Genomic DNA, 176,875 nt, shown 5'->3' on the forward strand with positions numbered 1-176,875 from the left:
CGCTTCAAGGTCCGGACCCGGATACTGGAGGCGCGCGCGCCCGGCTACCTGCGCATCGAGGGCACGGGAGAGGACGCGTCCGTCGCCAGCTCGATGCGCCAGGAAAGCGAGCTGTTCCTGACCGACCTCGGCGACGGGCAGACGGAGCTCCGCGTGAGGGTGAAGGCCGAGGTGCTCGGCCGGCTCGGCTCCTTCGGCCTCGGCATGATGGCGACGAAGGCCGACCGGATGTGGGACGAGTTCGGCGCGAACTTCGCGGCCGCGGCGCGGCACGACGCCGAGGCGGCGGGCGCGCCGGCCCCCGCGGCGGTTAAGGCCCTCCCCCCTGCCGACGAAGCCGTTCCCCCTCCCGCGCCTCCCCCGGGACCAGCATCGCCCGACCCCTCGCATGGCCCGGCGCGGGCGCGCTGGTGGCAGCGCCTCGTCGGCGCCGCCGCGCCGGCTGCCCCCCTCGGCGAGCGGCGGCTGCCGACCGACATCTACGTCGAGCTGCACCGCGCGGACGGCGTCGTGAAGGTCCTCTGGCCGGCGAGCGCCGCGCCCGAGGCGGTGCGCTGGCTGCGGGAGCTCCGCTAGCGCGCTCAGTCGAGGATCGGCGTCGCCTCCTGGGCGACGTGGTAGACGTTCCGCATCATCTTCCGCAGGACCACGAAGAAGAGCCCCCGCTCCTCCTCGCCGATCCCCTCGAAGGCGTTCGCGATCTGCGCGGCGGTCGCGGGCAGCAGCACCTCGGCGAAGCTCCGCCGGCCTTTGTCGGTCAGACGCACCCGCGTCGTCCGGCGGTCATCCGCCGGCGAGGTCCGCCGCACCAGGCCGCGCTCCTCCAGCGTGCCGACCACGCGCCCGACGAAGGACCGCTCGAGCGTCGTGATGCGCGCGAGCTCCGTCAGGGTGAGGTCGTCCGCGTACTGGAGCGTCGAGATCACGCGCCAGTCCGACTGGCTGAACCCGTGGCGGCGGAGCTCCGCGACGACGTTGCCGTCGAAGCGGGTGAGGATATGCGCCAGGAAGAACATCGGGTGGTCGAGGAGGTCGAAGCGGCCCGCCGGCGCCTCACCCGTCGTGGCGCCAGGACGGGCCCGGCTAGGCGCCATCGCGCGCCGCCCTGGTCGGGGCTCCCATCCCGGCCGGCGGGCCGCCCGGGCAATGCGCGTCGACATGCGTAGCCAAGCCCGTGCCCCGTCCCGGTGATCCACGGCCCGCTATCGCATACCCGGCCCCCTCTTCCCAGGGGCCGGAGGATGGGCCAGCGGGGCGCCCGGCCCGCCTCCGGCTAGGCGGCCTCGAAGCGCACCGTCTCGGGCTCGGCGGTGCCGATCACCTGCCACACCGTCACGGGGCCGGCGCTGTTGTTGCGGAACCAGTGGCGGCGCCCCGCCGGGTTCAGCACGAGGTCCCGCGGGCCGAGCTCGACCTCGACGCCGTTCCCCGCCTCGTCCTCCCAGCCCACTGTCAGGCTTCCCTCCAGCACCAGGAAGGCGTCCTCCACCTCGCGGGCGTAAGGCTTCACGCCGACGCCCACGGGCACGCCCAGCATCTCCTTCCGGCAGGTGTCGCTCTCGATGCCGCCCGGCCCGACATAGACCTTGCGCGTGAAGCCCGCCCCGTCCCACAGCGTCGGCTGCTCGCTGTGGCGGATGACGTAGCGCGCCATGTGCTGGGCCAGCGGGTGCTCACCGGTCGGGCTGAAGGCGATGGTCCGGCCCGGCTGCGCGCCGAAGCTCCGCGCGAGCTCGGGCGCCGTGTTCTTCGGGTGGTAGAGGTAGCGCGGCGGCAGCGGCTTGCCGACATCGACGCTGATGGACATCAGCACGGGCTCGATCCCGTCGTTGCGGAAACCGTGCCCGATGTCGCGGGCGTTCAGGATCATGTCCTTCGGGCCGAGCTTCACCTCGACCACCTCGCCGTCCCTCTCCCAGCCGACGGTCAGCACGCCGTCGATGATCAGGAAGCTCTCCTCGATCTCGTGCGCGTGGCAGGCCGCGTACTTGCCGACGTGCTTGTAGATGAGGCTGAGGGTGAAGTGCTCCGGCTTCAGCGTGGAGCTGTCGCCCACCTTCGGCGACCCGCCGGCGCCGATGTAGCGCATCTGCGCGCGCTCCAGGTCGGGGAAGCCGCGGTTGCTGGGGAAGGCGTCCCAATCGAAGGTCTTGGCGACGTGGCGGCCCACATGGGCGCGCAGCTCGGCCTCCAGGGAGGAGGGAACGGGGGCGAGGACGTTCATCGGGCGCTCTCCGGCGGTCTCCGGCCCATCGCCGGCGCGCCAGGACTATCCCCCGCCCGTTTTGGATGCTAGGTGCTGTTTTATGGGTAAACAACCAACCGACGGGCAAGAGGCGGTCCCGGTTGACGACCGCTACATCGTCCCCGGGCTGCAGCGCGGGCTGCAGGCGCTGCTGGCCTTCACGCCGGAGCAGCGGCGGATGACGCTCACCGAGTTGGGCCAGGCCGTCGGTGTTACCCGCTCCGCCGTGTTCCGCATCGCCTACACGCTCGACCAGCTCGGCTTCCTCGCCTACGACCCGCACACGCGCACCTACGCCCTCGGGCCGCAGGTGCTGCGCCTCGGCTACGGCTACCTCGCCTCGCGCGACCTGCTGGAGGTGGCGCGGCCGCAGCTGGAGGCCCTGCGCGACCGCACGGGCTGGTCCGCCCATCTCGGCGTGCTGGAGGGGCGGGAGGTCGTCTACCTGGCGCGGCTCCCCACGCGCGGGTCGCTGTCGAGCGTGGTGCAGGTGGGCACGCGCCTACCGGCCCATGCCACCAGCATGGGCCGCGTGCTGCTGGCCGCCCTCGCCCCGGCCGCGCTGCGGGACCTCTTCGCGGGCGCGCCGCTGGAGCCGCACGGCGCGCGCACGCCGACCACCCTCCCCGCCCTCCTCGCCCAGGCGGAGCTCGACCGCGACGCTGGCTTCGCCGCCCATGTGGCGGGCTACGAGGCCGGCGTCGCCAGCGTCGCTGCCCCCGTCCGCGACGTGACGGGCGCGACCGTCGCCGCTATCAATATCTCGACCGTCGCCTTCCTCACCTCGGAGGAGGAGCTGCGCGGCCCCCTGGCGAGGGACGTGATGGCCACCGCCGCCCGCATCTCGGCCGCCCTCGGCGCCCGCCCCGCCTGAGGCCGGGCAAGGGGCATCCTCCTTGCAACCCCTCCCGGAACACGCCCCCTGCCCGATGAGGTCCCCATGATCCCCGCCCAGCCCGCCCTCGGGCGCCGCGCCCTCGCGCTCGGCCTCCTCGCCCTCTCCGGCCGCGCGCGCGCCGCCGACGCCTGGCCGTCGCGCCCCGTCACGATCGTCGCCCCCTTCACGCCGGGCGGGCCGGTGGACGTGCTGGCGCGCGTCATTGCCCAGGGGGTCCAGGCGGGGGGCGGCCAGCCGGCGGTGGTGGACAACCGGGTCGGCGCCCAGGGCAACATCGGAATCGACGCGGTGCGCCGCGCGGCGCCGGACGGCCACACGCTGTTGCTGGTGCCCGCCGGCAACCTGACGATCAACCCCACGCTGATGGGCAACCTGCCCTTCGTCGTGGAGCGGGACTTCGCGCCGATCAGCCTCCTCGCGACCGCGCCCAACGTCATCGTCTGCGCCAACGACCTTCCCGTGCGCAGCATCCCCGAGCTGGTCGCCTACGCCCGCACGCAGCGCGACGGCCTGACCTACGCCTCCCCCGGCGTCGGCAGCCAGCTCCACCTGGCGGGCGAGCTTCTCGCGCAGCGCACGGGCATGCCGATGCTGCACGTGCCCTACAAGGGCTCCAGCCAGGCGCTGACGGACGTGATCGCCGGCAACGTGCAGCTTCTCTTCACCAACCTGCCGGCGACGCTGGCGGCGATCCGCGGGGGGCAGGTGCGCGCCCTCGCCCTCACCACCGCCGCCCGCGCCCCCGCCGCGCCGGAGATCCCGACGCTGGAGGAGCTCGGCGTCGGCGGCTTCGACATCACCTCTTGGTACGGGCTGATGGCGCCGCGGGCGACCCCGGCGGCGACCCAGGCGGCGCTCTTCGAGGCGATCCGCGCCGTGCTGCACGCCCCCGCCACGCGCGCGGCCCTCGAGGCCCAGGGGCTGACCGTCACCGACGAGGGGCTCGCCGCCTTCGGCGAGCGCATCCGGCGGGAGACGGAGACCTGGGCCGAGGTGATCCGCGCCCGGAACATCCAGTCCGGCCTCTGACGGGCCGGGCCGCCCGCCCGCGGGGGCTCAGCCGAACAGGTCGGCCGTGATGCTCGCGTACCAGTCGTCGGCGTAGCGCGCCTCCAGCCGGCGCTGCTCGGGCAGGTCGCCGCGCGGCGACACGCCGCCCGAGTTCGGCACCTCGGCGATCGCCGTCCCCTCCGCGTTCGGGCGGAAGACGTTCACGACGGAAATCCCGTAATCCGCCCCGACATGGGAGTAGCAGGTGTTGAAGTAGGGCGCCTCCGGCACCGCCTCCCCGCGCAGCAGCGCGGCGGCGCTGGCGACGGCCTGCTTGGCCGTCGAGCTCGCGACGAAGCCCGACTTCGGCATCGGCCCCGGGATGTTCGCGTCGCCGACCACGTGCACCCCCGGCGCCGCCCGCGCCTCGAAGGTCCGGGTGTCGACGGGAACCCATCCCGTCGCGTCCGTCAGGCCCGAGGCAACGGCGATGCGCGCCGCCGACTGCGGCGGGATGACGTTGCCCACGTCCACCCGGTGCCGCGTGCCGAACTCCGTTTCCAGCACCCCCTCGCGCGCGTCCACCCGCACGACGCGCCCGTCATCCGCCAGGGGCACCCACTCGATCATGCCGGGATAGAGCGCGTTCCAGCCGTCCTGGAACAGCGCCTGCTTGCTGAAGGCGTCCTTCGCGTCGAGGGCGAGGATCTTGGAGCGCGGCTTGTGGCGCTTGAGGTAGTGCGCGATCAGGCTGATCCGCTCGTAGGGGCCGGGCGGGCAGCGAAAGGGGTTGGCGGGAATGGCAAGCCCGACGACGCCCCCGTCCGGCATCGCCTCGAGCTGCCGCCGCAGCAGCCGCGTCTGGGCGCCGTCGCCCGCGATCCAGGCGTGCGGCATCACTCGGGACGCCGCCTCGTCGTAGCCCTCGAGCGCGCCGAAGCGGATCGCGATGCCCGGCGAGAGGATCAGCCGGTCGTAGGATAGCGTCTCGCCCCCGCGCAGCCGCACCCGGCGCGCGACGGGGTCGATCTCCTCCGCCCGGTCCTGGATCACCCGCACCCCGCGCGCGCGCAGGCCGTCATAGCCGTGGGTGATCTCCTCCATCCGCCGCTCGCCGGCGAGGACGAGGTTGGCGTAGGGGCAGGTGACGAAGCGCGGCTGCGGCTCGACGAGCGCGACGTCGAGCCAGGGGTGGTTCCGGCGCGCGAAGCCCGCGGCCGAGGCGCCCCCGAAGCCGCCGCCGATCACCAGCAGCCGCGCCGCCCCCTGCGCGCGCGCCAGCGCCGGGACGGAGAGCGCCGCCGCGGCCGAGAGGAGGGCGCGGCGCCGGAGGGCCGTCACGCGCGCCTCCTCACGGCCGCCGCGCGAAGTGGTCGAGGGCGGCCGCCGTCTCCGCCTCGGTGTAGCCCCGCGCGATGCGGTTCATGATCGTCGCCGGCCGCTCGTTCGCGCGGAAGGCCGCCATGGCCGCGGCCAGCTCGGCCCGGTCCCGCCCGGCCAGGCCCGGGACGCTCCCGCTGCCCGCGCCGCCCGGCCCGTGGCAGCCGAGGCAGCCCTGCGCGACCAGCGGCGCCGGCTGGGACCGGGCCGGCGCCGCGCCCGCCAGCGCCGCCAGGACCGCGGCGCCCGCGAGGCCCCCTCCCCGGATCGCGCGCTGCCACCCCATCGACGTCCTCCCTCCCCTCATCGGCGCAGGCCCGGCGCCTCGATGGGCAGCCCCGCCGCGCGGCTCGCCAGGAACAGCTCCAGCGCCAGGTACTCGGGCGCGCCGAGCGGCAGTTGCTCCGCCCGCACGCCGAGCGAGCAGGCCCGCAACCGCCGGTGCAGCGAGCCAAGCGTGTTCCAGTCGAGGCGATAGGCCGGGTAGCCCGTGCCGAGCCCGTTCGAGATGACGTCGCCCCGCAGGCGCCGCCCGGCGTTGTCGTCGTGGCACTGCCCGCAGGACAGGTTCAGCTGGCCCTGCCGCGCCTCGTAGAAGCGGCGCCCCTCCTCGAGGAAGGGCGCGGCGGCCCCGCCCGTCTCCACCGCGACGGGCTGCCCGTGGGAGCGCAGCGCGACCGCGGCGGTCAGGGCGAGGAGCGGCTCGCTCTCGTAGCCGAAGGCGGGCGCGCCCTGGTGCCGCGCGCGGCACCGCTCGATCCGCCCCTCCAGGTTCAGCAACGCGCCGTCCTCCGCCACCGCCGGGTAGCGCGCGGCGACGCCCGCCATGCCCGCGATGTCGCCGTGGCAGGACTGGCAGCTCCGCGCGCCCTCCCGCCACAGCGCCTCCCCCTCCTCCACCCAGAGCCAGCCGGGATGGCGCGAGGGGTCCTCCTGCGCGTCGCGGAGCCCGGGCGAGAGGTAGTCGCGCGTCGGGCGGATCTCGGCGGCCCCCGCCAGCAGCCCCGCCACGAGCCAGGGCAGGGCGAGCAGGAGGGCGCGCGCCGCGCGGCGGCCCGCGGTCACGCCACGTCCAGCCGGGCCTCGCGGCGGTAGATCGCGCCGCCGTCCTCGTGCCACTCGAAGACCAGGGTGCCGCTCTCCGTCGCGACGGTCGTGAACTCGACATAGGGGTTGGCGGTGACGCCCGGGGAGAGGTCCATGCGGAACACCTCCTCCCCGCCATAGGTCACCCGGAACGCGTGCAGGATCCGACGCGGCGTCGGCGCCACCCCCGGCGCGTTGGCCGCGCGCTCCATCGGGTGGCGGACCAGCACGCGCACGGTCACGACCTCTCCCTTCCGCGCGGAGGCGGGCATGGTGATCCGGGCGGTGATGGGGACAGTGCGCATGGTCAGCCCGTTTCCACGCAGGCGCCGAGGATGACGATCACGTTGCGGCCGACGCGGTGGACCGTCCCGCGGCTCGTCTCGGCGAGGGCAACGAGCGTCTGGCTCGTCGCCAGCCGGACCCGCGTCGAGACCTCAGCGCGGCCGGACCGCGGCGTCAGGTGGAAGGTCGCGACGCGCGGGAAGGGGTTCTTCTCGGACAGGACGTGGATCGCCGTGACGTGGTCCTCCGCCGTCATCGGGCTCTCGGCCGCGACCGACAGTTCCACGGAGTTGCCGTTCTCCGACAGCGGCGGCACCTCGAGCGCGATCCCGCCCTCGACCGGCACCCGGCCCGCGAGGATGGCGCGCTCGGCCGCAGCGAAGCTCTCCGCGCTCTGCACCTCGGTCAGCACCGACGGCGCCGCGGCCGGGGGCGCGCCCTGGGCACGCGCGGCCGCCGCGCCCATCGCGGGCGGCAGGGCCAGCACGGCGCGGCGGGAAAGGGCACTCATCGCGTCACTCCTTCAGTCCGGCGAGGTAGGCGACGACGTCCTCCACCTCCTGCGCGCTCAGCACGGGCTCGCCGCGGTAGCGCGGGTCCACCCGACGGAGCCCCTCGGTCCGGTGGTAGGCGGGCATGATCGCGCCGGGGTTCACGCGCGTGGGGTCCACCAGCCGCAGCCGCACCTGCCCCGGCGACAGGCGGCTGCCGACGCCCGCGAGCGGCGGGCCGACATCGCCCATGAAGGGCTCCGCCGTGCCGGGGATGGCGTGGCAGATGAGGCAATTGGCCGTCTCCCGGTTCCGGACGACGGCCTCGCCCCGCGCGGGGTCGCCAGCCAACCCGTCCAGCGGCGCCGCGATCGCGTCCCCCGCCACCACGAAGGGCGCGACCCGCCCCGCCGCCGGCGCGGCGGCGAGCAGGGCGAGGAGCGCGAGGACGGCGCCGCGCCGGCGCGCGTCAGGCGCGGCGGAGGTCGTGGTGCTTCAGCGGCATGTCGCGGATCCGCTTGCCCGTCGCCGCGAAGAGCGCGTTCAGCACCGCCGGCGCCGCCACCATGATCGTCGGCTCGCCCACGCCGCCCCAGAAGCCGCCGGAGGGCATGACGATCGTCTCGACCTTCGGCATCTCGTCCATGCGCAGCACGTTGTAGCTGTCGAAGTTCGTCTGCTCGACGGCGCCGTCCTTCAGGGTGATCTCCTGGTAGAGCATGGCCGAGAGCCCGTAGACGAAGGACCCCTCCACCTGCATCTCGATCTGGCGCGGGTTCGCGGCGTGGCCGGGATCGGTCGCGGCCACGATCCGGTGGATGCGGAGCTGCCCGGCATCGCTCACCGAGACCTCCGCCGCCGCCGCGACGTAGCTGCCGAAGCCCATCTGCTGCGCGAGGCCGCGGTGCACGCCGGGCGGCGGGGGCGAGCCCCAGCCGATCCGCTCCGCCACCGCGTTGAGCACCGCCAGGTGCTTCGGGTGGTTCGCCATGAGCTTGCGGCGCAGCGCCAGCGGGTCCTGCCCCGTCGCGTGCGCGACCTCGTCGAGGAAGCACTCGAGGTAGATGGCGTTCTGGTTGTGGTTCACGCCCCGCCAGAAATGCGCGGGCACGTGCGTGTTGCGCATGGCGTGGTCGACGAGCAGGTTCGGGAAGGTGTAGCCGATCGCCCCCTCCGCCCCGCCCGGGTTCAGCCCCTGGAACTGCACGGGGTCGCGCCCGTTCTGCAGCCCGCCCGGGAAGGCCGTGGAGAGGATCGACTGGCCGGAGATGCGCATGTGCAGCCCGGTGATGTCGCCCTTCTCGTCGAGGCCCGCGGTCAGCCGGCACTTGGTGACGGGGTGGTAGCGCCCCTGCACCATGTCCTCCTCGCGCGTCCACATCGTCTTGACGGGAAGGCCGGGCACCTGGCGCGCGATGCGGACCGCGTCCTCCAGCCAGTCGTGCACCGTGCGCCGGCCGAAGCCGCCGCCCAGGTCCACGCGGTGGACGTCGCAGGCCGTCTGCGGCAGGCCGGCCGCGCCGGCGGCGGCGGCCAGCGCCGCCTCGCCGTTCTGGGTCGGGCACCAGACGTCGCAGCGCGCCGGGGTCCACAGGACCGTGGCGTTCATCGGCTCCATCGGCGCGTGGTTCAGGAAGGGGTAGGAGTAGGTCGCCTCCACCTTCCGGGCGGCGCCCGCGATCGCCGCGCGCGCGTCGCCGCTCTCGTTCCCGACGAAGGCCTCCTTCGCGGTCAGCCCCTCGTCCAGCATGGCGGCGACGGTGGCGGAGGAGACGCGCCCGCTCTCGCCCACGTCCCACTCGACCGGCAGGGCGTCCAGCGCGGTCTTCGCGCGCCAGAAGGTGTCCGCCACGACGGCGACGCAGGAGTCACCGACCTGCAGGACGTGCTTCACGCCCGGCATGCCCGTGACGGCCGCCGCGTCGAAGGACTTCACGCGCCCGCCGAAGACGGGGCAGCGCCGCGGCACCGCGACGAGCATCCCGGCCATCCGGAGGTCGGCGCCGTAGACCTGCTTGCCCGTCGTCTTGTCCGCCGTGTCGATCCGCGCGAGCGGCTGCCCGGCGATCGTCCAGCTGCGCGGGTCCTTCAGCGGCACGTCCGCCGGCGGCGCCAGCCGCGCCGCCTCGGCCGCGACCTCCCCGTAGCGGAGCCGGCGCCCGGTCGGGCCGTGGGTGATCACGCTGTCCTTCGCCGCGCACTCCCCCGCGGGGACGCCCCAGCGGTCCGCGGCGGCCTGGACGAGCATCATCCGCGCGGCGGCGCCGCCCCGGCGGACGTATTCCTGGCTCTGGCGGATGCCCTGGCTGCCCGCCGTCAGGAAGGCGCCCCAGGCCCGGTTGCGGGCGAGGCTCTGGCCGGGCGTCACGTACTCCGTCGAGACGCGCGACCAGTCGCATTGCAGCTCCTCGGCGATGAGCTGGGCGAGGCCGGTGCGCGTCCCCTGCCCCATCTCGGTCCGGGCCATGCGGAGGACGACGCGGTCGTCCGGGTGGATGACGACCCAGGCGTTCACCTCCGGCACGGGGGGCGGCACGCCGGGCGCGGACGCCGGCTGCGCCAGGGCGCCCTTGGACGGAAGGTGGAAACCGAGCAGCACGGCCGCCCCGGCGCCCTTCAGCAGGGTGCGGCGCGACGCGCGGGATGCGGTCTCGGGCGTGACGGTGTCGGGCGTGGTCATGGCGCGTCGTCCCTCAGCCCGTGGTGCCGGCGGTCGCGGCGGCGGCCTGGTGGATGCCGGCGCGGACGCGGTTGAAGGTGCCGCAGCGGCAGATGTTGGTCATCGCCTCGTTGATCTCGTCGTCCGTCGGCCGCGGCTTCTCGGCCAGCAGCGCCGCCGCGGCCATGATCATCCCGGACTGGCAGAAGCCGCATTGCGGCACGTCCAGCGCGCGCCAGGCCACCTGCACGGGGTGGTTGCCGTCGGGCGAGAGGCCCTCGATCGTCACGATCTTCTGGTCCTCGGCCACCGCCGAGACCGGCAGGGAGCAGGCCCGGATCGCCTGGCCGTCGAGGTGGACGGTGCAGGCCCCGCACTGCGCGACGCCGCAGCCGTACTTCGTGCCGGTCAGGCCGACATGGTCCCGGATCGCCCAGAGCAGGGGGGTGTCGGGCTCCGCGTCCACCTCCACGGTCTTGCCGTTGATGTTCAGCCTGGCCATCGCGGTTGCCGCCCTCGGACGTTTTCGTTGCGTCGACTATCGACAACCCGCGCCCCCCCTGCAAGCCCGACCTGCGGCGGCCCGGCCCGCGAGGGACCGGCCGCGGCGGGGGCGCCCGCGGGCCGCGGCGACCCGGGCGCGGCGGAACCGCGCCCGGCCCGCCCCTCAGGGGAGCGGCATTCGCGCCGCCCCGCTGAGCGCGGCCTTGACGCGCTCGGGCGTGAAGGGCGCGCGCCGCAGCCGGGCGCCGGTCGCGTCGAAGATGGCGTTGCCGAAGGCGGGCGCGATGACGGCGGCCGCCGGCTCGCCCGCCCCCCACATCGGCTGGTCCGGCCGGTCGAGGATCTCCACCGTGATCCGCGGCACCTCGGGGAAGGTGATCAGCGGGTAGCTCTCCCAGTCGAGGGTGGTGATCCGGTTCCCCTCCCAGGCGATCTCCTCGCGCAGGCACCGGGAGAGGGTCTGCACCACGCACCCTTCCGCCTGCTGCCGGACGCCGTCGGGGTTGATCACCTGCCCGCAGTCCTGGGCCAGCCAGGCGTCGGTGGCGCGCACCGTCCCGTCATCCAGGTTCACCTCCGCCGCGATGACGCAGGCGACGTAGGTGCGGGTGTTGTCGTAGCGGATATAGGCGATGCCCCGCCCGCGCCGGATTGGGCCGGACGCCTCGCCCCTCGGCGAGGGCCGCCCGTCCCAGCCGGAGACCCGCGCCGCCGCCTCGATCACCGCGCGCCCGCGGGGGTCGGAGAGGTGGTCGAGGCGGAAGCGCACCGGGTCCTTCCGCGCGGCCGCCGCCAGCTCGTCCGTGAAGCACTCCACCGCAAAGCAGTTCTGCACCCGCCCCGGCGTGCGGATCCAGGAGGGGCGGAAGGGCGTCTCCGCGATCCGGTGCACGACCGTCCGGGCGGCGGGGATGCCGTCGTAGGGCGGGTTGGAGTTCGCGTGCCAGTTCCCCGAGCCCGGCGCGCCGCCGTCCTCCTTGTCCAGCAGCGCCGACGCCGTGGTGCGGAGCAGCGTGACGGTGGAGTGCGGCACCCAGGACTGCGAGTCCCAGGCGGCCATGCGGCCCTCCGCCGTCAGCCCGCCCTTGAGGTCCATGACGGTGGGCGGGCCCTTGGGCTCGGAGCCGTGCTCGTCGTGGCGCATCCATTGCAGCCGGACCGGCCGCGGCGCCACCGCGGTTGCGATCACCGCGCATTCCGACGCCGCGTCCTCGAGCCCGTTCCGCCCGAAGCAGCCGGAGGAGTGGTGGTAGAGCACCCGCACCGCCTCGTTCGGCATCCCCAGCGCGCGCGCGATCTGCGCCCGGAGGTCAAAGGGCGCCTGGGTGCCGGAGTGCACGGTCAGCCGCCCGTCGGCAAGCTGCGCGACGGCGCAGGAGGGGCCGATCGTGCCGTGGGTCTGCACGGCAAAGGCGTAGCTCGCCTCCAGCGTCGACGCGGCCTCGGCCAGCGCGCTCTCCGGGTTGCCCCGGTTGACCGTCACGTCGGCCCGCACGGCCGGCGTGCGCCGCGCGACATCGTAGACCTCCTCCATCGAGGGAATGGCCTTGCCCGCGCTCCAGGTTACCGCCAGATCGCGCGCGGCGCGCACCGCGTCCCACTCGCGCTCCGCCACCACCGCCAGCACGCCGCCCTGGCGCACGAGGCGCGCGGGGATGCCGGCGATCGAGGCCTCGTCCACCGCGACGGGCTCGGCGCCCAGCGCGGGCGCGTGGATCACCCGGGCGTGCAGCATGCCCGGCAGGCGGACGTTGTGGATGTAGTCGCCGCCCGCCGTCAGCTTGTCCACCAGGTCCGGGCGCGGCAACGACCGCCCCGCCACCTTCCAGGCCGCGCGGTCCTTCACGCGGGCCTCGGGGTCGATCGCGACGTCGAAGCGCCGCCCGCCGACGAGTTCCGCGTAGCTCACCCGCCGCCCCGGGTCGGAAGCGACGCGCACCGCGCCGTCCACCGTCTCCACGTCGCCGGTCGCGACGCCGAGGCGCTCGGCCCCCATCCGGGCGAGGGCCGCGCGCGCGGTCGCGGCGGCGCGGCGCAGGCGCGGCCCCACGACCTGCAGCGTGACGGAGCCGCCGGTCAGCCCGTGGTCGGCCGAGCGGTCGGTGTCGGGGAAGGGCAGGTGGACGGCCTCGAAGGGCAAGTCGAGCTCCTCCGCGGCGATCTGGGCGAGGGCGGTGCGGATGCCCTGGCCGAACTCCGTCTTGCTCGTCAGCACGGCGCAGCGGCCGTCGGCGCCGATGGCGAGCACGCCGTCCACGTCGGTAGCGGGCGGGTCGGCCAGGTTCGTCTGCGCGCCCACCGGCGCGCCGCGCAGGCCGAGAGCCACGAAGAGGCCGGCGCCGGCCGCGAGCACCGAGCGGCGGGGAAGGATCGCGTTCATCGTCCCGGCCTCCTCAGCCCGCCATCGCCGCGGCCGCGCGCGCGACCGCCGCCACCATCCGGTTGTGCCCGCCGCAGCGGCAGAGGTTCCGCGCCAGCGCCTCCTTGATCTCGCTCTCGCTTGGCCGCCGGTTCTGCGAGAGCAGGTCGGCCGACTGCATGATCATGCCGTTGGAGCAGTAGCCGCACTGCCCCGCCCCTTCGGCGTTGAAGGCGGCCTGGAGCGGGTGCGGGCTCTCCTTCGTGCCGAGCCCCTCCAGCGTCGTCACGGACTGCCCCTCCACCGCCTCGGCCGGGTAGGAGCAGGAGCGCACGGCGCGCCCGTCGATCAGGACGGTGCAGGCGCCGCACTGCGCGAGGCCGCAGCCGAAGCGCGGCCCGTTCAGCGCGAAGGGCTCCTCCCGCAGGAGGTAGAGCAGCGGCTGGTCGGGGGCGGCGGGCTCCGCCTCCGCCGGACGGCCGTTCAGCGTGAAGCGCAGGGTCATCGAACCTCTCCTCCCGCCCCTGTTCCGGGGCTTTTCTCCCGTTGCCGAACCCGGCCCGTCGCCGGCACGCGCCAGCGCCCCCGCCGCGCCCGTCATGGCGCGCCAGCAAGGCCAGGCCCGCGGCATCGTGCCCAAGGAAGGCGGGGCCCGTCCACTGATCGTCGCACGCAGGGCGGCCGGCGCGGCGGCGAGGCGCGCGCCGAAACGTCGCGCGGCGCCGCTTTGCCCCCTTCAAGCGGAACCGGATGTGTGATGACCTCCGGGATGAAGCACCGGGCTGGCCGGCGATGTTCCGTCGGCCGGAATCAACACGACGTTCGACACAACGATCCCGCCGGAACCAACCGGCGGGACGCTCCGGAGGAAGCGCCATGCCCGTCACGTCCCCCCTCACCCGCCGCGGCGCGCTCGCCGCCGGCTTCGGCTCCGTCCTGCTCCCGGCGGGCCTCTCCGCGCAGGCGCCGGCGGCCAAGCCGTCCGAGCTGAAGATCGGCATCACGACCTTTCTCTCCGGCCCGGCCTCTGTCTTCGGCGTGCCCGGCCGCAACGCCGCGGAGATGCTGGCCGAGGAGATCAACCGCGAGGGCGGCATCGGCGGCGTGCCGATCCGCCTCTTCTTCGTGGACGAGGGCCCGGGCATCGACCACCTCGTCGGCGAGTTCCGCCGCCTCGTGCAGAACGAGAAGGTGGACGTGATGCTCGCCTCCATCTCCTCCGGCTCCTGCCTCGCCTGCACGCCGCTGGCCGAGGAGCTGCGGAAGGTGACGCTCCTCTGGGACTGCGGCACCCAGCGCATCTTCGAGGAGGGGTCCTACAAGTACGCCTTCCGCAGCCAGGCGAACTCGACGCCCGAGATGATGGCCCCGCTCCTCTACCTGCTGAAGCACAAGCCCGACTTCCGCTCGCTGGCCGTGGTGAACCAGGACTACGCCTGGGGGCGCGATTCCTGGGAGCTCTGGAAGGCCGCGATGGACGTCCTCAAGCCCGGCGTGCGCGTCGTGGCAGAGCTCTTCCCGCGCTTCGGCGCGACAGACTTCTCGGCGGAGGTCACGCGCCTCCTCGCGCTGCGCCCGGACGTGGTGCTCAGCACGAGCTGGGGCGGCGACCTCGACACCTTCATCCGCCAGTCGGCGGAGCGGCGCCTCTTCGAGCGCTCGACCTTCGTCCTGCCGCTCGCGGAATCCTCGCTCGAGCGCGTCGGACGCCTGCTGCCGCCCGGGCACATCGTCGGCAGCCGCGGCGACCACTGGCACCAGCACCCGCGCCCGGCCGACCCGGCGGCGCTGCAGCGCTTCGTCGCCAACTACCGGCGCCGCTTCAACGCCTACCCGATCTACCCGACCTACCACATGGCCCAGGCCTTCAGCGCGCTCCGCGCCGCCTACGCGAAGGCGACCGCGGCGAACGGCGGCAACTGGCCGTCGGACGTGCAGCTCGCGGGCGCCTTCCCTGGGCTGGAGTTCGACAGCCCCACCGCGCGGCTGCGCATTCGCGAGGACGGCCAGGCGCTGGAGCCGCAGCTCATCGGCACGACGGCGCAGGACGATCGCTTCCCCTTCCCGATCATGGACCGGATGGTGGTCTTCCCCCCCGAGACGATCATGCCCCCGGTCGGCCAGAAGAGCCTCGACTGGATCCGCACGCTGACGGCCGACGCGGTGTCGCGCGTGCCGGACCCCGTCCGCCCGGCCGGCTGACGGGCGCGGCGCATGGGGGAATGGTTCGAGCAGAACGGCGCACTCCTCGGCCTCGCGCTGCTGGACGGCATCGCGAGCGCCGCGCTGATCTTCATGGTGGCCGTCGGGCTCAACCTCGTCTTCGGGGTGCTGCGGGTGCTGAACGTCGCGCATGGCAGCTTCTTCGCCATCGGCGGCTACATGGCCGCGTCCATCGGGCTCCTGATGACGGCGGTCGGGCTGCCGCCCTGGGCCTCCTTCGCGGCCCTCCTCCTGGCCGCGGTCGTGACCGGTGCGATCCTCGGCCCCCTCATCGAGCGCTTCCTGCTCCGCCGCGTCTACGCCGAGGAGTCCGTCCTGCAGCTCCTCGTCACCTTCGCGCTCTTCATGATCCTGGAGGACCTGCAGAAGATCGTCTGGGGCGTGCAGCCCGTCTCCTTCGGCGGCCCCGTCGCCCTGATGGGCACGGTGGACGTCCCCTTCGCCGGCGACGTGATCCCCTACAACGCCTACCAGGTGATCCTCCTGCCGGTCGTCGCCCTCCTCACCCTCGGGGGCCTCGCCTGGTTCCTGCGGCGCACGCTGGCGGGGCGCGTCATCGTCGCCGTCACCCTCGACCGCGAGGCGGCGACGGCGATGGGGATCGACGCCGGGCGGGTCTTCCTGCTGACCTTCACCTTCGGGGCCGTGCTGGCGGCGCTGGGCGGCGCGCTCTCCGCGCCCACCGCCTCCCTCGTCCCGGGCGTCGGCGCCTCCACCATCGTGCTCTCCTTCGCCGTGGTCGCGACCGCCGGGCTGGGGCAGATCGAGGGCGCGGCGCTGACGGCCCTGATGATCGGCATCGGCCGCTCCGTCGCCGTCACCTTCGAGCCGGAGCTGGAGGTGGTGGTCCCCTACCTCATCATGGTCGCCGTGCTGCTGCTCCGCCCGCAGGGCCTCTTCGGGGTGCCGGAGACGCGGCGGATATGAGGGGCCTGCGCCGGGCCGAGATCCTCATCGCCCTCCTCCTCGCCGCCGCCATCGTCCTCGCCGCCTTCTCGACGCCCTGGCTGCGCTTCGTGCTCACCGTCGCGCTCGCCAAGGGCGTCGCCGTGCTCGGCATCCTGCTGCTGCTGCGCGCCGGGCAGGTGAGCTTCGGGCACGCGCTCTACGTCGCGCTCGGCGCCTACGCCGTCGCCTTCCTCGCGCCCCGCGTGCCCGAGGCGGCGCTCCTCCTCCCCCTCGCCGCCGTCGTCGCGGGGCTGGTGGGCACGGTGGTCGGCCTCTTCGTGTCGCGCTACCGCGAGATCTTCTTCGGCATGCTGAACCTTGCGCTCAGCATGGTCTTCTACTCCGTGCTGGAGAAGCTCTACCACATCACCCGCGGCACGGACGGCATCCGCGTGCCCGCGATCACGGTGCTCGGCCAGCCGCTGGAGGGATCGTCCTACGACTGGGCGGTCTTCGCCATGGCGCTCGGCCTCGCCCTCCTCTTCGGCCTTCTGGCCCGGGCCTACCTCGCCTCCCCCGTCGGGCAGGCCCTGGCCGCGATCAAGACGCGCGAGACCCGGCTCGACTTCATGGGCGTCTCGCCGCGCCGCGTCCTCCTCTCGGCCTATGTGCTCTCCGCGGTCATGGCGGGCTGCGCGGGGGCGGTGATCGCGATGGCGACGCGCCACGTCACGCCGCTGCTCGCCTACTGGACCGCCTCCGGCGAGCTCGTCTTCATCGCCGTGCTCGGCGGCGCGGGCGGCGTGCTCGGCCCCTTCCTCGGCGCCGCGACCTTCGAGCTGGTGCGCGTCTACGCCGCGGCCACCGTCGCCGACGCCTGGGGGATGATCCTCGGCGCCGTGCTGCTGCTCGTCATCCTCTTCGCCCGCGGCGGCCTCTGGGGCATCGTCGCGGCGCGCCTCGGCCGGCGGCGCGCGGCGTGAGCGCCCTTCTCGAGGCGCGCGGCCTTCGCCTGGCCTTCGGCGGCGTGAAGGCCGCCGACGGTATCGACCTCGCGGTGACGGCGGGCGAGTTCCTGGCGATCATCGGCCCGAACGGCGCCGGCAAGACCACCTTCATCAACATGGCAACCGGCTACCTGCGCTCGCAGGGCGGCCAGATCCTCTTCGACGGCGCGGAGATCACCGGCCGCTCCCCGCGGGAGATCGTCCGCCGCGGCATCGCTCGCTCCTTCCAGCTCCCGCAGCTCTTCTCCGAGCACACGGTGGAGGAGAACGCGGCGTTGGCCATCGCCGCGCGGGACGGGATCTGGTCCCCCTTCCGCCCCCTGCTGCGCCCCGCCTGGCGGGAGGAGGCGCGCGACCTGCTGGACCGCTTCGGCCTGCTGCCCGCCGCCGCGCTCCGCGCCGACGCGCTGAACGAGGGCACGCGCAAGCTGGCCGACATCGCCATGGCCGTGGCGCTCCGCCCGCGCGTGCTGCTGATGGACGAACCGACGAGCGGCGTCGCCGCCTCCGAGAAGATGGCGGTGGTCGAGACGCTGGCGCGCGTCCTGCGGTCCTCCGGCGTGACGGCCGTCTTCGTCGAGCACGACATGGACGTGGTGGAGCGCTTCGCCGACCGCGTCGCCGTCTGGGCGCAGGGCCGCATCGCGGCGCTCGGCTCCCCCGCGGCGGTCCTCGCGGACCCGGAGGTGCAGCGGAACGTGATCGGGATCGCGCGGCCCGCCCGCGCCACGGGCGGGAGGGCCGCCGATGCTTGAGCTCCGCGCCGTCGCCGCCGACATCGCGGGCGCGCCGGTGCTGCGCGGCGTCTCGATGCATCTTCCCCCCGGCGGGCTCGTCGCGCTCATCGGGCGCAACGGCGCCGGCAAGACCACCACCCTGCGTGCGATCATGGGCCTGCTGCCGCTGCGCGGCGGCCAGGTGCTGCTCGGGGGCGAGGAGGTGACGGGCGTGCCCGCGCATCACCGCGCCCGCCTCGGCGTCGGCTACGCGCCGGAGGAGCGGCGCCTCTTCGGCCCTTTCTCCGTGCGCCAGAACCTCCTCCTGCCGGCCGAGGTGCTGCGGCTTCCCGCGGCGGAGACCGCCCGCCGCCTGGAGGCCGTCTTCACCTTCCTGCCCGAATTGGCGACGCTGGCGGACCGCCGCGCGGCCGGGCTCTCCGGCGGGCAGGGCAAGATGGTCGCGCTCGGCCGCGCGCTCATCGTCGGCACGCGCGCGGTGCTGCTGGACGAGCCCTTTCAGGGCCTCGCGCCGGCGCTCGCGCAGCGCTACGCGGACGCGCTCCGCGGCTTGCACGCGGCCTTCCCGCGCGTCGCGCTGCTGGTGACCGAGAGCAACCCGCAGCTTCTCGAGCCGCTGGTGGACACGACCTACGTCATCGAGCGCGGCGAAATTCTGACGGCGGACGCCGCCACCGCGGCCTAACGGGCGGGACAGCGGCGAGGCCAGGCGTTACGCTCGGCCGGCACGCCGCCGAAGGAGGTGAACGAGGCTCTCAGACTGCCGGCTGGGCCGCGGCACGCCGCCCCGCCGGAGCGACCCCGGGCCGCAGGACCGGGATCAGCAAGAAGAAACAAGCACGATGGAGGAAAAGAGCATGAACGGGCTTTCGAGGCGCGCCCTCTTGGGCGCCACCGCCGGGTCGGCCATCGCCGGGCTGGCGCTGCCCGGGGCAGAGGCCGCCGCCCCCTTCCGCAACGACCTGCCCCCGGCCTGGCACCGGTTCCGGATCGGCGAGTTCGAGGCGACGGTCCTCTCCGACGGCGCGCTGCCGCTCGGTGACCCCACCGACTCCTTCCTCGGGGTCGAGGCTGGCGAGATCCGCAAGATGCTCACCGACAACTTCCTGCCGCCGGGTGCGGCGACTCTCGCGCAGAACGCGCTCGTGCTGAACACCGGCCGCCAGCTCGTGCTCTTCGACACGGGCATGGGCGACAGCATGGGCGAGGCCAGCCGCATGTTCGGCCCGACCACCGGCCAGCTCCTGCGGAACATGCGCGCCGCCGGCATCGACCCCGCCCAGATCGACATGGTGATCGCGACCCACGCCCATTGCGACCACATCTGGGCGCTGGTGGACGCGAACGGCAACCGCAACTTCCCGAACGCCCAGGTCGCGATCGCCGAGGCCGACCTGCGCTTCTGGACGGACGAAGCGAACAAGCGCGGCCCGGACTTCATGACGGCCTTCATCGACGGCGCGCGCAAGAACCTGGCTCCCTATCGCGACCGCATGGTGATGGTGCGCGACGGCCAGGAAGTGATCCCCGGCGTGACCGCGGTCGCCGCCCCCGGCCACACGGTGGGCCACCACTGCTACATCATCAGCTCCGGCGACCGGATCGTCATGAACACCGGCGACCTCGCGCACCACCAGCTGCTGCTGCTGCGCCGGCCCGGGCTGGAGTTCTCCTTCGACACGGACCCGAAGCTCTCGGCGGTAACGAGGACCCGCCTGCTGGACCGCATCGCGCGGGACCGCTACGCGGTCCTCTCCTACCACTTCCCCTGGCCGGGCCTCGGTCACGTGCTGCGGGAGGGCGACGGCTACGGCTGGCTTCCGGCGACGATCAACACCACGCTCGTCGAGTAGCGGGGGACGATGCGCCGGGCGGCCTCCCCGCCCGGCGCCGCTCACCCCACCATCGTCAGCGTGAAGCGGGACAGCGAGCGGATATGGGCCTGCACCGCCCGCCGCGCCGCCCGGGCATCGCCGTCGATCAGGGCGTCCAGGATCGCGATGTGCTCGCTCGAGTCCGGCCCCACCCGGTCCGACAGCCAGGCGATCTCGAAGAGCCGCGTCGTGATCCGCAGGCTCTCGATCAGCCGGGCCATTACCTTGTTCCCGCAGTGCTCAGCGAGGACGCGGTGCACGGCGTCGTCCGAGGTCCAGTGCGCGTCCGTGTGGGCGGGCGCGGCGTTCAGCTCCACCGCCTCGGCGCGCAGCGCGCGCAGCCGCGGGACCGGGATCCGCCCCGCGGCTAGGGCCGCCGCCTCCGGCTCGAGGATCTCCCGAACCTTGAGGCTCTGCAGGTACTCCGCCAGCTCGACATGGCGGACGACGAAGGACCGGTTGGGCGCCTTCACGACCAGCCCCTCGCCTTCCAGCCGCTGTAGGGCCTCGCGCAACGGCGTGCGGGAGACGCCGAGCGTCTCGGCGAGGCGCTGCTCCACGATCGTCTCGCCGCCCTTCAGGCGCCGGTCGCGGATCATCTCCGACACCGCCCGGTAGGCGAGGCCGGAGAGGTTCAGCGAGCCCCCGCCCTCCCCGCCGCGGGCGCCGGCGGGGGGCACGGGCCCCTTCCCCTCCCGCCCGGCCTCGGTCTGCGCTCTGCGTCCGGGCAAGGATCCCTCCTGGGTCGCGGCCATCCGAGAGCCGCTCACCGGTGGTCGGCGGCTTCGCTCGCGTATCCCCGGCCGAAGCGCCGCTCCAGCGCGCGCTGCACGAGGTCCCAGGCCGTGGTCATCGCGAGATAGTAGAGGGCCGCCACCGTGAAAAGCTCGAGCACCAGGAAGCGCTCCTGGATGAGGATCTGCGTCCGCCGCAGGAGCTCGTCCATCGAGATCACGCTCGCGACCGAGGTCGTCTTCAGCAGCCCGTTCACGCTGTTGCCGAGCGGCGGGATGATGATCCGCAGCGCCTGCGGCCAGACGACCAGCCGGAAGACCTGCGCGCCCCGCAGGCCGAGCGCCCGCGCCGCCTCGCGCTGCCCGCGAGGCACCGCCTGGATGCCCGCGCGCACCGTCTCCGAGAGATAGGCGGCCTCGTTCAGCGAGAGCCCGAGCAGCGCCGCCACCGGCACCGAGAGCCGAATGCCGAAGAGGGGCAGCGCCGTGTAGATCACGAGCAGCTGCACCAGCACCGGCGTGCCCCGGAACAGCCAGCAATAAGTCGCGGCGACCCCCGACAGCAGGCGGCTCTTGGAAAGCCGCATCAGGGCCAGCCCGATCCCGAGCACCAGCCCGAAGGCCAGCGACCCCGCCGTCAGCCCCACCGAGAGGATCGCGCCCTCCAGCAGGTAGGCGTTCAGCAGGTAGTCGAGGAATCCCGGCCAGGACCAGACCTGCATCTCAGGGGGTCGGGCCGGTCACGTCGAAGGCCGCGTCCCAGCCGCGCACGCCGTAGCGCTCGAGCAGGGCGGCGTAGCTGCCGTCGGCCCGCATCTCCTCGAGCACCTTCGCCACCGCCTCCGCCAGCGGGCGCGAGCGCAGGCCGAAGGCGATCGGCGTGGGGAAGAGCCCGCTGATGGGGCGCGCGAAGTCCCCGCGCGTCTCGTACTCCTTGGCCGTGCTGTCGATCGACACCGCGGCGTCCACCTGCCCCACCCGCAGCGACTGGAAGGAGACGGCGAAGTTGTCGAAGGCGCGCACCGTGGGCGCGCGGCCGCCGGCGGCCGTCACCTGCCGCAGGATGTCCTGGGAGCGGTTGAACTCGAAGCCCCCCTGCTCCACCCCGATCGAGAGGCCCGCCAGGTCCTTCACCTCGCGGATGTTGCGGGGGTTGCCGCGCGGCACGGAGATCGAGATCGCCTGCTGCTCGTAGCGCACGAGCTGCATCAGCCGCGCGCGCTCCTCGGTGAAGAACATCCCGGTGTTGATCATGTCCCAGCGCCGCGCGGCCAGGCCCGGGATCATGGCGGCGAACTCCACCCGCACGTTCTCCACCTTCAGGCAAAGCCGCTTCGCGATCTCGGCGCCGAGCTCCACCCGCATCCCGCGCAGCGCGCCCGAGGAATCGACGAACTGCATCGGCGGCAGCGTCGGGTTCGTCGAGAGCGTCAGCGTTCCCGGCGTCACCAGCTCGGAATTGGCCACGCGCGGCGCGCAGCCGGCGGGCGCCTGGGCCAGGGCGGGCAGGGCAAAGGCGCAGAGCGCGACGCCGGCGAGAGCGGGGAGGAGGCGCATGGCAGGGGTCCTTGTCAGGGGGAAGGAGGGGTCAGGCGGCGAGGAGGCCGAGGCCGCCCAGCACGTCGCGCAGGGCCGCGTTGTCGGCTTCCGGCAGCGGCAGGCGCGGCGGGCGCGGCGGGCCCATGTCCATCCCGGCCATCCGCAGCGCCGCCTTGGTGCCGGAGACGTAGCGGGGCCCGCCGACGAAGGGCAGCAGCGGCGCGAGCTTGCGGTAGAGCGGCAGCGCCGTCTCGCGGTCGCCGGCGGCCGCGGCCTCGAACATCGCGGAGGACAGCGCGGGCGCCACGTTGGAGCAGACCGCGACCCAGCCCACGGCACCCAGGAAGGCGCTCTCGTAGCCGAGCACGCCCGCGAAGACCGTCATGCGGTCGCCGCAGAGCGCGAGGATGTCGCGCACCCGCGTCGGGTCGAGCGTGGATTCCTTGATGTAGCGGCAGTTGTCGATGCGCGAGAGGCGCGCGACGGTCGCCGGCAGCAGGTCCACGTTGGCGGTGGCGGGGTTGTTGTAGACCATCACCGGGATGCCGATCGCCTCGCCGATGCGGCGGTAGTGCTCGAAGAGCTCGTCCTCCGTCGGCACGGAGTAGAAGGGCGGGATCACCATCACCCCGTCCGCGCCCATCCGCTCCGCCTCGCACGAGAGCGCCACGGCCTCCCGCGTGTCCTCGCAGCCCGTGCCGACGATCACCGGCACCCGCCCGGCGCTCGCGCGCAGCACGGTCTCGACCACCGCCGCCCGCTCCTCGCGGGAGACGCTCAGGAACTCCCCCGTCGAGCCCAGCGGGATCAGGCCGCGCACGCCGTTGGCGATCTGATGCTCGACCAGCCGCGCCAGCGCCGCCAGGTCCGGGGCGGCGCCGTCGGCGGTGAAGGGGGTGACGAGGACGGTATGGGTGCCGCGGAAGGGCTCGGCGGTCATGCGCGCAGGACTCCAGGAGACGTATTCCATACCGAGTGTATACGATCCGGGCCGCCTGCCTATATCCTGACTGCCCTGCCCCGAAGGCCCCGCCCCCGCCCATGCGCCTCGACACGCCCGGATTCAGCCCCCTCGGCCCCGCCCTGACCTTCCGCTTCGACGGCGAGCCCGTCACGGCGCTGCCCGGCGAGACCGTCGGCGCCGCCCTTGCCGCCAGCGGCCGCCTCGCGCTCCGCCGCACCGCGGCCGGCGCGCCGCGCGGCCTCTACTGCGGGATGGGCGCCTGCTGGGACTGCGCCGTGACAATCGACGGCCGCGCCGGGGAGCGCGCCTGCCAGGTGAAGGCCGCGCCGGGCCTGGACGTCCGCTCGGCGCCCCCGGGCACCCCCACCCCCTTCGGGTTCGACGCGGCGCCGCCCGCCGAGCCGGAGGAGCACCGCCCGGACCTGCTGGTCGTCGGCGCCGGTCCCGCCGGCCTCTCCACCGCCATCGAGGCCGCCCGCGCCGGCGCCGTCGTCACCGTGCTCGACGAGCGCGACGCGGCGGGGGGCCAGTACCTCAAGCCCCTGGCCGCCCACGCGGCCGACCGCCCCGACGCCCAGCACCGCCGCGGCGACGCGCTGCGCGCCGAGGCCCGCGCGGCGGGCGTGCGGCTGGAGACCGGCGCCCTCGTCTGGGGCGCCTTCGCGCGGGACGAGGTGGCGGCGCTGCTGCGGGGGCGGGCCGCCCTCTTCCGCCCCCACCAGCTCCTCCTCGCCCCCGGCGCGCACGAGCGGCCCGTGGCGCTGCCCGGCTGGACGCTGCCCGGCGTGATGACCACGGGCGCCCTGCAGACCCTCGCCCGCGCGGGCCGCGTCTCCCCCGCCCCGGTGGTGGTGGTGGCCGGCAACGGCCCGCTGAACCTCCAGCTCGCCTGCGAGCTGGTGGAGGGAGGCGCGCGCGTGGCGGCCGTGGTCGAGGCCGCGCCCCGCCCCGGCCCCCGCGCCTGGCGCGACGCGCTCCGGATGGGCCTCGCCGCGCCGGACCTCGCCTGGGACGGCACCCGCTACCTCCTCCGCCTCCGCCGCGCGGGGGTGCCGGTGCTCTGGGGCGCGCGGGTCGCGGCCTGCGAGGGCGAGGGGCGGCTGGAGCGCGTCCGCGTCGCCGCGCCCGGCGGCGAGCGGGTCCTCGAGGCGGGCGCCCTGGCCCTGCACCACGGCTTCGTGCCGGAGACGGGCCTCGCCCGCGCGCTCGGCGCCGCGCACCGGGCGGGGCCGTCGGGCGCGCTGGAGACGGTCACCGACGAGGAGGGCCGCACCGACGTCCCGGGCGTGGCCGCGATCGGCGACGGCGCCGCGGCGGGCGGGGCGCGCGCCGCCCTCGCCATGGGGCGGATCGCCGGCCGGGCGGCGGCGCGGGCGCTCGGCCTCGACGCCCCCGCCCGCGCCGCGGACCGCGCCGCGCTGGACCGCGCCCGGGCCTTCCAGGCCGCGCTCTGGCGGCTCTTCCGCGCGCCCCCGCCCGCCGCCCCGCCCGACGACGTGATCGCCTGCCGCTGCGAGGAGGTGACGGCCGGCGCCGTCCGCGCCGCCGGGGGAACGGCCGTCGCCGCGCGCCGCGCCACGCGGGCGGGCATGGGCGCCTGCGGCGGCCGCTTCTGCGCCTCCACCCTGCGCGACATCCTCGGCCCGGCGCCCGGAGAGGCCGGCTTCGCCGCGCCCCGCGCGCCGCTCCGCCCGGTCCCCGCCGCCGCGATCTGGCACCCGCGCCCCGAGGCCGCGCGCGAGCGCCTCTACGACGCGCCCGCCCTCCCCCGCCGCTGGACGACCGCCTCCCCGGCCCCGGTGCCGCCGGACTGCGACGTGCTGGTCGTGGGCGGGGGCGTCGTCGGGCTCTCCACCGCGCTGTTCCTCGCGCGGGAGGGCCGCGACGTGCTGGTGGCCGAGCGCGGCGAGCCCGGCCTGGGCGCCTCCACCGCCAACGCCGGCAGCCTGCACGTCCAGCTCCTGGCCTACGCCTTCGGGGACGTCGGCGACCCCGGGCCGCTGGCCGAGGCGCTCGCCCTCGCGCCGCCGGCCGTCGCCCTCTGGCGCGAGCTCGCGGCCGCGGCCGGGGAGACGCTCTCGATCCGCACCGAGGGCGGGCTGATCCTCGCCGACACGCCCGACGCCCTCGACTGGCTGCGCCGCAAGACCGCCTTCGAGCGCGCCCGCGGCATCGAGGCCGAGGTGATCGGCCCCGCCGAGCTCCGCGACCTCGCCCCCGCCCTGCGCCCCGGCCTCGCCGGCGCCTCCTGGTGCCCGGCCGAGGGGCAGATGGACCCGCTGCGGGGAACCGCGGCCCTGCTCCGCCTCGCGCGGGCGGCGGGGGCACGGGTGGCGCCGGGGCTCGAGGTCCTGTCCCTCGCCCGGGACGGCGCGGGCTACCGCGTCGGCGTGCCCGGCGGCGCCTTCCGCGCGGGGCGGATCGTCAACGCCGCTGGGCCCCACGCCATGGCGGTGGCGCAAATGCTGGGGGAGGCCCTGCCGATGCGCCTCGTGGTGCAGCAGGTGATCGCCACCAGCCCGGGGCCGCCCTCGCTCCGGCCGCTCGTGCAATGGGCGCGCCGGCACCTTTCCCTGAAGCAGACGGACTCCGGGCAGCTTCTCATCGGCGGCGGCTGGCCCGGCCGCCTCGACGAGGACGGCGCGGCGCGGCTCATCCGGGAGGCGGTCGAGGGCAACCTCTGGACCGCGGGGCAGGCCCTGCCGATGCTGTCGGGCCTCCGGGTGCTGCGCGCCTGGGCCTCGCCCAACATCCACCTCGACCGCGGGCCGCTGCTGGGCGAGAGCGCCCGCAACCCCGGCCTGTTCCACGCCATCACCTCGAACGGCTGGACCCTGGGCCCGCTGGTCGGGCGCCTGGTCGCGGAGGCCATCCTCGGACGGGGCGGCCCGCCGGCGGCCTTCGCGCCGGGACGCTAGCGGCCGGGCCGCGCGCCCTTCAGGCGGGGCGGCGCGCCCTCAGCCTCGGCCAGGCGACGCCGAGGGCGATCGCCCCGACCACCGCCACCAGCCAGGCGGCGGAACGGGCGGCCTCGCGGTAGCCCTCCAGCTCCCACGCCGCCAGCCAGCCGTCCAGGGCCGCGAAGACCGCGGCGGCGAGGATCACCGCCGTCAGGACACCCAGCTTGTCAGCCCACCGCGCCATGCGCCCCCGCCCTTCCCGTTGCGCCCAAGGACCCGCCGCCGGGGATCAGGTGTTGATCCAGGGCGTGCGGCGCCACAGCTCGGTGTAGCGGCTCTGGGTGGCGCGCATCCGCGCCTCCCAGACCGGCCCGGGCTCGACCGTCGGCTCGATGAACTGCGCCTCGAAGGCGCGCGCCGTCGCGGGGTCGGTCGCCGCCTCCTGCATCGCGTCGCGCAGCCGCTCGGTGATGCGCGACGGGGTCGCGGCGGGCACGACGAGGCCGCGCTCGGAGTACATCTCGAAATCGAGGCCCAGGCTCTTGAAGGTCGGCGTCTCCGGCGCGAAGCGGCTCCGCTCCGCCCCGCCATGCGCCATGAAGCGCGTGCCGCGCGGGTCGGGCATCGCCTCGCCGATGGAGACGCAGTTCACCTGCACGAGGTTGGACAGCAGCGCCGTGCGCTGCACCGGGGCGCCGTTGTAGTGGACGATGGTGAAGCGCGCGCCCGTCAGGCTCGAGATGAGCGCCATCATCAGGTGGTCGTCGGTCCCGATCCCCGAGGTGGAGACGGTGATGTCGTCGGGCGCCGCGAGGGCGCGGCGGATGAGGTCCGGCACGTCCTGGATGGGGCTGTCCGCCCGCACCATCAGCCCCGTCGGGTCGGTCATGATGTTGCCGAGGAAGGCGAAGCTGTCGAGGTTGTACTGCGCCCGCCGCTCCACCGGCACGGTGACGAAGGAGGGCATGTTGGTCAGCCCCAGCACGTGCCCGTCCGGCCGCGAGCGCGCGACGTAGGACAGCGCCACCTCGCTCGAGGCCCCCGGCCGGTTCGTCACCGTGATCGGCTGGCCAAGGCGCGTCTCGAGGTGCCGGGCGAAGAGCCGGGCGACGACGTCCGTGCCGCCCCCCGGCGCAAAGCCGACGACGAGTTCCACCGGCCGGTCGGGCCTCCAGTTCGAGGCGAGCGCGGGCGCGGCGAGGGGAGCTGCGAGCAGGCTGCCAAGAAGGGCACGGCGCGGAAGTGGCGTCATCGAGGATCCTCCAGGAGGGATATCCTCAGTAACGCCACCCCGGCCGCGCCGGGAACGGCCGCCGCGCGCGGCGAGATTGAAAGCTGTAAAGCCTTGCACCGCGCCGGCGGTAAACCTGTAAAGCCTTTACGGCGCCGGCCCCGGAGGCTTTCGCCACCGCCAAATGATGGTAGCCTCCGCCCAACATCGAGGAGGAGGCGCATGGTGGCACACCAAACCATCGCGGGACTGCTGGCGGACGGAGCGGCCTCGTCGCCCGCGATCCGCGCGACGGAGGGCCGCCCCGCGCTGACCTACGGCGCGCTGCGGGACCTCGTCGGCACCACCGTCGCCGCGCTGAACGCGGCCGGCATCGGGCGCGGCGACCGCGTCGGCATCGTGCTGCCTAACGGCCCGGAGATGGCGGCCGCCTTCGTCGCCGTGGCCTCCGCCGCGACGACGGCCCCGCTGAACCCCTCCTACCGCCAGGAGGAGTTCGAGTTCTACCTCGACGACCTCAAGGCCCGCGCGCTCGTCGTGCTCCGCGGCGACGAGACGCCCGCGCGGGCCGCCGGGATGAAGCTCGGCGTGCCGATCCTCGAGCTCGTGCCCGACCTCGCGTCCGGTGCGGGCGCCTTCGCGCTGGAGGGCGGGGCGCCCGGCCGCGCCGCGAGGCCTGGCCCCGCGGAAGCGGAGGACGTCGCGCTCGTCCTGCACACCTCCGGCACCACCGCGCGGCCGAAGATCGTGCCGCTGACCCACGCGAACGTCACGGCCTCCGCGCGCCACATCGGCGTTGCCCTCGCGCTGACCCCCGCCGACACCTGCCTCAACATCATGCCGCTCTTCCACATCCACGGCCTGATCGCGGCGGTGCTCTCCTCGCTCGCCGCCGGCGGCGCGGTGTGCTGCACGCCCGGCTTCGACGCGCTGCGCTTCTTCCGCTGGATAGATGAGGAGCGGCCGAGCTGGTACACGGCCGTGCCGACCATGCACCAGACGATCCTCGCGCGGGCGGAGCGCAAACGCGACATCATCGCGCGCGCCCCGCTGCGCCTCCTCCGCTCCTCCTCGGCCTCCTTGCCCGGCCCGGTGATGCAGCAGCTCGAGGCGGTCTTCGGCGCGCCGCTCGTCGAGAGCTACGGCATGACCGAGGCCGCGCACCAGATGTGCTCGAACCCGCTCGCCGGCCCGCGCAAGCCCGGCAAGGTCGGGCTGCCCGCCGGGCCGGAGGTCGCGGTCATGGCCGACGACGGCACGATCCTGCCCCAGGGCTCCATCGGCGAGGTGGTGATCCGCGGCCCGAACGTGATGGCCGGCTACGACGCGAACCCGGAGGCGAACGCGAAGGCCTTCCTCAACGGCTGGTTCCGCACCGGCGACCAGGGCCTCTTCGACGAGGACGGCTTCCTCCTGCTCACCGGCCGGCTGAAGGAGCTCATCAACCGCGGCGGCGAGAAGGTCTCGCCGCTCGAGGTGGACGGCGTCCTCTCCGAGCACCCGGCAGTGGCCCAGGCGCTCACCTTCGCCATTCCCCACGCGAAGCTCGGCGAGGAGGTGGGGGCCGCCATCGTGCTCCGCGACGGCCAGGCGTTGACCGAGCGCGAGCTGCGCGACTTCGCCGCCGTGCGCCTCGCCGACTTCAAGGTGCCGAAGAAGGTAGTGTTCCTCCCGGAGATCCCGAAGGGGGCGACGGGCAAGCTCATGCGCATCGGCCTCGCCGAGAAGCTCGGCATCTCGCTCTGACCACGCGCATCGACCAGGCGAGGAGCTTCGCATGAGGATCTGCATCTTCGGGGCCGGCGCGATCGGCGGCCTCATGGCCGCGCGCCTCGCGGCCAAGGGCGACGCCGAGGTCACCGTCGTGGCGCGCGGGCCGCATCTCGCGGCCATGCAGGCGAACGGCATCCTCCTCCGCAGCGAGGGCGAGGAGATCCGCGCGCGCCCGCGCTGCGTCGGCACCGCCGAGGAGGCGGGGCCGCAGGACTACGTCGTCGTCACGCTGAAGGCCCACTCCCTTCCCTCGGCCGCGCCGGGCATGCAACCCCTTCTCGGCCCCGACACGGCGATCGTCTCCGCCGTCAACGGCGTGCCCTGGTGGTACTTCCACAAGCTGCCCGGCCCCTTCGAGGAGACGCGCGTGCGGAGCGTCGACCCGGACGGGCAGGTCTGGGAACGCCTGCACCCGTCCCGCGTCATCGGCTGCATCATCTACCCCGCCGCCGAGGTCGCCGAGCCCGGGGTGATCGAGCACACCTACGGCGACCGCTTCACCCTCGGCGAGCCCGACGGCGCCCGCACCCCCCGCATCGCGGCCCTCTCGGAGGCCCTGATCGGCGCCGGCTTCAAGGCGCCGATCCGGCCGCGCATTCGCGACGAGATCTGGGTGAAGCTCTGGGGCAACCTTGCCTTCAACCCCATCAGCGCGCTCACGGGCGCGACGCTCGACGTCATCACCGCCGATCCCGGCCAGCGCGGCGTCGCGCGCGCGATGATGGTGGAGGCGCAGGCGGTCGCGGAGCGGCTCGGCACGCGCTTCGCCATCGACGTCGACAAGCGCATCGCGGGCGCGGCCGAGGTCGGCGCCCACAAGACCTCCATGCTGCAGGACCTGGAGCGCGGCCGCCCGATGGAGATCGACGCCCTGCTCGGCGCCGTGGTGGAGCTCGCCGAGCGCGTGGAGGTGCCCGTTCCCACCTGCCGCACCGTCCTCGCGCTGCTGCGCGGCCGCGGACGCGCCGCCGGCTGCTACGAAGGCTGAGCCGGCGCCCCCTCCGCGGGGGCGAAGACGTTCCGCAGCGTCCCGATGCCATCGATGGTGACCTCCACCACCATGCCCGGCCGCATCGGCAGCGCGCCGACCGAGGTGCCGCAGGCGATGACGTCGCCGGGCTCGAGCGTCATCTCGCGCGAGAGCAGGGAGACGATCCGCGCGGGCGGCAGGATCATGTCGCTGACCGGGTAGTCCTGCCGCACCCGCCCGTTGAGCGCCACGCGCACGCGCAGCGCGGAGGCGTCGAGCCCCGTCGCGATGGCGGGGCCGATCGGGCCGAAGCTGTCGCAGCCCTTCGCGCGCGCCCATTGCGGGAAGGAAGGATCGGCGTTCAGCAGGTCGAGCGCCGTCACGTCGTTCACGCAGGTCAGCCCGAAGATGGCGGAGGCCGCCTCCTCCTCCGTCGCGTCCTTGCAGCGCCGCCCGATGACGAGGCCGAGCTCCCCCTCGTAGATCACGCGCCCGGCGTAGCCGGCCGGCGGCCGGATCGCCTCCTCCGGCCCCACGACGCTCCGCGATGACTTGAGGAAGTAGAGCGGCGTCTCCGGCAGCGCCCAGCCCGCCTTGGCCGCGGCCTCGTGGAGGTTGTTCCAGAGCCCGATGAAGGCGCCCGGACGCACCGGGGCGAGGAATCGCAGGCCCGCCGCCGGGATCGTCTCGCCACTGGGCGTGGGGGCCGCGAAGAGGTCGCCGCTATGGGGCTGAATGCTGTCGCCCTCCAGCGTGCCGAAGCCCTCGCCGCCCGCGTGCTGGAACCGGACCCACAGCGCCATGTCGCCCCCTCGCCATCCCCGCTCAACTCTGGCGAAGCCGGGAAGCGGTGGCAACGGGCGGCCTCCTCGCCGACACCACCGATCACCGCGTCGATCGGTGAATGGCCAGGCCTCGCGCGCGCTGCAGAACCACCGCGGGGTGCATCCCTCGCCCACTATCGCGGTACCGGGCGGCCACGCGGAATGCAATTCGCCGGAAAGTTGCCGCCGAGGGCTCTCCTCACGGCGATGTCATTGCCATCGGCGCCGCGGTCTCAGCATCCTCCGCTCGCCGGTCGCGGCAAACAGCAAAAAAATTGTGGAGGTACGCTCGTGGAAGGTAAGGCATTCCTGGTTGGCGCCGGCCTGCTGCTGGCCTCGGTGGCGTCGATGGCGCTGGCGCAGCAGCAACAGCCTCAACCGGGCCGCGGCGTTCCCTCGAACACCGCCGGCTCCACGCCCGGCGAGACGCCGACCAACGTGCGCCCGCCGCCGGGCGGGCCCGTGCAGGGACAGGCCGACAACCTCGAGCGGCTGCAGCAGTTCCGCACCACCGGCGCCTCCCTGCAGATCGAGACCGTTCCCCAGGAGGGGCGCCGCGCCGACGCGCTGCGCCGCAACCTCGAGCGCATCCGCCTGCCGGAGGGCTTCCGGATCGACCTCTACGCCGTCGTGCCGGACGCGCGGCACATGGCGGTGGGCGCCGGCGGCGTCGTCTTCGTCGGCACGCGCAAGACGCGCGTCTGGGCGCTGACCGACCGCGACCGCGACCGGGTCGCCGACGAGGTGAAGGTCTTCGCCCCCTCCATCGGCTTCTCCGTCCCGAACGGGCTCTGCTTCTCGCCGGACGGCATCCTCTACGTCATCGAGCACAACCGGGTCGTCGCCTTCCCGGCCGCGGAGTTCTTCTACGAGAGCCCGGACGTCGCGGCCGAGGTCGTGGTGCCGCAGGGCCAGCTCGTCCCCGCGTCGGAGGAGAGCTTCAACCACGGCGCGCGGGTCTGCCGCATCGGTCCGGACAACAAGCTCTACATCTCGCTCGGCCAGCCCTTCAACGTGCCGCCGCCGGCGAAGCTCGACCTCTACGGGCAGGTCGGCATGTCCGGCATCATCCGCATGGACCGCAACGGCCAGAACCGCGAGGTCTACGCGCGCGGCGTGCGCAACTCCGTCGGCATCGCCTTCCGGCCGAACTCGAGCGAGCTGTGGTTCACCGACAACCAGGTGGACGGCATGGGTGACAACACCCCGCCCGGCGAGATCAACCGCAGCACCGCGGCCGGCCAGCACTTCGGCTTCCCCTGGTACGGCGGCGGCAACGTCCGCACCCGCGAGTACGCCGACAGCCAGCCCCCGGCCAACGTCGTCTTCCCGGTGGTCGAGACGCAGAACCACGCCGCCGACCTCGGCATGACCTTCTACGACGGCCGGATGTTCCCCGAGGAGTACCGCGGCGCCATCTTCAACGCCCAGCACGGCTCCTGGAACCGCACGGAGCCCGTGGGCGCGCGGGTGATGGTGACCTTCCTCAACCCCGACGGGTCGGTGAAGGAGAGCAAGCCCTTTGCCGAGGGCTGGCTGGACGACGAGACGAACGAGTATCTCGGCCGTCCCGCCGACGTGGCCGTGCTGCGCGACGGCTCGCTGCTCGTCTCCGACGACATGGCCGGCGCCGTCTACCGCATCTCCTACAACCGCAGCCGTCGCTGATGCGGCGGGCAGCGGCCCTGGCGGTGCTGCTCCTGGCGGGGGCGGCCACCGCCCCCGCGCGGGCGCAGGACGGCGACGCGCGGTCCGGCCGGCGGCTCGCCGCCGGCATCTGCTCGAGCTGCCACGGGCGGGACGGCATTGCCACCCTGCCCGAGGCGCCGAACCTGGCCGGGCAGAACCCGGCCTATGTCGTGGCCCAGCTCCGCGCCTACCGGGACAAGACGCGGCAGAACGAGCAGATGACCATCGTGGCGCAGGAGCTGACCGACCAGCAGATCGCCGACCTCGCCGCCTGGTACGCGGCGATCGAGGTCACCGCGACCATCCCCGGCCGCTGACCAGCCGGGAACAACCCGGCGCCTCCGATCAGAGCGGGCCCTCATCGCAACTTAAGGTGACCACCCGCCGCGCCCGCGCGCCTAGCCGTGCCCGGCCCGACCGCCCACTTGCGCTGGCCAGCAAGAGCGGACGAGGTCTCGGAATATGGCGGGTACGGCACTGATCGCGGGCGTGAGCGGCATCGTGGGCAACAACCTGGCCCGGCACCTGCTGCGGAACGGCTGGCAGGTCAGTGGCCTCGCCCGTCGCCCGCCGGCGGGGATCGAGGGGTTGCGGCCCGTCGCCGCCGACCTCCTCGACCCCGCCGCGCTCCGGGCCGCGCTCGCGGAGGAGCGCCCGAGCCACGTCTTCATCACCACCTGGCTGCGGCAGCCGACGGAGGCGGAGAACATCCGCGTCAACGCCGCCATGGTGCGCAACCTGCTGGACGCGCTCCGCCCGGGCGGCGGGCTGCGGCACGTCGCGCTGGTGACCGGGCTGAAGCATTACCTTGGGCCCTTCGAGAACTACGGCAAGGGAAGCCTGCCCGCCACGCCCTTCCGCGAGGAGCAGCCGCGCCTCGACGTCGAGAACTTCTACTACGCGCAGGAGGACGAGGTCTTCGCCGCCAGCGCGCGCGACGGCTTCGGCTGGAGCGTGCACCGCCCGCACACCATCATCGGCTACGCCGTCGGCAACGCGATGAACATGGGCGTGACGCTGGCCGCCTACGCCACGCTCTGCCGCGAGACCGGCCGCCCCTTCCTCTTCCCGGGCTCCGCCGCGCAGTGGAACGGCCTCACCGACATGACCGACGCCCGCCTCCTCGCGCGCCATCTCGAATGGGCCGCGACCACCCCGGCCGCGCGCGACCAGGCCTTCAACGTCGTCGACGGCGACGTCTTCCGCTGGAGCTGGATGTGGGGCCGCCTCGCGGCCTGGTTCGGCCTCGAGCCCGCCCCCTTCCCCGGCCAGGGCACGCCGCTCGAGGCGCAGCTCGCCGACGCCGCGCCCCTCTGGCGGGAGATCGCGGCGCGGCACGGCCTCGTGGAGCCCGACCTCGGCCGCCTCGCCTCCGCCTGGCACACGGACGCCGACCTCGGCCGTCCCATCGAGGTCGTCACCGATATGAGCAAGAGCCGCCGCCTCGGCTTCCTGGACTACCAGGCAACGGACGACGCCTTCCTCGACCTCTTCGCCACCCTGCGGGAGGCGCGCGTCATCCCCTGACGGCACGCCGTTCCCTCACCCCCGTGGAAGCAGGTTCTCGCGCGCGGCGAGCTCCCAGCGCGCGTCCTCCTGCCGCATCAGCTCGGCGAGCGCGTCGAGGCCCATGGGCGCGGCGTCGACGGCCAGGCTGTCCAGGCGCTGCTTCATCACGGCCTCGCCGAAGGCCGCGTTGATCGCGTCGTTGAGCCGCGACGCCACCGCCGGCGGCAGGCGCGCCGGGCCGAAGAGGCCGAACCAGCCGATGAAGTCCGCGCCCTCCACGCCGCTCTCCCGCAGCGTCGGGACGTCCGGCAGGAAGCGCGACCGTTGCGGGGCGCTGATCGCGAGCACCTTCACCGTGCCGGCCGCGCGCAGCGGCATGACGGTCGCCGTGCTCGCCCAGGCCACGGGGATGTGGCCGCCGGTGAGGTCGGCCAGGTAGGCGCCGCTGCCGCGATAGGGCACCTCCACCATCTCCACGCCCGCGCGCTTGGCGAGGTTGTTGGCGGTGAAGGAGGTCTGCGCGTCCGCCGTCGCCTGGGCGATCGTCCCCGGCCGCGCCTTCGCCGCGCGGATGAGGTCGGCGACGCTCGCGAACTCGCTCCCCGGCCCGGTGACGAGCACGAGCGGGTAGCGTGCGAGGAGTGCGACCGGCGTGAAGTCGTTCACGGGGTGGTAGGCCAGCCGCGGCACGATCTGCCGGTTCATGATGTGCGTGCTCGTCGCCGCGACGAAGGTGTAGCCGTCCGGCGCCGCCCGGGCCACGGCCTCGGTCCCGACCACGCCGTTGGCGCCGGCCCGGTTCTCGACGACGAAGTTCTGCCCGAGGGTGTGCGACAGCAGCTCCCCGATCGCGCGCGTGGTCACGTCCGTCCCGCCGCCCGGCGCGTAGGGCACGATGACGCGGACGGGCCGGTCGGGCCAGGCCTGCGCCCGCGCCGCGCGCGGGAGCGCCAGCAGGGCGGGGACCGTGGCGGCCCCGAGGATCCCGCGCCGCGTGATCGTCATGTCTCTCTCCCTCTCGACCCCGGTGCCGCGCCCGGCGCGCGCCACCACCCGCCCCGTCACGCCGCCGACCGCCGCAGGCCGCCCGCCGGGTGCATCGGCAGGCGCAGGTTCTCGCGCAGCGTCGCGCCCTGGTATTCCTTCTGGAACAGCCCGCGCCGCTGCAGCTCCGGCACGACGTGGCGCACGAAGTCCTCGTAGGACCCCGGCATGTGCGTGGCCGCGAGGACGAAGCCGTCGCAGGCGCTGCCGAACCACTCCTCCATCCCGTCCGCGACCTGCTTGGCCGTGCCCACGAAGCAGGGGAACTCGCGGATCGTGCCGCGCCCGGAGAAGTGCACGAAGTCGCGCACTGTCGGGTTCGCCTTGCCGCTGAGGGAGACCACGCGGTCGCGGAAGCCGTGCCAGGAGAGGCCGGCCAGCTCCTCGTCGCTGAAGGGCTCGTCCATCGGCTTCTTGCTGAAGTCGACGTTCAGCACCTCGCAGAGAAGGTTCAGCCCGTCCACCGGCTTCGCCAGCCCGTCGATATAGGCCTTCTTGTCCTCGGCCATCGACTGCGTCTCGCCGACGATCGCGTAGACCGCGGGGGCGATGCTGACGCTGGCGGGATCGCGCCCGGCCGCGGCCAGCGCCGCCTTCATCTCGGCGTAGCCCTTGCGGCCCGCGGCCAGGTTGGGGAAGACCGCGAAGATCATCTCCGCCCAGCGCGAGGCGAAGGCCCGCCCGCGCCCGCTCTGCCCGGCCTGGATCAGCACGGGCTGCCCCTGCGGGGAGCGCGGCACGGGGAAGGGCCCGCGGGAGCGGAAGTACTTCCCCTCGTAGTCCAGGCGCCGCACCTTCGCCGCGTCGGCGAAGCGCCCGCTCTCCTTGTCGAGGATCAGCGCGTCGTCGTCCCAGCTGTTCCAGTGGCCCGTCACCACCTCCAGGAACTCGTCCGCGCGGTCGTAGCGCGCGTCGTGCTCGAGGTGCTCGGACCGGCCGAAATTCGCCGCCTCCGAATCGTTCAGCGACGTCACGATGTTCCAGGCGGCCCGCCCGCCGATCATCAGGTCGAGCGTCGCGAAGAGGCGCGCCACGTGGAAAGGCTCGTAGTAGGTGGTGGAGTAGGTCGCGCCGAGCCCGAGCCGCGAGGTCGCGAGCCCCATCGCCGTCACGATCGGCATGAGGTCCATCTTCACCGCGCGCACCCCGTTCTCGACGGTGGAGGCGTGGTCGTTGCCGTAGATGTCGGGAATCGCCAGCCGGTCGTCGAAGAAGGCCATCTGGAACTTGCCGGCCTCCAGCACGCGGGCGATGCGCTGGTAGTACTCGGGCCTCAGGAAGTCGCTCATGCTCCCCTCGTGCCGCCACGAGGCCGGGTAGTTGGAGCAGTTCTGGGCCTGGAGGAAGGCCACGAGGTTCATCTGGCGGGGCGCGGTCATCGCGGGGGCACTCCTGGCGGATCGGTCTTCAGACGGCACCGGCGGCGCGCAGGGCGGCGATCTCCGCCTCCTCCAGGCGCAGCAGGTCGCGGAGGATGGCGTCGGTGTCGGCGCCCAGCGCGCGCCCGGTGTGGCGCAGCGCGGGCGGCGTCTCGGACAGCGCGGGCACGCCCGCCGGCAGCACCACGCGGCCGATGCGCGGGTCCTCCACGTCGAGCATGTTGCCGCGCGCGCGGAACTGCGGGTCCTCGAAGATGTCGGCGATGCTGTTGATGGGGCCGCAGGGCACGCCGTGCCGGTCGCAGGCCGCGATCAGCCCCTCGTAGTCCTGCGCGCCCACCCATTCCGCGACGAGGGCGTTCACCGCCTCCCGCCCCGCCACGCGCTGGGCCGTGCGGCCGAAGGGCCCGGCCCCCGCCAGCTCCGGCCGCCCCATGGCCACGGCCAGCCGCTCGAACATCTTGTCGCTGCTGCAGGCGAGCGCGATCCAGCGGCCGTCCCGCGTGCACCAGTGCCCGTGGGGCACCACCGCCGGCACGTCCGCGCCCATGCGCTCCCTGACGGTGCCGTGCGCGGCGTAGACCGGCGCGATCTCGTCGAGCATCCGGAAGATGCTCTCGTAGAGGCCGATGTCCACGACCTGCCCGCGCCCGGTGCTCTCGGCCTGCCGCAGCGCCATCATCACGCCGACGCAGCCCCAGACCCCCGACATGTAGTCGGCGAGCGACGTGCTCCCCGGCACCACCGGCGGCCGCCCCGGCTCCCCCGCGAGATAGGAGAGACCCGCGAAGCCGTGGGCGATCCGCGCGAAGCCCGGCTTCTCGCGCATCGGCCCGGTCTGGCCGTAGGCGCTGATCCGCAGCATCACCAGCTTCGGGTTGATCGCGCTCAGCGCCTCCCAGCCGAAGCCCCATTTCTCCATCGTGCCCGGGCGAAAGTTCTCGATCAGCACGTCGGCCTCGGCCACCAGCCGGCGGAACACCGCGGCGCCCTCGGGGCTGCGCAGGTCGAGCGTCATGCAGCGCTTGTTCCGCGCCTCGCTCAGCCAGGCGAAGGTGTCGCCGCACTCCGTCGGCGTGCCGAAGCCGCGCAGCGGGTCGCCGCTGCCGGGCTGCTCGACCTTGATCACGTCGGCGCCGAAGTCGCCCATGATCGTGCCGCAGAAGGGACCCGCCAGGAAGGTCGCGATGTCGAGCACGCGCACGCCGGTCAGCGGCTGCGTCGCCGTGCCCACGCCGGCCGCCGGGATCGCGTCGGTCATCCGTCCTCTCCTCCCTCGCGGCGCGCGATCAGCGCGGCCCGCTCCATGATCGCCCGCGCCCGCCGCGCGTGGACGAGGTCCACGAGCACGCCGTCCATCCCCACCGCGCCGCCGCCCTCCGCCGCCGCCCCGTCCAGCGCCGCCGTCACGGCCCTTGCCCATTCGAGCTGCTCCGGCGCGGGGGAGAAGGCGCGGTTGGCGGCCTCCACCTGCGTCGGGTGGATCGCCCATTTTCCCTCGAAGCCGAGGGCACGCGCCCGCGCCGCGCTGGCCGCGAAGCCCTCGGGATCGCGGTAGTCGGTGTAGGGTCCGTCGATCGGCCGCAGCCCGTTGGCGCGGCAGGCGTTCACCACCCGCGCCAGCGCGTAGTGCCACTGGTCGTTCCAGTGCAGCGCCCGCGCGCCCTCCGCGCCGGGGTCGGTCAACACCGCGTAGTCTGGGCTCGGCCGGCCGAAGACCGTGTCGGGCGTGCGCAGGTCCGCGCTGTAGTCGCCCACGCCGAAGACCATCGCCTCCAGCCGCGGCGAGGCGGCGGCGATCTCGTCGGCATGGACGATGCCGCGCGCCGTCTCCAGCAGCACCTCGATCCCGACCGGCCGGTCGCGCGGGCGCTCGCGCTCCACGCTCGCCAGCAGCTCCGCCACGAAGCGCACGTCGAAGGCGCTCTCGGCCTTGGGCAGCAGGATGAGGTCGAGCCGCGGGCAGGCGCGCGCCACGTCCACGATGTCCCGCAGCACCCAGGGCGTGCCGAGCGCGTTCACGCGCACCGCCATGGCGCGCCGGCCCCAGTCGATGCCCTGCAGCGCCTCGATCACCCGCTCGCGCGCCACCTCCTTGGCGGCGGGCGCGACGGCGTCCTCGAGGTCGAGGAAGACGATGTCGGCCGGTCCCTGCGCCGCCTTGCCGAAGAAGCGCGGTTGGATGCCGGGCACCGCGAGCTCCGAGCGGTGCAGCCTCGCCGGGCGCTCAGCCATGCCGCCCCCCGCGCCCGGGGGCGCCGGGCCGTCCCGGGCGGGTCACGAAGGCCGGCGCGGCTCTGCTGCTCAATGGATGCCCCTCCCCGCCCGGTCTACGCCGGCGTCGTGGCGGGATGGAGCCAGGGACGGCCCTCGACGTCCAACGCAAAGGCCTGACATATTGATCAGCGCCGCTGATCAATGCCGCCGGGCGGAGTCCGCTGGATGAACGTCAACCTGAACCTCCTCCCGACCTTCGTCGCCGTGGCGGAAGGGGGCAGCTTCCGCCTCGCCGCCGAGACGATCGGGCGCACGCAGTCGGCCGTCAGCATGCAGATCCAGCAGCTCGAGGCGCAGCTCGGCCGGCGCCTCTTCAGCCGCACCACCCGCCGCGTCGCCCTGACGCCGGAGGGCGAGCAGCTCCTCGGCAAGGTCCGCGCCGCGCTGGAGGATCTCTCGGACGGGCTGCGGCAGGCGAGCGGCCTCGTCGCCTCGCATCGCGGCCGCGTCTCCGTCGCTTGCGCCCCCAGCCTGGCGGGCTCGCGCCTGCCGGGCGTGATCGCGGCCTTCCAGAAGGCCCACCCGGCCGTCAGCCTGCGGCTCCGCGAGCTGCCGCTGGCCGGCATCACCGAGAGCGTGCGGCGGCAGGAATCCGACTTCGGCGTCGGCCCGCCCCCGCTCTCGCCCGCCGGCCTCCTCTTCCAGCCGCTCCTCACCGACCCGGTCTGCGTCCTGTTCCGGACCGGCCTGCTCCGCGGTCAGCGCAGCGTCCGCCTCGCCGCCGTCGCGGACCAGCCGATCGTGCTGATGGGCGGCCTGCGCCCGATGATGGAGGAGGCGGCGCGGCGCTCCGGCCTCGCCTTGCCCGTCCGCCACGAGGCGCAGCAGATCCTGACCGTGCTCGGCCTCGTACGGGACGGGCTGGGCGTCGGGATCGTGCCCGGCATCGCCGTCCCCGACCCGCTGGAGGAGGGGCTGTCGGCGCTCCCGCTCGGCGGGCCGGGGCTGCACCGCGAGATCGGCATCATCACCCGCGCCGAGCGGCCGCTCCCGCCGGTGGCCACGGCCCTCGTCGCCCTGCTCCGCCGCTGCCTCTCCCCCGCGGCGGCCGCCAGGCCGCGCCCGGGGCCCCGGCGCCCGGCGTGACGGGGCTCCCGCCCCGGGGCGGCCGGTGATACCCTGGCGGACCATCCCGCGGCCCGCCGCGGAACCACGGTGCCGGCCGCGGCCGGCGCGCCAGGCTGCGGGGGACGCGAGGCAAGGATGCGCGGCTGGGGCGAGTTCATCGCGGCCTTCCTGGCCTTCCTTCTCTCCCACGCGCTGCCGGCCCGGCCCCTCCTGCGCCGCCGCCTGACCGCGCGGCTCGGCGAGCGGGGCTACCTCGCCCTCTACAGCCTCGCCTCCCTGGCCGTACTCGCCTGGCTCGTGGCCGCCACCGGGCGCGCGCCCTACGTCCCGCTCTGGACAGCCGAGCCCTGGCACCTCGCGGTGCCGAACCTCGCGGTGCCGCTGGCCTGCCTGCTCGTGGCCTTCGCCGCCGGGGCGCCCAACCCCCTCTCCTTCGGCGGCCCCGCCACCGGCTTCGACCCGGCGCATCCCGGCATCGCCGGCCTCGCGCGGCACCCCCTGCTGCTCGCGATCGGGCTCTGGGCCCTTGCCCACGCCGTGCCGAACGGCGACCTCGCCCACGCCGTGCTCTTCGGCAGCTTCGCGGGCTTCGCGCTGCTCGGCATGCTGGCGATCGACCGGCGCAAGCGCCGCCGGCTCGGCGCGCCGGAATGGGAGGCCCTGGCCGCGAGGACCTCGCTCTGGCCCGGGGCGGCGCTGCTCGCCGGCCGCTGGCGCCCCTCGGCGCCGCCCTCCGCGACCCGCCTCGCGGCCGGGCTCCTGCTCTGGCTCCTCCTGCTCCTCCTGCACCGCCCGGTCATCGGCGTCTCGCCGCTGCCGCCCTGACCACCGGCGGGGGCCGGGAGGCTCCTTAGAGCGGCAGCCCCTTCAGCCGCGCCACCGCCGCCATCACCCCGCGCAGCTCCGCCAGGCCCCGTAGCCGCCCGATCAGCGGGTAGCCCGGGAAGGTCGGCTTGCCGATGTCGTCGGCCAGCTCGTGGCCGTGGTCGGGCCGGAAGGGGATGCGCCAGTCCGCGCGCCCGGCGTCCCGGCGCCGCCCCTCCTCCGCGAGAAGCGCCTCCACCACCGCCACCATGTCGGTGTCGCCGCCGAGGTGGTCGGCCTCCATGAAGGACCCGTCCGGCTCCTTCGCCACGTTGCGCAGGTGGGCGAAGTGGATGCGGTCCGCGAAGCGCGCGGCGATGCGGGCGGGGTCGTTCGCCGGGTGCGCGCCGAGCGACCCCGTGCAGAGCGTCAGCCCGTTGGCCGGGCTGTCCGCCATGGCCAGGAGGTCGGCGATGTCCTCCTCCGTCGAGACGACGCGCGGCAGGCCGAAGAGCGGGCGCGGCGGGTCGTCGGGGTGCATGGCCAGGCGCATGCCCAGCTCCTCGGCGGTCGGGACGACCTCCTCCAGGAAGCGCCGGAGATTCGCCTTCAGGTCCGCCGCCGTCATCCCGCCATAGGCCGCGAGGATGCGCCGCAGCCCCGCGACGTCGTAGCGGTCGTAGGCGCCGGGCAGCCCCGCCATGATGGAGGCCAGCAGCACCGCCTTGTCCTCGTCGCTCGCCGCCTCCACCCAAGCCCTGGCGCGGGCGAGGAGATCGGGCGCCACCCCCTCCTCCGCCCCGGCCCGCCCGAGGATGAAGACGTCGAAGCCGACATACTCGTGGGCGTTGAAGCGCAGCGCCCGCCCGCCGCCCGGCAGCGTGTGCCGCAGCTCCGTGCGGGTCCAGTCGAGCACGGGCATGAAGTTGTAGCAGATGGTCGTCACCCCGCAGGCCGCGAGGTGGCGCATCGACCGGCGATAGTTCTCGAACAGCGCCCCGCAATCCGCGTCGCCGCGCCGGATCTTCTCGTGCACCGGCAGGCTCTCGACCACGCGCCAGTGCAGCCCGAGGGAGGGGTCCGCCGCCAGCACCGCCTGGCGCCGCTCGATCTCCTCCACCGTCCACACCTCCCCGTAGGGAACGTGGTGCAGCGCGGTGACGATGCCGCGCGGGCCCGCCTGCCGGATGTGGTCCAGCCGGACGGCGTCGTCGGGGCCGAACCAGCGCCAGGTTTCTTCCATCGCTCGCGGTCCTTGCGGAAGGGGTGTCAGCCCGCCGCGGCGGCGCGGGCGCCGCTCGCCAGCAGGCGTTCATAGGCGCCGGCCACGGCGGCGCGGAAGCCGGCATGGGCCGGCAGGTCGGTCCCGAAGATCGCCTCGAGGCCGAGCAGGGCGCCGAGGCGCGCCTTCGCATCCCCGCCCGAGGCCAGGGCGGCGCGGATCGCTGGCGCCAGTGGGTCGCGCAGCTCGATCGGCGCGCCCGTCTCGTCCAGGCCCTCGGCGTGGCGCGCCCAGGCCGCGACGGCGAGGGCGAGCGCGGGGATGGGCAGCCCGGCCGCGAGCCGCTCGCGCACCGTCGAGAGAAGGCGCTGCGGCAGCTTCTGCGACCCGTCCATGGCGATCTGCGCCGTCAGGTGCCGTATTGCGGGATTGCCGAAGCGCGCGAGCAGCTCGTCGGTGTAGGCCTCCAGCCCCTGCCCGGGGGGGGGCGGCACCATCGGCCGCACCTCCGCCCAGAGCCGCGCGAGATAGGCCGCGAGGGCGGGGTCGCCGACCGCCTCCACGATCGTGCGGTGCCCGGCGAGGGTGCCGAGATAGGCGAGCGCGGAGTGCGCGCCGTTCAGCAGCCGCAGCTTCATGTGCTCGAAGGGCCGCACGTCCGCCGTGAGCTGGGCGCCCGCCAGCTCCCAGGCGGGGCGGTCGCCGCCTTCGAAGCGGTCCTCGATCACCCATTGCCGGAAGGGCTCGTGCACGACCGGCGCCTCGTCCCGTAAGCCCGTCGCGGCCTGCACCTCCGCCCGGTCGTCCTCCACCGTCGCCGGCACGATGCGGTCGACCATCGTGGAGGGAAACGGCACCGCCTCCGCCACCCAGTCCGCCAGCCCCGGGTCGACGCGAGCGGCGAAGGCGCGGACGAGGCCCGCGAGCAGCGCGCCGTTGTCCGGCAGGTTGTCGCAGCAGAGCACCGTGAAGGGCCGCAGCCCCGCGTCGCGCCGGCGGCGGAGCGCCGCGGCCAGGAAGCCGACGGCCGTGCGCGGCGCGTCGGGCGAGGCAAGGTCGTGCCGGATGTCCGGGTGGTCCTCGCGCAGCCGCCCCGTCGCCGGGTCGTGGCAGTAGCCCTTCTCCGTCACGGTCAGGCTGACGATCCGCGTCTCCGGCGCGGCGAGCAGGGCGACGACCCCGGCCGGGTCCTCGGGCGCGACGTGCACCCCCAGCAGGTTGCCGACGACCCGCGCGCGCGCCCCGCCCGGCCCCCGCTCCAGCGCCGTGTAGAGCCCGCCCTGCGGCCCTAGCCGGTCGCGCTGGTCCGGCCGCTGGAGAGAGACGCCGACGATTCCCCAGTCCCCGCCCCGCGCGTTCAGCACGTCCTCCGTGAGGAGCGCGCCGTGCGCCCGGAAGAAGGCGCCGAGCCCGAGATGCACGATCGCGGGGCTCAGCCGCGCGCGGTCGTAGCGCGGCAGGGCCACCCCCGCGGGCGGCGGGTGCGCGGCCAGGGCATCGGGCGAGAGGCGGGGCATGGGATCGGGCATCGCGGCCGTGTCCTCGGGGGCGGCGTTCACTTGAAGTAGAGGCCCGGCAGCCAGAGGGCGAGCCAGGGCACGTAGCTGACGACGAAGAGCACGATGATGTTGCAGATCAGGAAGGGCACGATCGCCTTGCTGATGGAGCCGAGCGAGACCTTCGCGATGTTCGCCGCCACGAAGAGACAGACGCCGACCGGCGGCGTCGTCAGCCCGATCATGAGGTTCAGCACCGCGATGATCGCGAAGTGGATCGGATCGACCCCGACCGCCACCGCCACCGCGAGCAGCGGCGGGAAGAGGATGATCAGGGCCGCGATCGTCTCCATGAAGGTGCCGACGATCAGCAGCAGGATGTTGATCAGGAGAAGGATCAGGTACTTGTTCGTCGTCAGCGACAGCATGGCCGCGGCGATGGCCTGAGGGATCTGCTCGCTCGTCAGGATCCAGCCGAAGACGTTGGCGAAGCCCACCAGCAGGATCAGCGCCCCGGAGCCGATGGCGCTCTCGAGCAGGATGGCCGGGATCTGCCGGAGGCGGAACCCCTTGTAGACGAAGAGCCCGACGACCAGCGCGTAGAGGGCGGCGACCACCGAGGCCTCCGTCGGCGTGAACAGCCCGCCGACGATGCCGTAGAGGATGACCGCCGTCATCAGCAGCGCCCAAAAGGCCCCGCGCGAGGAGCGGAGGATCTCGCGGAACCCCGCCCACTCGCCCCGCGGGTATTCGCGGCGGACGGAGACGATGTAGACCGTGACCATCATCGCGATGCCCAGCAGCAGCCCCGGGATGGCGCCGGCGAGGAACATCTTGCCCACCGAGAGCCCGGACAGCGTACCCACGATGATCATCGGCACGCTCGGCGGGATGATCGGCCCGACCGTGGAGGCGGCGGCGGTGACCGCGGCGGCGAAGGGCGCGTCGTAGCCGGCCTTGCGCATCGCCGGGATCATGACGGCGCCGATGGAGGCGGTCTCGGCGACGGCCGTGCCGGAGATCCCCGCGAAGATCATCGACCCCGTGACGTTGGCCAGCCCCAGCCCGCCCCGGATGTGCCCGACGAGGGAGTTGCCGAAGCGCACGATCTGGTCGGTGATCCCGCCGCCGTTCATCAGGTTGCCCGCCAGCACGAAGCCGGGGATGCAGAGGAGCACGAAGCTGTCCATGCCCGCGTAGGCGTATTGCGCGACGACCGAGAGGTCGATGTCGGCGCCGATAAGGTAGACGGCGCTGGCCAGGCCGAGCGCGATGCCGACGGGCACCCCGAGCACGAGGCAGAGCGCGAAGGTCGCGAAAAGCAGCGACACAAGCATCAGGTGAGCTCCCCGTGCGAGGCGGGCGGCGTCTCGGCGAAGCCCAGGAGGCGGAAGAGCGAGAAGAAGGCGAGCGCGGCGGGGATCAGCAGCATGACCGCGTAGACCGTGATCATCGGCAGGTCGACCGAGCGCGCCCGCTCGCCGAGGCTGAAGGCGACGTAGTCGTAGGCGCCGGGGATGATGACGAGGCTGAAGCCGAGGACGATGACGTCCACCACGCGCTCGATGACGCGCCGGGCGGAGGCCGGCAGGGGTGCGACGAAGAGGTCCACGTTCACCATCTCGCCCCGGAGCAGCGCCAGCCCGCAGGAGAAGCCGACGAGGTAGACGAGGGCGAAGCGCGCGATCTCCTCGGTCCAGGAGGGGGCGGGGAAGCCGGGGATGCGGCCGAGGACCTGCACGGTGACCACACCGATCAGCACGGCGAAGGCCGCGAGCGTTCCCGCCCGGCAGACCGCGCGGACGGCGGCCAGGATGGCGGCGAGGGCCAGGCGCATGGGGTGTCCTTGTTGAAGGCCGCCGCCCGCCGCTCGGGCGCGGCGGGCGGCGGGGTCAGGCCGCGATGATCTGCTCGTAGACCGGGCGGATGTCGGCGTTGAGCGCGGCGATGACCGCGTCCCGGGCCTTGGCGGCGTAAGCGGCCTTGTCCACCTCGGCGAAGGTCATGCCCTTTGCCGTCAGCTCGCTTGCAAGGTTCCGCTCGTCCTCCAGGAACAGCCCGCGCTCATACTCCTGCGCCGCCTTCGCCGCCGCCATCACCGCCGCCTGCTGGTCGGCCGGCAGCCGCCCGAGCTTCCGCGTGCCGCCGACGAGGTAGATCCAGCTCAGCACGTGCTCCGTGCGGTTGATGGTCGACTGGACCTCGCTGAAGCTCGCGGACTTGATGAGCGCCAGCGGGTTCTCCTGCGCGTCGATGGTGTGGTTCTGGAGCGAGGTGAAGACCTCCGAGAAGGCCATCGGCGTGGCCTTGGCGCCCAGCGCCTCCCAGAAGCGCACGAAGAGCGGCACGTTGGGCACTCGGACCTTGAGCCCGCTCAGCTCCGCCGGCGTCGGGCAGGCGCGGTTGGCCGTCAGGTAGCGCGGCCCGCGCGCGAAGTAGCAGAGCGGCCGGAGCTGCGTCCTGCCGGAGATGTCCTCGGCGATCCGCTGCCCGATCGGCCCCTCCACCACCCGGTCCATGTGGGCGAGGTCGCGCACGGCGTAGGGCACGGCCAGCAGCGCCGCGGCCGGCGCCCAGTTCTGCAGCGACTCCCCCGTGATGGTGAAGTCCACCGTGCCGAGCTGGATGCCCTTGATGAGGTCCGTCTCCTTGCCGAGCTGCTCGTTCGGGAAGACGCGCACCTCCAGCGCGCCGCCCGTGCGGCGGGCGACCTCCTCGGCGAACCTCAGGCTCGCCTTGTGCCAGGTGTTGTCCTCGTTCCCGAGATGGCCGAGCTTCAGCGTCGCCGCCGCCCGCGCGTTGAACGCGGGCGCGACGCCGAGCGCCAGGATGCCGGCCATGCCGCCGAGCGCCGCCCGGCGCGGGGTCTTCGTGGTCCTCATGGTCGCGTCCTCTCCTCGTGCGATGGGGTCAGTCGAAGGCGAGCTGCACCTTCACGGTGCGGCCGGGGTCCCGCTCGATCAGCTCGAAGGCCTCGCGCGCGTCGCCGGCCGCGAAGGTCTGGGTGATCATCGCGGCCGGCCGCAGCTGGCCGCTCTCCAGCCACGCCACGACCTGCGGCAGCAGGCGGCAGTTCAGCCGCGACCCGGCGAGGGTGAGCTCCTTCTTGACGATCTCCTGCTGGCTGACGTTGCAGGGGGCCGGCGAGAAGCCGAGGATCCCGATGCGCCCGGCCGGGCTCGCGACGCGGCAGGCCTCCTCCAGCAGCGCCGGCACGCCCGCCGCGTCGATCACCACCGAAGGCCCGAGCCCGTCGTGCTCGCCCGCCACCGCCTCGGGCACCGACCGCGCGCGGGAATGGACGACCACCTCCGCGCCGAAGGCCCGCGCGCGCTCCAGCCGCGCCTCGTCGAGGTCGGCCACGATGCAGCGCGCGCCGTGCAGCCGGGCCACCTGCAGCACGGTCAGGCCGATCGTCCCGGCCCCGTAGATAAGCACGGAATCCTCCGCGGTGATCCCGGTGCGGGCGAGCACGTTCGCCGCGATGGAGAAGGGCTCGGCCAGCGCCGCGACCTCCATGGGAAGGCCGGCCGGCAGCTTCACCGCGTTCCCGGCGGGCACGGCGACGCGGCTGCGGAAGCCGCCGTCGCGGTGCACGCCGAAGACCTCGAGCTTCCCGCAGACGTTCGGGCGCCCGGCGCGGCAGGCGTAGCAGCGCCCGCAGGAGACGACGGGATCCACCACCACGCGGTCGCCCTCGGCCAGGCCCGAAACCGCGCCTCCCACCGCCTCGACCACGCCGGCGAACTCGTGCCCGATGATCCGCGGGTAGCGCGCGAAGGGGTTGCTGCCGTGGTAGATGTGCAGGTCGGACCCGCAGATCCCGGCCCGCTGCACCCGGACGAGGACCTCCTCCGGCCCGGGGACCGGCACCTCGTCGGCAAAGAGCTGCAGGACATGCGGCGTGGCGACGGCGATCGCGACCATGGAGGGGTCCCTTCGGGCGGGCGCGTCAGCGCCGCGGACTGAAGAATTCGGGCTTGCTGTGCAGCAGCCGCTCGATGGCGGCGAAGACCGTCCGCAGGTGCCCGCGCATCACCGCCTCCGCGCCGTCGGCATCGCCGTCGAGCACGCGCTCCACCAGCCGCTCGTGCTCCACGAGCAGCATCTCGAACCAGTCCTGGCTGGCGAAGGACAGATAGCGCACGCGGTCGAGCTGGACCTTCACGCCCTGGATCACGTCCCAGACCGCCGGCCGCCCGGCGAGGCGCGTCAACTCGCTGTGAAGCCGCTCGTCGGAGCCGAAGAAGGCGACCTCGTCCCGTGCCGCGACGGCGAGGCGCTGCGCCTCGAGCTGCCCGGCCAGGCCGGCGCCGTCGCGCCCCGCGGCCTCGGCGGCCAGCCGGACGGTGCGGCACTCGAGCGTCTCGCGCACGAACTGGCCGTCATGCACCGCGGAGAGGCGGATCGGCGCGACGAAAGTGCCGACCTGCGGGCGGATCTCGAGCAGCCCCTCGTCGGCCAGGCGGCGGAAGACCTCCCGCACAGGCGTGCGGCTCACGCTGAGCCGCCCGGCGATCGGCGCCTCCGAGATGGCGGTGCCGGGCACCAGCACGCCGCGCAGGATCTGCTGGCGGAGCGCCGCGTGGAGCTCACGGGCGATGGGCTCCCGCCCTTCCAGGTTCAGGTCGAGCACGAGGCGGCGTTTCCTTGCTGGTATACTAGTGACCCGCCCGCGGCTCGCCGGTCAAGCCCCGCCCCGCGGCCCCCTGCCGTTCAACGACCCGCCCGCGGCGGCCTCAGCGCCCCCCGCCCATCGCCGCGTTCCAGTAGGTTGGATCGACGTAGCGCGAGGGGTCCGAGAGCTCCTTCGGGCGCGTGGCGTAGCGGGCGCGCAGGTCGAGCACCTTGCGCAGCCCTTCCTCGCTCACTCTCGCCCCGCGGAAGAAGCCCTCCTGCGGGTCGAGCAGCTCCGCGTGGGTCTCCGCCGCGAGCGCCGCGCCCATGTCCGGCAGGTTGCGGCGCAGGATGGCGATCGCCTCCTCGCGGTTCCCCGGCTCGTAGAGCCAGTCGATCGCGGCGGCGTAGGCGCGCACGTAGCCCACGACCCTGTCCGGATGGGCTGCCGCCCAGCCGCGCCGCGCGGCCGCGACGTTCCCCTGGTAGGGGCCGATCACCTGCGTCGCCCGGGCGAGCTGGCGGAACCCGCGCGCCTTGGCGAGGATGTCGTAGGGGCAGGACAGGATCGTCCCCGCCTGCTCGCCGCGCTGAAGCGCCTCCCAGCGCTGCGTCATGCCGCCCACCGTGACGATCGAGAGGTCGCCCTCCCCAAGCCCCTCGCGCGCCAGCATCTCGAGCAGCACGAAGGCGTAGCCGGTGGTCCGCGCGTCGACCGAGAGCGTGCGGCCCCGCAGGTCGGCGAAGCGCTCGATGCCCGGCGCCACGCAGACGCTCAGGAAGCCGCTGTCGCTGCCCATGAAGGCGAAGAAATCCGGCTGCGGCCCGATGGGCGCGGCGCCCTGCCCCTCCACATAGGCGACGATGTTGTCGACCGCAGTCATCGCGATGTCGAAGCGCCCGGCGGCGAGGTCCGTCATCTGCTCCATCGACCCGCGCGTGCCCAGCATCCGCACGCGCAGCCCCTCGCGCGCGAAGAAGCCCCGGGCCGTGCCCGCGAAGATCGGCCAGTTGAAGCCGCCCGGGAACACGTTGACCGTGACCTCGGCCAGCCCGGCGTCGCCCGCCTGCGCGGCCGCGCGACGCGGGACGAAGGGCGCGCCGAGCGCGCCGGCGAGAAGGGGACGTCTCCGCATGGCCTCGTGCTCCTGATCCGTCGCCGGAGGCGCCCGGCGCCGTTCGCCCGGCGCCAGACTGCCGCCCGTATCCCCCGTCGTCGAGCGAAACCGCGGGGCTGACCGAGGACGCTGCGTGGCAGAGACCACCGAGGGGGGGCTTGCCGTCGCCCGCGCCGTCGCGGCAGCCTTCGCGCGGCCGGACCGGCCGCCCATGGCGGCGCCGGCCGCCCGGCCCCAGCCTGGAGTGCCCGCGATGATCCAGCCGCGCGACCGCGCCCCCTTCTCCGCCATCGTCGACCGCCCGCCGCTCCGCCTGCCGGGTGACGCGCGCGTGGTGGTCTGGACGATCGTCAACCTCGAGGTGTGGGACATCGCCAACCCCATGGCACGCCAGATCCTCCCCGCGCCCACCGGCCAGGTCCTCCTGCCCGACGTGCCCAACTGGTCCTGGCACGAGTACGGCATGCGCGTCGGCTTCTGGCGCTTCCACGCCCTCTACGAGCGGCTCGGCCTCCGCCCCACCCTCTCGATCAACGCGCGCGTCTGCGACGACTACGAGCGCGTGGCCGCCGCCTGCCGCGACGCCGGCTGGGAGTTCATGGGGCATTCCTGGCAGCAGGGCCCCATCCACAAGGAGCCGGACCAGCGCGCCATGATCCACCGCTCCATGGACCGGCTGGAGGCCTTCACCGGCCGCCGCCCCGTCGGCTGGCTCGGGCCCGGCCTGACCCAGACCTACGACACGCCCGAGCTCCTGGCCGAGGCCGGCGTGAAGTACATCGGCGACTGGGTCTGGGACGACGAGCCCTGCGAGATCCACACCGAGAAGGGCCCGCTGGTCACCCTGCCCTACACGGTCGAGCTGAACGACATCCCCACCATGGTCGTCCAGCACCACGAGAGCGCCTACTGGGCCACGCGCTGCCGCGACACGCTCGACCGCCTGCACCAGGAGGGCGCCGGGCGCGCGAAGATCATGGCCATCGCCATCCACCCCTACATCTCCGGCCAGCCCCACCGCATCCGCTACCTCGAGGAGGTCTACGACTACGCCCGCGGCAAGGAGGGCGTCCTCTTCATGAACGGCGCCGAGATCCTCGACTGGTACCGCGCCGCCGCGCAGCCGGAGCGCCGGGGCGAGCCGCGCGGCTAGGGCCCGGCGACCCCCGTCAGCCCCGCCTTGATGCTCGCGACGTGGTCGCACATGAGGTTCTCCGCCCGCCGCGCGTCGCGCCGCAGCACCGCCTCGAGGATACGGTGGTGGTCGTCGTGGCGCCGGCGGACCCGGCGGTACTCGAAGGCCACGACGTGGTGGTGCGAGGACAGGGGCAGGTTCTGGCTGAGGCGCAGCATCTCGCCCAGCATGCGGCTGCCGGAGGCGCCGTGCAGGGCCTCGTGGAAGGCGGCGTTCATCCGGATATAGGCGGGCCGGCTGCCCTCGGGCAGCTCCCCCCGCGACAGCAGCGCGTCGCCTTCCGCGAGGATCGCCTCCAGCCGGGCGCGCGCCGCCTCCTCCAGCCCGCGCTCCGCGGCGAAGCGCGCGGCCAGGCCCTCCAGCGCCGCGCGGATCTCGAAGGCGTTCAGGATCTCCGTCGCGTCGAAGCGGCGCACGCTGTAGCCACGGCGCGGCGCGTGCTCCAGCAGACCATCGGCCGCCAGCGCCTGCAGCGCGAGCCGCACGGGGGTGCGCGACACGCCGAGCCGCTTGCTCAGCCGCACCTCCTGCAACCGCTCGCCCGGGCCGAACTCCCCCGCGATCACCGCGGCCCGGAGCTCGTCCGCGACCGACAGGGACCGCGGGAGGCGCCGCGCGCCGGCGGGCCGCGCTTCAGACCGGGTATCCACGCCGCTCCCCTAACCGATCGTCCCGTAGGGATCCCTGCTTAAGGTCCGTCATCGCCCGGGACAACACCCGCTGCATGCAATCCGCCCCCGGCGCCGCCCTGGCCAGCTCCACCCGTCCGGCGGAAAGCCCGTTGACGCCGGCGATATTGCATACAATCCTCCCCTCCGAGGGCGACCGCTGCCGCCGCGAGGCGGCCGGCGGGGGATCCCCTGGCCCGAGCGGGAGCATGCCATGACCGACGCGCCGCCCGGCTACGTCCTGCCGCCGCCCCCCGTCGCCTCGCTGCCCGTGGCCGGCCGCGCGGCGCGCCTGCCGGTCCGCCGGATCTACTGCGTCGGCCGGAACTACGTCGCCCATATCCGCGAGATGAAGGAGGCGGACGAGCGCGACCCGCCCTTCTTCTTCCAGAAACCGCGCGACAGCCTCGTGCCCGACGGCGCCACCATCCCCTATCCGGCCGACACCGCCGACTTCCAGTACGAGGTCGAGCTCGTGGCCGCGATCGGCACGGGCGGGCGCGACATCCCCGCGGCCGAGGCGCTGCGCCACGTCTTCGGCTACGCCATCGGCATCGACCTCACCCGCCGCGACCGCCAGCGCGACGCGCGGGACCGCCAGCTCCCCTGGGAGATGGGCAAGTCCTTCGATCTCTCCGCCCCCTGCGGCCCCGTCCACCCCGCCGCGCCCGGCGGGGCGCCCGGCGGCGCCATCGCGCTGGCCGTGAACGGCGTGGAGCACCAGCGCGGGCAGATCGGCGAGATGATCTGGAGCGTGCCGGAGGTGATCGCGCAGCTCTCGCGAAGCTACGCGCTGGAGCCCGGCGACCTCGTCTTCACGGGTACGCCGGCCGGCGTCGGCCCCCTCGTCCCCGGCGACGTCGTCACCGCCTCCATCGAGGGGCTGGGCACCCTCACCCTGACGATCGGCCCGCCCGAAGCGCCGGGCGGCAAGAGGGACTAAGCGATGCTCCCGACCGAACGCCTCTCCTTCTCCCCCATCGCTGGCCGCCCGCGCCACGCGCTGCCGGGCGGCGCCCGGATGGTCGTCTGGGTGATCGTCAACGTCGAGGAATGGGACCCGCGCGAGGTGATGCCCCGCACCGTCCTCACGCCCCCCGCCGGCGGCGCCCCGATGCCCGACATCCCCAACTGGTGCTGGCACGAGTACGGCAACCGCGTCGGCTTCTGGCGCATGCTGGAGGCGCTCGACGACAACGGCGTCCGCGCCGTGCTCGCCATCAACGGCAAGGCCATCGCGAGCTACGAGCCGATCGCGCGCGCGGCCCTCGACCGCGGCTGGGAGTTCATCGGCCACGGCTACGGCCAGAAAAACATGCAGAAGGTCCCGGACGAGCGCGAGGACATCCGCCGCACCACCGAGGCCATCGCCGCCTTCACCGGCAAGCCGCCCCGCGGCTGGCTCGGCCCCGGCCTCACCGAGACCTGGGAGACCCCCGACATCCTGTCCGAGCAGAACTACGACTACGTCTGCGACTGGGTGCTCGACGACCAGCCCGTGGAGCTCCGCACCCGGACCGGCAGCATCACCAACATCCCCTACACCCAGGAATGCAACGACGTCGCCATGATGCTCATCCAGCATCACAAGGCCTCGGAATACGCCGACCGCGCGCTCGACCAGTTCGAGCAGCTCTACCACGACAGCCGCCACGGCCCGCGCGTCATGGCGCTCGTCGTTCACCCCTACATCATGGGCGCGCCGCACCGCCTGAAGTACTTCCGCCGCGTGCTCGAAGCGGTCCGCGCGCGGGAGGACGTGCTGGTCTGGACCGGCGAACAGATCCTCGACTGGCACCGGGCCACGACGCCCAAGCCCGCGGAATGAACAGCCTCAACCTCTTCCAGCTTCTCAACGGCCTCACCTTCGCGGCCCTGCTCTTCGTCGTCGCCTCCGGCTTCACCCTCATCTTCGGCCTGCTGCGCATCGTCAACCTCGCGCACGGCGCGCTCTACCTCCTCGGCGGCTACATCGGCTACGCGGCCGCCCTCGCCACCGGCTCCTTCCTCCTCGCGGTGCTCGCCGCCATGGCCAGCGTCGCCCTTGCCGGCCTCGCCCTCGACCAGGGGCTGCTCCGCTTCGTCCGGGGCTTCGAGCTGCGCCAGGTCCTCCTCACCCTCGGCGTCGCCTTCATCCTGAACGACCTCGGCCTGCTCGCCTGGGGCGGCGACACCTTCACCGTCCCCGTGCCCGAGGCGCTCCGCGGCGCCCTGCGCTTCGCGGGCGTCTTCTACCCGAAGTACCGCCTCTTCGTGCTCGCCCTCGGCCTCGTCGTCTTCCTCCTCCTCTGGCTCCTGCTGAACCGCACCCGCCTCGGCGCGCTCATCCGCGCGGGCGTGGACGACGCCGAGACGCTGGAGGCGATGGGGGTCAACATCCGCCGCATCTTCCTCGTCACCTTCATGCTCGGCGCGGCGCTCGCCGGCCTCGGTGGCGTGGTCGGCGGCGCCTTCCTCACGCTCTACCCGGGCGCGGATTCCGAGATCCTGGTCTTCTCCCTCGCCGTCGTCATCATCGGCGGCCGCGGCAGCCTGCCCGGCGCCGCCATCGGCGCGCTCATGGTCGGCCTGCTGAACTCCATCGGGCAGGTCATGTTCCCGGAGCTCGCCTACTTTGTGATCTTCGGCCCCATGGCGCTCATCCTCGCCTTCCGCCCCCTCGGCCTCTTCGGAAGGGCCGCCTGATGCCGCGCGCGGGCCCCAGCCTTCCCCGTCTCGGCGTCGCCCTCGGCGTCCTCCTCTTCGCGGCCCTGCCGCTCGTCCTCCCGACCTACCAGGTGAGCGTCGCCACTCGCATCCTCGTCTTCAGCCTCCTCGCCGTCTCGATCGACGTGCTCGCGGGCTACACCGGGCGCACGCCGCTCGGCCACGGCGCCATCTTCGGCGTCTCCACCTACGTCACCATCTACTGGGTCACCGTCGCCGGCGGCTCGCCCTGGGCGGGCATGGCGCTCGGCGTCCTCGCCGCGACCGGCCTCGCCGCCGTCTTCGCCCTCCTCGCGGTGCGCACCTCGGGCGTCTACTTCCTCCTCCTCACCCTCGCGCTAGGCATGGTCGTCTGGGGCGTCTGCCTGCGCTGGAGCACGGTGACGGGCGGCGAGAACGGCCTGCGCGGCAGCGTCCGCCCCGCCGCGCTCGCCTCGCAGGTCAGCTTCTACTACGCCGTCCTCGCCCTCGTCCTCGCCGCCACCTTCCTCGTCTGGCGCCTCGTCCGCTCGCCCTTCGGCCTCACGCTCCGCGGCATCCGCGACAGCGAGAGCCGCATGCGCGCCCTCGGCTACAACGTCCCGCTGCACCTCTTCATCGCCTTCACCCTCTCGGGCATGGCAGCCGGCGTCGCGGGCGCCGCCTACGCGCTGTTCAACGAGTTCGTCAGCCCGACCACCGTCTCCCTCGCGCAGTCGGTGCAGGGGCTGCTGATGGCGATCGTGGGAGGGGTCGGCACCCTTTTCGGGGGCTTCATCGGGGCGGCCGCCATCATCGTCCTCGAGAACACCGTCAGCTTCTACACGGAGCGCTGGCAGACGGTGATGGGCCTCATGTTCGTGCTCCTCATGATCTTCGCGCCCGAGGGCGTCATCGGCCGGGGCCTCGCGCTGCTCCGGCGCCGCCGCTGACCCGCAACCCCGCAGAAAGGCCCCCGCCCATGCTTCGCAGACACCTCCTCGGCGCCGCGGCGATCGGCACCCTCGCCCGGCCGGCCCTCCTCCGCGCGCAGGAGGGCCCGATCCGCATCGGCCTCATGGCGCCCCTCACCGGCGTCGTCGCCTCCGGCGGGCGCGAGATGGTGGACGACTTCAACTGGTACCTCTCCCAGCGCAACAACGAGATCGCCGGCCGCAAGGTCGAGGTCATGGTGGAGGACGACGGCTCCAACCCCGACACCGCCCTGCAGAAGGCCCGCCGCCTCGTCGAGCAGGGCCGGGCGGGGCTCCTCTTCGGCAACCTCCTCGCCAACACGGGGCTCGCCGTCGCCAACTACGTCAAGGGCACCGGCACCCCCTACTTCATCCCCATCATCGCCGCCGACGACCTGACGCAGCGCGGCCGCATCAAGAACGTGGTCCGCGTGGCCGGCTACAGCGCGAGCCAGACGACGCGCCCGCTGGCGGACTGGGCGCTCAAGCAGGGCTACCGCAAGATCGCGACCGTCAGCCAGGACTACGCCTTCGGCCACGAGCAGTGCGGCGGGCTCGCCCAGACCTTCACCGAGGGCGGCGGGCAGATCGCCGCGCAGTTCTGGCACCCCATCAACACCGCCGACTTCTCGCCCTATCTCGGCCAGCTCGCGAACTCGGGCGTCGACGCGATCTTCACGATGCAGACGGGCGCGGACGGCACGCGCTTCATCCAGCAATACGCGTCCTTCGGCCTCAAGGGCCAGATCCCGCTCCTCGGCTCGATGAACGCGACCGACCAGTCCGTCATCCGCACGATGGGCCCGGAGGTCGAGGGCATCGTCACCGCCGCCCATTTCGCCGAGGGCTCCGACAACCCGACCGTCCAGGCCTTCGTGCGCGGCCACGTCGCCCGCTTCGGCACCATCCCCTCCCTCTACGGCTTCTCGATGTACTCGGGCGCCATGTGGGTGGCCGAGGCGCTGGAGAAGATCAACGGCCGCACCGACGACCCCAACCTGCTGATCGACACCGTGCTCAAGACCGACCTCGTCGGCTCCCCCCTCGGCCGCGCCGTCCGCCTCGACGACCTCGGCAACCCGATCTACGACATCCAGATCCGCAAGGTCGTCCGCAACGCCGAGGGCAAGTTCTGGAACGCCCCCATGGCCTCCTACCCGGAGGTCTCGCAGTTCTGGAAGTACGACCAGGCCACCTACCTCCGCCAGCCGCCCTACTCGCGCAACTTCCAGGGCATCCGCCGCTGACCCCTCCCCCCGGCGGCGGGCCCGCGCCCGCCGCCGGCAACCCCGCGAGGCGCCCCGCCCCATGGAAGACTGCCTGGTCCTCGACGACGTCGGCGTCCGCTTCGGCGGCCTGAAGGCCGTCGACGGGGTCTCGCTCCGCGTGCCGGCCGGGCAGCGCCGCGCCATCATCGGCCCCAACGGCGCCGGCAAGACGACGCTCTTCAACGCCGTCACCGGCGTCGTCCGCGCGACCTCCGGGCGCGTCCTCCTCGAGGGCCGCGACGTCACCCGCCTGCCCGTCCACGCCCGCGCCCACCGCGGCATGGGCCGCACCTTCCAGATCACGAACCTCTTCCCGCGGCTCACCGTCATCGAGAACATGCACCTCGCGCTCCGCGGTCTCTCGCCCCGCCGCTTCGCGCTCCTCGGCGAGGATCGCCTGGACGCCGCGGAGCGCGCGCGCGTCGAGGCCGCCCTCGGCCTCTCCCGCCTCGCGGGCCGCCTCGACCGCGAGGTGCGCGAGCTCTCCTACGGCGAGCAGCGCCAGCTCGAGATGGCGATGGCGCTGGCCACCGAGCCCCGCCTCCTCCTCCTCGACGAGCCGGCCGCCGGCCTCTCGCCGGTCGAGCGCGCCATCGTCTCCGACATCATCCGCGCCCTTCCCCGCGCGATGACCGTCGTCCTGATCGAGCACGACATGGACCTCGTCCTCAGCCTCGTCGACTGGGTCACCTGCCTCGACAACGGCCGCCTCCTCGTGGAGGCCGCGCCCGACGCGATCCGGGGCGACGCGCGGGTGCAGGAGGTCTATCTCGGCAAGGCCCGCCACGATGCTTGAGGTCGAGGGTCTGCACAGCTTCTACGGCGACGCCCACGTCCTGCACGGCGCCTCGCTCACCCTTCCCGAAGGCGAGGTGCTCGCGCTTCTCGGCCGCAACGGCATGGGCAAGACCACCCTCATCCGCTCCATCATGGGCCTGCGCCCGCCCGCGGTCCGCCAGGGCTCGATCCGCTGGAAGGGCGAGGAGCTGCTCGGCCTCCCCGCGCACGAGATCGCCCGGCGCCGCGTCGGCATCGTGCCCCAGGGCCGCCGCCTCTTCCCCTCCCTCACCGTGCTCGAGCACCTGACCACCCTCAAGCCCGCGCGCGCCACGGGGGGCTGGACCGTCGCCAAGGCCTTCGAGTTCTTCCCGCGCCTCGCCGAGCGCAAGGCCAACCGCGGCCACGAGCTCTCGGGCGGCGAGCGGCAGATGCTCGCCATCGCCCGCGCCCTCATGACCGACCCCGCGCTCCTCCTGATGGACGAGCCCACGGAAGGCCTCGCCCCCGTCATGGTGCAGCAGGTCGAGCGCATCGTCCTCGAGCTCCGGCGCGCGGGCCTGACCATCCTCCTCGTCGAGCAGAACCTCTACAGCGCCCTCGCGCTCGCCGACCGCGTCTCCATCCTCGAGACCGGCCGCGTCGTGCACGAGGCGGCCGCGAGCGAGGCCGGCCACGACCACGCCACCCTCACCCGCTTCCTCGGCGTCCACTGAGCAAGCCCGGCACCGGACCCTCGCCCATGATCATCGACATCCACGCGCACACCTTCTGCCCGGCGGTGGAGCCGCTGCTGCGCGACCAGCCCGGCCACGCCGCCATTCCCTACAAGCGCGACATTCACCCCGACAGCGCCGCCACCGACGCCGGCCAGGCGGCCCTGCTGCGCGAGCCCTTCAACGACCTCGCGCGCCGGCGGGCCGACATGGCGCGCATGCGGGTCGACGCCCAGCTCGTCGCCCCCGCCCCGGGCCAGCAGCACTACTGGGCCGAGCCCGCCCTGCTCGCCCGCGTCTCGGCGATGCAGAACGACCACGTCGCGGGCCTCGTCGCCGAGGCCCCCGGCCTCCTCGCGGGCCTCGGCACCCTGCCCATGGCCGACGTCCCCGCCGCCATCGCCGAGGCGCGCCGCGCGGCGGAGGGCCTCGGCCTCCGCGGCTTCCAGATCGACTCCCGCGTCAACGAGCGCGAGCTCTCCGACCCTGCCTTCGACCCCCTCTGGGAGGAGCTCTCCCAGCTCGGCGCCGTCCTCGTCATCCACCCGCTCGGCTTCTCCGACGGCGCCCGCCTCGGCCCCTTCTTCATGGTCAACACGGTGGGCCAGCCGCTGGAGGAAACCATCGCCTTCCACCACCTCGTCCTCGGCGGCGTGCTCGACCGCCACCCCGGCCTGAAGGTCCTCATCTGCCACGGCGGCGGCTACGTGCCCTCCTATGTCGGCCGCCTCGACCACGCCTGGGAGCACCGGCCCGAGCTCCGCCGCCTCATCCCCCGGCCGCCCTCGGCCTACCTGCCGCGCCTCTTCTTCGACACCTGCGTCTTCCGCCCCGACCTCATCGAGAACCTCGTCCGCCTCGCCGGGGCCGAGCGGGTGATGCTCGGCTCCGACTACCCCTTCGACATGGGCGACCCCGACCCACTGGCCACGCTCGACGCGGCCGGGGCGCTGCCCGCGGCCGACCGCGCGGCGATCGCGGGCGGCAACGCGGCCCGCCTCTTCCGGATGGCCCCGCCCCCCGCCTGAGCCGCGGCTCGGCGCGCGTCGCCGGGCGCGAGGCCGGGCCGTCCTTCCTGTGCAGCACCGCTCCCGCCGCGCGGCGCCGCCGGCCTCAGCCCCGCAGCACCTGCCGCGCCGTCGCCGCCGCCTCGATCCCCGTCCAGGCGTAGCGCATCGGCACCATCTCGCAGGCCGCCCAGGCCGCGTGCTGGTCGGCGTAGTGGGGACTTCCTGGCCGGCCCGACGCGCCGTGGAACACCGCCCAGCGGCAGGCCTCCCAGTGGCCGACGTCGAAGGCGTAGCGCGCGAGCGGCCCGTAGGCCGCGGCCGTCCCCGCGGAGGCGACCACGCCCTGCGCGAGCACCGTGTCCCCGTCGCCCCCGATCGCCCGCGCCGGGGCGTCCAGCAGCGCGGCCGCCTCCGGGAAGAGGGCCGAGAGGGGATGCGCGAAGCGCGGCCGGTGCGCCTCCCCCCAGGGCCGCCCCGCCTCGACCTCCGGGGCCGCGGCCGCCTCGGCGAGCGCGGCGCCCATCGCCTCCTCCCAGCTCCAGCCGCCCAGCAGCGAGGCGTCGTCCGCCCGCAGCAGGGCCGGCAGCGCCCACCAGAGTTGGTTGAGCGGCACCACCCCCGGCGAGGGCGAGAGCCAGGCATGCCCCGCGACCCCCGCGAGCCCGCTCCGCGCCGCCAGCACCCCCGTCAGCGCGCGGCGGAGCGCGACATAGGCCGTCGCCGCCGCGCTGCCCGCCTCCATCCGCCCGTCCCAGCCGAGCAGCCGCGCCCGCAGCGCCGCCGCGGCCTCCCCGGCCGGCGCCGGCTGGCGCGCCAGGCGCTCCTGGAACAGCAGCGCGATGGGGGAGAGGACGTCGCCGTGGATGGCCCCCGCGCCCCCCGGCCCCGGCCTGCCCGCCGCCAGCAGCTCGGCGATCCGCCGCGCCCGGTGCGGCGGGTGGCAGTCGGTGCAGAGGTAGTCGGGATGCCCGTCCGCCACCACGCGGTTGTTCGCCGTCACGATCACGCCGCCCAGCGGGTCCAGCACCACCGGCATCGCCCCGGGCTCGATCCACCCCTCCCACTCATGCCGCCCGAGCCAGCCCGGCACGGGCAGCCACCCGTTCTCCCGCGCCCGCCGCGGCACCTTCGCGCGCACGAGGTGGCCGATCCGCCCCGCCGTGTCCGCCGCGACCAGGTTGTGGTCGATCACGCCCCAGCCCCGCGTCGCCTCGAACAGCGCCTCCACGCCCCCGGCCCGCAGCATCCGCGGCAGGCAGTCGAAGGACCGGTCGGTCTCGGCGAACTGCACGGAGCGCAGCGCGAGCGCCGTCCCGGACTCCGGGTCGCCCGCGATGACCGGCCCGTGCGCCGTCTCGACGACCGTCACCGCGCGGTCCGCCCCGCCGCGCACCCGCACCACCTCCGTGCGGCGCGAGACCGGCCGCCAGCCCTCGGCCGTCAGGGTGTTCGCCGCGCCCTCGTCGAAGCGCTCGAGGTAGAGGTCGTGGATGTCCATGAAGGCGTGCGTGACGCAGTAGGCGACGCGCCCGTTATGGGCGAAGTGCGGGAAGCCCGGCACGCCCGGCACGGTCAGCCCGATCACGTCGAAGGCGTCGCAGGCGAGGTGGTGCTGCGCGTACATGTTCGGCATCTCGAAGACCCGGTGCGGGTCGCCCGCCAGCACCGGCCGCCCCGTCGCGCTGCGCGACGGCCCGACCGCCCAGTTGTTGCTCCCGCCCCCCGTCGCGTCCCCGCCCTGGGCTTCGAGCAGGGCAGCAATGGCCGGGGCGAGCGCGGCGAGGTCCGCCTCCCACCGCGCCGCTTCCGCGCCCGGCGGGATGCAGAGCAGGTCCCCGCCCCCGTCGTCGTAGCGAAGCTTCGCCGCGCCCGCCGCCCCCACCACGGGCAGCGCCGCCGCCCGCCACAGCTTGAACCAGACCGAGCCCATCAGCAGCCCGAGGCGGCGCATGACCGCGATCGGGTGCCAGGGCTCCCAGGCCTCCGGCGCGGCGCCGAGCAGCGCGTACTCGATCGGCAGCGGCGCGCCGGCGCCGAGAAAGGCGTTCACCCCCGCCGCGTAGGCCTCGAGCATCGCGCGCGCCTCCGGCGAGGCCGCCGCGAAGTCGCGCCGGCTGGCCGCCTCCACCCCCAGGCGCCGCGCCAGCGCGTCCCCCTCCGCCGCCGCCGGGCCGAGCCATTCCGCGGCCCGCCCGAGCGCGCGGCGGCGGTTCAGCTCCATCTGGAACAGCCGGTCCTGCGCGTGCACGGCGCCGAGCGCGAACCAAGCGTCGGCCTCGCCCGCCGCCCGGATGTGCGGCACGCCCCACTCGTCCCGCAGCACCTCGACCGGGGCCGCGAGGCCGGGCAGGCGCAGCTCCCCCGCCAGCGGCGGCAGCGCCGCCTCCAGCATCTCGGGCGTCAGCTTCGCGGCGGCCATGGGATCGTCCGGGACTGTTCGCCGGCGATGATATATCAAATACTCTTCCTGTCGATTTCCCGGAGAGCCATCCTGCCCACCGTCGCCGAGCCCCGATGACCGATCCCCTCGCCTCCCTCGCGCCCATCGGCCGGGACAACCTCGCCGGGCGCGTCTACGCGGAGCTCCGCGACGCCCTGCTGGAGGGCCGCCTGGCCCCGGGCCAGCGGCTCAAGATCCGCGGGCTCGCGGCGGCGATGGGCGTCTCCGAGACGCCGGTGCGCGAGGCGGTGATGCAGCTCGTCCGGGAGCGGGCACTCCGCATGGAGGCCGCCCGCTCGATCACCGTCGCCGGCCTCACCCTCGAGCAATACCTCGAGCTCCGCCTCGTGCGCCTCGAGCTTGAGGGCCTGGCCGCCGAGGCGGCGGCGCTGCGCATCCGCCCGGAGGCCATCGAGGCGCTCGCTTCCGACCATGAGGCCCTCGTCGCGGCGGAGGCGCGCGGCGACGCGCCGGCCGCGAACCGCGCGAACTGGCGCTTCCACCACGGCATCCACCGCGCGGCCGCCATGCCCGAGCTGCAGGCGATCATCGAGGGCATCTGGCTCCGCAACGGCCCGACCCTGGCCCACCTCTACCCCCACGCCCCCCCGACCTATCCCGGCCGCCACCGCCATCTCGACGTGCTGGACGGCCTGCGCGCGCGCGACCCCGTCGCCACGCGCGCGGCCCTCGCCGCCGACATGACCGAGGGCGGCGCGGGCCTCGTGCGCCGCCTGCGCGACCTGGAGGAGAACGCGTGACGACCACCCCGCTCCGCACCGACACCCCCTGGTTCCGCCTCGAGACGGAGGAGGAGGACTGGACCCGGGAATCGCCGGCCGACCTCGCGCGCTGGATGGAGCAGCTCCTCGTCATCCGCCGCTTCGAGGAGGCCATCCTCGACCTCCACGGCAAGGGGCTCGTCCACGGCCCCGCCCACGCCTCCATCGGCCAGGAGGCGGGCGCGGTCGGCGCGATGTCGGTGCTCTCGAGCGCGGACAAGATCAACGGCACGCACCGCGCGCACCACCAGATCCTCGCCAAGCTCCTCAACCACGCGACCCCGCCCGGCCACGACCCCCGCCACGACCCGCCCGCCGAGGGGGCCGCGGCCCTCGTCCGGGGCGCCATGGCGGAGATCATGGGCCTCTCCTCCGGCTTCTGCGGCGGCCGCGGCGGCTCCATGCACATGCGCCACGCGGCCTCGGGCATCGTCGGCAGCTCCGCCATCATCGGCGGCAACGTGCCCCACGCCGCCGGCTACGCGCTCGCCGACAAGGTGCTCGGCCGCGACCACCTCTCGGTCGCCTTCTTCGGCGACGGCACGCTGATGGCGGGCCAGACGCTGGAGGCGATCAACCTCGCGGCCCTCTACGCGCTGCCCGTCGTCTTCTTCCTCGAGAACAACCTCTACGCCGTCTCCACCCACGTCTCGGAGCAGACGCGCGAGACGCGCCTCACCACCCGCGGCGCCATGCTCGGCGTGCCCGCCATCGAGTGCGACGGCATGGACCTGCTCGCCGTCCGCCGCGCCATGCAGTGGGCGGCCACCACCATCCGCGAGCGCGGCGGCCCCGTCCTCATCGAGGCGACCCTCTACCGCTTCCTCCACCAGTCCGGCCCCCTGCTCGGCAGCCAGCTCGGCTACCGCAGCAAGGAGGAGGAGGAGGCCTGGCGCGCGCGCGACCCGCTGCTCACCCTGCCGGCGCGGCTGAGGGCGCTCGGCGTCCTCGACGACGCGGGGCTCGCGGCGCTCGAGGCGCGGGCGCGGCGCCTCGTGGAGGAGGCGGTCGACGCGCTGACGGAGACGCCGCCCGGCGCCAACGCCCCCGCGCTCCGCCCCGGCCTCCTCCCCGATCCTGCGGAGGTCGACCGCGGCATCCGGGGCGACCTCGCCGAGCTCGCCGGGGAGCGCTTCCGCGAGGCCGGCACCCTCCCGGCCGAGCCGGTGCGCGAGACGCGCTACATCGACGCCGTCGCCGCCGCCCTGCTGCGCAACATGGAGCGCGACCCGCGCGTCGTCGTCATCGGCGAGGACATCCACCGCCTCCGCGGCGGCGTCTCCGGCTCGACGAAGGGCGTGATGGAGCGCTTCCCCAACCGCGTCTTCGCCACCCCCATCTGCGAGAACGGCTTCACCGGCATGGCGCTCGGCGCCGCCCTCTGCGGGCTGAGGCCGGTCGTGGACATCATGTTCGGCGACTTCACCATCGTCGCGGCCGACCAGATGTTCAACGGCATCGGCAAGTTCGCGCATATGTTCGGCGGCGGCTTCGGCGTGCCCCTCGTCGTGCGAGCCCGCGTCAGCCCCGGCACCGGCTATGGCTCGCAGCACTCCATGGACCCCTCCGCCCTCTTTGCGATGCACCCGGGCTGGCGCATCGTCTCGCCCTCGACGCCGCACGACTACGTCGGGCTGATGAACAGCGCGATCCGCTGCGAAGACCCCGTGCTGGTCATCGAGCACGCGGAGCTCTTCGCCGAGACCGGGCCAGTGCCGCTCGACCCCGACTACTGCGTCCCGCTCGGCCGCGCCCGCGTCGCGCGCCCCGGCTCGGCCTGCACCGTCCTCACCTACGCCGCCATGGTGCGGGCGAGCGAGGAGGCCGCGCGCGAGACCGGGGTCGACGCCGAGGTCATCGACCTCCGCACCCTCGATCCCTTCGGCCTCGACTGGGAGACGGTGGAGGCGAGCGTCCGCCGCACCAGCCGGGTTCTTATCGCCGAGCAGACCGCGCGCGGCACCTCCCTCGGCGCGCGCCTGGCCGCGGAGATCGGCGAGCGCTGCTTCGACTGGCTCGACGCCGAGATCCTCCGCGTCAGCGGCGGTGAGGCGGCGCCGACGGTCTCGCGACCCCTGAACCGGGCGGCGCTGGGGGACGCGGCGAAGGTCGCGGCGGCCCTCCGGCGCCTGGTGCCGGGCTGAGAGGCCCGACCCTCAACCCCGGCGGGTTTTCTCGTAAACTTTACATCTCTGGGCTGCAACCCGCGGTCGCTCCGGCAACACCCTGTTCCGCCTGGACAATTTCTCTGGCATGCCGCTTGCCGTCTGCTGGTCGCCCCGTCCGTGATCCGGTCGGGGCATTCGCGTCCACGAGAATCGTAGCAGAGGAAGGACCCATGGGAGCTTCGATAAAAGCCGCCCTGCTGGCAGCCTGCGCGTTCTTAGGTGCCACAGCCGCGCAAGCGACACCCTTCACCCTCACCTCACCCACCGGCGGCCTCCTGCCCGCCGGCGTGTCGGAGGTCGGCGGCATCGTCATCGACCTCACGGGCGCGAGCGGCACGCGCGTCGTCAGCCAGGTGGCGGCCAGCACCGAGTTTGTCGGCAACCAGAGCGCCAGCAACAACCCGCTGCTCTTCGGCACGCAGACCGGCTTCACCTCCTCGATCGTCTCGTCGCTCGGCGGCGGGCTCACCGCCGCCTCCTTCCGCATCACCCTCTACGACGGCGACAGCCAGGCCGGCGACTTCGACTTCAACGAGAACAACCTGCTGGTCAACGGCGTGAACTTCGGCAACTTCAGCAGCGTCGCCACGCAGGAGACGAACGGCACGGGCACCACCGTGCTCTCGAGCGGCCTGGGCTTCGGGAACAACATCCTTGGCACCGGCTTCTTCAGCTCCACCAACAGCAGCATTCTCTCGGCCCTGTTCGGTACGCTCGCGAGCGGCAGTCTGCAGTTCCAGGTGAACGACGCCAGCCCCGGCGACCAGTTCTACGACTTCACCCAGGGGCTCGACGCCTCGCTCATCAACGTCGGCAGCGGACCCGTGATCGCCCCGCCCGGCGGCGGCACCGTCCCTCCGGTCACCAGCGTGCCCGAGCCCGCCTCCCTCGCGCTCTTCGGCCTCGGCCTTGCCGGGCTCGGCTTGGCGCGCCGCCGGCGCCCCGCCTGAGGGAGGGCGCACACCGACGCGGCGGGCGGCCTTCCCAGAGGCTGCCCGTTGCCCGCACCTAGCGCAGCCGCAGGTCCTGCACCCGCACCAGCCCGTCCGGATGGGCCCGCAGCCCCTCCAGCCGCGACGAGGCCCCGTGCAGCACCCGCGAGTGCCAGAGGTAGATGTAGGGGCGATCGCGCAGCAGCACGCGCATCGCCGCCTCGTAGGCCGCGGCGCGGCGCGCCGGGTCCACGCTCGTGCGGCCCTCGCGCAGCGCGGCATCGGCCTCGGCGGAGCAGTACCTGCCGCCGTTCAGGCTCTCCCCGCAGGCGTTGAAGCCCCAGAGGTTGCCGTCGAGGTCGACGCGCCCCGACCAGGCGATCAGCAGCGCCTCGAAGTCGCCTGCCGTCCATTGCCGCAGCAACGTCGCCGTCTCGACGAGCTGCAGCTCGACCTCGATCCTGGCCTCGGCCGCCATCGCCTGGATGACCTCCGCCGCCTGGGTGTACTCGCTCGTGTTCGGCACGGAGAGGCGGAGCTTCGCGCGGCCCTCGAAGCCGGCCTCGCGCAGGAGCGCCCGCGCGCGGGGAAGGTCCCGCCCCGGCACGGGCAGGGCGGCCACGTAGTTCGGGCTCGCCGGCGAGGCCGACTGGTTGCCCGGCAGGTACTGGCCATCGAAGGCGACCTGCACGAGGGCCTGGCGGTCGATCGCGCGCTCCAGCGCCTCGCGCGCCCGCGGGTCGCGGCCAAAGGGCGTCGCGGCGCGCGGCCCGTTCGCGACGTTCACCGCGATGTAGACGCTGTTCAGGCTCGGCGCGGCCGCGATCCGCACCCGGCGGTCGGCGCCCAGCTCCGGCAGGTCCGTCGCGGCCACGCGCTCGGCGACGTCGAGCGTCCCGGCGCGGAGGTTCGCGGCCGTGACCGTGCTGTCGGTGATGGGGCGGTAGACCAGCCGGTCGACGTGGATCCGCGCCGCGTCCCAGTAGCCCGCGAAGCGCTCGAGCTCGATCCGGTCCTGCGCCACGCGGCGCACGAAGCGGAAGGGGCCGGCGCAGAGGGGCTCGCGCGCGAAGTCCTGGTTCACGCGCCCCGCCGCGCCCGGCGAGACGATCATCCCCGCGCGGTCGGACAGGGCGGCGAGCAGCGGCGCGAAGGGCTGCTCCAGCCGCAGCGTCACCTCCAGCGGCCCGGTGGCGACGACCTCGCGCAGCGGCCCCATCTCGCCGCGGCGGGTCGAGGCGGGCGTGTCGAGGTGGCGCCGCAGCCCCGCGGCCACCGCCGCCGCGTCCATCGCCGCGCCGTCGTGGAAGCGCACGCCCGGGCGGAGCGCGAGCACGAGGGCGCGCCCCTCCTCCTCCCACCGCCAGGCCGTCGCGAGCTGCGGCACGAGCCGCCCCTCGGCGTCGAGGTCGAGGAGCTTGTCGCACATCGCCGCGAAGACCTGCCGCGCGGCGAGGCTGCGGGAGAGCGTCGGGTCCAGCACGTCCGGGTCGCTCGCGATGCCGATCCGGAGCGTGGCGCCCGGCGCGCCCCCTTGCGCCAGGGCGGGCGTCGCCGACGGGGCAGCAAGGGCGGCGAGCACGAGGCCCGTCAGGGCGAGGCGCGGCATCCGCATGGGGACCCTCCCGGAGGACTGGCGAAATCCTGCCCCGCCCGATATGATATATCAACCCTCCAGCAAAGGACCGCGCCCGTGTCCCAGGCCATCGCCGCCGCGCCGGCGCCCCTTCCTGCCCCCGCGTTGCCCCTCGACACGGCGCTGCGCGCCCGCGCGAGCCGGGTCATCCCCGGCGGCCTCTGGGGCCACCTCAACGCCGCCCGCCTGCCCGAGGGCTACCCGCAGTTCTTCGCGCGCGCCGAGGGCTGCCGTCTCTGGGACGCGGACGGGCGGGAGTTCATCGACTTCATGTGCTCCTGGGGCCCCATCGTCCTCGGGCACCGCCACCCCGTGGTGGAGGAGGCGGCGCGCGCGCAGGCAGCGCGGGGCGACTGCCTGAACGGCCCCGCCCCGGTGCTGGTGGAGCTCGCCGAGTTGCTGGTCGCGACGATCCCGCACGCCGAGTGGTGCCTGCTGGCCAAGAACGGCACCGACGCGACGACGAGCTGCGTCACCGTCGCCCGCGCGGAGACGAGGCGGCGCAAGATCCTCGTCGCGCGCGGCGCCTACCACGGGGCGGTGCCCTGGTGCTCGCCCTCCATCGCGGGGGTGACGGAGGAGGACCGCGCGCACCTCATCCCCTTCGACTACAACGATGCCGCGAGCCTTGAGGCCGCGGCCGGCTGCGCGGGCGCGGACCTCGCGGGAATCATCGTCTCCGCCTTCCGCCACGACATGGGCGTCGCCCTCGAGCTGCCCGACCCCGCCTTCGCGCGCGCCGCCCGCGCGGCGGCGGACGCGGCCGGCGCCGCGCTGATCCTCGACGACGTGCGCGCGGGCTTCCGCCTCGACCTCGGCGGCTCCTGGGAGACGGTGGGCGTGCGGCCGGACCTCGCGGCCTACAGCAAGGCGATCGCCAACGGCCACGCGCTGGCCGCCGTCACCGGCGCCGAGCGCTTCCGCGACGCCGCCACGCGCGTCTTCACCACCGGGTCCTTCTGGTGCACCGCCGTGCCCATGGCGGCGGCGGTCGCCACCCTCACGGAGCTCCGTCGCCTGGATGGCCCCGCGCGGATGCGGGCGATGGGCGAGCGCCTGCGCGCGGGCCTCGACCGCCTGGCCGCGCGGCACGGGCTCGCGATCCGCAACAGCGGGCCGCCGGCGATGCCGCTGATGCAGTTCGCCGACGACCCCGGCGCCCGCCTCGGCGAGGCCTTCTGCGCGGCGGCGCTGCGGGCGGGCGCCTACTTCCACCCGCGCCACAACATGTTCCTCTCCTGCGCCCACGGCGAGGCCGAGATCGACGCGGCGCTGGAGGCCGCCGACGCCGGCTTCGCCGCCGTCGCGCGGCTCGGCTAGACCGAGACCTCCCAGAAGATCGGGAAGCTGGAGCGGAGGAGGCCCTTCATCCGGCTGCGGTAGCCGGCCGGGCGCGAGAACTGGCCCCACATGAGGTTCGGCACGAGCTCGTAGGCGATCACCTGGATCTCGTCCGCGAGGCGCCGCTTCTCCTCCATCGTTCCCGCCTTGGCGAAGCGCTCGACGAGGGTCGGGATGCGCGCGTCGCAGCTCCAGCCCGGGTAGTCCGCGCAGGTGCTCGCGATGTAGAAGTGGTTCAGCGGCGAGACCATGTCGACGCCGTTGGAGTAGACGGGGAAGAGGCTCCAGCCCTGCTTGTTCGCGCGGCGCGCGAGCACGGTGCCCCAGTCCATCACCTGCTCGTCCACCGTGAAGCCCGCCTCCTTCAGCGCCTGGGCGAAGACGTTGGCCGCGGTCTGCGAGATGGAGCCCGAGACCTCCAGCATCACCACCGGCTCGCCCCTGTAGCTCGTGCGGCGAAGCATCTCGCGCGCGGCGGCCACGTCGTAGCGCGCGGGCTCCGCGCCCGCCCGCGTCTCGAGCGGCGCGTCGCACATCCAGAAGGAGTTGCAGCCGGGCTTGGCGAAGCGCGCGGGGATGCCGATCGCCTGCATGATGCTCGACTGGTCCACGAGGTGCCAGAGCACCTTGCGCACCTCGGGGTCGGCGAAGGGGCCGCTCGCGTGGTTGAGGCGGAAGTTGCCCTGGAACATGTGGATGCCCGAGAGGCCCATCAGCTCCACGCCCCGCGCCCGCTCCAGCCGCTGGAGCTGGTCGAAGGCGAGGTACTGCACGTAGTCGACCTCGCCGGCCGAGAGGGCGCTGGCCGCCGTGCCGTCGTCGGGCATGACGCGCAGCACGAGGCTCTCGACCTTCGCGCGCTTGCCCCCCGCGAGGAAGTCCGGCGGCTCCTCGCGCGGGACGTAGAGCGGGTTGCGGGCGAGCACCATCCGGTCGCCCGCCCGCCACTCCGCCGCGCGGAAGGCGAAGGGGCCGGAGCCGACGATCTCGGTGACGCGCGCTCCGGGATCGGCGGGAAGGACGCGGGCCGGCAGCATGAAGGGCACGGGCGCGTTGGGCTTGCCCAGCACGTCCAGCAGCAGCGGGAAGGGCTCCTTCAGCGCGATCGTGAAGACCGCGGCGCTTCGCGGCTCGATGGAGGCGGTGACCGCCTGCAGCATTCGCCCCAGCGGGTCGCGCGGCATCCAGCGCCGGAGCGAGGCCACGCAGTCCGCCGCCGTCACCGGCGCGCCGTCGTGCCAGAGCAACCCGTCCCGCAGCGTGAAGGTCCAGAGGAGGCCGTCGGGCGAGCGCTCGTGGGAGCGCACCATCTGCGGCCGGATCTCCCCGTTCTCCGCCATGGCAAAGAGCGTGTCCCAGACGTGGTAGCCGAAGGTGCGCGTGATCGCCGCGGTGGTCGTGTAGGGGTCGAGGATGACGACCTCGGATTCCAGCACCAGCGTCAGCGTCCCGGCCTCCTGCGGGGCGCGCTGGGCGAGGGCGGGCCGGGCCGCGCCGCCGGCGGCGAGGGCCGCGCCGGCCCGCAAGAGGGCGCGCCGCCCCGGATCCTGCTTCAGCATCGCGTCTTCCTTCCTGGACAAGGGGAGCAAGCGGTTGGCCGCGTTGGATCGCGGCGCGGGACGGGGCGCCTCCTTGGTGGGCGCCACCGGACGATATATCAGATATCGAAGCGGCGGCTCCAGCAGGATCGGGCCGCGCCCCGAGGAGCCCGCCCGTGCCCGACGATAGTCCCCTCTTCCTCACGGCCGCCCAGGCCGGCGCGCTCATCCGGCGGCGAGCCCTCTCGCCTGTCGAGTACGCGGAGGCCGTGCTGGCGGCGGCCGAGCGCGCCCAGCCCCGCCTCAACGCCTTCGTCACCATCACCCGCGAGCGCGCCCTGGCCGAGGCGCGGGCGGCCGAGGCCGCGGTGATGGCGGGCGCGCCGCTCGGCCCGCTGCACGGCATCCCCGTCAGCATCAAGGACCAAGTGGACACCGCGGGCATCCGCACCACCCACGGCTCCGCCATCTTCGCCGACAACGTGCCGGCGCGGGACGATATCTTGGTGACGCGGCTGCGCGCGGCCGGGGCGGTGCTGATCGGCAAGACCCGCCTTCCCGAGTTCGGCCACAAGGGCCTGACGGACGGCCCCTCCTTTGGCGCGACGCCCAACCCCTGGGACCCCTCCCGCACCTCGGGCGGCTCGAGCGGGGGCGCGGCGGCGGCGCTCGCCGTGGGCCTCGGCCCGATCGCGCTCGGCACGGACGGGGCGGGCTCGATCCGCATCCCCGCCGCCTGCTGCGGCGTGGTGGGGTTGAAGCCGACCCTCGGCGCGGTGCCATGGGAGTCGGCCGCGGACGCCTTCGGCAACTACACCTACGCCGGCCCCATGGCGCGCAGCGTGACGGACGCCGCGCTGATGCTGCAGGCCATCGCCGGACCCAGCCCGCAGGACCCCTGGAGCCTGGGCCGGACCGGCCTCGCCACCCTGTCGCCGGGTCTCCTCGGCGAGGACCTCTCGGGGCTCCGCGTCGGCTTCATCGAGCGCGCCGCCAACCCGCGGCTGGACCGCGACATGGAGGCCAACACGCGCGCCTCCCTTGACGCGCTCGCCGCCCTCGGCGCGGCAGTGGAGCCGGTGACCGAGGCGATCGACTGGATCGAGCTCCCGGGGCGCATGATGTACCAGGGCAACTACGCCGTCTCGATGGCGAAGCACCTGCCGGAATGGCGCGGGCGGATGGACCCGGCGCTCCTCGCCTTTGTCGAGCGCGGCGGCGCCTTCACCCTCGCCGAGTTCCGCCAGGCGCAGTACGCGCGCACGCGCCTCTTCCGCGCCGTGCAGGCCCTGTTCGAGCGCTACGACGTGCTCGTCTCCCCCACCCTCACCCGCACGGCGCTCCCGATCGACTTCGATGCCGCGAACGACGAGGTGGAGGTCGAGGGCGAGCGCTGCGGGATCACGCGGCAGGGCTGGAGCGCCTATGTCTACCCCTTCAACCTCACGGGCCACCCCGCCCTCACCGTCCCTTCCGGCGTGGCGCGCGACGGGCTGCCGACGGCGGTGCAGATCGTGGGCCGTTGGGGCGCGGACCTCGACGTGCTGCGCCTCGGCGCGCTGCTCGAATCGGCGCGCCCCTGGTCGGGCCGCCGCCCGCCGGCGGCCTAACCCAGCGGGCGACGAAGCGGCGCGGCACACGGCAAGGGGCGACCGCCGGCACACCGGGGTCACGTGCCAAGCCGCCCCCCAAATTCAGTGATTGAACGTAACGATACGATTCCGCTACGCATCGGTCTGCCTAAGACGCCTGAGCGCCTGACCTTAGGAAAATTTTAGAGTTCAGCCGGCTACAATCGAGTCATCCGGCGTGAAACCTCGACGAGGAAGCCGACCGGGGCAGGCGCTTCACCGACACTTGCCTGCCTGATCGATGCGTGTCGTGACACCGCCAGAAAAACCTCTGGAGGAACCTTCCGGGCAGGACGCCCTCCCCCAACGAGTGTCCGCCACGGCGCCCGAGCGCCCTGGCCAGGAGAGCCCCATGCTGCAGCACTCTTCTTCCGCCCTTCTCGTCAAGCTCGCGGTCCTGCGCGACCGCTTCTCCCGGGACCGCGAGGGCGTCACGGCCGTCGAGTACGGCCTGCTCGCCGCCCTCATCGCCGTGGTCATCATCGGCGGCGTGACCGCCTTCGGCGGCTCGCTGAACGCCTTCTTCAACGGCCTCGCCGCCAAGCTGAAGATCTGACCGGCCGAGGGCGCGGGACCCTCCGGTCCCGCCACCCCCGCCCTCTGGCTGCCGCAAACCGGTGGACCGTCATCCCGGGCCTTCACCAGACGGCCCTCCGGGCAAGACGCCCGTCTCAACGCGTGTCCGCCGCGGCGCCGAAGCGCCTTGGCCGGGAGAACACCATCTTGCAACACCCTTCCTCCAGGCTTCTCGTCCGGCTCGCCATCCTGCGCGGGCGCTTCCTCCAGGACCGCGCGGGCGTCACGGCCGTCGAGTACGGCCTGCTCGCCGCCCTCATCGCCGTCGTCATCATCGGCGGCGTCACCGCCTTCGGCGAGTCGCTCAACGGCTTCTTCAACGGCCTCGCGGCCAAGCTGAAGCTCTGACGGGGCGGGCGGCGGATCGTGCCGGCCCCTCCCTCCCCCTCCCCCGGCGCGCGCGCGACGCCAACGCCGCAGCGGCCGCGGGGAATGAACAGGCCGCAAAACGCCCCCTGGCTCTCTTCATCCTTCGGCAAGCAACGGCCGGTACCATCCCCCTCATGACGCCCGGTTTCCACTACTTCCTCGCCCTTGCCGCTGCGCTGCCGCTGGCAGCCGCCGCGATCTCGGACGTGGCCACCCGCACCCTGCCGGACCGCGCCGCCCTGGCGGTTGCCGCGCTCGGCCTCGCCGCGCGCCTGCCGGAGGGCGCTGCCTCCCTGCTGTGGTCGCTCGCGGCCGCCGCCGCGGTCTTCGGTGGATGCTTTCTCCTCTGGCTGCGCGGCTGGCTCGGCGGCGGCGACGCGAAGCTCCTCCCCGCCGTCGCCCTCCTGGTGCCCGCCGCGGCCGTGCCCGCCCTGCTGCTCGCGGTCGCCATGGCGGGCGGCGTCCTGGCCGTCGCCTACCTCGCCCTTCCGCACCTCCTCCCGGCCGCGCTGCCGGCGCTGCCTGGCCGCGGCGGCGCGCTGGCCGCCCGCCTGCGGGCCGTGGAGGCCCGCCGCCTGCGGCGCGGCGCCCCCCTGCCCTACGGCGTCGCCATCGGCGCCGGCGCCCTCGCCGCCACCCTGCTCGCTTCAGGACGCTGAACCATGCTCGGACGCACCGTCGTCGCTCTCCTGATCACGCTGATCGCGGTCAGTGGCCTCGGCGTGCTGGCCGTCTCCCTGCTGCCCGAGACGCCCGCCACCGTGGCGGCCGCGCCCCCGGCTACCGTGACGGTGCTCACGGCCGCGAACGCGGTGCAGGGCGGCACGCTCCTTCGCATGGAGGACGTCGGCAGCCAGGAGATCCCCACCGCCAACCTGCCGGAGGGCGCGATCCGCGACAGCCAGGCGGCGCGCATGGACGTGGTGGGCTCCATGGTCCGCCGCTCCCTTCCCGCGGGCGAGGCGCTGCGCGCCGAGGCGCTGCTGCGCCCGGGCGACCACGGCTTCCTCGCCGCGGTGCTCTCGCCCGGCCGCCGGGCTGTGACCGTCGGTGTCGACGCCGTGACCGGCACCGCCGGGCTGATCTGGCCCGGCGACCGGGTGGACGTGATCCTCACGCAAAGCCTCGACGAGGCGGAGCAGCCGATCGGCCGCCGCGTCCTCGGCGAGCGCGTGCTGAGCGCCGTCCGCGTGATCGCGGTGGACCGCTCGCTCGTGCAGGGCGCCCAGCCCGGCGGCGTGGTGGACCCGATGCGCGACGCCAACCGCACCGTGACGCTGGAGGTCTCGGCCGACGAGGCGACCCGCGTCGCCGTGGCGTCCCGCCTGGGCAAGCTCTCGCTCTCCGTCCGCGCCGCCGGCACCCCGGCGAGCGCCGACGCGGTGCCGCTCCACGTCTGGGGCGGCGATGTGAGCCCGGCTCTCGCCGGGGCGCGGGGGAACGCCGCAGGCGGCTCCGCCGTGCGGGTGTTCAAGGGTACGCAGAACGTCGAGGAGATCCGGTTTCGATGACGAAGAACCTCCCGCTGCAGGACGCACGGGATCGGCGGCGCCAAAAGGCGACGATCGCCACGGCTCTCCTGTGCTGTCTCCTCGCGCCCGGCGCGGCCCCTGCGCAGGCGCCGGACGCGACCTCGATCGAGCCTGCGCGGCGGCCCGCCGCGCAGCGCCCGGCCTCGAGGGTTTCCTCGCCAACCGGTCCGCGCACGCCCACCCTGGCCCTAGAGGCAGGCCAGGGTCGGCTCGTGACCCTGCCCGGCCCGGCGGCCTCCCTCTTCGCGGCCGACCCGAAGGTGGCAGAGCTGCGCCCGGCGAGCCCCACGACGGTGTTCCTCTTCGGCGTGGGCGCCGGCCGGACCACCCTCGCCGCGATCGACGAGGAGGGCCGCCCGCTCGCGCAGTGGGACGTGACGGTGCGCCCCTCCTCCGCCCTGATCAGCGACGCCCAGTCCTCCCTGCGTCGCTCCTTCCCTGGCAGCAGCATGCGCGTCGAGGCCGGCCCCACGGGCGTGGTCCTGTCGGGCGAGGTGTCGACCCCGGCCGAGGCCGAGCGAGCCGTGGCGATGCTGCGCACGCGCCTGGCCGACGAGAAGGTGACGGTCGACAACCGGCTGGACATGATCGGCACCACGCAGGTCAACCTGCGCGTCCGCATCGCCGAGGTCAGCCGCGAGGTGACGCGGCAGTTCGGCATCAACTGGTCCGCGCTGGGCGGTATCGGCCGCATCGGCACCACGGCGGTTCTTGGCGGCGCGGGCCCGGGCGGGCTGGCCCTGGCGACGGCGAACGCCCTCCTCGACAGCACCAACCCGGTCGACGCGCTGGGCTTCGGCATCCGAACGGGCGCTCGGGAGTTGCGGGACATCAACGCGGTGATCGACGCGCTGGCGCGCGACAACCTCATCACCATCCTGGCCGAGCCGAATCTGACGGCCAACACCGGCGAGGCGGCCTCCTTCCTCGCAGGTGGGGAGTTCCCCATCCCCGTCAGCCAGCGCGACAACCAGGTGACAATCGAGTTCAAGCAGTTCGGCGTCTCCCTCGCCTTCGTCCCAACCGTTTTGAGCGAGGGACGCATCTCCCTCCGCGTGCGCCCGGAGGTGAGCGAGATCTCCGAGAGCGGCTCGGTCCGCCTCCTCGGCGGCAACAACAACGCCGTGACGGTGCCAGGCCTGACGGTGCGCCGGGCCGAGACGACGGTGGAGCTCGGCAGCGGCCAATCCTTCGCCGTTGCCGGCCTGCTGCAGGACAGCTCGCGCCAGAGTGGGCGGGCGACGCCCTGGGTCGGTGAGGTGCCGGTCCTGGGCGCCCTGTTCCGGTCAGACCGCTTCCAGCGTAACGAGACCGAGTTGGTGATCATCGTCACCCCCTACCTTGTCCGCCCGGCGAACGCCGCCTCCGCGCTGGCGACACCGGCGGACAGCTACGTCCCGCCCTCCGACGTCGAGCGCATCCTCTACATGCGGCAGGTCGGCCGCGGCGCACCGCCGCCGCGGGGCCGCCTGCCAGGCAATGTCGGCTTCGTCTTGGACTGACCCATGAACCAGACCCCACGCCTCTCCCTGCTCGCCCTTCTCCTCCTCCTCTCAGCCTGCGAGGCAGCGGTCGTCGACCCGTACCTTGCAGAGGGGCGGTGGCGCCCCTCCGGCGTCAACGAAGCGAACCTCCGCGCGATGGTGGCCAACCCGGGCCATCTCGTGAGCGGCCAGGGCCCGATCCGGGTCGACGCCCAGTCGGCCGCCGCCGCCGTCGCCCGCTACCGCGCGGACCAGGTCCGGCCCCTGCCGCGGACCAGCAGCTCCGACATCGGCGTCGAGATCGGGGGCGCCAATGGCCGCTGACGGCGGGGTCGGGCCCCTTCCCGCCGCCGGCGGCATCGAGCGTCCGGTCCTCCTGGCCTTCGTGACCGATGGCGAGAGCGAGTCCATGCTGCGGGACGCGCTCCTGGCCGACGTCGGCGAGGGCGCGGACATCCGCCGCGGCGACCTCCAGGCGGCGGCGCGCACCCTCCGGAAAGGCGTGACGCCCCGCACCCTGGTGGTGGACGTGTCGGGGCTGGACCAGCCGCTCTCCGCGCTGGAGGAGCTCGCGCAGGTCGTCGAGCCCGACGTCCGCGTGCTCGTCATCGGTGACCGCACCGACGCGGCCTTCTACCGCCAGCTCACCCGCGGGCTTGGCGTGCTGGAGTACCTGCACAAGCCGCTTGGTCAGGAGATGCTCGCGCGGCACTTCATGCCGGTCATCAAGGGGGCGGCCGGGGTCGCGCCGGAGCTCTACCTGCGGGGCGGGCGGGTCGTCGCGGTCGTGGGCGCGCGCGGCGGCGCCGGTTCGACTTCGATCGCCGGCAACCTCGCATGGCATCTGGCGGAGCAGAGCCGCCGTCACACGGTCTTGCTCGATGCCGACCTGCACGCGGCCGGGGCCGCCCTGCTGCTCGGCGCGCGCACGACCAACGGCCTCCGCGTCGCGCTCGAGAACCCCGACCGCGTGGACGAATTGTTCGTCGAGCGAACGGCCCAGCCCGTAAGCGAGCGCCTCTTCGTGCTGGCCGCCGAGGAGGCGCTGTTCGACGGGCCGCGTGTGGCTCCGGGCGCGCTGCCGCGGCTTATGGACACGCTCCGACGGCGGTTCAACTTCGTCGTCGTCGACGTCCCGCTCCGGGCTGGTCCGCTCGCACGTGAGGTGCTGGACCTCGCCCACCAGCGGGTCCTGGTCACGGACCCGACGCTTCTCGGCACGCGCGAGATGCTGCGCTTCGCCGCGCTGCCCAGCGCGCCCATGCAGGCGCGGCGCGCCTTCAAGGTGATTAACCGCATGGGCCAGCCCGGCATGCTGAACCGCGAGCAGGTCAAGCAGGCCCTGGGCGAGGAGCCGGACCTCGTCATTCCCTGGCTGCCCAAGCTCGTGGCGCCCGCCGCCGATCTCGGCAACCCGGCGGCTGGCCGCCGCGGCGCCTTCCGGGACGCGATTGACCGCCTGTCGCACGAGATCGCGTCGAGCAGCGGCCGCCCGCCGGCGAAGCCCGGCCTGCTGCAGCGGATCTTCCGTTGAGCGCCGCCTCCTCGAGCGGCTTCGGCCGGAAGAGCGCCGAGCGCGAGCTCGCCGCCGCTCCCGTCGCGGCCCCTCCCCCGCCGCCCCGGCCGGAACGCGCCGCGGAACCGGCCGTCGTCCCGCGCGCGAGGCAGGAGCTGCGCGCGGCCTGCCTCGCACGGATCGATCCCGGCACCGTCGGCGCGCTGTCGCCCGAGGCGCTCATGGGCGAGGTGGAACGCCTCCTCGCGGAGATCGCGGACGCGCAGCGAATCGGCCTGTCCGGGCGCGAGCAGCGCGAGTTGGCGGCAGAACTGGTCGACGACATGCTCGGTCTCGGCCCGCTGGCTCCGCTGCTGGAGGACGACAGCGTCACCGACATCATGGTGAACGGGCCGAACCGCGTGTTCGTCGAGCAGCACGGCCGCGTCACCCTCTCGCCTGCTCGCTTCCGCGACAACGGGCATCTCGGGGGCATTGCCCAGCGGATCGCCGCGGCGGTGGGGCGCCGCATCGACGAATCCTCGCCCATGGTCGACGCGCGCCTGGCGGACGGCTCGCGCGTGAACATCATCTTCCCGCCGCTCGCCCTTAACGGACCCTGCCTGTCCATCCGCAAGTTCGCGAAGCGGAAGATCGACTTCGACCAGCTGGTCGCGAGCGGCTCGGTCCCGCCGCCCATGGCGCGGGTGCTCGAGATCGCGTCCCGCTGCCGGCTCAACATCATCGTTTCCGGCGGCACCGGATCGGGCAAGACCACCCTGCTCAACGCCCTCTCGCGCCTGATCGACCAGGGGGAGCGGATCGTCACCATCGAGGACGCGGCCGAGCTTCAGCTCCAGCAGCCCCACGTCGTCCGCCTCGAAACGCGCCCGGCAAACCTCGAGGGCAAGGGCGAGGTCAACCAGCGCGACCTCGTCCGCAACGCGCTCCGCATGCGGCCGGACCGCATCATCCTCGGCGAGTGCCGCGGGCCGGAAGCCTTCGACATGCTCCAGGCGATGAACACCGGCCACGACGGCTCGATGTCCACCATTCACGCCAACACCACGCGCGACGCGGTCGCGCGCATCGAGAACATGGTCCTGATGGGCCAGGCGAGCCTGCCGGCACGCGCCATTCGCACGCAGATCACCTCGGCCGTGGACCTCATCGTGCAGGTTGAGCGCATGCGCGACGGCGTGCGGCGCGTGACCCAGATGACGGAGGTGCAGGGCCTCGAGGGCGACGTCGTAATTCTTCACGACATCTTCCAGTGGGTCTACGAGGGCGAGGACTTGGAGGGGCGGCTGCGCGGGACCTACCGGGTCAGCCGCGCGCGGCCGGCCTTCTCGCCGAGGCTGGCCTATTTTGAGCTAGAGCGGGCCTGGACGGCGGCGCTCGAGGGGACCGCCCCATGACGCGCCTGCAGCTTTTCCTCCTCGGCGTTGCCCTGAGCGCCACGGCTGGCCTCGTCCTGCTGCGGGCGCTCTCCGGTGGCAAGCAGGCGCGGATGCTCTCAGGTCGGCTCGCCGGCGTCGCACACGCCCTGGCTCCCGCCCGCGTCATGCAGGAGGGCGCGCGGCGGCGGCGTTCGATCCTTGTCCTGCCGGCGAACTTGCCGCACGCGGTCGCGGCCACCTTCGGCTACCGGCTGGAGCGGCTGGACCAGTACCCGCTGCCGCCCCTGGCCATCGTGCTCGCGGCCCTGCTGCCCGCGACAGTCGCGGGCCTCTACGCCGCTTCGTTCTTCAGCGGATGGGCGCGCCTGCTCGTGCTTCCGCTCTGGCTGCTCTTCGCGCGCATGGCCTTCGGCAAAATCCACGCACGGCGCGCGGCAAAGCTCTACCTTCAGCTTCCGGACACGCTTTCTATGGTCGTCCGCGCCGTGCGCGCCGGCATTCCTGTAGTTGAGGCCCTTCGCACCGTGGGGCGAGAGGTCATGGACCCCACGGGCGCCGAGTTCCGGCGCATGTCCGACCAGCTCTCCATCGGCATCACGCTCGAGACCGCCCTCCGCGGGCTGGCGCTGCGCTCGGGCCTTTCCGAGTACGGGTTCTTCGCGGTGGCGCTGACCCTCCAGAACGCCGCAGGCGGCAACCTGACGGACACGCTGGACAATCTCGCGGACGTCGTCCGCAAGCGCGTCGCCGCGCGCCAGCGCGGCGCGGCCATGGCGAGCCAGGCGCGCACAAGCGCCTACATCCTCGCCTCCGTGCCCGTGGTCACGATCGCCGCGCTTCTGCTGATCAATCCCGACTACATCATGCTCCTCTTCGAGGATCCCCGCGGCAACACGCTCATTGCCCTTGCCCTCGCCTCGCTCGGCTGCGGCCTGGGCTCCATGCGCCTGATGATCACGCGGAGCCTGTCGTGACCCGGTCGCTCGCGCTCTCCATCCTCGGCAGCGTCCTCGTCCTCTCGGTGCTCGGGACGCTGATCGTCCTGCCCCGGATGCGCCGGAACGCGGCGTTGGCCGAGCGCCTTCGCTGGCGTGGCGCCCGCGGGGTGGCGCCGCGGCAGAACGGGGAGGCGCTGGCCGGGCTTATCGGCCGGATCGGCAACGCGCTTCTCGCCACCGGCGTCGTCGGCGCCGGCACGCTCGACGAGCTCCGGCGCACGGTGACCGCGGCCGGCTTCCGCGGCAGCGCCTCCGTCTCGGTGTTCCTCGGCGCGAAGATCCTGCTCGCGCTTCTACTGCCGACGGTCGCCTGGGTCGCTACGCGCGGCGGAGAGCCGGGCCGCCAGATTATTATTGTCGCCGTCGCCGTGGGGTTCGGCCTGCTGCTGCCGGACCTCGCGCTTCGCTCCGTCCGCCAGCGCCACCGCAAGGCCGTGTCCAAGGGGCTGCCCGACGCGCTGGACCTGCTGGTCATCTGCGCGGAGGCAGGCCTGCCGCTCGACGCGGCGGTAGAGCGCGTGGCGGCGGAGCTCGCCGACGCCTCGCCCGCCGTGGCGGGAGAGCTGGCGCTGACCGCGACCGAGCTGCGCATCCTTTCCGACCGCCGTTCCGCCCTGCTCAACATGGGCACGCGGACGGAGCTCGACTCCCTCCGGCGCCTCGGCGGCACGCTCGCGCAGACGCTGCAGTACGGCACGCCCCTAACTCAGGCGCTGCGCGCGCTGGCGGTCGAGCTGCGCCACGAGACGCTGATGGCCTTCGAGACCCGGGCCGCGCGCCTGCCCGCGCTGCTCACCCTGCCGACCATCCTCTTCATCCTTCCCTGCCTTTTCCTCGTCGTCGGGGGCCCGGCCGTGCTGCGCGTGCTGGACCTGTTCGGCGGCCCCTGATTCTGGAGACAGACATGTCAAGCATTCGTCGTGCCCTCTCCACCGCCGGCCTCGCGCTCGGGGCCTCGCTCTCGCTCCTCGCCTGCGCGGAGCCGGGCTCGGCGCCCCGGCCAGTGGCATCCGCCGGCGCCGCGCCTGTTGCCACGGGCGGCAAGCTCGCGGCGGGGCGGACGGCCCTGGCAGCCGGCGATGCCATCCGAGCCGAGTCCCTCCTCAACGACGCCCTCCGCGAGGGCTCGAAGGACGCGATCACCCTCTCGTTGCTCGGCGTGTCGCTGGATATGCAGGGCAAGCAGGCCCAGGCGCAGGCGCGGTACCGTGAGGCGCTGGCCCTCGATCCTGCCCATGCCGGGGCGCGGAACAACCTCGCGCTCTCGCTTGCCCTCTCCGGGCGCGGCTCGGACGCGGTGGTCATCCTCGAGCCCCTCGCCGGCGGCACCGGCGCCGGTGGCCGCGCGCGCCATAACCTGGCCGTCGCCTACGCGGCGTCCGGCGATGCGACCCGGGCGGCGGGGCTGCTGGCGCCCGAGCTCGGCGGCGGCGCCACGGCCGCGGCCGATGCCTGGCGCGCGGCCCTCGCCGGTTCATGACACCACGCCGCCCGCCACGGCCGGGGGCGAGGCGGGGCTCCGCCCTTGCCGAGTTCGGCCTCGTGGCGCCGCTGTTCATGATGCTCACCCTCGGGCTGATCGAGGGCGCCTGGCAGACGCTCACGGCGGCCGTGCTGGACCTCGGCGTGCGGCAGGCGAGCCGCTTCGGGGCCATCGGCAGCGCCGCGCCCGACTGGCTGCCCGCCCCCGCCCCCGCCAGCCGCGAGGACGCGCTGCGCCGTATCGTCCTTCACTACGGCAGCGGCGTGCTCGACCCCAGCCGACTGAGCGTGACGCTCACCGCCTATGCCGGGCCGACGGCGCTGCGCACGGGGGTTGGCGGCGTTTCGGGCACGGCGGGCGAAGGATCCGCGATGGTCATGTACCGCTTTGACTACATCCAGCCCGCCTTCACGCTCTCCCCGTTGATGCAGCAGCTCTGGGGACGCACCAGCTTCCAGCACCAGTCCCGCACGGTGGTCCGCAATGAACCCTTCTGAGCGGACCCTGCCCTGCCTCGGACGCCGGGGTGTCGCCGCAGTCGAGTTCGCGATCATGCTGCCCTTCCTGCTGACGCTCACCCTGGCGACGGTGGATTTCGTCTCCCTCCTGCGGGACAACCTGCGGATCGAGCGGGTTGCGGGCGAGGTCGCGACGCTGGTCAGCCAGTACGAGACGCTGCGCGCCGGCGGCGCGGCGAACGATTTCACCGATATCTTCGACGTCGCCGCCAAGATCGCCGACCCGCTGACCGTGACCGCGAGCGGGGGCACGGTGATCGTCTCCGGCCTGGCCGAGACGGGGACGGGACCGACGGTGCTCTGGCAGCAGTCGCGGGGGCTGCCGGGCAATCTCAGCGCCTTCGGGGCCGCGGGGGGACGCGTCACCTTCCCCGCCGCCGTTCCCGACCCGGTTCTCGCCCCCGGCCAGGGCGCGGTGGTTGTCGAGGTGTTCCTTCAGCGCCAGCCCTGGACCCTGCCCCTCCTGCAAGAATGGCTGCCCGCCTCCTACGCCCGGCTCTGGAGCTTTGCGGTGCAGCGGCCGCGGCTGGTCGGCATCCTGCGGGTGACCGCGTGAGGGGGGCGACCGCGGCGCGGGCCGGCCGCAGCCTCGCGCGGCTCCGCGCCTGCCGGCGCGGCGGCGTGGCGGCGATGATGGCCGCGATGCTGGTGCCGCTGATGCTGGCGGCGGGCCTCGCGATCGACCTGACACGGCTCTACGTCCTGCAGTCGCGCCTCAGCGCGGCAGCGGACGCGGCGGCCCTGGCCGGGGCGCGGGCCATCTTCGACGCCGACCGGGACACCCAGGTGCGCCGGTGGTTCTGGACGAACTTCACGCGCGAATCCACCACCAGCAACCGCGGCTTCATCGGCGCGACCGTCGCCCCGTCGGACTTCGTCATCTCGTCGGATGCGGAGAACAAGATCCTCCGCGTCACGGTGAAGGCGACGCTGCCGACGAGCTTCATGCAGCTTGCCTTAATCCCCTCCATGACCGCCTACGCCGACCAGTCGGCCCGCCGGCAGGACCGCGGCATGGAACTGGCGCTGGTGCTGGATGTGACCGGCTCGATGTCGGATTCGGCTGGGGCGGGCCAGGGCAGCAAGATCGCGGCGCTGCGCAACGCCGCATCGGAGCTGGTGAACACGCTCTACGGCAACAATGCGACCGTGCCGAACTTCTGGGTGTCGCTGATTCCGTATACCACCACGGTCAACATCGGGCGCGGGCACTCGGCCTGGCTTGCGCCGGGCTCCTACCAGGCGTCGGACTTCCTGCCCACGGTCTGGCGCGGCTGCGTCGAGGCGCGGAGCGGCGGCGAGGACATGACGGACACGCCGCCGACGATCGTGCCTTTCCGACCCTTCCTGTGGACCTCCACCCGCAACCGCTACCTGCCCTGGATCGGCGACAACGAGTGGCCGACTCTCGGCGGCACGGTCACAGAGGCCAACCCCGAGACGCCGAAGAGCGACGCCCTCCAGCATCCCAACGAGGGCGTCAACGAGGTCGGCCCGAATGTCGGCTGCGAACGCGCCCTCACGGCCATGAGCCAGAGCAAGGCGACCGTGCTGAGTGAGATCGCCGCGCTGCGGGCCGGGGCGGACCGCGGTGGCACGGTCACGAACCAGGGGCTGCAATGGGGCTGGGCGACGCTGTCGCCGCGCTGGTCCGGGCTCTGGGGGCCGGCGAACATGCCCCTCGCCTACAACACGCCCAACATGGACAAGGTGCTCATTCTGATGACCGACGGGGTGAACGACCTCGCGGACTGGTCGGGCGGGGCGCCCGGAGCCTGCACCGCCCAGTCTTGCCGGGATAATCCCCGACCGGCCAGCGCGGCGGCGACGGACAGCGATTACACCTCCTACGGCCGGCTCGCCGAGAACCGCCTCGGCCTCGCCCAGGCGACCAGGGCGAACTACATCAGCGAATTTAACCGCCGCACCTCCGTTCTCTGCGAGAGCATCAAGGCTAAGGGCATCCGAATTTACACGATCACCTTCGCCCTGACGAACGTCACCACCCAAAACCTCTTCCGCAACTGCGCCAGCCGCTCGGACTACTACTTCAACAGCCCGGACGCCGAAGCCTTGAAGGGCGCATTCCGCGAGATCGCCCAGCAGCTTGCGAACCTCCGCCTCGTCCGCTGAGGTGCTGGAGGAGCGGCGGACTGTCTCCCGTCATGGCCCTCCTCGGGTGGCCGTCGTCGGCTGCCGCGGAAGATGGCCGACGCGGCCTGACATCGCGGCGGCAGTGGGACGCGCTTCGCTAATGATGCGGGACCTACACGGGTCTCGCGCGCACCCCGCCGGCAGGACCCAGATCAGGCCGCGTGCGGCTACCTTGCTGGGTGGATGCTGCCGCCCGGCCACAATCTACGCGGCTTGGCCTGGTAATCGCTCGCGGAAGAGCTCGCTCCACTCGTTTCGCAGGCGCGTTTCGCCCTAGTCTCTAAGACTGATCTCATGCCAAGCGGCCGAACAATGATGTATTCAGTCTCTGAGCTGCGTGTTTCTATAAGACAGGACCAAACACAAGCATTCTGTAACGCAGTATGTTTCATAATGCCTGGTACACCTTACAGGCAATGTTGCTCGCCCGCCGCTGCGTCGTGCCTTCCGTTCGCGGCTCCAAGCGCTATCACAACCGCCATCGAAGTTAGCCAATAGAAGTTTCCGCACCCGAGGATCTTCGGATCGCGCTGACAACCCTGGGTACGAGCAGGGACGCGCAAAGACGCTGAACGAGGCCGAGCCTCAGTCTCCGTTCGTCGCCGGTTGATCCGAGGAAACGGGCAAATGGCGGAGGGGATGGCCGCCAAACGCCCATCCAGCCCTGCTTCTTCGTGCTCGAAAAAGCCGAGCAATGCTTGACGTTCTGGCTACCGCTTGTCCAAGTGCGCTCACGTCTGCTCCCACAAATCCAGCTCCAATTGTGGGGGCAAGTGTGGGGGCAGGGATGATGGCGGAGAGGCGCATGGGAAAGCTGACGGCCAAGGCGGTGCAGCACGCGAAGCCTGGTGTGCATGGTGACGGCGGCGGCCTCTACCTGCGGGTCAAGCCGGACCGTCGGGCCTTCTGGTTCTACCGCTTCATGCTGGTCGGCAAGCGCCGAGACATGGGCATCGGCGCCGCGAACGGGCCGGCGGCCGTGCCCCTCGCCGCGGCGCGGGAGAAGGCCGCTGCGGCGCGTCGGCTGGTGAAGGCTGGGAGCGATCCCCTGGTCCATCGCGACGCCGCGGAGGCCGCGGCAGCCACGGAGGTGAAGGCCGCCCAGGCGCAGCGCAAGACGTTCCGGGACGTGACGGACCTGTTCCTGGCCGCGCAGGAGGCCGGCTGGCGCAACGCGAAGCACCGGGCGCAATGGCGCAGCACCCTCGAAGCCTACGCCTTCCCGCATTTTGGCGACCGCCCGGTCGCCGATGTGAACACCGGTGCCGTGACGGCAGCCCTCAAGCCGATCTGGGAGAAGAAGCCGGAGACAGCTTCTCGCGTGCGCGGCCGGATCGAAGCCGTCTGGAACTACGCGAAGGTGATGGGGTGGTGTGTGGGCGAGAACCCCGCCCGCTGGCGAGGGCACCTCGCGAACGCCTTCCCGCGCCGCTCGAAGGTGAAGCCGGTGAAACACCACGCCGCCCTCCGTTGGCAGGACATAGGCGCCTTCATGGCGGCGCTACGCGCCAGGGAGGCGGTATCGGCCAGGGCCCTCGAATTCGTCATTCTGACCGCCGCACGCTCCGGGGAGGTCCTTGGGGCGCGGTGGTCGGAAGTGGACATGGACGCCGCCGTTTGGACGGTGCCGAGGGAGCGCATGAAGGCCGGGAAGGAGCACCGCGTGCCCCTCACGCCGGCCGCGCTGGCGGTGCTGCGCGGCGTCTTGCCATTGCGGACGGATGCGGCCGCGGACGCACTGATCTTCCCCGGCCAGCTCGCCGCAAACCGAAAGGAGCCGAAAGCCCTGTCCGTAATGGCCATGACCATGGCGCTGCGCCGAATGGAGCGCGGCGACCTCACGGTCCACGGCTTCCGCTCCACCTTCCGCGATTGGGCCGGGGAGACAACCGGGCATCCGCGCGAGGTGGTGGAGGCCGCACTGGCGCACCGCACGGGAGATAAGATGGAACAGGCTTACGCCCGCGGCGACCTGTTCGAGAAGCGACGGCGCTTGATGGCGGAGTGGTCCGCCTTCTGCGCCAAGACGCCAGCCAAGGTGGCGAGGCTCCCCACCCGACACGAGCCGGAGGCCGCCGTAGGCTGACGCGCGCCTCTCCGCCCGGCTAGACCCGGTGGCGGCGCGCTTCGCGGCCGGGGTGGGCACCGCCTGTGCCGGAGCGCGCCGTGAGGCCGTCGAAGGTGGCTGAGACTTACGATCTGGCGTCGGCCACCGCCTCTACTGCCACAGCACGGAACGCTACACAGTAGGCCGCTTCCAGCGCGTTGCGGCCGTTCCTATTAGGGCAAGGACCATTCAGGAAGAACTCCCGATCACTCCGGTCCTTTTGCTCCGGAGCGGTAAGCCTTGCGCCGTCTAATGATGCGAAGGAGCCGGCCAAAAGCCGAATGACCACTTTTGGTTTGCAAACATTTAAGAGCAGACGTTCATTAAGCTTTCCGTTGAGTACCGGTTTGCAACACAAAGTAGTCACCAGCTTCGCTGGGAAGGCCGCTGCCCCTTTTGAATCGTTGGGCCGTCACACAAGCGCTTATCAGGCGGATTTCACAATCGGCAGTCGAGCTTGTAACTCGTCCACCAGGACGCGCTTGTTCTCGGAGTAGTCGATCGGCACCACCACGAGATGCACGCCTCCGGCGCTGAATGCCGCCTCGAGGGTCGGGACGAGATCATCAGTGGCTCCGACGCGATGCCCCGTCGCGCCATAAGCCTCTGCATAGCGAACGAAATCCGGATTGCCGAAGGTCATGCCGAAGTCGGGAAACCCGTCGACCGACTGCTTCCACCGGATCATGCCGTAGGCGCTGTCCTCCAGGACGAGCACCACCAGGTTCAGTCGAAGCCGGATTGCCGTCTCCATCTCCTGGCTGTTCATCATGAAGCCGCCATCGCCGCAGACCGCGAGTGTCCGGCGAGCCGGGTTCAGCATCGCCGCCATCATCGCCGATGGAAGGCCCGCCCCCATGGTGGCCAGCGCGTTGTCCAGCAGCAGCGTGTTGGCCACCGTGGTGCGGTAGTTGCGGGCAAACCAGATCTTGTACATGCCGTTGTCGAGCGCGACGACCCCGTCCTCGGGCATGACGCGTCGGACATCCCGCACCAGGCGCTGCGGCGTCGGCGGGAACCGCTCCTCATCGGCGCGATCGGTGATGCGGGCGAGGATGCCCTCGCGCAGCGGCAGCAGCGCCCCAGCCTGGGGCAGGCGGCCCTCCAGGCGATCGGCCAGCAGCTCCAGGCTCGGGCCGACATCGCCGACCACCTCGGCATGCGGGAAGTAGACCTGCTCGACATGGGCCGGGGTGTAGGAGACGTGGACCACCTTCGGCCCGCCCGGGCCCATGAGGAAGGGCGGCTTCTCCACCGTGTCATGGCCGATGGCGATGATGAGGTCGGCGCGCTCGATCGCCTCGTGGACGTAGTCGCGCTCCGAAAGCGCGGCGGTGCCCATGTAGAGGCTGGAACCGCCGGGCACGGTGCCCTTGCCCATCTGCGTGGTGAAGAAGGGAATACGGGTGCGGTGAACGAAGCCCGCCAGACCCCTCGTGGCGCGCGGACGGCTGGTCGCGGCGCCGAGCATCACCAGGGGGCGTTCGGCGGCCAGGATCATCTCGGCCGCGCGGTCGATCGCGGCGGGGTGCGCCACGGGGATCTCGATCGGGTGCGGCGGGACCAGGGGCGGCGGATCGGCCACCTCCTCACCGGCCACGTCCTCCGGCAGCTCGAGGTGCACCGGACCCGGCCGCTCCTCCTGCGCCACCCGGAAGGCATCGCGGACCAGGGCGGGGATCGTGGCGGGGGAGACGATCTGCCGGGTAAGCTTGGTCAGCGGCCGCATGGCGGCGACCGTGTCCACGATCTGGAAGCCTGCCTGACGGCTGCTCATGATTCCCTTCTGGCCCGTGATCATGACCATCGGCATGGCACCGAGTTGCGCATAGGCGGCGCCCGTGACGAGGTTCAGCGCGCCGGGGCCGAGGGTGCTGAGGCACACGCCCGGCCTGCCGGTCAGGCGACCATGGGTGGCGGCCATGAAGGCCGCCGGTTGCTCGTGCCGGGTGAGCACGAGCTTGATCCGGGACGTCCGGAGGGATTCGAGAACGTCGAGGTTCTCCTCGCCCGGCACCCCGAAGATGCGGTCCACGCCTTCGTTCTCGAGCGCTGCCACCAGTAAGTCCGAAGTCTTGGCCATCGCGTGCTTCCCTTCGAGGTTCCGTCCGTCCGGCAATCGCCATCGCGGCTTGCCTGCGCGTCACGCTCCCAGTCCGTGCGGAACGAGGCCGCCCTGACCTCGCCCCTCCTCCGTCCCGGCATCGTAACCCCAATCAGTCCACCTGCACGCGAGCGTCCCGCACGACCTTGCCCCATTGCTGATGCTCGGCGGTGAGGAAGGATCGGAACTCCTCGGGTGTGGAACCCATCGGCTCACTTCCCTCAGCGGCGAGCCGCGCCACCACCTCGTCCTGGCGAAGCGCCTTCCGGACCTCCTCGTTGAGGCGCGCGACGACGGGGGCGGGCGTGCGGGCGGGGGCCACCAACCCGGTCCAGTTGACCGCCTGGAAGCCCTCGTAGCCCGCCTCGGCGATCGTCGGCACATCCGGGAGCGTCCGCATGCGCGCGGCGGAGGTGACGGCGATCGCGCGCAAGTCACCCGATTCCAGCGCGCCCTTCACGGCGAGGGGATTGGCGAAGAACAGGTCGACGCGGCCGCCCAGCAGGTCAGTCAGGACCGGCCCGGCACCCCGGTAGGGCACGGAGACGAACTCAACCCCGGCCCGGAGGGCGAACATCTCCCCGGCCAGATGGCCCACCGTCCCGCTGCCCGCATTTCCCGCCGTCAACCCGCCACGCTTCGCCTTCGCCGCCGCGACGACGTCCGCGAGGGTCTGGTAGGACGCGTTCTTCGCCACGACAAGGACGTTGGGCTGGGATGCCACGGTGGACACGAGCGCGAAGTCGCGCAGCGGATCGAAGGGCATGCGCGGGTAGAGCGCCGGGTTGATCGCCAGGTTGGAGGCCTGTCCCATGCCGATCGTGTAGCCATCCGGCGCCGCCTTCGCGACGGCGTCGAGGCCGATGTTGCCGCCCGCCCCGGGGCGGTTGTCCACCACGAGGTTCCAGCCGGTGGCGGCGCCCAGCTTCGCGGCAATCTCGCGCGAGATCACGTCCGTGCCACCGGCCGGTGGGAAGGGCACGATGAGGCGGATCGGCCGGTCGGGCCAGTTGCCTTGGGCACGGGACGGGTTGGGCAGGACGTCCGTCAGGGCGGCGCCCATGGCGCCAAGGAACATGTCGCGTCGACGCATCGCGTCCTCCGTGTCTTGTGCTTGTCCGCAAGCTGCCGTTCGAACGATGCGGCGCCCGAGCGGCAGCGCTCGGAGCACCGTCACGCACGGCGCCGTTTAGGTGACCCCGGTGTCCTTCAGGCGCTGGATGTCCTCGCCGCTGTAGCCCAGGCGCTCCAGCCACGCCTCCGTCTGGGCGGACAGAACTGGTGCCGGACCCGACGGAACCGGGTTGCCGTCGCCGAAGCGGAAGCCGCAGCGGGTGACGCGCTGCGTCCCCTCGGCCGTCTCCATCTCGGAGACGAAGCCGCGGCCGCGGATGTGCGGGTGTTCCACGATCTCGGGGACGGTCAGGACCTGGCCTGCTGGTACCCCTGCGCGGATCAGCCGGTCCTCCCATTCGGCCGCACCGCGGACGGCCAGTGCCGCTTCCAGTTCACCGGTGAGAGCCTCGCGATGAGCTTTTCGCGCGTGCCGGTCAGCAAAGCGGTCATCCGCCTTCAGGTCGGGCCGTTCCACGGCGTCGCACAGGGCTGCGTACTGCTTGTCCTCGTTGGCCGCGATGTTGATCAGCCCGTCGCCCGTGCGGAAGGTGCCGGACGGAGCCGCCGTGAAGTTGGCGTTGCCCATCGGGGTCGGTTCCACGCCCGCGTTCAGGTAGTTCGAGACCACCCAGCCCATGGTGGCGAGCGACGCCTCCAGCATCGAGACGTCGATGTAGCGTCCTGCCCCGGTCTGGCGCGCGCCGACGAGGGCGGAGGCGACCGCGAAGGCGGCGGTCAGCCCTCCCACCGTGTCGGAGACGGGATAGCCCACGCGCAACGGCGCCGAGGTCGCGTCGCCGGTGATGCTCATGACGCCGGAGGCGCCCTGGATGATTTGGTCGTAGGCGGGGCGCTGCGCGAAGGGGCCGTCGCGACCGAAGCCGGAGATGGCGCAGTACACCAGCGAGGGCTTGATCCTGGACAGCGTGTCGTAGCCGAGCGCCAGACGGTCCATGACACCCGGGCGGAAGTTCTCCACCAGCACGTCGGCCTCCGCGACAAGGCGCTTCAGCACCTCTTTCCCCTCGGGGTGCTTCAGGTCCAGCGTCACCGACTGCTTTCCGGCGTTCACCGCGACGAAGGAGGCGCCCATGCCGCGCTTCGCCGCCTCCGGGTCGGCACCCAGCCGCCGGGCGAGGTCACCGCGGAGGGGCTGCTCGACCTTGACCACCTCGGCGCCCATCAGAGCGAGCTGGTAGGTGCAGAACGGACCGGCCAGGACGTTGGTCAGGTCGAGAACGCGCACGCCTTCCAGCGGCAGGGGAGCGTGGGAGGCACTCATGCCACCACCTCGCAGGCCGGGGTGCCGCGCTCGGCCTTGCCGGTGCCCTCCGGGGCCGGGCCGCGCGCGGCGTAGCGGAAGCCCTTCTCCGCGCCGACATCGGGCAGATACCCGTAGATCGGCTCGGCGGGCAGCGCCTCCTCCAGCACCGTCCGCGCATCGGCGAGCTTGTCGAGGTCCACGCCGGTGTCGAGGCCCATGGCCTCCAGCATCCAGACCAGGTCCTCGGTGACGATGTTGCCCGTCGCCCCCGGGGAGTACGGGCAGCCGCCGATGCCCCCCTGCGAGGCGTCGAAGGTCGTGACCCCGACCTCCAGCGCCGCGACGACGTTCGCCAGGCCCTGGCCGCGGGTGTTGTGCAGGTGGGCACCACCCGCCTTGTCGCCGAGTTCGGCATGCAGCCGCCTGAACAGGCGCTTGACCTGCGCCGGGTTGCCGTAGCCGACGCCGTCGGAGAGGCCGACGCTGTCCGCCCCCTCGCGGGCGAGGCGCACCGCCATCTCGATTACCCAGTCCTCGGACACCAGGCCCTGGATGGTGCAGCCGAAGGCGGTGGAGATGCCGATCTCGACCTCCGGCCGCTGCCCGGCGGGCAGGCCGTCGCGGAAGCGGCAGGCGCGCCCGACCTCGGCAAGGGCCTGCTCGCAGGTCATGTTGATGTTGGCCTTGCTGTGCGCCTCGGAGGCCGAGACCGGCATGGTGATCTTGTGCGCCCCGGCCTCGGCCGCGCGCTGCACGCCCTTGAGGTTCGGTGCCAGCGCCAGCACCGTGAGACCCGGGATCTGGCGGGCCGCCGCCACCACCTCGGGCGCATCGGCCATCTGCGGCAGCAGCTTCGGATTGACGAAGGAGCCGACCTCGATCTCGCGAAGCCCCGCGGCCGCCAGGGCCTGGATCCAGCGGATCTTGGCCTCGGTTGGCATCGGGCGCTTGATGCTCTGCAAGCCGTCTCGTGGGCCGACCTCGCTGACAAGAATGGTCATGGGTACAACTTTCTCCTGTGTGCCAGGGTCGGATCTCACTGCGGGCGGACCCCGGCCTCGCGCAGCACGGCCTCCCAGCGGGTCATCTCGGCGTCCACGTAGGCCCGCGCCTCGGCAGGCGTGTTCGCCACGATGCGCTCGGCACCAAGGTCCGTAAGGCGAGTGCGCAGGGATCCCTCGCTCAGGATCGCGACGATCTCCTGCTGCACCTTCTCGAGGATGGGTTCGGGCGTGCCCGACGGAGCCAGGATGCCCTGCCAGACGCTGAACGTGGCAGCGGGGAAGCCCGCTTCCGCGATCGTGGGCACGTCTGGCATGACGGGGCTGCGCTGAGCCGAGGAGACGGCGAGAGCCCGCACCTGCCCGGAGGTCGCCAGCGGAAAGCCGGTGACGCCCGCGTCGTAGAGCATCTCGACCCGGCCGCCGACGAGGTCCTGGGCGGCAGGGGCGCTGCCGCGGTAGGGCACCTCCTCCATCCGCAGCCCGGCGGCCTTCGTGAACAGAAGGCTGACGAGTTGCAGGGCGCCACCGGTGCCGGTGCTGCCGTAGCTGAACTCGCCCGGCTTGGCCCGCACGCGCTCGACGAACTCGGCCACCGTCCGAACGGGCGAGTTGTTCGGCACCAGAAGCACCATCGGCCCCTCCGCGACGATGGTGACCGGGGCGAGATCCTTGGCAGGGTCGTAGTCGAGCCGGGTGTAGAGCGCGCGGTTCACGGCGTGCCCGGTGTTGGTGAACAGAAACGTGCCCCCGTCCGGCCGCGCCTTGGCGACCGCCGAGGCTCCGATATTGCCACCTGCGCCGGTGCGGTTTTCGACCACGACCCGCTGCGGCAGGCGCTGCGAGAGCGTGTCGCAGATCAGGCGGGCGATCACGTCGGTGGGGCCGCCGGGGGCGTAGGGCAGGATCATGCGAACGGGCTGGTTCGGCCAAGTGCCGCGCGTTTGGGCCTGCACTAGGCGAGGAGCCGCCAGAACGGAGGCGGCCGAGACGGCGCCCATCAGCACGGCGCGGCGGGACGGAAGGGTGGTGAAGGGGGACATAAGCGTTTCCTCTCTGCGTCGACGGGTGCCGGTGGAGTGCCTCTGGGCTGACACCCAAGCGGGAGTGGCTCTCGTTATTTCTGTTGAACAGAAATTAGTTCTCTTGTATGGAAATACCTAGCGATGCTGTGCACGGCCCGTCAACGGGAAAATGCTGGCGTCGCGGCGCAGTCTTGGAGGCTTGGATCCGTGCTCACCCCAGAGAAGGTCGCCACCGCCACCACTCCTCGCCGCCGCGGACGGCCACCTTCGGCCAAGCCGGGCGCCGAGCAGCCCGAGGCCATGGGTGAGCAGAGGGTCGAGGCGGTCGAGCGAGCCCTGTCGATCCTTGATGTCTTCGGGGACGGGACGCCGCGCCTGTCGCTGGCCCAGATTGCCGAACGGACCGGCTTCTACCCCAGCACCGTCCTGCGCCTGGCCGCCTCGCTCGATCGCTTCGGCTATCTCCACCGCGGCGCCGACGGACTCTTCCGCCTGGGGCCAACTCCGCTCCGGCTCGGTCTGCTCTACCGCGACGCCTTCGACCTGGCGGACCATGTCCGTCCGGTGCTGGCGCGGCTGGTCGAGCGGACGGGCGAGACGGCCGCCTTCTACGTGCGCGAGGGGGAGCGGCGCGTCTGCCTCCATCGCCACCATTCGCCGCGGTTGATCCGCCATCACGTGGAAGAAGGCGCGGTGCTCCCGCTGGACCGTGGTGCGAGTGGGCGCGTGCTGATGGCCTACACGGACGGCACCGATCCGCTTCTCGCAGAGGTGCGGGCCCGAGGCTGGTATCTATCCCTTGGTGAGCGCGATCCCGAGGCGGCGGCGATAGCGACGCCGGTCTTCGGGCGGGGGCGGCACTTCATCGGCGCGCTGGGGATCATTGGTCCGAGAAGCCGCTTCGAGGCGGAAAGCCACGAGAGGCTTGCCGCGCTCGTCACGGAAGAGGCGGGTTTGCTGTCACGCAGCATCGGCGGCTGAGCCACCATCCGACACACGATGAGATACTGAACCGGAGACCAGATAATGGAACCCTCTTCTGCGCCGCCGTACTCGGTCACCACGCGCGTGCACACCGAGATGCCAGCGGAACTGCGCCGCCCCGTCGTCACCGAGTGGTCGCGTGCGAACAACCGCGGCCAGCCGGTGGACTGCTTCCTGGAGGGACCTTGCTTTGATGCGGCAGGCAACCTCTACGTCACTGACATCCCGCATGGCCGTATCTTCGGCATCTCACCGGAGGGAAGTTGGACGCAGCTTGCCGAGTATGACGGGGAACCGAACGGGCTGGCGCTGCACCCTGATGGCACGCGTCTGTACGTCGCTGACTACAAGCAGGGCATCCTGTCGCTCGATCTCGCGACAGGAGCGGTCGCGCCGGTGCTCGCCCGGCGCAACAGCGAGCGATTTAAGGGTCCCAATGATCTGGTGTTCGCCCGCAATGGCAACCTCTACTTCACCGATCAGGGGCAATCTGGCCTGCATGATCCGACTGGGCGGGTCTACCGACTGCGTCCCAGCGGCCAGCTCGACTGCCTGCTCGCCAACGGACCAAGCCCGAATGGCCTAGCCCTTTCCCATGACGAAGAGGTGCTGTTTGTTGCCATGACGCGCGACAACGCCGTCTGGCGCCTGCCGCTGCTTCTGGACGGCAGCACCGCCAAGGTTGGACGTTTCGCCTCGTTTCATGGCACCAGCGGGCCGGACGGGCTGGCCATGGATGCAGCGGGCAACCTGCTGGTGGCCCATGCTTCGCTGGGCAGTGTGTTCGTGCTCTCTCCGCAGGGTGAGCCCGTCGCGCGGATCCGTTCCTGCCGTGGCGCGACCACGACCAACCTTGCTTTCGGTAGTCCGGGAAGCGGGACGGTGTTCGTGACCGAGTCCGAGACCGGCGCGGTGCTTGCCGCAGAGTGGGGAAGAGGCGAACAGATGTCGCTACCGGCGTGAAAGGCGCGGACCGGAGGAGCCCCGGTCACTGCTCCTGGCAACGGTCGGCTTTCCTTGACCCTCCCCTGACCTTCCCCCGTAGAAGCGGTCCGCCGGTAAGGTGAGCCCGGCGGAATTGTGGAGGGTGTTGGGATGGGAAGGAAGCACCACAAGCCGGAGGAGATCGTGGCCAAGCTGCGGCAGGTCGAGGTGTTGCTGGCGCAGGGCAAGACCGCTGCCAAGGCTGTGCGGGCAATGGGGGTGACCGAGCAGAGCTACTATCGCTGGCGGAGCGAGTACGGCGGCCTGAAGCTGGACCAGGTGAAGCGCCTCAAGCTGCTGGAGCAGGAGAACGGCAGGCTCCGCAAGGCGGTGGCAGACCTGACGCTCGAGAAGCTGGTGCTGAAGGAAGCCGCCTCGGGAAACCCGTGAGCGCNTCGAGGTGTTGCTGGCGCAGGGCAAGACCGCTGCCAAGGCTGTGCGGGCAATGGGGGTGACCGAGCAGAGCTACTATCGCTGGCGGAGCGAGTACGGCGGCCTGAAGCTGGACCAGGTGAAGCGCCTCAAGCTGCTGGAGCAGGAGAACGGCAGGCTCCGCAAGGCGGTGGCAGACCTGACGCTCGAGAAGCTGGTGCTGAAGGAAGCCGCCTCGGGAAACCCGTGAGCGCCGCCCGTCGTCGGGCCTGCGTCGAGCACGTCACGAAGGAACTCGACGTCTCGGAGCGGTTTGCCTGCGCGGTGCTCGGTCAGCACCGCTCGACGCAGCGGAAGGCGCCGAGGCAGGCGGACGACGAGGTGGCGCTGACGGCGAGCATCATCGGTTTGGCCAAACAGTACGGCCGGTATGGCTACCGCCGGATCACCGCGCTGCTGCGGGCCGAGGGCTGGCGGTGCAATCACAAGAGGGTGGAGCGCATCTGGCGGTGTGAGGGCCTGAAGGTGCCCGCCCGGCAGCCCAAGCGCGGGCGGCTGTGGCTGGCTGACGGCTCCTGCGTGCGGCTGCGCCCCGAGCGGCCGAACCACGTGTGGGCGTATGACTTCGTGGAGGACCGCACCCAGGACGGGCGCAAGTTCCGGATGCTGAACGTGGTGGACGAGTTCACCCGCGAGTGCCTGGCGATCCGGGTGGGCCGCCAGCTCAGGGCCGCCGACGTCATCGACGTGCTGTCCGACCTGTTCATCCGGCGCGGCGTGCCGGGCCATGTTCGTTCGGACAACGTCCTAGATCGGGAAGGCGCGGGACGCTCTCGTCAACAAGTCTCCATCGCCAGTTTGCACTGACGTCAGAATACGCAGCAACACAAAACCAGGTGGCCTCCACCGTGATGGGGGAGCTCTCGACCATAGCAAACACAGGGTCCATGGGCGGTACCCGCGCGCTTGCTGGCGCCGCCGTGGCCCTCACCGTCCTCGAGACGAGATGCAGACCCAGATGGAAGACCCGAACATTATCTACAGGGTCGCGGATGCGCCCTCACGGCTCCGATAGAGAGGGGTTCTTCCACCTGGCACCGGCCCCTCGACGAAGGGCCGGTAGTATGACGAGGCGGAACATGGTGATGGCAGGCGCCTCGGGTGGGATCGGCAGGGCGATGGAGCTCTGGGCGGTGTCGTAGATGTCGCCGAGCAGGCGTGCTTTGGCGACCTTGCGGCCGGCGAGGTCCCAGGCAGCCGCGACAAAGGCCTCCTTGCTGAAGGCGGTGATGCTGCTTGGCACGGGGAAGCGCTCGAGGAGGGCAAAGAACCAGTCGCTGCGCGTGTTGTTCCGGAAGCGGTCGATCTCGGGGAAGTACAAGGGCAGGTAGTGGGTCTGGATGCGGTGGAGCGCCTCGGTCTTGGCCTTGGACACCACCTCGTGGGTCATCGACAACTCCTGGATGTCGTTGATCCCGTGCTCCAGCGGGTCGTGGTAGGGCTTGGCCGCGCCGATCCGCAGCATGTGCAGAATGACCTGGGCGTCCTTGGGATCGTTCTTGTCCCAGCCGTTGTGCAGCGCCTCCCTAGTCCGGGCCAGGGCGACCGAGGAGATCAGCCGCACGTCGAAGCCTGCCTGCACCAGTCGCCAGGCGAGCGGGCGATGGTAGTGGCCGGTCGGCTCCAGGCCGACGGTCACCGGGCGCTCCAGGGCCTGAAGCTCGGCCACCAGCCGGTCGTGCTCGGCGCGGGTGTTGGTCACCGTCATCCTGCGCCGCCGTCGGGCGTCGGGCAGCTCGATCAGCACCTCGTTCCTGAGCTTGGCGATATCGATGGCGACAAGGACAGCAGTAGGAGGTGTAGGCTGGGACCTGGTCATGGCCGGTCGGCTCCTCTCCGTGTGGCTGGACACCATCACTGTGGAGGCTCGCTGGCCGGTCGTGGCCGCCTTTGAACCGGATCATACCCCGATCCGGTTCAACCTTCCCGATGCGCTATGGACCCCAGTTCGCTGCCACGGCCGGGAAGAGCTGGATCCGCGGCGTGGGCGCGAGAACGGCGTTCATCGAGCCGGGCAGCCCCTGGGAGAACGGCTACGTGGAGAGCTTCAACGGCAAGCTCCGCGACGAACTGCTCAACGCCGAGGTGTTCAACACGCTCGCCGAGGCCAAGGTGCTGATCGAACAATGGCGACGGCACTACAACACCGTCCGTCCTCACTCCTCGCTGCGCTACCGACCGTCCGCGCCAGAGGTGCTCCTGACATCACCTCTGCCGTCCTCCGTCGGCCAACCACCCACCAGCTCAGGACAGGCCGCGGCCATGCTCCACTAAAAATCGGCCTGGGCCACCTCGTGGGGGCTGGTCAGGGGCAGGATGGGCGCTCATGAAAGCAACCCAACAAACTTAATACGGCACGCGAAGGTAATGGCGGAGGGGATGGGATTCGAACCCACGATAGGACTTGACATCCTATAACGGTTTAGCAAACCGCCGCCTTCGGCCACTCGGCCACCCCTCCGCAGGAGTGGAAGTCACACGGCGTTGCAGGCCCCGCTTCTAGCCGCCCGCCATTCCCCCGTCAAACGGTCCCCGCGCGCTTTCGTCAGGAAAGCGCCACCTCGAAGCCCCGCCGCACCCCCGGGCGGGCCATCATCCGCTCGTACCAGGCACCGACGTTCGGCAGGTCGTCGAAGGGAACCAGGTGCCGCTCGTGGCGCCAGGCCCAGCCGATGATGGCGAAGTCGGCGACGCTCGGCTCGTCCTCAGTCGCCACGTAGTCGCGGCCCGCCAGCCGCTTCTCCAGCACGCCGTAGAGCCGGCGCGTCTCCTTCCCGTAGCGGGCCAGCCCGTAGTCCCGGGCGGGTCCCTCCGGCTGCATGAGGAAGTGGTGCACCTGCCCCGGCATCGGCCCGAAGCCGCCCATCTGCCACATCAGCCACTCCAGCACGGGCACCCGCGCCCGGAGGTCCGCCGGCATGAAGCGCCCGGTCTTCTCCGCGAGGTAGAGCAGGATGGCCCCCGACTCGAAGACGCTGATCGGCTGCCCGCCCGGCCCCTCCTCGTCCACGATGGCGGGGATCCGGTTGTTGGGGCTGATGGCCAGGAACTCCGGCCGGAACTGCTCGTCCTGGCCGATGTTCACGGTCCGGACGGTGTAGGGCAGCCCCATCTCCTCCAGGGCCACGCTGATCTTGCGGCCGTTGGGCGTGTTCCAGGTGTGCAGCGTGATCATCGGCAATCTCCTCGGCGCGGAGCATCGCCGTCCCCCGCGCCCATGGGAAGGGCGGGGCCGGCGGGGCCTGGAACCGGGCCGCCAGCGGGGCGATCTCGAGGCGAAGATGCTTGACCGCCCCGCCGCGCCCCGGAAGGCCAGCCCCGTCGCCCCGGCCGCCCGCCCGCGGCATGCTGCCATGCCACCCTCCAGGATTCGCTCCGCCCCATGCCCGTCCCGACCACCGGCCCCGACCCGTCCCGCCCCGGCACCTTCCAGACCGGCCCCTTCGATTCCAACTCCTTCAACCCCGGCCGCCCGAACGACGCCGCCGCCCTCATGCAGTACGACGCGAACAAGCGCTCCGCCCTCGTCGCCTACCTCCTCTGGTTCTTCCTCGGCACCTTCGGCGCCCACCGCTTCTACGCGGGGCGCATCGCGAGCGGCGTGGTCCAGCTCCTCGTCACGCTCGTCTCGATGCTGCTCACCTTCGTCCTCATCGGCTACGCCGGGCTCTTCCTGGTCGGCCTCTGGGTGCTGGTGGACGCGCTGCTCATCCCCGGGATGATCAGGAGCTACAACAACCGCCTCATCGCCTCGCTCGGGCGCCAGCATTAGTTCGGCCGGATGAAACATCGTGCGCCCTCGCGCGTCCTCCCTGGGCACGACGACGCGAGGGCGCCCCATGGCCGATGACGGCATCCTTGACTGCGTGATCGTCGGCGGCGGGCCTGCCGGGCTCACCGCCGCCCTCTACCTCGCCCGCTTCCAGCGCCGCATCGCCCTCGTCGACGCCGGCGCCAGCCGGGCCGCCTGGATTCCCGCCACCCACAACTTCCCCGTCTTCGCCGAGGGCATCGCCGGCCCCGCCATGCTCGACCGCCAGCGCGAGAACCTCGCGCAGTACGGCATCGCCCCCCTCCCCGCCCGCGTGGCCGCGATCGCGAAGGCCGACGGCCACTTCGTCCTGACGCTCGAGGAGGCAGACGAGCCGCTCCGCGCCCGCCGCGTGCTCCTCGCAACCGGCGCGGCCGACGTGGAGCCGGCGCTGCCCGACCACGCCGACGCCCTCGCCCGCGGCCTCCTCCGCTACTGCCCGATCTGCGACGGCTACGAGGCCCGCGGCCGGCGCGTCGCGGTTCTCGGCCACGGCGCCCGCGGCCTGGGGGAGGCCGTCTTCCTCGCCCGCAGCTACACCGAGGACGTCACGCTCCTCACCCTCGGCCAGCCCCTTTCCACCGAGGAGGAGGCCCGCGCCCGCGAGCACGGCATTGCCGTCGTCACCGCGCCCATCGAAGCCCTGGCCATCGAGGGCGACCGCATCGCCGCGCTCCGCGCCGGCGGGCGGGAACACCGCTTCGAGACGCTCTACTCCGCCCTTGGCCTGAAGGTCCGCTCCGACCTCGCCCTCCCGCTCGGCGCCGGGCACGACGAGACCGGCGCCCTCATCGTGGACGAGCACAACCGCACCACCGTCCCCGGCCTCTACGCCGCCGGCGACGTGGTGCGCGGCCTCAACCAGATCGTCGTCGCCATGGGCCACGCGGCGGTCGCGGCCACCGACATCCACAACCGCTGCGAGCTGCCGACCGAGGACGAGCCGGGCGGGCCCGAGCGCCCCGTCAGGCGTCCAGCTTCGCCTTGAGCACCTCGTTCACCAGGGCCGGGTTCCCCTGCCCCTTCATCGCCTTCATCACTTGGCCGACGAACCAGCCGAACAGCGTCGGCTTCTCCCGGTACTGCGCGACCTTGTCCGGGTTCGCGGCCAGGATCGCGTCCACCGCGGCCTCGATGGCCCCCGTGTCCGTCACCTGCCGCAGCCCGCGCTCCTCGACGATGGTGCCCGGCGGCTTGCCCGTCTCCCCCATCGCCTCCAGCACCTCCTTGGCCATCTTCCCCGACAGCGTCCGGTCGGCGATGAGGTCCAGCAGCGCGCCGAGGTGCCGCGCCGAGACGGGGCTATCCTCGATGCCCTTGCCCAGGCGGTTCAGCATGGCGAAGAAGTCGCCCATCACCCAGTTCGCGGCGACCTTGGGGTCGCGCCCGGCCGCCACCTCCTCGTAGAAGGCCGCCGTCTCCTTCTCCGCGACCAGCACCGAGGCGTCGTAGGCCGAGAGGCCGAACTCGTTGACGTAGCGCGCCCGCCGCGCGTCCGGCAGTTCCGGCAGGCCGGCCCGCAGCTCCTCGATCCAGGCGGGGTCGATGACGAGCGGGGGCAGGTCCGGGTCGGGGAAGTAGCGGTAGTCGTGCGCGTCCTCCTTGGACCGCATCGACCGGGTCTCGCCCCGCACCGTGTCGAAGAGCCGCGTCTCCTGCTCGACGGTGCCGCCCGACTCCCAGACCTCGATCTGCCGCCGCGCCTCCGCCTCCACCGCCTGCATGACGAAGCGGATGGAGTTCACGTTCTTCACCTCGCAGCGCGTGCGGAACGCCTCGCCGCTCTTGCGGACGGAGACGTTCACGTCCGCGCGCAGCGAGCCCTCCTCCATGTTCCCGTCGCAGGTGCCGAGATAGCGCAGGATCTGCCGCAGCTTCGTCAGGTAGGCGCCCGCCTCCTCCGGCGAGCGCATGTCGGGCTCCGACACGATCTCCATCAGCGCGACGCCGGAGCGGTTGAGGTCGATGTAGGACTTCGTCGGGTGCTGGTCGTGGATCGACTTCCCCGCGTCCTGCTCGAGGTGCAGCCGCGTGATGCCGATCTCCTTCACGCTCCCGTCCGACAGCTCCACCGTCACCACGCCCGTGCCCACGATCGGGTGCGCGAACTGGCTGATCTGGTAGCCCTGCGGTAGATCCGCGTAGAAATAGTTCTTGCGGTCGAAGCGCGACCACGGGTTCACCTGGGCGTTCAGCCCGAGACCCGTCCTCACCGCCTGCGCCACGCATTCGCGGTTGATCACCGGCAGCATCCCCGGGAAGCCCGCGTCCACGAAGCTCACCTGGGAGTTCGGCGCCGCGCCGAAGGCGGTCGCGGCCCCGCTGAACAGCTTCGCCTGGCTGGTCACCTGGGCGTGGACCTCAAGCCCGATCACCAGCTCCCAGGGGCCCGTCTGGCCCTCGATGGTGTAGCTCATGCGAAAGCCCTCACCTGCGGCACCGCGGTCAGCTTCGCCGCGTGCTCGATCGCCGTTCCCACCGCGAAGACGGTCTCCTCGTCGAAGTCCCGCCCCAGCACCTGCAGACCGAGGGGAAGCCCCTGCCGGTCGAAGCCCGCCGGCACGGCCAGCCCCGGGATGCCCGCCAGGTTCGCGGTCACCGTAAAGACGTCGTTGAGGTACATCGCCACGGGGTCGTCCTGCTTCTCCCCGGCGGCGAAGGCGGCCGAGGGGGTGGCGGGCGTCACGATGGCGTCGACCGAGCGGAAGGCCTCGTCGAAGTCCCGCTTGATCAGCGCCCGCACCCGCTGCGCGCGCACGTAGTAGGCGTCGTAGTAGCCGGCGCTGAGCACATAGGTGCCGATCATGATGCGCCGCTTCACCTCGGCGCCGAAGCCGGCCGCCCGCGTGCGCTCGTAGAGGTCCTTCAGGTCCCCGCCCTCGACGCGCCGCCCGAAGCGCACGCCGTCGTAGCGCGCGAGGTTGGAGGAGGCCTCCGCGGGGGCCACGATGTAGTAGGTCGGCAGCGCGTACTTCGTGTGGGGCAGCGAGATGTCGACGATCTCCGCCCCCTCCGCCCGCAGCCAGGCGAGGCCCTGCTGCCACAGCGCCTCGATCTCGTCGGGCATCCCCTCCAGCCGGTACTCGCGCGGCACGCCGATGCGGAGCCCCCGCACCCCCCGCGCGCAGGCGGCCGCGAAGTCCGGCACGGGCCGGTCCGCGCTCGTCGCGTCGCGCGGGTCGTGCCCGGCCATGCTCCCGAGGAGGATCGCGCAGTCCTCCACCGTTCGCGCGACGGGCCCCGGCGTGTCGAGCGAGGAGGCGAAGGCGACCACCCCCCAGCGCGAGCAGCGCCCGTAGGTCGGCTTCATGCCGGCGATGCCGCAGAAGGCCGCGGGCTGGCGGATGGAGCCGCCCGTGTCCGTCGCCGTCGCCCCCATGGCCAGCCGCGCCGCCACTGCCGCCGCCGAGCCGCCGGAGGAGCCGCCGGGCACCAGGCGCGTGCCGTCGTCGTTGCCGCGCTTCCAGGGGTTCTCCACCTCGCCGAAGGCCGAAGTCGCGTTGGACGACCCCATGGCGAACTCGTCGAGGTTCGCCTTGCCGAGGAAGACTGCGCCGTCCCGCAGCAGGTTCGCCGTCACCGTGCTCTCGTAGGGCGGCACGAAGTCGCCGAGGATGCGGCTCGCGGCCGTGGTCCGCGTGCCCTCCGTGCAGAAGAGGTCCTTGATGGCGAGCGGCACGCCGTCCAGCGGCCGCGCCACCCCGTTCGCGCGCCGCCGGTCCGAGGCGCGGGCGGCCTCCATCGCGCGCTCAGCCGTGACGGTGACGAAGGCGTTCAGGCGAGGGTTCAGCGCCTCGATCGCTTCCAGGTGCGCAGCGGTCAGCGCCTCCGAGGTGACGATCCCCTCGCCCAGCGCCTCGAGCGCGCCGCGGATGGTGAAGTCGGTCGGATGCATCACTCGACAACCTTCGGAACGGAGAAGAACTCGCCCGCGCGGTCCGGCGCGTTCGCCAGCACGGCCTCGGCACGGCCGCCATCGGCCACCACGTCGTCGCGCATCGGCATGGCCGTGCCGCCCGCGCCCGCCAGCGGCTCGACGCCCGAGACGTCCACCGCCTGCAGCTGCTCGATCCAGCCGAGGATGCCGTTCAGCTCCGCCTGCAGCCGCGCGTCCTCCCCCTCCTCCAGGTGCAGCCGGGCGAGGGAGGCCACGCGCCTCACGGTCTTCAGGTCGAGCGACATGGTCGGGAGTGTTCCCAGGGGTTGTCCGTTGGGGGGGCAGGAAGCCGCCGCGCCCCCGCAAGTCAAGGGGCGCGGCGGCCCGCCCGCACGCCGCCGCGGGGCGAGGGTGCCGGAGGCCGCCGGCCCGGTCACCTTTCCTAACCCGCCGGTTAGCGGAAAGGACCACGCCCCCCGCGCCCGGGCGCGCGTCCGGCGCTACACTCCCCCGGCCCATGCCCATCACGCCCCTCCCCGCCCTCCGCGCCGCCCTGCCGCGCCACGCCCGCCTAATCGGCCTCGACCCCGGGCGGGTGACGATCGGCCTCGCGCTCTCCGACGTCCTCCTCATGCTCGCCTCCCCCTACGCCGCCCTCGCCCGCGGCAAGCTGGCGCCGAACGCCGCCGAGATCCGGCGCATCGCGGAGAAGGAGGGGGCGGGCGGGCTCGTCTGCGGGCTGCCGCTGGGCATGGACGGCTCTTTCGGGCCCGCCGCCCAGGCCGCAAAGGACTGGGCCATGGCCGTCTCCGACGCCACCGGCCTGCCCGTCGCCCTCTGGGACGAGCGTCTCTCCTCCTCGGCGGTGAACCGGATGATGATCGAGGCGGACCTCAGCCGGGCGAAGCGTGCCAGGGCCGTGGACGCGGCGGCGGCGGCCTACATGCTCCAGGCCGCCCTCGACGCGACCCGCCCCGCGCCGCCGGCCGCCGAGGGCGCCTAGGCCGCCGGCCCGGGCGGGCGCTCCATGTAGCGGGCCTCCGGGTCGTAGCGGCGCAGCAGGGCCTCCAGCGCCGCGTCCCCGGCCTCCCGGAAGCCCTGGGCCCGCCAGAAGCCCGCCGTGCCCGCGATGGCCACGATGGAGAGGGGCAGCGGCCCGGCCAGCGCGGCCAGGAGGCCGAGGGCGCGCCGCCCGGCGCCGCCCCCCCGCGCCGCCGGGAGGATCGCCAGGTCGTGCAGGTGCAGCACCCCCGGCCGCGGCGGCAGGGCGCCGAGGGGCGTGTCGAGCGCCGGCGGCCGGGCACGGTGCCAGGGATGGGCGAGGGCGTAGCCGAGCGCGCCCCCCTCCCCCTCCAGCAGCAGGCAGCCCGCGGGGAAGAGGCGCTGCCGCTCGGCGAGGACGGCGTCCGATTCCGGGTAGGCCGGGTGGACCTCCCCCGCGATGCGGGACACCGCGCCCAGGTCCCCCGCCGTCATCGCCCGCCAGCCCGGAGCCTTCCCCGCCACGGCGCCCTCCCCTAAACACCCCTCGTTGAGCCGCGGGCACCCCCGTGGCGCGAACCGCCCTGCACGAGGCCCCATGCCCCTCTACCCGCACCGGCACCTCCTCGCGCTGCAAGGGCTGGAGCCCCCCTACATCGCCGAGCTGCTGGACCTCGCCGAATCCTACGCCCTGCTGAACCGCGGCGGGAAAGCCCAGCGGGACCTGCTGCGCGGCCGCACCCTCATCAACCTCTTCTTCGAGGACAGCACGCGCACCCGCACCTCCTTCGAGCTGGCGGGCAAGCGGCTCGGGGCGGACGTCATCAACATGTCCGTCAGCACGAGCAGCGTGAACAAGGGCGAGACCCTGCTGGACACGGCGGCGACGCTGAACGCCATGCAGACCGACCTGCTGGTGATCCGGCACTCCCAGTCCGGCGCCCCGGCGCTGCTCTCCCAGAAGGTGGACGCCGGCGTCATCAACGCGGGCGACGGCACGCACGAGCACCCGACCCAGGCGCTGCTCGACGCCCTGACCATCCGCCGCCGCAAGGGCACGCTCGAGAACCTCACCGTCGCCATCTGCGGGGACGTGCTGCACTCCCGCGTCGCGCGCAGCAACATCCACCTCCTGCTGGCCATGAACTGCCGGGTCCGCATCGTCGGCCCGCCCACCCTCATCCCGGCGGAGGCCGAGGCGCTGGGGGTGGAGGTCTTCCACGACATGCGCGCGGGCCTCAAGGACGCCGACGTCGTGATGATGCTCCGCCTGCAGAAGGAGCGGATGCAGGGCGGCCTCGTCCCCTCCGCCCGCGAGTTCTTCCGCTTCTACGGGCTGGACGCGGCCAAGCTCCGCCACGCCAAGCCCGACGCCATCGTCATGCACCCCGGCCCCATGAACCGCGGCGTCGAGATCGACAGCGCCATCGCCGACGACCCCGCCCGCTCCGTCATCGGGGAGCAGGTGGAGATGGGGGTCGCGGTGCGCATGGCGGTGCTGGACGTCCTCGCCCAGAACCGGCGCCGGAACAGCTGAGGGCACGACGCCCGCTTTTTCCTGGAGCGGCCAACACGGCCACGGCCTAAGGTCGCGGCCGAGCCGTCACACGGGAACGCCCGCGATGCCATCTCGCCGCCGCCTCGCCGCCGCCCTCCTGCCCCTCGCAATCGGGTCCCGGGCCCGGGCCCAGGCCCCCTCCGCTTTCCCGAGCCACCCGGTGCGGGTCGTCGTCCCCTTCCCGCCGGGCGGCACCGCCGACGTGCTCGTGCGTCTCCTCCAGCCGCCCGTGGCCGAACGCCTTGGCCAGCCCCTGGTGATCGAGAACCGCGCCGGCGGCGCCACGATCATTGGGACCGACGCGGTCGCCAAGGCGGCGGCCGACGGCTACGCCCTGCTCCTGGTGGCGAACAGCTTCGCCATCAACGCGACGCTCGTCGCGCATCCGCCCTTCGACGCCCGCCGCGACTTCACCGGGGTCGCCTCGCTCGGCTTCAACCCGCACGTCCTCGTGGTGAACAACGCCTTCCCCGCGAGAACCGTCGCCGAATTGGTGGCGGCCGCGAGGGCCGCGCCCGGGCGGCTCAGCTACGCCTCCTTCGGCAACGGCACCTCGGCGCATCTGGGGGGCGAAAGCTTCAAGCAGGCTGCCGGCCTGGAGCTGCAGCATGTTCCCTATCGCGGCGGCGCGCCCGCGCTGCAGGATGTCATGGGCGGGCAGGTGCCCATGATGTTCAACAACCTGCCCGATACCCTCCCCCTCATCCGGGACGGTCGCGTGCGGGCTATCGCCGTGGCGGGCGCCCGCCGCGCCGTCGTTCTTCCGGAGGTCCCGACCTTCGCCGAATCGGGCCTGCCGGGCGTCGTCTCCAACTCGTGGTTCGGCCTCGTCGCCCGCGCGGGAACGCCGGCCGGGATCCTCGACCGCCTCCACGACGCCGTCACCGCCACCCTGGCCGAGCCCGCCGTCGCGGCGCGCTTCGGTGAACTCGGCGTGGAGCCGCGCCCCATGCCCCGCGCGGCCTTCGACGCCTTCCTGCGCGACGAGTTCGACCGCAACGCCGCGCTCATACGCCGCGCCGGCATCACCGCGGACTGAACCAGTGCCTGCCCCACCCCGCCCGGCCGGAAGGCCCGGCATCCCGCCGGGCTCCATCGCCCTCGTCGTCAACGGCGGCCTCATGCGCGGCCTGCGCGCCCATGCCCGCCTGACCGGGGCCGGCGCCGTCTTCCTCGGGGAGGTGCAGACCGCCCCCGTGTTCCGCCTCTGGTCCATCGAGGACCGCTTTCCCGGCATGATGCGGGCCGAGGCGGGAGGTGCCTCCATCGCCGCCGAGCTCTACGCCATCCCCCATGCCGGCTTCGCCGCGGTCCTGGAGAGCGAGCCGGATGGCCTCTGCGTCGGCCGGGTGGCCCTGGCGGATGGCACCAGCCCGCTCGGCGTGCTCGCGGAGCCTCGGCTGGTTCAGGGTCGGGAGGAGATCACGGCCCATGGCGGCTGGCGCGCCTATCTGCGGGCCAAGGGCATCCATCCTCTCTGATTGCCGCCCGGCGGCGCCCGCTCCCATGGCAGGGATCGGCCCCAACCCCTATAAGCGGCGCCGATGCGCGACCTGCTGATCACCAACGCCCGCCTTCTCGATCCCGCCACGGGGCTGGACACCATGGGCGGCCTCCTGGTCCGGGAAGGCCGGATCGCGGCCCTGGGCCGCGACCTGTCCGCCCCCGAGGGAGCGGACATCCTAGACGCCGGCGGCGCGATCCTCGCCCCCGGCCTGATCGACCTCCGGGCCTCCCTCGGCGAGCCCGGGCACGAGCACCGCGAGACCATCGAGACGGCGGCCGAGGCGGCGGCGGCGGGGGGCATCACCACCCTCTGCGCCCTGCCCGACAGCGCGCCCGCGCTGGACGACCCCGCCCTGGTCGGCTTCATCCTCCGGCGCGGCGAATCCACGGGCAGCCTCACGATCCTCCCCTACGGCGCGGCCACGCGGGGGTGCCTGGGCGCGGAGCTGACCGAGTTCGGGCTGCTGCGCGAGGCCGGCGCCATTGCCTTCACCGACGGGGCGCGGGCGATCGGCAGCGCGCGGACCATGCGCCTCGCCCTCTCCTACGCCCGCGCCTTCGGCACCTTCATCGTCCAGCACCCGGAGGAGCCCTCGCTGGCCCGCGACGCGAGCGCGACGGAGGGCGAGATGGCGACCCGCATGGGCCTGCCCTCCAGCCCCGCGGCCGCCGAGGCGATGATGGTCGCGCGCGACATCGCCCTGGCGCGGCTGACGAAGGGGCACGTCCACTTCGCCCATGTCTCCACCGCGGCCGCGCTCGACCTGATCCGCGCGGCCAAGGCGGAGGGGCTGCGCGTGACCTGCGACACGGCGCCCCCCTATTTCGACCTCAACGAGACGGCGATCGGCGACTTCCGCACCTACGCCAAGCTCTCCCCGCCGCTCCGGCGCGAGGAGGACCGGCGGGCCGTGGTGGCGGCGCTGGCCGACGGCACGGTCGACGCCATCGCCTCCGACCACCAGCCGCGCGACGCCGATGACAAGCGCGTGCCGTTCGCCCAGGCCGAGGCCGGGGGCGCCGGGCTCGCGACCCTTCTCGGCGTCACCCTCGCCCGCCACCACGCGGGCGACCTGCCCCTGCTGCGCGCCCTCGAGCTGCTGACGGCCGCCCCGGCCCGGCTGCTGGGCCTGGAGGCCGGGCGGCTGGCCACGGGGGCGCCGGCAGACCTCGTCCTCATCGACCCCGAGCGCGCCTGGAAGGTCGAGGCGGGGCGGCTGCCCGGCAAGGCGCAGAACTCGCCCTTCGACGGGCGGGCGCTGGAGGGGCGGGTCCTCGGCACCTGGAAGGCCGGGGCGCGCGTACACGGATGAGCGCGCTTCTTCTCGCCGCCGCCCTCGGCTTCCTGCTGGGCTCCATCCCCTTCGGGCTGATCCTCACCCGCGCCGCGGGGCTGGGGGACATCCGCGCCATCGGCTCGGGCAACATCGGCGCGACGAACGTGCTGCGCACGGGCAACCGCAAGCTCGCCGCGGCCACGCTGGCGCTCGACTTCCTCAAGGGCGCCGTCGCGGTCTGGATCGCCCGCGCCCTGCTCGGGCCGGAGACCGCGGGCGTCGCCGCCCTCGCCGCCGTGCTCGGCCACTGCCACCCGCCCTGGCTCGGCTTCCGGGGCGGCAAGGGGGTGGCGACGGCGCTCGGCGTCTTCCTCGGCCTCGCCTGGCCGGTCTTCCTGGCGGCGGCCGTCACCTGGCTCGGCATGGCGAAGCTGGTGCGCATCTCCTCGGCCAGCGCGCTGGCGGGGCTCGCGGTCGCGGTGGTCGTCGCGGCGGCTCTCGGCGGGGGGGCGCTGGCCTGGCCGGTGGCCCTCATCACCGCCTATGTCTACGCCCGCCACCACGCCAACATCCGCCGCCTCCTCGCCGGCACGGAGCCCCGGATCGGCGAGGGCAAGTGACCCCGGCCGAGTCGCTCGCCCGGCTGCGGCTCGCCCGCACCGAGGGAATTGGCCCGCAGAATTTCAGTCGCCTGCTGGAACGGCACGGCAGCACCGCCGCCGTGCTGCGCGCCCTCCGCGCGGAGGGGGCCGGGCGCTTCAATCCGCCCGCGCCCGGCGCCGTGGAGCGGGAGCACGACGCGGTGCTCGCGCTCGGCGGCGCCTGGCTGCACCGCGGCACCGATCCCTACCCGCCCCTCCTCGCGCAGCTCGAGGACGCGCCGCCGGTGCTGGCGGCGCTGGGCGACCTCTCGCTCCTCGCGGGCCGGGGGGTCGCGGTGGTGGGGGCGCGGAACGCCTCGGCGGGGGGCCGGCGGATCGCGGAGGACATGGCGGAGGAACTGGCCGGGGCCGGGGTGACCGTCACCTCCGGCCTCGCCCGCGGGATCGACACCGCCGCCCATACCGGCGCGCTCCGCCACCGCCGGACGATCGCGGCCATCGCGGGCGGGCTCGATGTCGCCTACCCGCCCGAGAACCGGGACCTCCAGGACCGGATCGCGGAGGTCGGGCTCCTGCTCGCCGAGGCGCCGCTCGGCACCGCGCCGCTGGCGCGGCACTTCCCGCGGCGCAACCGGATCGTCGCCGGCCTCTCGCTCGGCGTGGTGGTGGTGGAGGCGGCGCCGCGCTCGGGCACGCTCATCACGGCCCGCCTGGGCGCCGAGGCGGGGCGGGAGATCTACGCGGTGCCAGGCTCGCCGCTCGACCCCCGCTGCCGGGGCTCGAACGACCTCCTGCGGCAGGGGGCGCATCTCTGCGAGACGGCGGCGGACGTGCTGGACACCCTGCCCGCCGGCCCGGGGCTGGCGCGCCTCCGCGCCGCGCCCGGCCGGCCCGCTCCCTCGCGCGAGCCCGCGCGCGCCCAGGCGACGCGCGAGGAATCAACGCCTTCCGAGCTCCTCTCCCTCATCGGCCCGACACCCGTAACGGTTGACGAGGTGCTCCGCCGCTGCCACCTAACCGCGTCAACCGCCCGCGCCGCGCTTCTCGACCTGGAGCTGGCGGGCCTGATCGAGGCGCTTCCCGGAAACTGCGTCGTGCGTTCCGGCATTCAGCGCACAGATGAACCGGAGGGCTAAAAGGCCCCACATGACAGACGTCGTCGTCGTCGAATCGCCCGCAAAGGCGAAGACCATCAACAAGTACCTGGGCGACGGATACACCGTCCTCGCCTCCTTCGGCCATGTCCGCGACCTTCCCGCCAAGGACGGCTCCGTCCGGCCGGAGGAGGACTTCGCGATGGACTGGTCCTCGGAGGAGCGCGGCGAGCGCCAGGTCCGCGAGATCGTCCAGGCGCTGAAAGCGGGCGGGTCCAAGCGCCTCTACCTCGCCACCGACCCGGATCGGGAGGGCGAGGCCATCTCCTGGCACGTCCGGCAGATGCTGGAGGGCCGCAAGGCGCTGAAGGGGATCGAGGTCCACCGGATAACCTTCAACGAGATCACCAAGCGCGCCATCCAGCACGCGATCGAGCACCCGCGCGACCTCGACATCCCCCTCATCGACGCCTACCTCGCGCGCCGCGCGCTCGACTACCTCGTCGGCTTCACCCTCTCGCCGGTGCTCTGGCGCAAGCTCCCGGGCAGCCGCTCGGCCGGGCGCGTGCAGTCGGTGGCGCTGCGCCTGATCACCGACCGCGAGGCGGAGATCGAGGTCTTCAAGCCCCGCGAGTACTGGACGATCGAGGCGGCCTTCCGCACCCCGGCGGGCGCCCCCTTCACGGCGCGGCTGACGCATCTCGAGGGCAAGCGGCTCGACCAGTTCGACCTGGCGGACGAGGCCGCGGCGGCGCGCGCGAAGGGCCTCGTCGAGGGGGGCTCCTTCACCGTCTCGGCGGTGGAGAAGAAGCGCACCCGGCGCAACCCGCCGCCGCCCTTCACCACCTCCACCCTCCAGCAGGAGAGCAGCCGCAAGCTCGGCTTCGGCGCCCAGGCGACGATGCGCCTCGCCCAGCAGCTCTACGAGGGCGTGGACATCGGCGGCGAGACGGTCGGCCTCATCACCTACATGCGGACCGACGGCGTGCAGATGTCGCGGGAGGCCATCGGCGAGATCCGCGACCACGTGAAGGAGGCCTTCGGCGAGCCCTACCTTCCCGCCGCCCCCCGCGAGTACGCGACGAAGGCGAAGAACGCGCAGGAGGCCCACGAGGCCGTGCGCCCGACCGACGTGCGCCGCACCCCGCAGGACGTCGCCCGCTACCTCAACCCCGAGCAGCGGCGGCTCTACGACCTCGTCTGGAAGCGCGCCGTCGCCTCGCAGATGCAGTCGGCCGAGATGGACCAGACGGCGGTGGACATCGACGACGCCGCCGGCCGAGCGCGCCTCCGCGCCACCGGCCAGGTCATCGCCTTCGACGGCTACCTGAAGCTCTACCGCGAGGACATCGACGACCCCCGGCAGGCCGCCGACGACGAGAACCGCACCCTGCCGCCGATCGCGCAGGGCGAGGAGCCGCGGCGCGACAGCGTCACCTCTACCCAGCACTTCACCCAGCCGCCGCCGCGCTACTCCGAGGCGTCGCTCGTGAAGAAGATGGAGGAGCTCGGCATCGGGCGCCCCTCCACCTACGCCTCGATCCTGCAGACGCTGCAGGACCGGGAATACGTCCGCATCGACCAACGGCGCTTCATCCCGGAGGACCGCGGGCGGCTCGTCACGGCCTTCCTCGTCTCCTTCTTCGAGCGCTACGTCGACACGAACTTCACGGCGGCGCTGGAGGAGAAGCTCGACGACATCTCGGGCGGGCGGGCCGACTGGCGCGCCGTGATGCACGAGTTCTGGGACCAGTTCCGCCAGGCCGTGGACGCGACGAAGGACCTCAAGATCAGCGACGTCATCGACGCGCTGGACGAGGACCTCGGCCCGCACTTCTTCCCGGCGCGCGAGGGCGGCACCGACCCCCGGGCCTGCCCGACCTGCGTGAACGAGCACCGCCTGGGCGGGCGGCTGGGCCTTCGCCTCGGCCGCACCGGCGCCTTCATCGGCTGCTCGAACTACCCGGAGTGCCGCTACACGCGCCCGCTCGTGGTGCCCTCGGCGGACGGGGAAGACGCCGGCAACGAGGGGCCGCGCGCCCTCGGCACCGACCCCGCGACGGGGCAGGAGGTCTCGCTGCGGCGCGGTCCCTACGGGCTCTACGCCCAGCTCGGCGAGCCCGGCACGGACGAGAAGGGCAAGCTGACCAAGCCGCGCCGCGCCTCGCTGCCCCGCGGCATGGACCCGGAGACGCTGACGATCGACCGCGCCCTCGCGCTGCTGAACATGCCGCGCGTGGTCGGGCTGCACCCAGAGACGGGCGAGGAGATCACCGCCAATCTCGGCCGCTTCGGGCCCTACCTGAAGATGGGCGCCCTCTCGCAGAGCGTGCAGGCGGACGACGACATCCTCTCGCTCGGCATGAACCGGGCGATGGAGCTGCTGGCCAACGCCAAGCCGCGGGGCATCGTGCTCGGCAACCACCCGAAGGACGCGGCGCCCGTCGAGGTGAAGCGGGGGCGCTTCGGGCCCTACGCCCAGCACGGCAACACCGTCGCCTCCCTGCCGCGCGGGGTCCAGATGGAGGACTTCACCCTCGACCAGGCCGTCGCGCTGCTGGCCGAGAAGGGCAAGCCGCTGCCGCCGAAGAAGGGCCCCGGCGGCAAGAAGGCGCCGGCGAGGAAGGCGGCCGCGAAGCCCGCGGCGGAGGCGGCGCCCGCGCCGGCCAAGGCCGCGCCCAAGCCCGCGGCCAAGAAGGCGCCCGCGAAGAAGGCCCCGGCGAAGAAGCCGGCCGCCAAGAAGGTCCCTGCCAAGGCCGCGCCCAAGGCGAAGGCGGCCGCGAAGGGCCAGGGCTGAGGTGGCGGCGCCCCCCGAGAGGCCGGCGGTGGAGGGCGCCCCCAACCCGCTGCCGACGCGGGAGGCGCTGCTCGCCTTCCTCCGCGCCGCCCCGGGCCGCGTCGGCAAGACCGAGATCAGCCGGCATTTCGGCCTCACCAGCGACCAGCGCCCGGCGCTGCGCGCCCTGATGGCCGAGCTGCGGGACGAGGGCAGCGCCGCCGCCGTCGGCCGCCGCACGCTCCGCCACAGCGCGACCCTGCCCGACATGGCCGCCCTCGAGGTCACGGGCACGGACCCCGACGGCGATCCGATCGCCCGCCCCATCACCTGGGAGGGGTCGGAGAAGCCGGTCGTCTACATGCGGCCCGAGCGCACGGGGCAGCCGGCGCTGGCGCCGGGGGACCGGGTGCTGGCCCGCATCACCCGGATCGGCGGCAACAAGTACGAGGGGCGCACCTTCAAGCGCATCGGCACGGGCTCCCCCTCCCGCGTGCTCGGCGTCTACAGCAAGGGGCTGGTGGAGCCCGTGGACCGGCGCTCAAGGGCGAGCTGGGTCATCCCCGCCGGCGAGGCGAACGGCGCGGAGGAGGGCGAGCTGGTCCAGGCCGAGCCCCTCCCCGGCGCCGGGCGGGAGCGGCTGATGGGCCCGCGGGCCGCGCGGATCGTCGAGCGGCTGGGGCGCATGGACGACGCGCGCGCCGTCTCGCGCCTCTGCATCGCCGCCCACGAAATCCCCGACGAGTTCCCCGGGGAGGTCACCCAGGCCGCCGCCCGCGCCGCTGCCATCCCGCTCGGCGCGCGCGACGACCTCCGTGACGTGCCGCTCGTCACCATCGACGGGGAGGACGCGCGCGACTACGACGACGCCGTCTTCGCCGAGCCGGAGGGGGATGGCTGGCGCGTCCTCGTCGCCATCGCCGACGTCGCCCACTACGTCCGCCCCAACGCGCCGCTCGACCGCGAGGCGCGGCACCGCGGCAACTCCGTCTACTTCCCCGACCACGTCGTGCCGATGCTGCCGGAGGCGCTGTCCAACGGCTGGTGCAGCCTCAAGCCCGGCGAGGACCGCGGCTGCCTCTACGTCGAGATGCGCTTCGACGGCGCGGGCACGAAGACCGGCCACCGCTTCGGCCGCGCCCTCATGCGCTCCGCGGCGCGGCTGACCTACGAGACGGTCCAGGCCGCGCGCGACGCCGGGGAGGACGCGGGGCTGGCCGAGGGCCAGGTCGCCCGACTCTACGGCGCCTTCGGGGCGCTGCTGGCCGCGCGGCTGCGGCGCGGCACGCTCGACCTCGACCTGCCGGAGCGGCGCGTGGTGCTGGACGCGGCCGGCAAGGTGCTCTCCATCGCGCCCCGCCCCCGGCTCGACAGCCACCGGCTGATCGAGGAGTTCATGGTCGCCGCCAATGTCTGCGCGGCGGAGGAACTCGAGCGGCTGCACCTGCCCTGCATGTACCGCGTCCACGACCGGCCTTCCGACGAGAAGATGGAGAACCTGCGGGGCTTCCTCTCGGGGCTCGGGATCTCGCTGCCGGCCTCGAACGTGGTGCGGCCGCGGGACTTCGCGGGGGTGCTGGAGGCGGTGAAGGACCGACCGGAGTCGCGCCTCGTCAGCGAGACGATCCTGCGTGGGCAGTCCCAGGCCGAGTACGCGCCGGAGAACATCGGGCATTTTGGCCTCGCCCTGCCGCGCTACGCCCATTTCACGAGCCCGATCCGCCGCTACGCCGACCTTCTCGTGCACCGCGCGCTCATTCGCGGCCTCGGCCTCGGGGAGGACGGCATGACGGACGGCGAGGTGGCCGTGCTCGCCGAGACCGGCGAGCACATCACCAAGACCGAGCGCCGCGCGGCGCTGGCCGAGCGCGACGCGGTGGACCGCTACCTCGCGGCCTACATGGCGGACCACGTCGGCGCCACCTTCCCCGCGCGCGTTTCGGGGGTGACACGCTTCGGCCTCTTCGTGACACTGGAGGAGAACGGCGCCAACGGAATCGTCCCGATGGCGGCCCTGCCGGACGACCAATGGTTCCACGAGGAAGCGGCGATGCGCCTGATCGGCCGCCGCACGGGCCTGACCTTCACCCTCGGCCAGGAGGTCGAGGTGCGGCTGGCCGAGGCCGTGCCGCGGACCGGCAGCCTCAGCTTCCAGCTCCTGCAGGGCGACCCGCGCTCCGGCGCGGCCCCAAGGCCGGGCGGCTCGCCGCCGCGGGCGGGCGGCACGCCGCCGCGGGGGCGGCAGAAGATCACCGCGCGCAAGCCGAAGGGCGGCCGCGACGCCCCGAAACGGCCGCGCTGACCCGGCGCGGGCTCGCCCTTCTCGCCCTTCTGCTCGCCTGGGCCGGGCCGGCCCGCGCGCAGGATTACGCGCCGGTCCTCCGCGCCGCCTTCACCGCCATCGCCGAGCGCCACCTCGAGGCGACGGAGCCGCCGCTCGTCGGCCTCTGGGCGCTGCGGGGGCTGGAGGCGATCGACGCCACCCTCTCCTCCGCGCGCCGCGGCCCGGCCCTCGTGCTCGGCTTCTCCGAGAGCCTCGTCGCCGACCGGCTCGCGGGGACCACGCCGGTCTCCGTCGCCGACGCCGTGGCGGCGCTGCTGGCCGAGGCGGAGCGGCAGTCGCCGGCGCTGCGGCGCGCGGGGCGGCAGGCGGTGCTGCAGGCGATCTTCGAGGAGATCTTCAACCACCTCGACCCCTACAGCCGCTACACCACCCCCGAGGAGACGCGGCTCGGGCGGGAGCGGCGGCTCGGCATCGCCGACCTCGGCCTGCTACTGGCGGCGGGGCCGCGGGGCGCGGTGACGATCGCCCAGGTGGTGCCCGAGAGCGCGGCGGCGCGCGCGGGGCTGCGGCTCGGCGACCGGGTGATCGACGCCGACGGCATCGCCCTTTCCGGCCGGGACATCCCGGAGGCCATGGCGGTGCTGGAGGGGCCGGCGGGGAGTAGCGTCGTCCTCACCCTCCAGCGTGGGCGGCAGCGGCTCTCGGTGGTGTTGACGCGAAGCCCCTCGCCGGCGGCGTCCGTCGTGGCGGAGGTGCGGGACGGCGTCCTCTGGCTCCGCGTGCCCTTCTTCGCGGCGGGCACCCCCTCCCAGATCGACCTCGCGCTCGCCCGCTGGCCGGTCGCGGCCGCGCCACTCGGCATCGTGCTGGACCTGCGGGGCAACCGGGGCGGGCTGCTGCAGCAGGCGGTGCAGGTGGCCGACGCGCTGCTGCCGCCGGGCTCCCTGATCGCGACGACGGAGGGCCGGCACCCGGATTCGCGGCGCCGCTTCCGCGCCAGCGGGCCGGACGGCGCGGCCGGGCGGCGGGTGGTGGTGCTGGTGGACGGGCGCACCGCATCGGCCGCCGAGGTGGTGGCGGCGGCGGTGGGCGACCTCGGGCGGGGGCTGGTGATCGGCAGCGCGACCCTCGGCAAGGGGCTGATCCAGATCCTCGTGCCGCTGCCGGGCGGGGGGGAGCTGGCTCTCTCCTGGTCGCGCATCCTCGCGCCCCGGGGCTGGCCGGTGCAGATGCTGGGCGTGCTGCCGGGCCTCTGCACGAGCCTCGGCGCCGAGGAGACGGCGCGGGGCCTGGCCAACCTCGGCACGGCCGACAGCCCGATGGCGGTTCCCCTCGCCCGCGCCCGGGCCGCGCGGGCGCCGGTGCCGGCGAGCGAGGTGGCGGCGCTGCGCAACGCCTGCCCGCCCGCCGAGGGGCGCGAGGCGGACCTCGCGGCCGCGCGCGCCGTGCTCGAGCGGCCGGAGGTCTACGAGGCCGCGGCGGGGGGCTGACGCACGGCGGGGCCGCGGATGCAGCTAGCGCTTGACGCCAGCGCTCCGGGCGCTAGGTTCCGGCCCCTTCGCGACCCGGCCCCGGCCGGCCTCCGCCCTCCTGGAATCGAGTCCCGAGCCCGAACATGGCCAAGTCCAACACCATCCAGATCCGCCTCGTCTCCTCCGCGGACACCGGCTACTTCTACGTGACGAAGAAGAACACGCGGAACGCGACCGGCAAGATGGAGAAGAAGAAGTACGACCCTGTGGCGCGCAAGCACGTCACCTTCCGCGAGGCGAAGATCAAATAATCCCCGCCGGGCCCCGCGCCCGGCAGGACTGGCCGAGAGGGGCGCCCGGGAACCGCTGGTTCCGCGGGCGCTTCGTCGTGGGCGTCAGGCGGCGTCGGCGCGCAGCACCACGCGGCCGGTCACCTTGCCGTCCCGGAGCCGCTCCAGCACGGCGCCGGCCTGGTCCATGGGCGCGGTCGAGACCGGCAGCGGGCTCAGCTTGCCCTCCTTGGCGAGCGCCATCACCGCCCGGAGGTCCGAGGGCGAGCCGACATAGGAGCCCTGCAGGGCCAGCGCCCGGATGGCCATGATCGGCAGGGGCACGGTGATCTCGCCCCCGAAGAGGCCGACCTGCACGAGGGTGCCGCCCTTGCCCAGCGCGTCGAAGGCAAAGCGGGCGGTCGCGCTGCCGTTCACGAGGTCGATGACGGCGAGGGCGGGGCCGCCGCAGGCCGCCGTGATGGCGGCGGTCACGTCCCCCTCGGCGAGGACGGTCTCGGTGGCGCCGGCCTTCCGGGCGGCCTCCAGCTTCTCCGCGGAGACGTCGACCGAGACGATCCGCCGGTGCCCGAGGGCGCGCAGCATGTGGATGGCGCCGAGGCCAAGGCCGCCCGCGCCGACGAGCACCACCGGGCGGTCCGGCGGGATGTCGCCGAGCTTGCGGATGGCCGAGTAGACGGTGATGCCCGAGCAGGCGTAGGTGGCGGCGACCGCGGGGTCGGCGCCGTCCATGGGCACGAGGTACTTCGCGTCCGGCACCAGCACGTGGGTCGCGTAGCCGCCGTTGCGGTAGATGCCGAGCGTGCGCGCCTGGTTCGGGCACATGTTGTCCTCGTCGGCCGCGCAGCGCTCGCACTTGCCGCAGCCGATCCAGGGATAGACGACCTTCGCCTCGCCGACCGCGACGCCCTTGGCGTCCGGCCCGAGGGCGGCGACGCGGCCGGCGATCTCGTGGCCCATGGCGAGCGGCAGCACCACGCCGCGGTCCTTCAGCGAGAGCTTGCCCCGGCTGCCGAGGTCGTAGCCGCCCTCCCAGATGTGGAGGTCCGAGTGGCAGACGCCGCAATGGGTGACCTCGACCAGGACCTCCGAGCCCTTGGGCTCCGGCGTCGGCATGTCGAGCGCCTGCAGGGGCGCCCCCGTTTCCACGACCGACCAGGCGCGCATCGCATTCCCTCCCGCTTCTTCGGGGGGATGGCACACCGCGGCCGGGCCGGGGTCAACCGCCTCCCCCCTGGCATCGCGCCCCGGATGGCGGTAGTGCCGGAACAACAACGGGAGAGAACCGCATGGAACGCCGCGCCCTTCTCGGCCGCGCCGGCACCGCCGCCGCCCTGGGAACCACGCTGGCCGCCGCCGCGGCGCCCGCCCTCGCGCAGCCGGCCGTCACGCAGAGCGCGCAGCCGACGCTCCGCTGGCGCCTCACCTCCTCCTACCCGCGCTCGCTCGACGCCATCTACGGCGCGGGCGAGGTCTTCGCGCGGGTGGTGTCGGAGCTGACGGACGACCGGTTCCAGATCCGCGTCTTCTCGGCCGGCGAGATCGCGCCGCCGCTCCAGGCGCTGGACGCCGTGCAGAGCGGGAGCGTGGAGTGCTGCCACACCACGAGCTTCCTCTACACCGGCAAGAACGACGCCTTCGCCTTCGCGACGGGCCTGCCCTTCGGCCTGAACACGCGCCAGCAGAACGCCTGGATGTACGAGGGCGGCGGCATCGACCTGATGAACGAGGTGCACCGCAAGTTCAACGTCTACGGCATGCCGCTGGGCGCCACCGGCGCGCAGATGGGCGGCTGGTTCCGCAAGGCGCTCGGGCCTGCCTCCGACCTCAACGGCCTCAAGATGCGGATCGGCGGGCTGGCGGGGCAGGTGCTGTCGCGCCTCGGCGGCGTGCCGCAGCAACTCGGCGCGGGCGACCTCTACCCGTCGCTGGAGCGCGGGACGATCGACGCGGCGGAGTGGCTCGGGCCCTACGACGACGAGAAGCTCGGCTTCGTGCGCGTCGCGCCCTTCTACCACTACCCCGCCTGGTGGGAGGGCGGCGCCTCCACCTACTTCTACGTCAACCTCGACCAGTGGAACGCCCTGCCGAAGTCCTACCAGGCCGCCATCCGCGCGGGCTGCGCGGAGGCGACGCACTGGATGGTCGCGCGCTACGACATCCGCAACCCCGACAGCCTGCGGCGCCTCGTGGCCCAGGGGGCGAAGCTCACGCCCTTCTCGCGCGACATGATGGACACCTGCCTGCGCACCTGGCTCGACCTCGAGCGGGAGCTGGTGGCGAAGAACCCGGACTTCGCCAAGGTGCACGAGAGCTGGTCGAAGCACCGGGACGACATGCGGATCTGGCACCGCGTGTCGGAGCTGAGCTTCGACAACTACGTCGCCCAGGCGTCCTCCCGGCGCTAGGCGCGCCTCAGGGCCGCCGCGGCGCGGGGGCGCGGGCGGCGGTGAGGGCGCGGCGGATCTCGGACTCCGCCTCGCCGAGCGCCTTGGTCGCGGCGACGCGGCGCTCGCGGCCCTCCTGGGCGATGCGGAGCGAGTCCTCGATCGTGGAGACGAGGGCGACGTTGGCCTTCTGCACGGCCTCGAGGTCGACCACGCCGCGCTCGATTTCCGTGCGCACCTCGACGTTGGCGCGGCGCAGCCCCTCGGCGTTGGCGGTCAGCAGTTCGTTGGTAAGGTCGGTCGCGGCCTTCACCGCGGCGCCGGCCTCGCGCATGCGCTGGAGCGCCAGGGCTTGGGCGAGCTGCGTGCGCCAGAGCGGCACGGTGTTGGCGAGGACGGAGTGGATCCGCCCGGCCAGCGCCTTGTCGTTCTCCTGGATGAGGCGGATCGAGGGGAGCGCCTGCATGGCGACCTGCCGCGTCAGGCGGAGGTCGTGCACGCGGCGGTCGAGGTCCTCGCGCGCCGCGCGGAGGTCGCGGAGGCGCTGCGGGGCGATGGGGTCGGCGGGGTCCATGGCCGCGCGCTCGGCGGCGGGGATGGCCTCCCCGTCGGTGCGGGCGAGGACGGCCTCGCCGGCGGCGACGTGGTCGGCCAGGGCATGGAACCAGGTGAGCGTCGCCTCGTAGAGGCGCTCGAGCCGCTCCACGTCCTCCATGAGGCGCGTGCGGTGGGTGTCGAGCTTGTCGCCGATCGCCTCCACCTGGCCGCGCACGCTCTCGTAGCGCTGGAGGATGGCGGTGGTCTCGCTGCCCGCGCGCCCGATGAGGCGCGACAGCAGGCCGGGCTTGCTGTCGAGCTTCGTCACGTCGAAGCCGCGAAGCGTGCCGAGCAGGCGGGAGAGGCTGTCCCCGGCCTCGCCCACCGCGTCGCTGCGGGCGGCGCCGAGCATGGCGTCCGCGGCGGCGGCCGCGCGGCCCTGGGCCTCCTGGCCGAAGCGGGTGATGCTGCCGGGGTCGTTGAGGTTGATGCGGGAGGCGAGCTCCTGCACGCCGGGGGTCGCCGGCTCCACGGTTCCGTCGCTCACGAGATGCCCTCCTGGTGCAGGCGGTCCTGCAGCACCTTCACCTGGATCGCCAGCGCCTCAGTCTCGGCGCCGCGGAGATCGGCGGCCGATTGCCGAGCGGCGCGGGCGAGGTCGTCGACCAGCACCGGCAGCGTCTCGGGCGGGGTCGCGCCCTGGGAGAGGCGGACGCCGATTCGCTCCAGCCCGTCGATGCCGACGACGAGCACGCGGCGTGCCTGGCCCGCGGCGTCGGGGCGCTGGGCGAGCTCGTCGAGCAGGCCGCCGAGCTCCTGCGCGGCCGGCAGCAGGCGGGGGTCGCCGGCGCGGAGGGCGGCCAGGCGGGCGCGCATGGGGTCGAGCGCGTCCGGCGCGGGGGCCGGGCGCGGCGGCGGGGGCGGTGCCGCCTCCGTCACGCCGTCGTAGAGGAGGCGGGCGCCGCCCCAGGCCATGAGGCCGAGGACGACGGCGCCGAGGCCGCCCGTGCCACCCGCGAAGCCCGCGGCGAGGCCGGTGCCGACGCCGAGCAGCACGCCCGCGCGCCGCGCGTCGCCCCGGCGGGCGCGGGCGAGGCGCGACATGGCGAGGCCGACGCCGGCGAGGCCGGCCACGGTGCCGCCGACGAGCCGCCCCTCCCCCGTCGCGAGGGCGAGGAAGAAGGTGGGGACGAGGGGTAGCGCGAAGAGGGCGACGGGAAGGCCGCGCAGGCCGGTCCACCAGCCCGGGAGCCGGTCATGGCCCTGGTAGGGGCCGGCCCGCCGGCCGAGGGGAGGCGTGCTCAATCGAAGAGCTCCACCAAGACGTGGACGAAGGCGAGCAGCCCCGTGAAGCCGACGCCCGCGGCGACGAGGGCGAGGCCGGCGAGGCGGCGGACCGGGGCAGGCAGGGCGGTGGCGTTCATGTCGGGGCGAAGATCGTCCCGCGGTGCCCCCGCTTCAAGCGCCCGCCGCTCGCGCCGCCGCCGGCCCATGCCGAAACCCTCGGCGAGACCCGGGCCGGGCGCGCTAGAGCTTCACGCGCAGCAGCCGGGCCACCTCGCCCACGATGCCCGCGCGGAAGGCGAGGACACAGGCGACGAAGATGATGCCCTGGCTGATGGTGACCCAGGCGCCGAAGGGGGCGAGGTAGGTCTCCATGGTCATGACCACCCCCGCGCCGACCACGGGGCCGAAGAGGGTGCCAAGGCCGCCGAGAAGGGTCATCAGCACGACCTCGCCCGACATCGGCCAGTTCACGTCGATCAGCGTCGCGATATGGACGGTGAGCGCCTTGGTGCCGCCGGCGACCCCCGCGAGCCCCGCGGAGAGGACGAAGGCGATGAGCTTGTAGTCGTCCACCCGGTAGCCGAGCGAGATGGCGCGCGGCTCGTTCTCGCGGATGGCGGTCAGCACCTGGCCGAAGGGCGAGTGGATGATGCGGTGGATGAGCAGGAAGCCGAGGAGGAAGACGCCGGCGACGAACCAGTACATGCGCATGTCCGGCTCGAGGTCCACGAGGCCGAGGAGGGCGTGGCGGGGGATGCCCTGGATACCGTCCTCGCCGCGGGTGAAGGGCACCTGCACGCAGAAGAAGTAGACCATCTGCGCCAGCGCCAGGGTGATCATGGCGAAGTAGATGCCGGCGCGGCGGATGGCGATCCAGCCGAAGACGAGGCCGAGCCCCGCCCCGACCGCGCCGCCGATCAACACGCAGACCTCCGGCGGCAGCCCCCAGGACTTGGAGGCGTAGGCCGAGACGTAGCTGCCCATGCCGAAATAGGCGGCGTGGCCGAAGGAGAGCAGCCCGACATAGCCGATGAGCAGGTTGAAGGCGCAGGCGAAAAGGGCGAAGCAGAGCAGCTTCATCAGGAACTGCGGGTAGACGAAGAAGGGCAGCGCCACGATGGCCGCCACCATCACGGCGAGGGCGATGCCCTGCGCGCGGGTGAAGCCGAAGAGGCCGGATTGCGGGGCCGCCGGCGGCAGGGTGTCGATCGGGGCGGTGGTGGCGGACGCCATGGTCAGGCCCTTCCGAACAGGCCGGCGGGACGCGCGAGGAGCACGATCGCCATGATGACGAAGATCACGGTGGCGGAAGCCTCGGGGTAGACCACGCGGGTCAGCCCCTCGACGAGGCCGAGGCCGAAGCCGGTGATGACCGAGCCGAGGATGGAGCCCATGCCGCCGATGACGACGACGGCGAAGACCGTGATGATGAAGTTCGAGCCCATGGCGGGGTTCACCGAGTAGATCGGCGCCGCCAGCACGCCCGCCAGCGCCGCGAGGCCGACGCCCGCCGCGTAGGTCAGGGTGATCATGCGCGGCACGTTCACCCCGAAGGCCTGGACGAGCGGCGCGTTCTCGGTCGCGGCCCGGAGGTAGGCGCCGAGGCGGGTCTTCTCGATGACCAGCCAGGTGGCGATGCAGGTGACGAAGGCGGCGACCACGACCCAGAGCCGGTACTTCGGCAGCAGCATGAAGCCGAGGTCCACCGGCGCCCCGGTCAGCGAGGCCGGGGGCGCGTAGGGCAGGCCGGAGGAGCCGAAGGTGTTGCGGAAGACGCCCTCGATGATGAGGGCGAGGCCGAAGGTCAGCAGCAGGCCGTAGAGGTGGTCGAGCTTGTAGAGGCGCGAGATCATCAATCGCTCGAGCACGACCCCGAAGGCGCCGACGATGAGCGGCGAGAGGATGAGCGCCCCCCAGTAGGGAATGCCCAGCCAGTTCAGCAGCATCCAGGCGACGAAGGCGCCCATCATGAACTGGGCGCCGTGGGCAAAGTTGATGACGTTCAGCATGCCGAAGATCACCGCGAGCCCGAGCGAGAGCAGCGCGTAGAAGGCGCCGTTGACCAGCCCCAGCACGATCTGCGGGGCGGCCATCTCAACCTGGAAGAGAAAGTCCTCGAGCAAGGCGGGTCATCCAATCACGACGGGCGATGGTGGCGGGAGGGGCAGGCCCCTCCCGCCCGGAGGTCAGGTCAGGTGCGGACGAGGGAGCAGCCGCCCTCGGCCATCGGGCGGAAGGCCTCCTCGGCGGGCACGGTGCGGACGAGCTTGTAGTAGTCCCAGGGCCCCTTGCTCTCGGCGGGCGTCTTCACCTCGAAGAGGTAGGAGGGGTGGAGCTTGCGGCCGTCCTGGCGGATGGAGCCGGCGCCGAAGGCGTCGTCGTCCGTCGGCATGGCCTTCATGCGCACCACCGTCTCGGCGCCGCTCGCCTTCGCCTGGGCGGCGCCCATGTCGGCGACGGCCTTGAGGTAGTGCAGCGCCGCGCTGTAGCAGCCGGCCTGCCACATGGTCGGCATCGCGCCGCCCATGTCGCCCTTCACCTTGTTCGCGAGGCGCCGGGTGCGGTCGTTGAGGTCCCAGTAGTAGGTCTCCGACAGGGAGAGGCCCTGGGCGGTCTGCAGGCCGAGGCTGTGCACGTCGCTCGCGATCATCAGCAGGACGGCGAGCTTCTGGCGGCGCGTCAGGCCGAACTCGGCGGCCTGCTTGACGCAGTTGATGGTGTCCACGCCGGCGTTGGCCAGCCCCACCACCTTCGCGCGGGACTGCTGCGCCTGGAGGAGGAAGGAGGAGAAGTCGGTCGTGCCCGGGAAGGGGTGCTTGACCGAGCCGACCACGCGGCCGCCCTGCTTGGCGACCAGCCCGCCCGTGTCGCGCTCGAGGGCGTGGCCGAAGGCGTAGTCGGCGGTGATGAAGAACCAGGTGTCCCCGCCCGCCTTCACCATGGCGCCGCCCGTGGAGTTGGCGAGCATCCAGGTGTCGTAGGTCCAGTGGATGGTGTTCGGCGTGCAGGCCGGGCCGGTGAGGTCGGCCGTCGCGCCCGTGGAGTTCAGCATGATGGAGTTCTTCTCCTTCACCACGCCGTTCACGGCGAGGGCGCAGGAGGAGGTCGCGACGTCGATGATGACGTTCACGCCGTCGCGGTCGATCCACTGGCGGGCGATGGTGGAGGCGAGGTCGGGCTTGTTCTGGTGGTCGCCCTGGACGACCTCGACGTTGATGCCGCGCGCCGTCACGCCGCTGTCCTGCACCGCCTGGCGCACGCAGGTGACCGAGCCCGGGCCGCAGCCGTCGCGATAGGTGCCGGACATGTCCGTCAGCACGCCGATCTTGATCGTGTTGTTCGCTTGCGCGCGGGCGCCGGCGAAGGGAAGCGCGCCGAGGATGGGCAGGGCGGCGGCGCCACCCAGGAGGCTGCGGCGGTCAATCGTCATGCGTTTCGGTCTCCCGTTTACTGGTTCTTGGATTTAGACGCCGAGATAGGCGTGCAGCCGATCGAGGCTGCCGGCCATCTCGCTGTTCTCAACCGCGTCCACGACGCGGCCGTGCTCCATGACGTAGTGGCGGTCGGCCACGGTCTGGGCGAAGCGGAAGTTCTGCTCGACCAGCAGCACGGTGAAGCCGCGCTGCTTGATCTCGCGGATCATGGCGCCGATCTGCTGGACGATGACGGGGGCCAGGCCCTCCGTCGGCTCGTCGAGCAGCAGCAGCGGCGCGCCGGTGCGAAGGATCCGGGCGATGGCGAGCATCTGCTGCTCGCCGCCCGAGAGCTTCGTGCCCGGGCTGCGCGCCCGTTCCTTCAGGTTTGGGAAGAGCGCGTGGATGGTCGGGATGTCGAGCCCGCCGTCGCGCACGCGCGGCGGCAGCATGAGGTTCTCGGTGACGTCGAGGCTCGCGAAGATGCCGCGCTCCTCCGGGCAGTAGCCGATGCCGGCGCGGCCGATCGCGTCCGGGCTCATCCGGATGGTCTCGCGCCCCTCGAAGACGATGGAGCCCTTGCGGCGGCCGGTGAGGCCCATGATGGCGCGCAGCGTGCTCGTCTTGCCCGCGCCGTTGCGGCCGAGGAGCGTGACGACCTCGCCCGGGCGGATGTCGATGGAGACGCCGTGCAGGACGTGGCTCTCGCCGTACCAGGCCTCGAGGTCGCGGATGGCGAGGAGCGTGCCGGTCATGGTGGGGGCGAGCGCGTCAGGCATGGGCGGCCTCCGCGGCGCCGGAGATGCCGGGATCGGTGCCGAGATAGGCGGCGACGACCTCAGGGTTGCGCGAGACCTCGGCGTAGGGCCCCTCGGCGAGGACGCGGCCGCGGGTGAGGACGGTGATGGCGTCGCAGAGGCCCTCCACCACCTTCAGGTTGTGCTCGACCATCAGCACCGTGCGGCCCTGGGCGACGCGGCGGACGAGGGCGACGATGCGGTCCACGTCCTCGTGCGTCATACCGGCGGTGGGCTCGTCGAGCAGCATGAGGGTGGGGTCGAGGGCGAGGGTGGTCGCGATCTCGAGGGCGCGCTTGCGGCCGTAGGGCAAGGTGCCGGCGGCGGCCTCGGCGTAGCTGGTCAAGCCGACATCGGCGAGGAGCTCCCGCGCGCGGTCGTCGTAGCGGCGGAGCACCGCGTCGCTTCGCCAGAAGTCGAAGGAGCCGCCGCGCTCGCGCTGGAGCGCGACCCGGACGTTCTCCAGCACGGTGAGGTGCGGGAAGACGGCCGAGATCTGGAAGGAGCGGACGAGGCCGAGGCGCGCGACCTCGGCCGGCTTCATCCGGGTGATCTCGCGCCCGTCGTAGCGGATGGTGCCGCGGGTGGGCTGGAGGAACTTCGTCAGAAGGTTGAAGCAGGTCGTCTTGCCGGCGCCGTTCGGCCCGATCAGCCCGTGGATCGTTCCGCGTCGGATTCGCAGCGCGACGTCGGACACCGCGACGAAGCCGCGGAACTCCTTGGTCAGCCCTTCCGTCTCCAGGATGTAGTCCTGCACCCGTCGGTCCCGTTCCCTGTTTCGCCGTCTAACGCGGCTGCTTCAACAATGACCACGCGGCGATGCCGGCGCAAGGCGCTTGCGGCGCGGCATTCTCGCGAGGCCGGCGGGCGGCGGCGGCGTCCCCAAGGGGGCGCGGGCCGTCGCGGCGGGCCTTGCCCGGGCCCGGAACGTTGCGCAGGCGGATGAGCCAGCCGCCCTGCGGCGGCGGCCCCACGAAGTTTTGCGCCGCCGAACGCGGGATCGCGGCCGGCGGCGACCCTCAGCCCGGGGCCTCGCCCACTTCCTGCCGGGCGGTGCGGCTGGGCGCCGCGGCCACGGGGCGGTTGCCGCGGACCGTCCGGCGCTGCGCCAGCCGCCCCGACTCGGCGGGGCGGACGCCCGTGCGGTCCTGGTCCATGCGGCGCACGGCGGCGGCAAATTCGGGGGTGTAGACGCTGTAGTCCATGTTGAGCGGCGAGGTCCCGATGCCGAGGCCGGGGCGGAGGCCCGTCGCGATGGGCCCGGTGGGGGACAGGCCGGCGGGCAGCGGGCCGTGGCGCGCGGCGCCCGGCCAGATCGCCATCACCTTCCGCGCGTAGGCGAGGCCGATCTCCCCCGTGCGCGAGTGGTAGCCCGCCGCCGCCATGGGCCAGCTTCCCGTCGCCCGCTTGAGGTCGTTGAGGAAGCGCGCGGCGTAGGTCGTGTTCGCCTGGGGGTCGAAGGCGGCCTCGAGCGAGGGGAAGGCGGCGGGGTGGTGCATGAGGTTGATCTGCGCGCAGCCGACGTCGATCGAGCGGACGCCCCGCGCCTGGAAGCCCTGGACGGCCGCGATGGCCGCCTCCTTGCTGTCGTAGAAGTAGCCGGTGCCGGCGACGTTGATCGCCCAGGGCCAGGGCACCGCGCGCCCCGTCGCGGGGTCCACGCGCCCGCTCTCGACGAAGGCGATGCTGCGGAGGAGGTGCTGCGGCAGGCCGGCGCCGCGCTCGGCCGTGGCGATCGCGGGCAGGCAGAGGTCGCCCCCGGCGGGCGAGGCGGCGCCCGGCGCCGTCGCGGGGCGGTCGGCGCGCGCGAGCGACGGGAGAAGCGCGAGGGAGGCGGCAAGGACCGCCGCCGCGGACGACCGGGGGAGGAGGCGAGGTCGGGCCCTGCCCGCGGCGGGGGCCGAACGAGGGTTCCGGGAGGGGTAGGGGCGAGGAAAAGGCAAATGGCGTCCCTTCGGCGGAGGCCGGCCCTGGGTACAGCCGCGGGCGGTGGGACTCTAATCAAGTCCCGGTGGGCTGGACCGGTGCATGGAGACGCGTGCCTCCCCGGGAGGCGCTTCTCAGGAAAGGAATGGGCGGCGGGCGGGGGCGGCGCGGCGTGAAACGAAGGGCCGGCGCCGGGAACCGGAGGGGGACCGGTGATGGTCGGAGCGGCGGGATTCGAACCCACGACCCCTTGTCCCCCAGACAAGTGCGCTACCAGACTGCGCCACGCTCCGACGCCGCGGGGTCTAGCACCCGCGTGCGGCGCCCTCAACCCCGCTGTCCCGGTAATCGGCGCCTAGCGCGTGGAGAGGGTCTTCAGGGCGCGCGCGATCGCCTCCAGTTCCTCGAGGCAGGCGCGGAGCTCGCCGCCCTCGGAGGGCTCCGTGGCCTCGGCGGTCTCGCCGGAGGGCAGGTCCTCGGCCCCGGCGGCGGCCGCGGCCTCCACGCCCTCGAGCCCGCCGTCGCGCAGGAGGCGCTGCACGCCCTTGATCGTGTAGCCCTGGGTGTAGAGGAGGTCGCCGATGCGGCGGAGGAGGGTGATGTCCTCGGGCCGGTAGTAGCGCCGCCCGCCGCCGCGCTTCAGCGGCTTGAGCTGCGGGAACTTCGTCTCCCAGAAGCGGAGGACGTGCTGGGGGATGTGGAGGTCCTCCGCCACCTCGCTGATGGTGCGGAAGGCGGTCGGCGACTTGCGCGCGCGCGGGGGGGACCCTGTGCCGCCGGCGCCCGATCCTTCGCTCATGCCGCCCTCGCTGACCCCCTTGGGAGAAGCCGGGGTGATGCCGCCAAGCACGCTCATGCCGCTCATCGTGCCCTTACTCAGTCCTCGCCCCGCGGCGGGGTCTCGCCGTTGATCCGGGCCTTGAGCACCTGGCTGGCGCGGAAGGAGAGCACGCGGCGCGGGGTGATCGGCACCTCCACCCCGGTCTTCGGGTTGCGCCCGATCCGCTGGGCCTTCTGCCGGACGGAGAAGGTGCCGAAGGCCGAGAGCTTCACCGCCTCGCCTGCTTCCAGCGTCGCCGAGAGCCGGTTGAGCACGTCTTCCAGCAGGGCGGCGCTCTCGTTCCGGGAGAGCCCGACCTGCATGTAGATTGCCTCGGCCAACTGCGCGCGGGTGATGGTGTTCACGTGTCCATACCCCCTCTCGCCCTGTGTCGCCGGGCTCTGGGATTGGACCGCCGGGGCGGGGTTCCGTCAATCGATCCGGGCCCAAAGTGTGGACTCCGGCACGCAGTGTTGCCGAAATGCCGTGCTGAGTCGGGCGGGGGTTGGCGGAAATGCCGGGTGGCGGGGCCCTAGAAGCGGGCCAGCGCGGCGCCCCAGGTCAGGCCGCCGCCGATCGCCTCCATCAGCACGAGGTCGCCCGCCGCGACACGCCCGTCGCGCGTGGCCTCGGCCAGGGCGAGGGGAATCGAGGCGGCGGAGGTGTTGGCGTGGCGGTCGACGGTGACGACCACGCGCTCGGACGGCAGGCCGAGCTTGCGGCCCATGGCGTCGATGATGCGGAGGTTGGCCTGGTGCGGCACCAGCCACTGCACGTCGGCCTTGGCGAGGCCGTTGGCCGCCAGCGCCTCGTCCACGGCGGAGGCGAGCTTGGAGACGGCGTGGCGGAAGACCTCGCGCCCGGCCATGCGGACCAGCCCGCCCTCCACCTGCAGGATGTCGCCGTGGCGGCCGTCGGAGTGGAGGTGGGTGGAGAGGATGCCGCGCTCCCCGGGCTCGTCGGTCGCGCGCAACAGCACGGCGCCGGCGCCGTCCCCGAAGAGGACGCAGGTGCCGCGGTCGGTCCAGTCGAGGATGCGGGTGAAGGCCTCGGCGCCGATCACGAGGGCGCTGCGGCAGGCGCCGGCGCGGATCATCGAATCGGCGACGCCCACCGCGTAGATGAAGCCGGTGCAGGCCGCGGAGATGTCGAAGGCGAAGCCCTGGTGGATGCCGAGCTTCTCCTGCACGCGGGTCGCGGTGGAGGGGAAGGCCGAATCGGGGGTGGCCGTCGCCAGGATGATGGCGTCGACCTCCGAGGCGTCGGCGCCGGCCTGGGCGAGGGCCTCGCGGCAGGCGGCGGCGGCCATGTCGGCCGTCGACTCGCCGGGCGCGGCCATGTGGCGGCGGCGGATGCCCGTGCGCTCGGCGATCCAGGCGTCGGAGGTGTCGAGGTTGTAGGCCGCGGCGAGCTCGTCGTTGGTGAGGCTGCGCGCGGGCAGGTAGCCGCCGGTGCCGGCGATAATCGAGCGGGGCATCAGCGGGCCAGGGCCTGCGGGGCCGGCTCGGCGGCCTTCTCGCCCGCGCTGCCGCCGAGCAGCGCGACGCCGGTGCGAATCCGTTCGTTGAAGCCGTGGGTCACCATGTCCATCGCGACGTCGAGCGCGTGGGCGAAGCCGAGGGCGTCGGTGCCGCCGTGGCTCTTCACCACCACCCCGTTGAGGCCGATGAGGACGGCGCCGTTGTAGCGCCGGGGGTCCATCCACTCGCGCAGGCGGTCGAGCGCCGGGCGGGCGAGGAGGTAGCCGAGGCGGGCGGGAATGGAGGAGTTGAAGACCTGGCGGAGCAGCGTGCCGACGAGCTTCAGCGCCCCCTCCCCCGTCTTGAGCGCGACGTTGCCGGTGAAGCCGTCCGTCACCACCACGTCGACCGTGCCGGCGGTGATGTCGTGGCCCTCGACGAAGCCGTGGAAGTTCGCGCCGATGTGGCTCTCGCGCAGGATCTCGGCGGCCTGGCGGATGCGCTCGTCGCCCTTCAGCTCCTCCGAGCCCACGTTCAGCAGGCCGATGCTGGGGGCGGTCAGGCCGAGGACGGCGCGGGCGAAGGCGTCGCCCATGACCGCGAACTCGACGAGGTTGCGCACCTCGTAGGTGATGTTCGCGCCGAGATCGAGCAGCACCACGTCGCCGCGCGCCGAGGGGCCGATGGCGGCGAGCGCCGGGCGGTCGATCTCGGGCATGGTGCGCAGCACGATCTTGGCGAGCGCCATCAGCGCGCCCGTGTTGCCCGCGGAGATGACGCCCTCGGCCTCGCCGGCGGCGACGGCGTCGATCGCGAGGCGCATGGAGGCGCGGCGGAGGCGCAGCGCCGCCGTCGGCTTCATGTCGCCGGAGATGACGTCGGGCGCGTGGCGGATCGTGCAGACCGCGGCGGCCTTCGGGCGGCGGGCGAGCCCGGCCTTGAGGCGCGCCTCGTCGCCGACGAGAAGGAACCTGGCGCCGCGGTGCCGGTCGGCGGCGCGCTCGAGGCCGTCGAGCACGACGTCGGGCGCGTGGTCCCCGCCCATGGCGTCGACCGCGAGGGAGTAGCGCTCGCCGGCCGGCCCGGCCGCGGGCGCGCCGCCCCGCGGGGAGCGGGACGGAACGGTGCTGGAAACGGAGCCCCCGGAACCTGGGGCGCCGGCCGCAGAGGCCCCGGATGCAGCCAATTCCGGCGCTCCTTGGAACGGTTTCAGAGGGATGCTTGGGCGCGAGGGGCCCGGATCAGGCGCGGACGGCGCCCTTCAGGGGCTTGCCGGCCGCAACGACCTCGCGGCCGTCGTAGAAGCCGCAGGACACGCAGATGTTGTGCGGGCGGCGTAGCTCGCCGCAGTTCGGGCAGTCGGCATGCGCCTCCTTCGGGAGGGCGTGGTGGCTGCGACGCATCCCGCGGCGGGACGGCGAAACTTTTCTCTTCGGAACGGCCATCGGTGCCGGGCCTTTCTATAATGCAACACGTCGCGCGAACGGACGGGATATCGGGAGGCGCGCGCCATACCACCCGCCACCCCTGGGAAGCAAGCCCGGGAGGGTCGCCCCAGGCGTTAGCCGGGCTTCGGAACGCCGCCTAAAGCACGAAGCGCGGCAAAGGGCGAGGCCTTTCCGTCGGAGGCGCCGGATGGCAGCTCCGCGCCGGGCGCCCGGGGGTAGGGATCGAGGGCGAGGGCGAGGTCCTGCACGAGGGCCTCGCCGAGGTCGGCGGAGCCGTCGGGCTCGGACTCGATCTCGTCCGGCCCGTCGTCGAGCTCGTCGGAGGACTCCTCGCCGGGCGGGAGGATGCGCCAGTCGATCGGCGCCTCGACTGCCCCGGGCACGGGGTCGAGGGTGACGACGCATTCCTGCACGACCGCGGCCCGGAGCGTGCCGCGGGCGCGGAGGGCGCCGCCCGGGGCGGGGGCGAGGTCGATCTCGGCGGTGAGCGCGTCGAGGCCGAGGAGGCCGAGGCGCGCGGCGAGGGCCTCGCGCTCCGCCGGGGTCGCCTCCAGCCGCTCGTGCCGGCCCTGGGGGCCGACCGCGCCGGGGCGGAGGGGGCGGGACATCTCGCGGGTCACGCGGGCAGGCCCATCTCGGCGCGGCCGGCGATGAAGCCCTCGAAGGGCTGGGCCGCGAGCGTCGCGTCGAACGCCATGGCGTGGGCCGCCAGGCGGGACGCGGCCCCTTCCGGCGGGCCGTCCGGCCAGACGTTGCGGGCGAGCGCCGCCTCCAGCGCCGGGGCGTCGGCGGCGGCCAGCGCCTTCTCGTAGGCGAGGGCGCGGCCGTGGAAGGCCTCCCACATGCGGCGGACGCGCTTGCCGATGGACATGTCGCCCACCCCCATCTCCCGGAGGTTGAGGTCCATGTCCGCGAACATCGCGTCGAACACCGCCTGCGCCAGCGCCGGGCCGCGCGGGTCCGGGTCGCGGTGCAGGCGGCGCACCAGCAGGGCCGCGTGGAGGGCCACGAGGTCGAAGCGGCCCTCCAGCGTGTCGGGCACCGCGTCCTCGCCGAAGAGCGCGGGGTCGCGGGCGGCCTCGACGGCCGCGGTGTAGAGGGCGAAGCCGGCGCGCTCGTGCGGGCGGCGCCGGAAAAGGCCAAACAGGGCCATGGGGCTCTCACGGTTCCATCCGGCCCGCCCCAGGGGGCGTCCGGCAAAGCCGCTCTGTTGACCGGGCGGCAGGGCGGTGGCAATCGAACCGGCGAGATGGCCCTCCCACCCCGCCCCGTCAATCCGCGCCGTGACCCCGGCCCCGCCCCCCTGCCCCATCGGGCCGCCGGGTGGCGCGCGGGCCTCGCGCTCGCCGCCCTCCTCGGCGCCGCGCCGCTGGGCGCCTGCTCGGTCTTCGAGGCGCCGGAGCAGATCCGCGGCAACCGGGCGGACGCCGAGATGATCCAGCAGCTCACGCCCGGGGTCTCGACCCGCGCGGACGTGACGGCGGTGCTCGGCTCGCCGAGCGCGACCTCCACCTTTGACCAGCGCGAGTGGTATTACATCAGCGCGGTCAGCCACATCCGCCCGGCCCGGGTGCCGGCGCTGGAGAAGCAGCGCGTGGTGGTGGTGCGCTTCGATGACCGCGGCGTGGTCGAGGGGATCGACCAGAAGGGCGAGGACCAGATGCGGAACGTGGCGGTGGTGGACCGCACCACGCCGGTTCCGGGGAATGAGCGCTCCCTTCTCCAGGCGCTGTTCGGCAACATCGGCCGCTTCGGGCCGACGGCGGCCCAGGAGACGGTGCCGGGCGCCAACGCGGGCGCGGGCGCGCCGCCGCGCTAGATCGGCGCGCCGCCCGCCGGTCCCGGCCCGTTCGGGCAGGGTCCGGCCGGGCGGTGCCGCGGCGCCGCCTCAGGCGGCGAAGCGCACCGGGCGGCGGGCAATCCGCAGCAGGGCGACGACCAGCGCCGGCAACACGAGGATGTTCAGCAGGTTCCAGCCGCTGACCGCGTGCAGCAGCCCCGAGCCGAAGGCGGTGCAGGCGACGGTGCCGAAGACGATGAAGTCGTTGGCCGTCTGCGCGCGCACGCGCTCGGACGGGGTGTGGACCTCGGCCAGCAGGGTGGTGGCGCCCGTGAACATGAAGTTCCAGCCGAGGCCGAGCGCCATGAGCGCGAGGGTGAAGTTGAGGAAGTCCTTTCCCATCAGCGCGAGGCCGACGCAGGCGGCGTTCAGCAGCACGCCCGCGACGATCACCGGCCGCGTGCCGAAGCGGGCGATCAGGCGGCCCGTGAAGAAGCCCGGCGCGTACATCGAGATCGCGTGGACCTGGATGACTGTGGCGCTGGCGGAGATGCCGAAGCCGCAGAGCATCATCTCGAGCGGCGTCGAGGTCATCAGCAGGTTCATCGAGCCGTAGGCGACCGCGCCCGTGAGGGCGGCGGTGAGGAAGGCCGGGCGGGCGAGAATCTCGCGGATGGGGGTCGCGGCGCCGGTGCGGGGCATGGCCGGGGGCAGGCTGACGAGGGTGAGCAGCGCCATGCAGGCGAGCGGCATGAGCGCGAGGATGAGGTAGGTGCCGAGGAAGAGCGAGGGCGCGAGGAGGTCCCGGCTGTGCTTCACCAGCTCCGGCCCGAGGGCCGCGGCGATGACGCCGCCGGCCATGACGAGGGAGATGGCGCGCGGCCGGTAGGCGGGGGAGGCGACCTCGGCCGCGGCGAAGCGGTAGTGCTGGGCGATGCCGAAGCCGAGCCCGGCGGGGATGGCGCCGAGGCAGTAGAGCGGGAAGCTCGCCTGCCAGACCCCGAAGGCGAAGACGAGGCTGCCGAGAAGGCTGCCCGCCGCGCCCAGCAGGAAGCCGGGGCGCCGGCCGAGGCGGGCGAAGACCATGCCGGCGGGGATGGACGCGCCCATGGTGGCCAGCATCTGGAGCGCCATGGGCAGGGTGGCCAGCGACTTGTTCTCGGCCAGGCTGTAGCCGATCAGCGCGCCCATGGTGGCCTGGCCGACGACGGCGGAGTTCATCAGCGCCTGGCAGAGGAAGAGGAGCCGGACGTTCCGGCGCATGGCGGTGTCGGCCGGCAGGTCGATCGCGGTCGCTAGCATCAGAAGTGGCTCCATCCCCCCTGCGCGGGGGTGATCCTCCCCCCGTCGCGGCCGAGCACCGTGACCGCGGGGGCGCCTTCCGTGAAGCGCCCGATGGGCGTGACGGCCGTGCCCGTGGCGCGGGACAGGGCCTCGACGCGCGCCCGGTCGTCGGGCGCGGCCGCGAAGAGGAGCTCGTAGTCGTCGCCCCCCGTGGCGAGGCGCGGCAGCCAGGACGGGTCCGCCGCCACGAGGGCGGCGGCGGGCGGGGAGAGCGGCAGGGCGGCGAGGTCGAGGGTGGCGGCGAGGCCGCCCGCGCGGCAGAGGTGGCCGAGGTCCTGCACCAGACCGTCCGAGACGTCCATCGCGGCGCGGGCAAGGCCGCGCAGCGCGACGCCGAGGGCGAGGCGCGGCTCGGGCAGGCGGTAGCGGCCGGCGAGGTGCCCGCCGGGATCCGCGCCCGGCGGCAGGCGGCCCTGCAGGACGGCGAGGCCGAGCGCGCCGTCGCCGATCGTGCCGGAGACCCAGAGATCGTCCCCGGGGCGCGCGCCCGCGCGCCGCAGCGCCGCGCCCGGCGGCACCGTGCCGAGGATGGTCAGCGAGAGGCAGGCGGGGCCCGGGATGGCGACGGTGTCGCCGCCGAGGACGTGGAGGCCGAAGCGGCGCTGGTCCTCGGCGAGGCCCGCGGCGAAGCCCTCCAGCCAGGCGGCGGGCGTGCCGCGGGGGATGGCGGTGGTCATGAGGTAGGCGAGCGGCTCCGCCCCCATGGCCGCGAGGTCGGAGAGGTTCACCCGGAGGAGCTTGCGCCCGACCGTGTCCGGCGGGTCGTCGGGGAGGTAGTGGACGCCCTCCACCATGGCGTCGGCCGCGAGGACGAGGTGGCGGCCGGGCGGGGGGGCGAGGAGGGCCGCGTCGTCCGAGAGGGCCAGGGCCCCCTCCCCGGCCAGGGGAAGGAAGTGGCGCGCGATGAGGGCGAACTCGGGGGGCAGGCCCGTGGGCGCGGGGGGCGGCCCCATCAGGCGCGGGGCTGGAACTCGTCGCCGCGCATCTGGCGCGCCAGCGCGTCGAGCACGCCGTTGGCGAAGCGGGGCTCCTCGGCGTCGAAGAAGCCGTGGGCGATGTCCATGTACTCGTTGATGACCACGCGCGCCGGCGTGTCGGCGGCGCCGGCCCAGAGCTCGGCGGCGGCGGCGCGCAGCAGGGCGCGCAGCACGGGGTCCAGCCGGTCGAGCGTCCAGGCGCCGGAGAGATGGGCGGCGATGGCGGCGTCGATCGTCTCGGAGTCCTTGGCGGCGCCGCGGACGATCCGGCTGAACAGGGGCACGTCCGCCTGGGGCACGCGGCCGTCCTCGAAGCCGTCCTCGCTGCCGAGGGTGCCGATGCGGTGGCGGACGAACTGGTCGATCACCGTCTCCGCGCTCTCGCCGCCCGCCTCGGACTGGAAGAGGGCCTGGACGGCGGCGACGCGGGCGCCGGTGCGGGGGCGGCCCGGGTTGGCGCGGGGGCGGCGGGCGCCGGCGCCCTTCGGGCCAGAGCCCTTGGTGGTGGGGTCCTTGGCGGTCGGGTCCTTGGGGGGGTGGGCCTTGGGGGTCTGGCTCATTCGGCCACCTGCGTGAATTTCCGGGCGAGGGCGACCTGGCCGATCATGGCGTTGGCCGCCTCCACCCCCTTGTTGTGCCGGTCCGGCGAGGAGCGGGCGATGGCCTGCTGGAGGCTGTGGACGGTGAGGAGCCCGAAGCCGATGGCGGCGCCCGTGGTGATGGAGACGTCCATCACGCCGCGGCAGGCCTCGCGGCAGATGTGGTCGTAGTGGTCGGTCTCGCCCTTCACCACGCAGCCGAAGACGAGGTAGCCGTCGTGGCCCCCGGCGCGGATGGCCATGGCGAGGGCGGCGGGCAGCTCGAAGGCGCCGGCGACGTCGATCACCTCGGCCTCGGCGCCGAGGCCGGCGAGGACCGCGAGCGCGCCGTCCACCATCCCGCCGACCACGTTCGCGTAGTAGGGGGCCTGGATGACCAGCACCCGGGGCGCGGGGCCGGTCAGCTCGGGGGGGGCGCGGAGCGGGCTGTCGGCGGTGCTCAAGGGGCGTCTCCGATCGGGCGGGTGTCGTGCAGGGTGATGCCGTAGCCCTCGAGGCCGACGATCGGGCGCGGGTGGTTCGAGAGGAGCGTCATCTCCCGCACGCCGAGGTCGGCGAGGATCTGGGCGCCAATGCCGTAGTCGCGGAGCTCCGGCGCCACCTTCTCGCGCCCGGCGCGGACGCGCTCGGAGAGCGCCGTCGCCTTCACGTCGCGGATGAGGACGACGACCCCCCGGCCCTCCCGCGCGATCTCCTCCATGGCCATGTGCAGATCCTTGGGGCCGTGCCGGCCGGTGATGTCAGCGAGCAGGTTGACCGCGTGCATGCGCACCGGCACCGGGCCGGGGCGGGAGAGGTCGCCCTTCACGAGGGCCACGTGCTCCCCGTACTCGAGGGTGTTGGCGTAGACCACGACGCGCCAGGGGCCGCCCGGCGCGTCCTCCTGGCTGCCCTCCTCCACGCGGCGGATGAGGCGCTCGGTGCGGCGGCGGTGGCCGATGAGGTCGGCGATGGTGCCGAGCTTGAGGCCGTGGTGCTGGGCGAAGGCGACGAGGTCGGGCATCCGGGCCATGGTGCCGTCGTCGTTCATGATCTCGCAGATCACGCCGGCGGGGTTCAGGCCGGCGAGGCGCGCGAAGTCCACGGCCGCCTCGGTGTGGCCGGCGCGGACCAGCACGCCCCCCTCCCGCGCGACGAGCGGGAAGACGTGGCCGGGGGTGACGATGTGCTCGCGGTTGAGGTCGGGGTTGATGGCGACGGCGACCGTGCGGGCGCGGTCGGCGGCGGAGATGCCGGTGGTCACGCCGTCCCGCGCCTCGATGGAGACGGTGAAGTTCGTCTGGTGGCGGGTGCCGTTGCTCTGGGCCATGAGCGGGAGGCCGAGCTGCTCCACCCGGCTCCGGGTCATGGCGAGGCAGATGAGGCCGCGGGCGTGGCGGGCCATGAAGTTGATGGCGTCGGGCGTCGCGAACTGGGCGGGGATGACCAGGTCGCCCTCGTTCTCGCGGTCCTCGTCGTCCACCAGCACGAACATGCGGCCGCGGCGGGCCTCCTCCAGCAGCTCCTCGGTGGGGCTGATGAAGTCCGCGAAGGTGGTGGCGCTCGTCTGGACGTTCATGCGGCGGCTCCCCGGCGCTCGTTCCCCATGCCCTCGAATTGCCGGAGGCGCGCGACGTAGCGGGCGAGCATGTCGATCTCGATGTTCACCCGCCCGCCCGGGCGCAGCGCGCCGAGCGCCGTGACCTCGGTGGTGTGGGGGATGAGGTTCACCCCGAAGGTGGTCTCGTCCGCCGCGTTCACGGTCAGCGAGACACCGTCGACCGTGATGCTGCCCTTCTCCGCCACAAAGCGCGAGAGGCCGGGGGGCAGGCGGAAGGTCCAGCGGTGAGAGCCATTCTCGGGCATGACGGAGAGGATCTCGGCCACCCCGTCCACGTGGCCCGAGACGACGTGGCCGCCCATCTCGTCGCCCATGCGGAGCGAGCGCTCGAGGTTGATGCGCGTGCCCTCGGCCCAGGTGCCGAGGGTGGTGCGGGAGAGGCTCTCGGCGGAGATCTCCACCTCGAAGAGGTCGTCCGCCAGCGTCACCACGGTCAGGCAGCAGCCGGAGCAGCAGATGGAGGCGCCGATGGCGACCCCCTCGAGCCAGCCGGGCGGGGTGGCGATGGCGACGCGCATGTCCTGGCCCGCCCCGATGGGGGCGAGGCGTCGGATCGTGCCGATGGCGGTGACGATGCCGGTGAACACGGGGGCGGTTCCGTTTGGTGGAGGGGGTCGGGAAGGATGTGGGGTCGGGACCAGGGGATGGCGCGGGGGGCGGCTCCTGGCAAGGGGGAAGCGGCGCGGGTCAGGCCGGCGCCGGCTCCCCTGGAACCACGTCGGCCTCGACCAGCCAGGCGTCGCCGGCCGGGCGGCGGGCGGTGACGGCCAGGCGCGGCATCTGGGCCAGCCGGTCCACGCCGAGGGAGGCGAGGCCGGGCAGCCCGTCGCCGCCCATGAGGGAGGGCGCGGCGAACCAGGCGAGGCGGTCCACCAGCCCGGCGCGCATCAGCGAGGCGCCGAGGACAGCGCCGCCCTCCACCATGAGGCGGGTGATGCCGCGGGCGGCGAGGGCGTGGAGCAGCGCCCGGGGCTCCAGCCCGCCGCCGGGCGCGCGGGGCACGTCGATCAGCTCCGCGCCCCGCTGTTCGAGCGCGGCCATGGAGGCGGGGTCGTGGCCCGGCGCGGTCGCGATCCAGGCGGGGGCCTCGCTGTTGAAGAGGCGGGCGGCGAGCGGGGTGCGGAGCCGCGCGTCGGCGACGACGCGCACGGTGGGCACGCCCGCGTAGCCCGGCAGGCGGCAGGTCAGCTCGGGGTCGTCGGCCAGCACCGTGCCGCTGCCGGCCATGACGGCATCGTGCGCGCCGCGCAGCGCGTGGGCGAGGCGGCGCGCCCCGGGGCCGGTGATCCACTGGCTCTCGCCGGCGCGCGTCGCGATGCGGCCGTCGAGCGTGGTGGCGAGCTTCAGCGTGACCATGGGCAGGCCGCGCGAGAGGCGCTTGACGAAGCCCTCGTTCACGCGCCGGGCCTCGGGCTCCAGCAGCCCGACCTCAACCGCGATCCCGGCGTCGCGCAGGCGCTTGAGGCCGATGCCGTCCACGCGGGGGTCGGGGTCGCGGAGCGCCACCACCACGCGGCCGACGCCGGCCGCGATCAGCGCGTCGGTGCAGGGGGGCGTGCGGCCCCAGTGGCAGCAGGGCTCGAGGGTGACGTAGGCGGTGGCGCCGCGCGCCCGCCCGCCCGCGGCGCGGAGCGCCTCCGTCTCGGCGTGGGGGCGGCCGCCCGGTCGCGTGTTGCCGCGGCCGACCACCCGCCCGTCGCGGACGATGACGCAGCCGACGGAGGGGTTGGGCCAGGTGCTCCCCAGTCCCCGCGCGGCCAGCGACAGGGCCGCGCGCATGTGCTGCTCATCTGACACGGGCCGGATGTGCGCGCGGGATCAGGAGTTGTCCAGGGAGCCGAGGAAGGCGTGGAAGTCCTTCGCGTCCCGGAAGTTCTCGTAGACGCTGGCGAATCGGACGTAGGCAACGGGGTCGAGCTCGCGCAGGACCTCCATGACGCGCTGGCCGATGGCCTTGGAGGTCAGCTCCTCCGCACCCTCCGACTCCAGGCGGCGCTGGATGCCCGTCACGATGCGCTCGACCTGGTCCTCGTTGACCGGGCGCTTGCGCAGCGCGACGCGGATGGAGCGGGCGAGCTTCTCGCGGTCGAAGGCGACGCGGCGGCCGTCGGTCTTGAGGACGGTCAGCTCGCGGAGCTGCACCCGCTCGAAGGTGGTGAAGCGGGCGCCGCAGGCGTTGCAGGAGCGGCGGCGGCGGATGCTGGCGCCGTCCTCGGCCGGACGGCTGTCCTTCACCTGCGTGTCCTCGGACTGGCAGAAAGGGCAGCGCATCCGGCCGGCGGCCTCAGCCGCGGTAGATGGGGAAGCGGGCGCAGAGGGCCTGGACGGCCTCACCCGCGGCCGCCTCGACGGCCGCGTTGCCCTCGGGGGAGTTCGCCCGGGAGAGCCCGCCCAGCACCTCCCCAATCAGGCGCCCGACCTCGCGGAACTCCGCCTCGCCGAAGCCGCGGGAGGTGGCGGCGGGCGAGCCCAGCCGCACGCCCGAGGTGACGAAGGGCTTGGCGGGGTCGAAGGGGATGGCGTTCTTGTTGACCGTGAGGTGCGCGCGGCCGAGCGCGGCCTCGGCGGCCTTGCCCGTGAGGTTCTTCGGGCGGAGGTCCACGAGGACGAGGTGGTTGTCCGTGCCGCCGGTGACGAGGCCGAAGCCCTGCTCGGCCAGCGAGGCGCCGAGCGCGCGGGCGTTGTCCACGACCGCGCGGGCGTAGGCGCGGAACTCGGGGCGGAGCGCCTCGGCCAGCGCCACGGCCTTGGCGGCGATGACGTGCATGAGGGGGCCGCCCTGGGTGCCCGGGAAGACCGCGGAATTCAGCTTCTTGGCCAGCGCCTCGTCGTCCGAGAGGATCAGGCCGCCGCGGGGGCCGCGCAGCGTCTTGTGGGTGGTGGTGGTGACGACGTGGGCGTGGGGGAAGGGCGAGGGATGCGTGCCGCCCGCGACGAGGCCAGCGAAATGGGCCATGTCCACCATGAAGATGGCGCCGACCTCGTCCGCGATCGCGCGGAAGCGGGCGAAGTCCCAGGTGCGGGCGTAGGCGGAGCCGCCGGCGAGGATGAGCTTCGGCCGGCTCTCCCGCGCGATGCGGGCGACCTCGTCCATGTCGATAATCTGGTCCTCGCGCCGCACCGTGTAGGGGGCGGGCTTGAACCACTTGCCGGAGAGGTTGACCGGGGAGCCGTGGGAGAGGTGCCCGCCGGCGGCGAGGTCCAGGCCCATGAAGGTGTCGCCGGGCTGGAGGAGGGCGAAGAAGACCGCCGAGTTGGCCGACGCCCCGGAATGGGGCTGCACGTTGGCGTAGCCGCAGCCGAAGAGCTTCGTGGCCCGCTCGATCGCGAGAGTCTCGGCGATGTCCACGACCTCGCAGCCGCCGTAGTAGCGCTTGCCCGGCAGGCCCTCGGCGTACTTGTTCGTCAGCACCGAGCCCTGGGCCTCCAGCACGGCGCGGGAGACGATGTTCTCGGAGGCGATCAGCTCGATCCCGTCCTGCTGGCGCACCAGCTCGCGGGAGAGGACGTCCGCGATCTCGGGGTCGATCTCCGAGAGGGGGGCGTTGAAGAAGCGGTCGGTGCTGGCGGCGGGCGACTGTTCGTTCATGGGGTACGGGTCCAGTCCGGCGAGAGCTTCAGGACCCGGCGGTCGTGGCGGCCGCCGGCATAGGGGGTGGCGAGGAAGGCGCGCAGCGCCTCGAGCGCCGGTTCGACCCCGGTCATGCGGGCGCCGAAGGCGATGACATTGGCATCGTTGTGCTCGCGCGAAAGGCGGGCGCCGGTCGCGTCGTGGGCCAGCGCGCAACGGATGCCCGGCAGGCGGTTCGCCGCGATCGAGATGCCGATTCCCGTGCCGCAGACGAGGACGCCGTAGCGGGCCCGGCCGGCCTGGACGGCCTCCGCCACGGCCGCGCCGAAATCGGGGTAGTCCACGCTCTCGGGCCCGTGGGTGCCCATGTCGAGCACGGAGTGGCCGGCCTCCTCCAGCGCCTGGCGGAGGGTGGCCTTGAGGGCGAGGCCGGCGTGGTCGGCGCCGACCGCGATGGTGAGCGGGGAGGACATGGGGGCGCGTCTACCATGGCTTGCGCCGCGGGTGGAACGGGGACGCCACCCCTTGGGGGCGGGTCGGCCATGCAAGGGCGTCGCCCGGGGCGGCGGCCCTGAATGCCCGTCCTCGCGGCCGGTCCTTGCGGCGGGTCCCGGGCGACCGGTCTTGGCGGGCGGCGGTCTCCGCGCGACAAAGGCGGGCATGACCCACGCCCCCTTCCCCATCGCGCGCCCGCGGCGCAACCGGCTCGACGAGCCGACCCGGCGCCTGGTGGCGCAGAACCGGCTGTCGGTGGACGACCTCATCTGGCCGATCTTCGTCGTGGAGGGCGAGGGGCAGTACCAGCCGGTGGCCTCCATGCCCGGCGTGTTCCGGGTCTCGCTGGACCGGCTGTCGGACCATGTGGGGCCGGCCGCGGCGCTCGGGATCCCGGCCGTCGCGCTCTTTCCGGCCACCCCCGCCGAGAAGAAGGACGCGGAGGGGACGGAGGCGAAGAACCCCGAGAACCTCATGTGCCGGGCCGCGCGCCAGCTCTCCCGTGACTTCCCGGGGCTGGTGCTGGTGGGGGACGTGGCGCTCGACCCCTACACCGACCACGGGCATGACGGGGTGATCCGGGACGGCTACGTCCACAACGACGACAGCCTGGAGGTGCTGGTCGCCCAGGCCGTGATCCAGGCGGAGGCCGGGATCGGCATCATCGCGCCGTCCGACATGATGGACGGGCGGGTGGGGGCGATCCGGACGGCGCTCGACGCGCGCGACCTCATCCACACGCGGATCATGGCCTATTCGGCGAAATACGCCTCCGCCTTCTACGGCCCGTTCCGGGACGCGGTCGGCTCGGGCAAGTCCCTGAAGGGCGACAAGCAGACCTATCAGATGGACCCCGCCAATTCCGACGAGGCGATCCGCGAGGTGGCGGCGGACCTGGCGGAGGGGGCCGACATGGTGATGGTCAAGCCCGGCATGCCCTATCTCGACATCGTCCGGCGGGTGAAGGAGCACTTCTCGGTGCCGACCTTCGCCTACCAGGTGAGCGGGGAGTACGCGATGATCGCGGCCGCCGCCGGGAACGGCTGGCTCGACCGCGAACGGGCGATGATGGAGAGCCTTCTCGCCTTCCGCCGCGCGGGCGCGGACGGGGTGCTGACCTACTTCGCGGTGGACGCGGCGAAGCGGTTGCGGGCGGGCTAGGTCGCGCCGCCCCCGTCGCCGCGGGTGGCCGCCGCCCGGGAGGACGGCGGCCGGCGGGTCAGGCCGCCCGCTTGCGGCGCACCAGGGCGAGCCCGGCGAGGCCGACGCCGAACAGCGCGAGCGAGGCCGGCTCGGGCACCGCGATCGTCGGCAGCGCCAGGGCCTCCTGGTAGAGGCGGTCGCCGACGATGCGGTGCGACGCGTCGGAGGGATGGGCGACGATGTAGTAGAAGTAGGAGTCCGGGTTTGCGCAGACGGTCGCGCCGGCCCCGAAGCCGCTCTGGCAGGCGTCGGTGGTGTTCGTGATGCCGTAGCGGCCGGGATTGTTGAGGATGTCGTCGTAGAAGGGCCCCCAGTTGCTGAGGCCGATCACCGCGTCGGAAAACTGCGCCTGAAGCTGCGGGACGAGCGCCGCGTAGACCGGGTTGAGGAAGGTGGCGCTGTCCGTGAAGGCGGGGACGGCCGCGGGGAGCAGCGTGATCTCGAAGTAGCGCCCGCCGAGCGCGTAGAGCGCGGCGACCTGGTTTGTCGTGGCCTGGGCGATCGATTCCTGCGTCGCCCGAAGGTGGTCGTTCAGGCCCCCGGCGAGAAAGAACAGCGTGGAGGCCGGGTTGAAGCTGGCCGCGCCCGAGTTGACGAGGGACTGGAAGGTCGCGACCTGCTGCGTGAGGCTCTGCGGCTGGGTCGCGGGCGGGGTCGGGCCCACGTCGACCCTGGCGCCGCTCTGGGCGAAGTTGATGCCGCTCGTGCCCGGGGAGGCGTTGCGCGGCGTCGTGAGCGGGATGCCGTAGTCCTGGGCGAGGTAGCCCGCGGCCGTCGAGCCGTTCGTGAGGGGAACATAGGCGCCGGTATCGGAGTAGCTGTCGCCGAAGACGTAGAGGCTGGTGAAGGCGGCTGCCTGGGCCATCGAGGTGAGGGCGATGCTGCCCAGCAGCGCCAGCGCGGCCGTTTTGATGATGGGTTTCATGGCAATGGAACGTCTCCCGTGGAGGACGGCCACGTTCGTGGTCCGGGGTCTGCACCCGGCGTTCCATCAGCAAGAACCACACCATCGGGAAAGAAGGAACAAGAACAGGAAGGTATTGTTTTATAACCGATCTTTTTCGTGCTGTTCGTCAAAAGCACGAACATTAATCGGCCTTCATCCGGCCCGTTCGTGCAACGCCCCGCGAAGCCGGGCCGAGGCATCGGCGGGCGACGGGAAGAGACCCTCCGAGGACCGACATCCGCTTCGGCACCGGTGGCAAGCGGACCTCGCTTTCTCCCTGCTTCGGGCGAGGACAGGCGCCCGCGGCGGAGCCGGGCTTTCGGAGGGACCTCCGAAAGCCCGGGCGCGCGTCGCCGCGGCGCGGGCAGCCGCGGATCAGATCCCCGCGCGGCGCCGCACCGGGCGGGCGGGCGCCGCCGGCGGGGCCGCGGCGAAGGCGGCGCGGAGCTGCTCGCCCACCTGGCGCTGCGCCTGCTTGGCCTTGGTCAGCACCGCGTCGGCCCCGAAGAACTCGTGGGTCACGCCGGGGTAGACGGTGCGGGTGACCTGGCCGCCGGAGGCGCGGATCTTCTCCTCCAGGCGGGCGCCGTCGGTCTGCAGCGGGTCGATCTCCGCGTTCACGATGAACACGGGCGGCAGGCCCCGGAGGTCGGCCCGGCCGGCGAGGTCGAGGCGCGGGTCCTGCAGGTCCCGCGGCCCCGTCGTGTAGTTGGACACGAACCACTGGATGGCGGGCCGGCCGAGCGGCTTGGCGTTGGCGAACTGCTGGTAGGAGGCCGTCTCCAGGTCCACGCCGCCGACGGGGTAGATGGCGACCACGGCGCGGGGCGAGCCCATCCGGCGGTCGCGGGCGAAGATCGCGGTGTTGAGGGCGAGGTTGCCGCCCGCGCTCTCGCCGACGATGGCGATGCGGTTGGGGTCGCCGTTGATGGCCGCCGCGTTCGTCACCACCCAGGCGTAGGCGAGGTTGGCGTCGTCATGGGCGGTCGGGAAGCGGAACTCGGGGCCCTGGCGGTAGTGGACGGACACGACGATCGCCTCGGCCTCGGCGCAGAGCGCGCGGGCGGAGGAGTCGTAGGTGTCGATGTCGGCGATGACCCAGCCGCCGCCGTGGAAGTAGAGGATGACGGGCAGCGGGCCGGCGCTGGCCGAGATGGGCCGGTAGATCCGGGCCGGGAGCCCGTTCGGCAGCGTGGTCAGCGTGATGTCGTTGTAGCTGTTGATCGGGCGCTGCGGGTTCGTGTTCTGCTGCTCGAGCGCGCGGGCGCGGACGGCGTCGGCCATGCTCGGCTGGCGGCGGGCGTCGGCGGCGCCGAGGGTCTCGATCGGCGCCGGGTTGAGGCGGGCGTAGCTCTCGAGGAGCGCGAGCATCTCGGGGTCCGCCCGGCCGCTCGGGTCGGCGTTCATCGCCATCTGGCGGGCGGCGGGGGCGCAGGCGGCGGCGAGGCCGGCCAGGCCGAGGGGCAGCATCATCGCCCCGCGGCGCGAAAGGGTCGTCATCAACGGTTCTCCAAGGGCCCGGATCGGGCGCTGCCGTCGAGAACGTCAGCCCTCCGGACCGGTTGCCGTCCCGGAATGGGAGAGGAACTCCGCGATGACGGCGGTCTGGGCGTGGTCCATCAGCGCCGGGGCGTGGCCGCAGCCGGCGACGTTGACGAGCAGCGTCTTCGGGCGCGCGGCCATGCGGGCGGCCGTGGCCTCGTCCAGAAGGTCGCTCTCGGCGCCGCGCAGGACGAGGATGGGGGGCGTGAGCGCCTCCCAGACCGGCCAGAGGTCGATGTCGGCGGCGGGGGCCCCGCGGGTCGGCGCGGCGATGGCGGGGTCGTAGTGCATCGCCACGCGGCCGGCCGGGGTGCGGCGCGCGCTCGTCTCCGCCAAGTGGCGCCAAGCGGCGTCGGGCAGGCGGCCGAAGGGGGCGTGGACGCGGCGGAGATGGCTCTCGACCTCCTCCACGCTGCCGAAGTCCTGGCTGAGGGCGAGGTAGTCGGCGATCCGCTGGAGGGCGGCGGCGGGGATGAAGGGACCGATGTCGTTCAGCACGAGGCGGCGCGGCGTCGTGCCCGGCAGGGCGGCCAGCGCCATGCCGATCAGCCCGCCCATGGAGGTGCCGACCCAGTCGTAGGGGCGGCCCAGCGCGTCGAGGAACTGCTGGAAGGCGGCGGCGTAGGTCGGCACGGCGTAGAGCGAGCCGTCCGGCAGCCAGTCGCTGTTGCCGCGGCCGAAGACGTCGGGGCAGATGACGCGGCGGCCGCGCTGAGCGAGGCGCGTCGCCAGCACGTCGAAGTCGCGGCCGGTGCGGGTCAGGCCGTGGACGCAGACGACGGGGTCGCCGTCCTCCGGCCCCCATTCGACCCAGCGGAGCGTGGGCTCGAGCGGGCCGAGGCGGGTGCGGAAGGCGCCGGGGCGCGGCGTCGGGCGGGGGCTCGCGGACATCCGGGCGGCCTCAGGCCGCGCCGTCGGCGCGCAGCTTTGCGATCGCCTCGGGATCGAGGCCGAGGCCCGCCAGGACCTCCTCCGTGTGCTGGCCGAGCACCGGGGCGGCGCTGCGGTAGCTGGGCGGCGTCGCCGAGAGGCGGACGGGATTGGCGATGACCTGCACGCGCTCGCCGCTCGCGTGGTCCATCTCGACGACGACCTCGCGCGCCTTCACGTGGGGGTCCTCGAAGACGTCCTTCAGCGTGTTGATCGGGCCGCAGCCGATCTTCGCGGCCTCGAGCACCTCCACCCACTCCTTCGTCCCGCGCGTGCGCATGACGGGGGTGAGGGTGTCGGTGACGAGCTGGCGGTTGGCGACGCGGGCGGCGTTGGTGGCGAAGCGCGGGTCGGCGAGCAGCGCCTCCTGCCCGACCAACTTGCAGAAGCGCTCGAAGGTCGGGTCGTTGCCGACGGAGAGGACGATGTAGCCGTCCTTCGAGGGGAAGACCTGGTAGGGCACGATGTTCGGGTGCTGGTTGCCGAGGCGCGGCGGGTTCTCGCCGGTGGCGAGGTAGTTCATGCCCTGGTTCGCCAGCCAGGCGACGTGGGTGTCGAGCATGCCGATGTCGATCCGCTGCCCCTGCCCCGTCGCGTGGCGGTGGTTCACCGCGGCGAGCACGCCGATGCATCCGTAGAGGCCGGCGAAGAGGTCGGCGACGGGCACGCCGACCTTCTGCGGCTCGCCCTCGATCTCGCCGGTGAGCGACATGACGCCGCCCATGGCCTGGATGAGCGCGTCGTAGCCCGGGCGGGGCGCGTAGGGGCCGGTCTGCCCGAAGCCGGTGATGGAGCAGTAGATGAGGCGGGGGTAGCGATCCTTCAGGTCGTCCCAGCCGAGGCCGTACTTGGCGAGGGCGCCGACCTTGAAGTTCTCGACGAGGATGTCGCACTCGGCGAGCAGCTTGTGCACGATCGCCTGGCCCTCGGGCTTCGCGATGTCGAGGGTGACGGACTTCTTGTTGCGGTTCACGCCGACGAAATACGCGCTCTCCTGCGTGCGGGGCACGTAGGGGGGCGCGAAGCCGCGGGTGTCGTCGCCCGCGCCGGGGCGCTCGATCTTGACGATCTCGGCACCGAGGTCGCCGAGCATCTGGGTGCAGGTGGGACCGGCGAGGACGCGGGTGAGGTCAAGCACCTTCAGCCCGGCAAGGGCGCCGGGCGGGAACGCGGCGGGCACGCTCAGGAGGCCTTGGCGGGGCGGGGCTTGTCCTTGCGGACGGGCAGCGCCTTGCTGGGCGCGAGCAGCGCGTCCACCGCGCCGGAGCGCACGACGGTGCCGCCGCGGGCGAAGGCCTCGTGGTTCCGCTCGATCTCGTCGCGCTCGTAGAGGTAGTTGACCATCAGTCCGTGCGATTCCTGCATGCCGCGGGGCGCGGTGTTGCCCAGCCAGTTGATCCGTTCGAGGCGCGCGCCGTTGCCGAGGTGGAAGCGGGCGACCGGGTCCATCCGCCCGCCGGGGTCGGTGAGGTACTCGGCGCCGAGACGGAGCAGGGGCGCGCGCAGCCCCTCCGCCCGCGCGGGGTCGCGCCACCACTCGGGCTCGGAGAGCGGCAGGGCCAGCTCGGCCTCCGGCCCGCCCTCGGCGATGCGCTTCTCCAGCCAGCGGCGGAAGCCGGGGATGGGGGAGAGGGTGGAGAAGCGGATGAGCTGCGGCAGCTCGGCCTTGAGGTCCTCCACCACCTGCTTGATGAGGAAGTTGCCGAAGGAGATGCCGCGCAGCCCCTCCTGGCAGTTCGAGATGGAGTAGAAGATGGCGGTGTCGGCGGCGGCCGCCCGGGCCTCGGCGCCGGCCTCGCCCTCGGCGTCGAGCAGCGGCTGGACGGAGGCGGCCAGGCCCTGCACGAGCGCGACCTCGACGAAGATCAGCGGCTCGTCCGGGAGCGAGGGGTGGAAGAAGCCGTAGCAGCGGCGGTCGGCGGCGAGGCGGCGGCGGAGGTCGTGCCAGCCGTCGATCTCGTGCACGGCCTCGTAGCGGATGATCTTCTCGAGCACGGCGGCCGGCGTCTGCCAGTCGATGCGGCGGAGCTGGAGGAAGCCGCGGTTGAACCAGGACACGAAGAGGTGGTGGAGGTCGGATTCAAGGGGCTTGAGCGCCGGCTCCGCCCGCATCTCCTGCAGGAGCTGGCGCCGCAGCTCCACCAGCGCCGCGGTGCCGCCCGGGGACATGTTCATCCGCCGCAGCAGCTCCTGGCGCGGCGGCTCGGCGCAGCGGGAGAGGTGGGCGGCCTTCTCGGGCGTGGGGTCGGAGAGATAGGCGAGCGCCGCCTCGCGCAGCGATTCGGGCTTCGGGCCGAAGCTGGTGGCCATGAAGAGGTGGAAGGCCGCGCGGTCGGCGGGGGCGAGGTCGCGCAGCGCGCCCATGACCTCGCGCGCGACGGCGGCGCCGGAGGCCTCGCCGCGCTCGGTCAGCAGGGCCTCGGCGAGGCTTTTGGCGCGGTCGAGCGGGGGGGTGGAATCGCCGGGAACGGAGGCGAAGAGGCGCCCGCGGTCGGCGATGGAGGACCAGAGTCGCTCGATCCAGGACCGGGCGGCGGCGGGGGCGGCCTCGGGCCGGGCGTCCTGCTCGGATGCCTCGCGCTCGACGGTCGTCACGGCCTCTGACATGCAATCCCTCCGGATCGGGCGGCCTTCAGCCCCGCGCCGGGGGCGCCGGCGCGGCGCCATTCGCCGGGGCTGGCAGATTGGCCCCGCCCGCCCCGCCGGGCAAGGCACGGTTCCGCCAGTGGCGGCCCGCTTGCGGCCGGGGGCCGGCGGGGGCACCCTCGCCGCCCGCCGGCGCTCGCCGCCAGGCCCGGGTGGCCTTGCGAAGGGCCGCCGCGCCGGGCCGCCGTGCCGGGCCGCCCCGATGGGCCGCCCCGTCCGATGCGCCCCACCCGTTGCTGGAGGAAACCATGCTCGACCGCCCCCACCCCACGCCCGAGGCCCCGACCACCGACCCCTTCGCCCTCGCCAAGGCGCTGTCCGGGGTGCACCTGATCGGCGGGCGCTACGTCCCGGCGCGCTCCGGCAAGACCTTCTCGGTCGTGAACCCCGCGACCGGCCAGGAGGTGGCGCGCGCCGCCGACGGCGACGCCGCCGACGTGGACGCGGCGGTGGAGGACGCGGCGCGGGCGCAGAAGGAGTGGGCGCGCATGCCCGCCCGCAAGCGCGGCGCGCTCGTCGCCCAGTGCGCGGCGCTGATGCGCACCCATGTCGAGGAGCTCGGCCGGCTGATTGCGCTCGAGACCGGCAAGGCGCTGCGCACCGAGAGCCGGGTGGAGGCGAACACGGTTGCCGACATCCTCGAGTTCTTCGGCGGCCTCGGCGGCGAGCTGAAGGGCGAGACCGTGCCCTTCGCGCCCGACGTGCTGTCGGTGACGGTGCGCGAGCCGCTCGGGGTGGTCGGCGCCATCATCCCCTGGAACGTGCCGATGCTGCTGATGGCGCTGAAGGTCGCGCCCGCGCTGGTGGCCGGCAACACCGTGGTGGTGAAGAGCGCGGAGGAGGCGCCGCTCGCGGTGCTGCGCATCTGCGAGCTGATGAACCGCGTGCTGCCGGCGGGCGTGTTCAACATGGTCTCGGGCTTCGGCCCGGAATGCGGCGCGCCGCTGGTGGCCCACTCGAAGGTTCGGAAGGTGACCTTCACGGGCTCGGTCGAGACCGGGAAGATCGTCTCCAAGGCGGCCGCGGAGAAGCTCATCCCGGTGACGCTGGAGCTCGGCGGCAAGTCGCCGATGATCGTCTTCGCCGACTGCGACTTCGAGAAGACGCTGGCCGGCGCCATCACCTCGATGCGCTTCACGCGCCAGGGGCAGAGCTGCACGGCGGCCAGCCGCATCTACGTGGAGCGGCCGATCTTCCAGCGCTTCGTGGACGCCATGGCCGAGAAGGTCGACGCCATGGTGATGGGCGATCCGCTCGACGAGAAGACGGACATCGGCACCATCATCTCCGAGGGGCAGTTCGAGAAGGTGAAGTCCTTCATCGACGAGGGCGTGGCGACCAAGGGCGCGAACGGGCGGGCCTGCTCCGCCATGCCCTCCGACCCCGCGCTTAAGAAGGGGCTCTTCATCCAGCCCTACATCTTCACGGGGCTGGACAAGGACAGCCGCCTGGTGCGCGAGGAGATCTTCGGCCCCGTCACCTGCGTCATGCCCTTCGACGACCCCGAGGCGGTGCTGGCCGAGGCGAACGACAGCGAGTACGGGCTGGCGGCGAGCCTTTGGACGAACAACCTCAAGGTCGGGCTGAACCTCGCGCACCGGCTGGAGGCGGGGCTGGTGCAGATCAACCAGAACCTCGTCGTGCAGGCGAACCTGTCCTATGGCGGCGTGAAGTCCTCGGGCCTCGGCAAGGAGGCCTCGCTGGAGGCGATGCTGGAGCACTTCACCCACAAGAAGACCATCATGGTGAACATGGGCTGAGGTCGCCCGGCCCTCAGTCGATCCGCCTCAGGGGCCGCGCGAGCAACACGAGCGCGGCGCCGGCGGCGAGCAGCGGCAGCGCGGCCAGGGACCAGTCGGCCCGGGCCGCGGCCGCGATGGCCAGCGGCGCCAGCACCGAGCCGATGTTGTTGCACTGGACGAGCAGCCCGAGCGCCGGTCCGGTGAGCGAGGCGTCGGGCACCGAGCGCGGCGCGAGGGCGAAGAGGGAGGCGGGCACCACGCCCCCGATCCCCGAGGCGAGCAGCGCGGCCGCAAGGGTGAGCGGCAGGGAGAAGGGCAGCGCGAAGGCCCCGGCCGAGAGGACCGCCATGGCGGTGCCGGCGGCCAGGGCAAGGCGCGCCGGGTGCCGCCCGGCCCGCATCAGCCAACCCGCGGCGAGGTTCCCGGCGATGTTGACCACCGCTGCCGCGGCGCCCGCGACGCCCGCGAGCGAGAGCGGCAGGCCGAATCCGGCGACCAGGCGCGCGGGCAGGAAGCTCGCGATGCCGAAGTAGATCGCGGAGTAGCAGGCGAAGGCGAGGGCGACGAAGACGGGCAGGCGCGCGCGCCCGAGGGCGGCGAGCGGCCCGGCCATCCCGCCTCGGGCCGGGACGGGGCGCCCGGCCCCCTGCGGCAGGCGGGCGGCGAGGAGGAGGGCCGCGCCCCAGGGCAGGAGGGCGGAGAGGCCCCAGGCGGCGCGCCAGCCGAAGCCCTCCACCAAGGGCGCGGCCAGCAGGCCGAGCGCGACGCCGGTCGGCATGAAGGCGCTCCAGAGCGTCATCGCCAGCGCGCGGTCCCCGGGCGCGGCGCGGGCGGCGACGAGGGTGGGGGCGGAGACGATGATGGCGAGGAAGGCCGCGCCCTCCGCCGCGCGGGCGGCGTAGAGGGCGCCGATGCCCGGCGCCGCGGCGGCGGCGAGCCCCGCGGCGCCGAGCGCCCAGAGCCCCGCCAGCAGCACCTGCCGCACCCCGGCCCGCGCCGCGAGCAGCCCCGCCGGCAGCCCGGCCGCGGCGGCGACCAGCGCGAAGACCGAGATCAGCCCGGCCGCGCCGGAGAGGCCGATGCCGAGGTCCCCCCCGATCGCGAGCAGCGAGGGCGCGACCTTGCCGAACTGCACCGCGCCCGCGACCCCGGCCGCGACGAGCGCGCCGATCTCGGGCCAGCGCGTCGCCCCCTCACCCATCGCGCCCCGTCGCGAAGTACCAGGCGATGGAGCGGCGCTCGACCCACAGGAAGCCGCGGTTCAGCGCGTAGCCGAGGAAGGCGAGGACGAGGACGGCGGCGTACATCTCCTCCGCCCGCCCCGCGAACTGCATCAGCACGAGGTAGTGGCCCACCCCCTGCTCGCCCGCGATCATCTCGGCAACGACGGTGGTGACGAGGGCGAGCGCGAGGGCGACGCGCAGCCCGGCCATGACGTAGGGCAGGATGGCCGGCAGCGTGACCCGGAACAGGCGCCGCCAGGCGGGCACGCCGAAGGTGCGGGCCATGGCGAGCTGGTCCGCCTCCACCGCGCGCAGGCCCTGGGCGGTGTTGGTCAACAGCGGGAAGAAGGCCGTGACGGCGGCGACCGTGATCTTCATGCCGTTGTCGAGGCCGAGGAAGAGCACGAGCGGCGGGATGACGGCCGGGATCGGGATGGGGCGGATCAGCTCCACCGTCGGGCCGAGGACGCGCTGCGCGAGCGTGCTGGCGCCGAAGAGCAGCCCGGCCGCGATGCCCGCGAGCGTGCCCGCCGCCAGCCCCGCGAACATCCGGGCCAGCGTCGAGCCGACGAGCATCGGGATCTCGCCCGAGAGGGTGTCGCGCACCAGCGCCGCCACCACGCGCGACAGCGGCGGCCAGTTCGGGCTGTCGACCATGCCGGTCCGGGCCGAGACCTCCCAGAGGAGGAACAGGGCGAGGACCAGCCAGACGCCGGAGGTCGGGCGGAACCCCTTCGTGGCCGCGAGGGCGCCGCCGGCCAAGTCAGGCCTTCGCCGTGCGGAAGATGAGGTCCGCCGGCGCGGGGTAGCGGCCGCCGAGGCCGAACTTCGTCATCGTCGCGATCAGCTCCGCGATCTCGGCGGTGGTGACCTCCTTGGGGTAGGCGGTGAAGGCGACCTTCTGCAGGCGCTCGAGCGGCACGCGGGTGAAGTTGGCGACGAGCTGCAGGAGCTCCGGCTTGCCGGCGGCGGCGTTCACCCAGTCCGTGCCCTTGTGCAGCGCGCGGACGAAGCGGTCGAAGACCTCGCCGTTCTTGTCCAGGTCCTCCTTCATGGCGACGTACTGCGCGATGGAGGAGGAGGGCGCGGTCTCCTGGATGATCCAGCCGATGCGCTCGAGCTTGTCGCCCTGGGCCTCCATGGCGGAGGTGACGAAGGGCTCGCTGAAGAGCGCCGCGTCGATCTGGCCGCCGACCAGCGCGTCGGCCATCTGCGGGAAGGGCACCTCCACGGTGGTGACGCGCTTCCAATCGCCGCCGGTCTTGTCGATCCAGGCCATGCCGCGCAGCCAGACGATGTTGTTGCGCGTGTTGGACGCGACGCGCTTGCCCTCAAGCCCCTTGCCGCTGGTGATGCCCGAGCCCTTGCGGACGACGATCGCCATGGTGTCCGGCGGCTGGGCCAACGAGCGCGCGGCCCCCGAGATGAAGCGGAAGTCGAGGCCTTCCCGCACGCCGAGAAGGGCGGAGACCGTGTTGGAGAAGGTGACGCGGTACTGGCCCGCGACGAGGCCCGGCAGGCCCGTCGCGCCGCCGGCGGTGGAGGAGGTGTCGACCTCGATGCCCTCGGCCGCGAAGTAGTTCTGCGCGATGGCCGCGTGGAGCGGCGCGACGTCGAGCACGGGGATGACGCTGACGCGCAGCTTCGTCAGCGCCTGGGCGCGGAGCGCCGGGGCGGCGAGCGGCGCGGCGAGGGCGCCCAGGGACGCCGCGACCGCGGCGCGGCGGGTGAGGTCGGTCATTCTCTCGGGTCTCCTCAGGGGGTTCTTGCCTGCCAGTGCAGCGCGCGGGCCTCGGCCCAGGCGAAAAGAGCGTTCAGGGCGAGGCCGACGAGCGCCAGGATCACGAGCCAGGCGTACATCTGGCGGATCAGGAAGCTGCGCTGCATGTCGAGGATGAGGAAGCCGAGCCCCCCCTGCCCCGTCAGCATCTCGGACAGCACGGCGATGATGAGCGCGAGGCCGAGGCTGGTGCGCATGCCCGCGAGGATGAAGGGCAGCGCCGCCGGCAGCACGACGTGCCACAGCGCGCGCGCCGTGCCCCAGCCGTGCGTGCGCGCGGCGTCCAGCAGCACGCGGTCCACGCCGCGCACGCCCTGCAGCGTGTTCACCAGCACGGGGAAGGTGACGGCGAGCGCGACGGAGGTGATCTTCATCGTGTCGCCGATGCCGAGGAAGAGCATCAGCGGCGGCACGAGGGCCGATTTCGGGAGCGGGCGGATCATCTCCACCAGCGGCTCGAGCAGGCGGTAGGCCGGCGCCCACCAGGCCATGGCGGCGCCGAGCGCGATGCCGATGACGGAGCCGATGGCGAAGCCCGCGAAGACGAGGCGCAGCGTGGCCGAGAGCGGGCCGAGGACCTCGCCGGAGAGGACGAGGTCGCGGAGGACCTCCCATATGGCGGAGGGTGGCGGCATCAGCGCGCGGCGGATCAGCCCGGCGTTCACCGCGCCTTCCAGGGCGAGGAGCAGAAGGGCGAGGAAGGCGAGGCCGGGGAGGAGGCGGAGCAGGCGCTCAGGCCGCATGGCCGTCCCCGGGGGCGTGGCGCGTCAGTAGGGCATCCAACAATTCGTGCCGCAATTCGAGGAAGCGGGGCGTCTCGCGCACCTCCACGGCGTCGCGCGGGCGGGGCAGGCCCGTCTCGACGAGGCGGGCAATCGTGGAGGGGCGCTTCGTGAGCAGGGCGACGCGGTCGGAGAGCGCGACCGCCTCCTCCACGTCGTGCGTGACCAGCACCACCGTCAGGCCGCGCTTCTCCCAGAGCTCGAGCATGAGGCGGTGCAGGTCGAGGCGGGTGAGCGCGTCGACGGCGCTGAAGGGCTCGTCGAGCAGCATGATCTTCGGCTCGGCGGCGAGCGCGCGGGCGAGGGCCACGCGCTGCTGCATGCCGCCCGAGAGCTGCCAGGGGAAGTGGTCGCCGAAGCCGGTGAGGGCGACGGCCGCGAGCTGCACGTCGGCCAGCTCGCGCGCGCGGGCCTTGGAGATACCGGGGCGGTGCTCCACCGCGAAGGCCACGTTGTCGCGCACGGTCCGCCAGGGAAGGAGCGAGCGGCCGTATTGCTGGAAGACGTAGACGGCCTCGGGCGGCGGGCCGGTCACGGGGCGGCCGGCGACGCGCACCGTGCCGGCGGAGGGCGGCATCAGCCCGGCCGCGATCTGCAGCAGCGTGGACTTGCCGCAGCCGGAGGGGCCGAGGATGGAGAGGAACTCCCCCTCGCGCACGGCGAGGCTGATCCGGTCCATGGCCAGCATGGCGGGGCCGCCGCGCGCGGGGAAGGACTTCTCGACCGCCTCCAGCTCCAGGATCGCCACCGCCCGCCCCCTCAGAAGAGTTCGAAGTACTCGCGCTGCTCCCATTCCGAGACCTCGGCCTCGAAGCGGGCGATCTCGGCGCGCTTGAGGCGGAGGTACCAGTCGATCACGCCCTCGCCGAAAGCCTCGCGCGCCGTTTCGCTCCTGTCCAGGGCGTCCAGGGCCTCGCCGAGGCTGCGGGGCAGCGGCGGGGCCTCCGTTTCGTAGGGCGCGTCGGCGGGGGGGCCGGGGTCGCGGGCGCGCTCGATGCCGTCGAGGCCGAAATGGAGCTGGGAGGCGGCGTAGAGGTAGGGGTTGGCCGCGGGCTCGCCGACCCGGTTCTCGAGCCGCGTCGCGCGGTCCCCGGGGCGGCCGAGGGCGCGGACCATGACGCCGCGGTTGTCGATTCCCCAGACCGCGCGGTCCGGCGCCAGCGACAGGGGCCGGTAGCGGCGGTAGCCGTTGATGGTGGGGGTTGAGAAGGCGGCCGCGGCCTGCGCGTGGTGCAGCAGCCCGCCGAGGTAGTGCCGCGCGGTCCCGGACAGGGGCTCGCCCCCCTGCCCCGCGAAGGCGTTCCGACCGGTGGCGATCTCGGTGAGGGACTGGTGGAGGTGCCAGCCGGAGGACATGACGTTGGGGATGCGCGGGCGGCACATGAAGCTCGCGTGGTAGCCGTGGCGCCGCGCCACCTGCTTCACCGCCGAGCGGAAGAGGATGGCGGTGTCGGCCGAGGCCATGGCGTCCTGGGCGTCGAAGGTGAACTCCACCTGGCTCGGCCCGTACTCCACTTCCATCGAGCGCAGCGGCAGGTCGAGGGCCTCGACGGCGTGGCGCAGCACCTCCAGCACGGGGTCGAGCGCGTCGTAGCGGCTCTCGGTGAGGTAGTTGTAGCCCTGGGTGAGGAGGGCGACCGCGGGCGGCGTGCCGGGCTGGCCGGCGTCCTCCGGCGCGAGCTTCGGGTCGAGCAGGCGGAAGAGGTGGAACTCGAGCTCGATGCCGGTCGTCAGGCCGAAGCCGAGGCCGGCCGCGCGGTCCAGCGCCCGGCGAAGCTGGTGGCGGGACGAGAGGGGCACGGGGCGGCCGTCGGCGAAGTAGGCGTCGCAGAGCATCCAGGCCGTGTGCGGCGCCCAGGGCAGGACGCGGAAGCTGGCGGGGTCGGGCAGGAGGAGGAAGTCGGCGGCGCCGCGCATCTCGGGCATCGCCGCCCCGTCGGCCGCGAAGACGGGCCAGGCCGTGCGGTGGCTGCTGTCCTTCAGCAGCATCGTCGTCGTCATGGCGATGCCGTCGCGGAGCGCCCGCGCCGCGTCGGCGGCGACCACGGTCTTGCCGCGGAGGATGCCGTGCTGGTCGGCCCAGGAGAGGCGGAGCACCCCCACCCCCTCGGCCTCAAGCCGGCGGAGGAGGTCCTGCGCCTGGCGGCGGGCGTCGTCGCTGAGCAGGCCGTGGCGCTCGGCGAAGCACATGGAGGGGCTCGCGTTCACTCGGCGGCTTGCGGGTCGGCGGCGCGGGCCGCGGCGGCGTCGAGCGGAAGGTCCAGCGGCGGGGCCCCCCAGGGGGCGGCGGCGCGGCGGCGAGCGACGGCGGCGCGCCAATGGGCCTCCCAGCTCTCGCTCGGGGCCATGCCGTCGATGGTGGCGGGTCCCGTCAGCCCGGCCGCGCCGGCGTCGGCCAGCAGGGGCGCGCGGCCCTCCTCCACCGCGGCCATGGCGCGCAGCAGCAGGCGGCGGTTGGCGGCGATGGCCCTGTCGGTGGAGGCGAGGTGCTCCCGCGTGCGGTCCTGGATGGCGCCCTGGCTCTCCACCGCCCACTGGTCGTGCGTGTTGATGTCCTCGCCCATGCCCGTGTAGGTCCGGCTCGCCTGCTCCGCCGGGTCGAAGCCGTACTCGTTGGCGCGGTTGCGGCGCGCGACGTAGTCCGGCAGCGCGTAGGTCTCGAGGCGCTGGGCGCGCATCCGGGCGCGGTCCACGGGGGCCGCGAAGCTCGTGAAGATGGCCACCCAGTAGCAGCGCGTGTCGTCCACGGGGACGTGCCACTGGGTGATGGTCATCTCCGCGCTCATCGGGATGACGAAGGCCTGGGGGAAAAGGAGGTTGGTCACGCGCACATGGGTGGTCGCGTCGCTGATGCGGCGCAGCGCCGTGACGCGCAGGCCGTAGTCGGTGCCCTCCACCTCGATCCGCGGGCGCGGGAACTCGCGCAGGACGTAGGTCATGGGCAGGTCCGAGCCGTCGGAGGCGCCGCGGAACTGCTTGCCGTAGGCGGCGTCGGCCTCCCCGTCCTCGAAGAAGCGGTGCAGGAAGGAGGCGTGGGCGGGGTCGATGCCGACCTCCAGCGCCTGCAGCCAGTTGCACTCGATGAGGCCCTTGAAGGCGAAGGTGTGGCTGTCGGGCGCGACGAAGCAGTCGAAGGCGGGCAGTGGGGGCGCCTCGCCCTCGCCGAGATAGGCGAAGACGATGCCGGCCCGCGCCTGCACGGGGTAGGCGCGCGCGCGGACCCGGTGGCAAAGGGTGCTGCCCTCGGGCTCGGCGGGGGTCTCGAGGCAGCGCCCGTCGGTCGCGAAGAGCCAGCCGTGGAAGGGGCAGCGGAGCCCGCCGTCCTCCAGGCGGCCGTAGGCGAGGTCCACGCCCCGGTGCGGGCAGCCGCGGTCGATCAGGCCCAGGTTTCCCGCCTCGTCCCGGAAGAGCACGAAGTCCTCGCCCAGCGCGCGGACGGGGCGGACCGGGCGGGGGCCGTCCAGCTCGTCGAGGAGGGCGACGGGCTGCCAGTAGCGCCGCAGCAGGGCGCCGCCGGGCGTGCCGGGCCCGACCTGGGTAAGGCGTTCGTTCATCGCCGCGCTCATCATGGTGATCGTCTCCCGGGATGTTCGGTGACCGAACGCCTGTTCGCTCCAACGCCCGATGCTAGGATGGCCGACGCATCGGGCGCAACGATCGACGGGGGAGGACGAGGATGCCGCGACTGGGCGCCGAGGCCGCTCAGCGCCGCGGGGCGGCGGCGCGGGGGCCGGAGCACTCGGAGGCGCTGGCGCGCGGCCTCGCGGTGCTGACCGCGCTCGGCGCGGGGCGGCGGCCGCTGAGCCTGGCGGAGGCGGCGCGGGCCGCCGGCCTGCCGCGGGCGACGGCCCGGCGGGCGCTCGCAACCCTCGCCAACCTCGGGCTGGTCGAGGCGGAGGGGCGGCTGTTCCGGCTCACCCCGCGCGTGCTGCGGCTGGCCACGGGGTATCTCGGGTCGAACGGGGTCTCGGTCCTCCTGCAGCCCCGCTGCGAGGCGATCGCGGCGCAAGGCGGCACCACCTGCTCGGTCGCGGTGCTGGACGGGGCGGAGATCGTCTTCGTCGCCCATGCCCAGCCCGTGCGGCTCGCGCCCTCCGGCGCGATGGTGGGGACGCGCCTACCGGCCCATTGCACCGCGCTCGGCCGCGTCCTGCTAGCCGCCCTGTCCGACCCGGCGCTGGAGGCGTTGCTGGCCGGGCTCCGCCCCGAGGCGCTGACACCGCGGACGGAAACGGATCCCGCGCGCGTCCGGACGGCGGTGCTCGCCGCCCGCGCGGCCGGGCACGCGCTGGTGGAGGAGGAGGCGGAGCTGGGCTTCCGGTCGCTGGCCGTGCCGCTCCGCCGCTACGACGGGCGGGTGGTCGCGGCGCTGAACCTCGGGGCGCCGGTGGCGCTCCACCCGGCGGGGGACATGGTGGCGCAGCGCCTGCCCGGCCTTCTCGCCGAGGCGGCGGAGCTCGCCGCGCAGCTTGTCTGAGGGGGGCGGCGAGCCCTGGCATCCCTCTTGCCACCCTTCAACTCGTGCAGGGGGGCGAACTCGCCGCGGGGTCGGCCGTTCACCTCTGCCAGCATCCTGGCGGTGGAGGATCCGTGCAGCAGCACGCGCCGACGAGGAACGGGCCGCCCGGTGCGAGGGCGGGGTCGCGGGGGGCGGGCGGTGCGGGCGCGGAGGCCGCGGCGCTGCGCGTCGCGCTGGCCGATTCGCTCGCGGAGTCCGCCCGCCTCGCCGGACGGCTGCGGGTGGCCGAGCGGCAGCTCGCGGCCGGCCGCGCCCTCGCCTCCGCCCGCCGCGCGGCGGCCGAGGACGATGACCAGGCGCTGGGCGCGGCGCTCGAGGACCTCTCGGCCTTCTCGGCGGAGCTGGAGGACGCCAACGCGGCCCTCGCGCGCGAGGTCGCGGAGCGGCGGGCGGAGCTCGTCGCGATCGACGCCGCCCTGCGCGAGAGCGAGGAGCGCGTGCGCCTCGCGCACCGCTACGCGGGCGCCGGGGCCTGGGACTGGCACGTCCCGGACGGCACCATGACCTGGTCGGAGGAGTACCGGGAGCTGCTCGGCCTGCCCGCCGACGCGGCGGCCTCCTACGCGGCCTGGCTGGACGGCATCCACCCCGACGACCGCGCCGCGACGGAGCGGGCGCTGCGCGCCTGCCTTGAGGAAGCGGACACCGAGTGCGAGGTGGAGTACCGCGTGCGCCACGCCGCGCGCGGGGTGCTGTGGCTGTCGGGCCGCGGGCGGCTGCACCGGGACGAGGCGGGGGCGCCGCTGCGCCTCGTGGGGCTGTGCATCGACATCACCGCGCGCAAGCGGGCGGAGCTCGCGCTGCGGGATGCGAATGAGAATCTCCGGCGGGAGGTGGAGCGCGAGGTGGCGGCGCGCGAGGCCGCCCAGGCGCGGCTGACCCAGACCCTGAAGCTGGAGGCGCTCGGCCGGCTGACCGGCGGCGTCGCGCACGACTTCAACAACCTGCTGGCGGTCGTGACGGCGGGCGCCTCCCTGCTCGCGCGGGCGGAGGATCCGGCGCGGCGGGCGAAACTGACCGCGAGCATCGCGGCCGCCGCCGAGCGGGGCGCGGACCTCACGCGCCGGCTGCTGACCTTCGCGCGGCGCCAGGCGTTGCGGCCGGAGCCGATCGCCCTCTCGCCCTGGCTGCGGGAGATCGGGGAGCTCTTCGCCCGGTCGCTCCGCGAGGACATCGTGGTGGAGGTGGACGCGCCCGGGACGCTCTGGCCGGTCATGGCCGACCCCTCGGAGATGGAGCTCGCGGTGACCAACCTCGCGCTCAACGCGCGGGACGCGATGCCGCGGGCGGGCGTGCTGCGGATCGCCGCCCGCAACGTGACCCTCCTCGGCACGGAGGAGCCGGAGGGGCTGCGGGGGGACTTCCTGCGCATCGAGCTCTCCGATACCGGCATCGGCATGGCGCCCGAGGCGCTCTCCCGCGTGTTCGAGCCCTTCTTCACCACCAAGTCCGGCGGGGGCGGCGGGCTCGGGCTGCCCCAGGTCTACGGCTTCGCGCGGCAGAGCGGCGGCGCGGCGCGGGTGGGCAGCCGGCTCGGCCACGGCACCTGCGTCAGCCTCCTGCTGCCGCGCGCGGGGTCGGCGCCGCGGGCGGAGGAGGCGCCGCCGCGCGAGGCTGGCCCGGCCGGCGACCGGCCGCTGCGGGTGCTGGTAGTGGAGGACGACGAGGCGGTGGCGGCGCTCGTGCTCGACATGATGCAGCACCTCGGCCACCGCGCGGTGCGGGCCAAGGGGCCCTCGGAGGCGCTGGGGCAGATCGCCTCGGGGATCGAGGTGGACCTCGTCTTCACGGACGTCCTCATGCCCGGCGCGATGGACGGGCTGGACCTGGCGCGGGAGGTGGCCGCCGCCCGGCCGGGGCTGCCGGTGCTGCTGACCAGCGGCTACGGCGGGGCGCCGGCGCGGGTGGCGGAGGCGGGGCTGCCCCTGCTGCGCAAGCCCTACGGCATCGAGGCGCTGCGGCGCGCCCTGGCCGCCGCCGCGCGGGGCTGACCGGCGCGGGCCCCGGCCCATTGCCGTTCCGGCCCTTGGAGCGGGCGGGTGGCGGGGCCAGTATCCCGCCATGGCGTTGACGACCCGGCCGAGCCGCATTCCCAGGGGGGCCCAGGACGGGCAGAGCAGGATCCCGGAGGGCGGCGCCCCCCCGCCGGGGCGCCCCGGGCGGGTGCGCGGCCGGCTCGCGCGCTGGCGGCGGCGCCCCCGCTCGCCCTGGCGGTGGCTCTGGCGCGGCCTCGCGCTGCTGGTCGCCCTGCCCGTGCTGGCAGCGGCGGGGATCGCGGCGCTGCTCTGGGCGACGCTGCCGGCGGAGGTGGAGGCGCTGCGCCTGCCCGGCCTCTCCGCGCCGGTCGAGATCGACTTCGACCCCCGCGGCGTGCCCCGCATCCGCGCCCGGACCGAGCGCGACGCCGCCATGGCGCTCGGCGTGCTGCACGCGCGGGACCGGCTGTTCCAGATGGAGATGACGCGCCGCAACGGCGCGGGGCGGCTGAGCGAGATCGCGGGGCCGGCCACGCTTCGGCTGGACCGCACCATGCGGACACTGGGGCTGCAGGAGCGGGCGCGGGCGGACCTCGTGGCGCTGCCGCCCGAGGCGCGGGACATGCTGGAGGCCTACGCGGACGGGGTGAACGCCTGGATCAAGACCCATGGCCGCTTCGCCGCGCCCGAGTTCATCCCGCTCGGCCAGCCCGAGCCCTGGCGGGCGGCGGACAGCCTTCTCTGGGGCAAGATCATGGGCGTCTGGCTGTCGGGCAACTGGCGGACGGAGGTGGAGCGGGCGCGGCTGGCCGCCGTGCTGCCGCCGGAGCGGCTGGCGGAGCTCTGGCCCTCCGACGACAGCCCGGGGCGGCCGGACCTCGCCTTCCTGCCCCCGCCGGAGCGCCTCGCCGGCCTGCTCGACGCGACGCCGCGCTGGGGGGAGGACGCGCCGCTGCCGCCCTCGGCCTCCAACGCCTGGGCGGTCGCGCCCGCGCGCTCGGCGACGGGGGGCGCGCTGCTGGCCTCGGACCCGCATCTCGCGCTTGGGGCGCCGGCGCTCTGGTACCTCGCGCGGATCGAGCTGCCGGGCGGGCGCTTCCTGGCGGGGGCCACGGCGCCGGGCGTGCCGATGATGGTGATCGGGCGGAACGAGCGGCTGGCCTGGGGCTTCACCACCACGCATTCCGACACGCAGGACGTCTTCGTCGAGCGCCTGGCGGGCGACGACGCCTACGAGACGCCGGAGGGGCGGCGCCCCTTTGCCGTGCGCGAGGAGCGGATCGGCGTGCGCGGGGGGCCGGACGTCGTGATCCGGGTGCGGGAGACGCGGCACGGGCCGGTGCTCTCGGACCTCGACGAGCGGCCGCCGGAGGGGCAGGTGCTGGCCGTCTCCATGGCCAGCCTCGCCCCCGCCGACACCCAGGCGGCGGGGCTGCTGGCGCTGAACCGGGCTGGGTCTGTCCCGGAGGCGCGCGCGGCGGCGGCGCTGATCGCGTCCCCCGCGCAGAACCTCATGGTGGCGGACACGGCGGGGGGGATCGCCATGTTCCTGACCGGCCGCACGCCGGTGCGCGCCGCCGGCGACGGCTCCCTGCCCGCGCCCGGCTGGGACGGGTCGCATGACTGGCGGGGCTGGGTGCCCTTCGACGCCATGCCCCATGCCGAGGCGCCCGCGAGCGGCGTGCTGGCCAACGCGAACAACCGGGTGCAGCCGGCGGGGCACGAGCCCTTCCTCGGGCGCGACTGGTTCGGCGACTGGCGCTTCCGCCGCATCGGCGAGATGCTGCGCGAGCGCCCGCGCCACGCGCCCGCCGACTTCGCGGCGATGCAGGCGGACGCGATCAGCCTGCACGCGCGAGAGATGCTGCCGCTGCTGCTCGCGCCCCCTCGGCCGGAGGGGGTGGCGGGCGCCGCGCGCGACCTGATGGGGCGCTGGGACGGGGCGATGCTGCCCGGCCTGCCGCAGCCGCTGGTCTTCAACGCCTGGGCGCGGGAGCTGGGCCGGCTGGCGCTCGCCGAGGGCGGCGTGCCCGAGGGGGCCTTCGTTGTTGGGCCGGAGTTCCTCCGGCTGCTCCTCTCCCCGGCCGGGGCCGCCTGGTGCGGGGCGGGGGGATGCGAGGCGCTCTCGGCCCGGGCGCTGGAGGCGGCGGTGGCGGCGCTGGAGCCCCGCTTCGGGCCGGACCCCTCGGCCTGGCGCTGGGGGGCGGTGCACCGCGTGCGGCTGGAGCACCCCTTGCTGCGCTTCGTGCCCGTGCTGGCGGACTGGCTGCGCATCGAGGCGCCCACGCCCGGCGACAACGAGACGGTGAACCGCGGCGGCATGGCGCGGGACTTCTCCCACGTTCACGGGCCGGGGCTGCGGATCGTGATGGACCTCTCCACGCCCGAGGGGGTGCTGGCCGCGATCGCCACGGGGCAGTCGGGCAACCCCTTCTCCCGCCACTGGGGCGATATGAACGAGGGCTGGGTGGCCGGGCGGGTGGAGCCGTTCGGCGCCAAGGCGCGCGTGACGGCCCGGCTGGGGCTGCGGCCGTGAGCGGCGACTCGCGAAACCCGCCCGCGGACGGCGCGCTAGCCATGGACGGCGGCCCCGGTTCCGTCGAGAGTGGACCCCGAATGCTGCACCGTGCCCAACGTCGTCCGCAGTTCTTCTACACCACGGCCCCCCTGCCCTGCCCCTACCTGGCCGGGAGGACCGAGCGGAAGGTCGTGACCGAGCTGTCAGGGCCGGAGGGCGAGGCGCTGCACGACCGGCTCTCCCGCGCCGGGTTCCGGCGCAGCCACAACATCGCCTACGCCCCGGTCTGCCCGGGCTGCCAGTCCTGCATCCCCATCCGCATCGTGGTGGAGGACTTCAAGCCCTCCCGCACCCACCGGCGGGTGCTGCGGGCGAACGAGGCAGTGGTGGCCCAGGAGGTGCCGGCGCGGGCGACGGCGGAGCAGTTCGCCCTCTTCCAGCGCTACCAGCGGGCGCGGCACCGGGACGGCGACATGGCGGCTATGGGCTTCTACGACTACCGCGCCATGGTCGAGGACACGCCGATCACGACCATGCTGATCGAGTTCCGCGAATCGCCGGACCGCCTCGTCGGCGCCTGCCTCACGGACTGGCTGAAGGACGGGCTCTCGGCCGTCTACTCCTACTTCGAGCCCGACCACGCCGGGCGCTCGCTGGGCACGCTCGCGATCCTGCACCTCGTGGACCGGGCGCGGGCGCTCGGACTTCCCTACGTCTATCTCGGCTACTGGGTGCCGCAGAGCGCCAAGATGGCCTACAAGGCCGGCTTCCGCCCGAGCGAGATCCTCACCCACGGCACCTGGCACCCCCTGCGCGAGGGCGCGCCGCCGGCCGAGGCCCCTCAGGCCATCATGAATCCCTGCTGAGGGCGGCCAGGCCCGTTCCGCTGCGGCCCTCCGTTGGCGCCAGCCCCAGGCAGCCGTGCATCACCAGGCCCGTGTGCAGCGCCACGACCTCCTGCTTCGTCAGGCGCCCCTCCGGCTTGTACCAGGTGCAGGCGCCCGTCAGCATCGCGAGGATGGCGTAGGCGGTGATGCGGGTGTCGCCGATGCGGAACTCGCCCCGCGCCACGCCGAGGTCGAGCACCGCGACGAGCTTCTCCTCGTAGGCGCGGCGGAGCGCGACGATGGCGGCGAAGTGGCGGGGGTCGAGGGCGCGCAGCTCGAAGTTGGCGACGAAGACCTCGTGCTTTCTCTCCAGGTGGTAGGTGACGTGGCTCGCGACGAAGGCGCGCAGACGGTCCTCCGCGCCCGCGGGCGCCGCGGCCAGGGCGAGGTCGGTGTGGGCCAGCAGCCTCTCCATGTGCTCGCGGATAAGGTCGAAGAGCAGGTCCTGCTTCGTGCGGATGTGGTTGTAGAGCGAGGCGGCCTGGATCCCGACCTCGGCGGCCAGCTCGCGCAGGCTCATCGCCTCGAAGCCGCGGCGGTAGATGAGCCGGAGGCCGGCCCGGCGGATGGAGGCCGCGGTGCGCGCCCCGCTCGATCCTGCGATACGACCCACGACCCTCTCCCATGCCAAGGCCCCGCCGCGGCGGGTCCCGGCCGCGGCGCCGGGCAGGGTTAAACTAACGGTTGGTAGTTGGTAAGCCGCTTGTGCTGCCCGCTTCTTTTGCCTAACGCTAGCGGCAAAGGCGCCGTGGCAGCCGGCCGTCGGGAGGGAAACCGCTCATGTCCAACAGCTTGCAGGGGCTCAACTACGACCTCGGCGAGACGGCCGACGCGCTGCGCGGGCAGGTGGCAGCCTTCGCGGCCGACGAGATCGCCCCGCGCGCGGCCGAGATCGACCGCAGCAACGAGTTCCCGGCCGACCTCTGGCGCAAGTTCGGCGACCTCGGCCTCCTCGGCATCACGGCGCCCGAGGAGTACGGCGGGGCGGGCATGGGCTATCTCGAGCACTGCGTGGCGATGGAGGAGCTGAGCCGGGCCTCGGCGAGCGTCGGCCTCTCCTACGGCGCGCACTCCAACCTCTGCGTGAACCAGATCGCGCGCAACGGGAACGAGGAGCAGAAGGCGCGCTACCTGCCGAAGCTCATCACCGGCGAGCACGTCGGCGCGCTCGCGATGAGCGAGCCGGGCGCGGGGTCGGACGTGGTGGGCATGCGCACCCGGGCCGAGCGGCGCGGGGACCGCTACATCCTCAACGGCGGCAAGTTCTGGATCACCAACGGGCCCGACGCGAACGTGCTCGTGGTCTACGCCAAGACCGATCCCGCGGCGGGGCCGCGCGGCATCACGGCCTTCCTCATCGAGAAGGGCTTCAAGGGCTTCACCACGGCGCAGAAGCTCGACAAGCTCGGCATGCGCGGCTCGAACACCTGCGAGCTGGTCTTCGAGAACTGCGAGGTGCCCGCCGAGAACGTGCTCGGCGCGGAGGGCCGCGGGGTGAACGTGCTGATGAGCGGGCTCGACTACGAGCGCGCGGTGCTGGCCGCGGGGCCGCTCGGCATCATGCAGGCCTGCCTCGACATCGTCCTGCCCTACGTCCACGACCGCAAGCAGTTCGGCAAGCCGATCGGCGAGTTCCAGCTCATGCAGGGCAAGATCGCCGACATGTACACGGTGATGTCGGCCGCCAAGTCCTACGTCTACACCGTCGCCAAGGCCTGCGACCGCGGGCAGACGACGCGGAAGGACGCGGCGGGTGCCATCCTCTACGCCGCGGAGAAGGCCACCTGGATGGCGCTGGAGGCCATTCAGGCTCTCGGCGGCAACGGCTACATCAACGACTACCCGACGGGGCGCCTGCTGCGCGACGCGAAGCTCTACGAGATCGGCGCGGGCACGAGCGAGATCCGGCGCATGCTCATCGGGCGCGAGCTCTTCGCCGAGACGGCCTGAGGGAGCGCCGCGATGCCGGTGATCGAGACCGCGGTCGACCTGCGCTCCCCCGAGGCCGTCGCCAACGCGGAGGCGATGCGCGCGCTGGTGGAGGACCTGCGGCGGACCGCCGGGGCGGTGCGCCTCGGCGGCGGCCAGGCGGCGCGGGAGAAGCATCTCGGGCGCAACAAGCTCCTGCCGCGCGACCGCATCCGGGCGCTGATCGACCCGGTCTCGCCCTTCCTCGAGGTCGGGCAGCTCGCGGCGCACGGGCTCTACGGCGGCGAGGTGCCCTCGGCGGGGATCGTCACGGGCATCGGCCGCGTGTCGGGGCGCGAGTGCATGATCGTGGCGAACGACGCCACGGTGAAGGGCGGGACCTACTTCCCGCTGACCGTGCAGAAGCACCTGCGGGCGCAGGAGATCGCGCAGCAGAACCGGCTGCCCTGCGTCTACCTCGTGGACAGCGGCGGCGCGAACCTGCCGAACCAGGACGAGGTCTTCCCGGGTCGCGACCATTTCGGGCGCATCTTCTACAACCAGGCCACCATGTCGGCCCAGGGCATTCCGCAGATCGCGGTCGTCATGGGGTCCTGCACGGCCGGCGGCGCCTATGTGCCGGCCATGTGCGACGAGAGCGTCATCGTCCGCAACCAGGGCACCATCTTCCTCGCGGGCCCGCCGCTGGTGAAGGCCGCCACCGGCGAGGTGGTCAGCGCCGAGGACCTGGGCGGCGCGGAGGTGCACAGCCGCACCTCGGGCGTCACCGACCACCTGGCGGAGAACGACGCCCACGCGCTCGGCATCGCGCGGCGCATCGTGGCGGGGCTGAACGAGGTGAAGCGGCCGGCGCTCGAGATCCGCCGGCCCGTGCCGACGCGCCACGCGCCCGAGGAGATCTACGGCGTCGTGCCCTCCAGCCTGCGCACCCCCTACGACGTGCGCGAGGTGATCGCGCGGCTGGTGGACGGCAGCGAGTTCGACGAGTTCAAGCGCCTCTACGGCGCGACGCTGGTCTGCGGCTTCGCCCATATCTGGGGATACCCGGTGGGGATCGTCGCCAACAACGGCATCCTGTTCAGCGAGAGCGCGCAGAAGGGCGCCCACTTCATCGAGCTCTGCGCGCAGCGCGGCGTGCCGCTGGTGTTCCTGCAGAACATCACGGGCTTCATGGTGGGGCGGAAATACGAGGCGGGCGGCATTGCCAAGGACGGCGCGAAGATGGTGACGGCCGTCGCGACCGCCGCCGTGCCGAAGTTCACCGTCATCATCGGCGGCAGCTTCGGCGCGGGGAACTACGGCATGTGCGGCCGCGCCTATTCGCCGCGCTTCCTCTGGATGTGGCCGAACGCGCGCATCGGCGTGATGGGCGGCGAGCAGGCGGCCTCGGTGCTGGCGACGGTGCGGCGGGACGGCATCGAGGCGCGCGGCGGAAGCTGGCCTACCGAGGAGGAGGAGGCCTTCAAGGCGCCGATCCGCGAGCAGTACGAGGTGCAGGGCCACCCCTACTACTCCAGCGCGCGCCTCTGGGACGACGGGGTGATCGACCCCGCGGACACAAGGCGCGTGCTTGCCCTCGGCCTCTCGGCCAGCCTGAACGCGCCCATCCCGCCGACCCGCTTCGGCCTGTTCCGGATGTAGGGGGAGACGCCGGATGAGCAGCACCACGAAGGCGGCCGCGGCCGCCCTCCCCGGCCAGCGCCCGGGACGGGAGGGATCGACGTGTTCCGCAAGATCCTGATCGCCAACCGCGGCGAGATCGCCTGCCGCGTCATCGCGACCGCGCGCCGCCTCGGCGTCGCGACCGTCGCCGTCTACTCGGAGGCCGACGCGGGCGCCCGGCACGCGCGGATGGCCGACGAGGCCTGGCCGATCGGCCCGGCGCCGGCGCGGGAGAGCTACCTTGTCGGGGAGCGCATCCTCGACGCCGCGCGGCGGTCCGGCGCCGAGGCGATCCACCCGGGCTACGGCTTCCTCTCGGAGAACGCGGACTTCGCGGCCGCCTGCCGCGACGCGGGGATCGTCTTCATCGGCCCGCCGCCGGACGCGATCCGCGCCATGGGCTCGAAGGCGGAGTCGAAGGCGCTGATGGAGCGCTCCGGCGTGCCGCTGGTGCCCGGCTACCACGGGGCGGACCAGGACCCCGGCCTGCTGGCGCGGGAGGCGGTGCGCATCGGCTATCCCGTGCTCATCAAGGCCTCGGCCGGGGGCGGCGGCAAGGGGATGCGGATCGTGGCCGCGCCCGCGGAGCTGGACGCCGCGGTGGAGGGCGCGAAGCGGGAGGCGCTGGCCTCCTTCGGCGACGACCGCGTGCTGGTCGAGAAGTATCTCACCCGGCCGCGGCACATCGAGATCCAGGTCTTCGCGGACACGCAGGGCAACACCGTCTCCCTGTTCGAGCGGGACTGCTCGATTCAGCGGCGGCACCAGAAGGTGATCGAGGAGGCGCCGGCGCCGGGGATGGACCCCGCGCGGCGGCGCAGCATGGGCGAGGCCGCCGTCGCCGCGGCGCGGGCGGTGGGGTACGTCGGCGCCGGCACGGTGGAGTTCATCGCGGAAGGCGACGCCTTCTACTTCATGGAGATGAACACGCGGCTGCAGGTCGAGCACCCCGTGACCGAGATGGTCACCGGCCTCGACCTCGTGGAGTGGCAGCTGCGCGTCGCGGCCGGCGAGCCGCTGCCGCTCGGGGAGGATCGCCTCGGCCTGCGCGGCCACGCCATCGAGGCGCGCGTCTACGCCGAGGACCCCACGCGGGACTTCCTGCCGGCGGTCGGCACGCTCCGCCATCTTCGTCAGCCGCGGGAGGTGCCGGGCGAGGTGCGGGTGGACACCGGCGTCGTCGAGGGCGACGCGATCACGCCCAACTACGACCCGATGATCGCCAAGCTAGTCGTCTGGGGCGCGGACCGGCCGGCCGCGGTGCGGCGGCTGGCGGCGGCGCTGGCGGAGTACGAGGTCGTCGGGCTGACGACCAACCTCGGCCTGCTGCGCGCCATCGCGGCGCACCCCGCCTTCGCGGCCGCCGAGCTCGACACCGGCTTCATCGCGCGCCACGCGGCGGCGCTGATGCCGGCCGGGGCCGAGGCGCCGGAGGGCGAGAGGGAGGCGGTGCTCGCGGCGGCGGCGCTGACGGTGCTTGCCGACCGGCGCGCCGCCGCGGAGGCGGCGGCCGGCGCCACAGGCGACCCCTGGTCCCCCTGGGCCGCGGCCAATGCCTGGCGGATGAACGGCGACGGCTACCAGGACCTCCGCTTCCGCGAGGGCGAGGCGGATCCGGTCACGCTGCGCGCGCACCCGCGGCCGGACGGGAGCCTTCGCCTCGACCTGCCGGGGGGCAGCGTCGAGGCGGCGCTGTCGGAGGACGAGGCGGGCGCCCTGCTGCGGGTCGACGGCGTCACGCGGCGGCTGCGCGTGGTCCGGCGCGGGGAGGAGCTGACGGTGATCCTCGCCGGGCGCAACCACGCGCTGCTCCACGACGACCCGCTGGCGCCGCCCCGGACCGAGGCGGCCGGCGGCCAGCGCGTCATGGCGCCCGTGCCCGGCCGCGTGACCCGCGTGATGGTGGCGCCCGGCGACGCCGTCGCGAAGGACGCGCCGCTGCTGGTGGTGGAGGCGATGAAGACCGAGATCACCCTTCGCGCCCCGCGCGAGGGCCGGGTGGCGGCGGTCCGCTGCGCCGTCGGCGACATGGTCGAGGAGGGCGTGGAGCTCGTCGGCTTCGAGGAGGCCGCGCTCTAGCCCCCTGCCCGCCCGGGCAGCCAGACCCGCCCGTCGAAGAGGCGCCGCGCGGTGCGGTAGAAGGAGCCCGCGCGCGCCTCCCAGGCGCCCTCCTCCTCCACGACGTCGGCGCCGACGGTCAGCACCCCCGAGGGCATGCCGAGGCGGAGGGGGCCCGCCGCGGCGTCGTCACGCCGCATCTCCGCGACCACCGTGCCCCGGATGCGGGCGGCGACCGCCGTGCAGAGCGAGCCCGTCAGCGGCAGGGCGCGGTGCGGCTGGCCGTTCGAGATGATCCGGGCCGCGAGGTCCATGGCCGAGGCCGCCAGGGGCTCGCCCGAGAGCGTCGGGGCCGCGGCCGGGGGGCTGACGAAGCCGATATAGGGCACCGTGCTGATCGCCCGCGCCGCCTCCGGGTCGGGCGCGATACCCATGAGGACGGAGGCCTGGCGGCGGATCCCGTCGAGGAGGCGCAGGAGGTCGGGGCGGGCCTCAAGCTCCTCGGGCAATTCGGTGCCGGAGAGGCCGAGGTCTCGCGCGCGGACGAAGACGGCGGCGTTGGCGGCGTCCACCAGCGAGGCCTCGATCGCCCCGAAGCCGGGCACCTCCAGCCGGTCCATTGGGCGGCCGGTGGGCAGCAGGCGCCCGGTGGTGGCGCCGCCCGGGCGGAGGAAGTCGAGCCGGACCGGCGCGCCCGTCCCGCCCACGCCGGGGATGGCGAGGTCGCCGTCGTAGCGCGCGCGGCCCTCCTCGACCGGGAAGGTGCCGTGGATGATCTTGCCGGTGTTGGTGTTGTGGATGCGGACCGTCGCGCTCTCGCCCCGCGCCTCCACGAGGCCCTCGTCCACCGCGAAGGGGCCGACGGCCGAGCTCATGTTGCCGCAGTTGCCGCGGTAGTCGACGTGGTTCTCGCGGATCAGCACCTGGGCGAAGGTGTAGTCCACGTCGGCGTCCGCGCGCGGCGAGGGCGCGATCACGCAGACCTTCGAGAGCGACGAGACGCCGCCGCCCATGCCGTCGAGCTGCCGCCCGTAGGGATCGGGCGTGCCCATGGCGGCGGCGAAGAGGGCGTCCCAGGCCGCGCGGTCCGCCGGCAGGTCGCGCGCGTGGAACAGGATGGCCTTGCTCGTGCCGCCCCGCATGAAGACGGCGGGGATGGAGCGCTGCTTCACCGGGGGTCCTCCCGTGAAGGGCGACCGCGGGTCACGCCGCCCCTTCCGTGAGGTCAAAGCGCGTCACCTCCTCGAGCGAGGCGCCGAACCAGGCGTCGATGGCGGCGGTGCGGTCCCCCTGGGCGACCATGTTGCCGGCCTCGTCGAGGAGGAGCGGCAGGTCGTGGCCCGGCAGGAGGAGGGTGCCGGGCACCTCGCGCCAGGCGGCGTTCAGCCGGGCGATGGAGGCGGCGTGGGCCGCGGCGTCGAGGGTCATGTCCGCGCGGCCCGTCGCGAGCTCCGACCGGTTCTTCGCCACGTCCGCCGAGAAGATCGTGCGCACCGGCCCCTCCAGCACGAAGACGAGGTGGTGCATCGTGTGGCCGGGCGCGGTGAAGCAGGCGATGCCCGGCAGGCCGGTCGGGCCGTCCTCCAGCCGCCGCAGCCGGGGGTGGCGCGCCAGCTCGCGGATCGTGAACTCGGGGTAGAGCGGGTCGCCGTCCGGCAGGCCGAGCGCCATCTCGAGCTCCGCCGCGCCGGCATGGAGGGTGGCGCGCGGGAACATCGGCCAGTTGAGGCAGTGGTCGTAGTGGAGATGCGTCAGCAGGAGGTCCGTGACGTCCTCCGGCGCGACCCCCGCGGCCGCGAGCTGCGTCAGCAGGCGGCGCCGCGCGCCGAAGCCGCCGGTGTCGAGCACGGCGAGGCGCCCCTCCGGTCCGCGGGCGAGCGCGATGGTGCTCCAGCCGAGGCCGCCGTGGTGCTTCGACTTGCCGGGGTAGCCCTGCTGCAGGCTCTCGACGGTCCAGGCCATGGGTTCGCGCTCTCTCTTCTCGCAGAGGGGCCGGCGGGCCCGCCCGGGTTCGCCGGTTTAGGCCAGGGCCTCGACGGCGGCGAGGTCGGCGGCCGCGACGGGAACGCCGTCGCGCCGCGCCCGCGCCAGCATCGCCATCTCGCGGTCGCCCGGCGCCATCACGGGCTGCGCGGGATCGGCGGCGGGCGTGCCCCGCAGGATGGCGCCGAAATCGGCCAGGCGCTCGCGCATCCAGTCGGCCGCGTGGAGCTTCGTGGTGTCGATGAGGATGAAGACGTGGCCGAGGTTCTGCGCGGCCCCGGGGTTCTTGTCCCAGGCCTGGACATGGGTGAGGTAGGCGGCGCCCGAGAGGAGGCCGGCGAGCAGGTCCACCATGACCGCGAGGCCGTAGCCCTTGTGCCCGCCGACGGGCAGGAGGAAGCCCTCCAGCCCCTTGCGCGGGTCGGTGGTGGGCTTGCCGTCGGCGTCCGCGGCCCAGCCCTCCGGCATGGGCTCGCCCTGCTGCAGCAGCTTGCGGATCTTGGCGCGGGCGGCGACGGAGAGCGCGATGTCGAGGATGATCGGGTCGCCGCCGGGGTTGGGCATGCCGATGCCGAGCGGGTTGTTGCCCACCCGCGTGTCCTTGCCGCCCCAGGGCGCGATGGTGGTCGTCGCGTTGCTCGCGATGACACTCGCGAAGCCCTCCCCGGCGGCGAGGTAGGCGTAGGGCAGGATCGGGCCGAAGTGGTTGCTGCCGCGCGCGAAGGCGGCGCCGATGCCGACCTCGCGGGCGGATTCCATGGCCGCCTGCAGCGCGCGCATGCCGACGAGGGGGCCGACGCCGTTCCGCCCGTCCACCATCGACAGCCCCGGCGCCATGCGCGCCACCTGCACCTCGGCCGCCGCGTCGATGCCGCCGAGGCGGACGCGGTCGAGGTATTGCGGGACGCGGCTGATCCCGTGCGTGCGCACGCCGAACATGTCGGCGAGCACGAGGACCCGGGCGGCGAGGGCCGCGTCGGCCTCGCGCAGGCCGCCGCGCGCGAGGGCGCGGGTGGCGAGGCCGAGGAGGCGGTCCTCGGGGATGAGCGTCTCGGTCATGGGAATTCCTTGCCTGCGGGCCCGCGCGGGGGGCCCCTCACCCCTCGGCCGTGATCCGCGCGTCGCGGATGATGCCGGCGAACTTCACGGCCTCCTCGCGCACGAAGGCGCCGAAGGCTTCCCGCGAGAGGCGGCGCGGGATGATGCCCTGCTCGGTCAGCTTCGCCGCGAGCGGGGGGTCCTGCAGGGCCGCCCCGGCGGCCTCGGCCAGCCGGTCGAGCACCGGCGCGGGCGTGCCGCCCGGCGCGAAGAGGGCGAACCAGTTGATGAGCTCGTAGTCGGCGAGGCCCGGCGCCTCGCGCAGCGGCGCGACGTCCGGCAGCTGCGGCATGCGCTCGCGCGAGGTCACGGCGACGGCGCGCAGCTTGCCGTCCTGGATGAGCGGCAGCGCGGCGCCGAGGCTGCTGAAGCTCATCGTCACCCGCCCGCTCGCGACGTCGGTCACGGCGGGGGCGGAGCCGCGGTAGGGAACGTGCAGCACGTCCGTCCCGGCCATGTGGTTCATCAGCTCCCCCGCGAGGTGCTGGGGGTTGCCGATGCCGGAGGAGGAGAAGGAGAGCTTGCCCTTGTTCGCGCGGGCGTAGGCGATGAGCTCGGCCGGGGTGCGGACCGGCAGGGCCGAGGGCACGACGACGAGGCAGGGCACGGTGCCGCAGAGGGCCACCGGCAGCAGCTCGCGCTCCGCGTCGTAGGCCATGCGCTCGCGGTAGAGGGCGGGATTGACCGCGATCTCCCCCGCCGCGGCGAAGAGGATCGTGTAGCCGTCGCCCGGGGCCTTCGCGACGGCCTGGGCGCCGATCATGGCGCTGGCGCCCGCCCGGTTCTCGACGACGACGGGCTGGCCGAGGGCACCGCGCATGGACTCGCCCACCAGCCGCGCGACGATGTCGACGCCGCCGCCCGGGGGATAGCCGACGATGGCGCGCAGGGGCCGGCTGGGGAAGGCCGGCTGGGCCGTCGCTCGGCCGGCGGCCAGGGCGAGGCCCCCGAGAACTCCCGCGGAGACGGCGTTGCGGCGGGTGATCATGCCCTTGGTCCTTGCTTGGCGTCCTCGCCTTCCTTTTGCATGTTGGCGACATCAAATGCAACCGGCACGGCGCCGCATTGCCGCTGCCGCCCCGCCGTCCTACCCAGGCCGCGAACCGGAGTCCGCCCCGCCCGCATGCCAGAGGCCGCCACCAGCACCGTCGCGCAGATCGTCCACGCCCTGGCGGAGGATGTGGCCACGGGCGCGCTGCCGGGCGGGACGCGGCTGCCGGCGCAGCGCCTGGCGGACCGCTTCGGCGTCTCGCGCTTCCCGATCGGCCAGGTCCTGCGCGTCCTGGCGCAGCATGGGGTCGTCGTGGCCGCGCCGCGCCGCGGCTTCTTCGTCGCGCCCGAGGGGCGCGGGGCGGCGGCCGCCCTGGCCGGGCGCGGGACGGGCGGCGGGCTGTCCGGGGTCTACTTCGCCATGGCGGAGGACCGCGTGGCCGGGCGGCTGCCGGACGTCATCTCCGAGGCCGCCCTACGCGAGCGCTACGGCGTGACGCGCGGCCAGCTCGCCCAGCTTCTCGACCGCATCGCGGCCGAGGGATGGGCGGAGCGGCGCGCGGGCTATGGGTGGCGCTTCTCCTCCGTGCTGACGACGCCCGACGCGCTGGAGCAGACCTACCGCCTGCGCCTGGCGATCGAGCCGGCCAGCCTGCTCGAGCCCGGCTACCGCCTCGATCCCGCGACCGCCGCCGCCTGCCGCGCGGTGGAGGAGCACATGCTGGCCGGCGGGATCGAGGCCGCCACCTCGGACGCGCTCTACGAGCGGGGCGTGCGCTACCACGAGGCGGTGGTCGGCGCCTCCGGGAACCCCTTCATGCTGGAGGCGCTGCAGCGGGTGAACCGCGTGCGGCGGCTGCTCGTCTACCGGACCCTCGTGGACCGCCAGCGCTTCCACCGCCAGGCGCGGGAGCACCTCGCGATCCTCGACCTGATCCAGGCCGGGCGGCGCGAGGCGGCGGCGGCGGCGATGCGGGACCACCTGGGGGCCGTGATGGGGAGCATGACGGCGGCCCGGCCGCTGCTCGAGGCCGGGCCACTGGGCTGAGCGCCCCCTCCCCGCTCAGGCCACGCGGAGGGTCATGGCGCCGATACCCTCGATGGCGGCGTGCATCGTGTCGCCGGGACGGATGGGACCCACGCCCTCCGGCGTGCCGGTGAGGAGGATGTCGCCGGGCTCGAGCGTGTAGAAGCGGGAGGCGAAGACGATCAGCGCGGGGATGTCGAGGAGGAGGTCGCGCGTGTTGGCGCGCTGCCGGACCTCGCCGTTCACCTCGAGGAGGAGGTCGAGCGCAGCGGGGTCCCCGATCTCGTCGGCGGTCACCATCCAGGGGCCGAGGACCGTGTAGGTGTCCGGCGACTTCCGCAGGCTCCGCTCCTCCGGCCCGCGGATCGTGATGTCGAGGCCGATCGCGTAGGCGGCGACGTGGCCCAGCGCGTTCTCCCGCGTCGCGTCCTTGCAGGGCGTGCCGATGATGGCCGCGAGCTCCACCTCGTGGTCGGTGCGGCGGTCCGGCTGGTTGACGCGCAGGGTGTCCGAGGCGCCCGCGAGGGAGGAAGTGGCCTTCAGGAAGAGGCCCGTCTCCTCGATCTTGCGGACGTGCGCGGCGTGGAAGGTCGCGGGGTCGGCCTCGGCCTCCTCGAGGTGCTTGCGGTAGTTCACGGGCGCCGCGACGATCTTGCCGGGGTTTGCGACGGGCGGGCGGAGCCGCACCGAGGCGAGGGGGCGGCCGGGCTGCGCGTCGGCGGCGGCGAGGATGGGCGCGCGCAGCGCCGGCAGCGCCGCCACCAGCAGGTCGTGACGGGGGAAGGGGTAGCGCCGGGCGGGCAGCGCCTCGAGGGCCGCGCTGGCATCGTGGACGAGGTCGCCCGCGACGGGATCGCGCCGCACGAGCCCCAGGCGGTCGTCGTCGAAGAGGCAGAGGCGCATCGGGTAGCCTTCGCAGGGGAGGACGTCGCGCCCCGCGGAGGGCGCGACGGCCCCCAGCCTCGGCCGAAGCGGGCGCCGGGGAAAGGGGCGGGCCCCCTCCCCCGCCCGGTCAGGCGACGGCGGCGAGAGGGCGGGGCGCCGCGGCGTCCACCGTCCGGCGCGCCTCCTCGCCGGTCAGGGTCTCCTCCGCCAGCAGGCGCTGGGCGAGCGCGTGCAGGGCGGCGATCTCCCCCTCCAGCACGGCGCGCGCGGTGACCAGGGCGCGGGCGATCTCGGTGACCACGAGCTGGTCGAGCCGGTCGAGCGTGGCCGGGGCGGCGCCGGGCCCGCGGCCGTCGCCGAGGAGGTCCACGCAGCCGAGCTCCGCGTTCATGCCGTATCGGCCGAGCATCTCGCGGGCGACCTTCGTGGCGTGGGCGATGTCGCCGGAGGCGCCGCCGGTGACCTCGTCGTGGTCGAGGATGATCTCCTCCGCCGCGCGCCCGCCCATGGTGACGGCGAGGCGGCCCTGCAGCAGGCCGCGGCTCCAGAGGTGGCGGTCCTGGTCGGGCGTCTGAACGACGGCGCCGAGGGAGCGGCCGCGCGGGACGACGGTGACGCGGCGCACCGGGTCGGCGCCCGGCGTGCGCATGGCGACGATGGCGTGGCCGGCCTCGTGGTAGGCGACGACGCGGCGCTCGGCCTCGGACATGGCGCCGGCGGGGCGCTTCTCGCCGAGGAGGATGCGGTCCATCGAGGCCCGGAGGTCCTCCATGTCCACGGCCTCCTTGCTGGCGCGGGTCGCGGCGATGGCGGCCTCGTTCAGCAGGTTGGCGAGGTCCGCGCCGGAGAAGCCGGGGGTCATGCTGGCGACCTCGGGCAGGCTGACGCCGCCGGCGAGGCGGACGCGTCGCGCGTGGACGCCGAGGATCGCCTCGCGGCTCCGCACGTCCGGCCCGGGCACGAAGACGCGCCGGTCGATGCGGCCGGGGCGGGTGAGCGCGGGGTCGAGCACGTCCGCCCGGTTGGTCGCGGCGATGAGGACGATGGTGGAGGAGCGGTCGAAGCCGTCGAGCTCGGTGAGGAGCTGGTTGATGGTCTGGTCGTGCTCCTGCGAGCCGCCGTCGCGCGCCGTGCCCGAGCGCGCCCGGCCGACGACGTCGATCTCGTCGATGAAGACGATGCTGACGGGGTGCTTGCGCGCGCGCCCGAAGAGGTCCCGCACGCGGCGGGCGCCGATGCCGACATACATCTCCACGAACTCGGAGCCCGAGGCGCTGAAGAAGGGCACCCCCGCCTCCCCCGCCACGGCGCGGGCGAGGAGCGTCTTGCCGTTGCCGGGATCGCCCTCGAGCAGCACGCCCCGGGGCACGCGCGCGCCGAGGTTCGCGAAGCGCTTCGGGTCGCGCAGGAACTCCACGACCTCGAGGAGGGATTCCTTGGCCGCGTCCTGCCCCGCCACGTCGGCGAAGGTCACGCCCTGGGAGCCGTCGGCGCCGGCCTCGCGGCGCGAGCCCTTGCGGAAGAGCGCGGCGCGGCGGCCCGGCCCGCGGGTGCGGCGGCGGTCGAGCCAGAAGAGGAAGACGAGCACCCCGCAGACGCCCGCGAGGACGAGGAGGAACTTGGCGACGGTGGAGGCGACGTCCGCCCAGGTGCCGTCCTCCACGAGGAACTCGACGCCCGCGTCGCGCGCCTTGCGGGAGAAGGACTGGTTCTCCTCGGTCGAGGGGGGCAGGAAGAAGGTGACCGCGCCGGTGCCAGCCGCAGTCAGGTAGATGCGCTGGCCGTCCCAGGTGTTGCGGTAGGCGGATTCCGCGCGCCCGTCCGCCAGCATCCGCTCCGCCTCGCCCTGGGTGACGGCGGCGGCCGTCCAGCGGGCGAGGAGGCCGGGCCAGGCGTGGAGGCGGGGCTTCGGCTCCGCCTGGGCCGGGACCGCCGCCGGGGGCGGTCCGGCGGGGGAGGTCAGCGCGCGCATGGCCGCCTCCGCCATCACCCGTTGCTCGGCCGAGAGGGCGGGCTGGGCCCTGGCCGCGGCGGGCGCGGCGGCGGCAAGGGCGAGGATGGCGAGGACGGGGAGGCGCATGGAGAGTTCCGCGCAGGTGTTGCGGCCGCCAGCCTGGGATCGGCAGCGGCGCCCGTCAACACAATCGTGTTACCTGATACATTTCTTCCGGCGGCCTGTGCCCGGCGGTCCCGCCGGGGGCGGCGTCCGCGCCGCGCCGGGGCGGGCCCGGGCGCGGGCGGCCTGAAACCCGCGATGCCGACCCGCGCTCCGCTTCCACAACCTGGCGGAGCGCCCCCATGGGTATCATCGGAACCATCATCATCGGCCTGCTCGCGGGCATCGTCGCGAAGTTCCTCATGCCCGGGCGCGACCCCGGCGGCTTCATCATCACCACCCTTCTTGGCATCATCGGCGCCGTGGTGGCGACCTATCTGGGCCAGGCGGTCGGCTGGTACCGCGCGGGCGAGGGCGCCGGCTTCATCGGGGCGGTGGTCGGGGCGGTCATCTTGCTCGCGATCTACCGGATGACGGTGGGCCGGTCGGGCGCAATCAACCGGTAGCGCCGCCGGCCGGCCCCGGCGCGGGCCGGCCGGGGCGGAGGCCCCTTCGGCCGAGGTACCAGTTATTTCGAGCTGACCTCGTTATTGTTTCGGCTTTCGGTACCTGGGAACGCCCTCACGCCGGGGGGCGTTCCTATTTTTTCGATCCCCGCCTTGATCCAGCGCAAGGACCCGCCGCCCCGTCCTGCCGTTCATCGCCCCCAAGAACGAGGAGGGGCGTATGCCTGACGACGGGATGCTACGGGTTGAGCCGCGGGCGAGCGGCGCGCGGGTGGACGAGGCGCGGCGTCGTGCGATGGTGGAGGAGGCGGGTCGGGACCCGGAGGGGTTCTGGCGTCGCGAGATGGGGCGCATCGCCTGGATGCGGGCGCCTCGTCGCATCAAGAACACGAGCTTTGAGGGCGACGTCTCGATCCGCTGGTTCGAGGACGGCGTGCTCAACATCAGCGAGAGCTGCCTTGACCGGCA

At 73.5% G+C, this 176,875-nt stretch carries 165 protein-coding genes, 2 tRNA genes and 5 pseudogenes (1 of these 172 running past the window's edge); 78 read left to right on the forward strand and 94 right to left on the reverse strand.

The window, feature by feature from the left end:
• Window positions 1-576, forward strand: the 3' portion of a protein-coding gene (locus EAH89_RS05515; protein WP_140881790.1) for a CoxG family protein. The gene continues 171 nt to the left of window position 1, outside the view; the window shows 576 of its 747 coding nt (coding positions 172-747); its start codon lies beyond the left edge, outside the window; the stop codon is at window positions 574-576.
• A 5-nt stretch (window positions 577-581) separates the two neighbouring features.
• On the opposite strand, the gene EAH89_RS05520 is transcribed toward EAH89_RS05515, so the two are convergent.
• Both EAH89_RS05520 and EAH89_RS05525 read right to left on the reverse strand, forming a co-directional pair.
• Entirely contained in the window at window positions 582-1,094 is a 513-nt protein-coding gene (locus EAH89_RS05520; protein ID WP_161993488.1) for a MarR family winged helix-turn-helix transcriptional regulator, read from the reverse strand.
• Between the two features lie 179 nt (window positions 1,095-1,273).
• Window positions 1,274-2,224, reverse strand: coding sequence for a cupin domain-containing protein (locus EAH89_RS05525; protein WP_140881792.1), 951 nt, complete (start codon window positions 2,222-2,224; stop codon window positions 1,274-1,276).
• A gap of 82 nt (window positions 2,225-2,306) precedes the next feature.
• Here EAH89_RS05525 and EAH89_RS05530 point away from each other — a divergent pair, with 82 nt between their 5' ends.
• A complete protein-coding gene (locus tag EAH89_RS05530; protein WP_140881793.1) occupies window positions 2,307-3,119 on the forward strand; it encodes an IclR family transcriptional regulator in 813 nt (270 codons plus the stop codon).
• Between the two features lie 66 nt (window positions 3,120-3,185).
• A complete protein-coding gene (locus tag EAH89_RS05535) occupies window positions 3,186-4,172 on the forward strand; it encodes a Bug family tripartite tricarboxylate transporter substrate binding protein (RefSeq protein WP_140881794.1) in 987 nt (328 codons plus the stop codon).
• 27 nt (window positions 4,173-4,199) lie between these two features.
• On the opposite strand, the gene EAH89_RS05540 is transcribed toward EAH89_RS05535, so the two are convergent.
• The 10 genes from EAH89_RS05540 to EAH89_RS05585 all read right to left on the reverse strand — a co-directional run bounded on the left by EAH89_RS05540 (window position 4,200) and on the right by EAH89_RS05585 (window position 13,402).
• Window positions 4,200-5,474: an NAD(P)/FAD-dependent oxidoreductase gene (locus tag EAH89_RS05540; protein ID WP_140881795.1), complete on the reverse strand. Its 1,275-nt coding sequence runs from the start codon at window positions 5,472-5,474 to the stop codon at window positions 4,200-4,202.
• A gap of 10 nt (window positions 5,475-5,484) precedes the next feature.
• Entirely contained in the window at window positions 5,485-5,799 is a 315-nt protein-coding gene (locus EAH89_RS05545) for a c-type cytochrome (RefSeq protein WP_140881796.1), read from the reverse strand.
• A gap of 17 nt (window positions 5,800-5,816) precedes the next feature.
• Window positions 5,817-6,578, reverse strand: a complete 762-nt coding sequence (gene soxA, locus EAH89_RS05550) for a sulfur oxidation c-type cytochrome SoxA (protein WP_140881797.1) — start codon at window positions 6,576-6,578, stop codon at window positions 5,817-5,819.
• Window positions 6,575-6,904 (reverse strand): thiosulfate oxidation carrier complex protein SoxZ, encoded by a 330-nt coding sequence (locus tag EAH89_RS05555; RefSeq protein ID WP_140881798.1) that lies wholly within the window; start codon window positions 6,902-6,904, stop codon window positions 6,575-6,577. The genes soxA and EAH89_RS05555 overlap by 4 nt, the downstream gene beginning before the upstream one ends.
• Before the next feature lie 2 nt (window positions 6,905-6,906).
• Window positions 6,907-7,395, reverse strand: coding sequence for a thiosulfate oxidation carrier protein SoxY (locus EAH89_RS05560; RefSeq protein ID WP_140881799.1), 489 nt, complete (start codon window positions 7,393-7,395; stop codon window positions 6,907-6,909).
• A gap of 4 nt (window positions 7,396-7,399) precedes the next feature.
• The gene (gene soxX, locus EAH89_RS05565; RefSeq protein WP_206667459.1) at window positions 7,400-7,765 is read right to left on the reverse strand and encodes a sulfur oxidation c-type cytochrome SoxX; all 366 of its coding nucleotides are present in this window, start codon (window positions 7,763-7,765) and stop codon (window positions 7,400-7,402) included.
• 79 nt (window positions 7,766-7,844) lie between these two features.
• Window positions 7,845-10,055 (reverse strand): xanthine dehydrogenase family protein molybdopterin-binding subunit, encoded by a 2,211-nt coding sequence (locus EAH89_RS05570; RefSeq protein ID WP_140881801.1) that lies wholly within the window; start codon window positions 10,053-10,055, stop codon window positions 7,845-7,847.
• A gap of 13 nt (window positions 10,056-10,068) precedes the next feature.
• Window positions 10,069-10,536, reverse strand: coding sequence for a (2Fe-2S)-binding protein (locus EAH89_RS05575; protein ID WP_140881802.1), 468 nt, complete (start codon window positions 10,534-10,536; stop codon window positions 10,069-10,071).
• 165 nt (window positions 10,537-10,701) lie between these two features.
• Entirely contained in the window at window positions 10,702-12,918 is a 2,217-nt protein-coding gene (locus EAH89_RS05580) for a xanthine dehydrogenase family protein molybdopterin-binding subunit (protein ID WP_140881803.1), read from the reverse strand.
• Between the two features lie 13 nt (window positions 12,919-12,931).
• Entirely contained in the window at window positions 12,932-13,402 is a 471-nt protein-coding gene (locus EAH89_RS05585; RefSeq protein WP_140881804.1) for a (2Fe-2S)-binding protein, read from the reverse strand.
• 371 nt (window positions 13,403-13,773) lie between these two features.
• On the opposite strand from EAH89_RS05585, the gene EAH89_RS05590 reads away from it, so the two are divergent.
• From EAH89_RS05590 to EAH89_RS05615, 6 genes are all read left to right on the forward strand, one after another.
• Window positions 13,774-15,099, forward strand: coding sequence for an ABC transporter substrate-binding protein (locus EAH89_RS05590; RefSeq protein WP_140881805.1), 1,326 nt, complete (start codon window positions 13,774-13,776; stop codon window positions 15,097-15,099).
• Window positions 15,100-15,111: 12 nt separating this feature from the next.
• Window positions 15,112-16,047 carry a branched-chain amino acid ABC transporter permease gene (locus EAH89_RS05595; protein ID WP_140881806.1) on the forward strand — a complete coding sequence of 312 codons (936 nt, stop codon included), beginning with the start codon at window positions 15,112-15,114 and terminating at the stop codon, window positions 16,045-16,047.
• Window positions 16,044-16,991, forward strand: a complete 948-nt coding sequence (locus tag EAH89_RS05600) for a branched-chain amino acid ABC transporter permease (RefSeq protein ID WP_140881807.1) — start codon at window positions 16,044-16,046, stop codon at window positions 16,989-16,991. The genes EAH89_RS05595 and EAH89_RS05600 overlap by 4 nt, the downstream gene beginning before the upstream one ends.
• Window positions 16,988-17,770 carry an ABC transporter ATP-binding protein gene (locus EAH89_RS05605; protein WP_140881808.1) on the forward strand — a complete coding sequence of 261 codons (783 nt, stop codon included), beginning with the start codon at window positions 16,988-16,990 and terminating at the stop codon, window positions 17,768-17,770. Before EAH89_RS05600 ends, EAH89_RS05605 begins: the two co-directional genes overlap by 4 nt.
• A complete protein-coding gene (locus tag EAH89_RS05610) occupies window positions 17,763-18,437 on the forward strand; it encodes an ABC transporter ATP-binding protein (protein WP_140881809.1) in 675 nt (224 codons plus the stop codon). The genes EAH89_RS05605 and EAH89_RS05610 overlap by 8 nt, the downstream gene beginning before the upstream one ends.
• A 172-nt stretch (window positions 18,438-18,609) precedes the next feature.
• Complete coding sequence (locus EAH89_RS05615; protein ID WP_140881810.1) at window positions 18,610-19,605, forward strand: MBL fold metallo-hydrolase; 996 nt, start codon at window positions 18,610-18,612, stop codon at window positions 19,603-19,605.
• A gap of 41 nt (window positions 19,606-19,646) precedes the next feature.
• Here the strand turns inward: EAH89_RS05615 and EAH89_RS05620 are convergent, their stop codons facing one another.
• Genes EAH89_RS05620 through EAH89_RS05635 form a run of 4 tightly spaced genes read right to left on the reverse strand, consistent with a single transcriptional unit; the run spans window position 19,647 to window position 22,839 of the window.
• On the reverse strand, window positions 19,647-20,357 hold the full coding sequence (locus EAH89_RS05620; protein ID WP_241666871.1) for a GntR family transcriptional regulator: 711 nt from the start codon (window positions 20,355-20,357) through the stop codon (window positions 19,647-19,649).
• 35 nt (window positions 20,358-20,392) lie between these two features.
• Window positions 20,393-21,082 carry an amino acid ABC transporter permease gene (locus EAH89_RS05625; RefSeq protein ID WP_140881812.1) on the reverse strand — a complete coding sequence of 230 codons (690 nt, stop codon included), beginning with the start codon at window positions 21,080-21,082 and terminating at the stop codon, window positions 20,393-20,395.
• 1 nt (window position 21,083) lies between these two features.
• A complete protein-coding gene (locus EAH89_RS05630; protein ID WP_140881813.1) occupies window positions 21,084-21,917 on the reverse strand; it encodes an ABC transporter substrate-binding protein in 834 nt (277 codons plus the stop codon).
• A 31-nt stretch (window positions 21,918-21,948) separates the two neighbouring features.
• On the reverse strand, window positions 21,949-22,839 hold the full coding sequence (locus tag EAH89_RS05635) for a dihydrodipicolinate synthase family protein (RefSeq protein WP_140881814.1): 891 nt from the start codon (window positions 22,837-22,839) through the stop codon (window positions 21,949-21,951).
• Between the two features lie 101 nt (window positions 22,840-22,940).
• Here EAH89_RS05635 and EAH89_RS33000 point away from each other — a divergent pair, with 101 nt between their 5' ends.
• A complete protein-coding gene (locus EAH89_RS33000; RefSeq protein WP_140881815.1) occupies window positions 22,941-25,781 on the forward strand; it encodes an FAD-dependent oxidoreductase in 2,841 nt (946 codons plus the stop codon).
• A gap of 19 nt (window positions 25,782-25,800) precedes the next feature.
• Here the strand turns inward: EAH89_RS33000 and EAH89_RS05645 are convergent, their stop codons facing one another.
• On the reverse strand, window positions 25,801-26,007 hold the full coding sequence (locus tag EAH89_RS05645) for a hypothetical protein (protein WP_140881816.1): 207 nt from the start codon (window positions 26,005-26,007) through the stop codon (window positions 25,801-25,803).
• Between the two features lie 45 nt (window positions 26,008-26,052).
• Complete coding sequence (locus tag EAH89_RS05650) at window positions 26,053-27,015, reverse strand: tripartite tricarboxylate transporter substrate binding protein (protein WP_140881817.1); 963 nt, start codon at window positions 27,013-27,015, stop codon at window positions 26,053-26,055.
• Window positions 27,016-27,216: 201 nt separating this feature from the next.
• Between EAH89_RS05650 and EAH89_RS05655 the strand changes: the two genes are divergently transcribed.
• Together EAH89_RS05655 and EAH89_RS05660 are read left to right on the forward strand one after the other, a co-directional pair.
• Entirely contained in the window at window positions 27,217-28,740 is a 1,524-nt protein-coding gene (locus tag EAH89_RS05655; protein ID WP_140881818.1) for an acyl--CoA ligase, read from the forward strand.
• Between the two features lie 31 nt (window positions 28,741-28,771).
• A complete protein-coding gene (locus EAH89_RS05660; protein WP_140881819.1) occupies window positions 28,772-29,755 on the forward strand; it encodes a 2-dehydropantoate 2-reductase in 984 nt (327 codons plus the stop codon).
• On the opposite strand, the gene EAH89_RS05665 is transcribed toward EAH89_RS05660, so the two are convergent.
• Window positions 29,743-30,540, reverse strand: coding sequence for a fumarylacetoacetate hydrolase family protein (locus EAH89_RS05665; protein ID WP_140881820.1), 798 nt, complete (start codon window positions 30,538-30,540; stop codon window positions 29,743-29,745). The two genes, EAH89_RS05660 and EAH89_RS05665, sit on opposite strands and share 13 nt — an antisense overlap.
• Window positions 30,541-30,852: 312 nt before the next feature.
• On the opposite strand from EAH89_RS05665, the gene EAH89_RS05670 reads away from it, so the two are divergent.
• From EAH89_RS05670 to EAH89_RS05680, 3 genes are all read left to right on the forward strand, one after another.
• Window positions 30,853-32,229, forward strand: a complete 1,377-nt coding sequence (locus tag EAH89_RS05670; protein ID WP_241666872.1) for a PQQ-dependent sugar dehydrogenase — start codon at window positions 30,853-30,855, stop codon at window positions 32,227-32,229.
• On the forward strand, window positions 32,229-32,567 hold the full coding sequence (locus EAH89_RS05675) for a c-type cytochrome (RefSeq protein WP_140881821.1): 339 nt from the start codon (window positions 32,229-32,231) through the stop codon (window positions 32,565-32,567). The genes EAH89_RS05670 and EAH89_RS05675 overlap by 1 nt, the downstream gene beginning before the upstream one ends.
• A gap of 145 nt (window positions 32,568-32,712) precedes the next feature.
• Window positions 32,713-33,777 (forward strand): SDR family oxidoreductase, encoded by a 1,065-nt coding sequence (locus EAH89_RS05680; protein WP_140881822.1) that lies wholly within the window; start codon window positions 32,713-32,715, stop codon window positions 33,775-33,777.
• A gap of 15 nt (window positions 33,778-33,792) precedes the next feature.
• Here EAH89_RS05680 and EAH89_RS05685 read toward each other — a convergent pair whose 3' ends face one another.
• The 4 genes from EAH89_RS05685 to EAH89_RS05700 are packed head-to-tail and all read right to left on the reverse strand — an operon-like array spanning window position 33,793 to window position 38,417.
• A complete protein-coding gene (locus EAH89_RS05685; protein ID WP_140881823.1) occupies window positions 33,793-34,764 on the reverse strand; it encodes a Bug family tripartite tricarboxylate transporter substrate binding protein in 972 nt (323 codons plus the stop codon).
• A gap of 56 nt (window positions 34,765-34,820) precedes the next feature.
• On the reverse strand, window positions 34,821-36,182 hold the full coding sequence (locus EAH89_RS05690; RefSeq protein ID WP_140881824.1) for an LLM class flavin-dependent oxidoreductase: 1,362 nt from the start codon (window positions 36,180-36,182) through the stop codon (window positions 34,821-34,823).
• A 28-nt stretch (window positions 36,183-36,210) separates the two neighbouring features.
• Entirely contained in the window at window positions 36,211-37,443 is a 1,233-nt protein-coding gene (locus EAH89_RS05695; protein WP_140881825.1) for a CaiB/BaiF CoA transferase family protein, read from the reverse strand.
• Window positions 37,440-38,417, reverse strand: coding sequence for an HpcH/HpaI aldolase/citrate lyase family protein (locus tag EAH89_RS05700; protein ID WP_140881826.1), 978 nt, complete (start codon window positions 38,415-38,417; stop codon window positions 37,440-37,442). The genes EAH89_RS05695 and EAH89_RS05700 overlap by 4 nt, the downstream gene beginning before the upstream one ends.
• Before the next feature lie 207 nt (window positions 38,418-38,624).
• On the opposite strand from EAH89_RS05700, the gene EAH89_RS05705 reads away from it, so the two are divergent.
• Both EAH89_RS05705 and EAH89_RS05710 read left to right on the forward strand, forming a co-directional pair.
• Window positions 38,625-39,545, forward strand: coding sequence for a LysR family transcriptional regulator (locus EAH89_RS05705; protein WP_161993489.1), 921 nt, complete (start codon window positions 38,625-38,627; stop codon window positions 39,543-39,545).
• A 117-nt stretch (window positions 39,546-39,662) separates the two neighbouring features.
• The gene (locus tag EAH89_RS05710) at window positions 39,663-40,352 is read left to right on the forward strand and encodes an NnrU family protein (protein WP_140881828.1); all 690 of its coding nucleotides are present in this window, start codon (window positions 39,663-39,665) and stop codon (window positions 40,350-40,352) included.
• Between the two features lie 25 nt (window positions 40,353-40,377).
• Here EAH89_RS05710 and uxuA read toward each other — a convergent pair whose 3' ends face one another.
• The 8 genes from uxuA to EAH89_RS05750 all read right to left on the reverse strand — a co-directional run bounded on the left by uxuA (window position 40,378) and on the right by EAH89_RS05750 (window position 48,802).
• Window positions 40,378-41,574: a mannonate dehydratase gene (gene uxuA, locus EAH89_RS05715; RefSeq protein WP_140881829.1), complete on the reverse strand. Its 1,197-nt coding sequence runs from the start codon at window positions 41,572-41,574 to the stop codon at window positions 40,378-40,380.
• A 26-nt stretch (window positions 41,575-41,600) separates the two neighbouring features.
• Window positions 41,601-43,082, reverse strand: a complete 1,482-nt coding sequence (locus EAH89_RS05720) for a mannitol dehydrogenase family protein (RefSeq protein WP_206667460.1) — start codon at window positions 43,080-43,082, stop codon at window positions 41,601-41,603.
• A 26-nt stretch (window positions 43,083-43,108) separates the two neighbouring features.
• Window positions 43,109-44,386: a TRAP transporter large permease gene (locus tag EAH89_RS05725; RefSeq protein ID WP_140881830.1), complete on the reverse strand. Its 1,278-nt coding sequence runs from the start codon at window positions 44,384-44,386 to the stop codon at window positions 43,109-43,111.
• On the reverse strand, window positions 44,386-44,886 hold the full coding sequence (locus tag EAH89_RS05730; protein WP_140881831.1) for a TRAP transporter small permease: 501 nt from the start codon (window positions 44,884-44,886) through the stop codon (window positions 44,386-44,388). The genes EAH89_RS05725 and EAH89_RS05730 overlap by 1 nt, the downstream gene beginning before the upstream one ends.
• Before the next feature lie 55 nt (window positions 44,887-44,941).
• Entirely contained in the window at window positions 44,942-45,931 is a 990-nt protein-coding gene (locus EAH89_RS05735; protein WP_206667461.1) for a TRAP transporter substrate-binding protein, read from the reverse strand.
• A gap of 28 nt (window positions 45,932-45,959) precedes the next feature.
• Complete coding sequence (locus EAH89_RS05740) at window positions 45,960-46,976, reverse strand: Zn-dependent oxidoreductase (protein WP_140881832.1); 1,017 nt, start codon at window positions 46,974-46,976, stop codon at window positions 45,960-45,962.
• A gap of 25 nt (window positions 46,977-47,001) precedes the next feature.
• Window positions 47,002-47,685: a GntR family transcriptional regulator gene (locus EAH89_RS05745; RefSeq protein WP_140881833.1), complete on the reverse strand. Its 684-nt coding sequence runs from the start codon at window positions 47,683-47,685 to the stop codon at window positions 47,002-47,004.
• Between the two features lie 103 nt (window positions 47,686-47,788).
• Entirely contained in the window at window positions 47,789-48,802 is a 1,014-nt protein-coding gene (locus tag EAH89_RS05750; RefSeq protein ID WP_161993490.1) for an ABC transporter substrate-binding protein, read from the reverse strand.
• A gap of 115 nt (window positions 48,803-48,917) precedes the next feature.
• Between EAH89_RS05750 and EAH89_RS05755 the strand changes: the two genes are divergently transcribed.
• The gene (locus EAH89_RS05755) at window positions 48,918-49,937 is read left to right on the forward strand and encodes a polysaccharide deacetylase family protein (protein WP_206667462.1); all 1,020 of its coding nucleotides are present in this window, start codon (window positions 48,918-48,920) and stop codon (window positions 49,935-49,937) included.
• Here the strand turns inward: EAH89_RS05755 and EAH89_RS05760 are convergent.
• A complete protein-coding gene (locus EAH89_RS05760) occupies window positions 49,934-50,629 on the reverse strand; it encodes a GntR family transcriptional regulator (protein ID WP_140881836.1) in 696 nt (231 codons plus the stop codon). The two genes, EAH89_RS05755 and EAH89_RS05760, sit on opposite strands and share 4 nt — an antisense overlap.
• A gap of 232 nt (window positions 50,630-50,861) precedes the next feature.
• Between EAH89_RS05760 and EAH89_RS05765 the strand changes: the two genes are divergently transcribed.
• From EAH89_RS05765 to EAH89_RS05800, 8 genes are all read left to right on the forward strand, one after another.
• On the forward strand, window positions 50,862-51,590 hold the full coding sequence (locus EAH89_RS05765) for a fumarylacetoacetate hydrolase family protein (protein ID WP_140881837.1): 729 nt from the start codon (window positions 50,862-50,864) through the stop codon (window positions 51,588-51,590).
• A 3-nt stretch (window positions 51,591-51,593) separates the two neighbouring features.
• Entirely contained in the window at window positions 51,594-52,475 is an 882-nt protein-coding gene (locus tag EAH89_RS05770) for a polysaccharide deacetylase family protein (protein ID WP_140881838.1), read from the forward strand.
• Complete coding sequence (locus tag EAH89_RS05775; protein ID WP_140881839.1) at window positions 52,472-53,332, forward strand: branched-chain amino acid ABC transporter permease; 861 nt, start codon at window positions 52,472-52,474, stop codon at window positions 53,330-53,332. Before EAH89_RS05770 ends, EAH89_RS05775 begins: the two co-directional genes overlap by 4 nt.
• A complete protein-coding gene (locus tag EAH89_RS05780; protein ID WP_140881840.1) occupies window positions 53,332-54,264 on the forward strand; it encodes a branched-chain amino acid ABC transporter permease in 933 nt (310 codons plus the stop codon). The genes EAH89_RS05775 and EAH89_RS05780 overlap by 1 nt, the downstream gene beginning before the upstream one ends.
• A gap of 29 nt (window positions 54,265-54,293) precedes the next feature.
• Entirely contained in the window at window positions 54,294-55,532 is a 1,239-nt protein-coding gene (locus EAH89_RS05785) for an ABC transporter substrate-binding protein (protein ID WP_140881841.1), read from the forward strand.
• A 61-nt stretch (window positions 55,533-55,593) separates the two neighbouring features.
• On the forward strand, window positions 55,594-56,349 hold the full coding sequence (locus EAH89_RS05790) for an ABC transporter ATP-binding protein (RefSeq protein ID WP_140881842.1): 756 nt from the start codon (window positions 55,594-55,596) through the stop codon (window positions 56,347-56,349).
• A complete protein-coding gene (locus EAH89_RS05795) occupies window positions 56,342-57,046 on the forward strand; it encodes an ABC transporter ATP-binding protein (RefSeq protein ID WP_140881843.1) in 705 nt (234 codons plus the stop codon). The genes EAH89_RS05790 and EAH89_RS05795 overlap by 8 nt, the downstream gene beginning before the upstream one ends.
• A 26-nt stretch (window positions 57,047-57,072) precedes the next feature.
• Complete coding sequence (locus EAH89_RS05800; RefSeq protein WP_140881844.1) at window positions 57,073-58,074, forward strand: amidohydrolase family protein; 1,002 nt, start codon at window positions 57,073-57,075, stop codon at window positions 58,072-58,074.
• Window positions 58,075-58,159: 85 nt separating this feature from the next.
• Here EAH89_RS05800 and EAH89_RS05805 read toward each other — a convergent pair whose 3' ends face one another.
• A complete protein-coding gene (locus EAH89_RS05805) occupies window positions 58,160-60,475 on the reverse strand; it encodes a penicillin acylase family protein (protein WP_206667463.1) in 2,316 nt (771 codons plus the stop codon).
• A gap of 95 nt (window positions 60,476-60,570) precedes the next feature.
• Here EAH89_RS05805 and EAH89_RS05810 point away from each other — a divergent pair, with 95 nt between their 5' ends.
• The 3 genes from EAH89_RS05810 (at window position 60,571) to EAH89_RS32435 (ending at window position 64,396) form a co-directional block, all read left to right on the forward strand.
• Window positions 60,571-61,257: a GntR family transcriptional regulator gene (locus EAH89_RS05810; protein ID WP_140881845.1), complete on the forward strand. Its 687-nt coding sequence runs from the start codon at window positions 60,571-60,573 to the stop codon at window positions 61,255-61,257.
• The gene (locus EAH89_RS05815) at window positions 61,254-63,422 is read left to right on the forward strand and encodes an alpha-ketoacid dehydrogenase subunit alpha/beta (RefSeq protein ID WP_206667464.1); all 2,169 of its coding nucleotides are present in this window, start codon (window positions 61,254-61,256) and stop codon (window positions 63,420-63,422) included. Before EAH89_RS05810 ends, EAH89_RS05815 begins: the two co-directional genes overlap by 4 nt.
• Before the next feature lie 194 nt (window positions 63,423-63,616).
• Window positions 63,617-64,396 (forward strand): PEP-CTERM sorting domain-containing protein, encoded by a 780-nt coding sequence (locus EAH89_RS32435; protein ID WP_241666873.1) that lies wholly within the window; start codon window positions 63,617-63,619, stop codon window positions 64,394-64,396.
• Window positions 64,397-64,454: 58 nt separating this feature from the next.
• Here the strand turns inward: EAH89_RS32435 and EAH89_RS05825 are convergent, their stop codons facing one another.
• The gene (locus tag EAH89_RS05825) at window positions 64,455-65,993 is read right to left on the reverse strand and encodes an ABC transporter substrate-binding protein (protein WP_140881846.1); all 1,539 of its coding nucleotides are present in this window, start codon (window positions 65,991-65,993) and stop codon (window positions 64,455-64,457) included.
• Between the two features lie 78 nt (window positions 65,994-66,071).
• Between EAH89_RS05825 and EAH89_RS05830 the strand changes: the two genes are divergently transcribed.
• Window positions 66,072-67,334, forward strand: a complete 1,263-nt coding sequence (locus EAH89_RS05830) for an aminotransferase class III-fold pyridoxal phosphate-dependent enzyme (protein ID WP_241666874.1) — start codon at window positions 66,072-66,074, stop codon at window positions 67,332-67,334.
• On the opposite strand, the gene EAH89_RS05835 is transcribed toward EAH89_RS05830, so the two are convergent.
• Window positions 67,331-68,914 (reverse strand): ABC transporter substrate-binding protein, encoded by a 1,584-nt coding sequence (locus EAH89_RS05835; RefSeq protein ID WP_140881847.1) that lies wholly within the window; start codon window positions 68,912-68,914, stop codon window positions 67,331-67,333. The genes EAH89_RS05830 and EAH89_RS05835 overlap by 4 nt on opposite strands.
• A 155-nt stretch (window positions 68,915-69,069) precedes the next feature.
• On the opposite strand from EAH89_RS05835, the gene EAH89_RS05840 reads away from it, so the two are divergent.
• The 16 genes from EAH89_RS05840 (at window position 69,070) to EAH89_RS05915 (ending at window position 84,619) form a co-directional block, all read left to right on the forward strand.
• Window positions 69,070-70,503 (forward strand): amidase, encoded by a 1,434-nt coding sequence (locus EAH89_RS05840; protein WP_140881848.1) that lies wholly within the window; start codon window positions 69,070-69,072, stop codon window positions 70,501-70,503.
• Window positions 70,504-70,876: 373 nt separating this feature from the next.
• Window positions 70,877-71,080 (forward strand): Flp family type IVb pilin, encoded by a 204-nt coding sequence (locus EAH89_RS05845; RefSeq protein ID WP_140881849.1) that lies wholly within the window; start codon window positions 70,877-70,879, stop codon window positions 71,078-71,080.
• A gap of 167 nt (window positions 71,081-71,247) precedes the next feature.
• Complete coding sequence (locus tag EAH89_RS05850; protein WP_241666875.1) at window positions 71,248-71,448, forward strand: Flp family type IVb pilin; 201 nt, start codon at window positions 71,248-71,250, stop codon at window positions 71,446-71,448.
• 155 nt (window positions 71,449-71,603) lie between these two features.
• Complete coding sequence (locus tag EAH89_RS05855; protein ID WP_140881850.1) at window positions 71,604-72,128, forward strand: prepilin peptidase; 525 nt, start codon at window positions 71,604-71,606, stop codon at window positions 72,126-72,128.
• A gap of 3 nt (window positions 72,129-72,131) precedes the next feature.
• Window positions 72,132-72,980 carry a Flp pilus assembly protein CpaB gene (gene cpaB, locus EAH89_RS05860; RefSeq protein ID WP_140881851.1) on the forward strand — a complete coding sequence of 283 codons (849 nt, stop codon included), beginning with the start codon at window positions 72,132-72,134 and terminating at the stop codon, window positions 72,978-72,980.
• Window positions 72,977-74,503, forward strand: coding sequence for a type II and III secretion system protein family protein (locus EAH89_RS05865; RefSeq protein ID WP_140881852.1), 1,527 nt, complete (start codon window positions 72,977-72,979; stop codon window positions 74,501-74,503). Before cpaB ends, EAH89_RS05865 begins: the two co-directional genes overlap by 4 nt.
• 3 nt (window positions 74,504-74,506) lie before the next feature.
• On the forward strand, window positions 74,507-74,809 hold the full coding sequence (locus EAH89_RS05870; RefSeq protein WP_140881853.1) for a hypothetical protein: 303 nt from the start codon (window positions 74,507-74,509) through the stop codon (window positions 74,807-74,809).
• Window positions 74,799-76,019, forward strand: a complete 1,221-nt coding sequence (locus EAH89_RS05875; protein WP_140881854.1) for an AAA family ATPase — start codon at window positions 74,799-74,801, stop codon at window positions 76,017-76,019. The genes EAH89_RS05870 and EAH89_RS05875 overlap by 11 nt, the downstream gene beginning before the upstream one ends.
• Window positions 76,016-77,398, forward strand: coding sequence for a CpaF family protein (locus EAH89_RS05880; RefSeq protein ID WP_241666876.1), 1,383 nt, complete (start codon window positions 76,016-76,018; stop codon window positions 77,396-77,398). The genes EAH89_RS05875 and EAH89_RS05880 overlap by 4 nt, the downstream gene beginning before the upstream one ends.
• Complete coding sequence (locus EAH89_RS05885; protein ID WP_140881855.1) at window positions 77,395-78,354, forward strand: type II secretion system F family protein; 960 nt, start codon at window positions 77,395-77,397, stop codon at window positions 78,352-78,354. Before EAH89_RS05880 ends, EAH89_RS05885 begins: the two co-directional genes overlap by 4 nt.
• A complete protein-coding gene (locus EAH89_RS05890; RefSeq protein WP_140881856.1) occupies window positions 78,351-79,268 on the forward strand; it encodes a type II secretion system F family protein in 918 nt (305 codons plus the stop codon). Before EAH89_RS05885 ends, EAH89_RS05890 begins: the two co-directional genes overlap by 4 nt.
• A 14-nt stretch (window positions 79,269-79,282) precedes the next feature.
• Window positions 79,283-79,858, forward strand: coding sequence for a tetratricopeptide repeat protein (locus tag EAH89_RS05895; RefSeq protein ID WP_140881857.1), 576 nt, complete (start codon window positions 79,283-79,285; stop codon window positions 79,856-79,858).
• Window positions 79,855-80,358: a TadE family protein gene (locus EAH89_RS05900; protein ID WP_140881858.1), complete on the forward strand. Its 504-nt coding sequence runs from the start codon at window positions 79,855-79,857 to the stop codon at window positions 80,356-80,358. The genes EAH89_RS05895 and EAH89_RS05900 overlap by 4 nt, the downstream gene beginning before the upstream one ends.
• Window positions 80,345-80,935, forward strand: a complete 591-nt coding sequence (locus EAH89_RS05905; RefSeq protein ID WP_140881859.1) for a TadE/TadG family type IV pilus assembly protein — start codon at window positions 80,345-80,347, stop codon at window positions 80,933-80,935. The genes EAH89_RS05900 and EAH89_RS05905 overlap by 14 nt, the downstream gene beginning before the upstream one ends.
• Window positions 80,932-82,512, forward strand: a complete 1,581-nt coding sequence (locus tag EAH89_RS05910) for a Tad domain-containing protein (protein WP_161993492.1) — start codon at window positions 80,932-80,934, stop codon at window positions 82,510-82,512. The genes EAH89_RS05905 and EAH89_RS05910 overlap by 4 nt, the downstream gene beginning before the upstream one ends.
• Window positions 82,513-83,338: 826 nt before the next feature.
• Window positions 83,339-84,619 carry a tyrosine-type recombinase/integrase gene (locus EAH89_RS05915; RefSeq protein ID WP_277753777.1) on the forward strand — a complete coding sequence of 427 codons (1,281 nt, stop codon included), beginning with the start codon at window positions 83,339-83,341 and terminating at the stop codon, window positions 84,617-84,619.
• A gap of 448 nt (window positions 84,620-85,067) precedes the next feature.
• On the opposite strand, the gene EAH89_RS05920 is transcribed toward EAH89_RS05915, so the two are convergent.
• The 5 genes from EAH89_RS05920 to EAH89_RS05940 form a co-directional block, all read right to left on the reverse strand.
• Window positions 85,068-86,723 carry an acetolactate synthase large subunit gene (locus tag EAH89_RS05920; protein WP_140881861.1) on the reverse strand — a complete coding sequence of 552 codons (1,656 nt, stop codon included), beginning with the start codon at window positions 86,721-86,723 and terminating at the stop codon, window positions 85,068-85,070.
• Between the two features lie 133 nt (window positions 86,724-86,856).
• A complete protein-coding gene (locus EAH89_RS05925) occupies window positions 86,857-87,837 on the reverse strand; it encodes a Bug family tripartite tricarboxylate transporter substrate binding protein (RefSeq protein WP_140881862.1) in 981 nt (326 codons plus the stop codon).
• A 96-nt stretch (window positions 87,838-87,933) separates the two neighbouring features.
• Window positions 87,934-89,142: a CaiB/BaiF CoA transferase family protein gene (locus EAH89_RS05930; RefSeq protein WP_140881863.1), complete on the reverse strand. Its 1,209-nt coding sequence runs from the start codon at window positions 89,140-89,142 to the stop codon at window positions 87,934-87,936.
• Window positions 89,139-90,125 (reverse strand): hydroxymethylglutaryl-CoA lyase, encoded by a 987-nt coding sequence (locus EAH89_RS05935; protein ID WP_140881864.1) that lies wholly within the window; start codon window positions 90,123-90,125, stop codon window positions 89,139-89,141. The genes EAH89_RS05930 and EAH89_RS05935 overlap by 4 nt, the downstream gene beginning before the upstream one ends.
• A gap of 35 nt (window positions 90,126-90,160) precedes the next feature.
• A complete protein-coding gene (locus tag EAH89_RS05940; RefSeq protein ID WP_140881865.1) occupies window positions 90,161-91,168 on the reverse strand; it encodes a Bug family tripartite tricarboxylate transporter substrate binding protein in 1,008 nt (335 codons plus the stop codon).
• Window positions 91,169-91,357: 189 nt separating this feature from the next.
• Here EAH89_RS05940 and EAH89_RS05945 point away from each other — a divergent pair, with 189 nt between their 5' ends.
• The 4 genes and pseudogenes from EAH89_RS05945 to EAH89_RS05960 all read left to right on the forward strand — a co-directional run.
• A complete protein-coding gene (locus EAH89_RS05945) occupies window positions 91,358-92,131 on the forward strand; it encodes an IclR family transcriptional regulator (protein WP_161993493.1) in 774 nt (257 codons plus the stop codon).
• Between the two features lie 45 nt (window positions 92,132-92,176).
• Window positions 92,177-93,097: an SMP-30/gluconolactonase/LRE family protein gene (locus EAH89_RS05950; RefSeq protein WP_140881867.1), complete on the forward strand. Its 921-nt coding sequence runs from the start codon at window positions 92,177-92,179 to the stop codon at window positions 93,095-93,097.
• Between the two features lie 132 nt (window positions 93,098-93,229).
• Window positions 93,230-93,499, forward strand: a pseudogene (locus EAH89_RS05955) (transposase); the annotation flags it as partial.
• 19 nt (window positions 93,500-93,518) lie between these two features.
• A pseudogene (locus EAH89_RS05960) lies at window positions 93,519-94,294 on the forward strand (IS3 family transposase); the annotation flags it as partial.
• Between the two features lie 319 nt (window positions 94,295-94,613).
• Here EAH89_RS05960 and EAH89_RS05965 read toward each other — a convergent pair.
• Window positions 94,614-95,369, reverse strand: a pseudogene (locus tag EAH89_RS05965) (IS110 family transposase); the annotation flags it as partial.
• Between the two features lie 119 nt (window positions 95,370-95,488).
• On the opposite strand from EAH89_RS05965, the pseudogene EAH89_RS05970 reads away from it, so the two are divergent.
• Window positions 95,489-95,824, forward strand: a pseudogene (locus tag EAH89_RS05970) (integrase core domain-containing protein); the annotation flags it as partial.
• 94 nt (window positions 95,825-95,918) lie between these two features.
• On the opposite strand, the gene EAH89_RS05975 reads toward EAH89_RS05970, so the two are convergent.
• A tRNA-Ser gene (locus EAH89_RS05975) sits at window positions 95,919-96,011 on the reverse strand.
• A gap of 84 nt (window positions 96,012-96,095) precedes the next feature.
• A complete protein-coding gene (locus EAH89_RS05980; RefSeq protein WP_140881868.1) occupies window positions 96,096-96,725 on the reverse strand; it encodes a glutathione S-transferase family protein in 630 nt (209 codons plus the stop codon).
• Window positions 96,726-96,932: 207 nt separating this feature from the next.
• Between EAH89_RS05980 and EAH89_RS05985 the strand changes: the two genes are divergently transcribed.
• A complete protein-coding gene (locus tag EAH89_RS05985; RefSeq protein WP_206667465.1) occupies window positions 96,933-97,322 on the forward strand; it encodes a TM2 domain-containing protein in 390 nt (129 codons plus the stop codon).
• Window positions 97,323-97,389: 67 nt separating this feature from the next.
• The gene (locus EAH89_RS05990) at window positions 97,390-98,349 is read left to right on the forward strand and encodes an NAD(P)/FAD-dependent oxidoreductase (protein WP_140881869.1); all 960 of its coding nucleotides are present in this window, start codon (window positions 97,390-97,392) and stop codon (window positions 98,347-98,349) included.
• On the opposite strand, the gene gatB is transcribed toward EAH89_RS05990, so the two are convergent.
• The 3 genes from gatB to gatC are packed head-to-tail and all read right to left on the reverse strand — an operon-like array spanning window position 98,327 to window position 101,543.
• Entirely contained in the window at window positions 98,327-99,778 is a 1,452-nt protein-coding gene (gene gatB, locus EAH89_RS05995) for an Asp-tRNA(Asn)/Glu-tRNA(Gln) amidotransferase subunit GatB (RefSeq protein WP_140881870.1), read from the reverse strand. The two genes, EAH89_RS05990 and gatB, sit on opposite strands and share 23 nt — an antisense overlap.
• Complete coding sequence (gatA, locus tag EAH89_RS06000; RefSeq protein ID WP_140881871.1) at window positions 99,775-101,256, reverse strand: Asp-tRNA(Asn)/Glu-tRNA(Gln) amidotransferase subunit GatA; 1,482 nt, start codon at window positions 101,254-101,256, stop codon at window positions 99,775-99,777. Before gatA ends, gatB begins: the two co-directional genes overlap by 4 nt.
• A complete protein-coding gene (gatC, locus tag EAH89_RS06005) occupies window positions 101,256-101,543 on the reverse strand; it encodes an Asp-tRNA(Asn)/Glu-tRNA(Gln) amidotransferase subunit GatC (protein WP_140881872.1) in 288 nt (95 codons plus the stop codon). Before gatC ends, gatA begins: the two co-directional genes overlap by 1 nt.
• A 212-nt stretch (window positions 101,544-101,755) precedes the next feature.
• On the opposite strand from gatC, the gene ruvX reads away from it, so the two are divergent.
• A complete protein-coding gene (gene ruvX / locus EAH89_RS06010) occupies window positions 101,756-102,241 on the forward strand; it encodes a Holliday junction resolvase RuvX (RefSeq protein ID WP_140881873.1) in 486 nt (161 codons plus the stop codon).
• Here the strand turns inward: ruvX and EAH89_RS06015 are convergent.
• Window positions 102,238-102,744 (reverse strand): GNAT family N-acetyltransferase, encoded by a 507-nt coding sequence (locus tag EAH89_RS06015; RefSeq protein WP_241666878.1) that lies wholly within the window; start codon window positions 102,742-102,744, stop codon window positions 102,238-102,240. The two genes, ruvX and EAH89_RS06015, sit on opposite strands and share 4 nt — an antisense overlap.
• A gap of 73 nt (window positions 102,745-102,817) precedes the next feature.
• Here EAH89_RS06015 and EAH89_RS06020 point away from each other — a divergent pair, with 73 nt between their 5' ends.
• The 10 genes from EAH89_RS06020 to rpmG all read left to right on the forward strand — a co-directional run bounded on the left by EAH89_RS06020 (window position 102,818) and on the right by rpmG (window position 115,099).
• Window positions 102,818-103,756, forward strand: a complete 939-nt coding sequence (locus tag EAH89_RS06020; RefSeq protein ID WP_140881874.1) for an aspartate carbamoyltransferase catalytic subunit — start codon at window positions 102,818-102,820, stop codon at window positions 103,754-103,756.
• Window positions 103,757-103,841: 85 nt separating this feature from the next.
• Window positions 103,842-104,816, forward strand: coding sequence for a tripartite tricarboxylate transporter substrate binding protein (locus tag EAH89_RS06025; protein ID WP_140881875.1), 975 nt, complete (start codon window positions 103,842-103,844; stop codon window positions 104,814-104,816).
• A 4-nt stretch (window positions 104,817-104,820) separates the two neighbouring features.
• Window positions 104,821-105,258, forward strand: a complete 438-nt coding sequence (locus EAH89_RS06030) for an allophanate hydrolase-related protein (RefSeq protein ID WP_206667466.1) — start codon at window positions 104,821-104,823, stop codon at window positions 105,256-105,258.
• Between the two features lie 63 nt (window positions 105,259-105,321).
• Entirely contained in the window at window positions 105,322-106,596 is a 1,275-nt protein-coding gene (locus EAH89_RS06035; RefSeq protein WP_140881876.1) for a dihydroorotase, read from the forward strand.
• Window positions 106,593-107,180, forward strand: a complete 588-nt coding sequence (plsY, locus tag EAH89_RS06040) for a glycerol-3-phosphate 1-O-acyltransferase PlsY (protein WP_140881877.1) — start codon at window positions 106,593-106,595, stop codon at window positions 107,178-107,180. Before EAH89_RS06035 ends, plsY begins: the two co-directional genes overlap by 4 nt.
• Window positions 107,177-108,298 carry a DNA-processing protein DprA gene (gene dprA / locus EAH89_RS06045; protein WP_140881878.1) on the forward strand — a complete coding sequence of 374 codons (1,122 nt, stop codon included), beginning with the start codon at window positions 107,177-107,179 and terminating at the stop codon, window positions 108,296-108,298. Before plsY ends, dprA begins: the two co-directional genes overlap by 4 nt.
• 10 nt (window positions 108,299-108,308) lie before the next feature.
• On the forward strand, window positions 108,309-111,053 hold the full coding sequence (gene topA / locus EAH89_RS06050; RefSeq protein WP_140881879.1) for a type I DNA topoisomerase: 2,745 nt from the start codon (window positions 108,309-108,311) through the stop codon (window positions 111,051-111,053).
• A gap of 1 nt (window position 111,054) precedes the next feature.
• Window positions 111,055-113,334 carry a ribonuclease R gene (gene rnr / locus EAH89_RS06055; protein ID WP_241666879.1) on the forward strand — a complete coding sequence of 760 codons (2,280 nt, stop codon included), beginning with the start codon at window positions 111,055-111,057 and terminating at the stop codon, window positions 113,332-113,334.
• Between the two features lie 212 nt (window positions 113,335-113,546).
• Entirely contained in the window at window positions 113,547-114,806 is a 1,260-nt protein-coding gene (locus EAH89_RS06060) for a S41 family peptidase (protein WP_161993494.1), read from the forward strand.
• A gap of 125 nt (window positions 114,807-114,931) precedes the next feature.
• The gene (gene rpmG, locus EAH89_RS06065) at window positions 114,932-115,099 is read left to right on the forward strand and encodes a 50S ribosomal protein L33 (protein WP_140881882.1); all 168 of its coding nucleotides are present in this window, start codon (window positions 114,932-114,934) and stop codon (window positions 115,097-115,099) included.
• Window positions 115,100-115,183: 84 nt separating this feature from the next.
• Here the strand turns inward: rpmG and EAH89_RS06070 are convergent, their stop codons facing one another.
• A complete protein-coding gene (locus EAH89_RS06070; protein ID WP_140881883.1) occupies window positions 115,184-116,245 on the reverse strand; it encodes an alcohol dehydrogenase in 1,062 nt (353 codons plus the stop codon).
• 122 nt (window positions 116,246-116,367) lie between these two features.
• Between EAH89_RS06070 and EAH89_RS06075 the strand changes: the two genes are divergently transcribed.
• Window positions 116,368-117,486, forward strand: a complete 1,119-nt coding sequence (locus tag EAH89_RS06075; protein ID WP_140881884.1) for a TRAP transporter substrate-binding protein — start codon at window positions 116,368-116,370, stop codon at window positions 117,484-117,486.
• A 7-nt stretch (window positions 117,487-117,493) separates the two neighbouring features.
• On the opposite strand, the gene EAH89_RS06080 is transcribed toward EAH89_RS06075, so the two are convergent.
• The 17 genes and pseudogenes from EAH89_RS06080 to EAH89_RS06155 all read right to left on the reverse strand — a co-directional run bounded on the left by EAH89_RS06080 (window position 117,494) and on the right by EAH89_RS06155 (window position 130,306).
• Window positions 117,494-118,549, reverse strand: coding sequence for a toxic anion resistance protein (locus EAH89_RS06080; RefSeq protein ID WP_140881885.1), 1,056 nt, complete (start codon window positions 118,547-118,549; stop codon window positions 117,494-117,496).
• Window positions 118,546-119,307, reverse strand: a complete 762-nt coding sequence (locus EAH89_RS06085; RefSeq protein ID WP_140881886.1) for a hypothetical protein — start codon at window positions 119,305-119,307, stop codon at window positions 118,546-118,548. Before EAH89_RS06085 ends, EAH89_RS06080 begins: the two co-directional genes overlap by 4 nt.
• Window positions 119,304-119,426 carry a hypothetical protein gene (locus tag EAH89_RS33005; RefSeq protein ID WP_277753774.1) on the reverse strand — a complete coding sequence of 41 codons (123 nt, stop codon included), beginning with the start codon at window positions 119,424-119,426 and terminating at the stop codon, window positions 119,304-119,306. The genes EAH89_RS06085 and EAH89_RS33005 overlap by 4 nt, the downstream gene beginning before the upstream one ends.
• 103 nt (window positions 119,427-119,529) lie before the next feature.
• Window positions 119,530-120,522, reverse strand: coding sequence for a branched-chain amino acid ABC transporter permease (locus tag EAH89_RS06090; protein WP_140881887.1), 993 nt, complete (start codon window positions 120,520-120,522; stop codon window positions 119,530-119,532).
• Between the two features lie 2 nt (window positions 120,523-120,524).
• Entirely contained in the window at window positions 120,525-121,412 is an 888-nt protein-coding gene (locus EAH89_RS06095; RefSeq protein WP_456306488.1) for a branched-chain amino acid ABC transporter permease, read from the reverse strand.
• Between the two features lie 68 nt (window positions 121,413-121,480).
• A complete protein-coding gene (locus tag EAH89_RS06100) occupies window positions 121,481-122,719 on the reverse strand; it encodes an ABC transporter substrate-binding protein (RefSeq protein ID WP_140881888.1) in 1,239 nt (412 codons plus the stop codon).
• 33 nt (window positions 122,720-122,752) lie between these two features.
• On the reverse strand, window positions 122,753-123,481 hold the full coding sequence (locus EAH89_RS06105) for an ABC transporter ATP-binding protein (protein ID WP_408906283.1): 729 nt from the start codon (window positions 123,479-123,481) through the stop codon (window positions 122,753-122,755).
• On the reverse strand, window positions 123,474-124,256 hold the full coding sequence (locus EAH89_RS06110) for an ABC transporter ATP-binding protein (protein WP_140881889.1): 783 nt from the start codon (window positions 124,254-124,256) through the stop codon (window positions 123,474-123,476). Before EAH89_RS06110 ends, EAH89_RS06105 begins: the two co-directional genes overlap by 8 nt.
• A 262-nt stretch (window positions 124,257-124,518) precedes the next feature.
• Window positions 124,519-125,442, reverse strand: a complete 924-nt coding sequence (locus EAH89_RS06115) for a lytic transglycosylase domain-containing protein (RefSeq protein ID WP_140881890.1) — start codon at window positions 125,440-125,442, stop codon at window positions 124,519-124,521.
• A 199-nt stretch (window positions 125,443-125,641) separates the two neighbouring features.
• A tRNA-Pro gene (locus tag EAH89_RS06120) sits at window positions 125,642-125,718 on the reverse strand.
• Between the two features lie 220 nt (window positions 125,719-125,938).
• Window positions 125,939-126,224, reverse strand: a pseudogene (locus tag EAH89_RS33760) (MerR family transcriptional regulator); the annotation flags it as partial.
• 77 nt (window positions 126,225-126,301) lie between these two features.
• Window positions 126,302-126,610 (reverse strand): integration host factor subunit alpha, encoded by a 309-nt coding sequence (locus tag EAH89_RS06130; protein ID WP_140881891.1) that lies wholly within the window; start codon window positions 126,608-126,610, stop codon window positions 126,302-126,304.
• Window positions 126,611-126,777: 167 nt separating this feature from the next.
• On the reverse strand, window positions 126,778-127,722 hold the full coding sequence (locus EAH89_RS06135) for a beta-ketoacyl-ACP synthase III (RefSeq protein WP_140881892.1): 945 nt from the start codon (window positions 127,720-127,722) through the stop codon (window positions 126,778-126,780).
• Complete coding sequence (plsX, locus tag EAH89_RS06140) at window positions 127,722-128,750, reverse strand: phosphate acyltransferase PlsX (protein ID WP_140881967.1); 1,029 nt, start codon at window positions 128,748-128,750, stop codon at window positions 127,722-127,724. The genes EAH89_RS06135 and plsX overlap by 1 nt, the downstream gene beginning before the upstream one ends.
• Window positions 128,751-128,946: 196 nt before the next feature.
• The gene (rpmF, locus tag EAH89_RS06145) at window positions 128,947-129,150 is read right to left on the reverse strand and encodes a 50S ribosomal protein L32 (RefSeq protein ID WP_140881893.1); all 204 of its coding nucleotides are present in this window, start codon (window positions 129,148-129,150) and stop codon (window positions 128,947-128,949) included.
• A gap of 116 nt (window positions 129,151-129,266) precedes the next feature.
• On the reverse strand, window positions 129,267-129,761 hold the full coding sequence (locus EAH89_RS06150; protein ID WP_140881894.1) for a YceD family protein: 495 nt from the start codon (window positions 129,759-129,761) through the stop codon (window positions 129,267-129,269).
• A gap of 8 nt (window positions 129,762-129,769) precedes the next feature.
• Entirely contained in the window at window positions 129,770-130,306 is a 537-nt protein-coding gene (locus EAH89_RS06155) for a ubiquinol-cytochrome C chaperone family protein (protein ID WP_140881895.1), read from the reverse strand.
• A gap of 96 nt (window positions 130,307-130,402) precedes the next feature.
• On the opposite strand from EAH89_RS06155, the gene EAH89_RS06160 reads away from it, so the two are divergent.
• Window positions 130,403-130,972, forward strand: a complete 570-nt coding sequence (locus tag EAH89_RS06160; protein ID WP_140881896.1) for an outer membrane protein assembly factor BamE — start codon at window positions 130,403-130,405, stop codon at window positions 130,970-130,972.
• A 69-nt stretch (window positions 130,973-131,041) separates the two neighbouring features.
• Here the strand turns inward: EAH89_RS06160 and EAH89_RS06165 are convergent, their stop codons facing one another.
• From EAH89_RS06165 to rpiB, 10 genes are all read right to left on the reverse strand, one after another.
• Complete coding sequence (locus EAH89_RS06165; protein ID WP_140881897.1) at window positions 131,042-132,235, reverse strand: MFS transporter; 1,194 nt, start codon at window positions 132,233-132,235, stop codon at window positions 131,042-131,044.
• Window positions 132,235-133,230 (reverse strand): thiamine-phosphate kinase, encoded by a 996-nt coding sequence (gene thiL / locus EAH89_RS06170; RefSeq protein WP_140881898.1) that lies wholly within the window; start codon window positions 133,228-133,230, stop codon window positions 132,235-132,237. Before thiL ends, EAH89_RS06165 begins: the two co-directional genes overlap by 1 nt.
• On the reverse strand, window positions 133,230-133,814 hold the full coding sequence (gene nusB / locus EAH89_RS06175) for a transcription antitermination factor NusB (RefSeq protein ID WP_140881899.1): 585 nt from the start codon (window positions 133,812-133,814) through the stop codon (window positions 133,230-133,232). The genes thiL and nusB overlap by 1 nt, the downstream gene beginning before the upstream one ends.
• Complete coding sequence (ribH, locus tag EAH89_RS06180) at window positions 133,811-134,296, reverse strand: 6,7-dimethyl-8-ribityllumazine synthase (protein ID WP_140881900.1); 486 nt, start codon at window positions 134,294-134,296, stop codon at window positions 133,811-133,813. Before ribH ends, nusB begins: the two co-directional genes overlap by 4 nt.
• Window positions 134,293-135,411 carry a 3,4-dihydroxy-2-butanone-4-phosphate synthase gene (gene ribB, locus EAH89_RS06185; protein WP_140881901.1) on the reverse strand — a complete coding sequence of 373 codons (1,119 nt, stop codon included), beginning with the start codon at window positions 135,409-135,411 and terminating at the stop codon, window positions 134,293-134,295. Before ribB ends, ribH begins: the two co-directional genes overlap by 4 nt.
• Window positions 135,408-136,040, reverse strand: coding sequence for a riboflavin synthase (locus tag EAH89_RS06190; protein ID WP_140881902.1), 633 nt, complete (start codon window positions 136,038-136,040; stop codon window positions 135,408-135,410). Before EAH89_RS06190 ends, ribB begins: the two co-directional genes overlap by 4 nt.
• Window positions 136,041-136,140: 100 nt before the next feature.
• Complete coding sequence (gene ribD / locus EAH89_RS06195) at window positions 136,141-137,250, reverse strand: bifunctional diaminohydroxyphosphoribosylaminopyrimidine deaminase/5-amino-6-(5-phosphoribosylamino)uracil reductase RibD (protein ID WP_140881903.1); 1,110 nt, start codon at window positions 137,248-137,250, stop codon at window positions 136,141-136,143.
• 21 nt (window positions 137,251-137,271) lie between these two features.
• On the reverse strand, window positions 137,272-137,724 hold the full coding sequence (nrdR, locus tag EAH89_RS06200; protein WP_043831098.1) for a transcriptional regulator NrdR: 453 nt from the start codon (window positions 137,722-137,724) through the stop codon (window positions 137,272-137,274).
• A gap of 13 nt (window positions 137,725-137,737) precedes the next feature.
• On the reverse strand, window positions 137,738-139,042 hold the full coding sequence (gene glyA / locus EAH89_RS06205; RefSeq protein WP_140881904.1) for a serine hydroxymethyltransferase: 1,305 nt from the start codon (window positions 139,040-139,042) through the stop codon (window positions 137,738-137,740).
• A complete protein-coding gene (gene rpiB / locus EAH89_RS06210; protein ID WP_140881905.1) occupies window positions 139,039-139,497 on the reverse strand; it encodes a ribose 5-phosphate isomerase B in 459 nt (152 codons plus the stop codon). Before rpiB ends, glyA begins: the two co-directional genes overlap by 4 nt.
• A gap of 187 nt (window positions 139,498-139,684) precedes the next feature.
• Here rpiB and hemB point away from each other — a divergent pair, with 187 nt between their 5' ends.
• Window positions 139,685-140,680: a porphobilinogen synthase gene (gene hemB / locus EAH89_RS06215; RefSeq protein WP_140881906.1), complete on the forward strand. Its 996-nt coding sequence runs from the start codon at window positions 139,685-139,687 to the stop codon at window positions 140,678-140,680.
• 58 nt (window positions 140,681-140,738) lie between these two features.
• Here hemB and EAH89_RS32440 read toward each other — a convergent pair whose 3' ends face one another.
• The 5 genes from EAH89_RS32440 to EAH89_RS06240 form a co-directional block, all read right to left on the reverse strand.
• A complete protein-coding gene (locus tag EAH89_RS32440) occupies window positions 140,739-141,647 on the reverse strand; it encodes an SGNH/GDSL hydrolase family protein (protein ID WP_140881907.1) in 909 nt (302 codons plus the stop codon).
• 396 nt (window positions 141,648-142,043) lie between these two features.
• Window positions 142,044-143,168, reverse strand: a complete 1,125-nt coding sequence (locus EAH89_RS06225; protein ID WP_140881908.1) for an alpha/beta hydrolase — start codon at window positions 143,166-143,168, stop codon at window positions 142,044-142,046.
• A 45-nt stretch (window positions 143,169-143,213) separates the two neighbouring features.
• On the reverse strand, window positions 143,214-144,101 hold the full coding sequence (locus EAH89_RS06230; RefSeq protein ID WP_140881909.1) for an alpha/beta fold hydrolase: 888 nt from the start codon (window positions 144,099-144,101) through the stop codon (window positions 143,214-143,216).
• Window positions 144,102-144,111: 10 nt separating this feature from the next.
• The gene (locus EAH89_RS06235) at window positions 144,112-145,320 is read right to left on the reverse strand and encodes a CaiB/BaiF CoA transferase family protein (protein ID WP_140881910.1); all 1,209 of its coding nucleotides are present in this window, start codon (window positions 145,318-145,320) and stop codon (window positions 144,112-144,114) included.
• 2 nt (window positions 145,321-145,322) lie between these two features.
• Window positions 145,323-146,747 (reverse strand): malonyl-CoA decarboxylase, encoded by a 1,425-nt coding sequence (locus tag EAH89_RS06240; protein ID WP_140881911.1) that lies wholly within the window; start codon window positions 146,745-146,747, stop codon window positions 145,323-145,325.
• A 287-nt stretch (window positions 146,748-147,034) separates the two neighbouring features.
• Between EAH89_RS06240 and EAH89_RS06245 the strand changes: the two genes are divergently transcribed.
• Window positions 147,035-148,546, forward strand: coding sequence for an aldehyde dehydrogenase family protein (locus EAH89_RS06245; protein WP_140881912.1), 1,512 nt, complete (start codon window positions 147,035-147,037; stop codon window positions 148,544-148,546).
• 13 nt (window positions 148,547-148,559) lie between these two features.
• On the opposite strand, the gene EAH89_RS06250 is transcribed toward EAH89_RS06245, so the two are convergent.
• The 7 genes from EAH89_RS06250 to EAH89_RS06280 are packed head-to-tail and all read right to left on the reverse strand — an operon-like array spanning window position 148,560 to window position 155,867.
• A complete protein-coding gene (locus EAH89_RS06250) occupies window positions 148,560-149,729 on the reverse strand; it encodes an MFS transporter (RefSeq protein WP_140881913.1) in 1,170 nt (389 codons plus the stop codon).
• Window positions 149,722-150,513 carry an ABC transporter permease gene (locus EAH89_RS06255; protein WP_140881914.1) on the reverse strand — a complete coding sequence of 264 codons (792 nt, stop codon included), beginning with the start codon at window positions 150,511-150,513 and terminating at the stop codon, window positions 149,722-149,724. The genes EAH89_RS06250 and EAH89_RS06255 overlap by 8 nt, the downstream gene beginning before the upstream one ends.
• 1 nt (window position 150,514) lies before the next feature.
• Window positions 150,515-151,492 carry an ABC transporter substrate-binding protein gene (locus tag EAH89_RS06260; protein WP_140881915.1) on the reverse strand — a complete coding sequence of 326 codons (978 nt, stop codon included), beginning with the start codon at window positions 151,490-151,492 and terminating at the stop codon, window positions 150,515-150,517.
• Window positions 151,493-151,506: 14 nt separating this feature from the next.
• Window positions 151,507-152,274: an ABC transporter permease gene (locus tag EAH89_RS06265; protein ID WP_140881916.1), complete on the reverse strand. Its 768-nt coding sequence runs from the start codon at window positions 152,272-152,274 to the stop codon at window positions 151,507-151,509.
• Complete coding sequence (locus EAH89_RS06270) at window positions 152,264-153,061, reverse strand: ABC transporter ATP-binding protein (protein ID WP_241666880.1); 798 nt, start codon at window positions 153,059-153,061, stop codon at window positions 152,264-152,266. Before EAH89_RS06270 ends, EAH89_RS06265 begins: the two co-directional genes overlap by 11 nt.
• Window positions 153,062-153,072: 11 nt before the next feature.
• Window positions 153,073-154,521 (reverse strand): glutamine synthetase family protein, encoded by a 1,449-nt coding sequence (locus EAH89_RS06275; RefSeq protein ID WP_206667467.1) that lies wholly within the window; start codon window positions 154,519-154,521, stop codon window positions 153,073-153,075.
• A complete protein-coding gene (locus EAH89_RS06280; protein WP_241666881.1) occupies window positions 154,518-155,867 on the reverse strand; it encodes an aromatic ring-hydroxylating dioxygenase subunit alpha in 1,350 nt (449 codons plus the stop codon). Before EAH89_RS06280 ends, EAH89_RS06275 begins: the two co-directional genes overlap by 4 nt.
• A gap of 122 nt (window positions 155,868-155,989) precedes the next feature.
• Here EAH89_RS06280 and EAH89_RS06285 point away from each other — a divergent pair, with 122 nt between their 5' ends.
• The 4 genes from EAH89_RS06285 to EAH89_RS06300 all read left to right on the forward strand — a co-directional run bounded on the left by EAH89_RS06285 (window position 155,990) and on the right by EAH89_RS06300 (window position 162,192).
• Window positions 155,990-156,790 (forward strand): IclR family transcriptional regulator domain-containing protein, encoded by an 801-nt coding sequence (locus tag EAH89_RS06285; RefSeq protein ID WP_140881919.1) that lies wholly within the window; start codon window positions 155,990-155,992, stop codon window positions 156,788-156,790.
• Between the two features lie 113 nt (window positions 156,791-156,903).
• Window positions 156,904-158,823 carry a PAS domain-containing hybrid sensor histidine kinase/response regulator gene (locus tag EAH89_RS06290; protein WP_140881920.1) on the forward strand — a complete coding sequence of 640 codons (1,920 nt, stop codon included), beginning with the start codon at window positions 156,904-156,906 and terminating at the stop codon, window positions 158,821-158,823.
• A 70-nt stretch (window positions 158,824-158,893) separates the two neighbouring features.
• Window positions 158,894-161,344, forward strand: coding sequence for a penicillin acylase family protein (locus EAH89_RS06295; protein WP_140881921.1), 2,451 nt, complete (start codon window positions 158,894-158,896; stop codon window positions 161,342-161,344).
• An 80-nt stretch (window positions 161,345-161,424) separates the two neighbouring features.
• The gene (locus EAH89_RS06300; protein ID WP_140881922.1) at window positions 161,425-162,192 is read left to right on the forward strand and encodes an arginyltransferase; all 768 of its coding nucleotides are present in this window, start codon (window positions 161,425-161,427) and stop codon (window positions 162,190-162,192) included.
• On the opposite strand, the gene EAH89_RS06305 is transcribed toward EAH89_RS06300, so the two are convergent.
• Complete coding sequence (locus EAH89_RS06305; RefSeq protein WP_140881923.1) at window positions 162,176-162,826, reverse strand: TetR/AcrR family transcriptional regulator; 651 nt, start codon at window positions 162,824-162,826, stop codon at window positions 162,176-162,178. The genes EAH89_RS06300 and EAH89_RS06305 overlap by 17 nt on opposite strands.
• Window positions 162,827-162,993: 167 nt before the next feature.
• Here EAH89_RS06305 and EAH89_RS06310 point away from each other — a divergent pair, with 167 nt between their 5' ends.
• The 3 genes from EAH89_RS06310 to EAH89_RS06320 all read left to right on the forward strand — a co-directional run bounded on the left by EAH89_RS06310 (window position 162,994) and on the right by EAH89_RS06320 (window position 167,883).
• Window positions 162,994-164,163 carry an isovaleryl-CoA dehydrogenase gene (locus EAH89_RS06310; protein ID WP_140881924.1) on the forward strand — a complete coding sequence of 390 codons (1,170 nt, stop codon included), beginning with the start codon at window positions 162,994-162,996 and terminating at the stop codon, window positions 164,161-164,163.
• Between the two features lie 12 nt (window positions 164,164-164,175).
• Window positions 164,176-165,783 carry a carboxyl transferase domain-containing protein gene (locus tag EAH89_RS06315; protein WP_140881925.1) on the forward strand — a complete coding sequence of 536 codons (1,608 nt, stop codon included), beginning with the start codon at window positions 164,176-164,178 and terminating at the stop codon, window positions 165,781-165,783.
• A gap of 81 nt (window positions 165,784-165,864) precedes the next feature.
• The gene (locus EAH89_RS06320) at window positions 165,865-167,883 is read left to right on the forward strand and encodes an acetyl/propionyl/methylcrotonyl-CoA carboxylase subunit alpha (protein WP_140881926.1); all 2,019 of its coding nucleotides are present in this window, start codon (window positions 165,865-165,867) and stop codon (window positions 167,881-167,883) included.
• Here the strand turns inward: EAH89_RS06320 and EAH89_RS06325 are convergent.
• From EAH89_RS06325 to EAH89_RS06340, 4 genes are read right to left on the reverse strand one after another with little or no spacing between them, the layout of a single operon-like run.
• Window positions 167,880-169,034, reverse strand: coding sequence for a 2-methylaconitate cis-trans isomerase PrpF family protein (locus EAH89_RS06325; RefSeq protein WP_140881927.1), 1,155 nt, complete (start codon window positions 169,032-169,034; stop codon window positions 167,880-167,882). The two genes, EAH89_RS06320 and EAH89_RS06325, sit on opposite strands and share 4 nt — an antisense overlap.
• A 31-nt stretch (window positions 169,035-169,065) precedes the next feature.
• On the reverse strand, window positions 169,066-169,824 hold the full coding sequence (locus tag EAH89_RS06330; protein WP_140881928.1) for an MBL fold metallo-hydrolase: 759 nt from the start codon (window positions 169,822-169,824) through the stop codon (window positions 169,066-169,068).
• 57 nt (window positions 169,825-169,881) lie between these two features.
• Window positions 169,882-170,904, reverse strand: coding sequence for an Ldh family oxidoreductase (locus tag EAH89_RS06335; protein ID WP_140881929.1), 1,023 nt, complete (start codon window positions 170,902-170,904; stop codon window positions 169,882-169,884).
• A gap of 37 nt (window positions 170,905-170,941) precedes the next feature.
• On the reverse strand, window positions 170,942-171,931 hold the full coding sequence (locus EAH89_RS06340) for a Bug family tripartite tricarboxylate transporter substrate binding protein (RefSeq protein ID WP_140881930.1): 990 nt from the start codon (window positions 171,929-171,931) through the stop codon (window positions 170,942-170,944).
• 135 nt (window positions 171,932-172,066) lie between these two features.
• On the opposite strand from EAH89_RS06340, the gene EAH89_RS06345 reads away from it, so the two are divergent.
• Window positions 172,067-172,981, forward strand: coding sequence for a GntR family transcriptional regulator (locus EAH89_RS06345; protein WP_140881931.1), 915 nt, complete (start codon window positions 172,067-172,069; stop codon window positions 172,979-172,981).
• A 15-nt stretch (window positions 172,982-172,996) separates the two neighbouring features.
• On the opposite strand, the gene EAH89_RS06350 is transcribed toward EAH89_RS06345, so the two are convergent.
• A complete protein-coding gene (locus EAH89_RS06350; RefSeq protein WP_140881932.1) occupies window positions 172,997-173,863 on the reverse strand; it encodes a fumarylacetoacetate hydrolase family protein in 867 nt (288 codons plus the stop codon).
• 109 nt (window positions 173,864-173,972) lie between these two features.
• On the reverse strand, window positions 173,973-175,925 hold the full coding sequence (gene ftsH / locus EAH89_RS06355; RefSeq protein WP_140881933.1) for an ATP-dependent zinc metalloprotease FtsH: 1,953 nt from the start codon (window positions 175,923-175,925) through the stop codon (window positions 173,973-173,975).
• A 218-nt stretch (window positions 175,926-176,143) separates the two neighbouring features.
• Here ftsH and EAH89_RS06360 point away from each other — a divergent pair, with 218 nt between their 5' ends.
• Together EAH89_RS06360 and EAH89_RS06365 are read left to right on the forward strand one after the other, a co-directional pair.
• Window positions 176,144-176,407, forward strand: coding sequence for a GlsB/YeaQ/YmgE family stress response membrane protein (locus EAH89_RS06360; protein WP_140881934.1), 264 nt, complete (start codon window positions 176,144-176,146; stop codon window positions 176,405-176,407).
• 220 nt (window positions 176,408-176,627) lie between these two features.
• Window positions 176,628-176,875: acetyl-coenzyme A synthetase N-terminal domain-containing protein (locus tag EAH89_RS06365; RefSeq protein ID WP_277753776.1), on the forward strand; the 248-nt coding region annotated here is incomplete at its 3' end.

Source organism: Muricoccus nepalensis, from assembly GCF_006438825.1.
GTDB lineage: Bacteria > Pseudomonadota > Alphaproteobacteria > Acetobacterales > Acetobacteraceae > Roseomonas > Roseomonas nepalensis.

Bases quoted from the DNA above. Each gene is read 5' to 3' on its own strand.
- EAH89_RS05520 (WP_161993488.1), bottom strand. From the start codon at position 1,094: ATGGCGCCTAGCCGGGCCCGTCCTGGCGCCACGACGGGTGAGGCGCCG.
- EAH89_RS05525 (WP_140881792.1), bottom strand. From the start codon at position 2,224: ATGAACGTCCTCGCCCCCGTTCCCTCCTCCCTGGAGGCCGAGCTGCGC.
- EAH89_RS05530 (WP_140881793.1), top strand. From the start codon at position 2,307: ATGGGTAAACAACCAACCGACGGGCAAGAGGCGGTCCCGGTTGACGAC.
- EAH89_RS05535 (WP_140881794.1), top strand. From the start codon at position 3,186: ATGATCCCCGCCCAGCCCGCCCTCGGGCGCCGCGCCCTCGCGCTCGGC.
- EAH89_RS05545 (WP_140881796.1), bottom strand. From the start codon at position 5,799: ATGGGGTGGCAGCGCGCGATCCGGGGAGGGGGCCTCGCGGGCGCCGCG.
- EAH89_RS05555 (WP_140881798.1), bottom strand. From the start codon at position 6,904: ATGCGCACTGTCCCCATCACCGCCCGGATCACCATGCCCGCCTCCGCG.
- EAH89_RS05560 (WP_140881799.1), bottom strand. From the start codon at position 7,395: ATGAGTGCCCTTTCCCGCCGCGCCGTGCTGGCCCTGCCGCCCGCGATG.
- EAH89_RS05570 (WP_140881801.1), bottom strand. From the start codon at position 10,055: ATGACCACGCCCGACACCGTCACGCCCGAGACCGCATCCCGCGCGTCG.
- EAH89_RS05575 (WP_140881802.1), bottom strand. From the start codon at position 10,536: ATGGCCAGGCTGAACATCAACGGCAAGACCGTGGAGGTGGACGCGGAG.
- EAH89_RS05580 (WP_140881803.1), bottom strand. From the start codon at position 12,918: ATGAACGCGATCCTTCCCCGCCGCTCGGTGCTCGCGGCCGGCGCCGGC.
- EAH89_RS05585 (WP_140881804.1), bottom strand. From the start codon at position 13,402: ATGACCCTGCGCTTCACGCTGAACGGCCGTCCGGCGGAGGCGGAGCCC.
- EAH89_RS05590 (WP_140881805.1), top strand. From the start codon at position 13,774: ATGCCCGTCACGTCCCCCCTCACCCGCCGCGGCGCGCTCGCCGCCGGC.
- EAH89_RS05595 (WP_140881806.1), top strand. From the start codon at position 15,112: ATGGGGGAATGGTTCGAGCAGAACGGCGCACTCCTCGGCCTCGCGCTG.
- EAH89_RS05600 (WP_140881807.1), top strand. From the start codon at position 16,044: ATGAGGGGCCTGCGCCGGGCCGAGATCCTCATCGCCCTCCTCCTCGCC.
- EAH89_RS05610 (WP_140881809.1), top strand. From the start codon at position 17,763: ATGCTTGAGCTCCGCGCCGTCGCCGCCGACATCGCGGGCGCGCCGGTG.
- EAH89_RS05615 (WP_140881810.1), top strand. From the start codon at position 18,610: ATGAACGGGCTTTCGAGGCGCGCCCTCTTGGGCGCCACCGCCGGGTCG.
- EAH89_RS05625 (WP_140881812.1), bottom strand. From the start codon at position 21,082: ATGCAGGTCTGGTCCTGGCCGGGATTCCTCGACTACCTGCTGAACGCC.
- EAH89_RS05630 (WP_140881813.1), bottom strand. From the start codon at position 21,917: ATGCGCCTCCTCCCCGCTCTCGCCGGCGTCGCGCTCTGCGCCTTTGCC.
- EAH89_RS05635 (WP_140881814.1), bottom strand. From the start codon at position 22,839: ATGACCGCCGAGCCCTTCCGCGGCACCCATACCGTCCTCGTCACCCCC.
- EAH89_RS33000 (WP_140881815.1), top strand. From the start codon at position 22,941: ATGCGCCTCGACACGCCCGGATTCAGCCCCCTCGGCCCCGCCCTGACC.
- EAH89_RS05645 (WP_140881816.1), bottom strand. From the start codon at position 26,007: ATGGCGCGGTGGGCTGACAAGCTGGGTGTCCTGACGGCGGTGATCCTC.
- EAH89_RS05650 (WP_140881817.1), bottom strand. From the start codon at position 27,015: ATGACGCCACTTCCGCGCCGTGCCCTTCTTGGCAGCCTGCTCGCAGCT.
- EAH89_RS05655 (WP_140881818.1), top strand. From the start codon at position 27,217: ATGGTGGCACACCAAACCATCGCGGGACTGCTGGCGGACGGAGCGGCC.
- EAH89_RS05660 (WP_140881819.1), top strand. From the start codon at position 28,772: ATGAGGATCTGCATCTTCGGGGCCGGCGCGATCGGCGGCCTCATGGCC.
- EAH89_RS05665 (WP_140881820.1), bottom strand. From the start codon at position 30,540: ATGGCGCTGTGGGTCCGGTTCCAGCACGCGGGCGGCGAGGGCTTCGGC.
- EAH89_RS05675 (WP_140881821.1), top strand. From the start codon at position 32,229: ATGCGGCGGGCAGCGGCCCTGGCGGTGCTGCTCCTGGCGGGGGCGGCC.
- EAH89_RS05680 (WP_140881822.1), top strand. From the start codon at position 32,713: ATGGCGGGTACGGCACTGATCGCGGGCGTGAGCGGCATCGTGGGCAAC.
- EAH89_RS05685 (WP_140881823.1), bottom strand. From the start codon at position 34,764: ATGACGATCACGCGGCGCGGGATCCTCGGGGCCGCCACGGTCCCCGCC.
- EAH89_RS05690 (WP_140881824.1), bottom strand. From the start codon at position 36,182: ATGACCGCGCCCCGCCAGATGAACCTCGTGGCCTTCCTCCAGGCCCAG.
- EAH89_RS05695 (WP_140881825.1), bottom strand. From the start codon at position 37,443: ATGACCGACGCGATCCCGGCGGCCGGCGTGGGCACGGCGACGCAGCCG.
- EAH89_RS05700 (WP_140881826.1), bottom strand. From the start codon at position 38,417: ATGGCTGAGCGCCCGGCGAGGCTGCACCGCTCGGAGCTCGCGGTGCCC.
- EAH89_RS05705 (WP_161993489.1), top strand. From the start codon at position 38,625: ATGAACGTCAACCTGAACCTCCTCCCGACCTTCGTCGCCGTGGCGGAA.
- EAH89_RS05710 (WP_140881828.1), top strand. From the start codon at position 39,663: ATGCGCGGCTGGGGCGAGTTCATCGCGGCCTTCCTGGCCTTCCTTCTC.
- uxuA (WP_140881829.1), bottom strand. From the start codon at position 41,574: ATGGAAGAAACCTGGCGCTGGTTCGGCCCCGACGACGCCGTCCGGCTG.
- EAH89_RS05720 (WP_206667460.1), bottom strand. From the start codon at position 43,082: ATGCCCGATCCCATGCCCCGCCTCTCGCCCGATGCCCTGGCCGCGCAC.
- EAH89_RS05725 (WP_140881830.1), bottom strand. From the start codon at position 44,386: ATGCTTGTGTCGCTGCTTTTCGCGACCTTCGCGCTCTGCCTCGTGCTC.
- EAH89_RS05730 (WP_140881831.1), bottom strand. From the start codon at position 44,886: ATGCGCCTGGCCCTCGCCGCCATCCTGGCCGCCGTCCGCGCGGTCTGC.
- EAH89_RS05735 (WP_206667461.1), bottom strand. From the start codon at position 45,931: ATGAGGACCACGAAGACCCCGCGCCGGGCGGCGCTCGGCGGCATGGCC.
- EAH89_RS05740 (WP_140881832.1), bottom strand. From the start codon at position 46,976: ATGGTCGCGATCGCCGTCGCCACGCCGCATGTCCTGCAGCTCTTTGCC.
- EAH89_RS05750 (WP_161993490.1), bottom strand. From the start codon at position 48,802: ATGCGGAGACGTCCCCTTCTCGCCGGCGCGCTCGGCGCGCCCTTCGTC.
- EAH89_RS05765 (WP_140881837.1), top strand. From the start codon at position 50,862: ATGACCGACGCGCCGCCCGGCTACGTCCTGCCGCCGCCCCCCGTCGCC.
- EAH89_RS05770 (WP_140881838.1), top strand. From the start codon at position 51,594: ATGCTCCCGACCGAACGCCTCTCCTTCTCCCCCATCGCTGGCCGCCCG.
- EAH89_RS05775 (WP_140881839.1), top strand. From the start codon at position 52,472: ATGAACAGCCTCAACCTCTTCCAGCTTCTCAACGGCCTCACCTTCGCG.
- EAH89_RS05780 (WP_140881840.1), top strand. From the start codon at position 53,332: ATGCCGCGCGCGGGCCCCAGCCTTCCCCGTCTCGGCGTCGCCCTCGGC.
- EAH89_RS05785 (WP_140881841.1), top strand. From the start codon at position 54,294: ATGCTTCGCAGACACCTCCTCGGCGCCGCGGCGATCGGCACCCTCGCC.
- EAH89_RS05790 (WP_140881842.1), top strand. From the start codon at position 55,594: ATGGAAGACTGCCTGGTCCTCGACGACGTCGGCGTCCGCTTCGGCGGC.
- EAH89_RS05795 (WP_140881843.1), top strand. From the start codon at position 56,342: ATGCTTGAGGTCGAGGGTCTGCACAGCTTCTACGGCGACGCCCACGTC.
- EAH89_RS05800 (WP_140881844.1), top strand. From the start codon at position 57,073: ATGATCATCGACATCCACGCGCACACCTTCTGCCCGGCGGTGGAGCCG.
- EAH89_RS05805 (WP_206667463.1), bottom strand. From the start codon at position 60,475: ATGGCCGCCGCGAAGCTGACGCCCGAGATGCTGGAGGCGGCGCTGCCG.
- EAH89_RS05810 (WP_140881845.1), top strand. From the start codon at position 60,571: ATGACCGATCCCCTCGCCTCCCTCGCGCCCATCGGCCGGGACAACCTC.
- EAH89_RS32435 (WP_241666873.1), top strand. From the start codon at position 63,617: ATGGGAGCTTCGATAAAAGCCGCCCTGCTGGCAGCCTGCGCGTTCTTA.
- EAH89_RS05825 (WP_140881846.1), bottom strand. From the start codon at position 65,993: ATGCGGATGCCGCGCCTCGCCCTGACGGGCCTCGTGCTCGCCGCCCTT.
- EAH89_RS05835 (WP_140881847.1), bottom strand. From the start codon at position 68,914: ATGCTGAAGCAGGATCCGGGGCGGCGCGCCCTCTTGCGGGCCGGCGCG.
- EAH89_RS05845 (WP_140881849.1), top strand. From the start codon at position 70,877: ATGCTGCAGCACTCTTCTTCCGCCCTTCTCGTCAAGCTCGCGGTCCTG.
- EAH89_RS05855 (WP_140881850.1), top strand. From the start codon at position 71,604: ATGACGCCCGGTTTCCACTACTTCCTCGCCCTTGCCGCTGCGCTGCCG.
- cpaB (WP_140881851.1), top strand. From the start codon at position 72,132: ATGCTCGGACGCACCGTCGTCGCTCTCCTGATCACGCTGATCGCGGTC.
- EAH89_RS05865 (WP_140881852.1), top strand. From the start codon at position 72,977: ATGACGAAGAACCTCCCGCTGCAGGACGCACGGGATCGGCGGCGCCAA.
- EAH89_RS05870 (WP_140881853.1), top strand. From the start codon at position 74,507: ATGAACCAGACCCCACGCCTCTCCCTGCTCGCCCTTCTCCTCCTCCTC.
- EAH89_RS05875 (WP_140881854.1), top strand. From the start codon at position 74,799: ATGGCCGCTGACGGCGGGGTCGGGCCCCTTCCCGCCGCCGGCGGCATC.
- EAH89_RS05885 (WP_140881855.1), top strand. From the start codon at position 77,395: ATGACGCGCCTGCAGCTTTTCCTCCTCGGCGTTGCCCTGAGCGCCACG.
- EAH89_RS05895 (WP_140881857.1), top strand. From the start codon at position 79,283: ATGTCAAGCATTCGTCGTGCCCTCTCCACCGCCGGCCTCGCGCTCGGG.
- EAH89_RS05900 (WP_140881858.1), top strand. From the start codon at position 79,855: ATGACACCACGCCGCCCGCCACGGCCGGGGGCGAGGCGGGGCTCCGCC.
- EAH89_RS05905 (WP_140881859.1), top strand. From the start codon at position 80,345: ATGAACCCTTCTGAGCGGACCCTGCCCTGCCTCGGACGCCGGGGTGTC.
- EAH89_RS05915 (WP_277753777.1), top strand. From the start codon at position 83,339: ATGGGAAAGCTGACGGCCAAGGCGGTGCAGCACGCGAAGCCTGGTGTG.
- EAH89_RS05920 (WP_140881861.1), bottom strand. From the start codon at position 86,723: ATGGCCAAGACTTCGGACTTACTGGTGGCAGCGCTCGAGAACGAAGGC.
- EAH89_RS05925 (WP_140881862.1), bottom strand. From the start codon at position 87,837: ATGCGTCGACGCGACATGTTCCTTGGCGCCATGGGCGCCGCCCTGACG.
- EAH89_RS05930 (WP_140881863.1), bottom strand. From the start codon at position 89,142: ATGAGTGCCTCCCACGCTCCCCTGCCGCTGGAAGGCGTGCGCGTTCTC.
- EAH89_RS05935 (WP_140881864.1), bottom strand. From the start codon at position 90,125: ATGACCATTCTTGTCAGCGAGGTCGGCCCACGAGACGGCTTGCAGAGC.
- EAH89_RS05940 (WP_140881865.1), bottom strand. From the start codon at position 91,168: ATGTCCCCCTTCACCACCCTTCCGTCCCGCCGCGCCGTGCTGATGGGC.
- EAH89_RS05950 (WP_140881867.1), top strand. From the start codon at position 92,177: ATGGAACCCTCTTCTGCGCCGCCGTACTCGGTCACCACGCGCGTGCAC.
- EAH89_RS05980 (WP_140881868.1), bottom strand. From the start codon at position 96,725: ATGATCACGCTGCACACCTGGAACACGCCCAACGGCCGCAAGATCAGC.
- EAH89_RS05985 (WP_206667465.1), top strand. From the start codon at position 96,933: ATGCCCGTCCCGACCACCGGCCCCGACCCGTCCCGCCCCGGCACCTTC.
- EAH89_RS05990 (WP_140881869.1), top strand. From the start codon at position 97,390: ATGGCCGATGACGGCATCCTTGACTGCGTGATCGTCGGCGGCGGGCCT.
- gatB (WP_140881870.1), bottom strand. From the start codon at position 99,778: ATGAGCTACACCATCGAGGGCCAGACGGGCCCCTGGGAGCTGGTGATC.
- gatA (WP_140881871.1), bottom strand. From the start codon at position 101,256: ATGCATCCGACCGACTTCACCATCCGCGGCGCGCTCGAGGCGCTGGGC.
- gatC (WP_140881872.1), bottom strand. From the start codon at position 101,543: ATGTCGCTCGACCTGAAGACCGTGAGGCGCGTGGCCTCCCTCGCCCGG.
- ruvX (WP_140881873.1), top strand. From the start codon at position 101,756: ATGCCCATCACGCCCCTCCCCGCCCTCCGCGCCGCCCTGCCGCGCCAC.
- EAH89_RS06020 (WP_140881874.1), top strand. From the start codon at position 102,818: ATGCCCCTCTACCCGCACCGGCACCTCCTCGCGCTGCAAGGGCTGGAG.
- EAH89_RS06025 (WP_140881875.1), top strand. From the start codon at position 103,842: ATGCCATCTCGCCGCCGCCTCGCCGCCGCCCTCCTGCCCCTCGCAATC.
- EAH89_RS06035 (WP_140881876.1), top strand. From the start codon at position 105,322: ATGCGCGACCTGCTGATCACCAACGCCCGCCTTCTCGATCCCGCCACG.
- plsY (WP_140881877.1), top strand. From the start codon at position 106,593: ATGAGCGCGCTTCTTCTCGCCGCCGCCCTCGGCTTCCTGCTGGGCTCC.
- topA (WP_140881879.1), top strand. From the start codon at position 108,309: ATGACAGACGTCGTCGTCGTCGAATCGCCCGCAAAGGCGAAGACCATC.
- rpmG (WP_140881882.1), top strand. From the start codon at position 114,932: ATGGCCAAGTCCAACACCATCCAGATCCGCCTCGTCTCCTCCGCGGAC.
- EAH89_RS06070 (WP_140881883.1), bottom strand. From the start codon at position 116,245: ATGCGCGCCTGGTCGGTCGTGGAAACGGGGGCGCCCCTGCAGGCGCTC.
- EAH89_RS06075 (WP_140881884.1), top strand. From the start codon at position 116,368: ATGGAACGCCGCGCCCTTCTCGGCCGCGCCGGCACCGCCGCCGCCCTG.
- EAH89_RS33005 (WP_277753774.1), bottom strand. From the start codon at position 119,426: ATGAACGCCACCGCCCTGCCTGCCCCGGTCCGCCGCCTCGCCGGCCTC.
- EAH89_RS06090 (WP_140881887.1), bottom strand. From the start codon at position 120,522: ATGGCGTCCGCCACCACCGCCCCGATCGACACCCTGCCGCCGGCGGCC.
- EAH89_RS06100 (WP_140881888.1), bottom strand. From the start codon at position 122,719: ATGACGATTGACCGCCGCAGCCTCCTGGGTGGCGCCGCCGCCCTGCCC.
- EAH89_RS06105 (WP_408906283.1), bottom strand. From the start codon at position 123,481: ATGCCTGACGCGCTCGCCCCCACCATGACCGGCACGCTCCTCGCCATC.
- EAH89_RS06135 (WP_140881892.1), bottom strand. From the start codon at position 127,722: ATGCCCCGCTCGATTATCGCCGGCACCGGCGGCTACCTGCCCGCGCGC.
- plsX (WP_140881967.1), bottom strand. From the start codon at position 128,750: ATGGGCGGGGACCACGCGCCCGACGTCGTGCTCGACGGCCTCGAGCGC.
- rpmF (WP_140881893.1), bottom strand. From the start codon at position 129,150: ATGGCCGTTCCGAAGAGAAAAGTTTCGCCGTCCCGCCGCGGGATGCGT.
- EAH89_RS06150 (WP_140881894.1), bottom strand. From the start codon at position 129,761: ATGTCCCGCCCCCTCCGCCCCGGCGCGGTCGGCCCCCAGGGCCGGCAC.
- EAH89_RS06155 (WP_140881895.1), bottom strand. From the start codon at position 130,306: ATGGCCCTGTTTGGCCTTTTCCGGCGCCGCCCGCACGAGCGCGCCGGC.
- EAH89_RS06160 (WP_140881896.1), top strand. From the start codon at position 130,403: ATGGCCCTCCCACCCCGCCCCGTCAATCCGCGCCGTGACCCCGGCCCC.
- EAH89_RS06165 (WP_140881897.1), bottom strand. From the start codon at position 132,235: ATGCTAGCGACCGCGATCGACCTGCCGGCCGACACCGCCATGCGCCGG.
- thiL (WP_140881898.1), bottom strand. From the start codon at position 133,230: ATGGGGCCGCCCCCCGCGCCCACGGGCCTGCCCCCCGAGTTCGCCCTC.
- nusB (WP_140881899.1), bottom strand. From the start codon at position 133,814: ATGAGCCAGACCCCCAAGGCCCACCCCCCCAAGGACCCGACCGCCAAG.
- ribB (WP_140881901.1), bottom strand. From the start codon at position 135,411: ATGAACGTCCAGACGAGCGCCACCACCTTCGCGGACTTCATCAGCCCC.
- nrdR (WP_043831098.1), bottom strand. From the start codon at position 137,724: ATGCGCTGCCCTTTCTGCCAGTCCGAGGACACGCAGGTGAAGGACAGC.
- glyA (WP_140881904.1), bottom strand. From the start codon at position 139,042: ATGAACGAACAGTCGCCCGCCGCCAGCACCGACCGCTTCTTCAACGCC.
- rpiB (WP_140881905.1), bottom strand. From the start codon at position 139,497: ATGTCCTCCCCGCTCACCATCGCGGTCGGCGCCGACCACGCCGGCCTC.
- hemB (WP_140881906.1), top strand. From the start codon at position 139,685: ATGACCCACGCCCCCTTCCCCATCGCGCGCCCGCGGCGCAACCGGCTC.
- EAH89_RS32440 (WP_140881907.1), bottom strand. From the start codon at position 141,647: ATGAAACCCATCATCAAAACGGCCGCGCTGGCGCTGCTGGGCAGCATC.
- EAH89_RS06225 (WP_140881908.1), bottom strand. From the start codon at position 143,168: ATGACGACCCTTTCGCGCCGCGGGGCGATGATGCTGCCCCTCGGCCTG.
- EAH89_RS06230 (WP_140881909.1), bottom strand. From the start codon at position 144,101: ATGTCCGCGAGCCCCCGCCCGACGCCGCGCCCCGGCGCCTTCCGCACC.
- EAH89_RS06240 (WP_140881911.1), bottom strand. From the start codon at position 146,747: ATGTCAGAGGCCGTGACGACCGTCGAGCGCGAGGCATCCGAGCAGGAC.
- EAH89_RS06245 (WP_140881912.1), top strand. From the start codon at position 147,035: ATGCTCGACCGCCCCCACCCCACGCCCGAGGCCCCGACCACCGACCCC.
- EAH89_RS06250 (WP_140881913.1), bottom strand. From the start codon at position 149,729: ATGGGTGAGGGGGCGACGCGCTGGCCCGAGATCGGCGCGCTCGTCGCG.
- EAH89_RS06260 (WP_140881915.1), bottom strand. From the start codon at position 151,492: ATGACCGACCTCACCCGCCGCGCCGCGGTCGCGGCGTCCCTGGGCGCC.
- EAH89_RS06265 (WP_140881916.1), bottom strand. From the start codon at position 152,274: ATGCGGCCTGAGCGCCTGCTCCGCCTCCTCCCCGGCCTCGCCTTCCTC.
- EAH89_RS06280 (WP_241666881.1), bottom strand. From the start codon at position 155,867: ATGAACGAACGCCTTACCCAGGTCGGGCCCGGCACGCCCGGCGGCGCC.
- EAH89_RS06285 (WP_140881919.1), top strand. From the start codon at position 155,990: ATGCCGCGACTGGGCGCCGAGGCCGCTCAGCGCCGCGGGGCGGCGGCG.
- EAH89_RS06295 (WP_140881921.1), top strand. From the start codon at position 158,894: ATGGCGTTGACGACCCGGCCGAGCCGCATTCCCAGGGGGGCCCAGGAC.
- EAH89_RS06300 (WP_140881922.1), top strand. From the start codon at position 161,425: ATGCTGCACCGTGCCCAACGTCGTCCGCAGTTCTTCTACACCACGGCC.
- EAH89_RS06310 (WP_140881924.1), top strand. From the start codon at position 162,994: ATGTCCAACAGCTTGCAGGGGCTCAACTACGACCTCGGCGAGACGGCC.
- EAH89_RS06315 (WP_140881925.1), top strand. From the start codon at position 164,176: ATGCCGGTGATCGAGACCGCGGTCGACCTGCGCTCCCCCGAGGCCGTC.
- EAH89_RS06330 (WP_140881928.1), bottom strand. From the start codon at position 169,824: ATGGCCTGGACCGTCGAGAGCCTGCAGCAGGGCTACCCCGGCAAGTCG.
- EAH89_RS06335 (WP_140881929.1), bottom strand. From the start codon at position 170,904: ATGACCGAGACGCTCATCCCCGAGGACCGCCTCCTCGGCCTCGCCACC.
- EAH89_RS06340 (WP_140881930.1), bottom strand. From the start codon at position 171,931: ATGATCACCCGCCGCAACGCCGTCTCCGCGGGAGTTCTCGGGGGCCTC.
- EAH89_RS06345 (WP_140881931.1), top strand. From the start codon at position 172,067: ATGCCAGAGGCCGCCACCAGCACCGTCGCGCAGATCGTCCACGCCCTG.
- EAH89_RS06350 (WP_140881932.1), bottom strand. From the start codon at position 173,863: ATGCGCCTCTGCCTCTTCGACGACGACCGCCTGGGGCTCGTGCGGCGC.
- ftsH (WP_140881933.1), bottom strand. From the start codon at position 175,925: ATGCGCCTCCCCGTCCTCGCCATCCTCGCCCTTGCCGCCGCCGCGCCC.
- EAH89_RS06360 (WP_140881934.1), top strand. From the start codon at position 176,144: ATGGGTATCATCGGAACCATCATCATCGGCCTGCTCGCGGGCATCGTC.